The sequence below is a fragment of the Enterococcus sp. AZ141 genome, assembly GCF_051714385.1.
GTDB lineage: Bacteria > Bacillota > Bacilli > Lactobacillales > Enterococcaceae > Enterococcus_D > Enterococcus_D entomosocium.
Window position 1 is genome coordinate 1,220,344 of the sequence record NZ_JBIORT010000001.1, and the last position, 162,157, is coordinate 1,382,500.

Below are 162,157 nucleotides of genomic sequence, written 5' to 3' on the forward strand. Positions count from 1 at the left end.
CACAAGTGATCCACGTGTGATCCAAGTTGGCTTAACGATTTTGGGAGCACAGTTGATTTCTTCGATCTTTAATGGTTTCTCTGGTTTATTCACGGGCATCTTCCAGGCATCTGGACTAGGTGCTCAGACCGGAGTGATGTCCACGATTCAAGGAACATTCTTTATTCCAATCGTTTTAGTGCTGCATCATTTCTATGGATTGGATGGATTGATTTGGTCAATGACGATTACAGAAGGTATCGCGTTTGTTGCGGGTGTCTTAATGATGATTCCTTATCTAAATAAACTAAATAAGGATGACCTGCCCGCCATGCAAAACCAACAACGTATATGAATCAGATACATTCGGAATATTTGTTTATGGAAGAAAGGAAAACGAAAGGTTTCTTTTCGAACGTCCTATAAGGAAAGCCCAACGAAGTTTGCTTTGTTGGGCTTCTTTACTTGCTATATATTTCCTTTTCGTTAAAGTAAGAGGAGATGTTGATTCTGTTATACTTACTATTGAAAAAAACTCCATTTCAAGGATAAACGATCTTTTTCATGTATCAATAGAAGAAAAGCGTCTAAAACAAATGCTATTAGCAAAATTATCAAGCGATTTAGGAATCTACTATGCAAAAAAAAATTTATAAAGTTGTCTCTGTCTCGAATAACAGTCGTCTGTTTGCGATTTTAATGGCTTTTTCAGGTGGGGCATTAGATGTCTATTCTCATAATTACTTTCATGGATTAGTTGCTACCCAAACTGGGAACATTATTTTGATGGCTTCGAATTTATCCCAATATAATTGGCAGCAAATGCTGCCTAAAATCGTATCGATCATTTTGTTTACGGTAGGATTTTTATTAGGTATTCTTCTAAAGCGCAGCAATTTCAGTCATTATTGGCGCAGTTATACCATGTTGCCTGTTATTTTATCGAGTTTGATCATTCCATTATTGTCTCAAAATCTACACCTTTTTAAAATTGGTCTGCTTGCTTTTGGCAGTGGCTTGCTGATGCTGACGTTCACTGGAACGCAAATCGAAGGAAATCCTTATACGATCATGATGACCTCAGGCAATTATCGGAAAATGCTAAATGAATGGTATCTTTATCTGACCTCACGGAATAAAACGTCGCTTCAAAGACGCAATGCCCATAACTATACGATCGTCGTGCTCTCATTTGTCATTGGTGCTTGTTTACTAGCCTTTGTCAGTCTTGTTTTAAAAAAATATTCAATTTGGATCGTAACCTTCACGTTTCTGCTTGCTCTTTTTATTGAAATCCATCAAGCGAAAAAGACGATTCGATAGTCAAAGAAAAACCGTCAGAGGGACTCCTTCTGACGGTTTTTCTTATAAGTTGAGAGGGGAATATTTTTAGAATGTCGTCACAGCTCCGCAATCTTCCTTACGGTATTGATGGTCCGAATCGTAATCTGCTTGCCGACGCTAGTGCTGGCTGTTTTTTTCCACCAATTGGTTTTTTGATAGTCTTTGCGGAGGTAGGACCAGAAGACGACGTCTTTGTAAGGAAAAACCTGTTCAAGGGTGGCATTCGGAGCCCCGAGTTTTTCAGATAACACCTCGTAGGACAGTGAAGGCATCAAAAAGATCAGGTTGTCATAGATGGTTTTATCTTCCGTTCCTGACCAGTCAGGTATATGGGTCAAGCGTTCCTGCAGCTCTGATTGGCGAATGATATAAATAGCGATATCAAAGGAAAAGTCGCGTTTGACCATTGCTTTAATCGTTTCGGCAAGGGCTTGTGGATCATCCTCTTCACTGGAAAAAATCACATTGCCGCTATTCAAATAAGTGACCACATTGCTAAACCCCAATTCTTCAAAACCGGCTTTCAATTCTTTCATAGAAATTTTGTTCTTTCCACCGACATTGATGCCTCTTAATAAAGCGATGTATCGTTGCATGGATAACCCCTCCTTTAAAACTCTTCTTTTAGCTGATTATAGAATGGATGGAGCGGAAGCACAATCCTGGCTTATCAGCTACCCAAAATACGTGAGCGAGAAGTGATTAATGCAAGCTTATTGGTGGAGTGGCCGTGGCGTACGTATTTTTGCACTGCTGATTAGTAAAAAAGAAGAAACAGCCTATAGATGGTAATACCCCTCACAAATTTGCTAAAGCAAGCGAATTTGTGAGGGGCACTTTAAGTTGTTTTCTCTATTTCTGGCTTCATTGTTAATCCACCGCAATCCTCACAGACACGGTCTGTACGGGGACATCATAAAAGGGATCTTCTCGTCGGCCTAAAAAGTCTTGGGCTTGCTGAGGGAAGAGGGCGTACATCAGCACGTCTTCTTCGCTTTTGGCATACTCAGCGATTTCTTCCTTGAAGGCTGGCAATTGCGGTGCCAGTAGATCAGCTGGTCTGGCAGTGATCACTTCAGCATCTCCGATAATTGTTTCTTTGATTTCGTCGCTGATGGGTGCTGGCGATTGTCCATAAAGTCCTTTGACGTAATCTTTGATCTCACTTGGGACAAGTTTGTAGCGTTCTCCTGAAATTACATTCATCAAGGCTTGAGTGCCGACCATTTGCGACAATGGGGTCACTAGCGGTGGATAACCCAAGTCCGCTCTGACTTTTGGTACCTCTGCTAGGACTTCTTCATACTTGTCTTGCAATCCTTGTTCCGTCAATTGGCTGAGTAGGTTTGACAACATGCCACCAGGTACTTGATAGATCAAGGTTTTAGGTTCGATATCTTTGACTTTCGGGTTCAGTAGTCCTTCTTCGCGGAAACGATCACGAACGGGATTGAAATGTTCAGCAATCTCAGCGACTTTCTGCAAATCAAGTCCCGTAGCAAAGCCGCAATCTTCTAAGGCGATTGCCACAGATTCGGTTGCTGGCTGACTGGTGCCGCCAGCAAAAGAGGAAATGGCGGTATCAATGATGTCTGCACCGGCTTCCGCAACTTTTAAGTAGGTCATCTCAGCGATGCCGCTGGTGGCATGGGTATGGACTTCTAGCGGCAGATCGACGGCATCTTTGATTCGGCTGACCAGCTCATAACCGGTTTGCGGCGTCAAAACGCCGGCCATATCTTTGATACAGATGGAATCGGCGCCGAGGTTTGCCATTTTGTTGGCAAGGTCAACGAAGTAATCCACGGTATGGATTTGGCTAGTAGTATAAGAGATTGCCGTTTGACAGTGTCCACCGGCTGCTTTTGTGGCGCGGATGGCGGTTTCTAAATTGCGAACATCATTTAAGGCGTCAAACAAACGAAGAATGTCGATGCCGTTTTCGACCGATTTGGTCACAAAGTCAGCAACGACGTCATCGGCATAGTTTTTGTAACCTAAGAGATTTTGTCCCCGTAAGAGCATTTGTAGTTTGGTCTTTTTCACTTCTTTGCGGATCGCCCGCAATCTTTCCCATGGGTTTTCATTTAAAAAACGCAGACAAGCATCGAAGGTTGCGCCGCCCCACATTTCCAAGGCATGATAGCCCGCTTGATCCATGGTTTTTAAAATCGGCAGCATATCGCTGGTAGGCATTCGCGTGGCGATCAGACTTTGTTGGCCGTCCCGCAAGACGGTTTCGGTAAATTGGATTTTTTTCATTCTTTCACTCTTTCCTGAATGATTTTACGGATCTGCTGCTGCATATCTGCTACGCTATGAGTTCTAGAACGGCCACAAACTTTGGCATCTTGTTCACAGACGTAGCAGCTTCTTGCCGGCAGTCCGATTTCGGTACGGCTGATAGGTAAAAGCTGGTCTTGGTTTTTGGCTAAGACATCCAGATCCACCAATCGACCATAAGGATGATGGGTCTCAATCTGAACCATCATTCGTTTTAGTTCATAAGGATCTGTGGGCAGTACGAGATAATATTCCGGTCCAGTTTCCAAACTACGGTAGAGGTTTGCCAGTGGAATCAGTTCCTTGACGGCCTCTTCGATTTCCGTAATGAGTTCTTCAAAAACGGCGGTCAATGGGACAGAATTTTTCACGGGACCGGGAATATTCATGGTGGCAACAAGCAATGCCGCTTTTTCATCCGCAGCGAGAAGCTCCCGTTGAAGGGAGCTTCTATTTTCTCGCGCCTGCAGCATATCGGTTAGCGTCACAGGGGTTCCTGAAAATAGGGCATCAGACATTTTTGACCACATCAATGATCGTGCCATCGCGGTATTCGATCAAAGCGACGGTTTTTTCCCCGTACTTGATTGGTTCGGGTTGACCGACAATGCTGTAGGCTTTTTCTTTTAATTCTTCAATGGTGTACTGGGGAATATCCAATGCTTCAAAATGGCTGATCAGGTCTTTGCGAGCTGGATTGATGGCGATCCCGATTTCTGTGACGACGACATCAATGCTGGCGCCTGGCGTGACGATCGTGTTGACGGTATCGACGATCGTTGGGATCCGTCCCCGCACAAGAGGAGCGATCACTAAGCTCATTTTGCACGCCATACTAGTATCTGAGTGGCCGCCAGAAGCACCGCGAATCACACCGTCAGAACCGGTGATGACATTGATATTGAAATCCGTGTCGACTTCCAGTGCGGAAAGAATGGCGGTATCCAATTGATTGATAAACGCCCCTTTGCTTAATGGTGAGGCATACATATTGGCATCGATCTCGTAATGATTGACGTTTTTCCCTAGCGATTGTGCGGAAGGGTGATCAAAGTCTTGGACATCGATCAGTTTTTCCACTAATCCTTCTTCTAACAGTTCCACCATGGCATTGGTAATGCCGCCGAGGGCAAAGCTGGCTTTGATCTCATCTTTGATCATTGCTTCGCGTAAAAAACGAGAGACGGCTAATGCGGCACCGCCCGTTCCAGTTTGGAAGGAGAAGCCTTGTTGGTAGTAAGGCGAGCTGGTGATGACCTTGGCTGCATACTCAGCAATCAGTAATTCCTTTGGATTTTTGGTAAAGCGGGTCGCCCCTTTTGCGATCCCTGCAGGATCACCGATGGCGTCGACTTCCACGACATAATCGACATCCGTTTGGGGAATGCTGATTGGGGTATTTGGAAACGGCACCAGGGTGTCGGTGATGATCACGACTTGGTCGGCGTATTTTGCATCGACCATCGCATAGCCCAATGAGCCGCAGGTTGCTTTTCCGACGGTGCCATTAGCATTGCCATACGCATCTGAGCTAGGCGCCCCTAAGAAAGCGACATCGATGTGGATATCGCCGGCGGCAATCGCACGAGCCCGACCGCCATGAGAACGGATAATGACCGGTGCATCCATAATTCCTTCGGAGATTGCGGCACCGACTTTGTCCCGCAGTCCGCTGGAGGTGATATTGGTCACGACGCCAGATTTGATATGTCCGATCAATGGTTCATGGACATTCGCGATGGAACTAGGGGCAATCGCAAGATTCTTGATGCCCATTTTTGCGATCTCGTCCAAAACGAGATTCATGATAAAGTCCCCTTCGCGAAAATGATGGTGGAAGGAGATCGTCATGCCATCCGTTAACCCTGTTTTTTCAATGGCTTCACGAATACTACCCAAGACCTTGCTCTTGCCTGGCAGGACTGGCTCGATCTTGCGACTCGCTTCTTTGTAGGCATGGATATTGGCTGTTTCATTTTTAAAGACCCCGTATTGGTTGGCATAGCATTCAGGGATGTCTTTTCCTGCTTTGTTTAACACCATAATTACACTTCCTCCTCGGTAATCAATTTCGCTGCTTTGGCAAGGGCAATCACGCGTTCCGCTCGCTCAACGATTGGTTTATCGACCATTTTGCCATTCAAGGAGATCACACCAGAACCTTTGCTTTCGGCTTCACGAATGGCCCAGATCACTTCTTTGGCCTGTTGGATCTCGGCTTTTGAAGGCGCATAGATCCCATTGACTAGGGGAATCTGCCGTGGATTGATCACTGATTTTCCGTCAAAACCAAGCTGCTTGATGCGAGTCGTTTCAGCGATAAAGCCATCGGTGTCATTGATATCAGAAAAGACGGTATCGATGGCGGCGATCCCTGCAGCTCTAGCTGCATGCAAAATCATACTGCGGGCAAACAACAATTCTTGCCCATCTGGGTAGCGACGGGTTTTCATATTGGTGACATAATCTTCTGCCCCTAAAGCGATCCCGATCAAGCGGTCGGAAGCTGTGGCGATGTCTCGGGCATTTAAAACGCCTTCGGCCGACTCGATGGCAGCCATCATTTTGGTGGTTCCTACCGGTAGATCATTGTCTTCTTCCACTTGTGTAATCACGGCGGCAACGTCAATGATGTCTTGGGCGGTTTCGGTTTTCGGTAGACGAATGACGTTGACCCCCGCTAGGACCATCGCTTCGATATCAAGGGCACCCACCGTGTCGAGGCCGTTGATGCGCACGACGGTTTCGATGGCAGAATAGTCAAAGGTTTTTAAGGCAAAATGCACCAGAGTCCGAGCAGAGTCTTTTTCATTCAAGGAGACCGCATCTTCTAAATCAAACATAACGGAGTCGGCGCCATACAATGGCGCATCCCGTAGCATGGCAGCGTTAGCTCCTGGTACAAACATCATCGTTCTTCTTAAACGTTCCATGTGTCGATCTCCTTCCAAGCATACTGTTCTTGTTCGGCGGCCCGATGAACGGCGGTCAGAGTTCGGGCTTTGATGGTACAGTCCAATGCGCCTTTATCGGTGGCAGTGATTTTGGCCTGTGTCACGCCTAGATGGTTCAGCGTCTCAAGGATGACGGCGCGAATTTGTTTGCCGAATTGTTTTTCGACACTGCTATCGAGGGTCAGCTCGATGGTTTGGGTTGTGGTGGGCTCGATCGCGATCAAGATATCACTGGATTCAACAGAGCCAGCAACCGCACTTTTTTTGATTTCCACTTATTATCACCTCTAAATATAGTTATGCTGCATTAAAAATGAGAACGTTGTTTCTGGTAAAAATTGCTGCAAGAAAAGTAAATCTTTTTCTGCAATCGCTTTCCGAACGTTTGTAGCCGAAACGGTTGATTGGTTGATCTTCAGACGGTCGATCACGATCAGTTCAAGCTCGGGAGAAAAAACGGCAGCCATTGCCTCGTTGTAGAGTTGAGTCACGGGCGAGTAAGGCTCTGAGCCTACAAAACGCGTAGTGATCGCCAACAACGGCGCAATTTTTTCTTTGAAGAGGGTTGCATCAAAGGCGGCTTGTTTTTTGGCGATCGCCTCAGGTGCTTGCTCTTTCAAGAAATAACTGGGAAAAACTGCCGAAGAGACGAGATAGTTGTTGGTTGGCAGCACCGTTACATTTGGCAGGTGAGCCACGCCATCCGTCACCATCTGCAGCCGTTCACTGGCAGAAAATTGCGAGCGGTCTTCTGATAAAACGAACACATAAACCTGTTCTTTTTGACTCGCAGCCGTTTCGACTAAGTACAAATGTCCCTTGGTAAAAGGATTGGCGTTCATCACGATCGCGCCGTTGTTTTGTCCGATTCGCTGTCGTTGCAGTTGTTGGGCATAGCTTTCATAAGAAGGAACGCCTTGTTCCATGAACAAGATGTCTTGCGCAGCGAGCACTTCACGAAACCCGAGAGATTCAAAAAACAGACGATTTTTCGGTGCTGTATAGACGAAGGACTTGGTATAGCCCTCGTCTTTGATATGATCGCTAAGGTGCGAAATCAATTGCGTCAACAGCTGTTCGGAGCGTTTTTTTTCACAGACCACCACATACTTGATGATATTGGCATAGCAAGAAGCAGTAGCAATCAAGGTTTGCTGGTCAAAAATGCCGACGGTATAGGCTACTTCTTCACCGACGGCTAAGCCAGCACGGGTGATCAATTTTTGCCATTGCAAAAAGACTTCCGGATCTTTTTGCAGCCAGATTCTTTTTAGGGTATACATACAATGCCTTCTTTATTTTTTTACTGGGAAGAGCTTCGACAAAAGCAAGGATGCGAAGTAGATGATCAGGATCACGACAAAGACGCCGCCCCAACCGAATAACAACAATTCAAATGAAGTCAGTAAATCTTGACTCATAATTTTCCTCTCCTTTCTAGTGACCTAAGCAATCAGTGCCAGCAGTAAGCCACCGGCGATGACCGAAGCAATCTGTCCTGAAACGTTGGCACCGGCTGCATGCATCAAGATAAAGTTTTGCGGATCTTCATCTGTCGCCATTTTTTGGATGACCCGGCTAGACATTGGAAACGCAGAGATACCAGCTGCACCGATCATTGGGTTGATTTTTTCTTTACGGAACAAGTTCAGCACTTTCGCAAACAACACGCCGCCGACCGAGTCCATAATGAAGGCAACCAGCCCTAAACCAATAACCATCAATGTATCGACTTGTAAAAATTCTTCATATTGCATTTTCACAGAAATTGATAAACCTAGGAGGATACTGATGATATTCACCAGTTCGTTTTGAGCGGTGATGGACAAACGATCTAAGACACCACATTCCCGCAAGAGATTTCCGAACATCAAAAATCCGACCAATGGCAATGAAACAGGAGCAATCAACCCTGCTACGATCGAGATCACGATCGGGAACAAAATTTTTGCCGTTTGCGAAACTTCACCGGCACGATACGTCATGCGGATTTTTCGTTCGTGCTTGGTCGTCACAGCTTTGATGGCTACCGGTTGAATGATCGGTACTAGCGCCATGTAAGAGTAAGCTGCTACCATGATCGCACCCATATATTTCGAGTTCAGCGTATTTGCGACAAAAATCGACGTTGGTCCGTCAGCGGCACCGATGATCCCGATGGAAGCTGCGTCGTTTAAATCAAAACCAAGCAGCACGGCAACGATGATCGTAAAGAAGATCCCGAATTGCGCAGCGGCACCAAACAATAAAAGAAATGGATTTTGCAGCAATGGACCGAAGTCGATCATCGCACCAATCCCGATAAACAAAAGCAAAGGGAACAATTCAGTTGAGATCCCCATATCAAACAATACTTGGAACGGGCCAGCTTCTCCACCAGCACTTAACACACCTGAGTTCGGGAAGTTCACTAACAACGTGCCCAATCCCATAGGGACCAACAAGGTTGGTTCATATTCTTTCTTGATCCCCAAATACATCAATAGACCACCGATGAGCATCATAACGATCCGTCCCGGCTCCGATCCTAACCCGACTACACCTTCAATTAACGTTTCCACTACGTCACTTCCTTTTCAATAAATTAGCCGATCGTAATCAGCAGTTCTCCTGGGTTGACCATGTCGCCCGCATTGACTGCAATGGCAACAACGGTTCCTGCTTTTGGTGCCACGATCTCATTTTCCATCTTCATGGCTTCTAAAATCATCAACGACTGGTTTTCTTGTACAGTATCACCTACATTGACCAAGAGACGTAAAATCGTTCCCGGCATTGGAGAATGAATCGGCTCGCCGTCAGCAGGAAGCGTACCTGGTGCTGGCTGTGGTGCTACTTCTGGTTCTGGTGTGCTGACTGGCTCTGGTTGAGCAGGTACCGCTGCGGGAGCCGGTGTTGGCACTGCTGGAGCAGGAGCGGTAGGTTGTGGGGCACCGATTTCTTCCATTTCGACAAGATATTCTTGCCCATCGATCGCTATTTTAAATTTACGTAACATGTTTTTCCCTCACTTGTTTTCATTTTTTTTTGGCTATTTTTTTGATTGTGAACTGAGAATCTGGTAGCTCTCCGGCGGCAATACTGGCGGCCATCAGGGCGACTCGTCTAAATTCAGGATTGCGTTTCTCAATTCTACGGATGACAAACTGACTTTCAGGGTAACATTCAGCCCCTAGTGCGGCGGCTATCAGACTGACTAATGGATAATCTTCTGCAGGCGCTGGCTGATAGCTCGACACTTCTTGCCAATCAGACGCGGGTGGATCCGTTACCATTTTCTGTGGCTTCAAAGGGGAGCTGACAGGCGCATCAGGTTCATCATGCGTTTTTTTGAACAATCTTTTAATAAGATTCATGGGTTTCTCCTTTCTCAATGATTCGTTCCCTTTCATTATAGAAACTCCCGTTCAATCAGCGAGATTTATTTCGGCTGAAAATTGTTTTTTCAGTGTTCCTTTTTTGGGAAAAGAGCGAAAAACCGAGATAAACGTTGTTTTATCAAGGTTTTTCTTGCGTTAATATTCTGTTAAGAACTTTTTAAACGAAAAATAAGATTTGAAAAGAGAAATTGTTTTTTTGCTGTTCTTTTTGTAAACGGGCCTTTTTTTCTAATTCTTGATTGTTTATTCTTAGACGTGTAAAGCATTCAGTAACATTATTTCCTTTAAGAAAAGAAAAATTTTCACAAACTAGTGGCGCTTGTCACTAATAAATTACGGGCCTGTAATTTTTTTAAAAATGTTTTTTGATAACGCTTACACATTTCGATGCATGAAAGGAAGAAGAAAATGTTCTTAACAATTTTGTCCTATGCCATGATTATTGTCTTCATGTTTGTCATCATGAAGAAAAAAATGTCACCCTTTACATCCTTAGTAATTATCCCATTACTATTTACCCTCGTTGCGATGGTTGCCGGTGTTTCCGAAAAAGGCAACATCGGAGATTTTGTTCTTGAGGGAATCTCCACTACAGCCAACACAGGGATCATGTTGCTGTTTGCGATTTTGTACTTTTCCATTATGTTGGATGCCGGTTTGTTTGATCCAATCACGAAAAAAATGATTTATTTTGCTAAAGGCGATCCGATGAAAGTCTTGATGGCAACGGCAGTCGTTGCCGCTGCGGTCTCTTTGAACGGTGATGGAACGACCACTACCTTGATTTGTTGTTCTGCGTTTATTCCCATCTACAAGAAGCTGAATATGAAAATGATGAACCTTGGTGTCTTGATCATTTTGCAAAACACCATCATGAACTTATTGCCATGGGGCGGACCGACTGCCCGAGCAATGGCCGTGCTGGAAGTTGATGCGGATATTCTTTCTTATTTGTTGCCAGGAATGATTTTGTCTCTGTTATATGTGATTTTCTTCGTGGCTCGCAGAATGGGGATCCAAGAACGGAAACGTTTAGGGGTTACGGAACTGACGAACGATGAGATATTAGAAATGACGACTGTGACTGATCCTGATACATTAGCGATCCGTCGTCCGAAAAACTTTGTCTTCAATGGTATCTTAACGATCGTCTTGATTGGCTGGTTAGTAGCAAGCTCCTTTATTTCTAGTATCGCTTTACCACCAATCTTGTTATTCCTTGTAGGTACTTGTATCGCATTGATGGTCAACTACCCAATTTTGAAAGATCAATCGTCACGGATCGGTGCCAACGGCGGCGATGCTGTTCAAGTAGTAATTTTAGTTTTTGCAGCAGGCGTCTTCATGGGCTTGTTCCAAGGCTCTGGGATGGCTACTGCCTTAGCGAATAGTTTCACGCAAATCATTCCTAAACAATTGGCTGGTTTCTGGGGCATAGTTATCGCCCTGATCTCTGCACCTGGGACTTTCTTTATTTCCAATGATGGGTTTTACTTTGGGGTTCTACCGGTCTTAGCAGAAGCGGGTCGTTCGTATGGCTTCACCAATATGCAGATGGCCTTGGCGTCCTTAATGGGCCAAGCGTTCCACTTGTTAAGTCCATTGGTTGCCTTCATCTACTTGCTATTGCGCTTGACTGGCTTAGATATGGGGCAATGGCAAAAAGAAGCGGCGAAATACGCACTGGGGATTTTCGTGATCTTTGTCGTTACGATCGTACTATTGGGTCATATGCCGTTTTATATTCCACAGTAACTTCATAAAGAAACTATCGAGCAGGCTGCCATTTTGCTCGGTAGTTTTCCTTGTTTATCGATATATCTATTTTTTCCCAAAAATCTCATTTGTTTTTAGTATGATAGGAGTAAATCATGAATCCAATTATTGATGCAGTAAATAAAAATCTGGATCTGACCAAAAATAAACCATTAAAAGATTTGATCTATGAAGCGTTCAAAAAAACCATCATTTTAGGAGACATTCCCGCAGGCTCTCGCATCAATGAGAAAGAATTTTCCGATACGTTAAACATCAGCCGGACCCCAATTCGTTACGCCATGACGCAGCTGGTGGCTGAAAAACTGGTGGAACACGTACCAAAAATCGGCATCGTCGTAAAAGGGATCAGTATCAAAGATGCTTATGAGATTTACGATATCCGCAAATCATTGGATACATTGGCGACTATCAAAGCAATGGCCTTGATGAGTGAGGAGGATTTCCGGGAGATGCGCTGCTTGTTAGAACATGGCGAACAGCTGAATCGTGAGGATGATGTGGATGGGGTCTTGAAAAACTTTTCTGACTTCAATGCGTTTATTTACGAAAAAAGCCAGATGCTGCGGTTAAAAAGTATCGTGCTGGATCTGCAAGCGTACCTCGTTTATTTTCGTGACATTGCGATTCGCTCTTCTAGAAGAAGGGATGCGGCATTGGCGGAACATTGGCTGATTTATCGCGGCATGAGAACCAATGACACGGAACAGATCACGTTGTTGACCCATGAACATTTGGATCACTCCCTGCAATTTATTCTTGCTGAAATGGAGCGAAGAAAAATTGACTGATTCCCGTCTTTTTATCGCCAGCAGCTATGCAGTCAATGCGCTGCATTATGAGGTAGCGTTAGCACCCAAGCCTGGTTTAGTAGATCCTTGCTCCTCTGGTGCGCATCAGGACATGAATGTGTTTACCTTTATCAATAGTATCACTTGTTTGGCGCCTTTTTTTCAGCGCTATAGCCAAGCTGGCTTTGCCCATACAGGCGCCCTGATCCAGCTGTTTGACCAGTTACGTGGGATCGGTCAAGAAGCAGAAGAAGCGATGCTTCAGGCAACCAAAGGCATCAATACCCACAAAGGGGCGAACTTTTCCTTTGCAGTTTTGTTGGGGGCGACAGGAGTCTATTATCAACAGCATGACAAGGCTGTGCTGACGGCTGAAGATACCAATCAGATCCTGCAGCTTGCCGCCGACATCTGCCAGCATTTGGTCAAGCAAGACCTGCAGCAAATCACCCACAAAGACCAGTTGTCTTACGGAGAAAAAAATTATTTAACCTACGGCACGATGGGGATTCGTGGAGAAGCCGCAGCTGGTTATCCAACGGTTAAAAAACTGCTGGAGTACTTACGGCAGCAACCACAAAAAACCTCCGTTTCCTTGTTACGAGGGTTGGTCTATCTAATGAGTGAAACCGAAGACAGCAACCTCGTCCACCGAGGCGGCTACGAGGCGATGAAGACAGTGCAGCAGGAGATGCAAAAAATTCACGAAGCCAATCTGTCGGATACAGACTTGCTTCGTGAATTAACGACCTATGATCAAGTATTGATTGCACGCCATTTGAGTCCCGGCGGCTCGGCGGATCTTTTAGCCTTGGCCCTTTATTTCTTGCAGCTAGAAGGCGTCTCCTTCTGGTAAAAAGGTATAGCCGATCCCCCAAACGGTTTTCAAAAAACGGGCTTGCTTCGGCTCATCTTCAATTTTGTTTCGCAGATGATTGATAAAAACCATCACGGTATTGGCATCGAATTGGCCATCTTGCCAAACATTGCTGTAAATCTGTTCTTTCGAGAACACTTGATCCGGATTTTCCATGAAAAAGCGCATCAGCATGATTTCTTTTGAAGACAACTTGATGGGCTGATCATTTTTGAAAAACTGATAGCGTTTTTGGTCAAAACGAAACATGCCGCTGCACAGATCTCCTTCCGGTTTAGCGATCCCTTTTTCTCGCAGCACGTTGCGGCGATCTAGAATCGAAACGATTTGTGCTTTTAAGAGTGCCGGTGAAAAAGGCTTCGTAATGTAGTGGTCAGCGCCAATCTCATAGCCGTTGATCATATCTTTTTCGTCACTTTTACCGCTCAAAAAGACGATCGGCACCGTGGGGTTTTCTTCTCGAATCAGTTGTGCCAAATGATAGCCGTCATTTTCATGCTCCAAACTGATATCCAGTAAAAAAAGATCAAAGCTGACACGAGAATTGATCGCAATCGTTTTTTCAACGGAATCAGTCTGGTAGATCAAAATGCCCGTCGATTGTAAAGATTTCCAAATCAGCCGCCGAATAGCAGGGTCATCATCAACGATTAAAATTTTTTCATCTCGCAAAATATCCGCCTCCTGTATCAATAGTATTATAGTAAATATGAAAGGGGTTTACAATGAAACCGCCATCAAAGTTTTGGCTGTATTTAAGCGTGGTCGCTACCTTATTCATTACATTGATTGGACTTATTTTTACCTTTACAAGTTATAAAAGCGCACAAAGACAAGCTGAAACCGTCGGGTTGCGGCAGTTAGAAACGGTCAACCAAGCGGCGATCAAGCTGATCAGCCGTAGTATCGAATCGTACCACATGGCTCTTGCCAATTATGCCGATGACCACCTCGAAGGTGCCGCCTTGGCTGATTTGCAGCGCCCCTTAACGTTACCAGTGATCAATTCCGCGAACAATGCCATGGTCGGATTGTTTTTGATCGACCAACAAGGTCAGGTCATCGCCCAAAATACCGCAACGTCGGTCAATAAACCAGAAGACCCGCCGGTGCAAGAATTGTTATTCAAAGACCCATCCTTAGACAAAGTATTGGCAGGACGGCAAGTACAAAATGGGCAAGTCTATTTCGATGGTAAAGAGGCCTATTTAAATGTGTATCAGTCCCTAACCCTTGACGACAAAGAAGCGGTTCTTGTGATGCCTTTAAATCTGCAGCGCATGTATCATCATGAATTTACCACCGATCGCAATGTTTCCGGCTATACGATGGTCAAAAACGCCGATATGCGGATCGTTATGCACCCATCGGACGAACAAATTGGTTTTTCCATCGTTGAGAGCCGCAAAAAAGAATTTCCAGAGCTGGATTTCACCGATCTTGAGCGCTTGGAGCAAGAACAAATCGACAATGAAGAAGGCACCTCCGTCTATTATTCTTATTGGTGGAACGAAGAAACACTGCAAAAAGTGCTGAAATTGGCTGCTTATCAATGGATCACCATCGGCGACAGTCGGCTGATCGTCGCTAGCAATGCCGATTTTTTGGAGCAAAGCGGTCTCTTCTTACAAGACAACTTGATTTTGATCGGCCTACTGGGTTTGTTGTTTGTCATTATGATTTTATTGACCGTCCTGATCAAAAACTACATGAAACGCAATCAAGCCTATGTCGAAAACCAAGCATTGAAAGAACGACAACGGCTGTTAAAAGAAAAGCACGAAATCGAAAAAAACATTTTGCAAGAATCAAAACTGGAAACTATTGGCTTGCTAACGACCTCAATCGTCCATGACCTAAACAACTTTTTGACGCCAATGATTGGTCATCTGCAATTGCTGATCGAGGAAAACCAACACGATGAAGTCTTAGTGGAGGACTTGCAAGAAGTCTGCAAAGCGGCGGAAAAAGGCAAAGAGTTATCCAGCAATGTGCTACGTTTTTCGAAACTCGAAAGTGCCGATAAAACTGTGCAGTCGATCGCTACTACCTTGACAGAAGCCATCGATACTATGCGCGCACTGTTGCCAAAAGCCTTTTCCCTTACGTATGATATCCAAGAAGTAGGATATGCCGTCTACGAGAAGATCGATCTGCAAGTCATTATTTACAATTTGTTGATGAATGTGTACCAAGCAAATGCCGATTGCAGCATTCGATTGAGTCGCACTTCGACAGAAAGCGCCACCTTTCCGTTTCGTAAGCAAGCTTTCTCCGCACAACAGGAGTTTGCTTTGATCGAAATCGTCGACAACGGTCCCGGCATACCAGAAGCGATCCAAGAAAAAATCTTTACCCGCTTCTTCACGACCAAGAGTGCCACTGGCGGTACTGGTCTAGGACTCTTTACTGTCTCTTCGATCGTGGAAAAAAACGACTGGTTGATCGATGTTACAAGTACGCCTAAAGGAACCACCTTTTATATTGGTATTCCTCTAACTGATCCCGAAAAAGCCACTGAACCCAACTGATCCGACGGGCTAGTTTCAGTGGTCTTTTTCTTGGGCATGCTGGAAGGCATTGATTTTTTGCAGGACTAGCAAGACCAGTACCAAGACAAAAATCGCTAGAGCAAAAAATAGGGCATCGTTCGCCATGCCTTGCGTCAACAATAGCTCGCGCAAAATCGCAGTAATACTGATCAAAATCAAGTAACGGACGGGAATATGGTGTCCGTCCTTCATATACCGCAGCAACATCAAAATGATTTCTAACAAAATGAATAACGTGGCAATTTCTTCAATCAAAAAGGACAGGTGGGGCGCTTCACTTAAAGGAAAGAGCGTCGTGCTGATCATAAAAATCGCTTTTCCCATAAAAATCAAGACGACAACGACTAAGATCGCTAACATGCTATCAATACAGATACTGATCACTCGCTCGAACATCCGGGTCAATTTTTCCATTTGCCACTCCATTTCTGCTTTTTCTTTTATTATACAAAAGAAGGCGCAGGACAAAGGGAAAAGAACAGTGAAAGAACAATCGCGGCAATATCTTTTTGACCGCGAACTTAACGGTCATTCTATGAGCGGGACCTTTGTGGCAGCTTTGAATAGCAGAAAGTAGTGAGGAAAATATAATATCTTTTTTCGAAAAAATTAGGAAATAATGAGAATCAATAGTTAAAATATACACAAATTATTACGAGACACTTAGTTTCTTTTTTTGTTACAATGGTTAAATAAAATAGAACTCTGTTGAAATGTTGCTTAAACAATGTTTTTATCGCTATCGAATAGAAAAATAGTCCGATCGCAAGATGTTTAGCATTGTTAATAAAGTAACAAGTTAAGCGGGGTTCGCAAGAAAAATGCTTCTTTTCTCATCATATATGACGGGGATCAGTGAGGAGAAAAGGGCAAAAAGAAAAACGGAGGGAAACAAATGAAAAAAAGTGGATGGTCAAAATGGGTGATTGGGGCAGCCTCATTATTGTTGCTTAGTGCATGTGGTGCCGATGGCGGAACAAAAGCCAGCAGCAGTGCGGCAAGCTCTTCTTCAGAAAGTGAAGTCACTTCAGGTGCTTCCCAACAAGAGTATACCGATCCAGCAGAGTTAAAAGATCAATATGATATCGTCATCGTTGGTGCTGGCGGTGCAGGGATGGCAGCAGCCTTGTCGGCTAAAGATGCTGGAATGAATCCAGTCATTTTAGAAAAAATGCCGATCGCAGGCGGAAATACCTTGAAATCTTCTGGCGGAATGAACGCATCAGAAACCAAATTCCAAGAAGCACAAGGCATTGAAGATTCGAATGAACAATTTTTTGAAGATACCCTTAAAGGTGGTAAAGGAACCAACGATCAAGAATTGCTACATTATTTAGTAGACAACTCTGCTTCAGCGATTGATTGGTTGGATTCAATGGGGATCACTTTAGACAATATCAGCTATAGCGGTGGTGCCAGTGTAAAACGGATCCATCGTCCTCACGACGGTTCAGCAGTCGGTACGTATTTGGTGGATGGCCTGTTGAGAAACATTCATGAGCAAGAAATTCCTTTGTTTGTAAATGCTGATGTGACAAAAATCAATGAAACAGACGGCAAAGTCACTGGCGTCAACGTGAAAATCAATGGCGAAGAAAAAGAAATCGCTGGTGATGCAGTGGTTGTTACTACTGGTGGTTTTGGCTCCAACAAAGAACTGATCGAAAAATATCGTCCAGATCTGAAAGGCTATGTCAGCACGACTTCTGAAGGAAGTACAGGCGATGGTATCAAGATGATCGAAGAATTAGGCGGCGCAACGGTTGATATGGATCAAATCCAAGTCCATCCCACAGTGGTTCAAGATACAGGTATGTTGATCAGTGAAACCGTTCGTGGAGAAGGCGCCATTTTGGTGAACCAACAAGGAGAACGTTTCTACAATGAATTAGAAACCCGCGACAATGTTTCAGCTGCCATCACAGATCTGCCAGAAAGCTATGCCTACTTGATTTTTGACAATGCGTTAGCAGGTAGAGCCAAACAAGTCGATTACTACAAAGAACAAGGTGTAGTGGTAGAAGCTGACACCATCGAAGCGTTAGCTGAAAAAATCGATGTCGATCCAGCAACCTTGAAGAAAACTTTAGATACATGGAACCAAGCAGTGGCAGACAAAGCCGACAAAGATTTTGGTCGTGAAACGGCGATGGACTATGATTTGACGGAAGGACCATTCTATGCGATTCAAATTGCACCTGGGATCCACCATACAATGGGCGGCGTCAAGATCAATACGAAGACCCAAGTGTTGAAAGAAGATGGCACACCAATCACTGGCTTGTATGCAGCAGGTGAAGTGACCGGCGGTATCCACGGACAAAATCGAATCGGCGGCAATGCTGTAGCCGACATTATGGTCTTTGGTCGCCAAGCAGGCGCGCAATCCTCTGACTATGTGAAAGAAAATGGGAAATAGGCGGCTGTTTTTTCCTAAAAAAGATCGTCTATAAAGAAAGAAACTTGGAACGAATCCTCTTAAGTGATTAGGAGGAGAATCGTTTCAAGTTTTTTTGTATTTCTAACTGAAAGGACGGAAAACTAGTCATTATAATCTTATAATGATTAAGTCGTTTATCATACATATATAAATAAACTATTTATAAATGTAGGGTTTGCTTTTCAATGAATCGGAATCAAGGAATAAACGGATAGGATTGGTTTATTCGATGATAAAAAATTTTAGGAGGCAGAGTATGAAAAACGCATTGGTAAAATGGTCGGTCGGGGTGGCAATCTTACTTGGAGGGACCTTGTTCTTCACGGGGAAACAAGTATTTGCTCATGGTTATGTGGAATCACCGGTCAGTCGGGGCTATCAAGGGTCTTTGGATCGCAATACGTTAGGGTGGAGCGCTGCGTTTGAGAAATATGGCAATGTCATTTCAAACCCACAATCATTGGAAACTAAAAAAGGCTTTCCAGAAACAGGACCAGTAGATGGTCGCATCGCTTCGGCAGATGGTGGACTCGGACAAATCGGGGACTTTGTTCTTGATGAACAAGGAACCAATCGTTGGACCAAACAAGACATCAATCAAGGACCATTGCGGGTCAATTGGCATTATACAGCGCCTCACAAGACCACAAAATGGCATTACTATATCACGAAACCAGGTTGGGATCAAAACGCGCCACTTTCAAGAGATAGCTTGGAATTGATCGCTACTGTGAATCACGATGGTTCGGCTGCCAGCAATAGCCCAAGCCATACCATTACCATTCCAGAAAATCGTCTCGGTTACCATGTCATTTTAGCGGTCTGGGATGTTGCCGATACGCCAAATGCCTTTTATAACGTGATCGACGTCAACGTTTCCGGCTCAACGGTCATTCCCGAAAAACCAGCAGCACCAGCAAATGTCCGCTCAGAACGAGTGACTAGCAGCACGGTGGCTTTAGCATGGAACGGTCAAACCGATGCGAAAGAATACAACGTGTATCGCGATGGTGCCTTAGTGGCAACGACTACTGAGCCAACTTTTACCGACACACAATTAAAAGCCAACACAACCTATAGCTATCAAGTAGAAGCAGTCGGCTTTACTGCGTTAGTTTCAGAAAAAAGTGCTGCAGTGAAAGTGACTACCTCAGCAGACAATCAAGTCGAAACCCCTTCGACACCAGGCAACCTGCACCAAATGAGCGTGACAGACAGCAGCGTTTCCTTAATGTGGCAAGCATCGACTCATACAAATGGGATCGCTGGATATGACGTTTACCGCAATGGCGTCAAAATTGCTACAGCCACAGGGACAACCTATGAAGACACGAATCTAGCAGCGGATACAACCTACAATTACCAAATCAAAGCAATCAGCAAAACGGGCGAACAATCCGCTTTCAGTAACCAGCTGAGCGTGAAAACCAATGCCAAAGAAGAAACTGAAACACCTGGAGGCGGGGAGTCAGAATACCGTGTGTGGAAACTAGGTACATTCTCTGCACCAGAAGTGTATACAAGTGGTGAAATCGTGAGCCATAAAGGCAGCAATTATGTCGTGATTAACACCCACTCAAATTACGGGGACACCACTTGGTCTCCTGATCAAGCACCAACCTTGTTTAAGAAGCTGTAACCCTTGAATGAATCAGGAAAGCAAGAGCAGTGCGGAGGCACTGCTCTTTTTGGCTCTTTTATGAGTGAATGGCTGAATCTTTGTTCGATTCGTGCAACCAATTGGACGAATTCGTTTGAGGAATGCAAAAACAGGTGCTGCTATGCATCATGCGTAGCAGCACCTGTTTTTTGTTTTAGATCAAGAATAGAAGAAACGGATCAAGATTCCACCTAGAATCAGCACGATCGCACCGCATAAACGGTTGGCCATTTGGGCAAAAGCAATCATTTCCATTCTATCAGAGGCAGACAATACAGCGATATTACCAGTTCCCCCCATCGAGTTGTTGATCATACCGGCGCCAATTGCGGTTTCAACGGGGTACATCCCCAATACCATCCCGAAGAACCAGCTGGCAGCCCCCATAGATACGACACTGGTTAGGCAAAGCACGACAAATTGCCAAGTAAAGGCAGAGGCCAATGTTGACAGATCGATCAATGCCAAACCAATCCCCGCCAAGACTGCGTGGGTCAAATTCGTCATCACAACATTGTTGAACATCACCACAGAATCTTCGAGTTTCTTAGGGACAATGTTCAAGGCTTTTAGAATAAAGACAATCACGATCATAAAGGCATACTCGTGAATTTTTGGGAAAAAGTCGCTTAAAATCGCACCAACGACCAACAGTGAAAAGGAAAACAGCATCCCGACCCCGATTTGTTGGGCATCAAGCGTTATTTTTGGTTTTTCTAATTCTTCTTTCGTGGCATTGATCAGGGTGCCATGGCCATTGTATTTGGTTTTAGCAAAGGCCTTTGCGATAAATAAAGCACCAATAATGGCAAGAATATTCCCGAAAGTAACTGCTGGCGCTAATTGAGAAAAGATGGCGGCTTGATTGCCGTTTGCCAAGCCATCAGCATAAATTTGTGAAAGTGGGGTGATTCCCGCCCCCATCCCGCCAGACATCATTGGTAGAGACACATACATCACCGAATCAGCAAAGCCATTGCCTAGCAGCATACCGACAAGGCCGACGGAGAAAAAGCCTACTACCATGGTGATCAAAGCAACAGGAATGAATTTCGTAGAAGCCTTCACCAGCAAATTGCGGTTCATACCTAAAATCGAGCCGCAAATCAAAGCGGCAATATAGAAATCAAGAAAACCAAAACCGCCCCCCATGAAGTCACTGACCGCGTCAATGACTTTCGTGGGAACGAGATGGAAGGAGGCCAAAAGGGTGGCACCAAGCAGGGTAAAAACTGACCCACCGCCAAGATAAGAATTCATGATCGGGAGTTTTTCCCCAATGAAATACAGCAGGTGTCCTAAGGCAACCAGTAAAATGGTGATCCCGACCATATTTAATGGCAACTTGTCTAAGGCAATCGCACTGAATATGACAACCATGAAAAAGAGATACAAGGGAAGACTAATTCCCGAAATCGTCATCGTTTTTAATTTATTCATTTTTCAGACCTTCCTAGTATGTTGGATACCATTTAAGATTTTGGACAGCTTTTGCCATATCGGTTTCTTGCGCTTGGGCTAGTCCTTGTTCTTTGGCTTTATTGGCAACTGCTTCAGCCACTTTGATAGAAACGTCCGCAACGTATTCAAATGGTGGGAGAACAGGTGCACCGGGTTGGCTCAAATCAACCAAACCACTTAATGAGTGAGCAGCGGCACCAATCATTTCGTCGGTCAAGAGAGAGGCTTCTGAAGCCAACATACCTAACCCTAGACCAGGATAGATCAAGGCGTTGTTTGCTTGACCGATTTGGTAGTCGACTCCTTTGTATTGGATCGTTCCTGAAGGGACACCGGTTGCCACAAAGGCTTTTCCATCAGACCATTCGATTACTTGTTCAGCCGTTGCTTCTAATTTTTTGGTTGGATTAGAGATAGGGAAAATCACTGGACGAGCAGTGTTTTCACACATCGCTTCCACAACTTCTTTGGTAAAGGCACCCGCATTGGTTGAGGTACCGACCAAAATCGTTGGTTTTGCGACTTTAATGACATTGATCAATTGCGTCATATCGCCAGCATTGGCAAAGTCAGCCCGTTTTTTGGCAAATGGTTTTTGTGCAGGAGTCAAATCGGACATATCATCGAACAAAAGCCCTTGTTTGTCAACCATAAAGAAATGATTGTAGGCTTCTTCTTCTGAAAGACCTTCGCTGACCATTTCGGCATGGACACGGCTGGCAATCCCGGCACCAGCGGAACCACCGCCATAACATAAGTAGACTTGATCCGTTAATTTTTCACCTGTAATATCCAGTGCACCGAAGATACCGCCAAGTACAACGATTCCCGTTCCTTGGATGTCATCGTTAAAAGTTGGAATTGTTTGTTTGTATTTGTCCAGAATCGTTGCAGCATTTGAACGGCCAAAGTCTTCCCAATGCAAGTAAAGTTTAGGGAACAATGATTCTGCCGTTTGAACAAAATGATCGATGAATTGGTAGTAGGCATCACCGTAGACACGTTCTTGACGATTGCCTAGATACAAATGATCCTCTAACAATTCTTTTCGGTTCGTGCCAGCATCGATCACGATTGGTAAAACAGAAGCAGGGTCGATCCCAGCAGCTGCTGTATAAATCATCAATTTACCGACAGAAATATCGACACCTTGGACACCCCAGTCACCAATCCCAAGAATCCCTTCAGCATCTGTGGCTACGATCAAGCGAATGTCCCGATCGCCAGCGGCATTTTTCAACGTTTCTTCGATGTTCTCTGGATGATTGATATCTAAGTATGCTGCATATTGAGGATCCACAAATAGGCGGCTGTAATTTTCAATGGTATCAGCAATCGTTGGATCATAGACGATCGGATTGAATTCAACGATATGTTGATTGAACAAATAGTAGAACAATGTCCGATTGGTATTAAAGATTTCCATTAAAAAGTGACGTTTTTCAATGTCTGATTCTTTGGTGACATATTGCAAATAAGCTTGTTCTGCTTGTTCTTCGATCGTTTGCACGTGTGGGGGCAATAAACCGATCAGCCCTAATTCTTTTCGTTCTTCTTGTGTAAACGCGGTTCCTTTGTTCAAAAATGGGTTATTTAAGATGTCATGTGCTTTCATTATGTTCCTCCAATGGATATATTTTGAGTACTCGTTCATTTCCATTAGCTACTTTAATCCTCGGACAGAATTATAGTCAACTATCGGTGGTATAATAAAAATTATTTATAACAAAACCGCTGCTAGTTTAAACCGGTTAAGAGAGGAATCAGACGATGAATATACGAGATTTAGAATACTTTAACGCTTTGGCAGATATGCTTTCTTTTACCCAAGTGGCGCATAAATTTGCGGTCAGTCAACCAACCGTCAGCTACGCTGTCAAACGCTTGGAAGAGCATTATGGCTGTGATTTGATCGTGCGAGAAGCCTCACATCGCTCCATCTCATTGACCACGGAAGGGGAAATTTTGAAGGCTCATGCGCAATATATCTTAGATGAATTTGTGACCTTAGACAGAGCCATCGACCATGCCAAAAACAACCGCACCCACATCGGCCTGCCACCGATCATTCGTTCCAAAGTCTTTTCAAAACTCTTAGATGAAAAAGAGATCATCCGCTTTATTTCGAAATTTCACTTGGTATCTGGGGGATCCAATGAATTGCTTTCAAAACTATTATCAGGAAAAATCGATTTTAGCTTGCTGGGCAGTGTCAATCCCCTCGTCCACCCGAATCTGCAGGTGAAATTATTGCATCAGCAAGAGTTTTTTATTTTTGTGTCAAAAGAAAATCCATTAGCTAAGAAAAAGGAAATCTCATTTGAAGAAGCTGCCGAATATCCCTTTATCCTATTGGAAAAAGGCTATACCCACATGCGCGCCTTTCAGAATTTAAGTGAGAAATCAAAGAAGAAGCCGGAAGTCCCCTTTTATTTTTCAGACGTCCAGACGATTGGCCAGCTGGTCAGTTCCAATATCGGCATTACCTTGATGACGGAATTTCCTGTGTTTCAAGAAATGGAAGGCTTAGTGAAAATACCGCTAGTCCCTGAAGATAAGGAAATTTTTTATATTCAATATGCCTATCTAAAGAGTGCGTTGTTGAATCAAGAGGTTCAAAAGTTGATTAGGATCTTGGATGAGCTGTCTTGGGAGGAGGAAGGGTGAGGAGTGGGGATTTCTTGAGGTAAGGTCAGAGAAAAATGGTGCAGGTATTTGTGCTTGAGCTGCTGAAATAAAAGGGATCTTTCAACGTGGAAAAAACAAAGGGATGGTTCCTTTAAACGATGAAACGAGAAAAAAACCCCTTTACTTAGACCGTTCTTACCGCATGGAAAAACGCTAAAAACCTTGATAAATCTCGGTTTTTAGCGTGGGTTTTTGGTATAATAAGGATACAGTAAAGTTTGTGACGGTGGCTATCTTTTGAAAGGTGGTGGTGCTTATGAAAGTAAGTGCTAACTCTTTAGAAAGGAGAAGCCTTTTGTCTGTAGCTGAAGCATTAGGGCTGATGATTAGTTTCGGTTCTTTAATCGCAACGATTATCTTTGGCATCCTAACTGCAGCAAAAAACGACAAAAAAATAACCAGTCACTAAACTTTGGCGAGTTGACTGATTACTAAAATAATATAAAACTTGCCACCGTCTTAAACGGTGCTGTAGGGGAGTTGTTGACGCAACTCCTCTTTACACAGTAATTATAGCAAGATTTCAGTAAGATATCAATCATTGACGCTACAGACGTGCTTTGCACGTCTATTTTTTGTCCTCCTAAGTGGTGGGGAGCAACAATTGGTCGCTTTGGCGTATCACTTGTTTACCAGTTGATCAAGAAAGTGATTTATCGTAGACTACAGTTTTATTCATTAGTCTTAATTATTGTGTTCAGAAACACGTAACAAAATCTAAGTTCAGTTATTCAGTCGGTATTAAGTTATGGTAAAATTTACGATGAAATCGATCAGCCTATAAATCAATAGGATTACCAGAATACTGACCTCTTATTTTCAAGGAATTACTAAAATAGTTAACCTTATCGTGCAAAAGCAAAAAAGATAGATCGAAGAGGCTGGTGGAAAAGTCGAATCTTTAGAAGAGTGGGTCCCTCCCATGAAAAGATGAGGGGCAACAAATAGAAAGACGGATACGGTAGAATAGCATGTTTTCAGGGATGTAACATGATGATTGCGTGCCTGTTTTGTCGAACACAATGTATAATCCTACTTGACTGATATAGTAATCAGAAAAAATAGGAGATGATTATTGTGAAAAAAATTGTTTTAGGGATTGCAGTTGTTCTATCTTTATTTATTGGGGGTGTAGCAGCTTCAGCTGAAGAATCAGAGATTTGGGTTTCTGAGGGAATTGAAATTATTAGTGATGTTGAAACGGATGCCGATTTAAGCGATCAACCAATTGAAAATATTGGCATAACTATCCCTGGGTTGACTAGAGGAGCTAATGTGCCAAGTAGCAATTGGAACATAGCCTCCAAAGGTAAATATTCCCTTAGTGGAAGTAGTGATCGAGGGGGATATGTGTATTCTTCTTATACATTCAAAGGAAAAACTTCTTATACCGTATCGATTAGTAATAAAGGAAAAAACGTTATAGATATAAAGTGTAAAAATAGTAGTACAACGTATATTTCTTTTTCTGTCAAAGCAGGGAAAAGCCGGACAGTAACCTGGAATGGAATCAAATCTAGTACAACTTGGTATGCTCAATTTTACAATGGTAACTTGATAAACAATTCTTACTCGTTTACAGGTACAATAAAATAATTAGAGCAATTTATGTTTTACAAAATCAATTGTTAAATGGCAATTGCTAAACAAACGAACCCTTGGAGGATAAACTTTATTTATGGAAATCGGAAAAATGTTACGCCAAAAGAGAACTGATTTAAATTTAACACAAGAAGATATTGCGAAGCAGTTTAATGTTACACGTCAAACTGTTTCTCGTTGGGAAAATGAATTATCATACCCTAATATAGATACTCTTGTAGAACTTAGCATTTTTTTTGAATTTTCCTTAGATGAAATTTTACGAGGTGATTCTGTAATGGTAAAAGATTTCGCACAAAAGGTTAATATGTCAAAAAAATACAAAGGATGGAAAATAGCGACACTTTGTTTAACCTTATTAATTTCTATATTTGTTTTAAACTATTTTTCTCCCTCAATGGATATTGGTAAAGACGATGTAGATTCTGTTACTGTTACTAAATCAAAGGATCACACTAATGTTGAGGTTCAATTGAGTCTCAATGTATTTGAACAACCTGAAGTCTGGGAATATTATCCGGATCTAGAGGATGGAAAGGGGATTATTGAAGTTTCGAAAAGGATACAGCTACAAGCTATTTTTAATCCAAAGAAGAGAGTGAATTTAGAAATTCCTAATGATTTTCTATCTGATAAGCAAACCATCAAAATTAAAAACACGAATTATATCATCGATTTAGAAACAGGAACTGTAACTAACTAATTCTCTCGTTGAGTATTACTTAACGAACATATAGTGCACGTGAGAGTATCCAGGTAATATCAACCTATGAAAATCTTCCCCTTATTTAATAGAGTGTATTGTAAACCCAAGGGTTGTTTTACCCACAAAATAAAGAGTGTCCAGAGTTATTATCTGGGCACTCTTTATTTTGATCAACTTAATATTACAAATTTAGCATCTGATCTAATAAACTATGCTAGGTCGGGAGATATTAATCTATTGTACCTCTATCGATTGTTCGTAAAAATCTGAATCACTTTCCATATACTTAGTTATATTATCCCAATTATTTTTTATATCAGTAATAATCTTCTGATCATTACTCATTACGAAAATACCTAACTTATTTTTTTCTTCAGAACTGTAGGGATGAATTCAACATGTTTTTGATCAGCCGTAAAAGTGCTGGTATTAGATAATTCTTCACTACCTGAAACCGATAAGGAGATTTCAAATTTATTGTTTTGAGAGGTAAAAGTCAATTCTAATTCTCTGCTTTGAGAGTCATTTACAAATTCCGAATTAACTATTTCTGCTGCTTCTTCAGTCTTTAGATTAGTAGACATGATATGAATGGATTGCCCCGCTTTTTGTTCTACTTTAAATCTTGAGTTATCGCCATCAGTTCTCATAATATCAACGGTATTTCCCGTAGGATTAGTAGCAGAATCACTTGTAGCGTTTCCTTCGATGCTAGAATTAAGAGTTTTGCTATCGTTAACTCTGGAAGTGCATCCCCCTCTATAGCCACAAGTACTAGTAATGCTGAAATACTTAAACTGATTTCTTTAAGGAACACTCCTTATATATATAAATAATTAAATATTTACTATCCCATGAAATAGCTGATCAGAAAGATTATTGATCAGTTGTTTCTTTTTTTGCATCTAGACGTGCAGATGTTGAGCCGTAGAGTTTTAAAATATTTGATACTATTATCACAAGTTCAAAAAGGGGTGATTATATGTGCAATTATTAAAGAGGAAATGTATTTGGTTTTGTTTGTTAGCATGGTGGATTTTTGTCCCAACTGTTTCTGCCCAAACGGTTCAATCGAATAGTTCGATTGCCTTTCAAAATATCATTCAAGACGAAATACAGCCGGAGCCACCAAAAGGAGATCAGGCAGACATTCAAGAAATCCCCGCATACAAAAAGCCAGAAAGGCTTCCCCAGTTAATGGCTATAACAGAAACACATATTGTGTTTCTAGGAAGCATCTTGTTGATCGTTTTTGTTCTATTAAAGAAAAGGAAAGAAGGAAAAAGAAGTGAAAAAGAAGTATTTAGCAATTGGATTACTTAGCAGCCTGTTGTTTGGAAATGTTGTTACAGCTTCAGCCGAACAAATTACAAGAAATGCAGAAACAGAAGGAGAAGTAACTCTTTCGATAGTTGATGATGTTGACACGGTCGATCCAGATCCAGACCCAGATCCTGGAATTATCATTCCCCCAGTACAAACCGGAGAATTTTCCATAACATACGTGCCTACTTTAAATTTTGGGATGCACGATAATGTTCATTCAACAGGTTTGCTAAAATTTGAGGCCCTGGCAGAGTCCTTTGAAGTGAATGATGAGTCTGGGGAAGAAGTTTTGCGTCCACATTTTGCTCAGATTCGTGATACCCGTGATGTATCAACAGGATGGACATTGAGAGTTGAACAAGTAACACCATTTACCAATGATAATAATGTGCAATTGAATGGTGCATCCATTACGTTTAGTAACCCAAGACTTTCTCAAGCCTGGGATTCCGAGGTTGCTATTCACTCAAATCCTGTCACTATTTCGGCGGAACATGGCAGCCAAATTCTTATGGGTGCAGAAGTGCTTAACGGGCGCGGATGGAATTCGATTACCTGGGGAACGTTAAATGGTGAGGTGAATCCGAATATTGTTTTAGAAATTCCAGGAGAACGAGCAAACGGCCAATTCACAAGTGAATTGAATTGGAGTCTAAGCAATGTCCCTTCTTCGCTGGCCCCTGTTATTTAAGAACAACGAAAAACGTATTGGCAGAATATTGTTGGTCTCTTTTATATGAATGAGATCAACAATATTTGTAAGAAGATTATTTCGTTGAAATATGAGGAGAAGAAAATGAAGAAATTCATAGTTTTAATAGCGATATTTTCTTTAATCAGTCATTCATTCCCATTGCTAACTTTTGCTCAAACAGTATCTATAAACGAAGTCTATGAGGAAACTAGCGATTCTTTCATGGAAGATAGTGTTGAGAAAGGTAGTGATCATAATGAGGAAGATGAAATACAATCAAGCGATAAAGTGGCAAGAGATGACGCGGTTTCTCCCAGTGATAGTGGTAGGGACACTTCAGAAAGCAAGCAAGAAGAGAATGCGGTTTCTTCTGAAACCCGTTCTTCCGCAGGCCAGTTGATCACTGGCGTATGGGGGACAGTTCCATGGACCTATGATTTGGTATCGTCAACAATCGTTCTCAGGGGAGGCGAGGTTGGGTTGACCGGACTAGCGCCTTGGAAAACCTATACTGATGTTGAACAGATAATTCTTGAAGATCGAGTCATCCTGGATAGTAGTGCTACAAGCTTGTTCAGTGGATTAACTCAATTGAAAAATATACAAGGGATTGAAAAGTTTGATACTGCTAATGTAACAAATATGAACTCAATGTTTCAAGGAGCAAGTAGTATAACAGAATTAGATTTGAGTCAATGGGATATGTCCAATGTTACCAGTACTACCACAATGTTTGCTGAAATGTCCAATTTAAAAAAACTAGATATAAGTTCATGGCATCGCAGTATCCAGGTTATTAACATGTTTAGAGCGACATCTTTCGAGCAACTCACTTTAGGTACCGGAACAAGAATTAACGGTACCTGGTTATCCAATATACCGGCAACGGAAACCTATACGGGGCGTTGGGTACTTCAAGATAGTTTGGCTAGTTCAACTAATTTTGTTTCATTTGCTAGTTCAACTGCATTTATGTCTGGATATAATGGTGCGAATCCTGGCGTATATGTTTGGGAAGAAACAATTGATCTTGAAGCACAAGTAAGGCCCCAGACAATCCTTCTAGGAGAGGGAACCCAAGACATTGATTTAGGCAGTGCGATTCATACGGTAACGGCAGATGGTGTCTTGTTGTCTTCAGGGGAGTACGATGTTACTTACATTGACTCATCCTCCTATCTTTATATAGGTGATCGATTTAAAGATGTGACCATTACATATCGAACGGTGCATACGTTATCTGTCCGCATTCCCATTTCCGTTCGTTGGGGCAACACAATACGTTTACGTGGAACATGGGCGAATAACTTCGAGGAGTGGCGAACAATAGCCGCTTTTACACATCACGTTGGAGAATCGGGCCCCGAACTGTCCCTATCGCCAGGACGCGGTGGGACAAACCCAACTACACCAATGATCCAACAGTTGCCAAATCAAGAGTTTGCTTCACTTCATGCATACTCAGGCTCCGCCACTATTCTTGTAAACCAAGGCCAACATTTTTTTGACTTTACGTTGTCTACTCAGCAAACACCTGCCGAAGCACAACAAGATTTTGAAAATGCGGTGGGAGAAAATGGACGTCTGCAGTTAACGGTTGGTGATATCGTCAGCGCGACGCACTTGTTTTCATCAGGAGAGGAATTTGATGGCGCCTTAGCTGGCTTCTCTAATCTAGAATGGAATGTACTTATGCAAGATGAAGCAGAAGAACATGTAGGCACAGATCACACGAATCATAAAAATAGTGCATTTTATGAAGTGACAGCAACTAACCTAAGACCGTTAGTGATCAATCAGTTGAAGCCGTTGCTGAACAATGAGGTTTGGCAATATATTTCTGAAGAGGAGTTATTGGTAGTAGCAGAAAGTTTTTTTGATTTTGACATTGCTGAAGGGTACGTTTCCATAGCGGAGATCATTGAAATGCCTGATACGAATCAGCCAGGAGATTCATCCATGGTTGTTCGAGTGCAAGAAAAGTTATCCTCTGGGCAATACGCTCAAATGGATTACACCGTTCCAGTAACAATAAGGCCGTTACAAGTCTCACCTAAAGATCCAGAGAATCCTCAAGAAGAATTGCATCCAGAGGTGATGCCAGAACTGCCAGAAAATCAAGGATTTTTAAGCATTGATTTTGTTCCTACGATTCAGTTTGGGGATCAAGAAATATCGTATTTTGCACCGGAAACACTATACGCCGAACCATTAAGAACAACAGCAAATGAAACACGTGCAAACTTTGTACAAGTTTCTGATAGACGTGGAAGAAATCAAAGTGATGGGTGGCGCTTATCTGTGAAACAACGAGAACAGTTTAAGAATAGCGGAACAGGGCATGTTTTAGCTGGCGCTTCTTTGCAGTTTCATCATATTCAAGCAATAGCAGTGTCCGGTCAAGAAAATCAGCCTACCCATTCAGAACAGCTCTCGCTCCTTCCGGGTGTTTCATCTACTGTCGCTCAGGCACAAGCAGGATCGGGATTAGAAACGTGGTTATTTGCCTTTGGTACAACAGACCAAGCAGATGAGAGTGTTGTACTGCACTTAGCGTCCGAACAGGAACGCCAAACTGGAACATATGAAACCACCTTGGAGTGGATTCTTCAATCGGTCCCTGATAATGTCATTCAATGATAGAAATCAACTGGATTCGTACTTCATCAGATGTTCAAACAGCCTAACATCCAATAAGAAATCATTTTGGTTGTTAGGCTATTTTTTCTGTTTGGCCATTTGCGAGGATTACAAGCGAGAGGACTCTGGCGGTACTGCTCCTCATTAGTAATCATGATGGTCAATTTGTGCATCGTCCCATACACAAATCGAGCGTATATGATTTATGAGTTTTGCTATGCTGGGGAGGAATTAGACACTCATGGTAGAAGCAAAAGAAATGAAGGCAATCCCCGTGGAATATAGAGAGGAAGATCGTTATGAATAAAATACTATTTAACAGTAAGAAAACTATGATGTACATAGTGGTAATTTTTATATTGACCCTGTTTTTTGGTCCAGTTGCTTTTGCTGATCAATCTGCTGGTTTTTCAGTTAGACCGATTCTGAGTGAAAATCAAGTGAATTCTGAGGTAGGCTATTTTGATCTGAATCTTGAGCCTGGAGAAAGCCAGACGTTATCCTTGGAGTTACGAAATATGTCTGATGAAGAGATCAACTTATCAATATCCGTACATACAGCTTTTACAAATGTGAGTGGTGTAGTGGAATATGGTAGCGACGCCGATGTCCCAGATGACACCCTACCATTTTTTTTGGCTGATTATATTCAAGGAGATGGCAAGATTACTCTTAGTGAAGGGGAGACGAAACAAGTAGATCTCTTATTGACCTTACCAGAAGATAAACCATTTGAAGGTGTTCTAGCAGCAGGAATTCGCGTGGAAGAAATCAAAGATAGCGAGCATTTATCAGAAGAATCAATGGCTATTGAGAACACACTGTCTTATGTTATGGGCCTCGTTGTATCGAATAAGCGGGAGCAACTTTCTCCCGAGCTAGATCTCTTAGCTATCTATGCGGATCAATTAAACTTTAGAAATGTGTTCAGTGCTCAGATCCAGAATCAATCGGGGACGTTTGTTAATCAGTTAGAGGTTATTGCCTCAATTTATAATGAAGATCAAACAAAACGCCTCTATTCCACAGAGGCATCAGGAATGCAAATGGCGCCGCACTCCAATTTTGCCTTTCCAATTCCTTTGAATGGTGAGTCATTTGCTCCAGGTACTTATGTCCTTCATCTACAAGCAAGTTCTGGAGAACTGGAATGGGAGTGGACGAAATCATTTGTGGTAGATGATCAGACATCTAAGACATTTAATCGACAAGATATAACTATTCCTAGCCAAACTAATTACTGGTTATTAGTCTCGATTTTTCTTGTTATACTATTACTCTTAGTGATTCTTATAAGGAAAAGAAAGTAACCTCAGAAGATTGCATAGTGATAGGAGGCCAAAATAAGTGGATTCTCTAGCAACAAAACTAATACTTAATGCACATAGTAAACGATCGTTACAGTTGCTTATGTTACTTGAAGTTAATTCAGATTTGACCTTAAGCGAAATCTCTCAAAAAGCAAATTTAAGTAAGCGAACAATTCAAGCTGATCTTAATGATTTGAGATACTTGTTTGGAGATGCGATCGACTTAAACGGATCTTTGTCGGGAATGCGAATGACCATCCATGATTACGAATGCTATTATGCTAAAAAAAAACTATTTTTTGATCAAGAGCCACTGATTAGAATGGTAACGTCCGTTTTTTCTAAGAAAAAAATGACGTTACCGGAGTGGGGGGCAGAACTGAATTTTTCTCTATCAACCCTTAATCGGATGCTCACTACGTTGCGTGACGAACTGGCAGAGTACCATATTGAACTGATTACTTCTCCATTATCGATCAGAGGAGAAGAAGTGATGATTCGAAAATTTTACTGGGATCTTTTCTGTGAGTCCACGTATTTTGAATTTGACGATTCATCTGAGTTGTCTAGCAAAATTGGTCAGTTATTTCCCGATATTTCTTTGAAAAAAGTGAAAAAAATTATTCATCTTACTTACCAAAGGATGGGAGAAGGAGAGCTGTCTTTTCCCGTTCATGTGCGGGAATTTTTAACAAATAGTTATTTATATAAAGAAATACTAGCTACCCTTTGTCAAATGAGCCGATTTAAGAGGGTGCCTTATGACAAACTTGAAGATGAAGCGTTTTTTATTTGCATAATGGTTTACGCGCATTGTGACTTTCGTGGCAAAACCAACGTACCATTGACTAATCTATCCCAGACAGCAGCCAATGTTGCCGATGGATTATATGAGATTTTGAGAGAACGTTTTTTGTATCTAGGCATTAATTGCGATATTCATGAAGTGTATGATTTTTTATCACGACAATATGCAAAAGTATTACTAGACCCTATTTATATTAAGAATGATTGTGTTACGAATAAATTTGCTCAATCGCTAGATTCAGATTTATTCGACTACTTAAAAAATTATTTGAACAGTTTGAAAGAATCAAATTATTTTACGGGTGCGTGGGTTTCTGATTTTTGTGCGTCGTTGATTGTTTATTTGTATCTAAACAAAAAAATTGGTCGCACGCATGAAATTCTTGTTATTCTTTCAAACGGATCATTAATAGATGAAACTGTAGCAATTCTTTTGGAGAGATTTTTCTATCGTAGATTAACGATTGTATATGAAGACACTGACTTAGAAAAAAAAATCAAAGGGTTTAAAGGGCACTTACTAATAACGAATATCATCCCTTTTGAATATCAGGTACACACAAAGACGAAACTTGTTTATTTGCCACGAATTTCTAAAGTGACTGATATTGGACTTTTTTTTCAATCGATCCTTGAAGATGAACTCTCATTTACTCATTCACAAATGATGTGTGACTAATCTTCCCTAGGTTTCTTTGTAGTTGTATATGCCTATAAATACATGATAGCTACCTGAGTAGTTTATGTAAGATCCTGATGCTCGGTTTATACAGATGATTTTGAATGATACGAGTAACGAATAGGGAATAGACAAGAATGACGGCAATGAAAAGTATAAAATATAATAAGTGGTTTGGCTGCACCGAATATACCATGTTAATCGTTTAGAAAGGAAAATAAATATGCTTCTATTCACGACAAAAAAAGAGTATACGGACTATTTTTGGCAAGAATTGGGTGATTCTTGCGCTGATGAAATTGAACTTCAAGAGTATATTGATCAACAGTTCGTCAGACTGGTAGAACTGACTGACAATATTTCGAAAACATCATTCTGGCAAGATTTTCCAGAAATACTTGGGTTGGATGCAAAGCTGAATCTTTTAGTGGAGTTATGTAAAATTCACGAATTTACCAGTGCTGACATCATTCGAATCACTGAAAATGATTATCGAACCTATTTTAAGGAACTATGCGGGTATGATTTAAGTATGAAAACAAAAAATTCAATGATATTCAATATTTCTTGATTGTTGAAAGAAGTTAATTAGTGTTGTAAGACTTCCAGAAAATATTTCGATTTTCGAAACAATTTAATTACGTATGCGATTCGCGTTGGCAGCTGTTACAAAGAGAAGAATGAAATTAAGAAAGCGCAATTCCATTGGAATAATTACAAAGAGACTGAATGGAACTACATTTATAACAGTAGAATGAGATAACCCTTTCGAGTTGGAGTTTTTGACCGGACGCAAGAATACGATCAAAACACCTCTAGGCTAGAGATATAGCTTAGAGGTATTTTTATGACTAATTATGGTAAGATTATTAAATAAAAGTTGTCTTCATTTCAAATCGCATCGAATCCTCAAGTGGGGGAGATTAGTGAATGAAAAGGTCCATTTGGGGTGAGCTAATCTTTACAAGAAAAGAAGATTGATTTAGATAATGAAAGAACGGGGAGAAGAAATGAAAAAGAAACATAAAGTGATACAAATGTTGGGTGGGGCTACACTCTTATACATCTTAGCGGTCCTGTTTATAGGTGGCGCAACACTATTGCTGTTCAAAAATCTTACCTTTTTGATTGATCCAGTAGTTAAAGTATTTCAGGTGGTTCTTCCTCCGTTGACTATGACGCTCGTTTTATATTTTGTACTTAAACCAGTTGTAAAGTTTTTGGTAGGGCTAGGACTTTCAAAAGTACTGAGTATTATTATTACATTATGCACACTTACTGCTGCCTTCATCTTGTCAACTGCCCTCGCACTGCCGTTACTTATCCAACAATTTGAACGATTGATCGAAAACTTCCCAAATTATTTGATCGAAGCTGAACGAGTAATAGAAACTTTTATACAAAATACTAGATATGAACAAGCATATCATGAGGGACTCGAGGTTCTGGCGAATTGGATAAATCAAGTTTCTAATAATGTGGGCGTATATCTGGGCAATATTATTTTCGGTGCTTCACAAGTGTTTTCAACGATTACCCATGTCCTATTGTTGTTATTGACAGTGCCGATCATCACGTTCTTTTTATTGAAAAATGACCGTCAATTTGTAGAGTATTCTTTAGGTATCTTCCCCCCTAGATTACGTCATGAAGTCAAAGAAATCATTCGGACGATGGAAAATCAGGTGGGCGCCTATCTAAAGGGCCAACTAGTCGTTTGTGTGATCATAGGAACATTGACTTTTATTGGCTTCTTAATTATCGACATGCCTTTTTCTGGAAGCTTAGCATTTCTTGTTGGCGCAACAGCTATCGTTCCTTATATCGGACCGGTTGTCGCCTTTTTCCCTTGTGCAATCATTGCAATCATGACGTCTCCTACGATGTTCATTCAGTTGTGCATTGTCTGGATCGTTGTTCAATTATTAAATGGGGAGCTGATCGAACCTCAGGTCATGGGAAAACATATGGTGATCCATCCAGTAACAATTATTTTTGTGCTATGGATAATGGGTGAACTTTTCGGCATGTTTGGGTTGATTTTCGGTATACCACTTTATGCAATCGTGAAAGTGTTAGTGGTGTTTGGGTTTCGAAAATTTAAGCAGCGATACAATCGCATACATGCGGAAGATGTTCCCTATGAAGAAACTGAATTTAGTTTAGAATCATACACTAAGAAAAGCAGCCATGGTTAACGAGGGAAACCTGTTGAACAAATGAATTCAAGTACGCATGTCCTGCTCAAATTGATCGTCATAAAAGGTGCGATCCAAATTGATCGTTTGAGTTAAATCATTTGCTTTGATAGTGAAAGAAAGATTTTTAATACATAGAGTGCTTGGAAATATCTATTTTCTGAGTACTCTATTTTTAGTTTGGGCCGATGAATTTCCGATAATTAAGTTTTCCAGTGTCAGAAATTCATTGGATCATGACTCCTTTTTAGCCATTTCAATAACTTGTCATTTTTCTACGAAAGAGGCTGCTTGACTAAGCAGGAATCAACGCACAACAATGATAAGCGCCAGATGGATAGACTACCTATTTGACATCTGATTTCCCAAATGATATAGTTTCCAAATAGAAATCAATTTGAGGGGAAGTTTTCAATGAATAATTTAGAAGAGGTATTAGTAAACTTACAATGTGAATTGGTGGCTGAAAGAACCAGACTAAATCCTAAAACAATTAGTTGGCTTCAATATGATATTTTAAATATTCTAAATTCTGAAACTGAGATGCGCCCGTCACAAATGAGTGTTTTGCTAGGAATTAGTAGGACAAAACTTTCAAAGGCGTTAAAAGAGCTAAAATTAATGAATTATATTCAACAGAAACCCAATGATACAGATGGTCGAGAACTACTCACTTTTTTGACAAAAGAGGGAAGTCATTTATTAACAACTATTGATAATGGACATACACACTTATCTGAAATCGCAAATGCAGTTTTTAATCGGAAGGAAAAAGAGCAGTTCGCTGAACTAGCAAAGAAATATTTAGAAGCGCTTAAAACGGAAAGGCTGAGGTATGATGAATGATCTCATTTCTATCGAAGGAGCTAAAACAAACAATTTAAAAAATCTTTCTTTGAAACTTTCTAAGTATCAAGTAACTGTCGTAACAGGTGTTTCAGGCTCGGGAAAATCTTCTTTGGTATTTGATACCTTAGCAGCTGAATCCCAACGATTACTAAACGAGACCTATTCGAGTTATATCCAACAGCTACTACCTCACTATTCTCAACCAATCGTTGATAAAATAGAAAATCTACCAGTGTCTATTGTGATTAATCAGAAGAAACTAGGAGGAAATGCACGTTCCACAGTTGGAACTGTAACAGATATATATTCAAGTTTAAGGCTGCTATTCTCGAGGGTTGCAACCCCTTTTATTGGATATTCTATGAATTATTCGTTTAATAATCCCAAGGGCATGTGTGAAGTTTGTAAGGGATTAGGTGAGGTCAAAGAGATTGATGTCGATAAATTAATCGATTTTGACAAATCTTTATCAGAGGGAGCTATTCAATTTCCTACTTTTCAACCGAGAGGATGGCGCCTGTCTAGGTATACAGAATCTGGTAATTTCGATAACAATAAAAAAATTAAAGATTACCTAGCAGAAGAATTGGACCGTTTACTAAATGATCTCGGCAGCACTCCAAGTAATCCTACGAATAAATGGCCAAAAACTGCACGTTATGAAGGGATCATTCCCAGAATTACCAAAAATTTTATCGAAAAAGAAAGCACGCAATATAGTGCACCATTAAATCACATTCTGCAAGTGAAAGAATGTCCCAATTGTCAAGGCACTAGAGTAAGTAAACTCGTTCGCTCTGCAAAGATAAATGGAAAATCGATCGCAGACTGTGTAAGGATGCCTATTCCTGAACTAAGCAAATTTATTAAAGGGATTCATTCTTCTGCTGTTCAGGTGATTTTGAAAGATTTAAGTAAGAAACTACAGAGTTTGGAGGAAGTTGGCTTAGGTTATTTGTTTCTTAACCGTCCAACAGCAACATTATCTGGTGGAGAATCTCAAAGAATAAAAATGGTTAAGCATCTTAACAGTGCCCTTAGTGATATTCTATATATTTTTGATGAGCCTAGTATTGGACTCCATCCAGAAGATATTCAAAAAATAGCAAAGATAATTAGGGGGTTAAAAGATAAAGGAAATACTGTTGTTCTTGTTGACCACGATCCGGATATTATACAAATTGCAGACCATATTATTGAGATCGGTCCTGGATCCGGGGATAGCGGTGGAAATATCACCTTTGAAGGAACCTATGATGAACTACTGAAGTCGAACACCATCACTGGAAGAGTGTTGGCAGATCAGTTGAACGTTAATACACAAAGACAACAATTTTCTTCCTATTACGAATTAAATGAGGTTAGTTTGCACAATGTTGTAAACGCTTCTGTGGTGTTGCCAAAACAAGCATTAACGGTTGTAACCGGAGTCGCTGGTTCTGGGAAGAGCACACTCATTCGCTATCTTTTTAAAAAAAAATATCCTGAAGCAAGTATATTAGACCAGAGTCAGATAAATGGCAACATTCGCTCAAATGTTCTCACGTATCTAAATGTCTTTGATAAAATTCGGAGCATCTACGCGCAATGTTCTGGTAAAAGTGCCTCTCTTTTCAGCTATAACGGTAAAGGAGCATGTCCTCTGTGCAAAGGCAAAGGAGTGATAAAAATGGATTTGGCTTTTATGGGGGATGCAGAGCAAGTTTGTGAGAAATGCCGAGGAAAAAGATATAACGATGAAGCCTTATCTATTTTATGGCATGGTTTCACTATTTACGATATTTTACAATTATCAGTTCGAAAAGCAGTAGATTTGTTTGATGATCGCTTATTGATCAGAACGATGCAAATTCTCATGGATGTTCATCTAGAGTATATGAAGTTGGGGCAGTCGCTAGATACATTTTCTGGTGGAGAACTTCAGCGTTTAAAGATAGCAAAAATAATTGCTCAAAATACTTCTAACTGTCTAATATTAGATGAACCATCTACCGGCCTTCATGAGGCGGATATTGACAGGCTGTTATTATTGTTGAATAAACTTTTGCAAAAAGGAAATACATTGATTGTTCTAGAGCACAATCTCAAAATAATTAGTCAGGCTCAATGGCTTATCGAAATGGGACCTGGCGGGGGGAACTTTGGAGGTAAAGTATTGTTTCAAGGGTACCCAATAGACTTATTAACGTTAGAAGATTCATACACAGCAAAACATTTGAAAAGATATACAAAAAACAACAATTAAAAAAGGTGTTTATAAGAATTTTAGTTCATGATTTTTTTAACAGCTATATGAGGGGAAGAAATTTAATAGCTTTTGATCTTCTTAATTTTTCGACAAAGAGTGTTAAGAAAGTGACGAATTTCTGGACACTCTTTTTAGATACAATAATTTATATGTGTCACTGTATTTTTGTGTTCATAAACTCGTAAATAAATCATTGTTCATTTAAAATTTAGGTTCATGAATATTAGGACAATTCTTAGAAAGAGTCAGAAACTTAATAGTTTTTGATACGTTGGTAAACTCTCATTGAAATAAGCTCGAGAGAGCGTCATAAACTTATGTCGTAAATCTAATGTGAATTTTAGTGATTTTAAACAACGAATTGGATGTAACCAATCAATCTGCGTTAGACAAGGTTAAATAAAAACTTAGCAAGCAAAAAGAAAGAAATTATACGATTCGGGGAAAGTAAATGAAAACGAAGTTGATTCATTCACTACTGTACTAAGCAATCATCTTCATGAATTTGGTTTTGAAATGAGGAGAAATTCGAATAGTATTTCTACTTGGAATGTTTGTAAAAGGAGAGTACAGAGAAGTTTTTCTCGGTATTCTCCTGCTTTTTTGAGACAAGCTTATTCAATACACCCATTTTCTAAGAGTGAGTAAAAAAGTAAATCAAGCCCATTATTGTTGCATATGCAACAATAATGGGCTATTATAGTGCTAGATAGGGAGGGGATAGTTCGTGGAGGATATACTTCGTGAGATAGGTTCGATCAGTAGAATGTTGGAATCCATTGCTAATATTGAATTTAAAGAGGTTCAACTCAGTAAAGGACAATACATTTACTTAGTTCGTATATTTGAAAATGAAGGAATTATTCCTGAACGATTAGCCGAACTGATCAAAGTTGATCGCACGACTTTGTCCCGGGCGGTAAAAAAGTTAGAGGAAAATGGGTTTATTCTAAAAGAGTCAGACAAAGAAAATAAAAAAATCAAACACTTATACACAACCGCCAAAGGGAAACAAGCGGTTCAATTAATCATAAGAGAAAATAACTATTCAAATAAAGTAGCGATTCAACAGTTATCTGCTTTAGAAAGAAAAAATCTTGCGGAAATGCTGAAAAAAATAAAATCTTCGGTAGAAGTTGATTGGGTCAACGTCAAGAATGGGATCAAAAGAGACTATTAAACGAATAACGCCGCTGGGGAGATTGGCTCTGATTGAATGTACATTCATGCTACCTAGGGTAGGAAGCACAGGTAGCTGATATTTTGTTAAAAAGGATATAGCTCGGCTGGCTGCTGAAAAAACAGAGATCCTGAAAAATAAAGGACATGAATTTGTTCAAATAAACTAAACAGGAGTGTAGAGAAAGTGAAGAAAATAATGATCGATCAAGAATTTTGGGCACTATTTCCAGAAGCACAAATCAACTGCCTTGTTGTAAAAAATATAAACAATGTTGCCGATGCTGCACACGAAACGTTTTTTACTGACTTGCTAAAAAGTAGTAAAGAACAAGCGAAGCGCTACTTAACGACCGACACCTTCAGTGAAAACCAAGTGATCCAAGAATGGCGAAGTGCTTTTCAGCAATTTAAAACGAAAAAAGGGGTACGCTCTTCCATCGAAGCACTGTTGAAACGGGTGAATCAAGACAGAGAATTTTCTCCCATCAATCCTTTAGTAGATATTTATAATAGTATTTCCTTGAAATATGGTGTCCCTTTAGGCGGAGAAGACCTCGATACAATCGTTGCCGACCTTCATTTAGGCGTTGCAAAAGGTGGCGAATCTTTCTTTCCCTTAGGTGCAGATACTGATTCCCCAGCCTTGGAAAAGGAAGTCATTTACTATGATGAGAAAGGTGCAATCTGTCGATGCTTAAATTGGCGGGAAGCCCAACGTACGATGCTAACAGAAGAGACCACCAATGCTGTTTTATTCATTGAATCGATCAATGAAACGCAACGGGCTCGGGCGAATGAAGCAATCAAAGAGTTAAGTCAGTTGGTTCAAGAGTATTTTAAAGTAGCAGGTAATGATTATGTGCTAAGTAAAGAAAGTCCTGAAATCATTTTGTAAGGGCGAGCTTCTTGTCTATAGGATAAGGATGTACACGTACTTTTTCTCGATTTTGCATACCATTCTCTCATTTTGATTGATCGGTCATCGTGAAAATCTTGACCCAAATATTCGGATGTGCAATAATTAGGTGGAATTTAAATAATGACATTAGATTTGTTCGCCGGAATAAATCTTATTGAAGTCAGAAAAACTAACCTTAGGCTTTTATGGTTAGTTTGTCTGACTTCTTTTTTGTTTTAGGAGGTATAGGCAGATGTTAAAAGAACAATTGAAAGAAAAAGGAAAGAGCCCTAACCAGTCGGGACTTTCCAGTAAAGAAGCAGAAATGAAGCTAGAAAAATATGGGTTTAATTCCATAGAAAGCAAAGACGAGAAGCATTTTTATGACTATTTGAAAGAGTCGATGAAGGATATTACCATCTTGATTTTAATCGTTGCAACGCTCTTATCTAGTTACGTTGCATTTCAAAACCACCCTGATGATTTTACGGAACCAATAGTCATCTTTTCAATTGTCATTCTTAATCTATATTTGTCGATTCGACAGCAAAAACATGCGGAAAAATCAATAAGTGAATTAAATAAGATAAGTGTTCCCGTAAGTAAAGTATTCAGAGATGGGGCGTTAAAAGAGATTGAAAGTTTGAACATTGTTCCTGGTGATATTGTTCAGTTGGCATTAGGGGACCGTATTCCAGCAGATGCTAAACTTTTAACGAGTAGTAATTTCTTTGTTGATGAATCGTTTCTAACTGGTGAAAGTGAACCAAGTGAAAAAGATCCCACCTATATTTCTTCTAAAGAAGATTCTTTAGGGGACAGAAAAGACTTGGTTTTTTCTGGCTCATTAGTAGTCACAGGAAAAGCAAACGTTCGAGTTGAAAAGACAGGAATGAATACGGAAATTGGTAAAATATCGAGCTTATTAAGCAAGGAAGAAACAACCATAGCACCTCTACAAATAAAAATGCAAAAACTTGGGAAAGTTCTAGGACTAATCGCTATTCTCTCTGGCTTTCTAGCGATTGCTATAGGAATCAGCAAAGGATTGTCTTTAGAGACCAGTATCATGACCGCAATATCCATGGCTGTTGCTGCTATTCCAGAGGTTTTGCCAGTCGTAGTAACAATCTCTCTAGCTGTTGGGATGAGAAATATGGCACTGAAGAAAACCATCGTTAGGACTCCTTCAACAGTAGAAACCGTTGGAGGTGTTTCAATCATCTGCTCAGATAAAACTGGAACGATTACGGAAAATAAGATGATCGTGAAAGAAGTTATTATCATGAAGGATAGACTGACTTCCTGCTTAGAAATAACAGAAGAGAAGGATAAAAATCTCTTATTTCTCTTCTATCTTGCTAGTTCGATGGAAGAAAATACAACAGTAACTAGTAATCCAACAGAGTTGGCGATCAGAAAAAAACTGGCATCGCTCTTCACTAAAGAGGAACTAGGTAAAGTCGCTTCAACCTTTGAACAGATTCATGAAGTTCCTTTTGATTCAAAACGAAAAAGAATGACTGTCTTATATAAAGTAAACAACCAATATGTTTCTGTCACAAAAGGGGCTTTTGATCGCTTGGATCTCATTGATGCGAACAACCCCACCTACGTGAGCAAGCATGATGAGTTGGCCAATCAAGCATACCGTGTTTTGGGCGTTGCTTATAAAAGATACGATGAAAAACCTACACGTCTTACTGAAGAAATTCTTGAAAGTCAGTTAGAGTTTGCAGGATTTGTTGGGATTATCGACCCAGCTCGGCCCGAAAGCTATACGGCTGTTTCTATTGCAAAACAAGCAGGGATTCAAACCGTAATGATCACAGGGGACCACTTACTAACAGCAAAAAAAATCGCAGAAGATGTAGGAATTCTCACCGATGGGAAAAAAGCAATGACCGGCGCGGATTTACATGAAATGAGCGATGAAAAATTAGCCCATGTGATTGATGACTATCGAGTCTTTGCCCGTACTTCCCCAGAAGATAAAATTCGAATCGTAAAAGCATTTCAAAAAAATGATGAGATTGTCGCTATGACTGGCGATGGTGTCAATGATGCACCTGCATTAAAAGCAGCTGATGTAGGGATCGCAATGGGAGGTGGCACAGAAGTAGCAAAGGAAGCTTCTGATATGGTTTTAGTAGACGATAATTTTGCGACGATTGTTCAGGCGGTTGAAGAAGGACGACGGGTATACAGCAATATCAGAAAATCATTATACGCGATGCTTGGTTGCAATATTTCTGCACTGACGATCGTTTTAATTTCCTTGCTCGTTGGGTGGGGAGCACCTGTTACAGCGGTTCAATTGTTAATCATAAAAGTAGTTGCAGATGGAATCCCAGGAATGAGTCTTAGTATTGAACCAGTCGATAAAAAAGCAATGGAGGAAGCCCCTATCACTAAATACACGAGCATTTTTGCGCAAGGATTATTGGTAAAAATTGTAGAAATTTCAATTGTTTTTACAGGCGTCACATTAGGCGCGATTCTAATTGGACGTCTAGAATCGATAGAGGTTTCGCAGACAATGACATTTATTGTATTGGGATTATCAACTATTGTGCATATGTTTAATTGTAGAAGTAAAGAATCTATCCTGAAGCTGCGTTTTTTGAGCAATCCGTTGTTAGTAATGACAACCTTCATAGGTGCATTGATCATTATCTTGTTAGTAACGATTCCATTCACGCAAACCATTTTTGGCTTTGTCTCTCTTCGTGCAGTTGACTGGCTATGGGTAATCGGCTTATCCATTTTTCCTTTAGTGTATATTGAAGTGAAAAAATACTTTGGCTTGTTTTAATGTGAATGATAGGAAGAGAATCTTCTATTAACATATTTTCTTGAGAAATGAGGGAGGGCAAAAACTGGGAAGTTTTTGCGTCTCCTTTAATTATTTACAGATGCTTATGATTTCTGGTTTGATATTATTTAGAAGATATCAGAATGCACAACAACTATTGTTGTAAGGAAGGATTCGGTAGTATATTTCAGGTAAATCACCAGAAGTAGCTAAAAATCCCCTCTATTCTACTCTCTTTTTCAAGAATTCCTGTTAAATGGTAGGTTTTATGTCAAAATGAAAGGTAGAAATCGATGAGGAGTGGTCAATATGAAAGAAACGATATTAGCAATGAAGCTGAAAGAATATAGAGAAAAAAACAAGCTAACGCAAAGTATGCTAGCAGAATTATTAGAAGTAAGTGACAAGACAATCTCAAAATGGGAGTTAGGTGCTACCTACCCTAGCAAAAAAAATATGATCAAAATAGCCGAAGAATTGGATATCTCATTAGAAACATTACTTTTGGAAGAAACTAAGAAAGACAATGATGATTTAAAAGTAAGTATCAAGTATGGGGTGATTAGTTTTTGCTTGCTCTTTTTTGTCACGATGATTGTTACTTCGTTCAATCAAGACTTCAGCACGATTATGAATCTTTCTATTCAAGAAAAGTTAGGCGTACTTTTAACCACCGCTTTAAAATTATTGAGCATCTCTGTGCCGCCAGCGATCATCATTGGCTCCGCGTTTTATTTTTATATCTTCCCAAAAAATAAAAAGGAGAACTAACCATCTCCTCGATTTCGACGGAAATGGTAGATTAGGGTATAGGAATCAAGTCATGGACAGAAAAACGGCATTTTAGGTAAAAAAGAGTGCGCAGTCTGGCTAGTGTGAAAAGCGCGTAAGTTTTACAAGAAGGAGAGAGCAGGATGGGATTATTTGGTAAAAAGAAAGAAGTCAGAAATTTAACGAAGGAAGAAGAAGCAGACATCAAAGAAGAAATGGTACGACAAATGCTTTCAAAAAACGAAAATGATATTGGCATGGTCAAGAAAATCAAAGACCTGACAAATATGAATACAGGACAAGCGAAAGAGCTATTCCTGAAATTCAGGGATGAGTTAACCGAGAAATAAGCGGATAGGGAATCAGCCAACAACAGCCTTTCAAATGCGAGGCAGATTCGCTTCATTGACAGCTTATGCGGTTGAAAAGGATGTTGTAATCTGGTCAGTTAGTTTTATAAAACTCGGTTACGCCGTAGCACTTCTATTACAATCAAGATTTTTTTCTTCTACTGGAGGGCACAACGATGTCGAAAGATTTAAAAAAGGTTTACAGTATTACGGTTATTCAGGTAGTGATTTACGTGATTGCATTCGCCATGGCTTTTCTTAATCGCGGGATCTCACCGAACTGGCCCTTCTACTTGGTCCTAGTAGGAATATTAGTAGGATTTTTTATCCCCCAAAAATAGCGCTCCCAATTTTCTTCGACTGCTCCAGGAATTTTTTTTAAGAACCGTACGCGACGTACAGAAAATATAATCGAACTGACCGTCACTTGTTTCGTAATTTTTCTAGTTATTTATTTAAATATTGTCTAGAGGGGGTGTGACTATAGAGAATATGAAAAAGAAGTAACTGTTAGTGTTTGTAGATCTTTATTTACTTTTAGTTGATGTAGAAAAAAGTTGAATAGAGCATTATGTATTCGTTACGAAGTGCCATTTATATATCGGTAAATTGATTTGTTTTCAATAGATCGAAAACCTCTCATCCATTTGAGAGGTTTTTTTAGCGAGACAAAAAAACAATCACCGATCAGAAACTGAACAGCGGTTGTTCACGTTGCGTATTCTTACGAATGTTGTAACAACCCATTTACGTATCTTCCTTTAGCGTAAAGAAATAAATTAGATCACGGCAATCCGCACCGTGCTTTTTTTATTTTGAAACGCTTTTTATAGAAATGTACAACATTCTCTATTCTTTAACAACAACCGCTGTTCTCCGAGCTGTCACCACAATTAAGATAATATCGGAAGTTATAAATTGATTGTATCCGTTATTTTTAAAAACGAGAATTTGATGGAGTTTATAGATATTTTCTTTATCAAAAAAAATATACCAGGTTTGACTCCGTCCCTTAGGTGTGAGTAAATCGATATCAATATAGTGTCGGATAACCACACAGTCAAGAACCTATGAAAAAAGTAGATAATATACCTGGTTCTAAAACACCATTCTCGTATACTGTTATACCAAAATGTCAGTTCTCTAGTGAGAAGCATCCAAAGTCTGCCGTTCTAATATTTTAATTCCATGAAAAAAATAGAAATTCCTATACACACAAAAAAAGGATAATAGAAAAAGTACGATTATTGTTTTTGATTAAATAATTATATGGATGAGAGGTTTAAGATGAAGAAATAATCGATAGTAAGGACCTTTGAATTTTAGGTTACGCACTTTTAAGATACACATTATAAACCATAGCATTTAGCAAATAATTTTATGTAATAACTTTAGTTAGGTGGTTTTTTTAATAAATTAAAATGCGTAATTTAATGCCAAGATGCCGTTTGTTAAATCGAAACGAGGAGAAAAAAATGAAAAATAAACATATGCACCTTTTTTTAGTTGGATTATTGTTTGGGTCAATTGTAATGAATCCAGTACAAGCATTGACAGATACGCTTGGAATAGCACCCGCTCAAGAACAAGAAGCTGGCAATCTTTTATCGGAATCTTTGAACAGCTTTGAAAAAAGTGAAAATCAGGAACCGTCGCCTGATAACAAAGATGTATTTTCTGAAAGTGAAGCAAAGGAAAACCTTTTGGAGAATGAAACGTCAAGCAGTCAAGAAGATGATGCTGCTAGTAATGAGGAGCAAGCGGATAATAGTAAAGAACTATCCGATAGCCAGTCATCTGAATCCGATACGAGCGAAAGTATGACAGATAATGCTGATCAGAATCAAATACATAAAAAAGACTCGAAGATGCTTATGACTCCAACGGAAGCTTCAGAGACGTTCACTTATGATTTAACAGTCGAATATGATCCTTTAAAATATATTTCATTGGATGTAGATTTACCAATCCCTGAAGAGTATAAGCAGGATGAGCTATATTTTCGTCTTACATTGGGTGGCGATTATGGTAATTTTTACGAGTATAAATCAAATGAAAAATTTCTTGTCCTAGGATCATCACATAATAATCCAGTAATAGGTGTAAATCCATTGCATATATCATGGGATAGTTTCCTCCAGGGATGGGGGCTTGAGGGTTTTAACTTTCTCGGTTTTACTGTAGTTATTCCTTATAAGGATGCTAACGGGAATGACCTATTTACAGGTACGTACAATATCCGTTTTACAAACAGTCACTTAACCATTAAGTATGTAGATGAATCAGGTAATGAAATCTACCCTTCACGTCGAATTGATGATAGTACAAATCAGCCCTATGACGTTTCAACTAGTGACTATATTCCAGAAATTCCTGGATATGAGCTAGATACAAGTAAGTTACCTGTCGATGCTATTGGAAAATTTAAACGTGGTGAGTTTACCGTTACCTATGTTTATCAGAAGGCGCAAATTGATTATACCGATATTTTGATTAAAGATAGTACTATTTATACACAGGACACATGGTCACCAGTTGATAACTTTATCGAAGCTTCATCAAAAGAAGGAAAACAGCTAACCTATGAGGAATTTTTGGCAAATGGCGGGATTGTTTCTGGTACAGTAGACACACAGACAGCGGGTACTTATACGGTTAGTTATACTCTCAATAATCTAACCAAGGATGCAACAATAGTTGTCAAGCCTCGGCTGACCGCTATAAATGTCTCTGATTCAATAATCTATGTGGGTGATCCATGGCAAGCAGAAGATAATTTCGATAGTGCATTAGACAAAGATGGCCACGATGTTGATTTTTCAGCCCTAACGGTCGATGCTAGTAAAGCAGATACGAGTAAAGCAGGAACCTTTGCAGTTACCTATACGTATGATGGTGTAACGAGTACAGCGATTGTCACAGTTAAAGAAAAAATGACAGCCGTTAATGTCCATGATTCTACGATTTATGTTGGGGATAGCTGGGAAGCAGAAGATAACTTCGATAGTGCGTTAGACAAAGATGGTAATTCAGTAGATTTCCAGGATCTTGCAGTTGATGCGAGTAAAGCAGATACAAGTAAAGCAGGCAGCTTTGAAGTTACCTATACGTATGATGGTGTAACGAGTACAGCGATCATTACGGTCAAAGAAAAAATGACAGCCGTCAATGTCCATGATTCCACGATTTATGTGGGGGATAATTGGGAAGCGAAAGATAATTTTGATAGTGCGTTAGACAAAGATGGTAATTCAGTAGATTTCCAAAATCTGATTGTCGATGCTAGTCAAGCAGATACAAGTAAAGCAGGTAGCTTTAAAGTCACTTATACGTATGACGGTGTGACGATTACAGCGGTTGTTACAGTCAAAGAAAAACAAACTGCGGTGAATGTCCACGATTCTACGATTTATGTGGGAGATTCATGGCAAGCAGAAGATAACTTTGACAGTGCGTTAGACAAAGATGGTAATTCAGTAGATTTCCAAGATCTTGCGGTTGATGCTAGTCAAGCAGATACGAGTAAAGCAGGCAGCTTTAAAGTCACGTATACGTACGACGGTATAACCAGTACAGCGATCATTACGGTCAAAGAAAAAATGACAGCCGTCAATGTCCATGATTCCACGATTTATGTAGGAGATAACTGGCAAGCAGAAAATAATTTTGATAGTGCGTTAGATAAAGAAGGTAACGATGTCGCATTTTCAGCCCTGACAGTAGATACTAGTCAAGTTGATCCGAGCAAAGCAGGTAGTTACAAAGTAACGTATAGTTATGATGGAATTACAGTAACGGCCACCATCACAGTAAAAGAGAAACCTAGCCAAGAAGAACCTGCAGATGATTCAGAGCATACATCACAAGAACAAGAGAAAGAGAATCAGAAAAAGATAAACTCTGGTAGCAAGAAACATGAAGCACTTCCGAAAACAAACGAAAGCAAATCAGTGGTTGAATTAGCAGCAGGGTTCATAATTGTGTTATTGGTAGGTGGAATTTTCTTTTGGAAAAAAAGAAAAGCGAATAAATCGTAATGATTAAATAAAGTACTTGGGATTCATTCCCAAGTACTTTATTTGTGTATGATAAATTTTTATCAGAACCAAAGGTATAAATGAAGCCTGATAGTCGCAAGTTATTATTTGTCAAAAATGATTGGCACAAGACTCTCAGAATTTAGTATCAATTTTTAAAGAGAGTATTTAAAAAATCGTACCAAGAAAACGAGCAGTGTATGAGCATGAACTAAGCCGTTCTATTATAGATGTATCACTTCAATAGATAATTCATATGCTTTCTTGAAAAAGGAATTTCTTCCTAACAATGAATGAATAGATCGTATGTTGAGTATTTGTACCCGAGAAAAATGCACATCTATAACCTTTACAAACTGAATTTTTCCTTTTGGATGTGCTGTTTTTCCAAATAAACACGTTGAATCAGAAAAAGTAACTCAGCCCATCGTCCGTCATTTTCTATCGAGTTCAAATAAAACACTTTTTTCTTAGGATCGGATCGTACTAATGTATCAGTAACGACAATATCGGCTATCTCGTAATTATCGGTAATATTGATGTGTTCTTTATTAAAGAAGTTCATAAGACTATTTTCAATATAAAAACTGGCGGAATAGTCTTTTACTAGTTGTAAGTATATTGTAACTTCTGTCTTTATATTAGCGGTGTGGAGCGTATAGAACAGACTTGATAAATATTTGGTGTGATTTTCATCTTTGGTGTAGATAGAAACAGTTTTTTTTATGACATTCATATAGTCATTTTGAACATTTGATCGAAAAAATAAAGGTGGAATAAATAGTTGAGCGAAGCAGTCAATCGTATCTCCTATCAAAAAATAAAAAGCGTTGAATAAGGTTAAATAGTAGAGAACAAGATGCCTGTTCTGATCAGAGAGTTTATCGTTTATTAGAACAGAACTAGCTGCCAAAACGTCGCGAGAGAAAGTGCAATAAGAATGATCTGATTCGAAAAAAGTTTTTCCTAGTTTTATCTTTTCTTCTATAGGGATAATGTCTGAAATGAAAAGATGGGAAAGAAAATTAAAATAGAGAATCTCGTTATTTTTCGTACTATCACCAAGGGATCCGAAGCTGTTTTTTTGAAAGATTACTGCTGCATCAAAACTTTCAAAAATAATTGTAAACAAAGTTCGAGTCAATAGGGATTCTGGTTGAACCAATCGATGATTACTATGGATTCTTGTTTGCAAAATAGCATACAAAATATAAAGTGATCTATTTTTTGTAAAAGAACGCTTGTAAGATTCTTCTAGGATTTCTTCGGGAACTGATGCGCGAATACTGTGAAGGGAGATATCTTGAAATGGCCACTCTAAATCATGAAAAGAATCTTGCAAGTATAGATAAGAGAACAAGCGAATATTCATTTCATCTCCAACTAAAGTATAGTAGCCCTCCCTAACTGTAATGCGGAAATCAAAACCTGAGAAAAACTCATTTAATTTTTGGGTTAGTATGTTCAGATAGCTGGGGGAAATAAAGAGTTCATTTAATATATGATCTTTATTCAGTGCGCTTCGAGTAAGCAACAAAACGGTATAATTAAAAGCTGCATTGTTTTTTAATAGGTGCAATTTCAGAGAGTAGGCGGAAGAGACTGAATGTTCTTTGAATTCAGAGTTGATTTGCACCACACCAGAGTTTTTTATGAGAATAAAACTGCTGATGCTATGAAATTCCTCAAAATGCTTGTTGATGATGGTTAAGGTATCACGTACTTTTCGAGGAGTGAGCTGCAGGCTTTCGGCAATTTCTTTTGTGGTTGTTTGTTCTTTGTTTATGATAAAAAATAAAACAGATATTTCCCTTCTTAAGTAATCAGGTATCACATAATCCTCCCCTTTTCTCCAACACAATTTCCGTACATTGGTATACCAGAATTGTAGATAGCGAGCGCTTTTTCTGTGTGCTATCATACCACCATGATTTAAAAAACGCAAAATAATCTAACGTTTTTTTATTGCTAATAAATTTATTAATTACAAATAAATGCTGTGCGAAAATAATTTTCATTAATAAATTGAATATGTGATAAATGTAAGAAAGAAAGGCAGCGCTAAAAATGAAAAAAAGATTAGTAATACTTTTTAGTATGTTTATATTAACAATCCCTTCTGTGATAAATTCCAGCCAAGTCGTAGCTGATGTTATTGAAAATCGGCTAACACAAAATGAAGAAAATCTTACTCCAAATGAAACAAGCATTGATGATAGTGGAGAAAAAACTTGTGAAAGCAATACAATGAGTAAAGAGACCGTTGTTAACACTAATACTTTAAAAAGTGGATCGCAGACCGATGGGGCTGATTTTGTCAGTGAAACCGTTGCAACTAAGGAGAGCGTTGAACACACTGAACCAACGGAAAGTAAGACAGTTTCGAGTGACCAAAAATTAAGTAGTAAGGAGGGGGGCAATGACAAGGAGAAGCAAGCAAATAGTTCCGCTGTTGGCGACATAGCTACGGGAACAAATGGAACGAGTGCTTGGGTAATTGATGAAAATGGGATTTTACATATTTACTCAGGGAAGCTTCCTGAATTTCCAGCGGGAGGTGATAAGCCATCGTGGTTTGATTACGGACAGTCAATTAAAAAAGTTGTGTTGGAGGGAGAGGTGATTGCAGGCACTCACCTTGACTATTTTTTTGCGTACCTTACAAATGTAACTCAAATTGATAATTTAAATTTCTTGAATACGAATGCCACAACAACTATGATAGGTACTTTTCAACATCTGCCTGCACTTAAACAAATAGACGTATCCGGTCTTAATACGGCTAGTTTAGTTTCAATGGATTCTATGTTTTTTGGTTCAAGTGCACTTACGACTTTAGATATTTCAAGTTGGGATATGTCTAATATTGATACGTGGAAGTATGACACTAGCGCATTTCCTCCTAACTTGAATTATATAACTTTAGGTAAAAAAACAGTACTTGGCGGCTATTATTTAAATGCGCCACCGAATGACGGAGTTTACGGTGGTGTTTGGATAAATGTTGAAACTAAAGCTAGGTATGATAGAGAAAAACTAACTAAAACCTATGATGGTGATACGATGGCTGGCGACTATATGTGGGCGAAAGTTCCTAAATTAAATGTAAGGAACATTACCTTATATACAGGGGAAAGCTGGAACCCACAAGATGGTTTTATTTCTGCCTCAGACGATTTGGGAGATGAACTATATTCTCTGACTAATGATATTAAGATCCTTGGTGATCAAGTAGACTTAAGTTACCCAGGCGTTTATGAAGTAGAATATCGGTACTATTATAATAGTGCCAATACTACTAATTCTGTCAGCGGTATCTCTAAAGTGACAGTAAAAGATAATAAAACGACAGTCAATGTTCATGATTCCACGATCTATGCAGGAGATAGCTGGCAAGCTGAGGACAACTTTGATAGTGCATTAGACAAAGAGGGCAATCCGATATATTTCCAAGACCTTGTGGTTGATGAGAGTAACGCCGATACGAGTAAAGCAGGAACCTTTGAAGTCAAGTACACGTATGATGGTGTAACCAGTATAGCAACCGTGACAGTCAAAGAAAAACAAACGACAGTCAATGTTCATGATTCCACGATTTATGTGGGGGATAACTGGCAAGCAGAAGATAATTTCGATAGTGCGTTGGATAAAGATGGCAACGATGTTGATTTTTCAGCTTTAACTGTCGATGCTAGTAAAGCCGACACGAGTAAGGCAGGTAGCTTCGAAGTTGCCTATACGTACGACGGTATAACCAGTACAGCGGTTATTACGGTCAAAGAAAAAATGACAGCCGTCAATGTCCATGACTCAACAATCTACGTAGGGGATAACTGGCAAGCAGAGGATAACTTCGATAGTGCGTTGGATAAAGATGGTAATCCGATAGATTTCCAAGAACTGACGGTCGATGCTAGTAAAGCCGATACAAGTAAAGCAGGAACTTTCGAAGTTACCTACACGTATGATGGTGTAACCAGTAAAGCGATTGTTACAGTCAAAGAAAAACATACCTCGGTGAACGTCCATGATTCAACGATCTACGTGGGGGATAGCTGGCAAGCAGAAGATAATTTCGATAGTGCGTTAGACAAAGATGGCAACAATGTTGATTTTTCAGCTCTAACGGTCGATGCTAGTAAAGCAGATATGGGTAAAGAAGGAACCTTCGAAGTTACCTATACGTATGATGGTGTAACGAGTACAGCGATCATTACGGTTAAAGAGAAAATGACAGCCATCAATGTCCATGACTCTACGATTTATGTGGGAGATAAATGGACGGCAAAAGAAAATTTTGACAATGCATTAGACAAAGCAGGAAAGAAAGTCGTGTACGAAGACTTGACAGTAGACGCCAGTCAAGTTGATCCGAGCAAAGCCGGTAGCTATGAAGTATCGTATAGTTATGATGGAATTACGGTAACGGCTACAGTCACAGTAAAAGAAAAACCTAGCCAAGAAAAACCTGAAGATGATTCAACGCATACGACACCAGAACAAAAGAAAGAGAATCGGAAAAAAACAACTTCTGATAGTAAGAAACAGGTAACACTTCCTAAAACAAATGAAAACAAATCAGTAGTTGAATTAGTAGCAGGTGTCATAATTGTGCTTCTAACAGGTGTAATTTTCTTTTGGAAAAAAGAAAAGCGAATAAAGCGTAATGGCTAAAAAATAAAGTATTCGGAAATTATTTCCGGGTACTTTATTTTATTTGAAAAAGATTTCAGCCAAGCTTCTCTTTCTTGATAGTTGAGAGATAGAAACCTTCACAGAGGCCATGTAAATTTATTTCATAGAGGAACATATCTTCTTATATGGAGGATGTTAGGAAGGTACTGACACTATTCTCATCAAAGAGAGGGTCACCTTTCAATTACTAATTATATTAAGTAGGAATTTTCGTAAGTAGATTAGCGTTCTTGAGAAAATTATATCTCCCTAAAATCAACCTTTGATCAACTCTACCAGCACATCAGCTGTTTCCTGTGGGTGGCTGATTGGAAAATGATGACCCAATGGCAGATCGACTATTTTATTCGTTTCTCTTGGCGGTAAATAGCTTTTATCCTCGGTTCCCCATATGATCGGAATTGAAGGATCTATTCTTTGGTGAAGGGTCATTTCTTTTATCAACCGATTTAGTTGAAGTGTTGTATTGACTATCCGTGAAGAACGAACACTCTTTTTCACTCTTTTTAAGTACTCGGTAGAAGAGACTGCTTCGTCTATCAGCAGTCCTTTTTTTGTAAAAAAGGCGAGTAATTGTCGTTCAGAGGCATGTCTTAAAGCTAGTTTACTGAGCCATGATGCAGGGACCGAATCAATTTTGTGGACAGGTGGTTGTAAAAGAATCAGTTGGTCGTTCTCTGAAAAGAAGCGCTGTTCAGAGGCTGTTAGTAACAAGGCAGCCCCAAAAGAATGGCCGATAAAGACAGAGCCATCAGGCAGGATATTCTTTAGTGAGCGTACCAACTCAAGATATGGTGTCAACAGCTGTTGCTTTTTAATAAACGGAGATCTTCCGAATCCTGGTAAGTCTGCAATGATAATTTTTCTGCCTGTTTGTTTATTCAATGCTAGTCCCAGTTGAAAGAGATCGGTGCCATCGCTAAATAAGCCATGCAAAAGCACGAGAGGAGTAGCAGAGCCCTCCAATTGATAGACCGTCGCTTCGTTGACAGCTATTCGTGTGTAGGGTGTTAGGCTTTCTTCCCCATAGGTCAAGCGAAAATCAATATCAGCTACTGCTAGCGGGATGTTTGATGCTGCTATTTTTTTTATCAGTTCCGGTTCAAAATCGCGTTTTGTCAGCCGGTTGTCAAACGTTCTATTGGTCAAAAAGTTTAAACTGCTTTCAGGAATACCCGTTAGTTTGCTTCCGCCAGCTGCCATAACGAACTTGAGTAAACCAAAAGGAACAGTCAGCCGTGGTTTGTTTCGATTAAGACTTTCAGAAATCAGCCCCATCAGTTGAACGATCTCTTTGTCGACGTGTTTATCGGCAACAAGGGGATACGTCATTTCGTCTTTTGTCTCATTGAATATGGTTTTGACAATAAATTGAGCGAGTACATTTTTATTGATTAACGGCAGTCGATAGTCGGTTCCTCCGGGGATAACAGGTAAGGCTCCACTTCGGATTATTTTTATAAATAAGCCAAAGCCTTCGAGTTGTTCGGTGCTGCCTGTTTGCTCATCACCGATGACGGTTGGCGGATTGATTACTGCTAAAGGAATATGGTGCTTTTTCGCTTCTTGTCGAATATAAATATCAGATAAAAACTTCATCTGCTCATAGGGCGGGGTTCCAAGTAACGCTGGATGCACCTCTTTGAACACATCCGTCGTTTCCCAGACAGAAGCATCATCCGTGAATGGGCTCATGTACCCAGCTACGTGGATGATCTTTTTCAATTTGTTTCTCTTGTTGATTTCTGTTGCAAGGGTCATGAGGTTTTTGCTGCCTTCTAAAATGGAGTTCTTCGCGGCTGCTTCTGATAAGTTGATATCCATCGGACCGCCGCAGTGAAGAATCATGTTGCAGTGCATTGCTCGTTCGTGGTCGATCGCATTTAGGCCTAAGTTTTCTTTTGTTAAATCGCCTGTTACCAACGCTATTTTTTCAGGGGCTAATGCTTGCAAAGGTCTTGCTTTCGCTGGATTTCTGACAAGTAATGTTAAGAAAACATCTTCCCTTGCGAGTTGTTTGACGATTTCTTTGCCAATAAACCCAGTTGCCCCGATAATTAAAATATTCATTATTTTCTCCTTTTTTAGAACTATTTAGTCCTAATTTTATATAAAAAAATTACTCTTAAACGAGTAATTTAAATAAATTTTTGGCTGTAGTAGTGAGATACTGACTCTCTTTTTTTACTTCTGCTAAAAAAAGTGCCCCTTCAAGGTTGTTCACAAAAATCTCCGCCGTTTCTTTGACGTTGATGTCTTCACGAAATGCTTTAGTATTTATTCCTTCTTGAATCAATCCCTCGCAGATGCGCGTTAAATAATCAAAAAAATGATTGATTTTTTCTTGGACCTGCCGATCATTTTTCGGCGCTTGCATAATGAAAGTAATAAAGGGACAGCTGCCTTGATAGTCCCGCTCTTCAATTTCTTCAGCCAAACTTTCTAGAAAGGTCAACATTTTTTCTTCCAAAGTTAGATTGGTCTGTTTCAAAATGTCTGCTAGTTTTTCTTGGTATATAGTGATCCAAAAATCAATCACTGCTAGTAATAATTCCTCCTTACTTGAGAAATGGTAATAGACATTTGATTTTGACACACCGCTTTGCTGCACGACCTCATCCATACTGGTATACGTGTAGCCGACTTTGAGAAAAAGGCTGGCGGCTGTTTCGATCACTCGGTTTTTATTTGAACGTTTATAATTTTCCATAATAGAACTATATAGTACTAATTGAGTCTTGTCAATTTTTTATTCACTGATTGATTCATTTTCTTTTTATTGTTGTAAAATTAATGTTAAAAAATAATTTAAGGTTCTTTTTTTAATGATTGGTATGTATAATAAGAACATACAGTAAGAAAGTGTATGCTGAAAAGAGGACTCTTATGAAAAAATTTGCAATTGGCTGTTTTGGGATCAGCCTTTTTATGACGATCGTTGGCCTTTTTTTACAGACGATTTTGATCCCTATTCAAGATTTTGACACAATCAGCAAAGAAGAACTTAAGAATATCCAACTTGATCTTGCTATTAATTATCCATTAGGAACTGGTATGCTCTATGTCGGGCTTCCTTTGTTAGTATGCTCGAGTGGTTATTTGGTTTTTTGTTATTTTAGAGATAGGAAGAACTGAAGCTTATCTTGAAAAAAATGCTTAAGAGGAACGCAATATAATATGATGTATGTTTGTATTTAAATGAAAAGGTAAATATTGTTTGTTTGGATCTGTAATGTTTGAGGAAATTTTTAAGGAGTGTACTGGATTACAGTCAAAAGATTTTATATATGAAGCAAAACATGGACCGATGATCCTACAACGTGCTGTTGATTCGACTTGGTTTTGAAAATATAGAGTTTTTTGAATAGATGCAATAGCACAAATGCATGAAATCATGGTATTGAGATTATTTTGAAGGAATTGAAAATAATGAATTTTTTTAGGGAAGCAGGTCTGAATAGCTATGAACAATCACGAAAAGAATAGAAAACAACATTCAATTAGCAATCTATCTAGTAATTCCTTTAACGTAATGAATACAAAATCTGATCCTTCACAAACAGGATCACCAATACCTTTTCAAAATGGCGACTTTTCATCAGTTGATCGAAACGTTCATTCTTCAAAAACAGTCACTGAACTGCTTTGTTTCTATTTAGCAGGTAGTATTATTGCGGCAATTGGGTGTTATTTGTATATTAAGCTGCCCTTATTTGCTAATTTACTGGAGAATACGATTTTATCTTTTGCTATTACTTTTGGGATTATCATCCTAAGCTTTGTTTTGTCTCATTTTATAACGAAAGTACTTACTGCTCATATCAGAAATAAATGACCAATATGAAATGAATTGTGAGGATAAATAGATGTATTCAAATTACCAGAAGCTGCCGCACTATTTAAAAAAGTGGTATGCATTATTTTATATTTTACCATTGATTCTTCTTTTATTTGTTAATGGCTGGACAGAGTGGTTAACGTTTCCTATAACAGTAGGAATCCTATTTATTCTTTATGGAATAAGTTGTTTTTTTGCTACCAAGGCGTCTTATGGTAAAAAAGAATGGTTTGTTTTAGATGGTATCACTTTTGGGATTGTGTTGATCGGTCTTTTTATCATTTTCAGTTAATAGATAGAAAGGATGGGTTTTTTATGCAGGAACAATTGGGGGAATCTCTTGATTACATGTTGTCTATCCTTGTGCTGTGTTGGAAGCTGTTATGTTCATTTAAAGATTACTATTTCTTGACGATAGCCATAAGCGTAAAATAAATCTATGGTACCGTAGAAATGTGCGTAGAACTTCTAAAGTTTGATTGGCTGAAGCTAATTTGAGAGGCCAGATAAACGTTTTAGGCTTGTTGTTTTGCACAGTTCTTATCTACGAATGTCTGTCTTTCGTCATTTTGTAGGTCATCATTTAGGTCCCACTATTAATATGAAAGACAGTTACTTGATCAGTGCAGATTCACTAGCCCGAGTTCCAAAAACAGTTTCATTTTTACAAAGAAAAGTGACGACCTACCATTCAGTAAGAAACAATACAAGTCCGCCTCCTTTTGCAAGGGGAACGGACTTGTATTGTTTTCCCTATTAGTTTTCAGTATCTAACATCCGATTCATAAACCATTCCACTTGTTGGGGGGCATCGTGGTCAAAGAATGCGGACTCTTTTTTATCTAAAGCGGCTATTTTTTCAATGTCTTCCTGGGAAAGCTCAAAGTCAAAAATAGCAATGTTTTCAGCCATCCGTTCTGGACGAACTGTTTTTGCTAAAGCGACAATCCCTCTTTGCATCAACCAGCGAAGAACAACTTGACCAACCGTTTTGCCATATTGCTTGCCAATTTCTGCTAATGTCGGATTGGTAAATAGGTCATGGCGTCCTTCTGCAAAGGGAGCCCAAGCTTCAACTTGGACGTCATATTTTTCATGCCATTCCTGATCTTCCGCTCGTTGATTCCAAGGGTTCACTTCGATTTGATTGATTTGAGGTTTCGCCTCATTCAAGCCGACAAACTCGATCATCTTAGCTGATTTGAAATTTGAAACGCCAATTGCACGTAATTTTCCTGTTTTTTGAGCAGCAACCATTGAGCGCCAAGCACCATAAATATCTCCATATGGTTGGTGAATAAGGTAGAGATCAAGATAAGTTAATCCCATTGTTTCAAGCGAATGTTCAATCGTTTCTTTCGCTTTATCTTCGGAAGCTTGGAGAATAAATAATTTAGAGGTAACAAAAAGTTCTTCTCGAGTGACTAGACCTTCAGTGATGGCGCGCTTGATTCCCTCGCCTGTTTCTGTTTCATTTCCATAAATAGAAGCAGTGTCGATCAGTCGATACCCAGCTTTGATTGCTTGGTAAACAGCTTCTGCTGTTTCTTCCAAAGGAATTTGATAAACGCCAAATCCTAGTTGCGGCATGGTGACACCATTATTGAGTGTGATTGTTTGCATAATGTTTCCTCCTCTAATTTTCATTGCATGTTCTATCCTAAACCTTGGAGTTAAGTCCATAGCAAGTGAAAGATGTTACTTTTTTCGTTCCCATAATTTTTCCACTTTATCAGGGGTCATATTTCCTGCTTTAAATTTTGCGATATGCTCATCATACGTTTCTATCTTATAAATAAGTAGGTCTCTTACTTCCTGCATTGCTGCTAACTTTTTCTCTAATTCTTCGAGTTGATCGGCTAAAATCTGTTTCTGAGCTGTTTCGACGTTTTGACTTTCACGTACTTGTGCCAATTGAGCAAATTCAATTAGCGATTCGATCGACAATCCTGCATTTCGTAAATGTTTTGCTAAATAGATCCAGTTTAGATCATTTGTTGTGTACACCCGATAGCCACTCTCATTGCGTTGGACAGGTGGAATCACACCGACTCGTTCATAATAGCGCAATGTGTCTACGCTCAAATCAAACATTTCCGCTGCTTTTTTTATATTCATCGTTGGTTCTCCTTATCTTTTCTATAAGTAATCATAAACCCTGAAGTGGACTCTAGGGCAAGTGGTTTAAAATCGTTTATTGAAAAGAATATATTTTGTTCGTTATGGCGACTATTCGGGAAGAAAAAGCTACAAGCATTTTTATTTCAACAGAATGATTTGAGAAATCATCAGTATTGAAAGCTCCTTTCTTAGTGTGTTTCAAAGCAAGTCATACTCTCTTAGAATTGATTGTTTCGTTATCTATTTGAGCGAGGCAGTTTTTATCCATAGATTTTAAATAAATCCATCTCATGTTATGATGATGTTGAAAATTCTTAACTTGGATCAATGAAACAGCGATTCTTGTTATGAAAAACGAAAATAAGCTGATGAGAGTGTGACTATCCATGAATATAAAAGAAGTAAGTAGTATGAATCAAAAGTTAGAGCAACAATTAATTGAAGTATGGGAGAGTTCTGTTAAGGCGACGCACACCTTTTTGTCAGAGACCGAAATCCAAGCCATTAAGCAATACATTCCAGAGGCATTGCATCATGTGCCACATTTGATTATCGTAGAAAGTGAAAATGGAGAGCCAGCTGGCTTCATGGGGATCTCGGATCGAAATCTTGAAATGCTTTTTATAGCAAATGAACAAAGAGGCAAGGGACTAGGAAGAAAACTCTTGGCATACGGGATGGAAAACTATTCTGTAAATGAACTGGGAGTAAATGAACAGAATCCTCAGGCGAAAGGATTTTATGAGCATATGGGATTTGAGGTATACAAAAGAAGCGAGTTAGACGAACAAGGAAACCCTTATCCAATTCTTTATATGAAGAAAGTTGATAACAAGTAGCTGTTAAAAATTATTTGCGTTTGCGGGAAATATGTAAGAAGGAGTCGAGACATATATAGCTAGTCACGACCCCTTCTTTGATTGCTATTATCCTTATTAATAAGTAAAGTAAGGATCAAATGATTTTCTCTTAACTAGCTTTCTCTTCTTTTTTTATCTCTTCTTTTTTCTGATTTGAAAATGGTGTATCAGTCTCTTCAGGTAAGATGATTGGTGGATGATGGGAATGCTGATTACTTCCACACATGGTGATGATTTGTTCTTTTGAAGCTTCAGAGATTACTTTCATTGTATACCTCTCCTTTCTTTTATATTTCCAGATGACATAAGGTAGGCCTATATCATCTAAATTCATGATTTATTTAACTGAATTAGCTCATCAAATGAACCTAGAAATTCCTGATTTGTTGAGTGAGTAACGACAATGATTATTTTATCTGTAAGTGAGCAGATTAAGTCACTGATAATCATCTCGTTTATACTGTCTAGACCAGATGTTGGTTCGTCAAAAAGAATAACATCGGAATCTTTAAAGATTGCCCGAGCAATCTCAAGCCGTCTAAGCTCGCCGCCAGAAAGAAAGTTTATCCATGTATTATCTTGCGTATCGGTTAAATCATTGTTATCAAAGCGATCATCTAATCCACTTCGTTTTAAAACATCAACGATTTTTTCAAGTTCGTATTCACTAAAAATAGAAACGTTGTAAGCAATACTCGTCTGGAAGATAGCAGTTTTTTGTTGGACAAGTGCAACTTTCTCATAAAGGGAGTCTCTAGATAGCTGATTCATCTCTTGCTGGTCAACCAATACTTGATGATCGTCGATAGGGTAAATTCCCGCTAAAATATTCAATAGTGTCGACTTCCCGCTACCGCTTGCGCCAGTGATAGCATATTTTTTTCCACGCTCAAATGTTTGAGTAAAACCATTAAAAATCAAACGATTTCCATGATGGAAATGCAGATTTTCAATCGATAAAGTATTTATTGGTTCTGCAAGTTCAAGTGAGCGATTGGGCTCATCATCATCGGTACCATCAATGAAAGCTATAAGATCGTCCGCGACCTTCTTGCTCGCTAAAATATCTGTAACTGAAGTACTGAAATACTCTAACGGACCGGCAATCGTACTCATTAGTGTAGTCATCGCAATAAGATCGGGAATGGTGATTATTTTGGCAGCAACAAAGAAACCACCAACGATCCATGTCCCTGAATAGGCAAGATCCCCAAGTCCAAAAGAAATTGCATAAGTCAGTCCTTGTAAGGTTTCAAAAGTGATACTTTCCTTTTTTAATCGTTCACTACTGTTAGTAAAAATTTTCGTATATGTTGGAAAACCTTTGCCGACACGTAAGGTCAGGTATCCTGAGAGAAGTTGGTCAAATAAACTAAGTGTACGATCTTGCTCCAGAACAACGGACTTGCGACGATCACTAAGGATTCGCTTAGCGAAATAAGGGGCTAGCAAAGGACTAAAAGCTAAGAGCAGCATAATCAATGAAAAAGAAGTGTTTAATTTTAGTGTGAATAAAAGAGAGAATAGAAAGGTAAAAATGCTTAAAATCAGTCCAAATCCGGGCTTTAAAAATTCTAATTCAACGACTTTCATTTCATTTGCCAACTTTGAGAGATACTCGTTTTTCTCATTTTTAAGAAATAGTACCGGATTCATTCGAACGATTTTCTGCGAGAGACTCTCTCTCAGTTGATTCATTATTGATTGAACTAAGACGGATTTACTTCTTCTTGGAATAAAATCGCTCATCGTGTTCAATAAGATGTAAAAGAAGGCGAATATACCAATAAATAAAAGTCTTTTTACATCTCCTGACATAGCAACCTCGGTGATTTGTCTATACACCAAAGCAACCCCAACTTGAATGAGCGCTGCCATTGCGCATAAAATCACATGCAAAAAGAAAAGTGGTTGGTTTCTTTTTAATATTTTTTTCATTCTCTCCCTCCTATGTAAAAACTATATCACAAATTAAAAAAAAATTGAAATGTTATTTTGTGAAATGTATAATTATTGAAAAAGGGGGTTAGGTGATGCGTTTTTCACGGTATGTCGATATCATTGAGAACGGTAACGAGACTATTCTTTGCAATACATTAACGCAAGAAATAGTTACTATTGATTCAAAAAAAATGAAAAGTAAAACGGAGATTTCGAGCGAAATAAGTGAAGGTGAACGAAAATATTTATTTGAAAATGGATTTATACACGGTGATTTGGAAAGTTATAAACAGAAAACAATCAATTTAAAGAGAGACTTAGTTACTATCACTATAAATATCACAGAAGATTGCAACTTTTCGTGTACTTATTGTTACCAGAATGATTTCCTTTCTAAAAATGTTATTACTGATCAGACGATAAATAATATAATGCAATACATTTTAGACATTGCTCAGCTAGGCGTTCGGAGACTATATATCTATTTTTTCGGGGGCGAGCCACTTCTTTATAAAAAAAGAATTCTCGCAATTAAAAGTAAGATTGATCAAATTGCGTCAGAGAAATCACTCTCAATTTCTTATGGTTTAGGAACAAACGCCTATCTACTCACTCCAGATTTTATAAATCATTTTGATTCTTTAATTGTCGATACTACACTAACATCTAGAAAAGATCATGATAGAAATAGATCTCTTAAGAGTGGAAGCGGAACGTATGATAAGATTTTTGAAAATCTAGCGGTAGCATCTAAGAGCGGACGTGTTAAAATCCATATTGGTTATAATACATCTGATAAAAATACAGAAGAGTTTCAGTCTTTTCTCGTTACGATCCGCCAAAGTGATATCAAAGCCCATATCAATTGCTATTACATTAATAACTATGAGTTTAATGAAAATTATTTCAATGCATTATCCTATGAAAAATATCTAAAGTGGGTATCTTCAACTGCAATTGATCACCTAATTGAAAACGGTTTCCTGGTGAATGTCTCTCCATTTTCTTCGTATCGCTTTGAGTGCGATGCGTATAATCCTTGGTCTGTAAAGTTTTTCTCTGATGGATCTATAGGGTTATGTAATGCAACAAATTTTTATGAACGTAGAATAATAAAAAGTTTTACAGAATCATCTTCTTTTGCAGAAGATGTTCAATATAGCCTTTATGACCAAAAGAGTGTTCTTCCGAAAAGCAACAATCAGTGTAATTCATGTGAATTAATTGCAGTGTGTCGAGGAAAGGTACAGTGTGATACTTCATGTAACCCCAACTATTCAATTGATAGAGAAACATTCATACGTTCTTTTGTAAAGCATACAAATCTAGGTAACAGAAAATTTTTTACCCAATTTAATTAGGAGTGATTTTATGAAATTATCGCAATATACGATTGTTGAAGAAGTGGATAATGAAATACTTTTGTACAATTCGGTATACTCTGCTATCGTTTTACTAACTCAAAGCGAGTTCCATGATCTACAGACTTTTATTAATAACGATAACTTTGAGAAAACAGAATTATTCTCTTATTTAGAAAATCAAAATATCATTGTTTCCGATGAGATTGATGAAGAAGCAAGATTAGTGTCTGTGGCAAATGAAAAACGATATAATCCTAGTCAAGTAACTTTCACAATTGCCCCTACGATGAACTGTAATTTTTCCTGTTTTTATTGTTACGAGCAAGGGTTTAGACAACATACTATGACTACTGAAACTGCTAAGAAAACAGCTGAGTTTATTCTTAAAAATGTATTACCCCATCAGTCATTGAAAGTAATTTGGTATGGAGGAGAGCCTTTGATGGGATTGAACTCTATTAAAGTTATAAGTGAAATAATAATGAAAAACGAAAAAAAATATAAAAATTTCAACGCAGAAATTGTATCCAATGGTTATTTGCTAACAGAAAAAGTTGCACAACTTTTAAAAAGTTATCACGTTAATTATGCTCAAATTACTCTGGATGGGGATCAGATAAATCATGATTCTAGAAGATGTTTAACAAATGGGAAAGGGACATTTGCAAGAATATTACAGAATATAGTTAAAACTCTAAAATATATTCCAGTAACTGTAAGAGTAAATATAGATAGGGAGAATAATCATGAAGATGTTATTCGTTTGATGAACTCGCTGGATAATTTTAATTTACTTAAGAAAGTTGGCTTTTATCTTGCGCCGGTAGAGGATTTTGATACCTACAAAACACCCACATGTTATACATCCCAAGAGTTTTCGAAAGAAGAAATAATGGTTTATAAAAGTCTTTTGGAAAGAGGGATAAATATTGTTGCCATACCACGGACAACGATTGGGTTCTGCGAAGCTATCAATCGAGATGACTATGTAATCGACCCTAATGGATTTTTATATAAATGCTGGGTTCATATTGGTAAAACGATTGGACGAGTTGGAGATATCTATACAGGAATACAATTGAACAGTGTGCATAAAACATTTACAGAGTACAAATTTTTTTCGAAAGCGAAATGTTCAAGTTGTAAAGTTCAACCTTTGTGTTTAGGAGGCTGTCCGTTAATTCGAATGAATACAGGTGAGTCGAAGTGCGTTAGCTATAAGTACAATATTGAAGAGCATATAAAAATGGCTTCGGCAAGACTAATATAATCTGGTGGAATATTTTTGCTTCAGAAGATTGATAAGGTCTTCTTAAAAAAATAGCTTAGTTAAATAAGGTTACTATGTTACATTGTGAATAGAATCTATACTTACTTATGAAAATAGAAAGCGTAACTCAATTTTCTCATTCATATTGTAATAAATGATTTCTCATATTAAAATTTTTATAAGAAAACTAAATAGTGAGCAAAGCTCACCCCAAGCAGCCTCCGAAACTGTTTTCGGGGGCTGCTTGAGGTTTGGGGGGCTTAGCTAGCTAAGTAATGATCGATCACTAAAAAAATGATCAAAACAGAATAGGCAATTTTTTCTTTTCAATCAAAAAATTTTGATCATTTTATCAAGCAGAGGATGGCACAAGTAAGTGGAAAGTAGGTAGTGGCTATTTTTTTGTTCAGGATGGGGAAGTAGATTTGTCTAGGATACGCCGGAGGATAAACGTTTTGAGGATCATTTGTTTTTGACTTACCTATGTGCCATCACTGCGGAAACCCTGTGGATGAAGGCGTCATGTACGACACCAGATACTCGGATGAGAGCTAAGGACGTTTGATTGCCGTGCCTGACACGCTTTTTCTAACCGCAAAGTCGTAGGGGCTAAAGAGCTACAGCGCTGAGACAGATGACTGCCCCGTGCGATTTTGGGTGTTTTTTGAACCCTACAAGCTGCTATTGCTACGCGTCTATTCGTCGCAAGCTTGGAAGGTCTTCTCATAAAATGCCCGTCAGCTGTCAACAGGCTGCCTTTTGCATCAGGAAGCATCAGCGTTCCAACAAATCTTTTTGATCCAGTAGTCGCCCACTCATTTTGGGCAACTTCTATCCGAGAAAACATTGCGTTAGAAGTATGTCTGTCCGTCTTTTCCAGATAAAAGTCAGCTGAAAGAGGGCTGATACTTAACAAAACGGCAGTTAGGACGACCACAAGCGCTCTCAAAAAAACTCAGTCCTTTCTTTTCAATGGTCATTGTTCTTATCTGCACTTCATGATAGCACCGAAACGCGAATTATTTTTCGCGTTTTTTTGTTTTTAAAATAAAAAATTAGGTATTCGCTTTTTTGGGTTAAATGGTATACCTGAGATGGAATAAAAATAATAAAAGAAAGGACAGGATTTACAATGAAGAAAACATCATTAGTTGCAGGTTTCGTTTTAGGTGTAGGCGTTTTGTTTACTCTAGGTGCATGCTCAACAGTGGAAGAATCAGGGGAAGTGGTCTCTGGGTCTGGAACGGAAACGTTGATCAGCGATTCGTCAGATGAAGTAGTTGTGGGAAGTGAAAAATTGAGTGATGACGGGTATTTTGAAGAAATCGTAACTAAGGGAATCGATCCGAAAATCAAAGACGTCGTTTGGTATGAAACGAATTATGAAAATGCTGGTTGGGATCACATTCGCTTTTTAGTGAATCATGTAAAAATCGTGAATGTAGAAGAATTCAAAGACAAAGACAAAGAATACAAAACATTGCTCTCACTGAAATATCAATTGTTTAATGAAGATTCGAAAGACAAAAAAATCAAACCTGACAAAGCCTATTTGGTGTTGAATGATGGCAAAAAAGTAGAAGCGGAAGTGTTTGTGGACTACTTAGATGATGAGATTTTGACCCATGACAAACATAAAGATGGCTTTATTCATTTTAAAGTGGCGCAAGAACAAAGTTTGCCAGCGATCAAAGCGGTCGAAATCGAATTTAAAGCAGATGGAGATTTGACACATACGTACCATATTGATCTATCTTCCGCTGCTGAAAAATAGTATCTAACGATAGGAGGTAAAAAAAATGGATACTAGCAAGAAAAAACTATCATTGTTGAGTTTTTTTGCAATAACTGCTTCAATGGTGATGACGGTATATGAGTATCCAACCTTTGCGACATCGAAGATGAATTTAGTTTTTTATTTACTCGTCGGCGGTTTCCTCTGGTTTATCCCTGTAGCCCTTTGCTCTGCGGAGATGGCTACTGTAAAGGGATGGGAAAAAGGGGGACTCTATACCTGGGTCTCAAAAACATTAGGGAGAAAATGGGGCTTTGCTGCCATTTTCTTCCAATGGTTCCAAATCACGGTAGGCTTTATTACGATGATTTACTTTATTGTCGGGGCGCTTTCCTATGCCCTAAATTGGCCGGCTCTTAATACGAATGTTTGGCTGAAGCTGATTGCCACTTTAGTGATCTTTTGGCTGATCACGATCTCGCAATTTGGCGGAACAAAAAATACTGCGAAGATTGCCAAAGTAGGGTTCTTTGTGGGGATCGTCGCAACAGGGATCATTCTTTTTATCTTAGGAATTGTCTACATTGCTCAAGGGAATCCCGTCAAAGTTTCTTTTGGATCAGGCGCTTGGATTCCTGATTTCACGAAAATCAATACGCTGGTCGTTTTTGTTTCCTTTATTTTAGCCTATGCAGGGGTTGAATCTTCTGCCAGTCACGTAAAAGATATGGACAATCCTGGAAAGAATTACCCGAAAGCTATTTTGATTTTAGTTGTAGCAACGATTCTTTTGGATACGTTAGGTGGGGCAACGGTGGCTGCCACGATTCCCCAAAATCAATTGTCTCTTGATACTGGCGTGATTCAAGCCTATTCTTATTTGATCCATCATTTTGGCGGCGGAGAATGGCTGGTTCGTTTGATTGCCGTGGTCATCTGTTTAGGTGTCATTGCAGAAATTGCTGCTTGGGTGGTCGGCCCATCGACTGCGATGCTTGAAGCAGCTGAAAATGGCTTGCTGCCAAAACAAATGGCCAAAGTCAATCAACACAATGTCCCAATCAATATCGTTTTGGTACAAGGCATCATTGTTTCCATTTGGGCGGTTGTCTTGACATTAGGCGGTGGAGGCGCCAATCTATCCTTCTTCGTTGCGATGGCGTTGACGGTCTGCATCTATCTGGTGGCTTATGTCCTCTTGTTTCTTTCCTATATTAAATTAGTCAAAGAAAAAGACGACTTAACAAGAACGTATCATATTCCTGGTGGGAAAAATGTGAAAATTGGTGTTGCGATGGTTGGTTTGCTTGTTTCTATTTTTTCTTTCTTTATTTCCTTCTTTCCACCGAGCGATATCGGCACCGGAAAGGGCGGAACCTATTTAGCCATCTTGATCATCAGTTGGCTGATTATTGTCGTGATACCGTTTGTCATCTATAAATATGTAGGTGAAAAAGCAAGCGATAAAAAATAAAAAGCACAACCTATGAGGAGGAGAGCTGCATGTTATTTAGTAAAAAAAATCGAAAAGAAGCCCAATATTTGGAGCCTATCTATGGGAATGAGGCAATGGATCAAGCGATCCCTATGTACAAATTACCAAAAGAGTCCTTGGTACCGCGGGATGCCTATGAATTAGTCAAAGATCAATTGATCGATGAAGGGGTCTCAAGACAAAATTTGGCGACGTTCTGTCAAACCTACATGGAACCAGAAGCAGTCAAAATTATGAGTGAAACCCTTGATAAAAACGCCATCGATAAAACCGAGTACCCACGGACAGCAGAAATTGAAAACCGCTGTGTCAATATGATCGCTGATTTATGGCATGCCCCAGAAGCGTCCGATTTTATCGGTACATCAACGGTAGGCTCAAGTGAAGCGTGTATGTTAGGTGGATTGGCCTTAAAATTTGCTTGGCGCAATCGGGCAAAAAAACTTGGCTTAGATATCAATAAACAAAAACCAAACTTAGTGATTTCTTCTGCCTATCAAGTCGTTTGGGAAAAATTCTGTGTCTACTGGGACATTGAAATGCGAACGATCCCTATCGATGAAGAACATGGCAGCATTAATGTTGAAAAGGTCACGGACTATTTAGATGAATATACGATCGGGGTCGTTGGTATTTTAGGAATCACTTACACTGGACGATACGATGATATCAAAGCACTAGACAAGAAATTAGAGGAATACAACAAACACACCGACTACAAAGTCTACATCCACGTGGATGCGGCTAGTGGGGGATTGTACACGCCATTTATGGAACCAGAACTTGAATGGGATTTCCGTTTGAAAAACGTTCGTTCCATCAGTACGTCTGGACATAAATATGGGTTAGTCTACCCTGGTATCGGTTGGGTGCTTTGGAAAGAAAAAGATTTCTTACCAGAAGAGTTGGTCTTTAAAGTAAGTTATCTTGGCGGTGAAATGCCAACGATGGCCATCAACTTTTCAAGAAGCGCCAGCCAAATCATCGGACAATATTACACCTTTATCCGCAATGGGTTTGAAGGCTACCGCTTGATCCACAAAAAGACCAGCGATGTTGCCCAATATTTAGCAAAAGAGATTGAAAACATGGGTTACTTCGATATTTATAATGATGGTTCACGGTTGCCGATCGTCTGCTACAAATTAAAAGAAGATGCCGATATTTCTTGGAATCTGTATGATTTGACGGATGAATTTGCGATGAAAGGCTGGCAAGTCCCTACCTATCCATTACCTGATAATCTATCACATATCAATATCCAACGCTTTGTCTGCCGGGCAGATTTAAGTATGCAAATGGCAATGGATCTGGTGCAAGACATGAAAGAAGGAATCGAGCGCTTGAACAAGCGACCAAGCCGTCATGTTTCATCCGATCAAACCTATGGCTTTTCACATTAAGAAACGGTATCGCTAGAAACCCTTTCATTGCTTTTTTCAATGAATAAAAAGTCCCTTTATGAAACGTTTTTTGCAAGACTGAATGAACCTTGGTTTATAGAAAAATCAAAGGCGGTTGCATCGACTGCCTTTGATTTTTTTGTTTGTAAGAACGGGTAAGCACTTGATAGTGTCGTTTTTTAAGAGAAAGTAAAAAAACAGTGCTTGATAATTTCATTTATTGACATTTCTGACTTGTGATAGTATTAATTATTATGGTCTAAATATATTTTTTTAGAGAAGAACGTTTTACATAAACGAAAAGGAAATCTTAGAACGTTGTCGTGAGGGAATTCTTAGGGAAATTCGTCTTGCATCGAGGGTTTTTGTTTGTCAGTCATGGTTTGTTGGGGAGTAAGTGAAGGAAAAATATGTGTAGAAAGGGCCTGTTTTTACTGCGCTTGTTTGTTTCATAAGTAACGTACTGCTATCTTTTTCTGTAAATTGGTTGTAACTATTCTGAATGAATATAGATTTACACTGGAGGAAAAACAGTCATGTATAAAGAAGACTTACTGGATAAGGACTTAAAATTAGAGTATATCTTGCTCAAATTTTTGTATTTATCGACCGGTCATATCAAAAAAAGTGATGCGTGTCGGGAATTAGATATTACGATGCCGACCTTGACGAAATTATCAGAGAGCCTTCAACGGCAACTAAAAAATGAGAAGGTCTCATTTATCATCAATCGTTATACGTTGGAACTGCAAGTAACCGATAGTGTCTCACTGGATGATTTGACCGACACGCTATTGAAAAAATCTGCTAAATATCAAATCATCCATTATTTGTTTCAACATGCAGGCTATGATGCCTTCGTCTTGGCTGATGAATTAAACATAAGTGTGGGGACCCTCAATCGATTGATTGCTGAGTGCAATCAGTTGTTGCAGCATTTTGAATTAAAGATCAGAAACAAAAAACTAGTTGGAACGATGACACAACGCATTTATTTTTACTATAATTTTTTCAAAATGGGTGCGACAACGATCGATTCTGTTTTGATCGATGACCTGGTTGCGGAGTTAGCGAAAAAAATAACCTTATCGATTGCCCAACAAAAGCAGCTGAAGATCTGGTTGTATGTGATTATGAAAAAAGTCACGTCTCACACGACCTTGGGAAGTTTAAGTCCAGAAGAACAAACCAAAATCGAGCGCTGCCAAGAGATGCCCCTCTGTCACTTTATTCGACAGATCTATGCTTCTAAAAAATGTATCTGCTCAGTAGATGAAGCGAAGATCGTGCCATTCTTTATCTGTCTCTTCCTCATTACGGTGGGCGGGATTCCTTACGAGGAACTTCGCTTAGGATTGTACACCAATAAAAATCCCGTCTTTGAGATCACCGATGAAGTCATGGCAGCAATCCAGTCCATTTATCGTCTTGATGCCTCGCATACGACGATCGATATCAAAGCCAATGTCTTTTCCTTAATCGCACAAGTTTATTACTTTCATGGAGTGAATTATTCCATCGATCGAGTCACGCTAAATTATTACCACAAAATGTTTCACAATTCCTTGCGGGATCAAGTGATCTCAGACATTCTGGAACACATTATTGCACCGACCAACTTGTTTACGCCCACGAAACTCAACTATCTCAAGAAACGCCTAGTCTTTTTAATTTATATGTTATCGCCTAAAGAAGAATATCGGGTACGGATCGGGGTCTTAAATATGTGCTCTAGTCTTTTGGCGGATGCTTCGATTTACTTGTTAAAAAATGAACTAAAAGGCAAGCAAAATGTTGTTGTTTTACCCTATACTCCGGACGAGACGTTTGACTTGTTGATTTCCAATGCCAATCTCCCCCAATTAGGGAACAATTATGACCAATTTTATCAAGTGACCGCCATTGGTGCCGATTTAGACGTCAATCAGGTTTCTGCGATCGTCGATCAAATTGCTTATTCTAAGTATCATTCTTTTGTGGTGTGAGCCATCACTTGTTAGTTAAAAAGCAGCGAGTCAACGGATAGGTGATTCGCTGCTTTTTCAATTATCTGCGAAGTAGGGAAAGGAAAAGGCGCTTGAATTGCTCTTATCATTGATGACGGAATGAAAACAGGGATCAGTCAAGCAGCTTTCTGCTAGATAATATGTCCAGTATCCTTGTATAACGTATCGCAACAGAGCAGAAGACATCAAGCGTGAAAATAACAGAAGGGATTCAAAATGCTGGTTTTGGAAGGATGTAAAAAAAAGACCCACATAATGATGTGAGTCTGCAATCGTTAGTTCTGATTTTCTAATTTTTCTAGAACCTTTTTGGGAATTGCATCTTTTTCAACGCTATTCGGGCCTTTTATTGTGCGCTTTTCACTGATCACCGCTTTTACATAAGAATTTGGGGTTAAGGGTTTTGCGTTATCTTCTGATAATGAAACCTCGAGTGTTTGTGTGCTACCATCTTCTTTTACAAAGTTTAACGTGTAATCGTAAGAATACCAAGGCGACTGGTCGCCGATGCCGCTTTTACTTTCATGTTCTACCTTAGGGAGAATCTCAGATGGGACATACGCGTAAGCTGTTTGTCCTGAGTAGGTGGATTGATAATATTCATAGCCTTTGTATCCGGCAAACCCTAAAAGTACGACTAAGACGAATCCGATTATTTTTTTCATATAAACCATCCTTATCCTCAAATATGGAGATATTATAACAGAATGGTTCTATAGATGACCTTTCAACAGACGAACAGTTTTGCAAGGAGAAATGTTACTAGCCAGTCGTGGAAAAGTGGGGAACGCCGCTAATAAAGGGTTCTATCTATAAATCGTCAGGGGATTGTTGCTTAGAGTGACTAGAAATAAGTGCGGAATCAGGCGAAAAGACCTTAATAAAAAAACACAGCATGGAAAATGTTTCTTTTTTGTATGCTCACCAGCAGACTATTTGATAAGACGTGTCGTTGTTTTTTTCACTATAGAAAGATGAAAAACGGTGCATCAGTTTAATAAAAAACCAGCAAAGACGAGCTCTTAAGGAGCGTCTTTGCTGGTTTTTTTCTACTGAAAATGTTTGAGCGCAGGCCATGACAGCTGCTTACGGCTCGATTTTACTATACAAATCGAGGGCTCTTTTCCTGGCTTCGTTATGGTCGACTATAGGCAACGGATAGTCGGTGCCTAAAACTACCTTTAGGTCGGCTTGTTCTTCGTCAGTCATCAGGTAAGGTTCGTGGATGAATTTTAGCGGCAACTGGGCGAGTTCGGGAACAAATTGTTTGATAAACGTCCCCTCTTTGTCGAATTTTTTCCCCTGAGTGATGGGGTTGAAAATTCGAAAGTAAGGAACCGCATCGGTGCCAGTCGAAGCTGCCCACTGCCAGCCGCCGATATTGCTGGCAGCGTCGTAGTCGATCAATTGTCGAGCAAAATAGGCTTCTCCTTGCCGCCAGTCGATCAATAAATCTTTGGTTAGAAAGGAAGCGACGATCATCCGTAGACGGTTATGCATCCAACCGGTTTGATTCAGCTGCCGCATCGCGGCATCAATGATCGGATAGCCGGTTTGTCCTGCTTGCCATTTGTTAAACGCCTCTTCATCCTTTTGCCAATCCATGTTTCGATATTTCTCAATGAGTTCATAGTTTTTTTGCTCCGGATGAGTGAAGTAGATCATATGATAAAAATCTCGCCAAGCCAGTTCTTTTAAAAAGGTCGCTTTGCCAGTGCTGGGTGGCATCCCTTGGCAAGCGGCCCAAACCTTCCGAATAGAGAGTTGTCCAAAAGACAAGAAAGGGGACAGGCGGCTGGTTCCTTTGATCGAAGGGAGATCACGGTCTTTTTCATAGGCGGCCAAACGCTTTTGCACAAAGGCCTGCAATTGTTTATGTGCATAGTCTTCCCCAACGATCGTTGAAAAATCGGTCTTTCTATTTTTTAGCAGCTTAGCAAGCAGCGCTGTCCCTGCTTTGAAGTGAGGGGCATCATTAAAATGAGCGGCTTTTTCAAAATCAAGGGCCTGCTTTTGATAGACCGGTTTGGGCAGCTGGATCCATTTCTTATAATAGGGCGTAAATTTTTTGTAATACGTCCCGTCCTCTTTGGTGACTTCCGTTGGTTGGTGCAGATGATGTTCTTCAAAGGAATGGACAGTGACGCCTTTTTTCTCGACCAATTCTTTTATATAGAGGTCGCGTTTACGACCAAATCCACGGTTATCAAAGTTGAAGTACAGTTGGCTCCATTCTGGATAGTGAGCGAACAACTGATCAAAGGCTTCTGTCAAAGTCCCCGTCAAGAGGTGGATCGTCAGATTTTGCTTTTTGGCAGCCTCGATAAAGTGAGCAACCGCGCTAAAAAAGTAATCATGGCTTGGTGCATCGGGGAGAAACTGCTTTTCATTGAGATGAAACACACACAACAATTGGTCGTTTGCTTGAAGAGACAAAAGCGCCTCAGTAAGCGCCGTATTGTCCTCTAAGCGCAGATCCTTTCTAAACCACATCACATGAATTGCCATAACAACCTCCTTGATAGTATAACCGTGCTAAAAAAACGATCGGATTTCGTTTATAGTAAAGGAAAGATGGGATTTATTCAAATTTGGCGATTGCGTAAGGAAAATTGCTGTTTCAGCAAGTCGAGGGATGCTTACAGGGTTTGTTTTAATTGGTACACCGATTTGAATAGGCGCTTGTCATTTACCGTTTCGTTTCTGCAAATCGTCTCTTCTTAATAAATAATAGGTAAAAAATGAGTAGTAGGGGATGAAATGAGTTACATTTGCGTAACGAGAACGTATATAATCATAGTATATAGTGAGGCTTTTTACTTTAGCGTTTATTAATAAGCGCATATTTGGATGGAGTGAAGGATGATCAAAAACAAATTACAGCAATACAAAATTTTAACGCTTTTACTGATACTTGTGACGGTTGGATTAATTCTCTTTTTAAATCAGATGATTTATGCTTGGCAGGCCATTGAAATTTTGGCGATTCTTCTTTGTGGCTACTTAGTGGTTTTTGATCAAAGGGATGGAACTTCGAAGATTGCTTGGATCTTAGCTTTATTGTTTTTACCGATTGTAGGAGTCATGTTGTATTATTTAATTGGTCGTGAACCTCGATTAAGGAAGTTGCCCAAACAGCAGATACAAAATGAACGGGAAGTGCAGCGAACGGTTTCGGCTATTTTGCAAGAACATTCAGAGGTCATTCATGGGAAACATGATCTCTCCACTGAGATTTTTCATCTTTCAGGCAAATATCCCACAATCAATAATCATCTGACTGTATTAAATGAAGGCGCTGAGGCGTTCGCTTCTTTGCTAGAAGATATCAAGAAAGCCAAGCATCATGTGCATGTGTTTTTTTATATCGTTAAAGGGGATGAAACAGGGGAGGAGCTGACAAATGTTCTGGTCGAAAAGGCCAAACAAGGGGTGGAAGTTCGGTTTATGTACGATAGCGTGGGGTCGATCGCCTTTCCTAATCAATTATTATTATTGATGAGAAAGAATGGGGTAGAGGTACGCACGTATGATTTGTTGAACTCGCCTTGGCTAAGTAATAAAGCGAACTGGCGCAATCACCGTAAAATGGTCGTTATTGATGGTGAGATTGCACATACAGGAGGCATGAATATTGGAAATGAATATAGTGGGCGAGGCAGTAAGTTTTCTTATTGGCGAGACACAAACATCCGGATAGAAGGACCTGCTGTTCTAGAAGTACAAGAGTGCTTTATTTATGATTGGCTCTTTCTTGATGAAACGGAAGAAACGGTCACTCATTTTTTGACACAGACAGCTACGTATTTTCCGTTGAAGACCGACGTTCAAAGCGGTTCGGAAATCGTTCAGGTAATCTACGGCGGACCCTATGATAGCGAGCGAATCATTAAGGATTCCTTTAATGACCTCATTGGAAAGGCAACGGATTCGATTAAGATCGCAATGCCTTACTTTATTCCTGATGAAGAAAGTTTAGGTGCGCTTAGAAGAGCAGCACGGTGTGGGATCAACGTGCAATTGATTGTGCCGGGAAAAGGGGATCGAGGAATTTCTTTTCATGGCACGAATTCGTTTATTGATGAATTATTATCTGCCGGCGTCGAAGTCTACACCTATGATGAGACTGCTTTTATTCACTGTAAATATATGATCGTCGATGAGTTTGCTGCAACGATCGGGTCAACAAATTTTGATATTCGTAGTTTTTACCTTAACCATGAGTTATCTATGTTCATCTATGGGCCGTCGAAAATAATCACAGAGTTAAATCAGCAATTTATGGAAGACTTAGCTCATGCAAAATTAGTAGAAAAAGAAGAATGGCAAGCCAGAAGCCTTTTGACGAAAACAAAAGAAAAAATCAGTGGCTTGTTTGTTCCGATTCTTTGAAGGAAGATAGTGAACAAAGGAATGAAATATTCTGATCCATCAGTCTCATATATGATTGTCCTATGATTCCTAGCTGATAGCATCTTCTCAGCTAGGGATTATTTTTTGTTTGTGCTAATCTATTGGCTGCATGGATGGAGAGTCTAGCGAATTGCTAGGATTTGTAGTGATTAAGCGATGGGGGTGAGTGAGACGGTGCGTTCACCTGAATCTGTCCACGATCATTCGATTTTTGTGTGTAATGCCCCGTTTTTATGTGAGGAGGGAATGCTAGGAGCTGCTCGTGTCTTCAGAAGATCGTTTTTGAAGAAGCGGGGAACAATGAGACCTCTTTTTCATGTTCCGCGCTATTTCATGACGAATCGTGAAACAAACGTCTCAGTTTCAGTCCTTCCTATTGAAATAAGCAATAAATTACGAGATATTGAAATCGGTTACAAGAGTTTTATCCGGAGAAGCTTGATGTGATTGAAAGCCAATTTCTTTCAGGGAGGAAAAATATGAGTGAATCAAAATCTATCATCAATGATCGAATAATGCCTGTAATGGGGAAAATTAGTCAGATAAAAGCGATTCGAGCGATTCAATATGGGGCGATGTCTACCATGCCATTGACATTGGGGGTTAGTCTGATCGCTATTTTAGTCAATCTGCCCGTTGAGCCTTGGTTGGCTTGGTTAGCGCAAACTGGAATCGATGAACACATGCGTGCCACCATCAAAGTGACGATGGAAATCACTGCATTATATATGACGTTTATGATTGGCTATCATAATGCCAATGAAAGAAAATCAAGTCCTGTGACCGGTGGGATATTATCCTTGGCCTCGTTTTTCGTTTTGATGCCACAAGTGATTCCCTATGATGGGGGCGAAGTAGCCGGACTAAACTTTGACTATATCGGTAGTAATGGTATTTTCGGTGGGATGATCGTTGCGTTATTAGTATCGAGCTTGTATTCTGTATTGGACAAAAAAGGCTTGGTCGTTAAACTGCCAAACTCGGTGCCACCAATGGTTGCCCAGTCGCTTTCACCGACCTTTATTGCCATTATTATATTTGTACTTGTTTGCTTAACCCGCATTGGCTTTAGTCTAACTGCGTGGGGCGATTATTTTGATTTTATCAATGGCGTGGTCGGGGCACCGATTATGAACTTGGGGGCAACACCGATCTCGGCGATTATTTTTATGATCACTATTTCGATCTTCTGGTTTTTTGGGATCCATCCCAATACGATCCTCAGTATTTACTTGCCGGTTTTAATGGCTACAGGGGTTGCCAATTTAACGGCGTTTATGGAGGGAGAACCGATGCCGCATTTGGCATTTTCAGCGGTGATGGCTTTTTATGCACTTGGAGGTGCGGGCAATACCTTAGGAATCTCGTTGCTGATTCCCTTTATTTCGAAATCACAGCGCTATAAAACTCTTGGGAAACTCAGCTTGGCACCAGCGATCTTTAACATCAATGAGCCATTAGTGTTTGGTTTGCCACTGATGTTGAATCCGATCTTCTTTATTCCGATGGTCAGTACTTCTTTGGTGAATGGGATTATAGGGATCATCGGCTACAATCTTGGGGTGTATGACACACTGAATCCTTCGATCTCACTGCCTTGGATCATGCCAGCCTTCATTGGACCGATCTTGACCATCGGGATCAAAGGTGTGATTGCGGTAGTCATTGCGATTTGTATCAATGGGTTGATCTACTTGCCGTTTTTCTTAAAAGCCGACAAGCTGGCATTGGCGGAAGAGCAAGCGCTTGAAGATGAGGTTATGGCAGAGAAAGTCACAGAGGCGGTCTAAAGAAAGACAGGAGGATCAGTCAATAACATGAGTTTACCAGAAGGATTTTTATGGGGCGGCGCTACCGCCGCCAATCAATATGAGGGGGGCTTTGATCAAGGCGGCAGAGGACTATCTACATTGGATATTGTTACCAGCGGCAGTCAGGAACAGCCCCGTCAACTTACCGTGAAAGATGCGCAAGGCAAAATCCGCAACATTTCTATGTATGAAGGAATGCCAGCGGATTGCCAAGGATACTTAGACGAAAATCAGTATTATCCTAGCCATCGCGCCACAGATTTTTACCATCATTGGCAAGAAGACATTGCTTTATTTGCTGAACAAGGCTACAAAGCTTATCGGATGTCGATCAGCTGGACACGGATTTTTCCTGATGGAACGAAAGAATCGCTTAATGAAGAAGGAATTCTCTTCTATGAAAGGATTTTCAATGAACTGCTCAAATACGGCATTGAACCAATCGTTACCTTAAATCATTTTGATATGCCGCTGGCTTTAGCTGAAAGCCGTGAAGGATGGCTGGATCGGCGCACGATTGAAGATTTTCTCGATTATGCAGTCTTGTTGTTCGAGCGTTTTAAAGAGCAAGTGAAGTACTGGATCACCTTCAATGAAATCAATTTTTTGAATGGCTATGTTTTTTTAGGGATCAAAGGAAAAGACTTAGGAAAAAGGGCGCAAGCATTGCATCATGTCTTTCTTGCTAGTGCCCGCTGCGTGATGGAAGGGAAAAAAATCAATCCCGATTTTCAAATTGGAATGATGCTTGCCAGTGCTGGTATGTACCCAGAAACCTGTAATCCAAACGATAGTATGCGGGAAATCGAAGTTTCTAGAATGTTCAAGTATCTGTATAGCGATGTTCAGTGCCGTGGCTATTACCCTGAATATGTCTTGAAGGAGTATGAACGAAACGGCTGGCAGCTGGTCATGGAATCAGATGATCTTGATCTTTTACGCGTAGGGACGGTCGATTTTCTTTCTTTCAGCTAATACAATTCAGCGGTCATCTCCACAAAAGAACAAGAAAAAACGAGCCGTGGCAATATGATGGAAGCGGTAAAGAATCCCTACTTAGAGGAATCGGAGTGGGGTTGGCCGATTGATCCGACAGGTTTGCGGATCGTATTGAACCAATTGTATGATCGCTACCAGCTGCCGTTGTTTATTGTAGAAAACGGCTTAGGCGCACTTGACACTTTTAACGAACAAAAAGAGATCATTGACGATGCGCGTATCGCTTACCTCAGTGCCCATATTGAGCAGATGATCAAAGCGGTTGTACATGATGGCGTGAAACTAATGGGCTATACACCGTGGGGCTGTATTGATATCATATCGGCAGGAACTGGGGAAATGAAAAAACGTTATGGGTTCATTTATGTAGACTTGGATGATACTGGAAAAGGGACTTTTGCCCGCAAAAAGAAAAAATCATTTTATTGGTACAAAAAAGTGATTGAATCTAATGGCACCTCGATCCAAGCAAAGTCTTGATTCAACCAGGAGGTTTTTTATGACAAAGACAGAGACTGATACACCTACCCAGATCACGTATTCCGTCCATTGCCAAGGATACGATTGGGGACCGGCAAACCATAAAATTGTGATTGATTTTGGACAAGTGATCGATGAGCAAGTAGATGCCTCGTTTTTTGAAGTACTAGGAGAAAAAGAAGGCTTTGATTGGTCGACGAAAATGCCAAAGCAGATAAAAGGCAAGATTGAACTCAAAGAGGCTTATTTATCTGATTCGACAGGACAAAAGCAACCCGTCGATCTGCCGACGACGTGCGTTACATTGGCGTTGCAGGTTCATCCTGATGCCCCTTTGACATCACCCTTTGTCTTTAATCCACAGCTGTTTTTGAATCAAAAGCGACAGACGATGTATACGATCACGCTAAAGAAGCCTCTGTGTATTAATGGTTCTTCTTTGAACGAGCTCGTTTTGACGAACCAACAGTTTGAAGAAACCGTTTATGAAGGGACCGAGCAATTTCTGCAAAAAGAATTTTTTTATGAAGATGCTGAGTTTGGTGAGATCACTTTACACCATGCACTTTTTGAACCGAAGGATAAAGAGAAGCATCCCCTAATCATTCTTTTGCACGGCGCGGGCGAAGGCGGAACCGATCCTGAAATTGCGCTTTTGGGCAATAAAGTGGTTGCTTGGGCTGATCCCGAAGTACAAGCGATGTTTGGTGGCGCCTATGTTCTGGTTCCTCAAGTGCCAGATATGTGGATGAACGATGGAAGCGGCGGTTACACTCAAGATGGCACCAGCAAGTATACCCGAGCTGTCAGCCGTTTGATTGATGAAGCAGTTCAGACCTTTGAAACGATCGATCCAACGCGGATCTATTTAGGCGGCGGCTCCAATGGCGGCTTTATGACCATCAATCTGCTTTTAAGAAAGCCCAATTTTTTCGCGGCAGCTTTTCCTATTTGTCAGGCCTATAAGACACAATGGCTCGATCAAAGACAACTTGAAGGCCTCAAGGAGGTCCCACTTTGGTTGACTCATGGTATTCACGATCAAGTCGTTTCCTTTAACGAGCATAGTCAGTCATTATATGAAACGCTAAAAGCGATGAACCATCCGAATCTTCACGTGACTGCACTTGAAGCGATAACGGACGAAACAGGCTGCTATCAGGACGGTACGGGGGCACCGTATCGCTACAATGATCATTGGGCATGGATTCCAGTTTATAATGGTGAGATTGCGAATGAAACCCAGTCGTTGTTTCACTGGCTAGCAAAGCAAAAACGATAATGGGTTATCACCTCGGAAGATACCATATATTCCGAGGTGAAATATTTTTTGAGAAAGTTGGGTAAACAATGAATTATCTTGTTTATGATATAGGAGGCAGTTACATCAAATACTGTTTAATGACGGGGGATCGTGAGATTTTCTTCAAAGGGAAAGTAAAAACACCTCTTGAAGAGAAAGCCTGCTTTTTAGTCGCTGTCGAAGAAATTTTTCGGCAATTCGAAGGGCAAGTCGATGGTATCGCCATCAGTATGCCGGGGAAAATTGATGTTTTCAACGGTTATGCCCATACCGCTGGTGTGCTGACCTTTTTAGAACAGACAAATATCGTTGATCTCTTTCATACATTCACTGATTTGCCGATCTCGGTAGAAAATGACGGCAAATGCGCGGCATTGGCAGAATCGTGGGTCGGAGCGCTGGCGCATACAGATCATGGGATCGTCTTGGTCTTTGGCACTGGTGTCGGCGGTGGACTGATCATCAATAATCGCCTACATCGCGGCAGCAGCGGGATCGCTGGAGAGTTTAGTTTTGTCCAGCAAACCGATGCATGCCAACAACCAGCCGCTTATTTCGGTGCTTCTGGCAGTGTTCTGTCACTGGTTAGTGAAGGAGAACGAGTCAAAGGGATGGAAAAAGGCACGCTCAGTGGTGAGTTGCTGTTTCAACTGATTGAAGAAGGCGACAAAGAACTGCAAGGCGTTCTAGAAAAGTATTGTGATACGATCGCCCTTCATTTGTTCAACCTGCAGTATATTTTTGATCCCGAGACATTTGCTATCGGGGGTGGAATCAGTGAGCAAAAACGATTTATCCAAGAAATCGAAAAAAGCATTGATCGGTTGAAAGAGAAACACACATATCATCTTGCAGTGCCGAAGATCGTTCCATGCAAGTTTCGAAATGACGCGAATTTGATCGGCGCCTTGATGAATCATCATTTAAATAAAGTGAAAAAAGTAAAACACAACCTTATATGAGCATGGGAGACACTCTGCGTTTAGAAAAAGACCAGAAATCGTTCGATGCAAAATCGTTTGGGAGATACAGTCATGAATTTATTTGCAAAACTGAATTGTGTTAAATATTTATCTGATACAGAACACAACATTATTGATTTAATTAATAAAGACCCAATTGCTTTTACACAGATGACCATTCGTGAGATCAGTTCATTGGCATTTGTTTCTAAAGCTACCATCTATCGTTTTTGCAAAAAGTTGGGGTATTCCGGGTTGAATGAATTGAAATTAATGGTCACTGCCTCTTATGCCGATCAATTACAGCATGCAGATAAAAAAGTAGATTTGAATATTCCATTTGGAAAAACAGATTCTGCGTTTACCGTCATCTCAAGTTTAAGAGATTTGTACGAGCGCTCTTTATTTTTGGCAACGACTTTTATCAGTGTCAAGGATCTGCAACAGATTGCCGTGGACTTGATCCATGCTGTCAATATTATTGTGTTTGTCGATGATGAACAGCTGCACGTAGCAAAAATTTTTAAAGATCGAATGGAAAGCTGTGGTGCCAGGGTCACAGTTCCTGCAAATCTCTATCAAAAAATTTCACTTGCACAATCGGCAGGCACCCAAGACATTGCGATATATGCTTCCTATCATCCTGTTCAAAAGCGTCACTTGGAGCTAGCAAAGATTTTAAAAGGCAATCAAGTGAAAATGGTCGTCATCAGCTCATCTGATGACCACTTACTCAATCATCATGGCGATCGCAACCTCGTAGTAGGCCCGATCGATCATGAAAAAGACAAGATCGCTGATTTTGCGATCACGATCATTTTTCAATTTTTGTTTGATTCCATCTACTCTGTTTTCTTTAAAGAGCATTATGAAGAAAACATTGAAAACTTACGTGCCTCTTACTTGAAATATCGGAATATCTGAAAGAGGATCTTGTGCTTGGAAATTGGGTTTTTAAGCGGTGAATAGCTAACTGTGGGACTATTTTCGTTTAGGGGTGGATTATCCGTTAGAGTCTGGAAATGCTGCTTGGCTAAGGGACAGTGTTTATTGAAGGGACTATTCTTTATTAAACAAAAGTTAAAAACTCGATTCCATCATCTGGAATCGAGTTTTTTCGCGTCATTTTCTTCTAGCAGTTCGAAAATAATTGATCCCGGTTCCTGCAAATACTACGAAACTAGCCAATAGGAACAAAAATCCTACGGGGATTAGATAGAAATTTTCATGTAAAATGCCGGATTGATCGATGTATTCCACGGAGCTTGCTTTGATGAAGAAGCAGGCAAAGCCGAATAGTAGTAAAAATGTTCCGATCAAGGTCGTGATCAAATTGAGTTTGGCGCGTCGGGTCTCGCTGCCATCTTTGATTAGTTTTTCAGTGATCTTGTTCACTTGAGTTCCTCCTAAAATCAATTCATCAAGCGAGAGTTGAAAAATCGTGGCGATGGCAATCAACATTTCTAAATCTGGTAGATTGCGATTGTTTTCCCAGTTCGAAACGGCTTGTCTCGTCACGTGTAGTTGAGTGGCAAATTGTTCTTGGGTCAAGTTATTTCTTGTGCGTACTTCTTTGATTTTTTCGCCAAATTCCATCTTTTTTTCCTTTCGCTGATGTGACTTAAGCATAGTCGAAACCCGCGTTGTTTCCAAGAAAGCAGGGCTTGCTTCTTGATAAATCAAGGGAAAGTGGTGCTTGCGTCGTTTTTTATCTGCTGTTTTTTTGAGAGGAGCATCGTTTTCATTCTGAGGTCGTGAAAAACGTCTGTGACAAAGTGACCTTGAAGCATGTTATTTTTACTGCATATCATTTTGTTTATTATAGCACTGAGGCTAAGGGGAAGGAAATATGTGGCTCGTTTTTTCTCTTGCTTGATTGGTACATGTTCGATACATGACAGTTTATCGAGTGGGGAGCAACGCAACAGCAAGTTTCTTTTCTTAAAGAAAATCACTTAGTTGACAAATAGGGAAACATCTTGTTTAATATACCCCGAGGGGTATAAGAAAGGAGCGAAAAATGTTTTCATTATTTAAACGCATACCAAGTATGTCAACAGCAGATTTACAAAAAGAAGGAGCCAAAGAATGGACGGTTCTGGATGTTCGCACGCCGGCGGAGTACCGTAGCGGGCACATTGCCTACGCCAAAAATGTACCGTTAAACAAGATTGCGGGCTTCACTCAAAAAGGTGACAAGAAACTGGCAGTCATTTGCCAATCAGGGATGCGAAGCAAACAAGCAGCCAAAATCCTAAATAAAAAGGGGTTTGATGTGGTCAATGTTCGCGGTGGCATGAATCAATGGCGGGGAACAACCAAAGGAGGAAAGTAACGATGGAAAAAATAGTTATTGTCGGTGGGGTAGCAGGAGGAATGTCTGCAGCAACGCGCTTACGTCGGCTTAAAGAAGTAGCGGAGATCATTATTTTTGAAAAAGGTCCTTTTGTCTCTTTTGCGAATTGTGGACTGCCGTATGCCATTTCTGGTGAGATCGAAGAGCGAGACGCCTTATTGGTCCAAACACCTGAGGCATTAAAAAAACGGTTTAACCTAGATGTACGGCCTTTTCATGAGGTACTGGCGATCGATCCGCAGGAGAAAACGGTCACGGTCAAACATGGCGAACAGGTCTTCACGGAATCTTATGATGCGTTGATTTTATCGCCGGGGGCAAAACCGCTAGTACCAGCGATCAAAGGGATAGAAGAAGCAACCAACGCCTTTTCTTTGCGCAATGTTCCTGACTTAGACCAAATCATGGCACATCTTGAAGACAAAAAGCCTCAAAAAGCGACGATCATTGGCGCTGGGTTTATTGGGTTAGAAGTCGCTGAAAATTTACATAAAAAAGGCCTACAAGTAACGATCGTGGAAAAAGCACCACACGTATTGCCACCTTTGGATGAAGAAATGGCGGCGTATGTCAAAAATGAATTGATCAAGCAAGGGGTCAATGTTTTGACCTCGCAGTCAGCGACCGCTTTTGAAAAAGCAGGGCAAGAAATCGTTCTGGAGGATGGAACGGTTCTGGCTTCAGATATCACGATTCTTTCGGTGGGTGTCCAACCAGAAACGGATTTGGCAAAACGTGCCGGTATCCAATTAGGACACCGGGGGGGTATCCTGGTAGATGAGCAATACCAAACCAGCAAGAAAGACATTTACGCGGTGGGAGATGCCATCGTTGTGAAACAACAAATCACTAACGAAGACACGCTGATCTCCTTGGCGTCACCAGCCAATCGCCAAGGTCGGCAAGTGGCTGATGTATTGGGAGGACTGACTCGCAAAAACAAAGGCAGTATTGGGACGGCGATCGTGCGCGTATTCGATCTTGCCGCAGCGTCCACTGGGTTGAGTGAGCGCAGTGCCAAACTGGCGGGGCTAAATCCTCAGGTGGTTCATCTTTCAGGCAAAGACCATGCTGGGTATTATCCTGATGCGACGGATATTTATTTGAAGCTGATTTTTGATGCTGACACTGGAAACATCTATGGTGCGCAAGGCATCGGTGCCAAAGGGGTCGATAAACGGATCGATATTTTGGCAACAGCGATCAAAGGTGGCTTAACGATCTTTGACTTGCCTGAACTGGAATTCACCTACGCGCCGCCTTTTGGCTCAGCGAAAGATCCAGTGAATATGATTGGCTATGCAGCGATCAATCTGGCAGAAGGAATCAGTGAGAATATCCAATGGCACGAATTGACGGAGGCCTTAGAAAACGGTAAGCAGTTGTTGGATGTTCGTTCAGAGATGGAATTAGCCAATAATGGGCGTTTTCAAGAGGCGCTCCACATTCCGTTAGATGAATTGAGAGATCGGTTGTCTGAATTGGATCCAAGTGTTTCGTATGTTGTTACGTGTCATAGCGGATTGAGAAGCTACATTGCCGAACGCATCTTAAAACAAGCGGGCATCAATTGTCAAAACCTCGATGGTGCCTTTTCGTTGTATAATACTATTAAGCCGGAGATGATTATTCATGATTAAAGCAATATCTATGGAGGAATTTACCCAAAAAGAAAAACGTGAGGCGCTTGAGATCCTTGATGTCAGAGAAGTTGATGAGTTTGCACAAGGACACATCAAAACAGCACAAAACCTACCGTTGAGCGAGCTGACGGAACAAACCAGCGACTTAGAGAAGGATAAAAATTACTATGTCATCTGTCATTCAGGGGCTCGTTCGCAAATGGCGTCTGAGTTTTTGAACCAGCAAGGGTTTCAAGTGACCAATGTCCTCGGCGGCATGTCAGCATGGAGAGGAGAAATCAAACGATGACCGCATGCAACAAAGATATTTTGAATCGGTTAAAACGAACCGAAGGCCAGTTGCGGGGGATTCAAAAAATGATCGAAGACGAGAAAGAATGCGTCGATGTCATCACGCAATTGTCCGCCGTCAGTTCCAGCGTCAACCGTATTATGGGGATCATTGTCGCTGAGAATTTGAAAAATTGTTTGGAAAATCCAGACAGCGACACGGAAACCCAAAAGCAGAAAATCGATCAAGCCGTTCAGCTGATCGTGAAGAAATAGCGGGATTTTTGACAGTGTTACGACTTAGTTTCGTTTGAAAGAGTCTGTTTGTCATCAAGATGTAAGATTCGAAGCTGACCGCAAAAGAAGGGAAATACCTATTTTGCGGTTTTTTGTACATAAAAAAATGATTGCGTTTTCTTTTTTTGGATGCTATGATTAATTTAAGAAATAAATAGTGATTTTTTTTATGTGTATGTGACTGTACGGCAGGCAAGGCATAATAAAATCAATTTTGCGAAGGTTCGCAGATTTGATTTTATTATGCCTTTTTTTACGCTCAGAAAGGAGGAAGGAGAAGAATACATGTATTTGATTAAGAAGGTTTTGAATGTAAACGTTATTATTGTTGAGAAAGACAACAAAGATGTTATTGCTTTTGGCAAGGGTATCGGTTATCAGCAAAAGAAAGGTCAATTGATTTCGGAAGAGAAAATCTCTAAATTTTATCTTCCGATTGAAGATAATCGAATGGAGTCCTTGATCACTTTTATGAACAATGTACCTGTAAAGTATATCGAGCTAGCGTATGAAGTCATCCAAGAAGCGGAGAAATATCTAGATACGGAGTTATCTGCTAATACACTCTTTTCACTGACCGATCATATTTATTTTACTGTCGAGAGGATCAGAGACAATGTCATTATGACTTCTTCAATGTATTGGGAGTTCAAACGATTTTATCCTGAAGAATTTCAGGCTGCTCAAAAAGGTGTTGCCATTATTGAAAAAGCACTTGGTGTTTCTTTGAATGAACAAGAAGCAGCGAACATTACTTTCCATATCATTAACGGAAATAGTCGCTCAGCAATTCATGCCAATGCTATCCAAATCACAAAAATCGTGACAAATATTTTAAAGTCTGTACAAATGTTGGTGAAGAAAAAATTGGATAGCCACAGTCTGCACTATGAGCGTCTGGTTACACATGCCAAATTTTTTGCAGAACGCTATTTAACGAATACGATGTTAAACAATGATGCAGTTTTAATAAAGACAGTCTCTACGCTGTATCAAGAACCGATGGCCTATAGTCAGCGAATAAAACGGACTTTAGAAGAAATCTATGAGAAACCAATCACTGAAGAAGAAATTGCATATTTAGCTATTCATATTAATAGACTATTACTATCACAAAATGAGGAGTGAACCAAATGGTTGATAAAAAGAAAGAATCAGTAGACAAAATCATTCAATCGATCGGTGGAGAGAAAAATATTAACGCGGTCTATCATTGTGCAACTCGCCTTCGCTTCCAGTTAAAAGATACCACGCAATTCAATCAAGCACAGGCGAAGGAAATTCCAGGAGTACTAGGGACCAGATTGACTGGAGATGAAGTACAATTTGTGATTGGCGGAGAAGTAGGAAATTACTATTCGACTGTAATCAATCAGTATAAAATCACGGAAAAAAACAGTGATGAAGCTGCAGATACACCTAAAAACGGACTTGTGAAACGAATCGTCGAAAACATTGTTGGTGTAATGGCGCCAATCATTACAGCATTGATCGGATTTGGTTTAATTCGGGCGGTTTTAGCTTTACTGGTCCTTTTGGGATTGAGTAGAGAAAGTTTAAATTATCAAATCATCAATATGATTGGAGACGCCGCCTTTTACTTTTTGCCTTTTTTAATTGCGGCTAGTGCGGCACGGCAATTTAAAACCAATCTTTATTTAGCATTGGGGATCACAGGCGTCTTATTACATCCAACATTTCAGAGTCTGGTTGCCTCGGATGTTTCTATGCAGCTGTTTGGGCTTCCGATACGTGAAGCCGCTTATTCAGGAACGGTTATCCCAATCATCTTGATCGTCTGGGTTATGAGTTATGTTGATCGTTTATCTGAAAAGATCATTCCAAGTGTTTTAAAAACCATGTTGAAGCCGCTTTTTATCGTGATCATCATGGCTCCGCTCGCACTGATGATCTTAGGACCCATCGGCGCGATTTTTGGAGATGGATTGTTCTTTGTTGTGGATTATCTGCGTGTGACTGTTCCATGGCTCGTGCCGACACTGATGGGCATCTTCACGCCGTTATTAGTAATGGTTGGTATGCACACGGCTTTGACTCCGATTGCGCAAGTCTCCTTTTCAACCGTAGGCTTTGAAATCGTCCAAGGACCAGGTATGTTAGCAAGCAACATTTCGCAAGCGGGTGCCGCCTTTGGGGTATTTGTTAAAACCAAAGACAAACAGATGAAACAAATTGCTTTTTCCAGCGGCATCACGGCGCTGTCTGGTATCACGGAACCTGCGCTGTACGGGGTTAACTTGAAACTGAAAAAACCACTGATTTATGTGATGATCTCAGGTGGAATTGCTGGTTTTTATGCGGGTATCAGCGGACTAGTCCGCTATTCATTCGGATCGCCAGGGCTTTTGACCTTGCCGGTATTTTTCGGAGAGGATGCCTCTAATATTGTAAAAGCAGCCATAACATTGGCGTTAGCTTTTTCGATATCATTTGTTTTGACAGTCATTTTTGGTTTTGAAGAGAGTATTGAAGAAGATATGAAAAAGTTGGAGAAGCCTTCACCGATTGTTTTAGAAAAACGGACAGCGGCTGAAGAAGCATTGATTCAAGGCTTTGTCCGCGGCAGCGTTTTGCCGTTGAGTGAAGTAGCTGATGAGGTTTTTGCCACCGAACAAATGGGTCCAGGGCTAGCGATCGATCCTGTGTCGGGAGAATTCCATTCACCGATTGAAGGCACGATAACAACTGTCTTTCCAACAAAACATGCCATCGGGTTGCGGCATGATAATGGATTAGAAATGTTACTGCATATTGGATTAGATACAGTGAAACTGGATGGAGAGGGATTTGAACTTTTTATTGAGGAAGGTCAGCGAGTAAAGGCGGGTGATTTGCTAGCCCGTGTTGATATTGATTTTATCAAGTCTAAAGGCTACGATCCAACTTCTGTTTTGATTTTTATGAACAATCAGAATGAACCGGTATTTTTTGAGCACGATGAATTGATTGATTACTCGAATAAATTAGTAACAATTATTTAGAAGAAAGAAGGGGAAAAAATGAAAGCAAAATTTCCAGATGGATTTTATTGGGGTGGGGCGACAGCTGCTAATCAATTAGAAGGAGCGCATCAAGCGAACGGCAAAGGAATGTCAATTAGTGATCTGCTTCTGGGAGGCGATGTGAAAACGCCTCGGCGAATCACCACAGAAATTGAAGAAGGTGCTTTTTATCCAAGTCATGAGGCGATTGATCATTTTCATCGATACAAAGAGGATATTGCTTTATTTGCAGAGATGGGATTTAAGCTGTATCGCTTTTCTATCGCATGGACTCGTATTTTTCCGACCGGTTTAGAGAAAGTACCAAATGAAGAAGGGTTAAAGTTTTACGACGATTTGATCGCAGAATTAAAGAAATACGAGATAGAGCCGATGGTCTCATTGTCTCATTATGAATCACCGATAGAAATGACAAAGCAGTTTAATGGCTGGGAAAGCAGAGAAATGATTGAAGCGTATGAAAGATTCGCCAAGACGGTCATTGATCGCTATCAAGATGATGTGAGATATTGGCTGACGTTCAATGAAATCAATATTTTATCCAGAGATGTAGGGGTGGGTACGTATTTAGGAGGAGGAATGTATCCAAAGGATATTGATGATTTTTTGAATACTAAAAATATCGATAACAGCCAGCAGCGGTTTCAGGCGCTCCACCACCAATTCGTTGCAAGTGCCCGAGTGATCAAGTACGCAAAAAGTCTACACAAAAATTTGCACATGGGCTGTATGATTGCCTATCGAATGATTTATCCGTTGTCTTCTCATCCAGAGGATATTCGTTTCGCACAAGAGATGACTAATATCAGTAATTTTTACTGTGGTGATGTTCAAGTGAAAGGTCGCTATCCATATTTTGCTAAAAAGTTTTGGCAAGATAGAGGGATCGATCTTACTATCGAAGCAGGAGATTTAGAAGTACTGAAAGAGGGCACTGTTGATTTCTATACGTTTTCTTACTACCAATCTTCTACTGTGACTAAAGTAAATGATCAAGCCGAAAAGCAAACGGGGAATTTTTTCAATGGAGTTAAAAATCCGCATCTTACAGCGAGTGAATGGGGCTGGGAAATCGATCCATTAGGATTGCGCATCGCGTTAAATCAAATTTATGAACGCTATGAAATTCCCTTGATGGTGGTCGAAAATGGGTTAGGTGCAATAGATACCCTCATTGAAAAAAATGGTGAATATACAGTCGAGGATGATTATCGTATCGACTATTTACGAAGACATATTAAGGCAATGGCTGATGCTATTGCAGATGGCGTCGATCTTATCGGATATACTTCTTGGGGGCCCATCGACCTTGTTTCAGCAGGAACTGGACAAATGGCAAAACGCTATGGGTTTATTTATGTAGACAAGCACGACAATGGGACTGGCTCGTTGGCTCGCTATAAGAAAAAGTCCTTTTATTGGTACAAAAAAGTGATTCAATCAAATGGTGAAGGAGTTAATTAAGATAATCGAAAATTCATTTTTTTACAGAAAAAGCGAAGGCCCAACTGGGCCTTCGCTTTTTGTCACCCGGAATTGGATCGGGGAATGGGGGATTAATTTTGGCTGACTTCTTCGTAAAAAATAGCGTTGCGTTCTGCAATTAGTTGGGTTTCCCTTCGCTCTAATTCAAGAAAGGTTTCGTCTGCCAGCAATTCGGCAGCGGAGTAGCCGGCCGCCAAGAAGTTTTCTGCATAGGTCAATTTCTGATTCGTGATGTTTCTTCGTTGCTCGGCAATGACGAGCAGCTGTTTTACATTCATATACACACTCCATTCTTTTATAAAAAGCAAGTACTAAAAGAGGACAGCTAATAATACTTGCAAGTCAACGTTGAAGGCGGGATATCAATCATGCTCGGCTATTCATAAATAAGAGAAATACGGTAGGTTCGTTTCTGATTGGTCGTTTTATACGGAAGCTTTGTACTAAGTATAAAAAAATTTCCCCCGTAGCAACAGAACCTAGTCGTTTACATAAAGCAACGATTGGTTTACATTACTCGGACAAGCGGGTGTTACAAGAAAAACAAGTAATTTTTCCTAGGGGAACGGCGGGATTTGACGACAAAAAAACCTGCGATCGCCTCAGGCGGATAGCAGGTTTCACGGGCTAGTAGAAATAGCTTAAACGGTTTGTTTTGCTGGGCGCAGCAAGACTTCGCTGATCGCCACATGTTTGGGCTGTTGAATGGCATAAACCACTGCATTTGCTACATCTTCTGGCGTTAGGCTGTTGCCTTCTACGCGAGAGGTTTCTTTCAAGGCTGCTTCTAGTTGAGCATTACCTACGGTTTCAAACAATTCCGTGGAGACCATTCCCGGAGAGACGATGGTGGAGCGAATGCCATGTTCACGTTCTTCTTGGCGCAAGCCTTCCATGATTGCACGAACCGCAAACTTTGTCCCGTTGTACACGGCAGATCCCGGGTAAATGACATGTCCAGCAACTGAGTCAGTGGCGATGATCAAGCCATCTTGTTGTTTTTGCATGATGGGCAGTACAGCGCCGATCCCGTTCAATACCCCCATGATATTGATATCCAGCATTTTTTGCCAGCTGTCATAGTTCAACTCTGCCAAGTTTCCTTGAGGCATGATACCAGCATTATTGAAAAGGACATCAATACGACCAAAGGAGGTCATGGCTAAATCAATGACTTGTTGGACTTGTTCGCGATTCGTGACATCGGCTGTTTGACACAAAACATTTTCTCCTAGTTTTTCAGCCAGGGCTTTAATGCGCTCTTCGCGGCGGGCTGCGATTACTACTTTTGCCCCTTGTTCGGCTAGCTTAACGGCGGTTGCTTCCCCAATTCCCGAAGAGGCTCCCATAATTACGATAACTTTTTCTTTGATTTCTGTCATTTGTATTTCCTCCAGTGAATGATTTTTTCATCGAATCCTGCTGCTGCCAAACCCAAACCTGCGAGATGACGGGTGATTGACAGTACAGTGCTTGCGGTGTATTTTTATTGTAGAACCTGAAGTTAGGTTTAGGTCAAGGGAGAAACAAAATTTTTTTTAGGAGCGATGCAAGTGAGTTACTCGATTGGTGAAGTATCAAAAACGACTAACATCCCCATCTCGACACTACGTTACTACGATCGAGAAGGAATGTTTCCGAATATGGCCCGTAGCAATGGCGGCATTCGGGTGTTTTCAGAAAAAGAAGTAGCGACGATCAAAGTGATCGATTGTTTGAAGAATACCGGCATGCCCATCAAAGACATCAAGAATTTCTTGGATTGGGGCGAAGAAGGCGATGCGTCTTTGCAGAAACGACAGCAGCTGTTTCATGAACGTTTGGAAGAAGTCACCAAGCAAATGGCAGCCTTGCAAGAAACGATGAATACGATCAAATACAAATGCTGGTACTACGATACAGCGATGGCAGCAGGTACCGAGGCGGTAGTAAAAGAGTTGCCGCTAGAAGAAATACCAGAAGAAGTCCGATCATACAAACTGTAAGTCCATCGAAAAACCACCTGCTGTTTTTGCAGGTGGTTTTTCGATTCTACTGGTTTTGCTGGGAAAATCAACCTTGCCAGTTGCCGTTTTCTAATGAAAGACTGACAATCCTACGAAAATAGGCTCTGTTATTCAGTAGCGCTACTCAATAACCCCCACTGGAATCAAATAGCGGGGTTCATTTTCCGTCGGCAGTTGTAATAATTCTTTGAGTGCATGATCCGTGAAGGCGCCGATCGGCACAGCGCCTAAGCCTAACGCTTGGGCTTGTAAAAGGACGTTTTGGGCGGAATGACCGACTTCGATATAGGCATAGCGTTCGATTCCTCGGTCCCCATAGCGCTCAATCAGTCGTTCATAAACCACTGTATAAAGCAATGTGGCAGGTGCCCGTTGGATCGCTTGCTGATCCAACGAACCTTCCGCCAATGCGGTCCGAAAATCACCAGCAAGGATTTTTTCTAAGGCATGTTGCTCAGGTTGATACAGATAAAGCCCTGGCTCAAGCCCCGTTACCTGTGTAACCACGACATAGAGGTCTAAGGGATACAAGGCACCAGCCGAAGGCGCTGTCCGGCGACCATCTTCTGTAGTGACACCGGCAGCGGCCCATAAAAGCTGTGCCAGCTGTTCTTGTGTTAGCTCGGTGTCTTGAAAATCCCGTTGCGAGCGCCGATTGAAGAGAGCTTCCGCCACACTGATTTCCCCGTCTAAGATCGGTTGCGGCAGTGGAAAGGTTTCATAGGAAACCGCAGGTTCAGAAGAAGTGGCGGTGTTGGTAGTCGGTTGTTCTTCAATCGGTGCTGTATCCGCACTGCAGCCAGTGAGGAGTAAGCCCAGCATCCAAAGAGCGCCTAAACGAGCAAAGCGAAATCGTTGGTAGCGGGTCATGAGGGTTCCTCCTTTTTCTAAGGACTTCGTGTTATTTATAAGTATAACAAGGATTGCTTTTTCATGCGCTTTTATTCACAAGTAGATAATTAGGGAGGTAAGCAGTCTCTCAGTCGTATCATAGGCTGATTGTGCTTTTTAATATTTTCTAAAGACCTAGATAATGAGTAGTATCGTATTAACTTGCTAAGAATATTTTTATAAAATCCAAACCGATTGCAATCAAACGCAAGAGGAAAAATGCCATACAAAACCCCTCCAGCAATTCGTTGCTGGAGGGGTTCATTTAATTCGCAGCTGCCAATGCTGCTTGGTTTTGTTTGGCATGATAGGCTTCCACGGCTAGGATTGCCTGTTTAAACATTTCTCGCGTGATCTCATAAGGCACGTGGACGATGTCATTGGTGGTCATTGCTTTGTCTAAGATTGCCTCAAGATCGCTGGTGTCGTTAAGACCCATATCAGCTAAGCAAACCGGCAGTTTGTTTTCCTTCATAAAGGCGTAGATGCGCTGGAAGAGGACCTCTTGCTGATCGAGTTGCAACAAGGCCAAAACACCGTAACTAACGGAAGCGCCATGTAAATAGTCTTCCATTTTTTCCAAAACGGTCGTTCCGTAGTAAAAGGAATGAGCAAGGGCGGAGTTGTAATCATTGATGACTAAGACGGAAACTAAGCCGGTGGTCACGATGATATCCAAGACGACTTGCTCAATGGCATAAGACGGCTGATTGGCGGCACTGTCTTTCAAGGCTTGTGTGCCGTATTGCAATAAGCGTTCCGTGCACATTTTGCCGATTTGGATGCCTAACCCATCGGTGTAATCTAACTGATCGCCCCGCGCTGAAAACGTCGACTCGATCTCTTTGGAGAGGGCATCGCCGATTCCTGCCCATAAGTACTTGTCGGGGGCTTGGGCGATTATTTCACTGTCGATAAAGGCATGGGTTGGCGGCTGCGAAGGGAAAAACAGCCCTTGCATCTCGCCGTTTTCTTTATAGATGACACAGACCGCGGTGACTGGTGAGCAGTTGGAGCCGATCGTTGGGAAGGTGAAGACTGGTTTGCCTGCTTTTTCTCCAACCACTTTGACGGTATCGCAAACGCGGCCGCCGCCAACGGCGAATAGAACATCGGCGGCTTGGACGCTTGGATTGGCTAACAGCTGATCGACGTTTTCATAGGTCGAGTTGCCGCCGTACCACAAGGTATCCGTCACTTTGACTTCTGACGTTAAACCGGCTTTGATCTTGTCTTCGGCTTTTTCAAGGGCGGTTTTTCCGCCGATGATCACGGCATTGGTGCCGTATGGTTTTACGATGTCATTTACTTTTTCGTAGGCGTCCGCCCCGATTGTGTAGTTTGGCAAAAAGATACTTTGACTCATACTGTTTTCCTTCTTTCTTGGCCACGAGATTGGCTAAAATTGGTCCGGTAATTTGATGGATCACCATGCCGACTGCGGCAGGGGTAACGGCTGCAGCAATGGCGGCAAAGTGGGCATTGGCTAACGAGATCGCTAGGCCGGTATTTTTCATTCCTAATTGAAACATGATGGATTTGGCTTGGGTGGCACTGACGCCCATCACACGGCTCAGACCATAGCCTGCGCCGTAGCCGATCAAGTTATGGAGCAAGACTAAGAAAATTACGATCAAGCCAGATTGGACGATGACGGCACCGTTGCGAGCGACAGTTCCGGCAACGATCAATAAGATACTAACGGAAGAAATCAATACAAATGATTGCAGAAATCGCTCGATGTGCTTGGCAATGAGTTTGTGGACGATCACCCCTAAAATGATCGGCAAAAGCACCATCTGCAAGACAGACAAGAGCATTTCCCAGAAGGAGATCTCAGTATACTGACCAGCCAAGATGTAAACCAAAAAGGGGGTAACGACGGTCGCTAACAAGGTCGATACCGTGGTCATGGAAACGGTGAGGGCGACATCGCCTTTGCCGATAAAGGTCATGACATTGCTGGCGGTTCCACCAGAAACGCAACCTAGTAGGACAAACCCGATGATCAAACCGGAAGAAAGACCAAACAGCTGCGCTAAGCCGTAAGCAACCAAAGGACTGATGGTGAACTGGAAAAGCACTCCTAAGATGAATGCTTTAGGCTGTAAGACGACCATTTTAAAAGCAGCAACGTTTAAAGTCATCCCCATACAAAACATGATGATGCTCAGAAGAATCGTTGTACGAGGCGGAATCCATAAGAAGGGTTGCGGGAAAAAATAAGAGACGATCATCAATAAAATCATGATATAGATCAAATACTTGTTTACAAAAGCAGCGATCGTGTTGACGGTTTTCATAAGAAAAAATCATCCTTCCTTTTTCTGCTTGACCAATCAAGTGTTCAAACAGAAGGGGTCTTTAGAATAAGTGCAGTGCATAACCGCGGGGAATCGGCAGCAGTTGTTCAACGAGCGTTTTCGGATCTATCTGGCATCAATGTGTCAGTTTGTAAAAGGTCGCTTCCTTGAAAATGGGTATAAAAAAACACTCCATCTCAAGAAGCTGATCTTCTTTTTGGATGCAATGTGAATAGGGACTCTTTGAATGTATAAAATCAAACAGTCCCGGCTATAATAATAAAATAATTCGTTTGCTAACATTGGTGCGGGTCATATACGCCACCGTCCTTTTCTTTATTTGGAATTTTCTAAATATTTAAATTATTTCTACCTAGTCTACAAAAGAGTCAAGGCTTTGTCAATCGTTTGAGAAAATTTTTTTCATTTTTTTGGGTGTTTTTTTTAAAACATGGGTTTCTATGGGGAAAAATAGCAAGAATTGGTTTGTGCTGTGCCTTTTTCTCCTTCGTTTAGAAACAGAATAGTTGTTGGATCTAGGTTTTTGTCCTACGATGATACTAGCAAGAGTTGGAAAAAGAATCGAGAGGAGTAAAGAAAATGAAAATTTTTGTCGTTGGTGCTACCGGACGGGTGGGCCAAAAATTGATCGCCTTTCTAGAAAAACAAGGACACATCGTTTATGCTGGTGCGCGCAGCAGTGAGAAAATCACAGAAACGGAGAATATCAAGCCCGTGTCCTTTGATTTACACACGGAACCGGAAGAGATGGCGGCCAAATTCGCAGATGCGGAAGCGGTATACTTCGTGGCGGGTTCCCGAGGCAAAGACTTGCTGCAATCTGATCTGTATGGTGCGGTCAAAGTGATGCAAGCCGCTGAATCAAAAGGAATCAAGCGCTACGTCCACCTTAGCTCAGCCTATGCCTTAGAACCTGAACAGTGGCAAAGAGAAGGCATGGCGTCATTGATGGATTACACGATCGCCAAATTTTTCTCTGATCGCTGGCTGATCGACAATACCGCACTAGACTATACGATTTTGCAGCCGGGTGCGTTGAAAGAAATACCAGGATCTAGTTTGATCGAGATCAGTGAAACGACCTCTGGTGCGATCCCGATCGAGGATGTCGCCGTATTGTTAGGTGAAATGCTGGAACGTCCAGCAACTTATCAAAAAGTCATCAAAGTCCAAGCAGGAGAAACACCGATCAGCGAGGCACTGGATCAGCTTTAAGGCGTGCCTTTGGGCTTGAAGAGAATGTACTGAAGGAACTGCACGGCAGCGAATCGTTGTCGTGCGGCTTTTTTTCGTAAAACTTTGAGATGCCCCTTCATTGCTATGAAAGCGATGACTCTTGACTTTGGAAAAATAGTTTGTTACGCTTATTGCTAACTTTAGAGGGGGTGGTAAACGAATGTCAAGCGACTCGAGTGACGGTGAGCAGAAACACTATTTTGACTTGCCTTACTTTTTAATTGAATAGGAGACCAACAACAGCGCGTTATTTAGGAGTAGTTTCTAAATAAGGGGCTTATTTGCGTTATCCATCAATGAAAAAAGAAAAGGAAGAAGAATAAATGAATAAAAAAGAGTTTCAATTATCAGTGTCAGAAACAATCGAACAGTATCAGGTGCCCTCTATCGATCAGGGATTGACTGAGGCGCAAGTAACCGAGCGGTTAGAAACCTACGGATTGAACCAATTAGCGATTAAAAAAACCGCCAAGTGGCGGTTGCTGCTGCGGCAATTCCATAACACGATCATCTACATTTTGATTTTCTCCGCCATCTTAACGCTGCTGATGGGGCATTTCTCTGATGCCGTGATCATTGGCATCGTCGTACTGGTCAATGCGTTGATCGGTTATTACCAAGAAGCAAATGCTTCCGATGCGTTAGAGCGGATCAAAGAGATGCTATCAGCAGAAGCCACGGTCTATCGGAATGGGATTCGGCAAGACATTCCAGCTGCCGAAGTCGTTCCGGGGGATGTTGTATTCTTAGAAGCCGGTGACAATGTGCCTGCGGATCTGCGGATCATCGAAGCCGACAACTTGCGTATCCAAGAATCCGCCTTGACTGGTGAAGCCGATTCGGTGGAAAAAATAACAGATGCCTTAGTGGATGAAGCAACCCCATTAGCAGAACAACGGAATTTGGCGTTTGCTTCGACTTCCGTGACGTCAGGAAGCGGGAAAGGAATCGTGATCGCTACCGGCGCCACGACTGAGATCGGGAAAATCTCCACAGAAGTCAATCAAACGGAAGAACGAAAAACGCCGTTGATGAAAGAAATCGATGGGCTGGGGAAAGGCATCACCTATGTGATCATGGGCGTGGCGGTCTTGCTGTTTATCGTCAGTTTGTTCCAGCAAACCTACGCGATCTCTGTCTTGTCCTTAGCCGTCGTCACCATGATCGTCGGCTCGATCCCAGAAGGATTGCCAGCAACGACCTCGGTGGTTTTGGCGATGGGTGTCAGCGACATGGCAAAAAACAAGCACACCATCATCAAAACACTGCCGGCGGTTGAAACGCTAGGCTCAGTGGATGTGATCGCGACGGATAAGACCGGTACCCTGACCAAAAATGAAATGACGGTCAAAGACATCGTATTGGCTGAGCAGGAATATGAAGTGACGGGTGACGGCTATGCGCCGGTGGGCGTGATTCGTCCAAAGCAGGAGGACGTTCGCACGCAAGACATCTTGCAGTTGTTTTTGGAAGCTGGCTACGAAGCCAACGATACGGTATTGGTGCCAGAAGGAAATCACTGGACGATCAATGGGGAACCAACAGACGGCTCCTTTTTGACGCTGTATCATAAGCAATTTGCCTATCCGCAAGCACCTGCTTACCAAGAGCTGGATATGCTGCCCTTTGATTCGGACAACCGCTACATGGCGAAACTAGTGGCAAACCCTGCGGGGGAACGCTTGCTATTTGTTAAAGGCTCCCCAGATAAATTGTTTGAAATGGTGCAAAAACAAGCGGCACCTTTTAATGAAGCCTATTGGACAGGTCATGTTCGCCGCTTGTCGGCAGAAGGCAAACGAGTGGTAGCGGTGGGCTATCAGAAAGTTTCGATTGATCACATTGATGAAACGATTTTTGAGCAAGGGCTACAATTACTAGGGATCGCCGGGATCATCGATCCGCCGCGAGAAGAAGTGATTGCCTCCCTGAAGGAAATGAACCAAGCCGGTGTTCAAGTGAAAATGATTACTGGGGATCACCCTCTGACCGCCAAAGCGATTGGGGAAAAGCTTGGCTTAGCGGATGAGATTCACGTCGTGACAGGTGCCGAGTTGGATCAGATGAGTGAAGCTGAATTTCAAGATGCTGCCTTGACGAATCAAGTCTTTGCACGAACCACGCCGAAAAATAAATTGGACATTATCAAAGCGCTACAAGCCAAAGGCAAAGTCACGGCGATGACAGGGGACGGCGTTAACGATGCCCCGGCGTTGAAGCGGGCGGATATCGGTGTAGCGATGGGGATCAGCGGCACGGATGTAGCCAAAGATTCTGCTGATATGATCTTGACCGATGACAATTTCGGTACCATGTCCTTAGCGATTCGCGAAGGACGCAGGATCTATGACAACATCAAAAAGAGCATTCTGTTTCTGTTGCCGACATCTTTTGCCGAAGGGCTGATCATTGCCTTTACGATCATGATGCAAAAAGAATTGCCGCTGCAGGCGACACAACTGCTGTGGATCAACATGGTTTCTGCTATTACGATCCAGTTTGCGTTTATCTTTGAACCAGCAGAGTCTGGGATCATGAGCCGCAAGCCGCGAAAGACAGGCAATAAATTGTTGAATCGTCACGATATTTGGCAGATGGCGTATGTGTCGATCTTGATGGCAGTCATCAGTTTGATCGCTCATGACTGGCTCTTGCTGCAAGGCGTCAGCGAAGCCGTTGCCAGTACCATGATGGTCAATATCGTGGTCTTGAGTAAGATTTTCTATTTGTTCAACATCCGTACCAGTGCACCAGCGTTTTCTAAAGCTTCCTTCACCAATCCAAAAGCGTTCGTGATCATTGGTGTAATGCTGGTTCTGCAACTGTTATTGACCTATGTTCCATTTATGCAAAGCGCCTTTCATACGGAGGACATGTCCTTGATCGGCTGGGTCATCTCAGCAGCTTCTGGGATGGTCGTCTTACTCGTGACGGAGTTCGATAAATGGCTTCGTTCGAGAAAAAATATTTAACCTAGGTTTTCTCGTATTTTTTTACAGGCAAAATTGCCTTGCTGCAGCTTAGGAAAATGGCGGAACGACAAGGGATTTCTGCTGTCGCTTCTTTGGGATTGCCAAAAGAAAAAGCCAAGAGGAATTCCTATTGGCTTGTAATCAGGCCTATTGACAAACAAAAATGGTCGGGCTAAAATGCACATGAATTGAATAGTATTCTTCGGGGCAGGGTGTAATTCCCGACCGACGGTGACAAGTACAATGCTTGAAGTCCGTGACCCGCATAGCTATGCGGTGGAGCCAGTGTGAATCTGGCACCGACAGTGAAAGTCTGGATGGGAGAAGAAAAACCACAAAATTTCAAGGGGCGCAGTGCGTCTAAAATTGATTTTTTGCCGGTCTTGTTTGTCTATGCCTCGTGAGATTCTCACGAGGCATTTTTTTATTGAAAGGAGGAAGGAAGATGCATAACGAATACATGCGTTTGGCGATCGCAGAAGCCAAAAAAGGGCGTTACCAAACCTTTACCAATCCGCTAGTGGGCGCTGTGATCGTCAAAGAGCAACGGGTCATTGCCAAAGGGGCTCACTTAGTCTATGGGCAGCCCCATGCGGAACGAAACGCCATCGAACAATGCCATTCCTCCGAAGACCTAATCAATTCGACTTTATACGTGACGTTAGAACCTTGCAACCATCAAGGAAAACAGCCGCCTTGCACCCAGCTGATCATCGACAGCGGCATCAAAAAAGTAGTCGTCGGCCAGTTAGACCCTAACCCGATCGTGGCTGGACAAGGCAAGCGCTTTTTAGAAAATCAGGGCATCGACGTGTTGGTGGGTATCGAAGAAACAGAAGTGCGCTGTTTGAATCCACACTATAATTTTTACCATCAGCATCAGCGACCTTACGTGGCATTGAAGCAAGCGATCACTTTAGATGGTCGGATCGCTCATGATGCGCAGACCCGCAGTGCGATCACTGGTTCAGCGGTTTGGCAAAAGGTCCATCAAGAACGTGGGGACTATCAAGGAATCTTAGTGGGCAGTCAGACGGTGTTGACGGATGATCCCACCTTATTGACCACGATTGAAACCAGCTTTCCGCCGATTCGCATCGTGGTAGATCGTCGGGGACGAACGCTGTCGCAACCCCAATTGGCACTGTTTGCCGACGATTCGGCACCTGTGTGGATTTTTACGCAGCAGGCAGCTGTCAGTGATTTGCCAGCGCATGTCTCAGTGATCCAGCTGGAAGAGTTGACGATCGCTGCATTGTTGAAGGAGCTTGCCACACGACAGGTCCAATCGCTTTACGTGGAGGGAGGCGCTGCGATCCATGATGCCTTTTTAGCCAGCGGACTGTGGCAAGAAAGCATTACCTATGTGGCGCCAAAGTTTCTTGGGGGCAATAGTCTCGCAAGTTTTACCAGTGAACGTACCCCGAAACAGCTGCAGCAGCTAACAGAGGTGACGGTGACAGCAGTTGGGGAAGATGTTTGCATCCGAGGAAGGAGACAAGAGGAATGTTCACAGGATTGATTCAGGAAAAAGGCCGCATCAAAGAGATCCGCAAGCAAAGCCGCACGATCCAGCTAACCTGCAGTGCGTCGGAAGGCTTGCTGGCGGATTACCAGATCGGAGACAGCATGGCGATCAACGGGACGTGTTTGACGGCGATCGCCAAACAAGCGACGACGTTTACGGTGGATATCATGCCGGAAACCTTTCAACGAACGACCTTTAAACAACTCTCGGTGGGTGCCGAAGTCAATTTGGAGCGAGCGATGGCAGCAACGCAGCGTTTTGAAGGCCACTTTGTCGCAGGCCACATTGATGTAACGACCCGTTTGATCCAGAAAAAGCAGTTGGAAAATGCCTTGATCTTGACGTTTGCTTACCCTGTCAGTGTGCAAGGGGAAATCATTCCGCAAGGGTCGATTGCGATCAATGGCGTCAGTTTGACGGTCACCCAGACGACGGCACAGACATTTTCCGTTAGCTTGATTCCCCATTCCAAAGACCAGACGACGCTGGGGCAGTTGAAACAAGGGGAGTGGGTCAATATCGAGACGGATATGATTGGGAAATATGTCAAATACCAACGAAAATGAAAGAAGGCAGACGATGGATAAAGTAGAACAAGCAGTGGAATGGTTAAAAAAAGGCGGCTTAGTGATTGTCGCCGATGATGAAAATCGGGAATCAGAAGGAGATTTGATTGGGATTGCTGAATACGCAACGCCAGAAGCCGTCAATTTTATGGCGACTTATGGCCGTGGCTTGATCTGTGCACCCATCTCACAAGCGATCGCTGAAAAGCTGGCATTGCCTGAGATGACCGCCAATAATACGGATGCCTTTGGTACCGCGTTTACCATCAGTGTCGATCACGTGATGACGAGTACAGGAATTTCTGCGAAAGACCGGGCAGTGACGATTGAAAAGTTGGCTGATCCTGCGTCACAGGCTGCGGATTTTTATCGCCCTGGACATATCTTCCCATTGACCGCTCAACCTGGCGGCGTGTTGGAACGCAGAGGACATACAGAAGCGGCTGTGGATTTAGCGAAGCTTGCTGGCAGCGTGGAAGCAGCCTACATTTGTGAGATTTTAAATGAAGATGGCACGATGGCTCGGGTCCCAGAATTGAAAAAATTAGCAGAAAAATGGCAGCTGCCGTTTTTGACCATTGATGAGATGGCGGAATATCTACGAGGAACTGCACTTATCACGGTGGATCTGCCAACGGCTTATGGGGCGTTCCAATTGACCTTATTTGAAGATGAATTCGGCAATGAACACCTTTTACTAGCCAAAGGCGAGATTCAACATACTACCGAGCCGCTGTTACTACGGATCCATTCAGAGTGTTTAACAGGCGATGTCTTCGGCTCTCATCGCTGTGATTGTGGCGAACAGCTGCAAGAAGCTATGCGGCAGATCGAAGCAAAAGGCCGTGGTGCGATTTTGTATCTACGCCAAGAAGGCCGCGGTATTGGCTTGCGGAACAAGCTCCGTGCCTACCAGTTGCAGGAACAAGGATTGGATACGTATGAAGCAAATATTGCATTGGGTTTTGCAGCAGATGCTCGTCATTACACGTTTGCTGCCGATGTTTTACGTTCCTTAGAAGTGCAGGAGATTCAACTGATGACCAATAACCCTGACAAGGTGAAGGAATTAGAAAGCTTAGGGATCAAGGTAGTAGCACGGGTACCGCTGGAGATGCCTGTGCATAAAGAAAACAGCAGCTATTTGAAAACGAAGAAAGAAAAGTTTCACCATTACCTATCTATTTAATCAACCAAAGGAGAATGAGCGATGACAGTATTTGAAGGAACGTTTCAGGGAGAGGCAGTCAAAGTAGGGATCGTGGTTTCACGATTCAACGAGTTTATCACTTCCAAGTTAGTGGAAGGCGCCAAAGACAATTTGGTGCGTCATGGAGTCAAAGCAGAAAACATCGATGTGTATTGGGTACCAGGTGCTTATGAGATTCCGTATATTACCAAAAAAATCGTTGACCACAAACAATACGATGGGATCGTGACATTAGGTGCCTTGATTCGCGGAGCAACGACCCACTATGAATTGATCTCAAACGAAGTGGCGAAAGGCGTAGCCCAAATTGGTCTGAATGCCGACATTCCGATCATGTTTGGTGTATTGACGACTGAAACGATTGAACAAGCCGTTGAACGAGCGGGAACCAAAGCCGGCAATAAAGGCAGTGAAGCCGCTCAAGGTCTTTTGGAGATGATTTCGTTGAATCAGCAAATCCTTGGCAACGCATAGGTTTCACGTGCTAACAAAGGGAAGCTAGCAAGAAAAAGCCTGCCTAAGCATAGGCTTCAGACTGGAGACAGACTTCGTACGAAATGAAGTCTGTCTTTTTTCATCATTAAAAAAACTGGATTATTTTGCCGAAGAATTTGCTTCTTCACGGGTACCGTGTTTTCGATAGGTCAATGGAAAGGAAAATGCCCAATCAATCACGAACATTAGAATAACTCTTATTTAAGGAAATTTTCAGAAAATTATTTACATTTCACAAAAGGTTCCTTATAATGACTCTATTCATTGAGAGTGATTCTCATTTGCAAATAGATGTCAAAGTAGCACATGGCTTTGGCGCTTTTCATGAGAAGCACTTTTATAAGCGAAAAAACGCACAGATGCTTCTTTTATGATGGCGGCGAGGCAACGGTCAAGGTTGTTTTTGCTGTGAAATCAGAGGAGTTCGTGCTGAATAAAGGAGAATCACATGTCGGTAGGGTTGATTAAATCAAATCGTTGGATGGTGTCGACAATCATTTGCTGTGTTTTAGTTGTCGCCATTCTCTTATCTGCAGGAGTTGCTTTGGCAAACGGACAAGCCAATATCACCCTTGGCGAAGTTTACCAAATTCTCTTCTATAAAATCAGCCATGGATTGGTTGGTGATCTTTCAGGCATTTCAGACGCAAACATCAATATCGTCTGGTTTGTTCGGGCACCGCGGGTCTTGCTTTCTATTTTTGTGGGGATGGGGTTAGCGATCAGCGGGGCAGTGATGCAGGCAGTGGTCCAAAATCCGCTGGCAGATCCATATATCCTAGGGATCTCTTCCGGCGCATCCTTAGGGGCGACCTTTGCCATCTTAGTCGGTTTTGGCGGCTCGGCGCTAGTCTTGCAGCTGGGCTTATCGTTTGGCGCCTTTGCAGGAGCGGGGATTGCGACTATTTTGGTGCTGCTGCTTGCCAGTATCGGTGGGAAAATGACTTCCACAAAACTTGTGCTGTCGGGGACGATCGTCAGTGCCTTATGTAGCTCTGTTTCAAACTTGATCATCTATCTGGCTAGCAATGCAGAAGGGATGAAGACCGTAGCGTTTTGGTCGATGGGCAGCTTAGCCTCGGCTTCTTGGAACAAATTAGGCTTTATCGTGGTTCTGGTTTCTTTGATCACGCTGTTCTTTCTGACGCAATACCGTGTTTTGAATACGCTTTTGCTGGGGGATGAAGTTGCTTCTACCTTAGGGGTCAAGCTGACCTTCTATCGTCGTTTTTACATGCTGTTAGCGGCGCTATTAACCAGTATCATCGTTGCGAATTCTGGTATGATCGGCTTTGTCGGCTTGATCATTCCTCATATCGTACGTGGAGTCAGCGGGTCGGATCATCGCCTGTTGATGCCTTTGACCGCTTTGACAGGCGCGTTGTTTTTGATTTGGGCGGATGTGATCGCCCGCTCGACCCTGCAAGGAGTCGAACTGCCGATCGGGATCATTACAGCGCTGATTGGCGCACCGATCTTTATCTATATCATTGTCAAACGGCAATACAACTTTGGGGGGTGACGGAATGAAATTAGCAGTTGAAAAGCTCAATCTAACGATCGGGGATCAGCAGATACTAAAAGACATCTCCGTCCAAACCGCACAGGGGCAATTTGTCGGCTTGATTGGGTCCAACGGCAGCGGCAAATCTACATTGTTAAAAGCTATCTACAAAACGTTGAAACCTGACAGCGGCGACATTTATTTGGGTGAGATGAATATTTTGAAAAGTTCCGAAAAAAAAGTCGCCCAGCAAGTCAGCGTCGTCAGTCAGTTCAATGAGTTGAGCTTTGATTTAACAGTAGAACAGATGGTGCTTTTAGGCCGCACGCCCCACAAGGGTTTATTGGAACAAGACACCAAAGCCGATCATGAGCTGGTCACCGAAGCCTTAGCCAAAACAGGGCTAAGTGCCTACAGAAAACGCAGTTACCTCTCATTATCAGGTGGCGAAAAACAGCGGGTCGTCCTTGCTCGTGCCATCACCCAAGAACCGAAATTTATGATTCTCGATGAGCCGACCAATCATTTGGATATCCGTTACCAGCTGGAAATCTTAGAAACCGTCAAGCATCTGAAGATTGGCTTGTTGGCGGCGCTGCACAATTTGGAACAAGCAGCTAACTATTGCGACATCATCTATGCCTTAAAAGATGGTCGGGTCGTAGGGTATGGCGAGCCAGAAACGCTGCTGACAGAAGAACTGATCGAAGAAATCTATGGCGTGAAATGCAGTATTTACCATCATCCGATCACAGGCGGATTAGGGTTTCATTATTATTTTGAAAAGGAGCAAACAGATGAATAAATGGGGAAAAATGATTGGGGTAGGATTGGCAGTCTTTACATTAAGCGCTTGCGGCAATACGAAGGATGAAGGAACTTCGGCTTCTTCCTCACAGGCAGAAAGTACGTATCCCTTAACCATCAGCAACTACACCAAAGCAGAAGGCGGCACGCAATGGACCGCCAAGGATCAAACCTTTAATGAGGCACCAAAAAAAGTCGTTGCCAACACACGACCAGCAGCGGAATTGCTGCTGCATCTCGGCCTCAAGGATCAGATTGCGGGTGTCGGTGCAACCTTTGGTGCCGCTGATGAGGAAGTTGCTGCTGATTACGCAGAACTCAACGACCTGGGCAGCGACTATATCAGTAAAGAAACAGCCTTAAGTGTGGATCCAGATTTGATTTTTGGCCGCGGGGGACTTTTCGATAACCAAGATTGGGGCGTCGGCACCGTTGATTCCTTGAACGAGATGGGCATTCCGACTTATGTCCAAGAAACCTCTGTCACTGGGGCGACGTTTGATTCTGTTTATCAAGACATTGAAAACCTTGGTAAGCTCTTCAATGTCCCTGAGGCAGCCGCTGCTTTTGAAAAAGAATTAAAGGATCGTCAGAGTGCCTTGGAAGAAAAAGTAGCAGACAAAGAAGAGCAAACCTTTGCCCATCTCTTTATGTCTGATCCTAGTGTTGTCAGTGTCTATGCCGCTCAAGATGAGTCTTTTTTCAATAGCAACTTTGATATGATCAAACTGAACAATGTGTTTCAAGACTATTCAGGGGAAGTCAGTGTCGAAACTTTGATCGAAACGGATCCCGATGTCTTGATCGTCGGCGACTGGTCAACGATCGAAGGCAGTGTTTCCGGCCAAGAAATCATTGAAGGCTTATACAAAAACGACAAACTCTCTAGCATGAAAGCCATCAAAAACAAACAAGTCTACAGCATGGACTACAATTATCTCTTTGGCTACGGCTACCAAGCCTTGACTGGTTTGGAAGAACTGGTAGAGCAAATGGCACAATAAACACCTCCTATTCCCATAAAAAGGAGAACCAACTTTTTATATAATAGAAGAAAATCAACGTTTCACTGGCCGATTGACCACAGAAACGTTGGTTTTTTGTATTTGGGAAAAGCAACCTTTGCCGCTGCCCGTTACGCAACAAGTAGCCCGTTAGCTGTTTTTTTCTGTCTCTTGGTTCATTTGATAGCGAGACAAAAGCTTTTCTTTGTGTTTTTGCATGATTGTTTCCAGAGAAATATCGTATTTATCGGCGAGAATAAATAAGTTATCCAGTACATCGCCCAATTCTTCCGTCAGATTTGCCAGTTTTTCTTCCGGCAAGCCTTCTTGTTCATCGGGACGGTCACGGCCAATCTCCAATGTCCGAATGGCACGGCTCACTTCCCCGACTTCTTCTGCTAAAAAATTCGCCCGAATAAACGGATCATATTGATACCAGTTGCGGGCTTTGTAGAAGTCACTGATAAATCGTTGATATTCCTCAATGTTCATAATTTTTTTTCCATCCTTTCCCAGAACCTTTATCAGAATCATGATATACTATTTCAAAATGATTGAGAAGGATGATGGAGAGTTTTATGAAAATTGCAGTCTATTGTGGTGCCAGTGTCGGTAATGAACCTAGTTTTGCAACAGCCGCCCAAGAATTGGGGCAGTGGATCGCTTCACGGCAAAATACGCTGGTCTATGGCGGCGGAAAAGCGGGCTTGATGGGCGTGCTGGCAGATGCTGTCTTAGAAAATGGCGGTCAGGTGATCGGGGTGATCCCAACCTTTTTAAAAGATCGGGAACTAGCACATCCTGGATTGACCGAACTCCATGTCGTCGAGACGATGTCAGAAAGAAAACGAAAAATGTTCGAATTGTCGCAGGCGTTTGTCGCACTGCCAGGTGGTCCCGGGACGCTGGAAGAAATCACGGAGATGATCTCGTGGTCAAGAATCGGTCAAAACCCGAATCCTTGTGCTTTTTATGATGTGAACAACTTTTACCGCGCTACGAGAGCCTTGTATGACAACATGGTGGAAAATGAGTTCTTGACGCAGGCCGATCGCGAAAAAATCGGTTTTGCGCAAACAACGAATGAACTTGAAGCCTTTATTCAAGCCTACGAACAGCCAGTTATTCGGCAGTATTAAGCGTCTGTTGCAAAAGAGCAAGGCGAAGCACCGGCGGGTGTCGTCTTGCTCTTTTGCTTCTTTGACGCATTCTTAGTATAATGGGGTTTGTTTTGCAAGTGGGGTCATAAAATAAGATCCTTGGACAAAGAAATGGAGCGTAAATCATGACAACAAATTTTTGGGCTGAATTGCCGAAGCCTTTTTTTATTCTAGCACCAATGGAAGATGTCACCGATGTCGTTTTTCGGCATGTCGTTCAAGCTGCCGGCGCACCAGATGTTTTCTTTACGGAATTTACCAACTCCGATAGTTACTGTCATCCAGAAGGACGCGACAGTGTGCGGGGACGTTTAGTCTTCACCGAAGATGAGCAACCGATGGTAGCCCACATTTGGGGAGACAAGCCAGAGTATTTCCGTGAAATGAGTATCGGATTAGCCGAGATGGGCTTTAAAGGGATTGACTTAAATATGGGCTGTCCAGTGCCAAACGTTGCCGGACGAGGCAAAGGCAGCGGCTTGATCTTGCGACCAGAAGTTGCTGCTGAGCTGATCCAAGCAGCCAAAGCTGGCGGCTTGCCGGTCAGCGTCAAGACGCGTTTGGGCTATACCGAACTAGGGGAAATGGAAGCCTGGTTGACCCATGTCCTGCAACAAGATATCGCTAACCTTTCGATCCATTTACGAACCCGCAAAGAAATGAGCAAGGTCGATGCCCATTGGGAATTGATTCCTGAAGTGGTGGCCTTGCGGGACCGAATCGCCCCACAAACGAAGCTGACGATCAACGGCGATATCCCTGATCGTACCAAAGGTTTAGAGCTAGCAGAAAAATATGGCGTAGACGGAATCATGATCGGTCGGGGTATTTTCAAGAATCCCTATGCCTTTGAAAAAGAACCGAAAGAGCATACCTCAGAAGAGCTATTAGGCTTGCTACAGCTGCAATTAGACTTGCAGGATCATTACGCCAAAATGGTGCCACGCTCGATCGCAGGATTGCATCGTTTCTTTAAAATCTATGTCAAAGGCTTCCCAGGAGCCAGTGATTTGCGAGCAAAATTGATGAATACCAAATCAACGGATGAAGTTCGACAACTGCTGGCAGAGTTTGCGGAGAAAAAGAACCACGAGGAAAGTATTGAAGCGTAAGTTTCAATGCTTTTTTCGTTTTTGGTTGCTGCATCCGCTCTCAATGTCAATCCTTTCTTGACAATAGATAGGTACCTATGTAAAATGGAGAACGGACTTTTAACTAGGTACCTATCTAAATAGTGAAGAGGCGAAAGGAGCTGAAGATCGATGGTTTCCGAACAAGAAATCGTGGAACGATTGTTTGAAGTGTATAAATTAAATCGGCGGTATGCGGAACAAAAGTATGGACGCTTTATGCCGGGACGGGGGCAGTTCAATTGTTTACTGGTATTGGACGAAAAAGGCACGTTGACCCAAAAAGATCTCGCCGCGTATTTAGCGATTCGTTCGACATCCACTGGCGAACTACTAAAGAAACTGGCTGAAAAAGGGCTGATCCAAAAAGAAGTCGATCCGAAAGATAAACGCAGTCATTTGATTTCGCTGACAGAAGCAGGCAAGGAAGAGGCACAGCGAATGAAAGAAAAACGCAGCAAGGCGCACCAAGAAATGCTGACCTATTTGACGGCAGAAGAAAAACAAGCCTTTGGTCAAGCCTTAGCAAAAATCGAACAGTTTTATCTTGAGAAGGAGGCGGACGTTGATTGAGTGAAACAGTCCAACGAACGGAACGTCAGCGGACGCTGATTTTTATTAATTTAATGATTACATGTATTGCCGTATCCATGTTGGCGACCGCATTGACGACGGCTTTACCCGCCATCGTCAATGACTTGCAGATTTCCGTCACTACGGGCCAATGGCTGACTAGCGGGTATTCTTTGGCAATGGCGATCGTTATGCCCTTGACGGCATATCTTATGAATCGTGTGCCAACCAAAAAGCTCTATCTCGCTGCATTAGGAATCGCTCTGGTGGGTTTGCTGCTTTGTGCCACAGCGCCCAATTTTCTAGTCATGATGCTTGCTCGTATTTTGCAGGCCGTAGGCAATGGAATCTTGACCGCGATGGCACAAGTGATCCTCTTATCGATCTATCCGATCAATCGCATCGGTGTCGTGATGGGCTGGTATGGACTCTCAATCACCGCGGCACCCGTGATCGCACCGACGATCGCTGGGCTGATCGTGGACCGGTTGAACTGGCATGCAATTTTTTATATCGTTGCCGTGATTGTTTTGATCTCATTGATTTGGGCCATAAAGGTTTTTGATGATGTGTTGCCAGTAAGCAACAGCAAATTTGATCAGACCTCTTTTGTTTTGAGTGCCTTTGCTTTTGGTGGGATCACTTTAGGCTTTGGAAACATCGGCAGCTATGGCTTTTTCAGCTTGCCGGTTTTAGGAACCTTAGCGATCGGTTTGGTAGCAGGTATCTTCTTTGTCTTCCGTCAGTTAAGAGCAGAAACCCCATTTTTGGATCTGCGGGTCTTAAAAACAAAAGAGTATGCCATCAGTGTCTTTGGCAGTATCATGCTTTACTTGGTCTTGATGGGTTCGGCGATGCTGATGCCACTTTACGTGCAGTCGATTTTAGGCAAATCAGCGACGATCTCAGGGTTAGTCGTTTTGCCAGGTTCCTTGGTCTCGGCTTTTTTAAGTCCGGTGGCTGGACGAATCTATGACAAAGTCGGCATCCGTCTGTTGACGATTTTCGGCGGCGGCTCACTGGTCTTGAGCAACATCGGCATGTATTTCATCCATATGCACACGGGTATTTGGGTAGCAGTGGTTTTGAACATGCTGCGCTGTGCCGCCACAGGCTGTTTGTTGATGCCCTTCGTGACGTGGGGAAATAAAAATATTCCGCCGCAGTTGACGGCGCATGGAACAGCATTATTGACTTCTTTGCGAACGGTGGCAGGCGCTATCGGTACAGCATTATTTGTCGGGATCATGAATAGTGTGGCGCAAAACAGCACGACCTTAACGGGGACGAGTGCACTGCTTCATGGGATGAATGTTTCTTTCTTATTGATGACGATCGCTTCTGGTCTGCTGTTTGCAACGGGGCTATTTTTGATTCGTGATCAGAAACCAGAAGCCGTGTGGCTGGAAGGTGCGGAAGAACCGCTGGAATAAAGAGGGGCACCTTTCTTTGAAGGGTGCTTTTCTTGATTTATTTCATGAAACTCTATGAAAAACCAAAAAATTCGATATAATAAGATAACTTATGGTTTAGGAGGAGTATTTTTTTTCAGGAAAGACTTGCTTTCATGGAAAAAAATCAGGGAGAAAATGAAGAATAAAGGCGTTTATTTTGGGTTGTCTGCCTATGTATTATGGGGCTTGGTCACACTATATTGGAAAATAATCGTTGGGGTTTCCCCGTTAGCCACGATGTGCTACCGAATCGTGTGGTCCTTTGTTTTTATGGTGTTGTTTATCGTGCTTTCCGGGAAGAAAACGCAATTTTTACAAGAAGCGCGTCTGCTGTGGAAGAACAAAGCATTTGCTGGACTGATCGTTTTAGCGTCTGTGCTGATTTCCATCAACTGGTTCACTTTTATCTTCGCGGTGAGTGCGGGCCACGTGATGCAAGCCAGCTTAGGCTATTACATCAATCCGCTAGTCAATGTCTTGTTAGCAACCGTTTTTTTGAAGGAACGACTTAGTCGTACTGGCATGCTGGCGTGTCTGCTGGCAAGTATCGGGGTGATCTTATTATCGATCCAAACAGGAACGATTCCTTATGCCTCACTGATCATGGCCTTTTCCTTTAGTACGTATGGCTTGATCAAAAAAAGGATCCCCATTAGTTCGGTTACTGGGTTAACGATCGAAACGATGGTGATTTTCCCCTTTGCGCTCGTGTATATTTTAGGATTTTCAACCGTCGGCTTTATGAATTATCCCTTGCAAACCAATCTCTTATTGATGGGTGCCGGGATCGTGACGGCTATTCCGCTGTTGCTGTTTGCGGAAGCCGCGAAAAATGTTTCTTACATTACGCTTGGGTTTATTCAATACGTCAACCCGACGATCATGCTTTTGTTGGCCATCTTTTTGTTTCACGAAACCTATTCACTGGCCCAATTTTCCGCCTTTGCGTTTATTTGGCTAGGGATCGCGGTCTTCACCTATGGTACGTTAGGCACGGCTATGAAAGAGCGGCGCATGGGACAGCAAAGAAAGCAACTCTGATACATCAGGAATGGCTGCAGCTGAGCCGTTCCTTTTTTGATTAAAAAACAACTCAATTTAGATAGTGAAGGATGTTGCAAGGAGAATTGTTCAATGGTATAACAAAGGAAAAGCACGTTGCAGAAATTCTGATTGAAAAGGGTTGCATCTGCCACAGGGGTGTGTTATTATTCTTTCAGTTACAAGGATTGTTACTGTTCGGCAGGCAAAACCAGAATTGACCGTAGCGCGCTAATGGGGAGATTCTAGGTTTTTTTATTTTGGAGTGAGGGAAAACGATGGTTATTGGGAAAATATTAAATAATAATGTCGTCATCTCGACCAATGATGCCGGTCAGGAAGTGATCTATATGGGTCGTGGCATTGCGTTTAAGAAAAAGGTCGGCGATCCAGTGGATGAAGCCTTTGTCGAAAAAGAATTTGTGTTAAAGGATACGTTTACCGCAAATCAGTTTCAGCAATTGTTTTCAGACATTCCTGTGGAAGAAGTCGAAGCCGTCAAGCAAGTGGTGGATGATGCAGAAGCGTCATTGGGGATCGAGCTGTCGCCAAATATTTATTTGACACTGACCGATCATATCCATTATGCGCTAGTTCGGGCACGTGAAGGCATTGAGCTGCCGAATCCATTGTTGTTTGAGACCCGCAAATTTTATCCGAAAGAGTATGCGGTTGCAGCAGATGCCGTTGCTTATTTTGAAAAAGTCTTCGGGATTTCATTGCCGGAATCGGAAATTGGCTTTATCGCCTTTCATATCGTCAATAGCGAACAAGCAAATGGTACGATGGAAACCACGATGCAAGCGGTAGAGATCGTTCGTGACGTATTGGCGATCATCAGTCGTTTTTATGGACGAGTCTTTAACCCAGATTCCTTGAACTATCAACGGATCACCACGCATTTACAGTATTTTGCGCAGCGCTATTTAAGCGATGAACTTTCGGGGGAAAAAGATGAGTTTTTATTTGCCCTTGTGCAATCGAAGTACCCTAAAGCGTTTCAAACGGTTCAACGGATCAACGAATATTTGATCAAAACCTACGACAAATCGATCGGTGAATCAGAAATGATCTACTTAACGATCCATATCGAACGTGTCGTCAATGATCAAACCAATTAACATTCAATCATTAACGGATTGTTACTGTCAGGCAGGCAATACTCAGATTGAAAAGACAACAGTCAGCGAGGAAAAGACTCGTTGGACGGTCGTTTTTTCAATCTGGGTTTTTTTATTAAAAAAGGAGTGTTGAAAAAATGAGTTCAAATAAAGAAATTGCCGTTCGCGTCCTCGATGCGGTGGGCGGCAAAGAAAATGTCAATAGCGTGGTGCATTGTGCGACCCGCTTGCGTTTCAAATTAAAAGATGAGAACAAAGCGGATACGGCACGCTTGAATCAAGACGACGACGTGATCCAAGTCGTTCAAAGCGGCGGACAATACCAAGTGGTGATCGGCAGTCATGTCAGCGACGTTTACCGTGAATTGAATGGAGTAGCGAACTTCGATGGTGAAGCAGACAGCAAAGGCGACAAAGGCAACCTGTTGAATCAACTGGTGGATATTATTTCGTCGATCTTCACGCCGTTTTTAGGCGCAATGGCAGGTGCCGGGGTCTTAAAAGGATTCTTGACGCTGGCAGTCACCTTGAATTGGTTAGCAGCTGATTCTGGGGTCTACACCGTATTGTATGCGATTGCCGATGGGTTGTTTACCTATTTACCAGTGATGTTGGCTTTTACTGCAGCGAAAAAGTTTCGCACCAATGAATTTCTAGCGGTTTCCTTAGCGATGGCGTTGGTTCATCCAGACATTACCGCTTTGGCTGGACAAACCTTGAGTTTCTTAGGCCTACCGGTCATTATTGGTGCTAGTGCTTATACGTCTTCAGTCATTCCGATTATTTTAGCGGTCTTTTTACAAAGCTATGTGGAGCGTTTCTTTAAAAAAGTCATTCCTAGCTTCTTACAGATCATCTGTGTACCTTTAGCGGTCTTCTTGATCATGGCGCCATTGACCTTTATTGTCGTCGGTCCACTAGGAACGATTTTAGGAAACTTGTTAGGTAGTGCTTACGACAGCATTTACCACTTCAGCCCACTGATCGCTGGTGCTGTTATGGGTGGTTTATGGCAAGTCTTTGTGATGTTTGGCATGCACTGGGGCTTTGTGCCGATCATCATGTTGAATCTCAGTCAAACCGGTGTCGATACCATGGTACCAATGCTGTTGCCAGCTGTCCTTTCTCAAGGTGGTGCAGCGCTAGCAGTGTTCTTTATGACAAAAAATGTGAAATTGAAAGGCTTGGCCCTTTCTTCAACGATCACCTCAATTTTTGGGATCACAGAACCGACGGTGTATGGGGTAACCTTGCCATTGAAAAAACCATTTATCGCCGCGTGTATCAGTGGTGCCATCGGGGGAGCCTTCATCGGCTTCAGCCAAGTCGAAAACTATACCTTTGGGTTAGTCAGCTTACTAAGTCTTCCTTCCTTTATCCCACAAGATACGAAAGATCTAAGTGGTCTGATCGCAGCTTCCATCGGAACGGCTATCGCTTTTGGCGCCGCGTTTGTCTTGACCTTCTTCTTACGTTTTGAAGATCAGCCAGCAATCGATGCCAGTGCAGCACCAGCAAAAGAGCCAGCAGCACCCACAGATAGTTCGTCTAAAGAACGAGTGATCCTCAGCAGTCCGTTAGAAGGCAAAGTGGTTCCCTTAGCAGAAGTCAAAGACCAAGTCTTTTCTTCTGGTGCATTAGGAAAAGGCATCGCCATCGAACCGACCGTCGGGGCTTTGTATGCGCCGGCAGATGGCACCATCACGACGCTCTTTCCTACCGGCCATGCTGTTGGTTTGACCACTACGGATGGAGCAGAAGTCTTGATGCATATTGGTATGGATACCGTGGAACTAGATGGCAAAGGCTTTGAGGTCTTTGTTAAACAAGACGATCAAGTCAAACGCGGTGATTTGTTGGTGAAGTTTGATCTAGATACGATCAAAGCTGCCGGCTTATCCACGATTACACCAATCGTTGTGACGAATACCCCGCAATATTTAGATGTGATGGATATGAATCAAACCGATGTCTTGCAAGGAGAAGACTTCTTAGCCATCGTAAAATAAGCAAAAGAAACCCGATCCTCGACTGAATATCAGCAAGGATCGGGTTTTTTGTAAGAAAATAAGGCGCAGTTGCCGGTCTCGCTTGCCTTCTTCGGTGGAGAATGCTTGTCACAGCGCTAGTTAAGGGCAAGACCAACATCAGGAACGCGTACTCAGGGAAAATCCGAACATTCTTATGGGCTGCTCCTTATACATGGCTTAAATTTTCGGCAAGCGACTCTAAAGCGGGGAAATCGAGAATTGCATAGCCCTGTTTTTGTTTTTCGATCAGCTTGTCTTCACGAAAGCTGGTAAAGGTTCGCAGCAGGTGGCGATAGCTGACATTCAAGATTGCGGCACAGGTGGTCAACTGAAAGGAAAAGTGTTGGTTTTCTTGATGCGCAAGAATAAATTTGGCCAACCGTGTCTCTACAGGTTCCGTCAATGAATTCGCTAAGTTGATCCCCGAATTCAAGCGGGAACTGAGCAACTGACAGATAGTTTGCAAAAAGCGGACGTCTTGTTGCAAGGTGCTGCGGTAGCGATTCAAAGGGATGCAGACGCAGACGCAAGCAGAAGCGGCTTTGACACTGCTTTTCGGCAAGAGTTCCCATAAAGAGGAAGCTTCCCCTAAAGGTGCAGCCGGCTTGGCGTAATCAATACAAATCGTTTGGGTATCCGAAGAGAAGGAATAGACCATCACGGTTCCTTCCACGAGAAAATACAAGTATTCAGAAGGCGTGCCCGTTCGAATCAGGTGCTCTTCTTTTTCAAAGGAATGCAAAGTGGCCATCGCTAACAAATCATTGTCCATATAAGATTGCAGATCGTATGTGTCAATGTAATTCCTGAGGCGTGCGGTATCATCGATTTTTTTCATGGGAATCAGCCACTCCTGAATGGTTTTCTTTAAGTATAGCTTAGTTCCCCTTTTGACTCAACACGAACGATAAATAAAAACTAATGTAAATTGTATGTAAAAATAAGGTAAAATAGGACATGTGTCACTTCATTTTGAAGGGATACTTGGTATGATTTGAATGTAAGAAAGCTTCAAACCATTAGGAGGAGAAAAAATGCCATTGAAACGAATTGTTAAAGGAATGTTAGGAATTGCGTTAGTTGCAGCATTGACCGGCTGTGGGAATGGGAGCAGCAGCAGCGACAGCAGTGCCGCAGCCGAAAAAGAAAAGCTGGTGGTACAATTCGTACCGACCAATAATGACGGCTCGATGCAAGCCAAAGCAAAACCGTTTGCTGAGTATTTATCAAAAAAATTAGACCGTGAAGTAGAAGTAACGTTAGCAACGGATTATTCGACGATCGTAGAAGCGATGGCTTCTGGACAAGTTGATTTAGGGATCATGCCGCCAGCCGCTTATGTTCAAGCCAAAGATATGGATGCAGCAGAAGCGATTTTGACTTCTCAATTAGGTGCCTATGATCCAGAGACCGGCTTGCCATTAGAAGGGGAAAAAACCAATACCTTCAAAGGGGAGATCTTGGTACGTGCGGATAGCGATATGACAGAATTGACGGACTTAAAAGGGAAAAAAATCGCTACATTGAGTCCGAACTCTGCCAGCGGCTATATTTACCCAGTTGCCGAGTTGAAAGATGCAGGAGTTGATCCAACGACGGATGCTACATTAACGACGGTGAACGATATTCCAAGTGAGATCACTGCAGTCTTGAATGGTCAGATGGATGCCGCCTTTGTGTTTCAAGGGGCACGGAATGTCTTTGCGTCAAGCTTCCCAGATAACGATTTATTCGAAGATCTAAAAGTTCTTTACTTAACCGAAGGGGACATCCCGAATGACGCCATTGCCGTTCAACCGACGATGGATGCTGAACTAAAAGAGCAGATCAAAGAAGTGTTCTTGAATATGGCAGACGATGAAGAAGGCGCCGAAGCAATGAGCTTGTGGGGACACCAAGGGTATGAAGAAGCAGCTGATTCTGCTTACGATACCATTCGCGACTATACTAAACGAGCAGCAGAGTAAAAAATCAGGGATTGCGGTAGAAGGATAACGGGACACGGAGATGTGCAGCGATTTACTAGGGGAATAGGTGGAATACGCAGTATCAGTGCATTTTTTAGTGAGATAGACCGTGACCGATTGGGGAAACTTTGCCGCGGTCCCTACATAATGGAGAAGACAGATGATAACTTTTGAGAATGTATCCAAAGTCTACCCGAATGGGGTCAAAGGATTACAGAACATAGATGTAACGATTGAACAAGGAGAATTTGTGGCAATCATTGGTTTGAGCGGTGCTGGTAAGAGTACCTTTTTGCGCTCGATCAATCGCTTAGTGCCAATCACTGAAGGAGATATCCGGGTAGATGGCAAATCAGTCACGAAAGCCAATAAAAAAGAATTGCGCTTGATTCGCCGACAAATCGGATTGATCTCCCAAAGCTTCAATTTGGTCAAACGTAGTACTGTCCAAAAGAATGTGCTATCTGGTCGTTTGGGGTATTACGGGACCTGGAAAAGTATTTTAGGGTTGTTTACGAAAGAAGACTACGAAAGAACGAAAGAAGCACTAGCGACTGTCGGCTTGTCAGACAAACTGCAAACGAGAAGCGACCAGTTGAGTGGTGGGCAACAGCAGCGGGTATCCATCGCCCGTGCCTTGGTCCAACAAGCGCCAGTGATTTTAGCAGATGAACCCGTGGCATCGCTAGATCCCATCACGACAGAGAAAGTGATGGAGGATCTGAAGAAGATCAATCAAGAAATGGGCAAAACGATTGTCATCAATCTGCATTCGATTCCCTTGGCTCGTCAGTATGCGACAAGGATCATTGCCTTAAAAGCAGGTGCAATCGTTTTTGACGGCAACGCAGCCGCTTTGACGGATCAGCGTTTAGAACAAATCTATGGGAAAGCAATTTTTGAAGAAAAGGCAGGAGAAATCGATGAAACTGAAAGAAACAGTTCATTTTAATTGGTACAAACACCTGCTGCTGGTTCTTTTATTGCTGCTCTTTTTTCAAAGCAGTGCCTGGATCACGGGGGCTGATTTTGCCCAAGTGTGGTCGAATCGCAGCCAGATGACGGCTTTCATGGCTCGCTTTTTGCATCCGGATTTTAGTTATTTACCGCAACTGATGATGCCCTTGATCAAGACATTGCAAATGTCCTTTTTAGGCACTGTTTTAGGAGTAGTCGCAGCGATACCGGTGAGTCTGTTGGCGACGACAGTCGTGACAGAAAGCCGTTGGGTCTCTGTGCCGATGCGTTTTCTCTTGGGGCTGGTGCGGACGATTCCCAACCTATTGTTGGCGGCATTGTTCGTAGCGATTTTTGGGATCGGTGAAGCCACGGGTGTTTTGACCATCGCGGTCTTTACCTTTGGTATGGTTTCACAGCTGATGTTCCAAGCGATCGAAACCATTGATTTTGCGCCAATCGAAGCAGCGGCGGCGGTAGGGGCAAATAAATTTCAAGTGACTGTTTGGGCGATCATACCTCAAGTCATCAGCCAGTTTGCCAGCTATACTTTTTATGCCTTTGAAGTCAATGTTCGAGCTTCGACGGTGTTAGGATATGTTGGTGCCGGCGGGATCGGGGTCATCCTGAACGCCTCATTGGCATTGTTGAATTATGAACGGGTCTCGATCATTATCTTGACGATTTTGCTAACGGTAACGATCGTTGATTTTCTCAGTGAGCGGGTAAGGAGGTCTTTCCTATGATGATCAGAGAAGTGAAGAAAACGACTTGGCTATTATGGGGACTCTTTGCTATCTTACTGGCATTATCTGCAGCGACGCTGGATTATTCCGGATTGAGTACTTTTTCCTTAGCGATGGGAAGAGATGTCCTGCAAGGGTTGAGTCAGCCAGACTGGTCTTTCTTTTACGACGGTAGCGGGGAGGATCTGTGGAGCTTATTGTTACTGACGATCGGGATCGCCTGTCTAGGAACGATGATCGCAACAGTCTGCGCGATACCGGTGACCTTGCTGAGTGCCGCCAACCTATGGTCTTCTGCGCCGTGGGTCGCGAAGATCGGCAAAATGATCTGCAATATCTTGCGGGCATTTCCAGAGCTAGTTTATGCGATTATTTTTGTCCGTGTGGTAGGTCCGGGACCTTTCGCTGGGGTTATGGCGATCGGTGTCCACCAGATCGGTATGCTGGGCAAGCTGTTCACGGAAGAAATGGAAGCCATGGATGAGCGCTTGACGGAAGAGATGCAAGCAGTCGGTGCCAACTTTTGGCAAACGATGTTTTTCGTGCGGGTTCCTTATTTAGCACCCATCTATAGTTCTTTTGCGTTGAATCATTTTGAAATTGCGGTCCGCAGTGCAGCAACGTTAGGGTTAGTCGGTGCTGGCGGGATCGGTGCACCATTGATTTTTGCTATTCAAACCAGAACCTGGAGCAAGGTAAGTATTATTTTGTTGGGCGTCGTTGTGACCGTCTTCTTATTAGACCAGTTGACTGGAATCATCAGAAAGAAATTGAGATAAACCTATGAATATATTGCATATATCAGATATCCATTTTCGAGAAAGTTACCTGCCTTGTGAGGAAGGGTATCAAGGAATGCTGGCAGCCATGCAAAATCCCTTGATTCCTCTTGAAGAGTGTATCCAAGATGCCAAGGCGCGAGGGGCGATCGATTTGGTGGTGATCAGTGGCGATTTGACCGAAGATGGCGCGCCTGCCGATTATGCCTCTTTGAAGCAATATTTAGAAAAAGCCTTTGGCTCAGTGCCGATCGTGGTAACGCTAGGTAATCACGATATCAAACGGCATTTTCGCCAAGGCTGGCAAGGTAAGTCAGTTGAAACGGCCAGTGATACGCCTTTTAATCAAGTCTATGAAACGGAGACATTGGCGATCGTGACTTTCGATAATTCCTGCTATGGCTATGCCGACGGTATCGTAGATGAGCGACAGTTTGAATGGCTGCAAGCCACGCTGGCGCAGCTCAAAGAGAAAAAGATCGTTTTTGTGACGCACCATCATTTGTTGCCTTATCAAGCAAGCACGCCGGCATGGGCCGGTGCCAATCGTTTGGTGGCATTATTGCAGCAGTATCAGATCTCTTGTATTCTCAGTGGACATACCCATCATGCATTTACGGGAACGATCGCAGGGATTCCTTACTATACTGTGGCAAGTATGTCGTTTGTCGGGGAAGATGAAGGCGAGGGGATGGTCCGTTTTGAAGAACGCTATGGATACAATTTGTATCGTTTTGAGGAAGGCGCGCTGGTTCATCAATCCTCAGAAAACTATCGACCGAACCGCGTATTGATGCGGGTCAACATGCAAGGATAAAAAACAGACGTTCCGTAAACGCTGAATTTAGCAGCAGGAAAGGAACGTCTGTTTTTGTGCAAAAAAGGCTTAACCTTGATTGCCAAAGGTTTTGACAACTTCAATCGTGCCGTCGATATGGAAAAACAAGGTATAGTTTTCTTCGGTTTTGATACCGTCAAAGCGGCGAGCATAATAGGTGACTGCGTCTTTGAAGGTTTGTGGGGGGACACCTAAAAAATCAGCGCATGCCGCCAACGTTTTGCAGCCTTCTTCAAAACAAGCGATGATATCATAGGGCGTGACCACGATCGCAGAACCAATGTCACGGGCTTTGCGTTCTTGTTTGCGTTTTTCGTTGGTGTCTTGGGCGGTAATGTCGCCAGCACTGGTCAAATAATGACCGATTTCTTCACCGATGGTGCTCAAGAGGTCTTCTTGTGATTGGTCAGGGTTCAAGTAAATATGGTGATCGATGTACAATCCTTGCTGACCATCAGGCATATTTTTATCGAAAATAAAGTGCAAGTCTGGGTAGGCGGCCATCAGTTCTTCTACTTTATCCATTTCCATCATTCCTTTTGGGCGTGCCGCTGTTTTATAAATTCAATGTAGCTGAGGATATCTTCCATCTGCTCATCGGTGACGTCATCATCAATATGGGCCGCAACGGTTTGAACTTTTGCAGAGGGCGGCGTAAAGCCTGCCGGGACTTGTCTGCCTAATAAAAAATCGGTGGATACTTGAAAAATCTCCGCGAGTTTGACGATGGTCTCGCCATCGGGTTCGTTACGATCATTTTCGAAATGCGAATACGCTGCGCGGGTGATCCCTAGCTGATCTGCGATCTGCTGTTGGGTTTGGTTGGTTCGTAGTCTGAGTGTTCTTAGCCGTTCGCCAAGCATGAGTGATCGCCTCCTTTTTTGTAGTATAGCACGTTGGATATAATTTGTATCTATTTTTGTATTATTTGATATAAAAAATATCACATCAGTTGACGATACGAATCGTATCTTTTATACTGGAAACAGATGATATGAATCGTATCAAAAGAATGGGGGAGGATTATGGATACATCGATCGTAACAGTTGTCTTGCCGTCACTCATTACTGGTGTACTTACTTATTTGGCTACCCGAGTATCCAGCAAAGCGAATTTGGAACAAACGAATATCGAAAATGCCCAGAAGCTTTACCTTAAATATGAACAGATCAATCAAGAATTGACCCATAAAATCGATCAGTTAGAAGAAGAAGTCCAAAAGACCGCCAAAACCTACCAAGAAGAAGTCTTAGTTTATCAAGGAAAACTTGCTACTGCCCAAAGCGAACGGGATTTTTTGCGGGCAGAAAATCAGGTGTTGAAAGAATTGCAGCGAGTAAATCAAGTGCCTGGGACGCGTGAAGAGAAGCAACATTCAGCCGTTGGTTAATAGAAAAAAACTGCTTATCCGTCAATAAGCAGTTTTTTCGATTAGTTGATCATTTGTTCATTGACATAGGCAGCATAAAGCGGGTGATTGTTGATCAATTCTGCATGGGTACCTTGACCGGTAATGGTACCTTTTTCTATAAAGTAGATTTGATCGGCATCCACGATGGTCGACAAGCGATGGGCGATCACTAATGTCGTGCGCCCTTCCATTAGATGATCCAACGCCCGCTGGACCTTTTCTTCCGACTGAGAATCTAGGCTGGCGGTCGCTTCATCGAGCATCAGCAGCTTGGGGTCTCGCAAGAATGCTCGTGCGATGGCGATCCGTTGTTTTTGCCCGCCAGATAGTTTGACGCCGCGTTCGCCGATTTGTGTTTCTAGTTTTTCGGGGAACTCTTGGACGAACTGATCGGCATAAGCCAATGCCAGTCCTTGCCACAATTCCTCCTCTGACAGTGTTCGGCTTAATCCGTATTGCAAGTTTTCCCGAATCGTACCGGCAAAGACCGCACTGTCTTGGGAAACATAGCCGATCTGTGCCCGCCAGTCCTGCAGATCAATGTCAGCTATCGGCTGTTCACCAATCAGCAAGCGCCCGCTGGTGGGTTCATAAAAGCGTTCCAGTAAAGCGAAGATCGTGGATTTTCCGCCGCCGCTTGGTCCCGCAAAAGCAATCACGGTGTTGGGTTTGGCTTCAAAAGAAATGTTTTGCAAAATCGGCCGTTTGGGATCGTAACTGAAATCGATCTGTTCTGCCCGTAGGACTGCGCCGTCGATAGCGGCTTTGGGTGCTGCCTGGATCGGCTCCAGCGGCGTATCCAAAATTTCTTGGATACGTTCCGTAGCACCCATCGCTTTTTGGACTTGTGAAAAGAACATCGCAAACGTCGTCACAGGCGCAATAATATTAAAGAGATACAGTAGAAAAGCAATCAATGCGCCACTCGTCAAGGTGCCGGCTTGGACACGGATCGCGCCATAACCGAGGATTCCTACGAGTAAGCCCAGCATTGCCGTCGTCATGATTGGCTGCAAAATCGCACTAACTTTCGCATCCTTGACCCCGAGGGTAAAGATTGCCCCAATGTTGCGCCGACCGTTTTCTTGTTCACTAGCTTCTCCGTTGCTGGCTTTGATCAAACGGATCTCTGAGAGTTTTTCGCTGGCATCCGCATTGAAATCGGCAGTCGCTGCTTGTAGTTGGCGTCCTAGTTTCGACATGATCTTGCCGATCGGCCACATGATCAAGGTGATCAAAGGCACCGCACTGAACATGATCGCCGCCATCTTCCAATCCATCAAAAACAAGATGATCATCGAACCAACCAATTGGATCAAGCCAGTGACAAAGCTGGGAAATTGCGAGGTGACTAGTTCTTTGATCACGGAAGTATCATTAACGAGTCGCGAACTGCTTTCCCCCGACTTATGGTCATCAAAATAGCTGACTGGCAAATGCAGCAGATGTTTCCAAAGACGTTCCCGCAACGTTTTCACGGCACTTTCTCCCACATAGCGCAAGAGAAAGCCGCCTAAAGTGCCTACGCCTAATTGCAGCACAAAGGCTAGGATCAAAACGACTAGCATGGAGGTGCTGAACGTGGGGGTGCCGCTGGCATCGACTAGCGTTTTCGTCAGCTGCGGCACGACCAAACTGGCGGCACTCGTGATCAGGCTGAAGAGCATCCCTAAAAGAAACAAGCCTTTCTTGGGATTGACACTGACGATCAGGTGGATAAAGTCTTTCATTTTAAATTTATTTTTGTTCACTGTTGGTGTCGTTGTTTCCATTCGTTTTCCTCCGCTACAAGCAAGATGGCCTGCAGCTTTTTCTTTTTCATTAGGTGCTATTAGAAATCCTGCCAATCATCTTCGGCTGCTTCGTCTTTAGAAGCGGAATCAGGTCTTGCTTTGCGGTCTTGTCCAAACCCGTAGGCATCAAAAAAGTTGCCTTTTCCCCATGTGTCCCGTGGATCATTCGCCTCGCTACTATCAAATGGCCCAAATGGCCCAAATGGCCCAAATGGCCGATTGCCAAACATGCCGCGGTGTCCAGGAAATGGCATTTGCCGCATGGCTTCTTTGATCTGCTTTTTCACTTGACGCCGCTCGTCAGCGCCCATATCTTGCCAAGTATCTTTCATTTGTTGCTTCATTTTTCGGCGATCGTCATTCGTCATTTCCTGCCAATTTCCACCCCATTGCTTCATCATCTGTTCCCGGATCTCCTGCATAGCTTGTAGACGATCCATCGGGTCAATAAAGCGTTGCGTCTGTTGCTGAAAGTCAGCTTCCCACCCAGCGGCGATGTTTTCAAGCAGACGGGCAAATTCGGTTTGTTCTTCCTCTGTTAACCCAGCAAAAAACGTTTGACTGCTGGCGGCTTCTTTTTGTGCCAGTAATTTTTCTGCTTTTTTTCGTCCAGTCTCTGTCAGAAAGATTCGTTTGATCCTTTTGTCGGCTGCATCTTCTTTGCGTTGGATATCCCCACTGCTTTCCATTTTCTTCAATAGTTCTGCCAAGGAACTTGGCCGTAAATCTAAAACTTCTGCGAGGTAATTTTGCACCAAGCCATCTTCTAAATTTAAAACGGCTAGGACGCGTTGCTGTCCAGAAAGGCGTTGGTTATTTTGACTCATAAAAGCATTGCTGGCTTCGCTGATAAAACGAAGCTGTTTCATTAAGTGATCGGTCATTGTACTCATTGAGAACACTCCTTTTGAATTATTGTTCGGTGCCTAACGATATCGATGAGTTGATTATAGTTCGGTGCCGAACGAATGTCAAGAGGAAGTAGCTGGGATTTTTTTCTAACAAAAAGTAAGCAAAATGATTGACTTACTAAAAGTAAGTTTGATATGCTGAGTCCATCGTTAAAGAAAACACAATAAAAGGAGTACAAAAGAATGGTCTTTGGATTTGGGAAAAAAGAACAAATAATTGAAAAAGAAGTAATTAAAGAGGTGTATCGCACTCCGGAAAAGAAAAAAGCGCAAAAAATCGGAATCATCGTTGGCAGCACGAGAGAAGGCCGCGTGAGTCCGCAAGTAGCCAATTACGTTTTACAAACAGCACGAGCACATAGCGACCGCTCATTTGAAATCATTGATATCAAAGACTACGACTTGCCCTTTATGGGTACAGGCAAAGCGAACCAAGCGTGGAACGAAAAAATCGCTGAATTAGACGGCTATATCTTCATCGTACAAGAATACAATCATGGGCTATCGGCTTCCTTGAAAAATGCGTTAGACAGCGCCCGCGAGGAATGGTTCAACAAAGTAGCAGCAATCGTCAGCTATGGTTCAGCAGGAGGGATTCGGGCCGCGGAGCAAGTTCGCTTGATTTTGGCGGAACAAAAAGTAGCCACGGTGCGCACTAATCCAGCATTCAACTTATTTACTGATTTTGAAAATTTTGCCACCTTTACTCCTGGCGAACATATGACGGCAGGAATGAACGATATGTTGACGGAATTATTGGACTGGGCAGACACATTTGCCAATCGTTAAAAAACAAACGAAAACAATCTTAGGAGGAACCTATTATGAAATTTGGTATTATTTTAGGCAGTACAAGAGAAGGACGCGTAAGTCCGCAAGTCGGAGCATATATTCAAGAAATTGCTACTCAACGGTCAGAGCATCAGTTTGAGATCGTTGATGTAAAGGCATTTGATTTACCGTTTATGGGAACGGCTGAGCCAAACATGGCATGGAACAAAAAAATCGCTGAGTTAGATGGCTATATCTTCATCGTACAAGAATACAACCACGGTTTTGCGGCTTCCTTGAAAAATGCCGTAGACTCTGCTCGGGAAGAATGGTTTGATAAAGCAGCTGGGATCGTCAGTTATGGTTCTGGCGGTGGGATTCGTGCCGCTGAACAATTGCGTAACGTTTTAGCTGAACAAAAAGTAGCCACCGTGCGGACTAACCCAGCCTTCAATCTCTTCACAGATTTTGAAAATTTCAGTACCTTCAAACCCGGTGCGCACATGGCTGCAGGTGTCAATGACATGCTGGATGAATTGTTGTTGTGGTCAAAAGCTTTTGCCACGATTCGCTGATCTGTTTTAGGAGGTCACCATTTATCATCGATCATTTGCTGTTTCATTCATTGAATGGAGCAGCATTTTTTTGCGTTTCCAAGGAATGGTTTTCACTGGAAAGGCTATTTCACTGAAAGAATGACTAAAAATCGGGTATACTAGAAGAACAGAAGATGCGGGCAACTGCGTTCGATTTTTTGCCCAACGAGTGCATCCAGTAACAGAGGAGTGAACAAGAGCATGAATCTACTTTTTGCGATTGATGATCGATTCAGTGAACAATTAAAAACAACGTTATATTCAATCAAACGCCATACGACAGCAGCATCTTTCGATGTCTATGTCTTACAAGAAAAAGAATTGAGGCAAGGTGCAGAGCTAGAGGTCTTTTGTCAAAAATTGGCGATGACCTATCATCCCGTCATCATCGGTTCTGGTTCGATCTTTAAAACGGCACCAGTTAGTGACCGCTACCCAGAATCAATCTACTATCGATTGTTGGCACAAAATTACTTGCCGCAGCAGGTGGAAAAAATCCTGTATCTGGATGCGGATATTTTGTGCATCAATGATTTGCGCCCCTTGTATGAGCTGACGTTAGGGGATTTTCTGTATGCCGCTGCCAGTCATTCCAAGCTGACAGAAGTGACGACGGTCATCAATAAAGTCCGTTTGCGCAATTATGAGTCAGAAGGCTACTATAATTCAGGTGTCTTGCTGATGAATGTGCACCAGCTACGGCAAGAGGTCAAAGAAACAGAAATCGCAGCCTTCATTGAGAAAAATCATTTGAACCTCTTTTTGCCGGATCAAGATATTTTGAATGGGTTATATGGTGATCGGGTGCTGGCGATTCCTGATCAGCTCTATAACTATGATGTACGGAAAAACCGTACGTATGAGACGATCAGCCTAGGGGAATGGAGTTTGGATTGGGTCATCGAACATACCGTTTTGCTGCATTTTTGCGGCAAAGAGAAACCATGGAAGAAAGGCTATCGCAGCCGCTACGGTTCGTTATACAAATATGTAGAAAATGAACGGCGGAAGTTTGAAGAGGAACAATCAAAGTAGCTGTCATTGAATATAATCAAAATTACCTTGAAAGAAACGTCCACACGGCCGTTTCTTTTTTTAAGCGTTCTATTCTGCTTTTTTTCGATTCGATGGTACGATGAAACTAGTGAGTTATGAAAAAAAGAAGGAGTGGAGAACATGAAATTTTTAATTTGGCTGGTCTGTGTGATCGGCATTGAAGCAACAGGAATCATCTCGAGTTTGTTTGCAGGGGACATTGCCGGAACGTATGCGCAAATGGAAAAACCCTTTTTAGCCCCTCCTGGCGGGATCATTGGGATCGTTTGGACGATTTTGTATGCCTTTATGGGAACGGCGTTGTATCTGTTGATCGTCGCCAAAGTCAATCCAGCGCTTAAAAAGAATGCCTACATCTTCTTTGCGATCCAGCAAGTATTAAACTTCTTTTGGAGTATCGTTTTCTTTGGCTGGAATGCTTACTGGGCAGGAACGGTCATTATTGTCTTGTTAGTGTTATCAGTGATTATTTGTATGATCCTCTTTGCTCGCATCGACAAAAACGCGATGTACTTGTTTATTCCTTATTTGATTTGGTGTTTATACGCCGGCTACTTAACGATTGGCTTAACTTTATTGAATGCCTGATAGAAAAACCCTCTTCCAAGCGTCTTGTTGGAAGAGGGTTTTTTCTTTTAGATATAGTCTTCAGTCAATTCCATAAAGCTGGCAACATCTTTTAGGACCATGTCGATCCCTGCTTGCCAGAAGTCTGATTTCGTTAAATCGACACCAAGGTGTTTTTGCGCCAGTTCTTCCGTCGTCATTGAAGCAGTATCTTGCAATAAAGCAATGTATTCTTCTTCAAAGCTAGACCCTTTTTCATTGGCATACGCGTAGATCCCCATACTAAAGAGGTAACCAAAGGTATAAGGGAAGTTGTAGAACGGCACATCGTCAATAAAGAAGTGCAATTTGGCTGCCCAGAAATGTGGGTGATAAGTCGCTAACCCATCCGCATAGCTTTCTTTTTGCGCCGCAGTCATCATTTCCGTGATTTGTTCCGCTGAAACCAAGCCCTTTTGACGAGCTTGATAGAAGCTGTTCTCAAAAATAAAACGTGCGTGGATGTTCATGAACATCGCGATCGCATTTTGCATTTTAGCATCCAATAGATTGATTTTTTCTTCTTTTGTCGTTGCTTCTTTGAGGGTTGCATCAGCAACGATCAATTCAGCAAAGGTACTTGCTGTTTCGGCAACGTTCATGGCATAGTTGCGGTTTAATTCTGGCAGCTCCCAAAGAACGCTGCTGTGGAACGCGTGACCGAGCTCATGGGCAAGCGTCGCTACTTCGTTGACAGAATTGCTGTAGGTCATGAAAATACGTGATTCTTTGGTTTCTGGCAAGCTGGTGCAATAGCCGCCAGGACGTTTGCCGGGACGATCTTCTGCTTCGATCCAGCTTTTTTCAAAAGCGACTTGGGCAAAGTCAGCCATTTTTGGGCTGAACTTACGGAAGTTGGTCAAAATGAAGTCAGCTGCTTCATCAAAGGTGTAGGTTCTTTCTTCCATGTCGCCAAGGATGATTGGCGCATCTTGGTCTTGCCATTCCATTTTTTCTTTGCCGAAAAGCTGCGCTTTGCGGGTCAAGAAATCAACGATCGGCTGTTTGTTCTTTTGGATCGTGCCCCACATAGCATCCAATGTCGCTTTTTGCAGACGATTGTATTCTAATGGTTCCTTCAAGTAATCAGTGACACCGTGAAGTTTGAAGGTAGAAAGGCGGAAACCGTCTAAGTGGTTCAAGGTATCCGCAAAGAGGTCTTCTTTTTCTGCCCACGTCTTTTCCCAAGTGTCGAATAAACGCGCACGAACTTCCGGATCAGGATCACCCATCATTTTATTGAAGGCTTGACCAGCTGAAAACTTGATCGTCGTGCCGTCTTCTTGAAGGAAAGGAATTTCGATCGAGGCAACGATCGTATCGTAATGTTGGCTCCAAGCATTCAAGCCATCTAAATTTAAAGTGTTGATGATGGTCTCTTCTGCTTCGGATAACAATTCTTTGCCGTCGCGGCGAATCTCGCTTAAACGAAAAGCGACAGGTGCTAAGTTTTCCGCTTTAACTAGTGCTGTCCAATCATCCTCAGAAATTTCTGTCAATTTTTTCGAGAAAACGGTTTGTGCTGCTTGCAGTGCTGGCAATTTTGCGTAGAGGTCACCCGTCAGGATTTTGGCTTTGCTGTCATTGACATTCGCTGAAAGCAAGGCATTGATAAAGCTGCCGCATTGTGAAAATCCTTGACTAATAGTTGCGGATAAATCAAGTAACTCTTCTAATTTTGCTGCATCGTCTTCGCTGTTGGGCGACCATGCATCGACTGTTGTTCGGTAATTTGCAATTTGTTCTTCCAGTTGGCTCATGCGTTCTTTTAATTGAACAGAATCGCTGCCTCCCGGAAAGATTGTTTCCAGATTCCAATTGATTGAATAGGTCATTCCTATCAAACCCCTTTCTTTTCCTTCGATCTTATTAAGTATAGCATAACGAAATTTGGTCGCAACCATCAGAATCCTTATGAAATAAGGGTTCTTGATGAAACTGTACCAAAAACAAAAAATGGAATGTATATCTCCTTGATCTATTGATAGGACGGAAAAACGTCAAAAATAAAAAAACTATCACATCCTCATCAAATTCTTAGAAAAAAATCGATGGATAAATATTACATATGAAAAAAAACAGCGAGTAAAAAAACGCCTGATGAGCGATATTCGCTTTTTCATGCATAATGCCAAATCCTTTGCGAAAAGAACACGAAATATACCACTGCGAAAGCGTATACAATTAGGTAGCATAGAGGTGTAAACAGAAGAAGGAGGAAGAAAAATGCCAAATGCTATTCATGTTTTTTCAGAGATTGGACGATTGAAGCAAGTCATGCTTCACCGCCCTGGTCGGGAATTGGAGAACCTTGTTCCTGATCATTTGAACCGCCTGCTATTTGATGATATTCCTTTTTTGGAACAAGCCAGAGCAGAACATGATCGGTTTGCGGAAGTCCTACGTCAAAATGATGTGGAGGTGTTGTATCTAGAAGATTTAGCTGCTGAATCGCTCACGTCACCAGAAATCAAACAGCAATTTCTCAAGGATTATTTAGCGGAAACTACAATCCAAAGTCCTGAGATCATCAAAGAAGTCACGGATTATTTTATGTCTTGTGACAATGATCGGGAACTGATCGACAAAACTATGGCTGGTTTAGCCAAAAATGAACTGGAGCTGCCAAATACCCAGAGCCTCGCTGGGACCGTGGATGATCAATACCCATTTCTGATCGATCCAATGCCAAATTTGTATTTTACACGAGATCCCTTTGCGACGATTGGTAACGGAGTATCCTTGAATCGCATGTATTCAGAAACAAGACGGCGCGAAACGTTATACGGCAAATATATTTTTGCTCATCATCCAATGTTCCAGCAAAATCCGCCTCATATGCTTTATGATCGCGCCCAACCAACCCGCATCGAAGGTGGCGACGAATTAGTTCTGTCAAAACATGTGTTGGCGATTGGTATCTCGCAACGAACGGATGCCGCTTCGATTGAGCAGCTGGCCCGCAAAGTGTTCGAAAATGAGCCAAGCTTTGAGTATGTTCTAGCGTTTGACATTGGTCAAGAGCGCAAATTCATGCATTTAGATACGGTATTTACAATGGTCGATCATGACAAGTTTACGATCCATCCAGAAATCGAAGGAGAGCTGACGGTTTATTCAATCTCACGAGCAGGTGATGGGGTGACGATCAAAGAAGAAAAGGACACGTTGGAAAATATTTTATGTCGCTATCTAGAACTAAATGCGGTTGAATTGATTCGTTGCGGCGGCAGTGATTTGATTGCAGCAGCTCGGGAACAATGGAATGACGGTTCCAATACCTTGACGATCGCACCTGGCGAAGTCGTCGTATATGACCGCAATACCATCACCAATCAGAAGTTGGCAGAAGCCGGTATCAAATTGCACAAAATCTCCGGCAGTGAATTGGTTCGTGGTCGTGGCGGTCCTCGTTGCATGAGCATGCCATTTGTTAGAGAAGATATTTAAATCAGAGGAGGAATCATCGATGGAACAAGTATTTAAAGGAAGAAGTTTTTTAGCAGAAAAAGATTTTACGAAAGCCGAGTTAGAATACCTCATTGATTTTTCAATCTATTTAAAACAATTGAAAAAACAAAATATTTCTCATCGTTATTTAGAAGGCAAGAACATTGCCCTTTTGTTTGAAAAAACATCGACTCGGACACGGGCGGCCTTTACGACAGCTGCCATCGATCTTGGTGCCCATCCAGAATTTTTAGGCGCGAATGATATTCAGCTAGGCAAAAAAGAATCTGTCGAAGATACAGCAAAAGTTTTAGGCAGCATGTTTGACGGTATTGAGTTTCGTGGATTCAGTCAACAAGTCGTTGAAGATTTAGCCAAATTCTCCGGTGTTCCTGTTTGGAATGGCTTAACCGATGAATGGCACCCAACCCAAATGATCGCTGACTTTATGACCATCAAAGAAAACTTCGGCACCTTGGAAAACATTACGCTAGTTTATGTGGGCGACGGCCGGAACAATATGGCGAATAGTTTGTTAGTGACGGGGGCAATTTTAGGGGTCAACGTTCGTATCTGTGCACCAAAAGAACTTTTCCCAGCGCAAGAAGTGACAGACTATGCCAACAAATTTGCTAAAGAATCTGGCAGTCAGTTGATGGTAACAGATGATATCCAAAAAGGCGTCAAAGATGCAGACGTCTTGTATACCGATGTTTGGGTGTCAATGGGGGAAGAAGACCAGTTCGAAGAGCGGGTGAAGCTGTTGAAAGATTACCAGATCAACCGCGAAATGGTGATGGCCACCGGAAAACAAGACGATGGCTTGATCGTGCTGCACTGCTTGCCAGCGTTCCATGATACGAATACGACGTATGGAAAAATGATCGAAGAAAAATTTGGCATTTCTGAAATGGAGATCACAGACGATATTTTCCGTAGTCACTGGGGTCGTCAATTTAAAGAGGCTGAAAACCGGATGCACTCGATCAAAGCGATCATGGCAGTAACCTTAGGCGATCTATTTATTCCTAGAGTGTGAGAAGGAGCAGTGAGCAGATGAGTGAAAAGAAACCAACGATCGTTGTCGCCCTTGGCGGCAACGCCATCTTAGCAGAAGATGCCAGTGCCAAAGGGCAAAAAGAGCGACTCAAACAGACCGTGGACTACCTGATTCCCTTGATCCGAAAAGACGTCAATTTGATCATTACTCATGGGAATGGTCCCCAAGTGGGAAACCTGGTTTTGCAGCAGCAAGCGAGCGATTCTAGCAAAAACCCAGCAATGCCTTTAGATACCTGTGTCGCCATGACCCAAGGCAGTATTGGCTATTGGTTGCAAAATGAGCTGAGAATCCAGTTGAAAGCAGCACAAATAGCGAAGCCGGTGGTGACTGTGGTCACGGAAATTACAGTCGATGCCCAAGATCCAGCATTTGCCCATCCGACAAAACCAATCGGGCCTTTCTTAACGGAAACGGCTGCCAAAGAAGCCATGGCGGCTTCAGATGCCATCTACCGGGAAGATGCTGGTCGTGGCTGGCGGAAAGTCGTGGCTAGTCCTGCACCACAAGCGATCCAAGAAGTTGCCAGCATCAAAGCGCTGATTGAACAAAACACGATCGTCATTTGTGCAGGAGGCGGCGGCATTCCCGTGCTAGACAATGGCCTGGGTGTTGAAGCCGTGATCGATAAAGATTTTGCTTCTGAAAAATTGGCTCGATTAGTCGATGCGGATCAGCTGATCATTTTAACGGGCGTAGAAAAAATCGCTTTGAACTTTGGCAAGGAAAGTGAGCAGTGGTTGGATCATGTGACCGCCGCGGAATTGGAAACCTACGTCGATGAAGGCCATTTTTCGCCAGGCAGTATGTTGCCGAAAGTACAAGCCGCTTTGAACTTTGTCAAAATGGGGGCGGAAAAACGGGCAGTGATTACTTCTTTAGACAAGCTGGCAGCTATCGATGATGCTGGCACGCAGATCACCTGGAAGTAAGCGAAGCAGCAAAGCAAGACCCAAAACATTGGAGTGAGAAAAATGATCGACCACCAAATAAAAGATCCATCAACAAGAGCGAACAGCTTTCAATGGCTGGAAGAAGAAAATCAGCAGCGTTTGAAAGAGCATATTTACTGCCGTACGTACAAAAAAGGTCAAGTGCTTTTTTATGAAGGCGACGTAAGAGATCGGATATTCCTTGTGATAGAAGGACTTGTACGGATCGAAAAGACCGACGGAACTGATTCCTATTGTTATGTAGATTTTGTTGGGCCAGATCAGTTATTTCCTTTGATTGGCTTGTTTGAAAGAGACAACTATGATGTATCGGCATTCGCTGCAACAGACATTGTCGTGCAGTTTGCAGCGATGTCACTGTTTGAACCGCTAGTCGTTTCGTCTACAAATCAGTTGCTGTGGCTCAATCAGCAAATGAGCCGGCAGTTGGAAAAGCAAAGACGCCGTGTCGAGTATTGTGTCACCTCCAGCGCGCAAACAAGAGTCGTCAATACGATTGGTCTTTTGATGATCGAGCATGGGCAGACACAAGGTGAGCAGATTCGCATCCCTTTTCCAGTTTTTATCAATGATATAGCCAAGTACAGTGGAACGACGCGAGAGACAGTCAGTCAAACGCTCAAGGCGCTCGTGCATAAAAGAAAGATTTATTATCGCTACAAAGAACTCATTATTTATGACCAAGATTATTTTTCTCATGTTGCCAAGTAATGGCTGGCAGCAAATAGGATCGATTCAAAAAAGGGGGAACACAGATGAAAAAAAAGCAAAAAGAAAAAAAGTCGCTGACATCATTCAGTATCTTATTTCTGATCATTATCGCCTTGACGGTCGCTTCCTGGCTCTTAGCAGGGCAGCCTTTTGCGCCTTCTTTACCAGCAGGCCAAGAAGAGATGGTCAGCCAAGTGGTGGGTGCCAAGTTTTCTGATTTCTTTATGGCGCCTTTTAACGGATTTCGTGATGCGATCGAGATCTGTGTGTTTATTCTCTGTTTGGGTGGTTTTTTGAATATCGTCACGCGAACAGGCGCTTTGGAAGCCGGGATTCAGCATTTGGTCAAAAAACTCAAAGGCAATGAGTTGATTTTGATTCCGATTTTAATGATCTTGTTTTCGATCGGCGGCTCCACTTATGGAATGGCGGAAGAAACGATTCCTTTTTATTCCTTATTAGCAATAACGATGGTGGCATCAGGTTTTGATACGATCGTCGCAGCAGGAACCGTTATGCTGGGTGCTGGTGCCGGCGTGATTGGCTCCACCGTCAATCCCTTTGCGACCGGCGTTGCGATGGATGCCTTGCGAAGCATCGATATTGCCCCAAACAATGGCACGATCTTAGTAGTCGGGGCATTGCTTTGGTTAGTCACGACCGCATACTGTATCTTTGTGGTGATGTCTTATGCCAAAAAAGTCAAAGCCGACAAAGGCTCCACGATCTTATCGCTGCAAGAGCAAAAAGAAATGGAAGAACATTTTGTCAAAGACACGAACGAAGCCTTGGTGTTTACGCAAAAACATCGCCTGATTTTGACGATTTTTGGCTTATCCTTTGTGATCATGGTGGTTTCCTTGATTCCTTGGGGCGACTTTGATATCCATGTGTTTGACGGTTGGACCGCCTTTTTGACCGGCAATAGCTTCGGTGAATGGTATTTTGGTGATTTGGCCATGTGGTTCTTCTACATCAGTATCATCATTGCGTTGATTCAAGGATTCTCAGAAAAAGAAATCGTGACCAACTTTATCGATGGGGTCAAAGACATTTTATCCGTTGTCTTGATCATCGTTGTGGCACGGGGTGCTTCCTACATTATGCAAACGACGTACTTGGATCTGTTTATTTTGGATCGGGTTTCCCATCTTTTAGAAGGTCTATCACCTGTCCTGTTTGTGATTGGCGCCTACATTTTGTATCTGCTCTTATCGTTCTTGATTCCATCGACTTCCGGACTAGCGTATGTATCGATCCCGATCATGGGGGCCTTGGCGCAAAGCATCGGACTCAATCCGAACGTCATGGTGATGATCTTTACTGCTGGTTGCGGATTAGTGAATTTGATCACACCAACTTCTGGCGTCGTGATGGGGGGATTGGAGCTGGCTCGGGTCAACTATTCCACTTGGACCCGCTTTATGCGCAAACCGTTACTGGTTATCGGAATTTCCAATCTTGCCATTTTAATCTTCTCAATGTTGTTCTTGTAAGCTACGTTTCAAGATGTGAACGAGACGGATCAACTATTTCAGTAAGCGAGGCGACTTGAGAGGAGCGGATCAAGTAAATGAAAAAAAAAGAGCGACAAGCAATTATCAAAAAACTCTTTGTCCTACATCGGATTGAGTCTCAAGAAGAATTGATGAATTTATTAAAAAAAGAAAATGTTTCAGCTACCCAAGCCACGATTTCTAGAGACATGCGGGAAATGAACATCGCTAAAACGTATGCCAAAAACGGTCGGCCGTATTATTCGATCTTTGAATCCAAAGAGCAGGATCTAGAAGACAGAATTGCGTTTTCGATGTATGAGTACCTAAAAAAGATTACGCAGATTGACTTTTTAGTTGTCGTTCATACGGCTGAAAACGGCGCCGATGTGATCGCCAATTATCTTGATGAAATGGAGCTGCCAAAAATTGTCGGCACGATTGCAGGGTTTGATATTTTATTGATCATCACGCCGTCACAAGAAGCGGCAGCAGAGGTCGTCGATCGGTTGAACCATTATGTAGAAGGCTACGAGATGGGTTCGTCATTGTTTACTGGAGAAAAAAACGCAAAACAGCCCTGAGAATCGTTGAAGGAGCTGAACGTCACAAGCCCCAAAATCTCACGACCAAACGGGTGACGGCTTTTCATACCGATGGCTATTTTTAAAAAGAAAGAGTGCTTCTAATCTTCACGGAAGCACTCTTTTTGTGTGTGCAATGTCACCACGGTTTGCTGGAAAAACAGTTGCATCACCAAATGAAAATGGTAAGATAGGAAAATGAGGAGTGAAAACTATGAAAAAATTACTGAAAGAACCGAATTTTTACTTTTGTATCGCACTTGCGGTTATGGTCATCCTCTTTATCAGTTCTTCACAAACCTATGAGCAGCAATCACAAATCGGGTTGCTTTCACGAATCTTAAAAAATGAACCATTGAAAGAGTGGCTAGAGAAGATTTCTTTTTCCTATGCTGGTTCGGAGATCAGTATTGCGGAAAAAGGCTATTTCTCATTTGTGGAATTTTTCATTCGTAAAGGCGCACATTTCTTTACCTATTTTGTCTTAGGGGGCAGTCTGTTCTTAACGCTTGTTTTTCGAAAACAGCCGTATTGGCTAGCCGCTTTTTTTGCTTGGTTAGCAGCTACCGGCTATGCTGGGATCGATGAATACCATCAAATGCTGACGGGAGGACGGACGCCGCTTTTTCAAGATGTCATGCTGGATTCAGCTGGAGCACTGACCGCCGTTCTTTTGGGGTGGTTGATTTGTCAGTTATCGAAAAAGTCACCTAAACGCCGCAAAACATAACGAGTTGTCGGCGTTTTTAAGCGTTAAGCTGTTAGAAAGTATAAAAAACAAGAGGCGAAACCAATGGAAAAAAGTTTGAGTAGTGTCAAAGGCAAAACCGAGTTTGTCGTGCATGAAAGTTTGCCGGTGGGGGTTCTTCTCGCGATGGCTGGCGGCTTTTTAGATGCCTATACCTATCTCTTTCACGGTGAAGTGTTTGCGAGCATGCAGTCGGGGAATGTTATTTTGTTAGGGATCAATCTTTCAACGGGGCAGTTTGAACAAGCCTTTCGGTATCTGCCACCAATCTGTATGTTTTTAGTGGGGATCGTGGTGACGAATTATCTGCAGCATCATTTTCCGACTGGTGGTTGGATCGTTTGGCAAAATGCTGCGTTGATCTTTGAAGCGATCGGTATTTTGGTTCTGGGCTTTTTTGCGCGTTCTTTACCCAATGTCCTGGTTGATTCCGGATTATCTTTTTTTGCAGCGATTCAATATGCCGCTTATCGGCGCTTGGCAGGGATGCCCTATGCCACCACGATGACCACTGGCAATTTACGTTCGCTGGCTGATTACTTATATTTGCGCGGGTTTAAGCAGGACCGATCAGTGACACCCAAGATCATTTCTATTTCCTTGATCATCGGCGGTTTCTTTTTTGGGGCGGTTTTAAGCAGCTTGCTAGGAATTTTCTTATTCCACCGGACCATCTGGGTGGTTTCAGGAATTTTAGCCCTGGTGTTGGGAATCACGATCCACAGTCAAAATAAAGAATAGAAAAAAGACATTCGCCGGAATGTCTTTTTTGTCTTACTTTTTGGTGCTCGAGCGTGAATCTTTGAGATACAGCGCTATTTCTACCAGCAGTGCTGCCAGAAGATAGCTGCCAAGGACGGCTATCTGGTAAAATTTCTCTTCAATCAGCTCGTTGCGCTGCAGCAAAATGACCCCACCTAAAAAGAGCATCGCCAACAGGGAGAACCACTGCTGGGAAAAACGCCAATTGCTGACACTGGCTGTACTGCGCTTGGTGCGAAAGCCGAATATATAATTGGGTTCTTCTCGGTAAAAGAACCGGAAGACGATGAAAAAAAATACCCATAAAAATCAACAACAAAAGACCAATATCGATCGAGATCGCTTCCTTTCAAGCGAGGTTTGTTGGGAAAATCAGCGAATAAAGAGGATTATCTATTTATTGTACTCGCTGTAAAGGGTTCTATGAAGGGGAACTATTGAAAAATAGATAGTTTTGCGTAAATAAAAAGGGAGGGCGCTATAAGTCGCCATCCCTTTTTCAATTATCCGCGTTGAAATGGTCCTTTTGGTGCAATCAGTTCAAGATTGGTACCGTCTGGATCTGTAAAGTAGGCAACACCTGTCCCGAAGCCGCTTTTTAAACCATCTTGTTCTTCAAAAACGATTGGGGTACCGTCAGGTTCAACCCCGATGGCTTTTAGACGAGCAACGGCTTCATCAATATTTTCGACTTCAAAACAAAGATGCATAGCACTGATTTGCTCATTGGAATAGCTAGCTTTGTTGGATTTTGGTTCGACGTATTCTAAAAGGTCGATGTTGAGATTGTCTAAATGAAGATTGGCATATTTGATCAATGTATCCTCTAAACCTTGCGTTTGCGCCATTCGTTTGCCACCGATCGTATCTTGATTGGCGATTTTCTTTCCAGTTAATGCTTCATAAAATTGGATGGAACGTTCGAGATTGCTGACGGTGATTCCCACGTGGTTCACCATTGAAAAGCCTGTGTTTGTGTTTGTCATTATACTTCCTCCTAAGGTTTTGTTTAGTATATCGTTTGGTTAATGAAAATCGAATGTGTCTGGATCTGGACCCACTCGCAGGTCCTCATTTAATGCGTTCAAGCGAGCCATTTCATCTTCTGATAAATGGAAATCAAAAATCGCTGCATTGGCGCGCATTCGCTCAGGGTGTGTCGATTTGACATTGACTAAGATTCCTTGTTGGATAGCCCAGCGTAAAAGCACTTGTGCCGCTGATTTTTGCTGTGCATCGGCGATCGCCAAGACGGTTTCCTCTTTCAGCAGTTTGCCTTGCATCAAAGGTGACCAAGCTTGGATCGCAATCCCCTTTTCAGCACAAAAGTCCCGCAGGTCTTGCTGCGTAAGTTTGGGATGCAGTTCGATCTGATTGACGACAGGAACGACCTTAGCAGCGGCCAATAGTTGCCCCAAGTGATGAATCTGGAAGTTGCTGACCCCGATTGCTTTGATTTTTCCAGCGGCATACAAGTCTTCCAAGGCGCGCCATGACTCTTGAAATGCCTGGTTTCCCGGCCAATGGATCAAGTACAAGTCGAGATACTCGAGGTTTAAGCGGGCCAAACTTTCATTGAAAGCATGGATCGTTTCATCATAAGTTAAATGATCGTTCCAAAGTTTGGAAGTGACAAAGAGTTCTTCACGAGCCAACCCCGTTTCTTGTAAGCCTTGTTTGATTCCTTCCCCTGTTCCTGTTTCGTTGCCGTAAATAGCCGCCGTATCAATCAGGCGATACCCATTGATAATGGCCTGTTTCACGACCTCTGCTGTTTCAGCTTCAGGGATTTGAAAGACACCTAACCCCAAACCGGGGATTTTGCTGCCGTTGTTCAGTGTAACGGTATCCGATAATTTTTCGATCATAAAAACATCTCCTTTATTTTTTTCTGTAATCATCATATAATGAGGAGGTAAGGTTGTATAGTACGTACTTTTTTGTTTGATACACACCTTTTGGTAACATTTGTGTGTTTACAGACTTGATGAGGTGAAAAAAATGGAAGAAAAAATTTATAATATCGGTGTAGAAGCAACGATGGATGTCATCGGCGGGAAATGGAAACCAATCATTCTTTGTAATTTACGCCATGGGGCATTGCGTCCTAGTGATTTACGGCGAAAAATTCCTGGCATCAGTCAAAAAATGTTGACGCAGCAATTGCGGGAACTAGAAGAGTCTGATATCGTTACCCGCAAATCCTATAATCAAGTACCACCCAAAGTTGAGTATTCCTTGAGTGAATATGGAGAAACGTTAGGCGGCTTATTGGATACCCTTTGCCAGTGGGGCACGATGCACGTCGCTGCGCTACAAGACAAAGGAGAACAAGTTACTTTGTTAGAACAAGAAGAGGCGATTGTCTAGCAGAGGGCAAGTGGCATGAGAAAAGGCCGGCAGAAACCATTGGTTTCCGTCGGCCTTTTTTAGGTTATGCTTGTTGGATCAATTCTAGAATGGCTTCAGCATTCATGCCGCTGTAATGATTGATGGGAAATGACAGGCGCTTGATTCGCGGCGGGATGGCCTGCTTGATCATCGGATCTGTTAAAGAAAGCAAAGGATCGACCAAAACGATTTTTTCTTGCGAAAAACGATAATTCATCAGACGTTCTGGTGTCACAACAGTCACGCTGATTTGATCCTCGGACAGCATTTGGATGTTGCGGGCGAAAATTTTAATCAGACTTCCAGCTAAAGTAGAACGATCAATAAAGACAACTTTTTCCAAAGTGATTCTCCTTTTTAATTAATATACTTAATTAAGTATATTAATTAAATGACGCTTTGTAAACAGGAACATATGGGAAACAACAAAAAAGCCGCAAAAGAATTTTTTTTGCGGCTTTTGGTTCATCTATAAAAAGGTTTGACTCTTTTTTTCATTAAATCACGATCACGGGTGTCCCGACTTCGGCTTTGCTGTACAATTCTTTCATCACGCCTGGCGGAGTATTGATACAGCCGTGAGAGCCGCGGGTTTTCCAAAGATCACCACCGTATTCCGTTTGCCAATCAGAATCATGGATTCCGACACCGGTCCAATCGATCGGCATCCAGTAATCAACAGGGGACGCATAATCTTCACCGGTCAAGGTTGCATCTTCTTCTTTGTTCCAGACATAGAAGACACCAGTTGGCGTTGGTGTGGCTGGTTTTCCAGAGATAATTTTCGTATCTAGCACCAGCTCGCCATCTTTGTAATACCACATGTGTTGGTTTTTCAGATCAACTTCGATATACGTGTTGCCAAATAACGGGCTGCCAGCATCGGTGCTTCCTTGAGCGATCGGTGTGCGCGTGAAGTCTTCGCCGGCTTTTAACGCCTCAATCAATGCTTCTGTTTCCGCATCGGTTTGGATCGTCCAGCTGAGGGTGCCGGCTGGAACCGTTACTTCGCCTTGTTTGGTACTCTTGAAGGTCGAAGAATTGGTGCTGGTGTTGTATTGCTCTCCGATAGAAGCGACATAGCTTCTTACTTTGTCTTCGTCGATCGTGGTGTTGCCATCTTTGTAAGAGAGCCAATCCATGATCGATTCTCTTGGAATTTGAAACGTGTTTCCGTTGATCGTATAATTGCCGGTTACTTTGGCGATTTTATTCAACGAATCCATTTCTTTGGTTAGATCAGGATCATCAGCGGTCACACTTGGTTTTGTGACGTAATCGACGAGATTTAATTCCTTTTCGCCACTGACGATGGCTTCTTGTAAGTCCGCTACTGCTTTGTCGACATCAATGGCATCGCCGTCAACTTCTGGTTTGATAGAAAAGCCGTCTTCGCCTTTTTCCAATGTTGCATCGGCTGACTTGGTACGATCCTCATTTAAAGTTTCTAGTTCCTTTTGAATCGTATCCGTTTCGCTGTTTAGCGTATCTTGATCCACCGAGAGATTGTCCAGTGTTTTTTCTTCTGCAGCGGAAACATAAGCCATTCCCCAACTCCACTGGTTCTGTTCATCTTTTAATGATTGCAGCTCATTGGTGAAATCCGTTTGTAACCCAAATTGAGCAAGGTTGATTGTCTTCCATTCGCTATCGCCTTCTTTGATGGTGAAATCTTCTTGCGAGTAGCGGTCATGCAGCAGGGCATTGGCCTCGGCAACAGTTTTGTTGCTGATGTCGATCCCATCGATTTCAGTCTTTGGTAAAAAACGGTTTGCATAATATGTACTTCGGTAGGTATAGCCGCCAGCGATCACTACTAATATAGCAGCCACAACGATCAGAACAATTTTCTTGGTATTGTTCTTGGCGTCAGTATGTTTGTTTGAACGAGTCATTCAACTACTCCTTTTTTTCTAATGGCATAATAGATAATAACGCTTAAATCATACCATATTCCCCCAAGAAAGCGAATATGGCAAATGAAACTTCCATGAAAAATAGAAAATTCTTAAACTATCTTTAGCTAAGCTGTAGAAAAGCATTTCTTTGCATAAAAAAACTGAACGAACCGCAGCAAATCATCTTGATCAAATTGTTCTGAAAAAGAGTGAGCTGTAAGGTTCGTTCAGTGGCATAGTTGACTAGCTAAACGAAGTGAAAGAAATTATTGATTGTCTTCTGCATCTAGTTTCGCAAAAGCTTCATCAAGAATATCTTTTAATTGTTTTGCAGAAGCGGCCATCCGGTCTTTTTCACCATCCGTCAATGGGATCTCAATCACTTTTTGGATCCCTTGGGCGTTGATAACTGCAGGCGCACCGATGTACAAGTCGTTTAAGCCGTATTCGCCGTTCATGTACACAGACAATGGTAAAACAGCATTTTCATCGTCTAAGATCGCGCGAGTGATTCGTGCTAAGGCTACCGCGATCCCATAGAAAGTCGCACCTTTTTTCTCGATAATGGTGTAGGCTGCATCACGAACACTGAAGAAAATGTTGACCATTGCTTCTTCATCGATGTCTGGGTTATTTTTGACCCATTCATAGATTTGCAAGCCGGCTACGTTGGCATGAGACCAAACAGGGAATTCTGAATCCCCGTGTTCGCCTAAGATATAGGCATGGACGTTACGGGCATCAACATCGACTAATTCAGCCAAAGCTTGACGGAAACGTGCAGAGTCTAAAGAAGTACCTGAACCGATGACGCGTTCTTTCGGGAAGCCTGAGAATTTCCAAGTCGAATAAGTCAAAATATCGACTGGGTTCGCTGCTACTAAGAAGATTCCGTTAAAACCTGAATCAACGATTTGGGTAACTACTTCCCGGTTGATTTTCAAGTTTTTATGAACCAAATCTAAGCGGGTTTCACCTGGTTTTTGAGGCGCACCAGCTGTAATAACGACTAAATCAGCATCATGTGCATCTTCATAAGAAGCGGCATAGATTTTTTTAGGGGAAGTAAAGGCCAAGGCATGGGACAAATCAATTGCGTCGCCTTCTGTTTTTGCTGTATTTATATCAATGATTCCGACTTCTTGCGCAATGTTTTGGGTCACCAGCGCAAACGCGTAACTAGAACCAACCGCACCGTCTCCAACAAGAATTACCTTTTGGTGATCTTTTTTGTTCGTTTTTGCAGTCATCTGTGTATCATTCCTTCCGCATAATTGTTTTACTCGCTATCATCCTACCATTTTCAAGTATATTTGTCATGTGATTTGCACAACAATATTACACAAAATATCGCTGTTTCAGTTGTAAATGCTTTCTTTGTTATTACGTCAAAAAGAGGATATATCAACGTTTTATTAAGATTCGTTAAGAAAGATAAAAACTGAGCAAGAGGACGCCACCATAACAGTCCATTTCGTGTTATAATTATTTCAGCAAAAGAACTGGGCGCATTTGTGTGCCCAGTATTTTGTGTTTGGATAAGAAAACCGATAAAATAGATGAAGAATCAGCTTGAAACTAGAAATAATGGAGCGTAATCGAAAAATGAAAATGATTGTAGGCTTGGGAAATCCCGGCAAAAAATATGAGAAAACCAAACACAATGTTGGCTTTATGGTAGTGGATGCCTTGGCACAAAAGTACCAAGCAACCTTTAAAAAGTCGGCTTTTGAAGCAGAAGTGGCAGAGTTTTTCTTGAAGGGTGAAAAAATCCTTTTGGTCAAACCGCAAACCTTCATGAATGAATCCGGTCGTTCGGTAGGTCCGTTGATGACCTATTTTGGCATCTATCAAGAAGAATTAGTAGTGGTCTATGATGACCTTGATTTAGCATTAGGGAAAATCCGCTTGCGCCAAAAAGGCAGTGCGGGGGGACACAATGGAATCAAGAGTTTGATCGCGCATTTGGACTCGACAGTCTTTGACCGCATCAAAATCGGGATCGATCGGCCACGTCCAGGACAAACCGTGGTCAATCATGTACTGAGTCCTTTTGCAAAAGACGATCTGCCCATCGTTTTACAAAGTATTGATAAGGCAGTCGAGGCAAGTAGTGATTACTTGACCAACGGCGACTTTCTTGCCACAATGAATCGATTTAACTAAGGAGGGCCGAGATGGATTTAATTGAATTAATAAATAAAGTGCCGACAGTGGCGGCTTGGCATGCAGGTTTACGTGAACAGGCCCCCCGGCAATTACTGACCGGTCTAGCTGGATCGGCAAAAACATTGGCGATCACCGGTGTGTATCAGGCATTTCAAAAACAAGTGATCGTGGTGACACCAAATCTGTATTATACGAATCAACTAGCCGAAGATCTGCGCAACGTGACGGATGATGTCTATGTTTTCCCAGTGGACGAAGTGTTGTCAGCCGAAATGGCTTTTTCTTCACCAGAAGCACGAGAAGAACGAGTGGCAGCGCTGAATGCTGTTTCTCAAGGGAAAACCGGGATCTATGTGTTGCCGGTAGCGGCTTTGCGAAAGTATTTACCTGAGAAGAAAACCTGGTTAGCCAACCAATTCCAATGGCAAATCGGCGATGAGATCGATTTAGAGCGTTTGCCGCAACAATTGATCTTGATGGGTTACGAACGGCAGTCAATGATTGGCAAACCCGGCGAATTCAGTATTCGTGGGAGCATCCTCGATATTTATCCATTAAATGCCGAATACCCCGTACGGATCGAGTTATTCGATGTAGAAATCGACTCGATGCGTTCTTTCAACGTGGAAACGCAACGCTCAGTGGAAACGCTGCAGCAAGTGGCTATTTTACCGACTACCGAATTGGTTTTCTCAGCGGAAGATTTAGCGGCGGGGCAAAAGCAGCTGCAAGAATTATTGAACAAACGGTTGGCAGTCACCAAAGAAGCAACCGATCGCGCCTTTTTAGAAGACTATTTCGGCCAATTGGCCTCCCAATGGCAAGCGGGGATTCCCGGTGAAAGTGCCCGTTATTACACGGATTTGCTTTATCGTCAGCAAACGAGTGTCTTAGATTATTTTTCTGAAGACGCCTTTTTGATGATCGATGATTATGCTCGGATCATGGAGACCAATCGTGAGATCGAACGGGAAGAAGCGGAGTGGCATACCCAAAAATTAGCGGAGCTGCGGGTCTTTTCTGAACAGCAATTCGGGATCGATGTCCATCAACTGCTGCAAAAAGAAACCTTTGTGACCAGCTTCTTTTCTTTATTCCAAAAAGGAATGGGGAACATTCGCTTCCAAGCGATCCATCAATTCCAATACCGGCCGATGCAGCAGTTTTTCAGCCAAATGGGTCTCTTGAAAGTTGAGATCGATCGCTGGGAGAAGCAACAGCAAACGGTGATTTTTCTGGTCAGTGACCAAGAACGGGCCAAGAAGTTAGAGCAAGATCTGCGAGATCATGATATCTATGCCGTGCAGACGCAACAAGACCGCCTGTTTACGGGACGCACCCAAATCGTGGTGGAACGTTTGCAAAGCGGCTTTGAAATGCCGCAAGACAAGCTAGTGGTGGTTACAGAAAAAGAAATTTTCCAAAAGATGAACAAAAAAAGAGCCCGCCGGCAAAATGTCACCAATGCGGAACGTCTCAAAAGCTACAATGAGTTAAAAGCCGGCGATTATGTCGTCCATGCGAATCATGGGATCGGGAAGTACATCGGCATGGAAACCTTAGAAGTCGATGGCGTCCATCAAGATTACATGACGATCTTGTACCAAAACGAAGACAAGCTCTTTATTCCAGTCACCCAATTGAATTTGATTCAAAAATATGTGGCTTCCGAATCGAAAACACCGAAAATCAATAAATTAGGCGGCAGTGAGTGGGCGAAGACCAAGCGCAAAGTGACGGCTAAAATTGAAGACATCGCAGATGATTTGATTTTATTGTATGCCAAACGCGAATCAGAAAAAGGCTATGCCTTTCAACCAGACGATGCCTATCAAAAAGAATTTGAAGATGCCTTTCCTTATTCGGAAACCGATGATCAGCTGCGCAGTACGGCAGAGATTAAGCGGGATATGGAAAAAGAAAAGCCGATGGACCGTTTGTTAGTTGGAGATGTCGGTTTTGGGAAAACAGAAGTGGCGCTGCGGGCTGCTTTTAAAGCGATCAAAGAAAGCAAACAAGTGGCTTTCTTAGTGCCGACAACGATCTTGGCGCAGCAGCACTATGAAACGATGGTCGATCGTTTTGAAGGATTCCCCGTCAATGTTGGGGTGCTGAGTCGTTTTCGGACGAAAAAACAGCAGAATGAAACGATCGAGCAAGTGCGCAAAGGGCAAGTCGATATTTTGGTGGGGACCCACCGATTATTGTCAAAAGATGTCGAGTTTGCTGATTTGGGCTTGTTGGTGATCGATGAAGAACAACGTTTTGGGGTCAAACACAAAGAGCGCTTGAAACAACTGCGTTCGCAAGTCGATGTGTTGACGTTGACGGCAACGCCGATCCCAAGAACATTGCATATGTCGATGCTGGGCGTGCGGGACCTATCTGTGATCGAAACACCACCGGAAAATCGTTACCCGATCCAAACCTATGTGATGGAGATGAATCCAGGAGCGGTGCGAGAAGCGATCCAACGGGAGATGGCACGCGGGGGCCAAGTGTTTTATCTCTATAATCGTGTCGATACGATCGAGCGAAAAGTCGAAGAACTGCAGGCGTTAGTGCCAGATGCACGAATCGCTTATGCCCACGGGCAAATGACCGAGATCCAATTGGAAAATACCCTGTTTGACTTTATTGAAGGGCAATACGATGTGTTGGTGACGACGACGATCATTGAAACCGGTGTGGATATTCCCAATGCCAATACGTTGTTTGTGGAAAATGCCGATTACATGGGGCTTTCGACGTTGTATCAGTTGCGTGGCCGTGTCGGTCGGAGCAATCGAGTCGCTTATGCGTATTTCATGTATGAACAGCAAAAAGTGTTGAACGAAGTCAGTGAAAAACGGCTGCAAGCCATTAAGGACTTTACGGAGTTAGGTTCAGGATTCAAAATCGCGATGCGAGATCTTTCGATTCGTGGGGCAGGAAATCTATTGGGGGCGCAACAGCACGGCTTTATCGATGCAGTCGGGTTTGACATGTACTCACAAATGCTGTCGGAAGCAGTCACTCGTAAACAAGGGAAAAATACCCAAACAGAAAAAACGACCGTTGAGATCGATCTGGGGATCGATGCCTACTTACCGACTTCGTATATTGAAGACGAACGGCAAAAAATCGAGATCTATAAACGAATTCGTGAGCTGGAATCACAAGAAGCAGTTGATGAACTTCAAGATGATTTATTAGACCGTTTCGGAGAATACCCTGTAGAAGTGGCGCACCTCTTAACGGTGGGCGAGATCAAAATGAACGGCGATCGTGCCTTGTTAGAAACTATCCGCAAGCAGCAACAAACCGTGTCGTTTACTTTGAGTAAAGTCGGCACGAAAAATTATTCGGTGGAGCAGCTGTTTGAAGCATTGAAAGCCACTAAATTAAAAGCCACGATGGGTGTCGATCATGAGCAAATGACCATCAAATTACAGATTCCGCCAGTGATGAAAGAAAGCACCTGGCTATTAGAAATCCAAGATTTTGTCAAAGCGTTACGGGAACAAAAATACGCCAGCCAAGGCTAGAAAGGAACCAGAGGGATGCCGAAATCACAATTGAAGCGTACGATGGAAGGGGCGTTTATTTTAACGATCGCTTCCTTTATCGCAAAAATCTTAAGTGCCGTTTATCGGGTCCCTTTTCAGAACCTGGTAGGCGACGAAGGGTTTTATGTGTATCAACAGGTCTATCCGATTTATGGATTGGCAATGACTTTGGCGTTGTCAGGTTTGCCGCAGTTTATCTCCCGCATTGTTGCTGAAGAACCTGATCCTTTGAAAAGTAAGGAGCGGCTGCAAGCGTTGACGCCTTATGTGCTTTGGTCGGCGATTGGCTTATGGGCTGTGACCTTTTTATTTGCCGGTCCAATCGCGCAAGTGATGGGGGACCATCAACTGGCTGGCTTGATTCGAGTCGTTTCCTTTACCTTTTTGTTTGTCCCGCCCTTGACCTTTTATCGAGGAATGTTTCAAGGAAATCTACAAATGGTGCCAACCGCAGTGTCTCAAGTTGTAGAGCAGCTGCTTAGAGTTGGTGTGATTTTAGGTGCTGCGGCAGCTTTCCAGCAATTGGGCTGGACGATTTATCAAACGGGGACTATCGCCATGATGGGTGCCTTAGTCGGGGGCCTTGCGGCGTGGTGGATTTTAAGTTATTATAGCCGACAAATCAACGGCAAACGCCTATCGCTATGGCATAAACCAGTCACCCGTACAGGAGAAAATACCGCTGTGTTATCCACCTCGTTGAAAAAACGGTTCTTCTTAGAAGGCGGTCTGTTGACGATTTATAGCGGCTATTTGATCTTGTTCCAGTTAGCGGATTCGTTTTTATTGACCAATGCGCTAGAAGCGGGGGGATTGACGGCACAAACAGCCCGGATTTCGAAAGGGATCTATGATCGCGGACAACCCCTCGTCCAACTAGGTCTTGTGGTAGCGATGGCGTTAAGCTCGACGTTTTTGCCAACGTTGACCAAGTATTTGACGGTAAAAAATCAGCAGCTGTTTGAAAAGTCGGCAAAAATGTATTTGCGCCTAACGATCGGGATTGCTTCGGCTTCTGCGGTAGGGTTAGCGATTTTGCTGCCTTATATCAACTTTGCCTTATTTAAAGACGGATCTGGCAATGCTGCGCTGGTATTGTTTGTCTTTTCCATCGCTCTGATGGCGACGATTCAAGCCTATCAAAGCATTCAACAAAGTCGCAATACCTATACCTTCGGCTTGCTCGCTGCGGGGATTGGTCTTTTGGTCAAATGTCTATCGATGTGGCCACTGACCGCTTCTTATGGGACTGCAGGAGCAAGTATCAGTACGCTGTTGGGGTTAGGAGCGACCTTATGCTGTTTTGTGGTTTCCGAACAGCGTCGAGCACAAAGTAGCATCAATCGCTTTTGGTATGAAGGAAATTATGGAAAAAAATTATTTCTTTGTTTAGGGATCATGGCAAGCGTGCTATTCTTATATTATAGCTTCGTTGCGATCTTATTGAACGGTCCTTTGACCCATCGACTACAGGCGTTGATTTTTTGCCTAGGCGGTGTCGGTCTGGGAGGCGCAGCCTTTATCGGGACAGCGATCAAAATCAAATTGTTAACGATTCGCGAATGGCTGTTAGTTCCATTTGGAAAGAAACTATTAAGAAGAGGTGAAAAACATGAGATTAGATAAATTTCTTAAAATCTCCCGCATCATCAAGCGTCGCTCTGTGGCCAAAGAAGTGGCAGACAAGGGACGTATTCAGATCAACGGCAAATTAGCCAAGTCAAGCAGTGACGTCAAAGTAGGCGATACTATGCGTATTCAGTTCGGGAATAAGGTCTTGGAAGTAAAAGTCAATGAATTGCATGAATCGACGAAAAAAGAAGACGCTGCAAAAATGTATGAGATTGTTTCAGAGGAAAGAATCTCAGAAAATGCTTGATTTTTACGGCATTTTCAGTTAGACAAGCTTTGCGGATGTTGGTATAATGTAAAAAACAAAGACAGCGACGGGAGCGAGTTCAGGTGGCAAAAGAATCAAATAAAAAAATAGAACTATTGCAGACCGATTATGCGAAAGAGCAATTTGCCAAGTTTGAAAAAGAGCGGCGGCAAGTCGTGTTTCGCCGACGTCGGCTGGTGGCGTTTTTCGTGGCGGCATTAGCGATATTTGCAGTCGTGGGGATTCAGATGTTTAACGACCAAATGCGCCTGCAAAAACTAAAGGAATACAAGGCGGAAACAGTCGCCGAACAAAAAGAAGCTGAACAAAAAGTGGCTTCATTGGAGCGAGATGTTGCCTTATTGCAAGACGATGAGTATGTGGCAAAATTGGCCCGCAGCCGATTCTTCTACTCAAAAGATGGCGAAAAAATTTATCCTGTCTTGCCAGATGGAACGGATTCTCAAAACACTAACGAGCGTTCTGCGCAAAGCGAACAAGAATCATCAGCCACAGAGTCACAAGATTAAGCAATGTCATACCTACTCAGCGCAGTAGTTTGAATTATTTTAAATGGGTAAAAATTAGGAGGAACATTTTTTATATGTCAATCGAAGTTGGAGCGAAACTAAAGGGCAAAGTGTCTGGTATTACAAATTTTGGTGCGTTCATTGATCTTGGTGAAGGGAAAACTGGTTTGGTGCATATCAGTGAAGTATCAAACGGATTCGTCAAAGACATTCACGACGTGTTGTCTGTTGGGGATGAAGTGACAGTACTTGTTACGGCAATCGGCAACGATGGGAAAATTGGACTATCGATCCGCAAAGCAGAAGATAAGCCGGAAGAAAAACGTGAATACCCGAAAAAAGAATTCAATCGACCAAATCCGAAAAAATCTTTTTCACGCAATCAAACTACGAATGTAAATAAACAAGACTTCGATTCATTGATGAGTTCTTTTCTAAAAGATAGTGATGATCGTCTTTCATCATTACGTCGAAATACAGAAGGAAAACGCGGTGGCCGCGGCGGACGCCGTAACTAAACATGAATAGCAAGTTGGAAAAAGCTGAAACAAAACTGTTGGTTCGTTTTGTTTCAGCTTTCTTTCTTGTGGGTCTACCAAATGAGAAGGAGGGCAAATGATGGTCATTCAAACCGTTCGAGGGCAACTCACTGCCATCGATCCTGAAAAAAAACGCCGCTTTTTGCTGGCGGTATCAACGGGAGTCGACTCCATGGTCTTGCTGCAGGTCTTTTGTCAGTTGTTTCCCGAAATGCAAAAAGAGCAGGTCTTTGGTGTGGCACATGTAAACCATCAATTGCGTCCGGCATCTGCTGAGGAAGCTGCTTTTTTACGGCAGTACTGCCAAGAACGCGGCATTCCTTTTTATGAGCGGTGCTGGGAAAATCCGCCAGAAACCGGCATAGAAGCTAGCGCTCGGGACTTTCGCTATACGTTTTTTGCCGATGTCATGTCCCGAGAAGGCTATGATGTTTTGCTGACTGCTCACCACAGTGATGACCAAGTAGAAACGATGCTGATGAAGATGATGCGAGAAGGCCGCTTGCAATCGGCTGGCGGGATGCAGCAGCAGCAGCCTTTTCACGCTGGAATCCTGTTGCGGCCGTTGCTTAGTGTCAGTAAGACAGCGATTTACGACTATGCGCAAGTACAGCAGATTCCCTACTTTGAAGACGAAAGCAATCACGAACCGCTGTATTTGCGAAACCGACTACGCCAGCAAGTAGTGCCGGCATTAAAAGCGGAAAATCCGCAACTGTTACCGCATTTTCAACAGCTTTCTGTAGAAATGCAGTTCGCCAATCAGTTGATCCAGCAAGAGCAGCAGCAATGGTTGTCTGCGTTCGTTCAACAGCAAGCTACTCGCTTAGTGATCGATCTGCAACAGCTGCCGACGTTTTCGCCGGCGCAGCGCTATTTTTTCTATGCGGGGTTTTTGCAACAAGCAGAAGCTTTTACAAAGCATCCACTCAATCAAAAACAGCTGCCACAGCTATTGCGTTTGCTAGACGAAAAGAAAGGGCAATGGCAATTGGCGTTGCACAAACAGTGGCAGCTGCGGCGCAGCTATGACCAATTACTGTTGGAACCCATTGCTGTTCCCCAAAAGCCTGCAGCGCCGTTGACAGAAGTCAGTCAGCGTCTGGTTTTAGGAGAAGGGATCTATCTTTCTGAAAAGGAATGGATTGGGTATTTTCCGATAAATGAACAGCATATTCCCAAAAAAATCACAAATTGGTCAGAGTTTTCCCAAGATTTACCGCTAAACTATTCCTCTGAGCTGATCGTACGTAAGCGTCAGCCAGGAGACCGAATCCGCTTGGCACGTGGCCTGACCAAAAAGATCAGTCGTTTTTTTATCGATTCAAAAATTCCTAATGAAGAGCGAGAAAAAAGTTGGGTCGTCACAAACCTTGATAAACAGGTGATTGCCTTACTACCTCATGCATTTTCCTATTTGAGTATTACGCCAGAAACTGATAAAATACACTACATACTTCTTTATAAATATCAGAAGTAAGAGTTGGAAGGAGAACTTTATGCTAGATAAAGATATTGAGAAAATTTTGATTTCCCGTGACGAAATCAAAAATCGTTGTGTGGAACTTGGTCAAGAATTAACGGCGGCTTATGCGGATAAAAATCCTCTAGTCGTAGGTGTACTGAAAGGTGCCGTTCCTTTCATGGCAGACATCGTTCGTGAGATGGATTGTTACTTGGAGTTAGACTTCATGGATGTCTCAAGTTATGGCAATGCCATGATTTCATCTGGAGAAGTCAAAATCATTAAAGATTTAGATACAAATGTTGAGGGCCGCGATCTTTTGATCGTTGAAGACATCATTGACAGTGGTCGCACGTTGGCTTATCTGGTAGATCTATTCAAATACCGTAAAGCGAAATCAGTGAAAATCGTGACGTTATTAGATAAGCCGGAAGGCCGTGTTGTTGAGATCGATGCTGATTACGTCGGCTTCGATGTGCCAAATGAGTTTGTTGTTGGATATGGACTGGACTATGCAGAGCAATATCGAAACTTACCTTACGTTGGCGTCTTAAAACCTAGTGTTTATCAGTCAAATTAGTGACTGTTCTAAATCAATTGTGATACAATTAAATGGTCAGGATTGATAAAACAAAATAGCCAGGGAGGTACGCATGAATAAGAAAAATAACGGTATGGTAAAAAATACCTTATATTATGTACTTGTCTTGTTGGCGATGGTCATGGTCGTTTATTTCATTTTTGGAAATGGCAATCAGCAGACCCCAACGATCGAGTACTCCACGTTTACAGAACAACTGAAAGACGGGAAGGTCAAACAATTTACTGTCCAACCCGCTAACGGTGTTTATCGAATCGTTGGTGAATACAATGAAGAACAAACTGTCAGCAATGACAACAGCTTGTCTGTTTTAGGCAATACACAGGCGAGTTCGACCCGCTTTTCAACGATCATTTTACCAAATGATTCTACGCTGAGCGAAGTCACCAGTCTGGCCTCAGCACAAGGGGTCAAAACTACCATCGAAGAAGAATCCAACAGTGGTATTTGGTTATCGCTTTTGGTTAGCTTCTTACCACTTGTGATCATCATTTTCTTCTTCTATATGATGATGAGCCAACAAGGCGGCGGCGGTGGCGGTGGCGGCCGTGTGATGAACTTTGGCAAATCAAAAGCCAAAGAAGCGGACAAAAAAGCCAACCGCGTACGTTTTTCAGACGTAGCCGGTGCAGAAGAAGAAAAACAAGAACTTGTCGAAGTCGTGGAATTCTTGAAAGATCCTCGACGTTTCGTTGAATTAGGTGCCCGTATCCCAGCAGGTGTCTTACTTGAGGGACCTCCGGGAACCGGGAAAACGTTGCTAGCCAAAGCCGTTGCCGGTGAAGCTGGCGTACCGTTTTACTCGATCTCTGGTTCAGATTTCGTTGAAATGTTTGTCGGTGTCGGTGCAAGCCGGGTACGTGACTTATTTGAAACAGCGAAGAAAAATGCACCAGCCATCATCTTTATCGATGAAATCGATGCCGTCGGTCGCCAACGTGGTGCCGGTATGGGTGGCGGACATGATGAGCGGGAACAAACATTGAACCAATTATTGGTTGAGATGGATGGTTTTGATGGGAATGAAGGCGTGATCGTCATTGCCGCAACGAACCGTTCGGATGTTCTAGATCCAGCGTTGCTGCGTCCAGGTCGTTTTGACCGTCAGATTTTAGTTGGTCGTCCAGACGTGAAAGGCCGTGAAGCAATCCTCCGTGTTCATGCTCGGAACAAACCTTTATCAGATGATGTTGATTTGAAAGTCGTTGCCCAACAAACACCGGGCTTTGCCGGTGCGGATCTGGAAAACGTCTTGAACGAAGCCGCCTTAGTTGCTGCTCGTCGTAACAAGAAAAAAATCGATGCTTCAGATATCGATGAAGCAGAAGACCGCGTGATCGCTGGTCCTGCGAAGAAAGACCGTGTCATCAACAAACGCGAACGTGAAATGGTTGCTTACCATGAAGCAGGACATACCATTGTTGGTTTAGTCTTGAGTCGTGCCCGTGTGGTACACAAAGTAACCATCATTCCTCGGGGGCGAGCTGGTGGGTACATGATCGCCTTGCCGAAAGAAGATCAATTCTTGATGACTAAAGAAGATATGTTTGAACAAATCGTTGGCTTGCTAGGTGGACGTACGGCTGAAGAAATCATCTTCGGTGTGCAATCAACGGGGGCTTCCAATGACTTTGAACAAGCAACTGCGCTTGCAAGAAGCATGGTGACAGAATATGGAATGAGCGATAAATTAGGTCCAGTTCAATATGAAGGAAACCATCAAGTCTTTGTCGGTCGCGATTACGGTCAAACAAAAGCATACTCTGAACAAGTTGCCTTTGAAATTGATCAAGAAGTTCGCAAGATTTTAATGGATGCCCATCAAAAAGCCCATGAAATCATTGAAGAACATCGTGCCCAACACAAATTGATCGCTGAAAAACTACTTGAACATGAAACATTGGATGCTAAAGCAATCAAATCTTTGTTTGAAGAAGGCAAAATGCCTGCAGGGACTGAAAGCTCTGAGTATCCTAGTGAAAAAGCCCAAACGTTTGAAGAAGCGAAACGTGCGCTGGAAGAAAAAGATGCAGAGAAGCAAGCTGCAGAAAAACACAGCGAAGATGCATCATCAAACGATTTTGATCAACAATTGGAAGACGTTCGCCGCAATAGCGAAAGCCAACCGACTGATCAAGAAAACAAAGATGATAACGCCTAAAACAAGACGTATCAAGGCGCCGAGGAAACTCGGCGCCTTTTTGTTTCTATTTAAGAAGACTTTTCTTAAATTCAAACACATTCAGTTGAAAAAAGCGGCGCTTCCTAGTATGATTCATTAATGAATAAAAAGGAGAATCAAGATGAAGGATTATTTAGTAAAAGCACTCGCATATGACGGCTTCGTCCGAGCATACGCCGTATCGGCAACAGAGACGATCGCCGAAGCACAACGACGCCATGAAACATGGAATACGGCATCTGCTGCTTTAGGGCGAGCGATGGTGGGAAGTTTGTTATTAGGCAGTACCTTAAAAGGGGAAGACAAATTGACCGTCAAAATTCAAGGAAATGGTCCTGCTGGGGCAATCGTCGTAGACAGCAATGGCCGTGGGGACGTAAAAGGATACATAAAAAATCCACAGATCAGTCTGCCATTGAATCCTCAAGGAAAATTGGATGTTCGGGGCGCAGTGGGAGACCAAGGAATTTTTACCGTAATCAAAGACTTAGGGCTAAAAGAACCTTTCTCTGGACAAACACCGATCGTCTCTGGGGAACTTGGGGAAGACTTTACTTATTATTTAGCAGTGTCAGAACAGATTCCTTCTGCTGTTGGTCTGAGTGTATTAGTAGAAACCGATGATTCGATTCGGGCAGCCGGTGGATTTATGCTACAGATCATGCCTGGTGCCAGTGAAGAGATCATTGATGCCATCGAAAAACGTTTGGGAGAATTGCCTCGAGTGTCAACCTTGATCGATGAAGGCCAATCACCAGAAGAGGTCTTAGCGACATTGTTACCAGACACGACGATCGAAGTACTAGAAAAAATGCCCGTCCAGTTCCACTGTGATTGTACGAAAGAAAAATTTGCGACAGCGATCATCACCTTAGGGGCTGAGGAGATCCAAGCAATGATCGATGAAGATCATGGGGCAGAGGCAGTCTGCTCGTTTTGTGGCAACAAGTATCATTTTGATGAAACGGAATTGGCGGCGTTGAAGAAAGAGGCGGAAGCGTAAGTGAAAGATAGACAGACATGGCAGATCGGCTCGGTTGAGATTCCTAACCGCGTCGTCGTTGCGCCAATGGCAGGGATCACCAATTCTGCGTTTCGTGTGACAGTCAAAGAATTTGGCGCGGGTTTAGTCGTCTGTGAGATGATCAGTGATCGAGGGATTCAACTGCGTAACAAGAAGACCCTTGAGATGCTGTTTATTGACGAGACCGAGCATCCTCTTAGTATTCAGATTTTTGGTGGGAATAAAGCATCCTTAGTAGAAGCAGCGCAATTTGTCGCAGAGAACACAACTGCCGATATCATTGATATTAATATGGGGTGTCCTGTAAACAAAATCATCAAAGCAGAAGCTGGTGCGAAGTGGCTTTTAGATCCCGACAAGGTTTATGAAATGGTCCATGCTGTTTCCAGTGCGATCGACAAGCCCGTTACCGTCAAAATGCGGATCGGTTGGGATGAGCAGCACGTCTTTGCGGTTGAGAATGCCCAAGCCGCGGAAGCAGCGGGTGCTGCAGCAATCGGTATGCATGGCAGAACCCGTGTACAGATGTATGAAGGATCGGCTGATTGGGACGTTTTAAAACAAGTGAAGCAAAGTATCACCATTCCCTTTATGGGCAACGGCGATGTCAGAACCCCTGAAGATGCGAAACGAATGTTGGAAGAAGTCGGCGCTGATGCAGTGATGATCGGACGGGCAGCCTTAGGCAATCCGTGGATGATTCACCGCACCAAGCAATACTTGGAGACAGGCGAGTTGTTGCCGGAACCAACACCACGAGAAAAAATTTCGACAGCGAAACTTCATTTAGAACGGTTGGCTGATCTAAAAGGGGAAAAAATCGCTTCGCGAGAATTCCGCCAACATGCTGCGTACTACTTAAAAGGTATTTCACGGGCAGCCAAAGTGAAGGCAGCTATCAATCAAGCAGAAGATAAGCAAACGATTTTTGATTTATTGGATGCATTTGTAGAGAAGACCGAAAAACAGCCGGTAGCAACTTTTAAGGAATAAGAAACAAATCAAGTCGATTCGAAAGTTCGGCTTGATTTTTTGCGTCATCATTGGCATTATAAGAAGGAAACCCAAGTTAAGAATGGAGGAAAACTCGTGACAGAGGAACGACAAACACAAGAAGAATTGAATGATCAAATGTTGGTTCGCCGTGAAAAGATGGAAAAACTACGGGAAGAAGGCATTGATCCTTTTGGCAAGCGATTCGAACGCACCCATAATTCTGCCGAGTTACATGAGTTATTTGATCAAAGAACCAAAGAAGAATTAGCCGAAATGAATCTTTCAGCAAGCATTGCAGGAAGAATCGTTACAAAACGTGGAAAAGGGAAGGCTGGTTTTGCGCATTTACAAGACCGCGAAGGCCGTATTCAAATATATGTACGTAAAGACCAAGTGGGGGACGAACCTTACGAAGTATTCAAGCATGCAGATCTAGGTGATTTCTTTGGTGTATCTGGTGAAATCATGAAGACCGACACTGGCGAAGTGACCATCAAAGCCAAAGAAATCGTGATCTTATCCAAAGCATTGCGTCCATTGCCAGACAAATACCATGGCTTGACGAACGTAGAACAACGCTACCGTCAACGTTACTTGGATTTGATCAGTAATAAAGAGAGCTTTGATCGTTTCATGAAACGAAGCCAAATCATTAGCGAAATTCGTCGTTACCTTGACGGACATGGATATATCGAAGTCGAAACGCCAGTATTGCATAATCAAGCAGGTGGTGCAGCGGCTCGTCCCTTCATTACACACCACAATGCCTTAGACATGGATCTGTATTTACGAATCGCACTTGAGCTTCACTTGAAACGATTGATCGTGGGTGGCATGGAAAAAGTCTATGAGATCGGCCGCGTTTTCCGAAATGAAGGAATCGATACGACCCATAATCCCGAGTTTACGATGCTAGAAGCGTATACAGCATATACAGATTTCAAAGATGTGATGGATTTGACAGAAGGCATTATCCGTAATGCTGCTGAAAAAGTCTTGCATACAGCAACGATCCAATACGATGGACAAGAAGTCGATTTAGCTAGCGACTTTGCACGAATCCATATGGTCGATGCAATCAAAAATCAAACAGGTGTTGATTTCTGGCAACCAATGTCCGTTGAAGAAGCGCGTAGTTTAGCAAAAGAACATCATGTTGAAATCACTGATGCCATGACTGTTGGCCATATCATCAATGAATTCTTTGAGACATTTGTTGAAGAAACGTTACAGCAGCCAACCTTTGTCTTTGGTCATCCAGTGGAAGTTTCGCCATTAGCGAAAAAGAATCCAGAAGATGAACGCTTTACGGATCGCTTTGAATTATTTATCGTTGGTCGTGAATTTGCGAATGCCTTCACGGAATTGAATGACCCAATCGATCAAAGAGAACGTTTTGAAGGACAAGAAAAAGAGCGCGAAGCAGGAAATGATGAAGCCCATGGGCTGGATGAAGATTTCTTAGAAGCACTTGAATACGGTATGCCGCCAACTGGTGGATTAGGGATCGGGATCGACCGCTTAGTGATGCTGTTGACCGATGCACAATCGATTCGTGACGTTTTATTATTCCCGACAATGAGATAAAAAAGCTCCGTCCACTCGCAAGAGATGGGCGGCTTTTTTTCTTGTCTGCTGGATCAGGGAGAAAAACAGTGAGGAATTAGAGGGGAAAAAGCCAGGGTAATTGCTAGAAAACGGATTAAATGCGAACGATAAAAGTTGGATTCAATGTGATTAGACGGGTTTGTAAAAATTAAAAAAAGCCATAGAAAATGATTGACCGCAAGGGATTTAGTTGGTATATTATTACATGTGCCAAATGACTGAAATGAATTCGTAAAAAGAATTGAAAAAAGTGGTTGACGCACAGCTCGACAGATGATATTATAACGAAGTCGCAATTTTAAAATAGTTAATCGACGTTGATACATCAACAAAATTAATTAAAAAAAGTTGTTGACAAATAACAAATCATTTGTTATTCTAATGAAGTCGCTGAGACAGCCGCTACGAAGTTGAAAAACAACGAGCGAAAAAACTTTTAAAAAAGAGTTGACAATCAAATGTCGCTCTGATATGATATAAAAGTTGCTAACACAGCACGGTAGACCTTTGAAAACTGAACAAAGCAAGCAAACGAACCAATGTGTAGGACGTTTCAATTTATTGAAACAAATACATGCAAGCAATAGCTAGCAAAGTTAATTTTTATGAGCTTAATGACCGTATGGTCATTCAAACAAATCATTATGAGAGTTTGATCCTGGCTCAGGACGAACGCTGGCGGCGTGCCTAATACATGCAAGTCGAACGCTTTTTCTTTCACCGGAGCTTGCTCCACCGAAAGAAAAAGAGTGGCGAACGGGTGAGTAACACGTGGGTAACCTGCCCATCAGAAGGGGATAACACTTGGAAACAGGTGCTAATACCGTATAACACTATTTTCCGCATGGAAGAAAGTTGAAAGGCGCTTTTGCGTCACTGATGGATGGACCCGCGGTGCATTAGCTAGTTGGTGAGGTAACGGCTCACCAAGGCAACGATGCATAGCCGACCTGAGAGGGTGATCGGCCACACTGGGACTGAGACACGGCCCAGACTCCTACGGGAGGCAGCAGTAGGGAATCTTCGGCAATGGACGAAAGTCTGACCGAGCAACGCCGCGTGAGTGAAGAAGGTTTTCGGATCGTAAAACTCTGTTGTTAGAGAAGAACAAGGATGAGAGTAGAACGTTCATCCCTTGACGGTATCTAACCAGAAAGCCACGGCTAACTACGTGCCAGCAGCCGCGGTAATACGTAGGTGGCAAGCGTTGTCCGGATTTATTGGGCGTAAAGCGAGCGCAGGCGGTTTCTTAAGTCTGATGTGAAAGCCCCCGGCTCAACCGGGGAGGGTCATTGGAAACTGGGAGACTTGAGTGCAGAAGAGGAGAGTGGAATTCCATGTGTAGCGGTGAAATGCGTAGATATATGGAGGAACACCAGTGGCGAAGGCGGCTCTCTGGTCTGTAACTGACGCTGAGGCTCGAAAGCGTGGGGAGCGAACAGGATTAGATACCCTGGTAGTCCACGCCGTAAACGATGAGTGCTAAGTGTTGGAGGGTTTCCGCCCTTCAGTGCTGCAGCAAACGCATTAAGCACTCCGCCTGGGGAGTACGACCGCAAGGTTGAAACTCAAAGGAATTGACGGGGGCCCGCACAAGCGGTGGAGCATGTGGTTTAATTCGAAGCAACGCGAAGAACCTTACCAGGTCTTGACATCCTTTGACCACTCTAGAGATAGAGCTTCCCCTTCGGGGGCAAAGTGACAGGTGGTGCATGGTTGTCGTCAGCTCGTGTCGTGAGATGTTGGGTTAAGTCCCGCAACGAGCGCAACCCTTATTGTTAGTTGCCATCATTTAGTTGGGCACTCTAGCGAGACTGCCGGTGACAAACCGGAGGAAGGTGGGGATGACGTCAAATCATCATGCCCCTTATGACCTGGGCTACACACGTGCTACAATGGGAAGTACAACGAGTTGCGAAGTCGCGAGGCTAAGCTAATCTCTTAAAGCTTCTCTCAGTTCGGATTGTAGGCTGCAACTCGCCTACATGAAGCCGGAATCGCTAGTAATCGCGGATCAGCACGCCGCGGTGAATACGTTCCCGGGCCTTGTACACACCGCCCGTCACACCACGAGAGTTTGTAACACCCGAAGTCGGTGAGGTAACCTTTTTGGAGCCAGCCGCCTAAGGTGGGATAGATGATTGGGGTGAAGTCGTAACAAGGTAGCCGTATCGGAAGGTGCGGCTGGATCACCTCCTTTCTAAGGAATATTTCGGAAGACTACACATCGTTTGCCTTTGTTCAGTTTTGAGAGGTCTACTCTCAAGTAAATACCCGGGGCCTTAGCTCAGCTGGGAGAGCGCCTGCTTTGCACGCAGGAGGTCAGCGGTTCGATCCCGCTAGGCTCCATTAACGACAATGGTCGTTATGCTTTGTTCATTGAAAACTGGATATCGAAGAAAAAATCAAAACAAGTAACACACACCGAGTTGAAATGTTAAAAGAGTTTTTTAATAAGTTCAACGCTTATTTTCTTGAGCAACCTTCTATCGCTAGAAGAAGTACTCAAAACCGACCGTAAGGTCAAAGGTTAAGTGAATAAGGGCGCACGGTGGATGCCTTGGCACTAGGAGCCGATGAAGGACGGGACTAACACCGATATGCTTTGGGGAGCTGTAAGTAAGCTATGATCCAGAGATTTCCGAATGGGGAAACCCAGCATCTTTTATAGGATGTTACGTCTGCGTGAATACATAGCGCAGTCGAGGTAGACGCAGAGAACTGAAACATCTAAGTACCTGCAGGAAGAGAAAGAAAATTCGATTCCCTGAGTAGCGGCGAGCGAAACGGGAAAAGCCCAAACCAACAAGCTTGCTTGTTGGGGTTGTAGGACTCCGATATGGTAGTCTATTCAGATAGTCGAAATACTTGGAAAAGTATGTCAAAGAGGGTAAAAACCCCGTAGGCGAAATTTGGATAACACCTAGGAGGATCCTGAGTACGGCGGAACACGAGGAATTCCGTCGGAATCCGGGAGGACCATCTCCCAAGGCTAAATACTCCCTAGTGACC

140 protein-coding genes, 1 tRNA gene, 2 rRNA genes, 3 pseudogenes and 1 riboswitch (2 of these 147 running past the window's edge) are annotated in these 162,157 nt (G+C 42.3%); of the genes and pseudogenes, 101 read left to right on the forward strand and 45 right to left on the reverse strand.

Features of this window, described 5'->3' with window-relative positions; all coding sequences use genetic code 11:
* Positions 1-334, forward strand: partial view of an MATE family efflux transporter gene (locus tag IGI89_RS05665; RefSeq protein ID WP_438735417.1) — the 3' portion only. It extends 1,052 nt beyond the left edge of the window; 334 of the gene's 1,386 nt are visible here — the last part of the coding sequence; its start codon lies beyond the left edge, outside the window; its stop codon occupies positions 332-334.
* Between the two features lie 281 nt (positions 335-615).
* Positions 616-1,302 (forward strand): YoaK family protein, encoded by a 687-nt coding sequence (locus IGI89_RS05670; RefSeq protein WP_086316678.1) that lies wholly within the window; start codon positions 616-618, stop codon positions 1,300-1,302.
* 77 nt (positions 1,303-1,379) lie between these two features.
* Here the strand turns inward: IGI89_RS05670 and IGI89_RS05675 are convergent, their stop codons facing one another.
* From IGI89_RS05675 to IGI89_RS05725, 11 genes are all read right to left on the reverse strand, one after another.
* Complete coding sequence (locus IGI89_RS05675) at positions 1,380-1,919, reverse strand: DUF1697 domain-containing protein (protein ID WP_438735418.1); 540 nt, start codon at positions 1,917-1,919, stop codon at positions 1,380-1,382.
* 274 nt (positions 1,920-2,193) lie between these two features.
* Positions 2,194-3,585 carry an oxaloacetate decarboxylase subunit alpha gene (locus IGI89_RS05680; protein WP_438735419.1) on the reverse strand — a complete coding sequence of 464 codons (1,392 nt, stop codon included), beginning with the start codon at positions 3,583-3,585 and terminating at the stop codon, positions 2,194-2,196.
* Positions 3,582-4,124 (reverse strand): citrate lyase holo-[acyl-carrier protein] synthase, encoded by a 543-nt coding sequence (citX, locus tag IGI89_RS05685; RefSeq protein ID WP_244732694.1) that lies wholly within the window; start codon positions 4,122-4,124, stop codon positions 3,582-3,584. Before citX ends, IGI89_RS05680 begins: the two co-directional genes overlap by 4 nt.
* A complete protein-coding gene (gene citF / locus IGI89_RS05690; protein ID WP_438735420.1) occupies positions 4,117-5,649 on the reverse strand; it encodes a citrate lyase subunit alpha in 1,533 nt (510 codons plus the stop codon). The genes citX and citF overlap by 8 nt, the downstream gene beginning before the upstream one ends.
* A 2-nt stretch (positions 5,650-5,651) precedes the next feature.
* Positions 5,652-6,539 (reverse strand): citrate (pro-3S)-lyase subunit beta, encoded by an 888-nt coding sequence (gene citE / locus IGI89_RS05695; RefSeq protein WP_220426936.1) that lies wholly within the window; start codon positions 6,537-6,539, stop codon positions 5,652-5,654.
* On the reverse strand, positions 6,527-6,835 hold the full coding sequence (gene citD / locus IGI89_RS05700; RefSeq protein ID WP_005230465.1) for a citrate lyase acyl carrier protein: 309 nt from the start codon (positions 6,833-6,835) through the stop codon (positions 6,527-6,529). The genes citE and citD overlap by 13 nt, the downstream gene beginning before the upstream one ends.
* A 12-nt stretch (positions 6,836-6,847) precedes the next feature.
* On the reverse strand, positions 6,848-7,843 hold the full coding sequence (gene citC / locus IGI89_RS05705) for a [citrate (pro-3S)-lyase] ligase (protein ID WP_140966065.1): 996 nt from the start codon (positions 7,841-7,843) through the stop codon (positions 6,848-6,850).
* A gap of 12 nt (positions 7,844-7,855) precedes the next feature.
* Positions 7,856-7,981: an OadG-related small transporter subunit gene (locus tag IGI89_RS05710; RefSeq protein ID WP_008381833.1), complete on the reverse strand. Its 126-nt coding sequence runs from the start codon at positions 7,979-7,981 to the stop codon at positions 7,856-7,858.
* 24 nt (positions 7,982-8,005) lie between these two features.
* Entirely contained in the window at positions 8,006-9,121 is a 1,116-nt protein-coding gene (locus tag IGI89_RS05715; protein WP_005233072.1) for a sodium ion-translocating decarboxylase subunit beta, read from the reverse strand.
* 23 nt (positions 9,122-9,144) lie between these two features.
* Positions 9,145-9,558, reverse strand: coding sequence for an acetyl-CoA carboxylase biotin carboxyl carrier protein subunit (locus tag IGI89_RS05720; RefSeq protein WP_061053432.1), 414 nt, complete (start codon positions 9,556-9,558; stop codon positions 9,145-9,147).
* 19 nt (positions 9,559-9,577) lie between these two features.
* Entirely contained in the window at positions 9,578-9,916 is a 339-nt protein-coding gene (locus IGI89_RS05725) for a hypothetical protein (RefSeq protein WP_225869327.1), read from the reverse strand.
* Positions 9,917-10,348: 432 nt separating this feature from the next.
* Between IGI89_RS05725 and IGI89_RS05730 the strand changes: the two genes are divergently transcribed.
* From IGI89_RS05730 to citG, 3 genes are all read left to right on the forward strand, one after another.
* On the forward strand, positions 10,349-11,695 hold the full coding sequence (locus IGI89_RS05730; protein ID WP_008381841.1) for a CitMHS family transporter: 1,347 nt from the start codon (positions 10,349-10,351) through the stop codon (positions 11,693-11,695).
* A gap of 116 nt (positions 11,696-11,811) precedes the next feature.
* Positions 11,812-12,507, forward strand: coding sequence for a GntR family transcriptional regulator (locus tag IGI89_RS05735; protein WP_005233081.1), 696 nt, complete (start codon positions 11,812-11,814; stop codon positions 12,505-12,507).
* A complete protein-coding gene (gene citG / locus IGI89_RS05740) occupies positions 12,500-13,363 on the forward strand; it encodes a triphosphoribosyl-dephospho-CoA synthase CitG (protein ID WP_008381844.1) in 864 nt (287 codons plus the stop codon). The genes IGI89_RS05735 and citG overlap by 8 nt, the downstream gene beginning before the upstream one ends.
* Here citG and IGI89_RS05745 read toward each other — a convergent pair.
* The gene (locus IGI89_RS05745) at positions 13,340-14,056 is read right to left on the reverse strand and encodes a response regulator transcription factor (protein ID WP_008381846.1); all 717 of its coding nucleotides are present in this window, start codon (positions 14,054-14,056) and stop codon (positions 13,340-13,342) included. The genes citG and IGI89_RS05745 overlap by 24 nt on opposite strands.
* 53 nt (positions 14,057-14,109) lie before the next feature.
* Between IGI89_RS05745 and IGI89_RS05750 the strand changes: the two genes are divergently transcribed.
* Positions 14,110-15,915, forward strand: coding sequence for a sensor histidine kinase (locus IGI89_RS05750; RefSeq protein WP_005233084.1), 1,806 nt, complete (start codon positions 14,110-14,112; stop codon positions 15,913-15,915).
* A 15-nt stretch (positions 15,916-15,930) separates the two neighbouring features.
* On the opposite strand, the gene IGI89_RS05755 is transcribed toward IGI89_RS05750, so the two are convergent.
* Positions 15,931-16,350 (reverse strand): phosphate-starvation-inducible PsiE family protein, encoded by a 420-nt coding sequence (locus IGI89_RS05755; protein WP_008381850.1) that lies wholly within the window; start codon positions 16,348-16,350, stop codon positions 15,931-15,933.
* Positions 16,351-16,831: 481 nt separating this feature from the next.
* Between IGI89_RS05755 and IGI89_RS05760 the strand changes: the two genes are divergently transcribed.
* Positions 16,832-18,355 carry a flavocytochrome c gene (locus tag IGI89_RS05760; RefSeq protein WP_005233089.1) on the forward strand — a complete coding sequence of 508 codons (1,524 nt, stop codon included), beginning with the start codon at positions 16,832-16,834 and terminating at the stop codon, positions 18,353-18,355.
* 277 nt (positions 18,356-18,632) lie between these two features.
* A complete protein-coding gene (locus IGI89_RS05765) occupies positions 18,633-20,015 on the forward strand; it encodes a lytic polysaccharide monooxygenase (RefSeq protein WP_438735421.1) in 1,383 nt (460 codons plus the stop codon).
* Between the two features lie 180 nt (positions 20,016-20,195).
* Here the strand turns inward: IGI89_RS05765 and IGI89_RS05770 are convergent, their stop codons facing one another.
* On the reverse strand, positions 20,196-21,476 hold the full coding sequence (locus IGI89_RS05770) for a 2-hydroxycarboxylate transporter family protein (RefSeq protein WP_005230514.1): 1,281 nt from the start codon (positions 21,474-21,476) through the stop codon (positions 20,196-20,198).
* A 13-nt stretch (positions 21,477-21,489) separates the two neighbouring features.
* Positions 21,490-23,151: a malolactic enzyme gene (locus tag IGI89_RS05775; protein ID WP_301280259.1), complete on the reverse strand. Its 1,662-nt coding sequence runs from the start codon at positions 23,149-23,151 to the stop codon at positions 21,490-21,492.
* Positions 23,152-23,267: 116 nt separating this feature from the next.
* On the opposite strand from IGI89_RS05775, the gene IGI89_RS05780 reads away from it, so the two are divergent.
* From IGI89_RS05780 to IGI89_RS05795, 4 genes are all read left to right on the forward strand, one after another.
* A complete protein-coding gene (locus IGI89_RS05780; RefSeq protein ID WP_438735422.1) occupies positions 23,268-24,164 on the forward strand; it encodes a LysR family transcriptional regulator in 897 nt (298 codons plus the stop codon).
* A gap of 277 nt (positions 24,165-24,441) precedes the next feature.
* Positions 24,442-24,594, forward strand: coding sequence for a putative holin-like toxin (locus tag IGI89_RS05785; protein WP_082741537.1), 153 nt, complete (start codon positions 24,442-24,444; stop codon positions 24,592-24,594).
* A 668-nt stretch (positions 24,595-25,262) separates the two neighbouring features.
* On the forward strand, positions 25,263-25,781 hold the full coding sequence (locus tag IGI89_RS05790; RefSeq protein ID WP_061053427.1) for a hypothetical protein: 519 nt from the start codon (positions 25,263-25,265) through the stop codon (positions 25,779-25,781).
* 82 nt (positions 25,782-25,863) lie between these two features.
* On the forward strand, positions 25,864-26,490 hold the full coding sequence (locus IGI89_RS05795) for a helix-turn-helix domain-containing protein (RefSeq protein ID WP_082741536.1): 627 nt from the start codon (positions 25,864-25,866) through the stop codon (positions 26,488-26,490).
* Positions 26,491-26,849: 359 nt separating this feature from the next.
* On the opposite strand, the gene IGI89_RS05800 is transcribed toward IGI89_RS05795, so the two are convergent.
* Complete coding sequence (locus IGI89_RS05800) at positions 26,850-27,143, reverse strand: hypothetical protein (RefSeq protein WP_225869325.1); 294 nt, start codon at positions 27,141-27,143, stop codon at positions 26,850-26,852.
* 334 nt (positions 27,144-27,477) lie between these two features.
* On the opposite strand from IGI89_RS05800, the gene IGI89_RS05805 reads away from it, so the two are divergent.
* From IGI89_RS05805 to IGI89_RS05875, 15 genes are all read left to right on the forward strand, one after another.
* Positions 27,478-27,816 (forward strand): hypothetical protein, encoded by a 339-nt coding sequence (locus IGI89_RS05805; RefSeq protein WP_061053426.1) that lies wholly within the window; start codon positions 27,478-27,480, stop codon positions 27,814-27,816.
* Positions 27,782-28,510 carry a WxL domain-containing protein gene (locus IGI89_RS05810; RefSeq protein ID WP_061053425.1) on the forward strand — a complete coding sequence of 243 codons (729 nt, stop codon included), beginning with the start codon at positions 27,782-27,784 and terminating at the stop codon, positions 28,508-28,510. The genes IGI89_RS05805 and IGI89_RS05810 overlap by 35 nt, the downstream gene beginning before the upstream one ends.
* Before the next feature lie 105 nt (positions 28,511-28,615).
* Positions 28,616-31,153 (forward strand): WxL domain-containing protein, encoded by a 2,538-nt coding sequence (locus IGI89_RS05815; RefSeq protein WP_061053424.1) that lies wholly within the window; start codon positions 28,616-28,618, stop codon positions 31,151-31,153.
* 299 nt (positions 31,154-31,452) lie between these two features.
* Complete coding sequence (locus IGI89_RS05820) at positions 31,453-32,463, forward strand: DUF916 and DUF3324 domain-containing protein (RefSeq protein ID WP_101699467.1); 1,011 nt, start codon at positions 31,453-31,455, stop codon at positions 32,461-32,463.
* A gap of 37 nt (positions 32,464-32,500) precedes the next feature.
* Positions 32,501-33,949 (forward strand): helix-turn-helix domain-containing protein, encoded by a 1,449-nt coding sequence (locus tag IGI89_RS05825; protein WP_438735423.1) that lies wholly within the window; start codon positions 32,501-32,503, stop codon positions 33,947-33,949.
* A 223-nt stretch (positions 33,950-34,172) separates the two neighbouring features.
* Positions 34,173-34,520 carry a DUF7006 family protein gene (locus tag IGI89_RS05830; protein WP_061053421.1) on the forward strand — a complete coding sequence of 116 codons (348 nt, stop codon included), beginning with the start codon at positions 34,173-34,175 and terminating at the stop codon, positions 34,518-34,520.
* Between the two features lie 439 nt (positions 34,521-34,959).
* Positions 34,960-36,147, forward strand: coding sequence for an AI-2E family transporter (locus tag IGI89_RS05835; RefSeq protein WP_225869324.1), 1,188 nt, complete (start codon positions 34,960-34,962; stop codon positions 36,145-36,147).
* Positions 36,148-36,561: 414 nt separating this feature from the next.
* Positions 36,562-36,993 (forward strand): MarR family winged helix-turn-helix transcriptional regulator, encoded by a 432-nt coding sequence (locus tag IGI89_RS05840; RefSeq protein ID WP_016620260.1) that lies wholly within the window; start codon positions 36,562-36,564, stop codon positions 36,991-36,993.
* Positions 36,986-39,241, forward strand: coding sequence for an ATP-binding cassette domain-containing protein (locus IGI89_RS05845; RefSeq protein ID WP_438735845.1), 2,256 nt, complete (start codon positions 36,986-36,988; stop codon positions 39,239-39,241). Before IGI89_RS05840 ends, IGI89_RS05845 begins: the two co-directional genes overlap by 8 nt.
* Positions 39,242-39,971: 730 nt before the next feature.
* Positions 39,972-40,424, forward strand: a complete 453-nt coding sequence (locus IGI89_RS05850; protein ID WP_016620262.1) for a MarR family winged helix-turn-helix transcriptional regulator — start codon at positions 39,972-39,974, stop codon at positions 40,422-40,424.
* Positions 40,425-40,622: 198 nt separating this feature from the next.
* Entirely contained in the window at positions 40,623-41,321 is a 699-nt protein-coding gene (locus IGI89_RS05855) for a B3/B4 domain-containing protein (RefSeq protein ID WP_016620263.1), read from the forward strand.
* Positions 41,322-41,577: 256 nt separating this feature from the next.
* Positions 41,578-44,139, forward strand: coding sequence for a cation-translocating P-type ATPase (locus tag IGI89_RS05860; protein ID WP_438735424.1), 2,562 nt, complete (start codon positions 41,578-41,580; stop codon positions 44,137-44,139).
* A gap of 309 nt (positions 44,140-44,448) precedes the next feature.
* Positions 44,449-44,910 (forward strand): helix-turn-helix transcriptional regulator, encoded by a 462-nt coding sequence (locus IGI89_RS05865; protein WP_438735425.1) that lies wholly within the window; start codon positions 44,449-44,451, stop codon positions 44,908-44,910.
* 143 nt (positions 44,911-45,053) lie between these two features.
* On the forward strand, positions 45,054-45,260 hold the full coding sequence (locus IGI89_RS05870) for a hypothetical protein (protein WP_016612556.1): 207 nt from the start codon (positions 45,054-45,056) through the stop codon (positions 45,258-45,260).
* A gap of 1,475 nt (positions 45,261-46,735) precedes the next feature.
* Positions 46,736-49,297: a bacterial Ig-like domain-containing protein gene (locus tag IGI89_RS05875; protein ID WP_438735426.1), complete on the forward strand. Its 2,562-nt coding sequence runs from the start codon at positions 46,736-46,738 to the stop codon at positions 49,295-49,297.
* 349 nt (positions 49,298-49,646) lie between these two features.
* Here the strand turns inward: IGI89_RS05875 and IGI89_RS05880 are convergent, their stop codons facing one another.
* Positions 49,647-51,131 carry a helix-turn-helix domain-containing protein gene (locus tag IGI89_RS05880; protein ID WP_244732626.1) on the reverse strand — a complete coding sequence of 495 codons (1,485 nt, stop codon included), beginning with the start codon at positions 51,129-51,131 and terminating at the stop codon, positions 49,647-49,649.
* A gap of 233 nt (positions 51,132-51,364) precedes the next feature.
* Between IGI89_RS05880 and IGI89_RS05885 the strand changes: the two genes are divergently transcribed.
* Positions 51,365-53,971: a bacterial Ig-like domain-containing protein gene (locus IGI89_RS05885; protein WP_438735427.1), complete on the forward strand. Its 2,607-nt coding sequence runs from the start codon at positions 51,365-51,367 to the stop codon at positions 53,969-53,971.
* A gap of 276 nt (positions 53,972-54,247) precedes the next feature.
* Here IGI89_RS05885 and IGI89_RS05890 read toward each other — a convergent pair whose 3' ends face one another.
* Entirely contained in the window at positions 54,248-56,062 is a 1,815-nt protein-coding gene (locus IGI89_RS05890; protein WP_061053404.1) for an alpha/beta fold hydrolase, read from the reverse strand.
* A gap of 55 nt (positions 56,063-56,117) precedes the next feature.
* On the reverse strand, positions 56,118-56,702 hold the full coding sequence (locus tag IGI89_RS05895) for a TetR/AcrR family transcriptional regulator (protein WP_016612543.1): 585 nt from the start codon (positions 56,700-56,702) through the stop codon (positions 56,118-56,120).
* A gap of 176 nt (positions 56,703-56,878) precedes the next feature.
* Between IGI89_RS05895 and IGI89_RS05900 the strand changes: the two genes are divergently transcribed.
* Positions 56,879-57,127 carry a hypothetical protein gene (locus IGI89_RS05900; RefSeq protein WP_015510558.1) on the forward strand — a complete coding sequence of 83 codons (249 nt, stop codon included), beginning with the start codon at positions 56,879-56,881 and terminating at the stop codon, positions 57,125-57,127.
* Between the two features lie 328 nt (positions 57,128-57,455).
* Positions 57,456-57,827 carry a hypothetical protein gene (locus tag IGI89_RS05905; RefSeq protein WP_016612540.1) on the forward strand — a complete coding sequence of 124 codons (372 nt, stop codon included), beginning with the start codon at positions 57,456-57,458 and terminating at the stop codon, positions 57,825-57,827.
* Positions 57,828-58,586: 759 nt separating this feature from the next.
* Here IGI89_RS05905 and IGI89_RS05910 read toward each other — a convergent pair.
* Together IGI89_RS05910 and IGI89_RS05915 are read right to left on the reverse strand one after the other, a co-directional pair.
* Positions 58,587-59,453, reverse strand: a complete 867-nt coding sequence (locus IGI89_RS05910) for an aldo/keto reductase (protein ID WP_438735428.1) — start codon at positions 59,451-59,453, stop codon at positions 58,587-58,589.
* A gap of 75 nt (positions 59,454-59,528) precedes the next feature.
* Positions 59,529-59,948 (reverse strand): MerR family transcriptional regulator, encoded by a 420-nt coding sequence (locus IGI89_RS05915; RefSeq protein ID WP_005233209.1) that lies wholly within the window; start codon positions 59,946-59,948, stop codon positions 59,529-59,531.
* A 389-nt stretch (positions 59,949-60,337) separates the two neighbouring features.
* Here IGI89_RS05915 and IGI89_RS05920 point away from each other — a divergent pair, with 389 nt between their 5' ends.
* On the forward strand, positions 60,338-60,790 hold the full coding sequence (locus tag IGI89_RS05920; RefSeq protein WP_005230546.1) for a GNAT family N-acetyltransferase: 453 nt from the start codon (positions 60,338-60,340) through the stop codon (positions 60,788-60,790).
* A gap of 130 nt (positions 60,791-60,920) precedes the next feature.
* Here IGI89_RS05920 and IGI89_RS05925 read toward each other — a convergent pair whose 3' ends face one another.
* Together IGI89_RS05925 and IGI89_RS05930 are read right to left on the reverse strand one after the other, a co-directional pair.
* Positions 60,921-61,079, reverse strand: a complete 159-nt coding sequence (locus IGI89_RS05925; protein WP_008380281.1) for a hypothetical protein — start codon at positions 61,077-61,079, stop codon at positions 60,921-60,923.
* Positions 61,080-61,141: 62 nt separating this feature from the next.
* Positions 61,142-62,749, reverse strand: a complete 1,608-nt coding sequence (locus IGI89_RS05930) for an ATP-binding cassette domain-containing protein (RefSeq protein ID WP_005233211.1) — start codon at positions 62,747-62,749, stop codon at positions 61,142-61,144.
* A gap of 95 nt (positions 62,750-62,844) precedes the next feature.
* Between IGI89_RS05930 and IGI89_RS05935 the strand changes: the two genes are divergently transcribed.
* The 6 genes from IGI89_RS05935 (at position 62,845) to IGI89_RS05960 (ending at position 72,004) form a co-directional block, all read left to right on the forward strand.
* A complete protein-coding gene (locus tag IGI89_RS05935; protein WP_005230552.1) occupies positions 62,845-64,113 on the forward strand; it encodes a radical SAM protein in 1,269 nt (422 codons plus the stop codon).
* A gap of 10 nt (positions 64,114-64,123) precedes the next feature.
* The gene (locus IGI89_RS05940; protein ID WP_005233213.1) at positions 64,124-65,386 is read left to right on the forward strand and encodes a radical SAM/SPASM domain-containing protein; all 1,263 of its coding nucleotides are present in this window, start codon (positions 64,124-64,126) and stop codon (positions 65,384-65,386) included.
* A gap of 1,132 nt (positions 65,387-66,518) precedes the next feature.
* On the forward strand, positions 66,519-67,160 hold the full coding sequence (locus tag IGI89_RS05945) for a hypothetical protein (protein WP_005230557.1): 642 nt from the start codon (positions 66,519-66,521) through the stop codon (positions 67,158-67,160).
* Between the two features lie 25 nt (positions 67,161-67,185).
* Complete coding sequence (locus IGI89_RS05950; protein ID WP_005230559.1) at positions 67,186-68,595, forward strand: amino acid permease; 1,410 nt, start codon at positions 67,186-67,188, stop codon at positions 68,593-68,595.
* Between the two features lie 29 nt (positions 68,596-68,624).
* Positions 68,625-70,019 carry a glutamate decarboxylase gene (locus tag IGI89_RS05955; protein WP_005233215.1) on the forward strand — a complete coding sequence of 465 codons (1,395 nt, stop codon included), beginning with the start codon at positions 68,625-68,627 and terminating at the stop codon, positions 70,017-70,019.
* A gap of 536 nt (positions 70,020-70,555) precedes the next feature.
* The gene (locus IGI89_RS05960) at positions 70,556-72,004 is read left to right on the forward strand and encodes a helix-turn-helix domain-containing protein (RefSeq protein ID WP_008380272.1); all 1,449 of its coding nucleotides are present in this window, start codon (positions 70,556-70,558) and stop codon (positions 72,002-72,004) included.
* Positions 72,005-72,300: 296 nt separating this feature from the next.
* On the opposite strand, the gene IGI89_RS05965 is transcribed toward IGI89_RS05960, so the two are convergent.
* On the reverse strand, positions 72,301-72,690 hold the full coding sequence (locus IGI89_RS05965; RefSeq protein ID WP_035006924.1) for a YxeA family protein: 390 nt from the start codon (positions 72,688-72,690) through the stop codon (positions 72,301-72,303).
* Between the two features lie 421 nt (positions 72,691-73,111).
* On the reverse strand, positions 73,112-74,533 hold the full coding sequence (locus tag IGI89_RS05970) for a cryptochrome/photolyase family protein (protein WP_008380268.1): 1,422 nt from the start codon (positions 74,531-74,533) through the stop codon (positions 73,112-73,114).
* 354 nt (positions 74,534-74,887) lie between these two features.
* On the opposite strand from IGI89_RS05970, the gene cls reads away from it, so the two are divergent.
* The 6 genes and pseudogenes from cls (at position 74,888) to IGI89_RS06000 (ending at position 82,917) form a co-directional block, all read left to right on the forward strand.
* Positions 74,888-76,417 (forward strand): cardiolipin synthase, encoded by a 1,530-nt coding sequence (gene cls, locus IGI89_RS05975; RefSeq protein WP_005233225.1) that lies wholly within the window; start codon positions 74,888-74,890, stop codon positions 76,415-76,417.
* Positions 76,418-76,917: 500 nt separating this feature from the next.
* Positions 76,918-78,228 (forward strand): PTS sugar transporter subunit IIC, encoded by a 1,311-nt coding sequence (locus tag IGI89_RS05980; protein ID WP_086298816.1) that lies wholly within the window; start codon positions 76,918-76,920, stop codon positions 78,226-78,228.
* Positions 78,229-78,255: 27 nt separating this feature from the next.
* A pseudogene (locus IGI89_RS05985) lies at positions 78,256-79,728 on the forward strand (glycoside hydrolase family 1 protein).
* A 19-nt stretch (positions 79,729-79,747) separates the two neighbouring features.
* On the forward strand, positions 79,748-81,010 hold the full coding sequence (locus IGI89_RS05990) for a prolyl oligopeptidase family serine peptidase (protein ID WP_438735429.1): 1,263 nt from the start codon (positions 79,748-79,750) through the stop codon (positions 81,008-81,010).
* A gap of 68 nt (positions 81,011-81,078) precedes the next feature.
* Positions 81,079-81,993, forward strand: a complete 915-nt coding sequence (locus IGI89_RS05995; RefSeq protein WP_086298810.1) for an ROK family protein — start codon at positions 81,079-81,081, stop codon at positions 81,991-81,993.
* Between the two features lie 72 nt (positions 81,994-82,065).
* The gene (locus IGI89_RS06000) at positions 82,066-82,917 is read left to right on the forward strand and encodes a MurR/RpiR family transcriptional regulator (protein WP_244732594.1); all 852 of its coding nucleotides are present in this window, start codon (positions 82,066-82,068) and stop codon (positions 82,915-82,917) included.
* Positions 82,918-83,115: 198 nt separating this feature from the next.
* On the opposite strand, the gene IGI89_RS06005 is transcribed toward IGI89_RS06000, so the two are convergent.
* Positions 83,116-83,589 carry a DUF3955 domain-containing protein gene (locus IGI89_RS06005; protein WP_438735430.1) on the reverse strand — a complete coding sequence of 158 codons (474 nt, stop codon included), beginning with the start codon at positions 83,587-83,589 and terminating at the stop codon, positions 83,116-83,118.
* A gap of 424 nt (positions 83,590-84,013) precedes the next feature.
* Here IGI89_RS06005 and IGI89_RS06010 point away from each other — a divergent pair, with 424 nt between their 5' ends.
* The 7 genes from IGI89_RS06010 to IGI89_RS06040 all read left to right on the forward strand — a co-directional run bounded on the left by IGI89_RS06010 (position 84,014) and on the right by IGI89_RS06040 (position 91,046).
* Complete coding sequence (locus IGI89_RS06010; protein WP_008380263.1) at positions 84,014-84,328, forward strand: rhodanese-like domain-containing protein; 315 nt, start codon at positions 84,014-84,016, stop codon at positions 84,326-84,328.
* 2 nt (positions 84,329-84,330) lie between these two features.
* Entirely contained in the window at positions 84,331-85,989 is a 1,659-nt protein-coding gene (locus IGI89_RS06015; RefSeq protein WP_438735431.1) for an FAD-dependent oxidoreductase, read from the forward strand.
* A complete protein-coding gene (locus IGI89_RS06020; RefSeq protein ID WP_438735432.1) occupies positions 85,982-86,281 on the forward strand; it encodes a rhodanese-like domain-containing protein in 300 nt (99 codons plus the stop codon). Before IGI89_RS06015 ends, IGI89_RS06020 begins: the two co-directional genes overlap by 8 nt.
* Positions 86,278-86,538, forward strand: coding sequence for a metal-sensitive transcriptional regulator (locus IGI89_RS06025; RefSeq protein ID WP_005230585.1), 261 nt, complete (start codon positions 86,278-86,280; stop codon positions 86,536-86,538). The genes IGI89_RS06020 and IGI89_RS06025 overlap by 4 nt, the downstream gene beginning before the upstream one ends.
* Positions 86,539-86,844: 306 nt before the next feature.
* Entirely contained in the window at positions 86,845-87,687 is an 843-nt protein-coding gene (locus IGI89_RS06030; protein ID WP_042890884.1) for a PRD domain-containing protein, read from the forward strand.
* Positions 87,688-87,692: 5 nt separating this feature from the next.
* Positions 87,693-89,561: a beta-glucoside-specific PTS transporter subunit IIABC gene (locus tag IGI89_RS06035; RefSeq protein ID WP_438735433.1), complete on the forward strand. Its 1,869-nt coding sequence runs from the start codon at positions 87,693-87,695 to the stop codon at positions 89,559-89,561.
* Positions 89,562-89,579: 18 nt separating this feature from the next.
* Entirely contained in the window at positions 89,580-91,046 is a 1,467-nt protein-coding gene (locus IGI89_RS06040; protein WP_438735434.1) for a glycoside hydrolase family 1 protein, read from the forward strand.
* Between the two features lie 92 nt (positions 91,047-91,138).
* Here the strand turns inward: IGI89_RS06040 and IGI89_RS06045 are convergent, their stop codons facing one another.
* Complete coding sequence (locus IGI89_RS06045) at positions 91,139-91,345, reverse strand: hypothetical protein (protein WP_438735435.1); 207 nt, start codon at positions 91,343-91,345, stop codon at positions 91,139-91,141.
* A gap of 363 nt (positions 91,346-91,708) precedes the next feature.
* Positions 91,709-92,449, reverse strand: a complete 741-nt coding sequence (locus IGI89_RS06050; protein ID WP_438735436.1) for an SDR family oxidoreductase — start codon at positions 92,447-92,449, stop codon at positions 91,709-91,711.
* Between the two features lie 165 nt (positions 92,450-92,614).
* On the opposite strand from IGI89_RS06050, the gene IGI89_RS06055 reads away from it, so the two are divergent.
* The gene (locus IGI89_RS06055; RefSeq protein WP_086298802.1) at positions 92,615-93,052 is read left to right on the forward strand and encodes a MerR family transcriptional regulator; all 438 of its coding nucleotides are present in this window, start codon (positions 92,615-92,617) and stop codon (positions 93,050-93,052) included.
* 141 nt (positions 93,053-93,193) lie between these two features.
* Here the strand turns inward: IGI89_RS06055 and IGI89_RS06060 are convergent, their stop codons facing one another.
* The 3 genes from IGI89_RS06060 to IGI89_RS06070 all read right to left on the reverse strand — a co-directional run bounded on the left by IGI89_RS06060 (position 93,194) and on the right by IGI89_RS06070 (position 96,267).
* Positions 93,194-93,943 carry a SagB/ThcOx family dehydrogenase gene (locus tag IGI89_RS06060; protein WP_438735437.1) on the reverse strand — a complete coding sequence of 250 codons (750 nt, stop codon included), beginning with the start codon at positions 93,941-93,943 and terminating at the stop codon, positions 93,194-93,196.
* A gap of 286 nt (positions 93,944-94,229) precedes the next feature.
* The gene (locus IGI89_RS06065) at positions 94,230-95,330 is read right to left on the reverse strand and encodes an iron-containing alcohol dehydrogenase family protein (RefSeq protein ID WP_438735438.1); all 1,101 of its coding nucleotides are present in this window, start codon (positions 95,328-95,330) and stop codon (positions 94,230-94,232) included.
* The gene (locus IGI89_RS06070; RefSeq protein WP_005233246.1) at positions 95,266-96,267 is read right to left on the reverse strand and encodes a bile acid:sodium symporter family protein; all 1,002 of its coding nucleotides are present in this window, start codon (positions 96,265-96,267) and stop codon (positions 95,266-95,268) included. Before IGI89_RS06070 ends, IGI89_RS06065 begins: the two co-directional genes overlap by 65 nt.
* A 600-nt stretch (positions 96,268-96,867) precedes the next feature.
* Here IGI89_RS06070 and IGI89_RS06075 point away from each other — a divergent pair.
* The 9 genes from IGI89_RS06075 to IGI89_RS06115 all read left to right on the forward strand — a co-directional run bounded on the left by IGI89_RS06075 (position 96,868) and on the right by IGI89_RS06115 (position 107,610).
* Positions 96,868-97,503, forward strand: coding sequence for an NAD(P)H-binding protein (locus IGI89_RS06075; protein WP_438735439.1), 636 nt, complete (start codon positions 96,868-96,870; stop codon positions 97,501-97,503).
* Positions 97,504-97,847: 344 nt separating this feature from the next.
* Positions 97,848-100,496, forward strand: a complete 2,649-nt coding sequence (locus IGI89_RS06080; RefSeq protein ID WP_271771997.1) for an HAD-IC family P-type ATPase — start codon at positions 97,848-97,850, stop codon at positions 100,494-100,496.
* Positions 100,497-100,690: 194 nt separating this feature from the next.
* A riboswitch (FMN riboswitch) is annotated at positions 100,691-100,829 on the forward strand.
* A 112-nt stretch (positions 100,830-100,941) separates the two neighbouring features.
* On the forward strand, positions 100,942-102,018 hold the full coding sequence (gene ribD, locus IGI89_RS06085; protein ID WP_438735440.1) for a bifunctional diaminohydroxyphosphoribosylaminopyrimidine deaminase/5-amino-6-(5-phosphoribosylamino)uracil reductase RibD: 1,077 nt from the start codon (positions 100,942-100,944) through the stop codon (positions 102,016-102,018).
* Entirely contained in the window at positions 102,003-102,590 is a 588-nt protein-coding gene (locus tag IGI89_RS06090; protein WP_218193085.1) for a riboflavin synthase, read from the forward strand. Before ribD ends, IGI89_RS06090 begins: the two co-directional genes overlap by 16 nt.
* The gene (gene ribB / locus IGI89_RS06095) at positions 102,568-103,779 is read left to right on the forward strand and encodes a 3,4-dihydroxy-2-butanone-4-phosphate synthase (RefSeq protein WP_438735441.1); all 1,212 of its coding nucleotides are present in this window, start codon (positions 102,568-102,570) and stop codon (positions 103,777-103,779) included. Before IGI89_RS06090 ends, ribB begins: the two co-directional genes overlap by 23 nt.
* 21 nt (positions 103,780-103,800) lie before the next feature.
* Positions 103,801-104,274 (forward strand): 6,7-dimethyl-8-ribityllumazine synthase, encoded by a 474-nt coding sequence (gene ribH, locus IGI89_RS06100; protein WP_005233264.1) that lies wholly within the window; start codon positions 103,801-103,803, stop codon positions 104,272-104,274.
* A gap of 469 nt (positions 104,275-104,743) precedes the next feature.
* Entirely contained in the window at positions 104,744-105,817 is a 1,074-nt protein-coding gene (locus tag IGI89_RS06105; protein ID WP_005233272.1) for a FecCD family ABC transporter permease, read from the forward strand.
* A 4-nt stretch (positions 105,818-105,821) separates the two neighbouring features.
* Positions 105,822-106,604, forward strand: coding sequence for an ABC transporter ATP-binding protein (locus tag IGI89_RS06110; protein ID WP_010748955.1), 783 nt, complete (start codon positions 105,822-105,824; stop codon positions 106,602-106,604).
* Positions 106,597-107,610 (forward strand): ABC transporter substrate-binding protein, encoded by a 1,014-nt coding sequence (locus IGI89_RS06115; RefSeq protein WP_005233274.1) that lies wholly within the window; start codon positions 106,597-106,599, stop codon positions 107,608-107,610. The genes IGI89_RS06110 and IGI89_RS06115 overlap by 8 nt, the downstream gene beginning before the upstream one ends.
* A 150-nt stretch (positions 107,611-107,760) precedes the next feature.
* On the opposite strand, the gene IGI89_RS06120 is transcribed toward IGI89_RS06115, so the two are convergent.
* Positions 107,761-108,102 (reverse strand): MazG nucleotide pyrophosphohydrolase domain-containing protein, encoded by a 342-nt coding sequence (locus tag IGI89_RS06120; protein ID WP_034872892.1) that lies wholly within the window; start codon positions 108,100-108,102, stop codon positions 107,761-107,763.
* 86 nt (positions 108,103-108,188) lie between these two features.
* On the opposite strand from IGI89_RS06120, the gene IGI89_RS06125 reads away from it, so the two are divergent.
* The 7 genes from IGI89_RS06125 (at position 108,189) to IGI89_RS06155 (ending at position 116,098) form a co-directional block, all read left to right on the forward strand.
* Positions 108,189-108,749 carry a TIGR00730 family Rossman fold protein gene (locus IGI89_RS06125; RefSeq protein ID WP_034878252.1) on the forward strand — a complete coding sequence of 187 codons (561 nt, stop codon included), beginning with the start codon at positions 108,189-108,191 and terminating at the stop codon, positions 108,747-108,749.
* Between the two features lie 146 nt (positions 108,750-108,895).
* Complete coding sequence (locus IGI89_RS06130; protein ID WP_005230648.1) at positions 108,896-109,882, forward strand: tRNA dihydrouridine synthase; 987 nt, start codon at positions 108,896-108,898, stop codon at positions 109,880-109,882.
* 150 nt (positions 109,883-110,032) lie between these two features.
* The gene (locus IGI89_RS06135) at positions 110,033-110,473 is read left to right on the forward strand and encodes a MarR family winged helix-turn-helix transcriptional regulator (RefSeq protein ID WP_005230651.1); all 441 of its coding nucleotides are present in this window, start codon (positions 110,033-110,035) and stop codon (positions 110,471-110,473) included.
* The gene (locus IGI89_RS06140) at positions 110,470-111,906 is read left to right on the forward strand and encodes an MDR family MFS transporter (RefSeq protein ID WP_005233282.1); all 1,437 of its coding nucleotides are present in this window, start codon (positions 110,470-110,472) and stop codon (positions 111,904-111,906) included. Before IGI89_RS06135 ends, IGI89_RS06140 begins: the two co-directional genes overlap by 4 nt.
* Before the next feature lie 156 nt (positions 111,907-112,062).
* The gene (gene rarD / locus IGI89_RS06145; RefSeq protein ID WP_005230654.1) at positions 112,063-112,968 is read left to right on the forward strand and encodes an EamA family transporter RarD; all 906 of its coding nucleotides are present in this window, start codon (positions 112,063-112,065) and stop codon (positions 112,966-112,968) included.
* A gap of 278 nt (positions 112,969-113,246) precedes the next feature.
* Positions 113,247-114,089: a BglG family transcription antiterminator LicT gene (gene licT / locus IGI89_RS06150; protein ID WP_005233287.1), complete on the forward strand. Its 843-nt coding sequence runs from the start codon at positions 113,247-113,249 to the stop codon at positions 114,087-114,089.
* 137 nt (positions 114,090-114,226) lie between these two features.
* Positions 114,227-116,098, forward strand: a complete 1,872-nt coding sequence (locus IGI89_RS06155) for a beta-glucoside-specific PTS transporter subunit IIABC (RefSeq protein ID WP_438735442.1) — start codon at positions 114,227-114,229, stop codon at positions 116,096-116,098.
* A 187-nt stretch (positions 116,099-116,285) separates the two neighbouring features.
* Here the strand turns inward: IGI89_RS06155 and IGI89_RS06160 are convergent, their stop codons facing one another.
* Complete coding sequence (locus IGI89_RS06160; RefSeq protein WP_008380210.1) at positions 116,286-116,957, reverse strand: cyclic nucleotide-binding domain-containing protein; 672 nt, start codon at positions 116,955-116,957, stop codon at positions 116,286-116,288.
* 196 nt (positions 116,958-117,153) lie between these two features.
* Here IGI89_RS06160 and IGI89_RS06165 point away from each other — a divergent pair, with 196 nt between their 5' ends.
* The 5 genes from IGI89_RS06165 (at position 117,154) to IGI89_RS06185 (ending at position 121,385) form a co-directional block, all read left to right on the forward strand.
* On the forward strand, positions 117,154-118,086 hold the full coding sequence (locus tag IGI89_RS06165) for a phosphate/phosphite/phosphonate ABC transporter substrate-binding protein (protein WP_008380209.1): 933 nt from the start codon (positions 117,154-117,156) through the stop codon (positions 118,084-118,086).
* 160 nt (positions 118,087-118,246) lie between these two features.
* Positions 118,247-119,038 (forward strand): phosphonate ABC transporter ATP-binding protein, encoded by a 792-nt coding sequence (phnC, locus tag IGI89_RS06170; protein ID WP_005230661.1) that lies wholly within the window; start codon positions 118,247-118,249, stop codon positions 119,036-119,038.
* Positions 119,010-119,789 (forward strand): phosphonate ABC transporter, permease protein PhnE, encoded by a 780-nt coding sequence (phnE, locus tag IGI89_RS06175; RefSeq protein WP_438735443.1) that lies wholly within the window; start codon positions 119,010-119,012, stop codon positions 119,787-119,789. Before phnC ends, phnE (IGI89_RS06175) begins: the two co-directional genes overlap by 29 nt.
* Positions 119,786-120,568 (forward strand): phosphonate ABC transporter, permease protein PhnE, encoded by a 783-nt coding sequence (gene phnE / locus IGI89_RS06180; RefSeq protein WP_005230666.1) that lies wholly within the window; start codon positions 119,786-119,788, stop codon positions 120,566-120,568. The genes phnE (IGI89_RS06175) and phnE (IGI89_RS06180) overlap by 4 nt, the downstream gene beginning before the upstream one ends.
* 4 nt (positions 120,569-120,572) lie before the next feature.
* The gene (locus IGI89_RS06185) at positions 120,573-121,385 is read left to right on the forward strand and encodes a metallophosphoesterase family protein (protein ID WP_005233299.1); all 813 of its coding nucleotides are present in this window, start codon (positions 120,573-120,575) and stop codon (positions 121,383-121,385) included.
* A gap of 69 nt (positions 121,386-121,454) precedes the next feature.
* On the opposite strand, the gene IGI89_RS06190 is transcribed toward IGI89_RS06185, so the two are convergent.
* Positions 121,455-121,931, reverse strand: coding sequence for an ImmA/IrrE family metallo-endopeptidase (locus IGI89_RS06190; protein ID WP_034858679.1), 477 nt, complete (start codon positions 121,929-121,931; stop codon positions 121,455-121,457).
* Between the two features lie 5 nt (positions 121,932-121,936).
* Entirely contained in the window at positions 121,937-122,269 is a 333-nt protein-coding gene (locus IGI89_RS06195) for a helix-turn-helix domain-containing protein (protein ID WP_005230670.1), read from the reverse strand.
* A gap of 162 nt (positions 122,270-122,431) precedes the next feature.
* Here IGI89_RS06195 and IGI89_RS06200 point away from each other — a divergent pair, with 162 nt between their 5' ends.
* Complete coding sequence (locus tag IGI89_RS06200; RefSeq protein WP_081116429.1) at positions 122,432-122,797, forward strand: hypothetical protein; 366 nt, start codon at positions 122,432-122,434, stop codon at positions 122,795-122,797.
* Between the two features lie 41 nt (positions 122,798-122,838).
* Here IGI89_RS06200 and IGI89_RS06205 read toward each other — a convergent pair whose 3' ends face one another.
* Together IGI89_RS06205 and IGI89_RS06210 are read right to left on the reverse strand one after the other, a co-directional pair.
* Positions 122,839-124,590 (reverse strand): ABC transporter ATP-binding protein, encoded by a 1,752-nt coding sequence (locus tag IGI89_RS06205; RefSeq protein ID WP_008380198.1) that lies wholly within the window; start codon positions 124,588-124,590, stop codon positions 122,839-122,841.
* 59 nt (positions 124,591-124,649) lie between these two features.
* Positions 124,650-125,504, reverse strand: a complete 855-nt coding sequence (locus tag IGI89_RS06210; RefSeq protein WP_438735444.1) for a MarR family transcriptional regulator — start codon at positions 125,502-125,504, stop codon at positions 124,650-124,652.
* A gap of 201 nt (positions 125,505-125,705) precedes the next feature.
* On the opposite strand from IGI89_RS06210, the gene IGI89_RS06215 reads away from it, so the two are divergent.
* From IGI89_RS06215 to IGI89_RS06230, 4 genes are all read left to right on the forward strand, one after another.
* On the forward strand, positions 125,706-126,311 hold the full coding sequence (locus tag IGI89_RS06215; protein WP_438735445.1) for an NADPH-dependent FMN reductase: 606 nt from the start codon (positions 125,706-125,708) through the stop codon (positions 126,309-126,311).
* A gap of 35 nt (positions 126,312-126,346) precedes the next feature.
* Positions 126,347-126,868 carry an NADPH-dependent FMN reductase gene (locus IGI89_RS06220; protein WP_005233313.1) on the forward strand — a complete coding sequence of 174 codons (522 nt, stop codon included), beginning with the start codon at positions 126,347-126,349 and terminating at the stop codon, positions 126,866-126,868.
* Between the two features lie 222 nt (positions 126,869-127,090).
* Positions 127,091-127,924 (forward strand): glycosyltransferase family 8 protein, encoded by an 834-nt coding sequence (locus IGI89_RS06225; RefSeq protein ID WP_005233315.1) that lies wholly within the window; start codon positions 127,091-127,093, stop codon positions 127,922-127,924.
* A gap of 141 nt (positions 127,925-128,065) precedes the next feature.
* Positions 128,066-128,533 (forward strand): TspO/MBR family protein, encoded by a 468-nt coding sequence (locus IGI89_RS06230; RefSeq protein WP_086298770.1) that lies wholly within the window; start codon positions 128,066-128,068, stop codon positions 128,531-128,533.
* Between the two features lie 47 nt (positions 128,534-128,580).
* Here IGI89_RS06230 and IGI89_RS06235 read toward each other — a convergent pair whose 3' ends face one another.
* The gene (locus tag IGI89_RS06235; RefSeq protein ID WP_086372943.1) at positions 128,581-130,386 is read right to left on the reverse strand and encodes a M3 family oligoendopeptidase; all 1,806 of its coding nucleotides are present in this window, start codon (positions 130,384-130,386) and stop codon (positions 128,581-128,583) included.
* Positions 130,387-130,777: 391 nt separating this feature from the next.
* On the opposite strand from IGI89_RS06235, the gene arcA reads away from it, so the two are divergent.
* The 8 genes from arcA (at position 130,778) to IGI89_RS06275 (ending at position 138,294) form a co-directional block, all read left to right on the forward strand.
* A complete protein-coding gene (gene arcA / locus IGI89_RS06240) occupies positions 130,778-132,001 on the forward strand; it encodes an arginine deiminase (protein WP_429975063.1) in 1,224 nt (407 codons plus the stop codon).
* A gap of 19 nt (positions 132,002-132,020) precedes the next feature.
* Positions 132,021-133,040, forward strand: a complete 1,020-nt coding sequence (gene argF, locus IGI89_RS06245; RefSeq protein ID WP_438735447.1) for an ornithine carbamoyltransferase — start codon at positions 132,021-132,023, stop codon at positions 133,038-133,040.
* Positions 133,041-133,057: 17 nt separating this feature from the next.
* Complete coding sequence (gene arcC, locus IGI89_RS06250; RefSeq protein WP_005233327.1) at positions 133,058-133,993, forward strand: carbamate kinase; 936 nt, start codon at positions 133,058-133,060, stop codon at positions 133,991-133,993.
* Between the two features lie 42 nt (positions 133,994-134,035).
* Entirely contained in the window at positions 134,036-134,725 is a 690-nt protein-coding gene (locus IGI89_RS06255; RefSeq protein ID WP_438735448.1) for a Crp/Fnr family transcriptional regulator, read from the forward strand.
* A 44-nt stretch (positions 134,726-134,769) separates the two neighbouring features.
* Positions 134,770-136,221, forward strand: coding sequence for a YfcC family protein (locus IGI89_RS06260; protein WP_438735449.1), 1,452 nt, complete (start codon positions 134,770-134,772; stop codon positions 136,219-136,221).
* Between the two features lie 77 nt (positions 136,222-136,298).
* Entirely contained in the window at positions 136,299-136,805 is a 507-nt protein-coding gene (locus IGI89_RS06265; protein WP_244732570.1) for an arginine repressor, read from the forward strand.
* A gap of 214 nt (positions 136,806-137,019) precedes the next feature.
* Positions 137,020-137,535: a VanZ family protein gene (locus IGI89_RS06270; RefSeq protein ID WP_005233334.1), complete on the forward strand. Its 516-nt coding sequence runs from the start codon at positions 137,020-137,022 to the stop codon at positions 137,533-137,535.
* A gap of 63 nt (positions 137,536-137,598) precedes the next feature.
* On the forward strand, positions 137,599-138,294 hold the full coding sequence (locus IGI89_RS06275; RefSeq protein ID WP_008380162.1) for a YoaK family protein: 696 nt from the start codon (positions 137,599-137,601) through the stop codon (positions 138,292-138,294).
* Between the two features lie 33 nt (positions 138,295-138,327).
* Here IGI89_RS06275 and IGI89_RS06280 read toward each other — a convergent pair whose 3' ends face one another.
* The 4 genes and pseudogenes from IGI89_RS06280 to IGI89_RS06295 form a co-directional block, all read right to left on the reverse strand.
* Positions 138,328-138,459: a hypothetical protein gene (locus tag IGI89_RS06280; protein WP_438735450.1), complete on the reverse strand. Its 132-nt coding sequence runs from the start codon at positions 138,457-138,459 to the stop codon at positions 138,328-138,330.
* 6 nt (positions 138,460-138,465) lie between these two features.
* Positions 138,466-138,603 (reverse strand): annotated as a pseudogene (locus IGI89_RS06285) (SdpI family protein); the annotation flags it as partial.
* A 215-nt stretch (positions 138,604-138,818) separates the two neighbouring features.
* The gene (locus IGI89_RS06290) at positions 138,819-139,301 is read right to left on the reverse strand and encodes a VOC family protein (RefSeq protein ID WP_005233337.1); all 483 of its coding nucleotides are present in this window, start codon (positions 139,299-139,301) and stop codon (positions 138,819-138,821) included.
* Between the two features lie 39 nt (positions 139,302-139,340).
* The gene (locus IGI89_RS06295; protein ID WP_438735846.1) at positions 139,341-140,219 is read right to left on the reverse strand and encodes an aldo/keto reductase; all 879 of its coding nucleotides are present in this window, start codon (positions 140,217-140,219) and stop codon (positions 139,341-139,343) included.
* A 97-nt stretch (positions 140,220-140,316) separates the two neighbouring features.
* Here IGI89_RS06295 and IGI89_RS06300 point away from each other — a divergent pair, with 97 nt between their 5' ends.
* Positions 140,317-140,685 (forward strand): winged helix-turn-helix transcriptional regulator, encoded by a 369-nt coding sequence (locus IGI89_RS06300; RefSeq protein ID WP_005233339.1) that lies wholly within the window; start codon positions 140,317-140,319, stop codon positions 140,683-140,685.
* A gap of 64 nt (positions 140,686-140,749) precedes the next feature.
* Here IGI89_RS06300 and IGI89_RS06305 read toward each other — a convergent pair whose 3' ends face one another.
* The 3 genes from IGI89_RS06305 to IGI89_RS06315 form a co-directional block, all read right to left on the reverse strand.
* Complete coding sequence (locus IGI89_RS06305) at positions 140,750-141,049, reverse strand: hypothetical protein (RefSeq protein ID WP_005233340.1); 300 nt, start codon at positions 141,047-141,049, stop codon at positions 140,750-140,752.
* A gap of 154 nt (positions 141,050-141,203) precedes the next feature.
* Positions 141,204-142,601, reverse strand: a complete 1,398-nt coding sequence (locus IGI89_RS06310; RefSeq protein WP_005233342.1) for a L,D-transpeptidase family protein — start codon at positions 142,599-142,601, stop codon at positions 141,204-141,206.
* A 269-nt stretch (positions 142,602-142,870) separates the two neighbouring features.
* A complete protein-coding gene (locus IGI89_RS06315; RefSeq protein WP_005230720.1) occupies positions 142,871-143,854 on the reverse strand; it encodes an L-lactate dehydrogenase in 984 nt (327 codons plus the stop codon).
* 355 nt (positions 143,855-144,209) lie between these two features.
* Between IGI89_RS06315 and pth the strand changes: the two genes are divergently transcribed.
* From pth to IGI89_RS06390, 15 genes and pseudogenes are all read left to right on the forward strand, one after another.
* Positions 144,210-144,770, forward strand: a complete 561-nt coding sequence (gene pth, locus IGI89_RS06320; RefSeq protein ID WP_008380153.1) for an aminoacyl-tRNA hydrolase — start codon at positions 144,210-144,212, stop codon at positions 144,768-144,770.
* Positions 144,771-144,781: 11 nt separating this feature from the next.
* Positions 144,782-148,300, forward strand: a complete 3,519-nt coding sequence (gene mfd, locus IGI89_RS06325) for a transcription-repair coupling factor (protein WP_016611990.1) — start codon at positions 144,782-144,784, stop codon at positions 148,298-148,300.
* 15 nt (positions 148,301-148,315) lie between these two features.
* A complete protein-coding gene (locus tag IGI89_RS06330; RefSeq protein ID WP_438735451.1) occupies positions 148,316-149,947 on the forward strand; it encodes a polysaccharide biosynthesis protein in 1,632 nt (543 codons plus the stop codon).
* A complete protein-coding gene (locus tag IGI89_RS06335) occupies positions 149,934-150,200 on the forward strand; it encodes an RNA-binding S4 domain-containing protein (protein WP_005230745.1) in 267 nt (88 codons plus the stop codon). Before IGI89_RS06330 ends, IGI89_RS06335 begins: the two co-directional genes overlap by 14 nt.
* An 83-nt stretch (positions 150,201-150,283) precedes the next feature.
* The gene (locus IGI89_RS06340; RefSeq protein WP_430619168.1) at positions 150,284-150,730 is read left to right on the forward strand and encodes an FtsB family cell division protein; all 447 of its coding nucleotides are present in this window, start codon (positions 150,284-150,286) and stop codon (positions 150,728-150,730) included.
* Positions 150,731-150,804: 74 nt separating this feature from the next.
* Positions 150,805-151,248 carry a S1 domain-containing RNA-binding protein gene (locus tag IGI89_RS06345; RefSeq protein WP_005233352.1) on the forward strand — a complete coding sequence of 148 codons (444 nt, stop codon included), beginning with the start codon at positions 150,805-150,807 and terminating at the stop codon, positions 151,246-151,248.
* Positions 151,249-151,348: 100 nt separating this feature from the next.
* Positions 151,349-152,749: a tRNA lysidine(34) synthetase TilS gene (gene tilS / locus IGI89_RS06350; protein WP_008380147.1), complete on the forward strand. Its 1,401-nt coding sequence runs from the start codon at positions 151,349-151,351 to the stop codon at positions 152,747-152,749.
* Positions 152,750-152,768: 19 nt separating this feature from the next.
* A complete protein-coding gene (gene hpt, locus IGI89_RS06355; RefSeq protein WP_005230750.1) occupies positions 152,769-153,314 on the forward strand; it encodes a hypoxanthine phosphoribosyltransferase in 546 nt (181 codons plus the stop codon).
* Positions 153,315-153,387: 73 nt separating this feature from the next.
* Positions 153,388-155,389, forward strand: a pseudogene (ftsH, locus tag IGI89_RS06360) (ATP-dependent zinc metalloprotease FtsH); the annotation flags it as partial.
* A 249-nt stretch (positions 155,390-155,638) separates the two neighbouring features.
* Complete coding sequence (gene hslO / locus IGI89_RS06365) at positions 155,639-156,520, forward strand: Hsp33 family molecular chaperone HslO (protein ID WP_005233356.1); 882 nt, start codon at positions 155,639-155,641, stop codon at positions 156,518-156,520.
* Complete coding sequence (gene dusB, locus IGI89_RS06370) at positions 156,521-157,534, forward strand: tRNA dihydrouridine synthase DusB (protein WP_005233357.1); 1,014 nt, start codon at positions 156,521-156,523, stop codon at positions 157,532-157,534.
* A gap of 96 nt (positions 157,535-157,630) precedes the next feature.
* Entirely contained in the window at positions 157,631-159,124 is a 1,494-nt protein-coding gene (lysS, locus tag IGI89_RS06375) for a lysine--tRNA ligase (protein ID WP_438735452.1), read from the forward strand.
* A gap of 661 nt (positions 159,125-159,785) precedes the next feature.
* A 16S ribosomal RNA gene (locus tag IGI89_RS06380) occupies positions 159,786-161,345 on the forward strand.
* A gap of 76 nt (positions 161,346-161,421) precedes the next feature.
* Positions 161,422-161,494: transfer RNA gene (locus tag IGI89_RS06385), tRNA-Ala, on the forward strand.
* Positions 161,495-161,673: 179 nt separating this feature from the next.
* Positions 161,674-162,157, forward strand: a 23S ribosomal RNA gene (locus IGI89_RS06390) (it continues 2,431 nt past the right edge of the window).
* The 16S and 23S rRNA genes sit together here with 1 tRNA gene alongside, the layout of an rRNA operon.

What these genes read in the sequence shown, in the direction of transcription:
- IGI89_RS05670 (WP_086316678.1), top strand. Translation starts at nt 616, where the DNA reads ATGCAAAAAAAAATTTATAAAGTTGTCTCTGTCTCGAATAACAGTCGT.
- IGI89_RS05675 (WP_438735418.1), bottom strand. Translation starts at nt 1,919, where the DNA reads ATGCAACGATACATCGCTTTATTAAGAGGCATCAATGTCGGTGGAAAG.
- IGI89_RS05680 (WP_438735419.1), bottom strand. Translation starts at nt 3,585, where the DNA reads ATGAAAAAAATCCAATTTACCGAAACCGTCTTGCGGGACGGCCAACAA.
- citX (WP_244732694.1), bottom strand. Translation starts at nt 4,124, where the DNA reads ATGTCTGATGCCCTATTTTCAGGAACCCCTGTGACGCTAACCGATATG.
- citF (WP_438735420.1), bottom strand. Translation starts at nt 5,649, where the DNA reads ATGGTGTTAAACAAAGCAGGAAAAGACATCCCTGAATGCTATGCCAAC.
- citE (WP_220426936.1), bottom strand. Translation starts at nt 6,539, where the DNA reads ATGGAACGTTTAAGAAGAACGATGATGTTTGTACCAGGAGCTAACGCT.
- citC (WP_140966065.1), bottom strand. Translation starts at nt 7,843, where the DNA reads ATGTATACCCTAAAAAGAATCTGGCTGCAAAAAGATCCGGAAGTCTTT.
- IGI89_RS05710 (WP_008381833.1), bottom strand. Translation starts at nt 7,981, where the DNA reads ATGAGTCAAGATTTACTGACTTCATTTGAATTGTTGTTATTCGGTTGG.
- IGI89_RS05720 (WP_061053432.1), bottom strand. Translation starts at nt 9,558, where the DNA reads ATGTTACGTAAATTTAAAATAGCGATCGATGGGCAAGAATATCTTGTC.
- IGI89_RS05725 (WP_225869327.1), bottom strand. Translation starts at nt 9,916, where the DNA reads ATGAATCTTATTAAAAGATTGTTCAAAAAAACGCATGATGAACCTGAT.
- IGI89_RS05730 (WP_008381841.1), top strand. Translation starts at nt 10,349, where the DNA reads ATGTTCTTAACAATTTTGTCCTATGCCATGATTATTGTCTTCATGTTT.
- IGI89_RS05735 (WP_005233081.1), top strand. Translation starts at nt 11,812, where the DNA reads ATGAATCCAATTATTGATGCAGTAAATAAAAATCTGGATCTGACCAAA.
- IGI89_RS05750 (WP_005233084.1), top strand. Translation starts at nt 14,110, where the DNA reads ATGAAACCGCCATCAAAGTTTTGGCTGTATTTAAGCGTGGTCGCTACC.
- IGI89_RS05755 (WP_008381850.1), bottom strand. Translation starts at nt 16,350, where the DNA reads ATGGAAAAATTGACCCGGATGTTCGAGCGAGTGATCAGTATCTGTATT.
- IGI89_RS05760 (WP_005233089.1), top strand. Translation starts at nt 16,832, where the DNA reads ATGAAAAAAAGTGGATGGTCAAAATGGGTGATTGGGGCAGCCTCATTA.
- IGI89_RS05765 (WP_438735421.1), top strand. Translation starts at nt 18,633, where the DNA reads ATGAAAAACGCATTGGTAAAATGGTCGGTCGGGGTGGCAATCTTACTT.
- IGI89_RS05770 (WP_005230514.1), bottom strand. Translation starts at nt 21,476, where the DNA reads ATGAATAAATTAAAAACGATGACGATTTCGGGAATTAGTCTTCCCTTG.
- IGI89_RS05775 (WP_301280259.1), bottom strand. Translation starts at nt 23,151, where the DNA reads ATGAACGAGTACTCAAAATATATCCATTGGAGGAACATAATGAAAGCA.
- IGI89_RS05780 (WP_438735422.1), top strand. Translation starts at nt 23,268, where the DNA reads ATGAATATACGAGATTTAGAATACTTTAACGCTTTGGCAGATATGCTT.
- IGI89_RS05785 (WP_082741537.1), top strand. Translation starts at nt 24,442, where the DNA reads ATGAAAGTAAGTGCTAACTCTTTAGAAAGGAGAAGCCTTTTGTCTGTA.
- IGI89_RS05795 (WP_082741536.1), top strand. Translation starts at nt 25,864, where the DNA reads ATGGAAATCGGAAAAATGTTACGCCAAAAGAGAACTGATTTAAATTTA.
- IGI89_RS05800 (WP_225869325.1), bottom strand. Translation starts at nt 27,143, where the DNA reads ATGAGAACTGATGGCGATAACTCAAGATTTAAAGTAGAACAAAAAGCG.
- IGI89_RS05815 (WP_061053424.1), top strand. Translation starts at nt 28,616, where the DNA reads ATGAAGAAATTCATAGTTTTAATAGCGATATTTTCTTTAATCAGTCAT.
- IGI89_RS05820 (WP_101699467.1), top strand. Translation starts at nt 31,453, where the DNA reads ATGAATAAAATACTATTTAACAGTAAGAAAACTATGATGTACATAGTG.
- IGI89_RS05830 (WP_061053421.1), top strand. Translation starts at nt 34,173, where the DNA reads ATGCTTCTATTCACGACAAAAAAAGAGTATACGGACTATTTTTGGCAA.
- IGI89_RS05835 (WP_225869324.1), top strand. Translation starts at nt 34,960, where the DNA reads ATGAAAAAGAAACATAAAGTGATACAAATGTTGGGTGGGGCTACACTC.
- IGI89_RS05840 (WP_016620260.1), top strand. Translation starts at nt 36,562, where the DNA reads ATGAATAATTTAGAAGAGGTATTAGTAAACTTACAATGTGAATTGGTG.
- IGI89_RS05845 (WP_438735845.1), top strand. Translation starts at nt 36,986, where the DNA reads ATGAATGATCTCATTTCTATCGAAGGAGCTAAAACAAACAATTTAAAA.
- IGI89_RS05855 (WP_016620263.1), top strand. Translation starts at nt 40,623, where the DNA reads ATGATCGATCAAGAATTTTGGGCACTATTTCCAGAAGCACAAATCAAC.
- IGI89_RS05860 (WP_438735424.1), top strand. Translation starts at nt 41,578, where the DNA reads ATGTTAAAAGAACAATTGAAAGAAAAAGGAAAGAGCCCTAACCAGTCG.
- IGI89_RS05865 (WP_438735425.1), top strand. Translation starts at nt 44,449, where the DNA reads ATGAAAGAAACGATATTAGCAATGAAGCTGAAAGAATATAGAGAAAAA.
- IGI89_RS05870 (WP_016612556.1), top strand. Translation starts at nt 45,054, where the DNA reads ATGGGATTATTTGGTAAAAAGAAAGAAGTCAGAAATTTAACGAAGGAA.
- IGI89_RS05875 (WP_438735426.1), top strand. Translation starts at nt 46,736, where the DNA reads ATGAAAAATAAACATATGCACCTTTTTTTAGTTGGATTATTGTTTGGG.
- IGI89_RS05885 (WP_438735427.1), top strand. Translation starts at nt 51,365, where the DNA reads ATGAAAAAAAGATTAGTAATACTTTTTAGTATGTTTATATTAACAATC.
- IGI89_RS05890 (WP_061053404.1), bottom strand. Translation starts at nt 56,062, where the DNA reads ATGAATATTTTAATTATCGGGGCAACTGGGTTTATTGGCAAAGAAATC.
- IGI89_RS05895 (WP_016612543.1), bottom strand. Translation starts at nt 56,702, where the DNA reads ATGGAAAATTATAAACGTTCAAATAAAAACCGAGTGATCGAAACAGCC.
- IGI89_RS05900 (WP_015510558.1), top strand. Translation starts at nt 56,879, where the DNA reads ATGAAAAAATTTGCAATTGGCTGTTTTGGGATCAGCCTTTTTATGACG.
- IGI89_RS05905 (WP_016612540.1), top strand. Translation starts at nt 57,456, where the DNA reads ATGAACAATCACGAAAAGAATAGAAAACAACATTCAATTAGCAATCTA.
- IGI89_RS05910 (WP_438735428.1), bottom strand. Translation starts at nt 59,453, where the DNA reads ATGCAAACAATCACACTCAATAATGGTGTCACCATGCCGCAACTAGGA.
- IGI89_RS05915 (WP_005233209.1), bottom strand. Translation starts at nt 59,948, where the DNA reads ATGAATATAAAAAAAGCAGCGGAAATGTTTGATTTGAGCGTAGACACA.
- IGI89_RS05920 (WP_005230546.1), top strand. Translation starts at nt 60,338, where the DNA reads ATGAATATAAAAGAAGTAAGTAGTATGAATCAAAAGTTAGAGCAACAA.
- IGI89_RS05925 (WP_008380281.1), bottom strand. Translation starts at nt 61,079, where the DNA reads ATGAAAGTAATCTCTGAAGCTTCAAAAGAACAAATCATCACCATGTGT.
- IGI89_RS05930 (WP_005233211.1), bottom strand. Translation starts at nt 62,749, where the DNA reads ATGAAAAAAATATTAAAAAGAAACCAACCACTTTTCTTTTTGCATGTG.
- IGI89_RS05935 (WP_005230552.1), top strand. Translation starts at nt 62,845, where the DNA reads ATGCGTTTTTCACGGTATGTCGATATCATTGAGAACGGTAACGAGACT.
- IGI89_RS05940 (WP_005233213.1), top strand. Translation starts at nt 64,124, where the DNA reads ATGAAATTATCGCAATATACGATTGTTGAAGAAGTGGATAATGAAATA.
- IGI89_RS05945 (WP_005230557.1), top strand. Translation starts at nt 66,519, where the DNA reads ATGAAGAAAACATCATTAGTTGCAGGTTTCGTTTTAGGTGTAGGCGTT.
- IGI89_RS05950 (WP_005230559.1), top strand. Translation starts at nt 67,186, where the DNA reads ATGGATACTAGCAAGAAAAAACTATCATTGTTGAGTTTTTTTGCAATA.
- IGI89_RS05955 (WP_005233215.1), top strand. Translation starts at nt 68,625, where the DNA reads ATGTTATTTAGTAAAAAAAATCGAAAAGAAGCCCAATATTTGGAGCCT.
- IGI89_RS05960 (WP_008380272.1), top strand. Translation starts at nt 70,556, where the DNA reads ATGTATAAAGAAGACTTACTGGATAAGGACTTAAAATTAGAGTATATC.
- IGI89_RS05965 (WP_035006924.1), bottom strand. Translation starts at nt 72,690, where the DNA reads ATGAAAAAAATAATCGGATTCGTCTTAGTCGTACTTTTAGGGTTTGCC.
- IGI89_RS05970 (WP_008380268.1), bottom strand. Translation starts at nt 74,533, where the DNA reads ATGGCAATTCATGTGATGTGGTTTAGAAAGGATCTGCGCTTAGAGGAC.
- cls (WP_005233225.1), top strand. Translation starts at nt 74,888, where the DNA reads ATGATCAAAAACAAATTACAGCAATACAAAATTTTAACGCTTTTACTG.
- IGI89_RS05980 (WP_086298816.1), top strand. Translation starts at nt 76,918, where the DNA reads ATGAGTGAATCAAAATCTATCATCAATGATCGAATAATGCCTGTAATG.
- IGI89_RS05990 (WP_438735429.1), top strand. Translation starts at nt 79,748, where the DNA reads ATGACAAAGACAGAGACTGATACACCTACCCAGATCACGTATTCCGTC.
- IGI89_RS05995 (WP_086298810.1), top strand. Translation starts at nt 81,079, where the DNA reads ATGAATTATCTTGTTTATGATATAGGAGGCAGTTACATCAAATACTGT.
- IGI89_RS06000 (WP_244732594.1), top strand. Translation starts at nt 82,066, where the DNA reads ATGAATTTATTTGCAAAACTGAATTGTGTTAAATATTTATCTGATACA.
- IGI89_RS06005 (WP_438735430.1), bottom strand. Translation starts at nt 83,589, where the DNA reads ATGGAATTTGGCGAAAAAATCAAAGAAGTACGCACAAGAAATAACTTG.
- IGI89_RS06010 (WP_008380263.1), top strand. Translation starts at nt 84,014, where the DNA reads ATGTTTTCATTATTTAAACGCATACCAAGTATGTCAACAGCAGATTTA.
- IGI89_RS06015 (WP_438735431.1), top strand. Translation starts at nt 84,331, where the DNA reads ATGGAAAAAATAGTTATTGTCGGTGGGGTAGCAGGAGGAATGTCTGCA.
- IGI89_RS06020 (WP_438735432.1), top strand. Translation starts at nt 85,982, where the DNA reads ATGATTAAAGCAATATCTATGGAGGAATTTACCCAAAAAGAAAAACGT.
- IGI89_RS06025 (WP_005230585.1), top strand. Translation starts at nt 86,278, where the DNA reads ATGACCGCATGCAACAAAGATATTTTGAATCGGTTAAAACGAACCGAA.
- IGI89_RS06030 (WP_042890884.1), top strand. Translation starts at nt 86,845, where the DNA reads ATGTATTTGATTAAGAAGGTTTTGAATGTAAACGTTATTATTGTTGAG.
- IGI89_RS06035 (WP_438735433.1), top strand. Translation starts at nt 87,693, where the DNA reads ATGGTTGATAAAAAGAAAGAATCAGTAGACAAAATCATTCAATCGATC.
- IGI89_RS06040 (WP_438735434.1), top strand. Translation starts at nt 89,580, where the DNA reads ATGAAAGCAAAATTTCCAGATGGATTTTATTGGGGTGGGGCGACAGCT.
- IGI89_RS06045 (WP_438735435.1), bottom strand. Translation starts at nt 91,345, where the DNA reads ATGAATGTAAAACAGCTGCTCGTCATTGCCGAGCAACGAAGAAACATC.
- IGI89_RS06050 (WP_438735436.1), bottom strand. Translation starts at nt 92,449, where the DNA reads ATGACAGAAATCAAAGAAAAAGTTATCGTAATTATGGGAGCCTCTTCG.
- IGI89_RS06055 (WP_086298802.1), top strand. Translation starts at nt 92,615, where the DNA reads ATGCAAGTGAGTTACTCGATTGGTGAAGTATCAAAAACGACTAACATC.
- IGI89_RS06060 (WP_438735437.1), bottom strand. Translation starts at nt 93,943, where the DNA reads ATGACCCGCTACCAACGATTTCGCTTTGCTCGTTTAGGCGCTCTTTGG.
- IGI89_RS06065 (WP_438735438.1), bottom strand. Translation starts at nt 95,330, where the DNA reads ATGAGTCAAAGTATCTTTTTGCCAAACTACACAATCGGGGCGGACGCC.
- IGI89_RS06070 (WP_005233246.1), bottom strand. Translation starts at nt 96,267, where the DNA reads ATGAAAACCGTCAACACGATCGCTGCTTTTGTAAACAAGTATTTGATC.
- IGI89_RS06075 (WP_438735439.1), top strand. Translation starts at nt 96,868, where the DNA reads ATGAAAATTTTTGTCGTTGGTGCTACCGGACGGGTGGGCCAAAAATTG.
- IGI89_RS06080 (WP_271771997.1), top strand. Translation starts at nt 97,848, where the DNA reads ATGAATAAAAAAGAGTTTCAATTATCAGTGTCAGAAACAATCGAACAG.
- ribD (WP_438735440.1), top strand. Translation starts at nt 100,942, where the DNA reads ATGCATAACGAATACATGCGTTTGGCGATCGCAGAAGCCAAAAAAGGG.
- IGI89_RS06090 (WP_218193085.1), top strand. Translation starts at nt 102,003, where the DNA reads ATGTTCACAGGATTGATTCAGGAAAAAGGCCGCATCAAAGAGATCCGC.
- ribB (WP_438735441.1), top strand. Translation starts at nt 102,568, where the DNA reads ATGTCAAATACCAACGAAAATGAAAGAAGGCAGACGATGGATAAAGTA.
- ribH (WP_005233264.1), top strand. Translation starts at nt 103,801, where the DNA reads ATGACAGTATTTGAAGGAACGTTTCAGGGAGAGGCAGTCAAAGTAGGG.
- IGI89_RS06105 (WP_005233272.1), top strand. Translation starts at nt 104,744, where the DNA reads ATGTCGGTAGGGTTGATTAAATCAAATCGTTGGATGGTGTCGACAATC.
- IGI89_RS06110 (WP_010748955.1), top strand. Translation starts at nt 105,822, where the DNA reads ATGAAATTAGCAGTTGAAAAGCTCAATCTAACGATCGGGGATCAGCAG.
- IGI89_RS06115 (WP_005233274.1), top strand. Translation starts at nt 106,597, where the DNA reads ATGAATAAATGGGGAAAAATGATTGGGGTAGGATTGGCAGTCTTTACA.
- IGI89_RS06120 (WP_034872892.1), bottom strand. Translation starts at nt 108,102, where the DNA reads ATGAACATTGAGGAATATCAACGATTTATCAGTGACTTCTACAAAGCC.
- IGI89_RS06125 (WP_034878252.1), top strand. Translation starts at nt 108,189, where the DNA reads ATGAAAATTGCAGTCTATTGTGGTGCCAGTGTCGGTAATGAACCTAGT.
- IGI89_RS06130 (WP_005230648.1), top strand. Translation starts at nt 108,896, where the DNA reads ATGACAACAAATTTTTGGGCTGAATTGCCGAAGCCTTTTTTTATTCTA.
- IGI89_RS06135 (WP_005230651.1), top strand. Translation starts at nt 110,033, where the DNA reads ATGGTTTCCGAACAAGAAATCGTGGAACGATTGTTTGAAGTGTATAAA.
- rarD (WP_005230654.1), top strand. Translation starts at nt 112,063, where the DNA reads ATGAAGAATAAAGGCGTTTATTTTGGGTTGTCTGCCTATGTATTATGG.
- licT (WP_005233287.1), top strand. Translation starts at nt 113,247, where the DNA reads ATGGTTATTGGGAAAATATTAAATAATAATGTCGTCATCTCGACCAAT.
- IGI89_RS06155 (WP_438735442.1), top strand. Translation starts at nt 114,227, where the DNA reads ATGAGTTCAAATAAAGAAATTGCCGTTCGCGTCCTCGATGCGGTGGGC.
- IGI89_RS06160 (WP_008380210.1), bottom strand. Translation starts at nt 116,957, where the DNA reads ATGAAAAAAATCGATGATACCGCACGCCTCAGGAATTACATTGACACA.
- IGI89_RS06165 (WP_008380209.1), top strand. Translation starts at nt 117,154, where the DNA reads ATGCCATTGAAACGAATTGTTAAAGGAATGTTAGGAATTGCGTTAGTT.
- phnC (WP_005230661.1), top strand. Translation starts at nt 118,247, where the DNA reads ATGATAACTTTTGAGAATGTATCCAAAGTCTACCCGAATGGGGTCAAA.
- phnE (WP_438735443.1), top strand. Translation starts at nt 119,010, where the DNA reads ATGAAACTGAAAGAAACAGTTCATTTTAATTGGTACAAACACCTGCTG.
- phnE (WP_005230666.1), top strand. Translation starts at nt 119,786, where the DNA reads ATGATGATCAGAGAAGTGAAGAAAACGACTTGGCTATTATGGGGACTC.
- IGI89_RS06185 (WP_005233299.1), top strand. Translation starts at nt 120,573, where the DNA reads ATGAATATATTGCATATATCAGATATCCATTTTCGAGAAAGTTACCTG.
- IGI89_RS06190 (WP_034858679.1), bottom strand. Translation starts at nt 121,931, where the DNA reads ATGGATAAAGTAGAAGAACTGATGGCCGCCTACCCAGACTTGCACTTT.
- IGI89_RS06195 (WP_005230670.1), bottom strand. Translation starts at nt 122,269, where the DNA reads ATGCTTGGCGAACGGCTAAGAACACTCAGACTACGAACCAACCAAACC.
- IGI89_RS06200 (WP_081116429.1), top strand. Translation starts at nt 122,432, where the DNA reads ATGGATACATCGATCGTAACAGTTGTCTTGCCGTCACTCATTACTGGT.
- IGI89_RS06205 (WP_008380198.1), bottom strand. Translation starts at nt 124,590, where the DNA reads ATGGAAACAACGACACCAACAGTGAACAAAAATAAATTTAAAATGAAA.
- IGI89_RS06210 (WP_438735444.1), bottom strand. Translation starts at nt 125,504, where the DNA reads ATGAGTACAATGACCGATCACTTAATGAAACAGCTTCGTTTTATCAGC.
- IGI89_RS06215 (WP_438735445.1), top strand. Translation starts at nt 125,706, where the DNA reads ATGGTCTTTGGATTTGGGAAAAAAGAACAAATAATTGAAAAAGAAGTA.
- IGI89_RS06220 (WP_005233313.1), top strand. Translation starts at nt 126,347, where the DNA reads ATGAAATTTGGTATTATTTTAGGCAGTACAAGAGAAGGACGCGTAAGT.
- IGI89_RS06225 (WP_005233315.1), top strand. Translation starts at nt 127,091, where the DNA reads ATGAATCTACTTTTTGCGATTGATGATCGATTCAGTGAACAATTAAAA.
- IGI89_RS06230 (WP_086298770.1), top strand. Translation starts at nt 128,066, where the DNA reads ATGAAATTTTTAATTTGGCTGGTCTGTGTGATCGGCATTGAAGCAACA.
- IGI89_RS06235 (WP_086372943.1), bottom strand. Translation starts at nt 130,386, where the DNA reads ATGACCTATTCAATCAATTGGAATCTGGAAACAATCTTTCCGGGAGGC.
- arcA (WP_429975063.1), top strand. Translation starts at nt 130,778, where the DNA reads ATGCCAAATGCTATTCATGTTTTTTCAGAGATTGGACGATTGAAGCAA.
- argF (WP_438735447.1), top strand. Translation starts at nt 132,021, where the DNA reads ATGGAACAAGTATTTAAAGGAAGAAGTTTTTTAGCAGAAAAAGATTTT.
- arcC (WP_005233327.1), top strand. Translation starts at nt 133,058, where the DNA reads ATGAGTGAAAAGAAACCAACGATCGTTGTCGCCCTTGGCGGCAACGCC.
- IGI89_RS06255 (WP_438735448.1), top strand. Translation starts at nt 134,036, where the DNA reads ATGATCGACCACCAAATAAAAGATCCATCAACAAGAGCGAACAGCTTT.
- IGI89_RS06260 (WP_438735449.1), top strand. Translation starts at nt 134,770, where the DNA reads ATGAAAAAAAAGCAAAAAGAAAAAAAGTCGCTGACATCATTCAGTATC.
- IGI89_RS06265 (WP_244732570.1), top strand. Translation starts at nt 136,299, where the DNA reads ATGAAAAAAAAAGAGCGACAAGCAATTATCAAAAAACTCTTTGTCCTA.
- IGI89_RS06270 (WP_005233334.1), top strand. Translation starts at nt 137,020, where the DNA reads ATGAAAAAATTACTGAAAGAACCGAATTTTTACTTTTGTATCGCACTT.
- IGI89_RS06275 (WP_008380162.1), top strand. Translation starts at nt 137,599, where the DNA reads ATGGAAAAAAGTTTGAGTAGTGTCAAAGGCAAAACCGAGTTTGTCGTG.
- IGI89_RS06290 (WP_005233337.1), bottom strand. Translation starts at nt 139,301, where the DNA reads ATGACAAACACAAACACAGGCTTTTCAATGGTGAACCACGTGGGAATC.
- IGI89_RS06295 (WP_438735846.1), bottom strand. Translation starts at nt 140,219, where the DNA reads ATGATGATTACAGAAAAAAATAAAGGAGATGTTTTTATGATCGAAAAA.
- IGI89_RS06300 (WP_005233339.1), top strand. Translation starts at nt 140,317, where the DNA reads ATGGAAGAAAAAATTTATAATATCGGTGTAGAAGCAACGATGGATGTC.
- IGI89_RS06310 (WP_005233342.1), bottom strand. Translation starts at nt 142,601, where the DNA reads ATGACTCGTTCAAACAAACATACTGACGCCAAGAACAATACCAAGAAA.
- IGI89_RS06315 (WP_005230720.1), bottom strand. Translation starts at nt 143,854, where the DNA reads ATGACTGCAAAAACGAACAAAAAAGATCACCAAAAGGTAATTCTTGTT.
- pth (WP_008380153.1), top strand. Translation starts at nt 144,210, where the DNA reads ATGAAAATGATTGTAGGCTTGGGAAATCCCGGCAAAAAATATGAGAAA.
- mfd (WP_016611990.1), top strand. Translation starts at nt 144,782, where the DNA reads ATGGATTTAATTGAATTAATAAATAAAGTGCCGACAGTGGCGGCTTGG.
- IGI89_RS06330 (WP_438735451.1), top strand. Translation starts at nt 148,316, where the DNA reads ATGCCGAAATCACAATTGAAGCGTACGATGGAAGGGGCGTTTATTTTA.
- IGI89_RS06335 (WP_005230745.1), top strand. Translation starts at nt 149,934, where the DNA reads ATGAGATTAGATAAATTTCTTAAAATCTCCCGCATCATCAAGCGTCGC.
- IGI89_RS06345 (WP_005233352.1), top strand. Translation starts at nt 150,805, where the DNA reads ATGTCAATCGAAGTTGGAGCGAAACTAAAGGGCAAAGTGTCTGGTATT.
- tilS (WP_008380147.1), top strand. Translation starts at nt 151,349, where the DNA reads ATGGTCATTCAAACCGTTCGAGGGCAACTCACTGCCATCGATCCTGAA.
- hpt (WP_005230750.1), top strand. Translation starts at nt 152,769, where the DNA reads ATGCTAGATAAAGATATTGAGAAAATTTTGATTTCCCGTGACGAAATC.
- hslO (WP_005233356.1), top strand. Translation starts at nt 155,639, where the DNA reads ATGAAGGATTATTTAGTAAAAGCACTCGCATATGACGGCTTCGTCCGA.